A 227,415-nucleotide genomic window follows, 5' to 3' on the forward strand; every position below is an offset into this window, starting at 1 on the left:
ATGAATTTTACTTCAGTTAGTCACTCTTCAAGACTTGATATTTTTTTGCATCCGAAGATGCTGGATATCGTCTTGTGGAGTGCCCACACAGATTGTCTGATAAATTGTTAAAGAGCAGTAAGTTAGGCGCTTTCGCTTGCTAACTCGAGGTGGCGTATATTACGCTTTCCTCTTTCAGAGTCAACCCTAATTTTCAGGATTTTTTCTCTGCGACCCCCGGATACTCTGTGAAGTTGTTCACATGTTCCGTGTCGATGGAGGCGCATTATAGGGAGCCGGTTCAGAATGACAAGCGTTAATATGCATTTTTTATCTGACCGCTCACTATTCATTCGTAACGCCTATTAAACCCGCTTTTTGATGGCTGCCGGCAGGTCCGCCAGGCTGTTTAGCACCCAATCGGCCAGCTTTTCGCCCTGCTCCGTCACCGGCTTGCCGGTACGCACCAGCACCTTGGTGCCGACGCCGGCCGCGATCGCCGCCTGCATGTCTTCCGGTTTATCGCCCACCATATAAGAAGCGGCCATATCGATGTTCAATTCCTGCTGCGCTTGCAGCAACATGCCCGGCTGCGGCTTACGGCAGTCGCACACCTGGCGATACTCTTCTACTGCCGCCTCCGGATGATGCGGGCAGAAATAGATGCCGTCGAAGTCGACGTCGCGATCCGCCAGCGACCAGTCCATCCACTCGGTCAGGTACATAAACTGGTCTTCGCTGAACTTCCCGCGCGCAATGCCGGACTGGTTGGTCACCATCACCAGCGCGAAGCCCATCTTTTTGAGCTCGCGACAGGCGTCGATCACGCCGTCGATAAAGTGGAAGTTGTCGATTTCATGGACATAGCCATGGTCAACATTAATCGTGCCGTCACGATCGAGAAAAATTGCTGGAACGCTTTGTGTCACCGCTTTGCTCCTGAGGGCCTGTATACGCTAACAGTATCGCATGTTTTACCCCACGCTGAGAACGCCGGAGAACGTCGTTGGTCGTTGACTTAGACGTCTAGACGCCTTAACATCTGAGGCATACCTTGGTTCCACGCCGAGGTTTACTTTTATCTAGCCACGGGCAACCACGCTAAAATAAGAAGAATATGATTAAACTTTCTAACATCACTAAAGTGTTCCAGCAGGGTTCGCGCACCATTACCGCGCTCTCTGACGTGACCCTTCACGTTCCTGCCGGGCAAATCTATGGCGTCATCGGTTCCTCCGGCGCCGGTAAAAGCACGCTGATCCGCTGCGCCAACATGCTTGAGCGCCCCACCTCCGGCCAGGTGCTGGTCGATGGCCAGGATCTGACGTCTCTGTCAGAAAGCGAACTGACGCGCGCCCGTCGCCAAATCGGCATGATCTTCCAGCACTTTAACCTGCTCTCTTCCCGTACGGTGTTCGGCAACGTGGCGTTGCCGCTGGAGCTGGACAATACGCCGCGCGCCGAGATCAAAAAGCGCGTGACCGAACTGCTGGAACTGGTCGGCCTGGCGGACAAGCACGACGCCTACCCGGCCAACCTGTCCGGCGGCCAGAAACAGCGTGTGGCGATCGCGCGCGCGCTGGCCAGCAACCCTAAAGTGCTGCTGTGCGACGAGGCCACCAGCGCGCTGGATCCGGCCACCACCCGTTCCATCCTGGAACTGCTGAAAGACATCAACCGCCGTCTGGGCCTGACCATTCTGCTCATCACCCATGAAATGGACGTGGTGAAACGCATCTGCGACCAGGTCGCGGTCATCAGCCAGGGGCAGCTGATCGAAAAAGACAGCGTCAGCGAAGTGTTCTCGCACCCGAAAACACCGCTAGCCCAACAGTTCATTCAGTCCACGCTGCATCTGGATATCCCGGACGACTACGCCGCGCGCCTGTCGCCGGAGCGTCAGGGCGACCGTCAGCCGCTGCTGCGCCTGGAGTTCACCGGTCAGTCGGTCGATGCGCCGCTGCTGTCTGAAGCCGCTCGCCGCTTCAACGTGAACAACAACATTATCAGCGCCCAGATGGATTATGCCGGCGGCGTGAAATTCGGCGTGATGCTGGCGGAGCTGCACGGCAGCGACGAAGACGCGCTGGCAACGATTAAGTTCCTGCAAGAAAATCAGGTAAAAGTAGAGGTTCTGGGTTATGTCTGAGGCAATGATGTGGTTGATGGCGCGTGGCGTGTGGGAAACCGTCATGATGACCTTTGTCTCCGGCTTTTTCGGTTTCGTGCTCGGCCTGCCGGTCGGCGTGCTGCTGTATGTCACCCGCCCTGGGCAGATCATCGCCAACAATTCGCTGTATAAGATCCTGTCCGGGCTGGTGAACATCTTCCGTTCCATCCCGTTCATTATCCTGTTGGTTTGGATGATTCCGTTTACCCGCATGATCGTCGGCACCTCGATCGGTCTGCAAGCGGCGATCGTGCCGCTGACCGTCGGCGCCGCGCCGTTCATCGCGCGCATGGTGGAAAACGCCCTGCTGGAGATCCCGTCCGGTCTGGTGGAAGCGGCGCGCGCCATGGGCGCCACGCCGATGCAGATCATCAAGAAAGTGCTGCTGCCGGAGGCCCTGCCGGGCCTGGTCAACGCCGCGACCATCACCCTGATCACCCTGGTGGGCTACTCCGCCATGGGCGGCGCGGTCGGCGCCGGCGGCCTGGGCCAAATCGGTTACCAATACGGTTATATCGGTTATAACGCCACAGTTATGAATACCGTATTAGTATTACTGGTAGTTTTGGTTTATCTGATCCAATTCTGCGGCGATCGCATCGTCAAAGCCGTTACCCATAAATAGTTTCACAGCATATTAATGCGAGTCTAATAATGAGGAAGGGATATGTCGTTAACATTTAAATCCATCGCGACAATTGGCGCACTGATCGGCACTCTGGCTCTGGCGGGCTGCGGCCAGGATGAAAAGAATCCAAACCACATCAAGGTCGGCGTGATCGTCGGCGCTGAACAGCAAGTGGCCGAAGTGGCGCAGAAAGTGGCGAAAGAGAAATACGGTCTGGACGTTGAGCTGGTCACCTTCAACGACTACGTGCTGCCTAACGAAGCGCTGAGCAAAGGCGATATCGATCTGAACGCCTTCCAGCACAAACCGTATCTGGATCAGCAAATCAAAGATCGCGGCTACAAGCTGGTGCCGGTCGGCAACACCTTTGTTTACCCGATCGCCGGTTACTCCAAGAAAATCAAATCGCTGGACGAACTGAAAGAGGGTTCTCAGATCGCACTGCCGAACGATCCGACCAACCTGGGCCGTTCGCTGCTGCTGCTGCAGAAAGTCGGTCTGATTAAACTGAAAGACGGCGTTGGCTTGCTGCCGACCGTACTGGACGTGACCGAGAACCCGAAAAACCTGAAGCTGGTTGAGCTGGAAGCCCCTCAGCTGCCGCGCTCTCTGGACGATCAGCAGATCGCGCTGGCGGTGATCAACACCACCTATGCCAGCCAGATCGGCCTGACGCCGGCGAAAGACGGTTTGTTTGTGGAAGATAAAGACTCGCCTTACGTCAACCTGCTGGTTGCGCGCGAAGATAATAAAGACGCGGAAAACGTGAAGAAATTCGTTCAGGCCTACCAGTCTGACGAAGTGGACGCCGCCGCCAACAAAATCTTCAACGGCGGTGCCGTGAAAGGCTGGTAAGCGCTTATTCACCAATTTTATTCCTATAATTGCAAGACGGGCCAAGGCCCGTCTTGTTATTTCCGCCATAGATTGCTTCAATAGCGCCACTTTCATTAAGGCAGAGGAATCTCAATGCGTGTTTTACCTCTCTGTTTGTTAGCGCTCGCGCTGGCCGGATGTTCATCGCAACGTATCGCGCCATCCTCAACAAACAGCACCAGCAAGCCGACCACGACCGCCCCGGCCAAGACCACGCCGGCCGCCCGCCCCGCTCCGGTAAAACTGTATAAAAGTGCAGAAGAACTCGTGGGTAAACCATTCCGCGATCTGGGTGAAGTGTCCGGCGAATCGTGCCAAACCACCGTACAAGACTCCCCACCGAATCTGGCTACCGCCCGTAAACGCATGCAAATCCGTGCGTCTTACATGAAGGCCAACGCCGTGCTGCTGCACGACTGCCAGATTGTCAGCGGCGTCGCCGGTTGTTACCAGCAGGCCGTTTGCCAGGGCTCGGCGCTTAACGTCTCGTCTAAATGACCGAATTCGTTTTCGAGCAGATCGGCGTGATCCGCTCGCCGTATAAAGAGAAATTCGCCGTGCCCCGCCAACCGGGGCTGGTCGAAGACGGTGGCGGCGAACTGCTGCTGCTGCCGCCTTACAACCAGGCGGAAGCGGTTCGCGGTCTCAGCGATTTCAGCCATCTGTGGGTGATGTTCATTTTCCATCAAACCATGGAAGGCGGCTGGCGCCCGACGGTACGCCCACCGCGTTTAGGCGGCAATGCCCGCATGGGCGTGTTCGCCACCCGCTCCACCTTCCGCCCCAATCCGCTCGGCATGTCGCTCATTGAGCTCAAAGGCGTACGGGTGAAAAACGGGGAAGTGGCGCTGGAACTGGGCAGCCTCGATCTGGTCGACGGTACCCCGGTGGTGGACATCAAGCCTTATCTGCCGTTCGCCGAGAGCCAACCGCAGGCCCGCGCCGGCTTTGCCCAGGCCGCGCCCGCCGGCGATATGCCGGTGCGTTTCGCGCCGCAGGCGGAACAGCAGCTGCAGCAACATCAGGCGCGCTACCCGCAATTAAGGCGTTTTATCAGCCAGGTGCTGGCACAGGACCCCCGTCCCGCCTATCGTAAAGGAGAGGACGTCGAACGGGATTACGCCGTCTGGCTGCTGGATTTCAACGTGCGCTGGCGCGTCGTGGACGGCCACACCGAAGTGCTGTCGCTCGACCCGCGTTAAAATTCCGCCGCCTCTCTTTTGGCGACCCGCTCGCGCTGGTAAACTAAATCACTTTTTGGCCGCCACTCTGGCAGCCCGATGCAATTTGCAGTTCTAACGGAACCAAAACACCATGCGTACTAGCCAATATCTGCTCTCCACTCTGAAGGAGACACCTGCCGACGCCGAAGTGATCAGCCACCAGCTGATGCTGCGCGCCGGGATGATCCGCAAGCTGGCCTCCGGTCTTTACACCTGGCTGCCGACCGGCCTGCGCGTTCTGAAAAAGGTTGAAAACATCGTTCGCGAAGAAATGAACAATGCTAACGCGATCGAAGTGTCCATGCCGGTGGTTCAGCCTGCCGACCTGTGGCAGGAAAGCGGCCGTTGGGAGCAATACGGCCCCGAGCTGCTGCGCTTCGTCGACCGCGGCGACCGTCCTTTCGTGCTGGGCCCGACGCATGAAGAAGTGATCACCGATCTGATCCGCAACGAGATCAGCTCGTACAAGCAGCTGCCGCTGAACTTCTTCCAGATCCAGACCAAGTTCCGTGATGAAGTGCGCCCACGTTTCGGCGTGATGCGTTCCCGTGAGTTCCTGATGAAGGATGCCTACTCCTTCCATACCTCGCAGGAGTCTCTGCAGGAGACTTACGACGCGATGTACGAAGCGTACAGCAAAATCTTCAGCCGCATGGGCCTGGATTTCCGCCCGGTGCAGGCCGATACCGGCTCGATCGGCGGCAGTGCGTCGCACGAATTCCAGGTGCTGGCAGACAGCGGTGAAGACGATATCGTGTTCTCCACCGGTTCCGACTTCGCCGCCAACATCGAGCTGGCGGAAGCGGTCGCTCCGGCAGCGCCGCGCGCGGCGGCCAGCGAAGAGCTGCGCCTGGTGGATACGCCAAACGCCAAAACCATCGCCGAGCTGGTGGAGCAATTCCAGCTGCCGGTGGAAAAAACCGTGAAGACGCTGATGGTGCGCGCCACCGAAGAGAGCGGCCATAAACTGGTCGCCCTGCTGGTGCGCGGCGATCACGAGCTGAACGAAATCAAGGCCGAGAAGCTGGCGCAGGTTGCCGCGCCGCTGACCTTCGCCACTGAAGAAGAGATCCGCGCCATCGTCGGCGCCGGCCCGGGTTCCCTCGGCCCGGTCAAGCTGCAGATGCCGGTGGTTGCCGACCGCAGCGTAGCGGCGATGAGCGACTTTGGCGCCGGCGCCAACGTTGACGGCAAACACTACTTCGGCATCAACTGGGAGCGGGATCTGCCGCTGCCGCAGGTGGCCGACATCCGTAACGTGGTGGAAGGTGACGCCAGCCCGGACGGTCAGGGCACGCTGCTGATCAAACGCGGCATCGAAGTGGGCCATATCTTCCAGCTCGGCACCAAGTATTCGGAAGCGATGAAAGCGACCGTACAGGGTGAAGACGGCCGCAACCAGGTGCTTACCATGGGTTGCTACGGCATCGGGGTGACGCGCGTCGTGGCCGCTGCCATCGAGCAGAACCACGACGAACGCGGCATTATCTGGCCAGACGCCATCGCGCCGTTCCAGGTCGCTATTCTGCCGATGAACATGCACAAGTCGTTCCGCGTGCAGGCGCTGGCCGAAGAGCTGTACAACACCCTGCGCTCCCACGGCATCGACGTAATCCTCGATGACCGCAAAGAGCGCCCGGGCGTGATGTTCGCGGATATGGAGCTGATCGGCGTGCCGCACTCTATCGTTATCGGCGACCGTAACCTCGACAACGAAGAGATCGAGTACAAAAACCGCCGCGTCGGCGAGAAGCACATGATCAAAACCGGTGAAATCGTTGATTTCCTGCTGGGCCAGATCAAACGCTGAACACCGAGCGTCAGCGAATAAAAAACCCGCCTAGGCGGGTTTTTTTATGTCCATGGGGACAGGGGAAGTTAGTTGTTGCTGCAGCTTTTACTGCGGTCGAACGCGATTTTACCGTCCGGCACCACCGCCTTCTCTATCTGCCCCTCTTCCATCGACGGCTGCACGCTGAAGTGCGCGTTGAAAGTCAGAAACACCGGCTCACCGGCATTCTTATTGGCTTTGGCATAACCTTGCTCCAGCGCGATGTTGTTATCCACCGGGAACGTGATGCCGGTGGCGCAATCTTTGAACACCGCCGCGTCGGCCATATAGGTGTAGCTGCCTTTCATCACCATCGGCGTTTTAGGCAATGGCTTCTCGACCGGCTCCAGACGATAATTCAGCTTGGAGGCGATCGGCGCGCCGCTGCGATCCAGCATCTCAAGACTCTTGCCCACCGGGCGGAAGTAGCGTTTTTCCCCGGTGCTGTCAGTCAGCACCAGCTTATCCGCGGTGCGCGCCCATTTGCCATAGTCGGCGAAGGTCTGATCGCCGTCTTTGGTGCCGCGATAAGTTTCCTGCAGCACAAAGGTGCCGTCCTCATCCAGGAACAGCGCCGTATCCAGCCCGCCGCAATCGGCGCAAGGCAACAGCCCTTGATAACTCTGCGGCATCGCCTGCAGCGGTTGTTCCTTCGGTTGATAATGATTGTTGCATCCCAACAACGAGAGTGCGCCTGCCGCCAAGAACAGGGCTACCGTAATTTTCTTCACAGTTATTCTCCTACTGTGTTCATGTATTCCTAAGTGCGAACCTTGCCACGCAGCGCCTTGGTGGCGCCCTTACGCGCCTTGCCTTCCAAACGGCGCAATTTTGCCCCTTTGGTCGGCTTGGTCGCCTTGCGCATTTTTTCCACCACCATCGCCTGCTGAATCAGCGCGGCCAATCTGGCCAACGCCGCTTCGCGATTCAATTCCTGACTGCGATACTCTTGCGCCTTGATAATCACTACGCCATCAGCGGTAATGAGATGATGATTCAGCGCCAGCAGCCTTTCCTTATAATACTCTGGCAGGCTGGATGCCCGGATGTCAAAGCGCAAATGGATCGCCGTTGAGGTTTTGTTCACGTGCTGGCCACCCGCGCCCTGCGCGCGGATCGCCGTCAATTCCAGCTCATTATCCGGTATGGCTACGTTTCTTGACAGTTCCAGCACCGGTCACACCTGTGCCTGCTGCCACTCGGCAAACTGGATTTCCAGACTATTCTGAGCATCAGACAGCCAAATAGTTCCCTCCTGCAGCGTTGCCTGCAGCGTCATGGTGCGGCTGGCCAGCGCCGTCAGGCGCGCCAGCTGTTCGTCATCGAGGAAGCGCACGCTCAGGTTCTTGTAGCCGGCCACTTTTCCCTGCATCGCCTGCCACCAAACGTGCGCGGCGCGCTCGCCGTAAGCGTACAAGACCACGCGCGGCGACTGGTTGCAGGCCTTGCGGATGCGTTTCTCGTCGGGCAATCCCATCTCGATCCACATTTCCAACCCGTTGTGGTCGTTGCGCTGCCAGATCTCCGGCTCGTCGTCGGCGCTCAGTCCTTTGGTGAACACCAGCCGCTCGTCGGCGTGACAGATCCAGGCCAACAGGCGCAGCATCATGCGCTGCTCATTTTCGGAAGGGTGTTGCGCCAGCGTCAGCGTGGCGTCGTGGTAGAAGTGACGATCCATATCAGCAATATTGACCGCGGCTTTATAAATGGTTGCTTTCAGCGCCATGGGTGACCTCATTATTATCCGGCGACAGTGTACTTGATCAGGGCCAAACCCCGCCAGCGCGGCCAGGCTGCGGCAGTGCGAAAGGCGTGCCGGGGTGCTGATAACTCCATAACAGCTGTGCTATAGTCGTCTAGGATAGGATAAAACTCCGAGAGCCTGCGCCTCATCGCGATAGTAGTCTTGATGATGCAGAGGTTCTTAAGGGAGGAAACTGTGCAACAATACTGTGAGTTAGTACGCCGTACTTACGCCGAGATTGGCAGTGGAGATCTTGGCTACGTGCCTGATGCGCTGGCTTGTGCGTTGAAGGCATTGGACGATGTCGCAGCGAACCACGCGCTACCGTCCTCCGTTAGGGAACAGGCGGCCTTTGCCGCCGCTAACTTATTGGTGAGCGACTATGTTGATGAATGATGAGTACCAACCCATCAATTGCGATGACTACGACAACCTGGAACTCGCCTGTCAGCATAAACTTATTCTGAAGCTGGAGTTACGCGACGGAGAAGTGATCGAGGCCAAGGCGATCGACCTGCTGCAAAAGAAACGCGTTGAGTATCTGACCATCGAACAGAACGGCCAGCAGCGCGACCTGCGTCTGGACCATATCAGCAGTTTCAGTCATCCGGAAATCGGTACCGTGGTCGTCAGTCTGTCGGACTGAGCAGCGGTAACCCCATCCCAACAGGGCAGCCCAACGGCTGCCCTCGTCATTTAGGGCTTCAGGCTGGCGTAATAAGCCGCCAGATCGGCGATATCGTCATCCGACAATCCCGACACATAGGCTTTCATCACCTCGGCCTGGCCGCCGTTGCGTTCCCCTTTCTTGTACGCCTGCAACGCGTGCTGCAGGTACATGGCGTTCTGCCCGGCCAGATTCGGGTACATCGGCACCGTCACCTTGCCCTGCGCGCCGTGGCAGGCCGCGCACGCGGCGGCTTTGGCCTGACCGGCGGCCGCATCCCCCGCCGCCAATGCCGGCAGGCTGAACAGGCCGGCGGCCAACAGCGCGATTTCCACAAACTTCATCATTGCTCCTCACGATTATGATTTTTTTCCCAGCGCAGCCGCCACGGGCGTTCGCCTTCCGGCACCTGCCCCGCCTCACAGACGAATACGCCCAGCGCGGCGATCAGCTGCTCATCATAATAAATCAACGGGATGCGTTCACGCTGCCAGGGAGGAATACCCAGCTCCTGCCACAGTTTTTTTATCGGCCGCGAATGGGCGCGCCCCACGATGCGCACCGCGCCCTGTACACCGCCGAAACGAATGCTAATCTGCTGCGATGGCAGCGGCGCGCGCAGCGCCAGATCGCCCTCACCGGCAACCAACTGCCCCAGCCCGTCCGGCAACGTCAGCGGCTGGTCAGGCTGCCAGGGCAGATGCACATCGCGCAGCGCCGCCAGCGGCGGCAACAGGTGCAATCGGCCTCGGAAACGGCGGATCTGATAGGCGCCGAGCTGCAGCTGCGGTTCGGCATCTTCCCGGCTGAGCGCCACCTCATCCCACAGACGCTGCAACTGCTCACGCGCCGGCATGGTAACGTTGAACAATGCGATCCAGCGCCGCAACAGAGCGAAGCGCCGCACCGGCGAACAGGCCGTCAAACCGTCGATCGCCAATGAGCGATCCGCCGCCAACAGGCTTTGCAGCGGTTCCGCCAGCAGCTCGTCCAACAATTGTTCCTGTTCGGCGCACAGGCTGGCGCTACGCGCCACCGCCGAGGCGAAGTGCGGCCAACGTTGATTGAGCTGCGGCAACACCTGCAACCGCAGGAAATTGCGATCGAAGCGCGTGTCCTGATTGCTGTCGTCGTCTATCCAGGCCAAACCGTGGCGTTGCGCGTAATTTTCCAGCGTTTGACGCGAGCAGCCCAGCAGCGGCCGCAACAGCAGGTGCTCGCCCAGCGTGGCGCGCGCCGCCATCGCCGACAACCCCGCCGGCCCGCTGCCGCGCTTGAGCGCCAACAGGAAAGTTTCGCTTTGATCGTCAAGGTGTTGGGCGGTGAGCAGCGCTTCGCCCTCCGCCAATGCTGCACTGAAAGCGGCATAGCGCGCCGCCCGCGCCGCCGCTTCGATGCCGCCCTGGCGGGCATCCACCTGCACGTGCGTCACCGTCAGCGGGATCCGCCACTCGGCACACCGGCTGCGGCAATGCTCAACCCAACGGTCGGCAAAGGCGCTCAGGCCATGATGCACGTGCAGCGCGCGCAGCTGCAGCGCCGGACGTTGGCGGCCCAACGCCGCCAGCAGATGCAGCAGCACGCTGGAATCCAGGCCGCCGCTGAACGCCACCAGCAGCCGCTGCTGCGCGCCCAGCTGGTCCGCCACCTGCGTCGTTAATTGATCAGTATCCATCGGTAGGCTTTGTCACTTCTACATAGCTGCACGTTAACCCCGCCTACCGCCATCAATCAAGCATTAACCGTCCGGGCCTGGCGTCGCGTCAGCAGCCACCAGCCGCCCAGCACCGCGATCACCGCCAGCGCACATCCGGCCGCTCCCCAGCCGATCTGGGCGAAAATGCGGCCATACGTCTGCATCGCCGCCCCTTCGATGTGATCCTCGGCGGTCTGATTGGCGATAATGCCCGCCAGATAGTTGGCGATCGAACCGGTCGCCAACATATAGATGCCGGTCAACACGCCGGTGGCGCCGGGGATATTCAGCCGGGTGATCTGCGCCATCGCCACCGGATCGATAAACAGTTCGGCAAAGCCCATCACCGCCAAACCGGCGATCATCAGCCCCATCGATCCCGGCCCGTGCAGCCGCGTATTGAGCGCCATCAGCGTAAAGCCGACGCCGATCAACAGCAGACCGAAGGCGAACTTGCACCAGATGCGCAGCGTGCGGTCGCCATCGCCGCTCGCCAGCCAGGCCAGCGCCACGCCGCCCAGCATCACCGCGCAGGCGTTAACCGACTGGAACAGCGCGGTCGGCACCGTCCAGCCGAACCAGCGCCGGTCAACGAAATGATCGATAAACAGGCTGATGGAGCTGCCGCCCTGCTGGGCAAAAGCCCAGAACAGCGTGCCCAGCAGCATCAGTACGATGATCTGCCACAGCCCCCGCCGCTGGCCGGCGTCCGCGCGCAGCATAATGCGCGCCACCAGCGCCACCGCCGCCACGCACACCAACCCGAGCAAATAGCCGGCCCAGCCGCGTTCAAACAGCAGCGTGAAGAACAGCGGCGACGCCAGCAACGCCGCCAGCAGCCATCCCCAGTGCGGCAGGCCCAGGCTCCTGGCGCGCATCAGCGGTGCATTCACGCCGCGCGTGTGGCGGAAATGGCGTCCGCCCAGCAGAAAAATCACCAGACCGGCGAACATGCCGATCCCGGCCAACGCAAAGCCGACGTGCCAGCCATAGCGCTCGGCCGCCAACCCGCAGGCGATCGGCGCCAGAATAGATCCAACGTTGCCGGCGGCGTACAGCAGCGAGAAGCCCCCTTCGCGGCGCGAGTCCTGCGCCGGATACAGTTCGCCCAGCAGGCAGCTGATATTGGATTTGAACAGGCCGTAGCCGCAGATGATGATCGCCAGCGCCAGATAAAGCGACTGGGTGGAGACCGCGCTCAGGCCGAGCACGATATGTCCCAGGGTCATCAGCGCCGCGCCGGCGATCACCGCGACGCGGTTGCCCAGCAGGCGGTCGGCGAGCCAGCCGCCAAGAATAGGAGTGACGTAAACTAACGAAGCGTAAGCGCTGTAGAGATCGATGGCGTGGCTGTCGGTATAGCCGAGTTGGTGGGTCAGATAGAGGATCAATAACGCACGCATGCCGTAAAAGCTGAAATATTCCCAAATTTGTATCGCTACGACATAGTAGATTGCGCGCGGCTGTGAGGGTGTTTTCATGGTGGTCTCCCATCAGTCGGTGAACGACAAAGGGGAAGCGCGAGCGCCTCCCCTCTTATTGGCTGCGGTTATTTCGCCTTCAGCACTTTCACCCGATAACGTCCGTCCGCCTGACGATAGGCGCCGTGAATGTCGGTTTCAAAGCCCGGATAATGCGCGCCGATTTCGCACAGCATCTGCAGGAATTCCAGCACCGGCCGGCTCTCTTCGGTCAGCATCTCGCCCGGCATCACCAGCGGCACGCCCGGCGGGTATGGGAGGATCATGTTGGCGTTGACCTTACCGACCATCTCTTCCAGATAGACCTCTTCCACTTCGCCGTGCAGCTCTTTCTGGAACGCCTGGTACGGATTCATCACCATGGTTGGCAGCACTTCGAACGCGCGGTACATCAGGTCCGGCAGGTTGTGTTGCTCCACCAGGCGGTGAATGTTCTGCGCCAGATCCTGAATGCGCATGTTTTCATAGAAATCAGGCGCTTCCTGATACAGCGAAGGCAGCATGTTTTTCACCCGCAGGTTCAGGTCGAACGAGCGTTTGAAGTCGGTCATCGCGCGCAGCAGGCTGAGCGCCTTGGTTTTATCGATGCCGATGCTGAACAGGAACAGCAGGTTGTAAGGCCCGGTTTTCTCGACGATGATGCCGCGTTCGTCGAGGTATTTCGCCACGATGCTGGCCGGGATGCCGAACGGCTGCATCTCGCCTTCCTTGCTCATCCCCGGGGTCAGGATAGTGACCTTGATCGGGTCCAGATACATGTGTTCGTTGTCGATGTTCTTGAAACCGTGCCAGGCGCTGTCGGAGCGCAGCGGCCAGCATTCCGGCTCATCGATATGCTCCGGCTGCCAGACGTCGAAGAACCAGCCGTCGGACTCGACTTTCAGGCGTTTGATCTCTTTGCGGAACTTGATCGCGCGCTCGATAGAGCCGTTGATCAGGCGCTTGCCGGCGTTGCCTTTCATCATCGCCGCGGCGGTTTCGGTCGACGCCACGATGCCGTAGTGCGGCGAAGTGGTGGTGTGCATCATGTAGGCTTCGTTGAAGGTCTCTTCGTTGATATCGCCCTTCACATGAATCATCGAAGCCTGCGAGAAGGCCGCCAGCAGTTTGTGGGTGGACTGGGTTTCGTAGATCACCTTGCCCTCCACGCGGCCGCCGCTCATGCCGCACTTGCCTTTATAGATCGGATGGAAGTTGGTGTAAGGCACCCAGGCGGAGTCGAAATGGATCGACTTCACGTCCAGAGTGTTCTTGATAAAGTCGGTGTTGTACAGCAGGCCGTCATAGGTGGAGTTGGTGATCACCGCATGCACCGGCCAGGTGGCGTTCGGGGTCTCCTTCACGCGTTTGGCGATGGTGGCGCGCTGGAACTCGCTCTGCGGAATGCCGCCGAGGATGCCGTAGGCGTTGCGGGTCGGGCGGAAGTAGATCGGCGTGATGTCGCTCATCATCATCAGGTGAGTCAGCGACTTGTGGCAGTTACGGTCAATCAGCACCGTGCTGCCCGCCGGCGCCGAATACATGCCGACGATCTTGTTGGCGGTGGAGGTGCCGTTGGTCACCATGTAGCTGCGCTCGGCGTTGAACACGCGGGAAATGTACTCTTCCGCCTCTTTGTGCGGGCCGGAGTGATCCAGCAGCGACCCAAGCTCGGACACCGAAATCGAAATATCCGACTTCATGGTGTTCGGGCCGAAGAAATCGTAGAACAGGCTGCCCACCGGGCTTTTCTGGAACGCAGTGCCGCCCATGTGGCCCGGCGTACAGAAGGTATATTTGCCTTCGCGCACGTATTTGAACAGCGCCTTGGTCAACGGCGGCAGGATGGTGTCGATATACTCGTCGGTGTTCTGTTTGATCTTGGCGGCGATGTCGGTTGCCGCGCCGAGCGCATATTCGAAGAAGCGCACCTGCATGCGCAGATCGTTCAGGCTGACGTCCAACGTCGAATAGGTGTTGGCGAATGCGTACAGCGGCATGTATTCGTTCAGCTGGCTGATCTCTTCGCACAGCTCCAGATTGTATTTGTCCCAGTCGAAGATCACCCCGCACAGACGGGCGTTGTTCTCGATCAGTTTCAGCAGGTCTTCGCGATCGTTAGGGTAAACGATGCGGAAATCCAGACTTTCCAGCGCCTGATGCAGTTCACGGATAGGCTCTTCTTTGAAGTAGACACCCATGTGATTCATGATGGCGATAACGTTCATATGCATTTCTCCTGGCAAAGCAAGCCCCTTCCCGTCGCGGCTGACAGGTCGGAAAGAAAGGGGCTGGGTAAATTCAGTCGGTCAGCGGACGCGAATCAGTGCGCTTTGGCCGTGGTGTTTTCATCGACCGCCGCTGCATTGGCAGCCTGGCGGGTATTCATTTTCCGGGCGTAGAACATCAGGATAATCAGGCTGATGATAAAGGTGCCGGACAGTTCGAAAGAGTTGGCGCCCATCAGCGCGATGAAGCAGAAGCCGCAGCCGCACACCGAAGCGATCAGGCTCAGCAGGTTGCGCACGTTGACCCCTTCGAAGCGAATCAGGTCTACGCAGGAGTAGAAGTAAGGCAGCATGGTCAGCAGCACCGCGATGCCGGTCAGCTCGCCGAACAGATCGGAAGCCTTGCCGCCGGCGGAACTCATCAGGGTGATCAGCACCATCAGCGCGGTCATTTTGCAGCTCGCGAGCAGCAGGCCTTTTTTCGGAATGCCGTTTTTATCCAGCTCGCCGTACACTTTCGGGAAGTTGCCGTCGTTGGCGGCGCGCACCCCGGCCTGGCCGACCAGCATCATCCATGACCCGAGCGAGGTCAGGCAGGCAAAGGCGGTGAACGCGGAAACCATCGGAGCCGCCCAGTTGCCCATAATCGCCGAGGCGCTGATGGCGAACGGCGCGCCGCTGGCGGCCATTTCAGACGCCGGGAACATGCCGCTGATCACCTGGGTGGCGGCGATGTAGATGATGCCCGCCAAACCGGTGCCAAGCATGGTCGCCAGCGGCACGGTGCGTTTCGGGTTTTTCACCATGCCGGTGCTGACCGCCGCGGATTCCACGCCGATGAACGCCCACAGGCACAGCAGAATACTTTTGATGACCGCATGGCTGTCGGTGGTGCCGGAGGTATTCCAGTTAGCCTGGTAGGTGGCGGCGTCAAACCAGTGCCAGCCGAGGGTGGCGGTTACGATCACCGGGATCAGCACCAGCACCAGGCCCAGGGTGGTCAAGCGGCTGACCCAGGTCCCGCCCAGCATGTTGACGAAGGTGAAGATCCACACGATGGCGATACAGGCGATGCCGGCAGGCACCGGGTTGTTCAACGCCGGGAAGAAGGTGGAGAGATAAGAAACGGCGGTAATGCCGATGGCCAGGTTGCCGATCCAGTTGGCATGGTAATAAAGCACGCCGGTCTGGAAGCCGAACGCCGGGGAAATTTCACCGGCGTAGGCGATAGGGCCGCCCTGCTGCGGATTTTTGGTCGCGAGGCGGGCGTACACGTAGGCCAGCGACATCGCCCCGATAATCGAGATCACCCATCCCCAAATGGCGATGGATCCGAGACTCGCCAGGTTGGCGGGCAATAAGGCAATCCCGCTCCCCATCATATTACCGGCGACTACGCCGGTGCAGGCAATAAGCCCTATCTTCTTGGGTGAAGCCATGGTCAGTTTCTCCTGATTTACGTTTCTTATAAGCCACACCCATAAATAAAAGATTTTAATGAGCCGGCTTGATAGTCAGGATGCTAACCATCGGCAGAAATAAAGTCCTAAAGATAAAGTGAGATTACGCTCATGATCATACAAATGATAATCTGAGGTTTTTGATTAACACATCAAGATAAAAAGGTAAGCTAAAGAAAAGATAAACATCGTTAAAAAACAGGATAATAACCAGGTTAATCACGAATAACAAACGGCTGAAAAGGAACGACATTGCGCAGCAAAATAACACAATGGCGCAACATGTCTTCACCAATAAATAACGCCGCCGGAATTCCCTGAGAATAATGGCGGCGTGGTTCTGGTGAATTATTGGCGCTGATAGTTATTTAAATAAGGCACCACGTTGGTCAATGACGTCTGGAATACGCCATTGGTGATCCAATGCAAGGTATCTTCACCGGGGCGCAGGTTGAACGCGGTAATATAAGAATCCGCCGCCAAATGATTCTGCCCCTGCATTTCATACACTTTGCCCAGCAGCACATAATTCAGCCACGACATTTGCAACTCAATCCCCAGCTCGATCGCCCGGTGCGCATCGTCAATGCGTCCCTGCGCCAGCGCATCAACCGCCAGAACTTGCTGCACGATCGGCGTATTTTTCAATTCGGGGATCGTCGCCAGATGGCTGATATCGGCGCGCAATTGCGCCAGCCCCTGGCTGTCGAACGGTTGATAAGAGTTGCGCAGCACATCCACCAGCGCTTTTTCCGCCAGCAGGTAGTGGAAATTAGGCGCGCTTTTAATCAGCTCGCTCAGCTGCGCGCTGGCGCGAGTCAACGAATCGGCGTCGCCGTGGATCAACAATTGATGCGCCTGGTAGAAGCGCTGCAGCAGCGGCCCGTTGTCCGGCAGCAGCTGTGCCAGACGCTGTTCCAGCTGCGGCGGCCAGGGCTGTTTCAGCGCGGCGGACAGGCTGGCAAGGAAGTCGCTTTGGATCTTCAGCTGGTTATCGGCGGTAATGAAGTAACGCTTGTCCAACATGATTGAGCTGTCGGCGTTATCCACCAGCCGTACGGACAGGAAACACTGCTGGGCGCGGTAGTGGCGCTGATTAACGAACTCGATATACAGCGACTTGCCGGAGTTGCTGGGGCCGGAATAGTTGTAATTGGTTTGGTCGTGCACCAGGAAGGTCGAGTAGGTGTTGAGCGAATCGGTGATCAGCTCGCTGACGCCCACCACATAGGAGAGCTGCGGCATCCAGTTGCTGCAGCTCTCGCCGCCCTGAATGCGGATATCGATATCGCGCGGGTTAAGCAGCACCGGCATGGTCGATACCGGCACGCGTTGCGACAACGTGGCGATGCCGACAAACGCCACGCAGACGCTGAGCGCCGCCAGAAACGCCAGCCACACCCAGAACGTCGAGCGGCGATAAAAGCGCGGCTGCTTTTCGCCGGGCGCGGCAACCGGCGTTCGGGTCCGGCTCGGCGGCACGTACGGCGTATCGTCTTCATCATCGCTGCCGTCTTCCGGCTCATGCATGATCACCGCAATCTGCGGCGCCGGCGCAGGGGCGGGCTGCGACTCCCCGTCTTCACACCAGATCACCGAAGCCGCCAACTTATACCCGCGCTTAGGCACGGTGATAATGTATTCCGGACTGTCGCTGTCGCCGTCTTTCAGGTATTTGCGCAGTTCTGAAATGCATTGGGTCACCACGTGATTAGTGACGATATTGCGCTTCCAAACGCTATCGATCAGCTCGTCGCGGCTCAACACCACATCGGGGTGCCGGGCGAAATAGCACAGCATGTCGATCAGGCGCGGTTCCAGCGTTTTCTGGCGGCCGTCACGGCTGATGGTGTTGTCGGCAGGGGTAACCAGCCACTCCCCGACGCGAAAAGCAGGCTCTTGCATGGCGGAAATAACTCTGTAGGCATGTGGGGCAAGGGCGCGATCATAGCATAATCGCCCCCGGCTGTGGCCGCCGGGAGGCGATTAAGCCGTTAACTCTCGTATAATTCTAACGGTAAACCATCGGGATCGCTGAAAAAGGTAAAACGAGATTGAGTATAAGGATCGACGCGTACCGGTTCGCAGGCGACGCCGGCCGCCTGCAGATGGGCGATGGCTTGGTCTATATCGTCAACGCTGAACGCCAGATGGCGCAGGCCGCAAGCCTCCGGGCGGCTGACGCGGGCCGGCGGCGAAGGGAAAGAAAACAGCTCGAGGGTGTATTGCCCGTTGAGCGCCAGATCCGCTTTCCAGGAGTCACGCTCCTCGCGGTAAACTTCACTCAGCAGGGTAAAGCCGAGAATGTCGCAATAGAAATGCTTACTGGCGGTGTAGTCCGCGCCAATGATCGCGATGTGATGCACCTGACGTAATGCCAGCATAGAAACCCTCTCCTGTTCATTCTGATGGTGCACGGTATCCGGCGGCGATGAGGCCGTCAATGAGGAAGCCCGGCGCATCTTTCCAAACCGCCGGGCGCATTATGGCCTTATGGCTGCGGGGCTTTCAGCACCTTCACCAGATAGCGTCCGTCCTCCGTCAGCTTGGCGCCGTGGATATCGGTTTCAAAACCGGGATAGCGCTCGCCGATCGAGCACAGCATCAGCAGGAAATCGAGCACCGCCCGGCTCTCTTCGGTGATCATTTCCCCCGGCATCACCAGCGGCACGCCCGGCGGATAAGGCAGGATCATATTGGCCGCCACTTTGCCCACCAACTGATCCAGCTCGCAGGTTTCCACATTGCCGCGCACCTGCTCCTGGAACATCTGGTGCGGCGTCAGCTTCATTTCCGGCAGCACGTCAAACGCCCGCTGCATCAGGCGCGGCAGATCGTGTTGGCAGATCAGGCGATGAATACCGGCGGCCAGATCCTGGATGCGCATGTGGCGATAGAAATCCGGATCCTCGGCGTACAGATCCGGCAGCATGTTCTTCACCCGCAGGTTGAGATCGTAGGCGCGCTTGAAGTCGGTCAGGCCGCGCAGCAGGCTCATCGCCTTGGTTTTATCGATGCCGATGCTGAACAGGAACAGCAGGTTGTACGGCCCGGTCTTCTCCACCACGATGCCGCGCTCGTCGAGGTACTTCGCCACCAGCGCCGCCGGGATCCCCTCTTCCTCCAGCGCCCCCAGCTCATTCATGCCCGGCGTCAGGATCGTCACCTTGATCGGATCGAGATACATATGATCGCGATCGGTCTGGCCGAAACCGTGCCAGTTATCGTCCGGATCCAGCGGCCAGCACTGCGCTTCATCGATCTCTTCCGGCTGCCAGATATCGAAGAACCAGCTGTCGCTTTCCTCGCGCAGCCGCTGCACTTCACGGCGAAAATGCAGCGCGCGCTCCACCGAACGGTTGATCAAGCGGCGCCCCGGATTGCCGCGCAGCATGGCGGCGGCGGTTTCCATCGACGCCACGATGCCGTAGTGCGGCGAAGTGGTGGTGTGCATCATGTAGGCTTCGTTGAAGGTGCTCTCGTCGTAGTCGCCCTTGATATGAATCATCGAGGCCTGCGAGAAGGCCGCCAGCAGCTTGTGGGTGGATTGGGTTTCGTAGAAAACCTTACCGGGCACCCGATCGCCGCTCATGCCGCTCTTGCCGTCGTAAATCGGGTGGAAGTTGGTGTAAGGCACCCAGGCGGAGTCGAAGTGGATCGACGGCACCTCCAGCGTCTGCTTGATGTAGTCGGTGTTGTACAGCAGGCCGTCATAGGTGGAATTGGTGATCACCGCATGCACCGGCCAGGTGGCGTTCGGGGTCTCCTGCACCCGGGCGGCGATGCTGGCGCGGGTAAACTCGCGCTGCGGAATGCCGCCGAGGATGCCGTAGGCGTTGCGCAGCGGGCGCAGATAGATCGGCACGATATCGCTCATCATCAGCAGGTGGCACAGCGATTTGTGGCAGTTGCGGTCGATCAGCACCGTGCTGCCCGCCGGCGCTGAATACATGCCGACGATCTTGTTGGCGGTGGAGGTGCCGTTGGTGACCAGATAGCTCTGCTCGGCATTGAAGGTGCGCGCGATGTACTCTTCGGCCTCCAGATGCGGGCCGGTGTGATCCAGCAGCGACCCGAGCTCGGTGACCGAAATCGAGATGTCGGCCTTCAGGGTATTGGCGCCGAAGAAGTCATAGAACAGGCAGCCCACCGGGCTTTTCTGGAACGCGGTGCCGGCCATGTGGCCCGGCGTGCAAAAGGTGTACTTTCCTTCGCGCACGTAGTTGAACAGCGCCTTGGTCAGCGGCGGCGTAATGGTGTCGATGTATTCCGCCGTGTATTGCTGGATGCGCTGCGCGATATCGTCCGCCGCATTCAGGCCATACTCGAAGAAATAGAGCACCATGCGCATTTCATGCAGGCTGACGTCGAAGGTGGAGTGGGTATTGATAAAGGCGTACAGCGGCAGGTATTCGTTCAGCTCGTTGATCTCGCTGCACAGCTCCAGGCTGTAATCGTCCCAGTCGAAGATCACGCCGCAGATGCGGGCATTGGCTTCGATCAGCTTCAGCAGGTCACCGCTGTTTTTGGGGTATACCAGCTGGAATCCCATCGCGCCCAGCGCCGCGTGGAGCTCGCGGATCGGCTCATCTTTGTAGTAGACGCCCGTCGGGCCCATGATGGCGATGATATTCATCGGCAGCTCCTGTCAGTTAACGGCCAAGTCTCTATAACACCACGAAAATCCGGCGGTGTGTAGCCAAAAAAAAACCGCCCGAAGGCGGTTTATTACCGTGAAGATCGCAACTCAGCAGTAGCCGTAGTTCATCAGACGCTGGTAACGGCGGTTGAGCAACTCTTCGTCGTTCAGGCCATCCAGATCTTTCAGATCGGCCAGCAGCTGCGCTTTCAGCGCGGCGGCCATCGCCGGCACGTCGCGGTGCGCGGAACCCAGCGGCTCCGGGATCACCGAGTCGATCAGCTTCAGCTCTTTCAGACGCGGCGCGGTGATGCCCATCGCTTCCGCGGCCAGCGGCGCCTTGTCGGCGCTCTTCCACAGGATGGAGGCGCAGCCTTCCGGCGAAATCACCGAGTAGGTGCTGTACTGCAGCATGTTCACCTTGTCGCCCACGCCGATCGCCAGCGCGCCGCCCGAGCCGCCTTCACCGATGACGGTGCAGATGACCGGTACGTTCAGGCGCGACATCTCACGCAGGTTGCGCGCGATGGCTTCCGACTGGCCGCGTTCTTCCGCGCCCACGCCCGGATAAGCGCCCGGGGTATCGATAAAGGTGATGATCGGCATTTTGAAGCGGGCGGCCATTTCCATCAGGCGCAGCGCCTTGCGGTAGCCTTCCGGCGCCGGCATGCCGAAGTTGCGGCGGATCTTCTCTTTGGTCTCACGGCCTTTTTGGTGCCCGATGATCATCACCGGGCGGCCATCCAGACGCGCAATCCCCCCGACGATCGCTTTGTCGTCGGCGTAAGCGCGATCGCCCGCCAACTCTTCGAAGTCGGTAAAGATGTGTTTGATATAATCCAGGGTATAAGGACGGCGCGGGTGGCGTGCCAATTGGGCAATCTGCCAGGCCCCAAGATCGGCAAAAATCTTGCGCGTCAGCTCAACGCTCTTTTCACGCAGGCGCTGAACCTCTTCGTCCAGATTAATATCTAATTTTTCGTCTTGACGGCTGACTGCAGTCAGCGAGTCAATTTTCGCTTCCAGCTCTGCAATCGGCTGTTCAAAATCAAGAAAATTCAGACTCATAGCATTCCTATTTTAGTCAAATTCCAAGTCCACCTGCTCATTGCCTACCAACGTCCGCAAGTCTATCAACAAGCGGTCGGTGGGCGTCACGCGCCAGGTTGCGCCAAAACGCAGCTTGGCTCGCGCATCTTCCCGTTGATAGTAGAGATGCACTGGAATCGTCCCCGAGCGATGGGGTTCCAACGACTGACGGAGACGGTTCAAAAGCTGGTCATCAATTTGCCTGTCAGTCAGCGAGATAGCAAGCCCGCGAGCGTATTTTTCCCGGGCTTCACTGATGTCCATTACCTCGCGGGCCATCATTTTAAGCCCGCCGCTAAAGTCATCAAAGCTGACCTGTCCACTGGCGATAAGGATACGGTCTTTTTCCAACAAATGCTGGTATTTTTCTAACGCTTCGGTGAATAGCATCACTTCCAGACGGCCCGAACGGTCATCCAGCGTACAGATGCCGATGCGGTTGCCGCGCTTGGTCACCATCACCCGCGCGGCGACCACCAACCCGACGGCGGTAGTCATTTTGCCCCGATCCGTCGGGTGCATGTCTTTCAAACGCTGGCCACCGGCGTAACGTTCGATCTCCTTGAGGTATTGGGTGATCGGGTGGCCGGTCAGGTACAGCCCCAGCGTTTCCCGTTCACCGTCCAACACCACCTGCTCCGGCCAGGGCGCGATGTTGGCGTAGGATTGCTCCACCTGCTCCGGCGCTTCCGCCAGCACGCCAAACATGTCCACCTGGCCGATAGCTTCGGCTTTCGCATGCTGATCCGCCGCTTTCAACGCGTCGCCGAGCGAATTCATCAGCGCGGCGCGGTGTGGCCCAAGGCGATCGAACGCCCCGGACATGATCAGTTTTTCCAGAATGCGGCGGTTCAGTTTCTTGATGTCGGAGCGCGCGCAGAGATCGAACAGGTCTTTGAAATAACCTTGCTCGCCGCTGTTGCGCGCTTCGATAATGGCTTCGATCGGCCCTTCCCCCACGCCCTTGATGGCGCCGATGCCGTAAACGATCTCGCCGTCGTCGTTGACGTGGAAGTGATACAGGCCGCTATTGATGTCCGGCGGCAGGATCTTCAGCCCCATGCGCCAGCATTCGTCCACCAGCCCCACCACTTTGTCGGTGTTGTCCATATCGGCGGTCATCACCGCCGCCATAAACTCGGCCGGATAGTGCGCCTTCAGCCACAGCGTCTGGTACGACACCAGCGCGTAGGCGGCGGAGTGCGATTTGTTGAAGCCATAACCGGCGAATTTCTCCACCAGGTCGAAGATTTTCACCGACAGTTCGCCGTCGATGCCGCGCGCTTTGGCGCCGTCTTCAAAGCCGCCGCGCTGCTTGGCCATTTCGACCGGGTTCTTTTTACCCATCGCACGGCGCAGCATGTCCGCGCCGCCCAGCGTATAGCCGGCCAGCACCTGGGCAATCTGCATCACCTGTTCCTGATACAGGATGATGCCGTAGGTCGGCTCCAGCACCGGCTTGAGCGACTCATGCTGCCACTGAATGTCCGGGTAGGAGATCTCTTCGCGGCCATGTTTGCGGTCGATGAAGTTATCCACCATGCCCGACTGCAGCGGCCCCGGACGGAACAGCGCAACCAGTGCGATCATGTCTTCGAAGCAGTCGGGCTTCAGACGTTTGATCAAATCTTTCATGCCGCGCGATTCAAGCTGGAACACCGCCGTGGTTTCCGAACGCTGCAGCATGTCGAAGCTTTTCTTGTCGTCGAGCGGGATGGCGGCGATGTCGATCGGTTCCAGCCCGGTCTTGGCGCGCCGGGCGTTGATCATCTCCAGCGCCCAGTCGATGATGGTCAGGGTGCGCAGACCGAGGAAGTCGAACTTCACCAGCCCGGCGTATTCCACGTCGTTCTTGTCGAACTGGGTCACCGGGTGGTTCCCTTCGGCATCGCAGTACAGCGGCGCGAAGTCGGTGATCTTGGTCGGCGCGATCACCACGCCACCGGCGTGTTTACCGGCGTTGCGCGTCACCCCTTCCAGCTTGCGCGCCATGTCGATCAGCGCTTTGACCTCTTCGTCGGCCTCGTAAATCTCCGGCAGCTGCGGTTCGGCGGCGAAGGCTTTCTCCAGCGTCATGCCCGGATCCGGCGGCACCAGTTTGGAGATGCGATCGACGAACCCGTACGGGTGCCCCAACACGCGGCCTACGTCGCGGATAACCGCTTTCGCCGCCATGGTGCCGAAGGTGATGATCTGCGATACCGCTTCGCGGCCGTACATCTCCGCCACGTGCTCGATTACCTGATCGCGCTTCTCCATGCAGAAGTCGACGTCGAAGTCGGGCATCGAGACACGTTCCGGGTTCAGGAAGCGTTCGAACAGCAGGTCGAATTCCAGCGGATCGAGGTCGGTGATTTTCAACGCATAGGCCACCAGCGAACCGGCGCCGGAGCCTCGCCCTGGGCCCACCGGCACGTTGTTGTCCTTCGACCACTGGATAAATTCCATCACGATCAGGAAGTAGCCGGGGAACCCCATCTGGTTGATCACTTTCAGCTCGACGTCCAGACGCTCGTCGTATTCCGGGCGGCGCTGCGCGCGCACTTCAGGATCGGGGAACAGGAACTCGAGGCGCTCTTCCAGCCCCTCTTTCGATTTGAGTACCAGGAAGTCCTCGGTGCTCATATCGCCGGTCGGGAACTGCGGCAGGAAGTACTCGCCGAGGCGAATGGTGACGTTACAGCGTTTGGCGATTTCGACGCTGTTCAGCAGCGCTTCCGGGATGTCGGCGAACAGCTCGCACATCTCGTCTTCGCTGCGCATGTATTGTTGCGGGCTGTAGTTGCGCGGCCGCTTGGGATCGTCCAGCGTAAAGCCGTCGTGGATGGCGACGCGGATCTCATGAGCGTCAAAGTCATCTTCCACCAGGAAACGCACGTCGTTAGTGGCCACCACAGGCAAACCGCGCTCGGTGGCCAGCGCCACCGCCGCATGCAGATAGTTCTCTTCATCCGGACGGCCGGTGCGGATCAACTCCAGGTAGTAGCAGTCCGGGAAATATTGCTGGTAGAAATCCAGACACTGATCCACCTGCGCCTGGTTGCCGCGCAGCAGGAACTTGCCGACGTCGCCCTGACGCGCGCCGGAGAGCAGGATCAGCCCTTCGCGATGTTCAATCAGCCAGTCGCGATCGATGATCGGGCCGGCGGCGCCGTAGCCGCGCTGATAGGCGCGGGAAATCAGCAGCGTCAGGTTCTGGTAGCCTTCGTTGTTGCTGGCCAGCACCGTCAGTTGAGCGAGTTCGTCGCCCAAGACTTCGCTTTGCACATGGAAATCCGCGCCGATGATCGGTTTGATCCCGGCGCCGTGCGCGCTGCCGTAGAACTTCACCAGCCCGCACAGGTTGGTGAAATCGGTGATTGCCAGAGCAGGCATGGCTAACGCGGCGGCTCTTTTCACCAGCGGCGCCGTCTTGGCCAATCCATCAATCATGGAGTAGTCACTGTGGACGCGCAGGTGAATAAAACGAGGTTCGGCCATCTCCAGATACCTGATTGAAGGGGCTCAGCGTGCTGAGCCCGGGTTAATGCTATCGTCGAGCCGGTCAGGCTCGCAGGCTACAGCGCGAGCGCCCTTTTCACCGGCGCGAAGCTGCGGCGATGATGCTCGGTGGCGCCCAGCGCGGCCAGCCGCTCCAGGTGGAAGGCGGTCGGGTAGCCTTTATGCTGCGCGAAACCGTAGTCCGGGAACTCGCTGTCCAGCTCGGCCATTTCGCGATCGCGCGTGACCTTCGCCAGAATGGACGCCGCGCTGATTTCCGCCACGCGGCTGTCGCCCTTCACCACCGCCTGCGAACGCATCGGCAAGCTCGGGCAACGGTTACCGTCGATTAAAACCATGTCCGGCGCGATATGCAACCCGGCCACCGCGCGCTGCATCGCCAACATGGTGGCGTGCAAAATGTTCAGCTGGTCGATTTCCGCCGGTTCGGCGCGCCCCAGGCTCCAGGAGAGCGCTTTGGCGACGATTTCGTCATACAGCGCCAGCCGGCGTTTTTCACTGAGCTTTTTGGAGTCTGCCAGCCCGACGATCGGCTGCGCCGGATCGAGGATCACGGCGGCGGTGACCACCGCGCCGACCAACGGGCCGCGGCCCACTTCGTCCACACCGGCAATCAGCGTGGCAGCGGGATAGATAAAGGGTTCAATCATGCTTTCGCCAGCTCCAACACAGCCTGAGCGGCCTGTTCGTCCGCACCGCAACGGATGCTTTGGTGCAAGGTAAGGAAAGTCTGTTTCAGCGCGTCGGTTTCCGGGCTCTCTTCCAGCAGCGGCATCACGGCGGCAGCCAGTTTGTCCGGGACGCAGTCATGCTGCAGCAGTTCGGTGACGATCTCCCGCCCCGCCAGCAGATTCGGCAGCGAGACATAAGGCGTTTTCACCAGCTTCTGCGCCAACCAGAAAGTGAACGGCTTCATGCGATAGCCCACGACCATCGGGCACTTGGCCAGCATGCATTCCAGCGCCGCCGTGCCGGATGCCAGCAGCGCCGCGTCGCTGGCGATCATCGCTTCACGCCCCTGCCCATTCAGCAGGTGTACGGTCAGATCCGGCGCCACTTCGGCCTTGATGCGCTCAAACTGCTCACGCCGTTTGGCGTTGACCAGCGGCACCACCACTTCCAGCTCGGGATAACGCGTACGCAGCAGCTGCGCGGTTTTGAGGAAGTCGGCGCTCAGCATCTCGACTTCGGCGCCGCGGCTGCCCGGCAACAAGGCCAAACAGCGCGCCTGCGGAGCGATGCCAAGCTGAGCGCGCGCCGCCAACCGATCGGGCTGCAGCGGCATAGCGTCCGCCATGGTGTGACCGATAAACCGGCAGGGGACGTTGAAACGATCGTAAAACGCTTTTTCGAAAGGGAGAAAGGCCAGCACCAAATCGGTGGCTTTGCCTATTTTGAAAACGCGCTTTTGTCGCCAGGCCCACACGGAAGGGCTGACATAGTGGATGGTGCGAATGCCGCGCTGCTTGAGGCGGCCTTCCAGCGTGATGTTGAAGTCCGGCGCGTCGATGCCGACAAACACGTCCGGCCGCAGCTCACCGAAGCGGCGGGTGAGATCCTTGCGGATCTTCAACAGGCGTGGCAAGCGCTCGAGCACTTCCACCACGCCCATTACCGCCAGCTCTTCCATTTCGTACCAGGCTTCGCACCCTTCGGCCTGCATCAGCGGGCCGGCGACGCCAACGAAACGCGCGTCAGGGATCTGCGCCTTGAGCGCACGGATCAAACCGGCGCCGAGAATGTCACCGGAGGTTTCTCCGGCGACCAATCCGATAGTCAATGGACGATTCGACATAACTCAGCGAATGATGCCACGGGTGGAACGGGTGAAGAAATCGAGGTACTGCTGCACCACCGGCTGCTCTTTGGCCAGGGCTTCGATTTCCGCTTTCGCTTCATCCAGCGTTTTTTCGCTGCGATACAGGATTTTGTAGGCGTTGCGGATCGCCTGCATTTCATCCTTGTCAAAACCGCGGCGCTTGAGGCCGACCGCGTTGACGCCGAACGGCGTAGCGTGGTTGCCCTGAGCGATGACGAACGGAGGCACGTCCTGAGCGACACCGGAACAACCGCCTACCATCACATGCGCGCCGATAATGCAGAACTGATGGATCGCCGTCATGCCGCCGATGATGGCGTGATCGTCGATTTCCACATGCCCCGCCAGCGTGGCGTTGTTGGCCAGCACGCAAGCGTTGCCAACTACACAGTCGTGGGCGACGTGCACGTTGACCATCAGCAGGTTATCGTTGCCCACTTTGGTCAGGCCGGTGCCCTGCGCGGTGCCGCGGTGGATGGTGACGCTTTCGCGGATGCGATTGCGATCGCCCACTTCCACACGCGTCGGCTCGCCCGCGTATTTCAGATCCTGATTCACTTCGCCGATAGAGGCGAACTGATAAATCTGGTTATCGCGGCCAATCTTGGTAATGCCGTTCACCACCACGTGGGATTTCAGCACCGTGCCGGCGCCGATTTCCACCTGGGAGCCGACGTAGCAGAAAGGGCCGATATGCACGCCGGCGCCAATCACGGCGCCTTCTTCGACTATCGCGCTAGGATGGATAAAGGCGGTTTGGTCAATCACGGATTAAGCCTCCCGGCTGCGGGCACACATCATGGTTGCTTCGCAGACAATTTTACCGTCAACGGTCGCCACGCCTTTGAAGCGAGTCAGACCGCGGCGAGTTTTCTCGAAGGTGACTTCCATGACCATCTGATCGCCTGGCACCACAGGGCGCTTGAAGCGAGCTTCATCGATACCGGCGAAGTAATACAGCTCGCCCGGTTCCAGTTTGCCGACGCTTTTAAACGCCAGGATGCCGGTGGCCTGCGCCATGGCTTCCAGGATCAATACGCCTGGGAAAATCGGTTTGCCAGGGAAGTGGCCCTGGAAAAACGGTTCATTCACCGATACGTTCTTCACCGCACGCAGATATTTGTGCTCTTCAAACTCGAGGACGCGGTCGACCAGCAAGAACGGGTAACGGTGAGGAAGCAGATCCAAAATTTCTGCAATATCCAGAGTATGAGTGTCAGTAGTCAAAATACTCTTCCTGTCTCTAAAAACTGATGGCATCAACAACACGGCCTGCGCTGACCCCAAAAGGAGATCATCATGCAGGCCGCAAATTAACATCTCTTTGCGCTTTTGGTCTCACGACCAACGCGTTTCGTTTTGTACCCGCGAGAGCGGGCGGCAATGACTAGTCTTTTCCGACTTTACGTTCGACAGCTTTCAAGCGCTTGCTGATCTCATCGATATTCATTACCAACGCAGCGGTTTTACGCCAAACCTTGTTAGGCTGCAACGGAATGCCCGAAGAGTATACCCCAGGTTCGGTGATTGGTCGCATAACCATTCCCATTCCGGTAACAACAACCTTGTCGGCAATTTCCATGTGACCGTTGATCACGCTGGCGCCGCCAATCTGGCAGTAGCGGCCGATTTTCAGGCTGCCGGCCATGATCACACCGCCGGCGACGGCGGTATTGTCGCCAATCACGACGTTATGTGCAATCTGGCATTGGTTGTCGATGATAACACCATTCCCGATTTGGGTGTTATCCAAAGCGCCGCGGTCAATGGTGGTGCAAGCGCCGATTTCGACGCGATCGCCGATAATCACCGTGCCCAACTGAGGGATCTTGATCCACTCGCCGCGCTCATTCGCATAGCCGAAACCGTCTGCGCCGATCACGGTGCCCGACTGAATCAGGCAGCGCTGGCCGATTTCGACCGCATGATAAATCGTTACGTTCGCCCACAGACGCGTTCCCGCGCCGATGCGTGCGTGTTTGCCGATGAAGCAGCCCGGGCCGATAACCACGTTATCGCCAAGCACCGCACCCGACTCGATCACCGCGTTCGCCCCAATGGCGACGTTCTGCCCCAGCTGCGCTTCAGGCGAGATCACCGCGCTTGGCGCGATATCCTGAGCCGGCGACGGCGTGGTGTCCATCAGCTGCGCCATGCGCGCATAGGTCAGGTAAGGGTTCTTAACCACCAGCGCCGCAGCACGGCAGTGTGGTAAATCCGCTTCGGTAAGCACCACGGCGCTTGCCTGGCAGGAAGACAGCTGCTCTTGATAGCGGCTGTTTGACAAAAACGTGATTTGGCCAGGCTGTGCCGAATGCATAGAAGCAATGCCGGTGATGACGAGATCGCCATCACCGTGCAATTGTGCATCCAACTGCTGCGCTAAATCAGCCAGTCGAATTGAAAGCATGTGTTATTTAACCTGTTTCAGCACGTCAGCAGTGATATCTTTGGAAGAGTCTGCATAGGCAACGGCGTTGGCGTCGATCACCACGTCATAACCGCCTTTGCTCGCGACAGATTTCACCGCGTCCTGAATGCGGCTCAGGATCTTGTTACGCTCTTCCATCTGGCGACGACGGTTGTCCTGCTCGAAAGCCTGGGCTTTCTGAGAGAACTGCTCGCGCTGCGCCATCACGTCTTTTTCCAACTTGCTGCGGTCGCTGGCTTTCATGGTAGCGCCGTCACGCTGCAGACGTTGCATTTTGGTCTGCAGGCTACGTTCCATGTTCTGGAGTTCGCTTGCACGGCCTTTAAACTCGTTTTCCAGCTGTTTAGCGACCGCTTCGCGGGCCGGCAGCTGTTGGAAAATGCTGGAGACGTTAACGACAGCGATCTTATCTGCTGCCTGAACGCCAGCTGAAGCAGCCATTGCTAAACCGAGGCCTGCGGCACACAACCACTTTTTCACTATAAACTCCTTACCATCACCCATTTGTGTCATATGACACTGAAGTACACAATTTGCCAGACTTGTCCCACCAAACAATGAGAATCATCTCCCTCTGCCGGCGGGCGCCTGGCCATTGCGATTCTTAATAACTGTTATGCCCAGAGGCGAGACCCGTTACCAGGTCTTACCGATGTTAAACTGGAACTGTTCGGACTTGTCGCCTTCGTATTTCTTGATCGGGTTGGCGTAAGAGAACACCAATGGCCCCAATGGCGACATCCACTGCAGCGCGATACCGGCGGAAGAACGAATATTGCTGGCCTTGCTGTAGTCCGGCACGCCGTACATCAGCGTCTCGTTGGTATTCTTCCACTTGGTATCCCACACGGTACCCGCATCGATGAACAGCGACGTGCGCACAGAGTTGGCGTATTTCTCGCTGATGAACGGCGTTGGGGTGATCAACTCCAGGCTGGCTACCGCCATGGCGTTACCGCCCACCGCGTCATCCGAACCACAGATGCTCTGACGATCGGTGGTGCTGCCGGCGTTGAACTGGCACTGGTACGAATTGGAGTTGTAGTACACCGCCTTCGGACCAATGGTGTTGGACTGGAAACCACGCACGGTGCTCGAACCACCGGCGTAGAAGTTCTCGTAGAACGGCATTTCCTTGCCGCCCAGCCCATCCGCGTAACCCAGGCGGCCGCGACCCAACAGCACCCAGGTGCGGTCGTCGTTGATCGGCACGTACTGTACGCTGTCCAGCGTCACCTTGTAGTATTCGTTGTCCGAGCCCGGAATGGTGACCTTGCCGTTCAACGTGGTGCGGTTACCCGAAGTCGGGAAGTAGCCGCGGTCCAGGTTGTTGTAGGTCCAGCCCAGGTTCAGGGTAAAGTCGTCCGTCGAGTAGCTGGCGCGGTCGGTCTTGTTCGCATCCACGCCCATCGAGTCGAGGTAACGCCACATGGCGATCTGCGGCTGCATGTTCGACAGGCCGTTGTGGACATAGCCCAGGCCGGTGCGCAACGAGTTGTTTTCGTTGATCGGGAAGCCCAGCGTGCCGTCAACACCGTAACTCTTGTTGGTGTAGTCGGACAGGTCCGCGTTATCCGCTTTAAAGTCGTTGTAGAAGACGCGGCCGCCCAGGCTCACACCGTCAACGGTGAAGTACGGGTTGGTGACCGAGAATTCGGTATACGTCTGGTAATCGTTCTTGGTGCCGCTGATGCCGACCGAGTAGCCGGTACCCAACCAGTTATCCTGCTGCACGCCGGCCTGGAAGCTGACGCCGCTCTCGGTGCCGTAACCGACGCCGAAGTTAAAGGTACCGGTGTTGCGTTCTTTCACCTTGTAGGTCACGTCGACCTGATCGGCAGTGCCCGGCACGCGCTGGGTTTCCACGTCGACCGTTTCGAAGTAGCCCAGGCGGTTCAGACGCTCCTTGCCCTGCTCGACCTGCTCGTTGCCGAGCCAGGCGCCTTCCATCTGGCGCATTTCGCGACGCAGTACGGAATCCTTGCTGGTGTCGTTGCCTTCGAACTTGATGCGGCGCACGTAGAAACGGTTGCCCGCGTCAACGTTGACGTGCAGCTTGACGGTTTTATCCGCGTCATTGATCTCCGGCTGGGTGCCGACGCGCGGGTAGGCGTAACCATAACGGCCCAACATCGTTTTGATGTTGTCTTCCATTTTGGTCACTTTGCTGCCGTTATACAGCTCGCCCGGCTCGATTTTGGTGATCTGAGCGACTTCCGCCGAGTGGCCGGCCAGGTTGCCGTTCACGACAACATCAGAAAGCTTGTACTGATCGCCTTCGGTGATGTTGATGGTGATGTAGATGCCTTTTTTATCCGGCGTCAGGCTCACCTGGGTAGAATCGATGTTAAAGCGGGCATAGCCGCGATCCAGATAGAAGCTGCGCAGGGTTTCGAGATCGCCCGCCAGTTTTTGCTTCTGGTATTTGCGATCGCCGACCAGGTTCCACCACGGCACTTCGTCACGCAGCTGGAAGCGCGAGATCAGTTCGTCGTTGGTGAAGGCGTGGTTGCCGACGATGTTGATTTGTTGAATCTTGGCGGAGACCCCTTCCGTGAACACCAGCTTCAGGTCGACACGGTTGCGCGGCAACGGCGTGACCACGGCTTTCACCGAGGCGCTGTATTTACCAACGCTGTAATAGAAGTCTTCCAGCCCTTTTTCAATGCTGGAAATCGTGGTGCGGTCAAGCGCCTCGCCCACCCGGACGCCGGAGGCTTCCAGGTTTTGCTTGAGCATGTCATCCTTCACCGACTTGTTGCCGGAGAAAGTGATGCTGGCGATGGTAGGACGTTCCTTCACCTGCACGATCAAGGTATTACCATCGCGCAGTACGCGCACGTCCTCGAAGTTGCCGGTGGCAAACAAGGCACGAATGGTATTACTGATGTCATCGTCAGTGACGGTATCGCCGACGCGAACCGGCATGTTGAGTAACGCCGCACCGACGGCGACTCGCTGCAGGCCTTCGAAATGAATGTCTTTCACTACGAACCCGTCTGCACCGTATACGGTGGCGCTGCCAAACAGCAGCGACGCTATGAGCAACTTTTTCATCGCCATCGTTGTTATGCGTTCTTCCTAACCTATCCCCGCCCCTAAAGGCGGGAAAAATCATTGAAAAGTGCAAGACCCATCAACAACACCAACACGATCGAACCTATGCGGTAGCTGTAGTCCTGTACTCGCTCGGAAACCGGCCCACCCTTCAGCTTTTCTATCGCCAGGAAGAGGAGATGCCCACCATCTAACACCGGTAATGGGAACAGGTTGATGATCCCCAGGTTGACGCTAATCAACGCCAGGAACATCAGATAATACACGAATCCGACTCCGGCTGACGCCCCAGCTCCCTGTGCAATCGAGATCGGGCCACTCAGGTTGTTCAGCTTTACATCACCGGTTATTAATTTGCCCAGCATGTTGACCGTCAGCCGCATCAGCTGCCAGGTCTTGTCGCCGGCCTGATACAGCGCCGGGAACGGTCCATACTGGCGAATCGTCTTATACTCTTCCGGCAGCGGCAGCACCTTTGGAATGATGCCTGCAAACCCCACCGATTTGTCTTTTCCCACCGGCTTTGTATCCGGTATCAGCGTCAAAGACAAGGGGGCGCCGTTTCTTTCAATCTCCAAAGCCAGCGGTTGCCCCGGGCCATCGTGGATACGCTTCACCAGCGTCTGCCAACGACCCAACGGCTGACCATCGACTTTAACGATCCTGTCCCCCGCTTGTAAACCCGCCTTTTGCGCCGCCGAGTTCGGCTGCACTTCCGCCAACACGGATTCGATCTGCGGGCCGCGCGGCATAATCCCCAGCGCGACAACGGGATCCTGCTTGTCCGGTTCAAAGTTCCACTGGCGCAAGTCCAGGGTTTTGGTCACCACCTGCGAAGAGCCGAACGGCGCTACGCCGACTTCGGTTTGCGCATCGCCAATCTTCGCCACCAGCGCCAGACGAACTGACTCCCAATCAGGCGTTTCGATGCCGTCAACCGACTTTAGTTCCATGCCAGACGAAATTTCAGCCTTGGCGGCGATCGATTGCGGCGCGATTTCGCCGATCACCGGACGGAAACTCGGCACGCCGATGATGAACACCAGCCAGTAGGCAAGGATAGCAAACAGGAAGTTGGCGATGGGGCCGGCGCTGATGATGGCCGCGCGCTGCCAGACGGTTTTATTGTTGAAGGCCTGGTGGCGCATCTCCGGCGCCACCGACTCCACGCGCTCGTCCAGCATCTTCACGTAGCCGCCGAGCGGGATCAGAGCGATAACGTACTCGGTGCCCTGGCGATCGGTTCGGCGCCACAGCGCCCGGCCAAAGCCGATGGAGAAGCGTTCAACGCGCACGCCGCAACGACGGGCAACCCAAAAGTGTCCGAACTCATGCACGGTAATCAAGATACCGAGCGCAATCAGAAACGCCACCAGGTTCCAAAGCACGCTGACCATCATCCCTCACTTTCCGTCATCGACGGATTAAAACACCAACAGCATCAGGCAGGCAAACACCGGCACCGCCGCGGTCAGGCTGTCGATACGATCCAGTATGCCGCCATGACCGGGAATCAAATGCCCGCTGTCCTTGATGCCCGCTTCGCGTTTGAACATGCTTTCGGTCAAATCGCCCAGCACCGAAGCCAGCGCGGCGATCACCGAACAGGCCAGCAGCGTGGTCGGCACCACGTTCAGCGGCGCGTAGCGGCCGAACAGCCACGAGATCACCGCCGACGTCAGCAACCCGCCGATCAACCCTTCCCACGTTTTGCCCGGTGAGACCTTCGGCGCCAGCTTATGCTTGCCGAACAGCTTGCCGAACATGTAGGCGCCGGAATCTGCGCCCCACACCAGCAACATCACGTACAGCAGCCACCAGGCGCCGGTAAACGGGTTTTGCTCGTAGCCGAACTGGCGCAGCGCCAGCATGCCCCAGAAAAACGGCACGATGGTCAGCAGGCCAAACAGCAGGCGCAGCGGGCGCGAATTGCGCCACATAGCGGCCGAGCCGGGATAGAACAGCACCAACAGCAACGCCGCCAGCCACCAGGCCAACGACAGCCACAGCGAGCCGCTTATCTGCGGCACGGATTGATGGTAAGCGGGGACGCTGAGCATCATCAGCGCAAGCAGAAAACCGCACAGTATCGCCAACCAGATGCGCTGCGAACGGGAGGTAAAACCGGCCAATTGGCCCCACTCCCAGGCAGCTAACATGCACACGACGAGCGTTACCAGAGCAAAGGCCAACGGCGGCAACAGGAACAGCGCCGCGATAACGATCGGGATTAAAATCAGAGCAGTTATGAGGCGATACTTCAGCAAAAGTTCTCCCTAGGACGCATCGGCGCCGTTAGGTGTTGTTCCCCCGAAGCGGCGCTCACGTTGTGCAAATGCATTCAGCGCACCTTCAAAGACAAGTTCATCGAAATCAGGCCAGAGCACATCAGTAAAGTAAAGTTCAGCATAGGCGATTTGCCACAGCAGGAAATTACTGATGCGATGCTCGCCACCGGTGCGGATAACCAGATCCACCGGCGCCAGGTCGCTCATGCAAACCCGCTCGTTCAATAATTCCTCGCTGATCTGATCCGGGTGCAACTCGCCTACCCGTACCTGTTCGGCCAGTTCCCTTACTCCCTGAATGATATCCCAACGGCCGCCGTAGTTGGCAGCGATATTGAGCGTCAGGCCATCGTTATTTTCCGTCAGAGCTTCAGAGCGGCGGATCCGCTCCTGCAAACGCGCGCTGAATCGGCTGATATCGCCGATCACTCGCAGCCTGACGTTATGTTTATGCAGGCTTTTTACTTCACTATCCAAAGCGCGGACAAAAAGCTCCATCAGGGCAGAGACTTCCTGCACCGGACGGTTCCAGTTTTCGCTGCTGAAGGCATAAAGCGTGAGCGCATCTAAATGGTGGCTGGCGGCAAAACTGACCGCGCGGCGAACCGATTTCACCCCTGCTTTATGACCGAAGACACGTAACTTGCCCTGACGTTTGGCCCAGCGTCCGTTACCGTCCATGATAATGGCGACATGGCGCGGCCCCGGGGAAGATGGATTAGCCTCTTGTTGGTTTGCGGACGACATAACTCGTACTTATTTCCTCAATAGAAATATAACTGCCTTTCCGGAACATCAGGCCCTTACGCGCAAAAAAAGCCGTGTGCCCGACACGGCTTTCAGCCTGCCCTTGCGACACCCGGCGCAGCCGGGCCGCCATTGACGCACAAGGCGCCAATCGGGCCATAATTCAACGGTATAACCGCTGACAGGTGGCGCAGACTATACCACCTCAGCGGGGCATGAACAAACGGCCCCGCTGCGGCGCACGCGAATTACGAGCAAAATCGGATAATCACCGTGATCGGCCGCACAACGCGCGAACCTGCTCCTCAGCGGCGGCGCGCGCCTGACGGTCAATGTCTAAGACCGCTTCGATGCTCGTCGGTTCCTGCAGCGCGAGACGTTCCACCACCTGGCGATTGACCGCCGCGATATCGGTAAAGCGAATCTGCTGCTGCAAAAATGCCGCCACGGCGATTTCGTTGGCCGCGTTCAGCGCGGTGGTGGCCGCCTGGCCGGCATCGAACGCTTCGATCGCCAAATACAGGCAAGGATAACGCTCACGCTCCGGTTCGGCGAAGGTCAGCGAACCGATACGGCAGAAGTCCAGCGCTTCCACACCGGAATTCACACGCTGCGGATACGCCATCGCGTGAGCGATTGGCGTGCGCATATCCGGCGTCCCCAACTGCGCCAGCACGCTGCCGTCGGCATAGCGCACCATTGAGTGAATCACCGACTGCGGGTGCAGGATCACTTCCATTTGCTCGGCCGAGGCGTTAAACAGCCAGCGGGCCTCAATGTATTCCAGACCTTTGTTCATCATGGTGGCGGAATCCACCGAGATCTTGCGACCCATCGACCAGTTCGGATGGGCGCAGGCTTGATCCGGCGTCATCGCGGCGAACTGTTCCAACGGCGTGGTGCGGAACGGGCCGCCGGAACCGGTAAGCACGATGCGCGAAACACCATGACTGTCCAGTGAAGAGTATCCCAACTGACGCTGAATGTTCTCAGGCAAACTCTGAAAAATCGCGTTGTGCTCGCTGTCGAGCGGCAGCAGTTGCGCCTGGCTTTGCCGCACTGCGTCCATAAACAGACGCCCGCAGGTGACCAGCGACTCTTTGTTGGCCAGCAGCACCTGCTTGCCCGCGCGGATCGCCGCCAGCGTCGGCAACAGCCCCGCGGCGCCGACGATGGCCGCCGTCACTTGATCGACGTCATCCAAAGCGGCCAATTCACAGGCCGCTTGTTCCCCAGCCAACACTTCGGTAGCGACACCGTTCTCCGCCAGGATAGCGCGCAGCGCGCGCGCGGCGCTTTCATCCGCCATCGCGGCAAACGCGGGCCGAAATTCCATGCATTGCTGCGCCATGACCGCAACGTTGCGGCCGGCCACCAGCGCTTTGATCGCAAAACGGTCGAGATTCGCCCTGACCACGGCCAGGGTGCTGGTCCCTACCGAGCCGGTCGAGCCAAGAATGGTCAGTTGCTTCATGAGTTCACTCTGAATAACTGTCTGATGAGATCGGAGGTGCTCCAGTGTGGAACCTTGGACACCGCTTGTCCATGATCTTTCAGTACGATGAAACGGGATCTGCGCCACAAAAAACAAAGCGCCGCCCAGGCGACGCTTTTTTTCTGCGCGATGCTGATTAGAATTCCATCAGCTCTTTTTCTTTCTCCGCCAGCGCGGCGTCGACCAGCTTGATGTAAGCGTCGGTCATTTTCTGAATCTCGTCTTGTGAACGACGCTCTTCGTCTTCGCTGATCTCTTTATCTTTCAGCAGCGCCTTGACCTTGTCGTTGGCGTCGCGACGCACGTTACGCACCGCTACGCGGCCCTGCTCGGCTTCGCCGCGCACGATCTTGATCAGATCCTTACGACGTTCTTCGGTCAGCGGAGGCAGCGGAACGCGAATGTCAGAACCGGCGGAAGACGGGTTGAGGCCCAGATCGGAGCTCATGATCGCTTTCTCAACGGCCTGGCTCAGGCTGCGGTCGAATACGTTGATTTTCAGCGTGCGGGAGTCTTCCACGGTCACGTTGGCCAGCTGACGCAGCGGCGTAGCGGCGCCGTAGTATTCCACCATGATGCCGTCCAGAATGCTTGGAGAAGCGCGGCCGGTACGGATCTTGCTGATTTGGTTTTTGAATGCTTCTACGCTTTTTTCCATGCGTGAATCAGCATCTTTTCTGATTTCATTAGTCACGTTGCAAACCCTTGGAAGCTGGTTACTTGGCAGGCGATACTCAAGTATAGCCCGTAATCGTACTCGAAGAGCGCGCGGCGCCTGGCGTCACGCGCTCCGAAAAAGAGGTGTGAACAGCCTTATTTGCTGATCAGCGTACCTTCGTTCTCACCCATCACCACGCGGCGCAGCGCACCGGGCTTGTTCATGTTGAACACGCGGATCGGCAGACCGTGATCGCGGGCCAGCGTAAACGCCGCCAGATCCATCACTTTCAGCTCGCGCTCCAGCACGTCCTGATAGGTTAATTGTTCATACAGCGTCGCATCCGGGTTTTTCACCGGATCGGCGGAGTATACGCCATCCACTTTGGTGGCTTTCAGCACCACGTCCGCTTCGATCTCGATGCCGCGCAGGCAAGCTGCGGAATCGGTGGTAAAGAACGGGTTGCCGGTACCGGCGGAGAAGATCACCACGCGGTTGTTGCGCAGCAGGCTGATAGCCTCTGCCCAGCTGTAATTATCACATACGCCGTTCAGCGGGATCGCTGACATCAGGCGGGCGTTCACATAGGCACGGTGCAGTGCATCACGCATAGCCAGGCCGTTCATCACGGTAGCCAGCATTCCCATGTGGTCGCCCACTACGCGGTTCATGCCGGCTTGCGCCAACCCCGCGCCGCGGAACAAGTTCCCGCCGCCAATAACTACACCGACCTGAATTCCCAGTTCGACCAGCTCTTTCACTTCCTGAGCCATGCGATCCAAAACGCTGGCGTCGATACCAAAACCTTCTGCACCTTGCAGGGCTTCGCCACTCAGTTTAAGCAGAATACGCTGATATACGGGTTTTGCATTGGTTGCCATGGTGTTCTGTCCTAAGAAGCAGTATTAGTATTGGGGATTTCAGCCGATGAAACGCGCCTGAGGTGAGCATCACGCTGCAGGGCCTGCCACCGGTGTAATTCTGGCTGGATAGTATGGAACCGCCAGACGGCGGTTCCATCGACAGTCATTAAGACTGTTTGCTCATCGCGGCAACTTCAGCAGCGAAGTCGGTTTCGACTTTCTCGATGCCTTCGCCCACTTCGAAGCGAATGAAGTTGGTCACGTCAGCGTTGTGCTCTTTCAGCACCTGAGCAACGGATTTGCTCGGATCCATAACGAAAGGCTGACCGGTCAGAGAAACTTCGCCGGTGAATTTCTTCATGCGGCCTTCAACCATTTTCTCTGCGATTTCTTTCGGCTTGCCGGACTGCATGGCGATGTCCAGCTGAACCTGGTACTCTTTTTCTACCACTTCAGCAGACACGTCTTCTGGCTTCACGAACTCTGGCTTGCTCGCCGCAATGTGCATTGCGATTTGCTTAACCAGCTCTTCGTCAGCGCCTTTAGCCGCAACCAGAACGCCAATGCGCGCGCCGTGCAGGTAGCTGCCCAGCACGTCGCCTTCCAGGGAAGCAACGCGACGAATGTTGATGTTTTCGCCGATTTTTGCCACCAGCGCTACGCGCTCTTCTTCGAACTGTGCTTTCAGCACGTCAACGTCAGTGATTTTGCCGGCCATAGCGGCATCCAGCACTTTGTCGGCGAACGCCTGGAAACCGGCGTCTTTCGCAACGAAGTCAGTCTGGCAGTTAACTTCCAGAATGATGCCGTAGTTGCCTTCGATCTTGGTTTTGATCACGCCGTCAGCAGCTACGTTGCCTGCTTTTTTAGCGGCTTTGATCGCACCGGACTTACGCATGTTTTCGATTGCCAGTTCGATGTCGCCGTTGGATTCAACCAGCGCCTTCTTGCAATCCATCATGCCAGCGCCGGTACGCTCGCGCAGTTCTTTTACCAGGGCAGCGGTAATATCAGCCATTTATTTTTCCTCGGTTATCTCGCGTGGAGACAGTTCTCATTCAGATAAGCAAAGGGGGCCTTTACAGGCCCCCCTAACCAACATATGTCAATACCTGGTTAATAAGGGCTCAGTGACGAGCTTGCCTTATTATTCAGCTTCTACGAAGCCTTCTTCCGCCTGAACGGCCAGATCTTGAGAACGACCTTCACGCACAGCGGCAGCAACAGCAGTCAGGTACAGGTTTACTGCACGGATTGCGTCGTCGTTACCAGGGATGATGAAGTCAACGCCGTCTGGGTTGGAGTTGGTATCAACGATAGAGAATACCGGGATACCCAGGTTGTTGGCTTCTTTGATCGCGATGTGCTCGTGATCGGCATCGATAACGAACAGTGCGTCTGGCAGACCGCCCATATCTTTGATACCGCCCAGGGAGTTTTCCAGCTTGGCCAGTTCACGAGTGCGCATCAGCGCTTCTTTCTTGGTCAGCTTGTCCAGGGTGCCGTCTTGAGACTGGATTTCCAGATCTTTCAAACGCTTGATGGACTGACGAACGGTTTTCCAGTTAGTCAGCATGCCACCCAACCAGCGGTGGTTCACGAAGAACTGGTCACAGCTGTTCGCAGCGTCTTTTACCGCTTCGCTTGCTGCGCGTTTGGTACCAACGAACAGGATCTTGCCTTTACGGGAAGAGATCTTGCTCAGTTCAGCCAGAGCGGCGTTGAACATTGGTACGGTCTGCTCCAGGTTGATGATGTGAACCTTGTTACGAGCGCCGAAGATGAAAGGCTTCATTTTCGGGTTCCAGTAACGGGTCTGGTGACCAAAGTGAACACCAGCCTTGAGCATGTCGCGCATGGAAACAGTTGCCATGATTAAACCTCTATAGATTAATTGGGGTTATGCCTCCACGTATCCCATAACGCCGACCCTGGCGGCGACAAGTCACCTCAGGGCACCCCGGCGGATGTGCCGATACGTGTGTGTTATTTACACAAAATGAGTGCAGTTAAAGTATTTTCGGCTCATTCCCGCCAGGTCACAAGAACCAAGACACGGATCGCCGGCGCGCTTTATACCATAAACCTGCCGCCGACACCAACTTTTGTTGCGTTTCGCCGGGCGTCAGGAAATGAAATTTGGCAGCCCCCGGCCGGGCTGATACCATAAGTCACTGCTTCTTATTGTCGACGATAACGACACCTGCGGACGAATTTCATGGCAATCTCAATTAAAACACCTGATGACATCCAAAAAATGCGCGTGGCCGGCCGCCTGGCCGCCGAAGTGCTGGAGATCATCGAGCCGCACGTCAAACCTGGCGTGACCACCGGCGAGCTGGACCGTATCTGTCACGAGTACATCACCAACGAGCAGCAGGCCATTTCCGCCTGCCTCGGCTATCACGGCTTCCCGAAATCCGTGTGCATTTCGGTGAACGAAGTGGTGTGCCACGGCATCCCGAGCGACGACAAAACGCTGAAAGACGGCGACATCGTCAACATCGACGTGACCGTGATTAAAGACGGTTTCCACGGCGACACCTCGAAGATGTTCATCGTCGGCAAACCGACCATTCTGGGCGAGCGCCTGTGCCGCGTTACTCAGGAAAGCCTGTATCTGGCGCTGAAGATGGTCAAACCGGGCATCCGTCTGCGCACCCTGGGCAAGGCTATCCAGCAATTCGTCGAAGCCGAGAAGTTCTCCGTGGTGCGCGAGTACTGCGGCCACGGCATCGGCGAAGTGTTCCACGAAGAGCCGCAGGTGCTGCACTATGACGCGGACGACGGCGGCGTGGTGCTGCAGCCGGGCATGGCCTTCACCATCGAACCGATGGTCAACGCCGGCGACTACCGCATCCGCACCATGAAAGACGGCTGGACGGTAAAAACCAAAGATCGCAGCTTGTCGGCGCAGTATGAGCATACTATTGTGGTGACTGATAACGGCTGCGAGATAATGACGTTGCGCAAGGATGACACCATCCCCAACATCATTACGCACGAGATGTAAGCACCGCGGCGAACGCCGCGTGCAGAATATCACCAGGCCGGCTTATGCCGGCCTTTTTTATGGGCTGCGCACTATGTCTGACAATCTTCTTCAACAGGCGGCCCCGGCCGTGCCGATGCCGCCCGCCTCCCCCAGCGCCTACGGCGACGACGAGCTCACCTGCCCGGTGCTGAAACAGCGGCTGGAACAGTTTCAGCTGTGGCTGGCGGCGGCGTTCGACGCCGGCTCCAGCGCAGAAAGCCTGGTGGCGGCACGCAGCGACTTCATCGATCGCCTGCTGCGCCGGCTGTGGACGTTCTACGGCTTTGAAGATATCCCGGAAACCGCGCTGGTGGCGGTCGGCGGCTACGGCCGCGGCGAGCTGCACCCGCTGTCGGATATCGACGTGCTGGTGCTCAGCCAGCGCCGGCTGACGGAGCAACAGTCGCAGCGGGTCGGCGAATTCATCACCCTGCTGTGGGATCTCAAGCTGGAAGTGGGCCACAGCGTGCGCACCCTGGAAGAGTGTCTGCTGGAAGGGCTGGCGGATCTGACCGTGGCCACCAACCTGATCGAATCGCGCATGATCTGCGGCGACGTCGCGCTGTTCCTGCAGATGCAAAAACATATCTTCAGCGACGGCTTTTGGCCTTCGCCGCAGTTTTTCCACGCCAAGATCAACGAGCAGCAAGAACGTCATCAGCGCTACCACGGCACCAGCTATAACCTGGAGCCGGATATCAAAAGCAGCCCCGGCGGCCTGCGCGACATCCACACGCTGCTGTGGGTGGCGCGCCGCCACTTCGGCGCCACCTCGCTGGACGAAATGGTCGGCTTCGGCTTTCTCACCCAGGCCGAACGCAACGAGCTGAACGAATGCCAGAGCTTCCTGTGGCGCATCCGCTTTGCGCTGCACCTGGTGCTGCCGCGTTACGACAACCGTCTGCTGTTCGATCGCCAGCTCAGCGTCGCGCAGCTGCTGCGCTATGAAGGCGAAGGCAACGAGCCGGTCGAGCGCATGATGAAAGACTTCTACCGCATGACGCGGCGCGTCAGCGAGCTGAACCACATGCTGCTGCAGCTGTTCGACGAAGCCATCCTGGCGCTGGACGCCACCGAAAAACCGCGTCCGCTGAACGACGATTTCCAACTGCGCGGCGATCTGATCGATCTGCGTGACGAAACGCTGTTCATCCGCGAGCCGCAAGCCATCATGCGCATGTTCTACCTGATGGTGCGCAACCGCGAGATCAAAGGCATTTACTCCACCACCGTGCGCCAGCTGCGCCACGCGCGCCGCCACCTGAAACAGCCGCTGTGCACCATCCCGGAAGCGCGCGATCTGTTCATGGCCATCCTGCGCCATCCCGGCGCGGTGTCGCGCGCGCTGGTGCCGATGCACCGTCACAGCGTGCTGTGGGCCTATATGCCGCAGTGGGGCAAGATCGTCGGGCAGATGCAGTTCGATCTGTTCCACGCCTATACCGTCGACGAACACACTATCCGGGTGCTGCAGAAGCTGGAGAGCTTCGCCGATCCGCAAACCCGGCCGCGCCATCCGCTGTGCGTGGAGCTGTATCCGCGCCTGCCGCACCCGGAACTGCTGCTGCTGGCCGCCTTGTTCCACGATATCGCCAAAGGGCGCGGCGGCGATCACTCGATCCTCGGCGCGGAGGACGTGGTGGAGTTCGCCGAGTTGCACGGCCTCAACTCGCGAGAAACCCAACTGGTGGCCTGGCTGGTGCGCTGCCACCTGCTGATGTCGGTCACCGCGCAGCGCCGCGATATCCAGGATCCGACGGTGATCCAGCAGTTCAGCAGCGAAGTGCAGAGCGAAACTCGCCTGCGCTACCTGGTATGCCTGACGGTGGCGGATATCTGCGCAACCAACGAAACCCTGTGGAACAGCTGGAAGCAGAGCCTGTTGCGCGAGCTGTATTTCGCCACCGAGAAACAGCTGCGCCGCGGCATGCAAAACAGCCCGGACCTGCGCGAACGCGTGCGCCACCACCGGCTGCAGGCGCTGGCGCTGCTGCGCATGGACAACATCGACGAAGAGGCGCTGCACCGCATCTGGAGCCGCTGCCGCGCCGACTATTTCCTGCGCCACTCGCCGAATCAGCTGGCCTGGCACGCCCGCCATCTGCTGGCCCACGATTCCACCCAGCCGCTGGTGCTGGTCAGCCGCCAGGCGACGCGCGGCGGCACCGAGATCTTCATCTGGAGCCCGGATCGTCCTTATCTGTTCGCCGCCGTTGCCGGGGAGATGGATCGCCGCAACCTGAGCGTGCACGACGCCCAGATCTTCACCAACCGCGACGGTATGGCGATGGACACCTTTATCGTGCTGGAGCCGGACGGCAGCCCGCTGGCGCAGGATCGCCACGCGGCGATCCGCCAGGCGCTGCTGCAGGCCATCACCCAGCGTGAGTACCAGCCGCCGCGCGTGCGCCGTCCCTCTTCCAAGCTGCGCCACTTCAGCGTGCCGACCGAGGTCACCTTCCTGCCGACCCACACCGATCGCCGCAGCTACCTGGAGCTGACCGCGCTCGACCAACCCGGCCTGCTGGCGCGGGTGGGCGAAGTGTTCGCCGATCTGGGGCTGTCGCTGCACGGCGCGCGCATTTCCACCATCGGCGAGCGGGTCGAGGATTTGTTTATCCTGGCCGACGGCGAGCGGCGCGCGCTCGACCAAGAAACGCGCAGAAAGTTGGAGCAACGGTTGACAGAGGCCCTCACCCCAAACGATAAAATGTGATACAAGTAACTTTTTACCGACAACATCAGGAAAGAGAACAGCATGCAGCAATTACAGAACGTTATTGAAAGCGCCTTCGAACGCCGTGCGGACATCACCCCGGCGAACGTAGACACCGTAACGCGCGAAGCGGTAAACCAGGTGATCGGCCTGCTGGACAGCGGCGCCCTGCGCGTCGCCGAGAAGATCGACGGTCAATGGGTCACCCACCAGTGGCTGAAGAAAGCCGTGCTGCTCTCTTTCCGCATCAACGACAACAAGGTGATGGACGGCGCGGAAACCCGCTACTACGACAAAGTGCCGATGAAATTCGCCGACTACGACGAAGCGCGCTTCCAGAAGGAAGGCTTCCGCGTCGTGCCGCCGGCCACCGTGCGCCAGGGCGCGTTCATCGCTCGCAACACCGTGCTGATGCCGTCTTACGTTAACATCGGCGCCTACGTCGACGAAGGCACCATGGTCGACACCTGGGCCACCGTCGGTTCTTGCGCGCAGATCGGCAAAAACGTTCACCTGTCCGGCGGCGTCGGCATCGGCGGCGTGCTCGAGCCGCTGCAGGCCAATCCGACCATCATCGAAGACAACTGCTTCATCGGCGCGCGTTCCGAAGTGGTGGAAGGCGTGATCGTGGAAGAAGGCTCGGTGATTTCGATGGGCGTCTACCTCGGCCAGAGCACCCGCATCTATGACCGCGAGACCGGCGAAATCCATTACGGCCGCGTGCCGGCGGGCTCGGTGGTGGTTTCCGGCAACCTGCCGTCGAAAGACGGTTCTTACAGCCTGTACTGCGCAGTGATCGTCAAGAAAGTCGACGCCAAAACGCGCGGTAAAGTCGGCATTAATGAGTTATTGCGTACTATCGACTAAATTGAAATAGCGGGTGATTCACCCGCTATTTTTTTGTCTGCGTTTCGCTGGCAGTCACAGTCGCAGATCTCGCTTTCCGCCATAATCGCAGTCGTGGAATATAACGATCACATCTAAAGAGGGCGCAGTATGTACGATAACTTGAAGAGTTTGGGCATCAATCAACCGGAAGACGTCGATCGCTATAGCCTGCGTCAAGAGGCCAACAACGACATCCTCAAGATCTATTTCCGCAAGGACAAGGGCGAGTTCTTCGCCAAGAGCGTGAAGTTCAAGTATCCGCGCCAGCGTAAAACCGTGGTGGCGGACAACGCCGGCCAGGGCTACAAGGAAATTCACGAGATCAACCCGAACCTGCGTTACGTGATCGACGAGCTGGATCAGCTGTGCCAGCGCGATCAGGTGGAAGTGGATCTGAAGCGTAAAATCCTCGACGACCTGCGCCATCTCGAGGGCGTGGTGTCGCACAAAATTGCCGAGATCGAAGCCGATCTGGAAAAACTCACCCGCGGCAAATAATGCGGATCGGTTGACCCGCATCATCGTTAAGGCGCCCTTTTGCGGCGCCTTTTTACGTTATGACTGCAGCAGCGTGCCCCACTGCTCGACCCACGGGCAGGCGGCCACTTCCGGCTCCGGCTGTTCCATCGCATCGATTTCCAGCACTTCGCCAACGCGGGTGGCGCCCTGTTCCTGCAGCAGCGCATCGAACGTGCGCCCGGCGCCGCAGAAGTGGTCATAGCTGCTGTCGCCGAGGGCGATCAGCCCATAGCGCAGCTCCGGCTGATAGCCAACCTGATCGCGGATAGCATGGAACAGCGGCGCGATGCTGTCCGGCAGATCGCCCTGCCCGGTGGTGGAGGTGATCACCAGCGCGTAGTGCTGACGATAAAACTGCCAGGCCTCCAGCGTGCCCTCTTCGAACAGTTTGACCTCATGGCCCTGCTCGCTGAGGATGTTTTGCGCCTCTTCCGCCACCAGCAGCGAATTGCCGTAGACCGTTCCCACGAAGATACCAACCTGAGCCATGGCTCCTACTCCCTTCATTACCTTTAAAAATTGTCAGCTATCCTGACCGTTAGCCGCGCTAAACTCAACCCCGGCAAGTTCAGGGAATACCCCCGCCCAGCCGAACTGCGCCATCACCCCTTGCCAGGCCTCGTCCCAGCGCGCCGTTACCTGCAGCGGCTCGCCGGTCACCGGGTGCGTCAGCTGCAGATGGCTGGCGTGCAGCATCAGGCGCGGGCAACCGAAATGCTGCGCCATCCCGCGATTCTGCCGCAGATCGCCGTGCTTGCTGTCGCCGATGATCGGGTGGCGCAGGTGCGCCATATGGCGCCGCAGCTGATGTTTGCGGCCGGTTTCCGGCTGCAGTTCCACCAGACTGTAACGCGCGCTGTCGTAGCGGCCGACGGCCACCGGCATCTCCACCTGCGCCAACGGCCGGTAGTGCGTCACGGCCGGCTGCGGCTCCTTGTCGGCATCGGCATGTTTATCGGCGATTTTATCCAGCTCCGCCGTCAGCGGGTAGTCGAGGGTCGCCCCCTCCTGCACGTAACCGCGCACCACCGCATGGTAGGTTTTCTGCACCTGATGCTGCTCGAACTGCTGCGACAGCAGGCGCGCCACCTCGCTGGAGAGCGCCATCAGCAGCACGCCGGACGTCGGACGATCGAGACGGTGCACGGTAAAGACGTGCTTCCCGAGCTGATCGCGCACCGTCTGCATCATAAAGCGAGTTTCATGACGGTCCAGCCAACTGCGGTGCACCAACCAGCCCGACGGTTTGTTCACCGCCACCAGGTGTTCATCCTGATACAAAATCTCAATCACATCGCATTCCCAGGTCAATAGCCGTTTCGGGCGCGAGTATAACAGGCATGAGACGCAACGCTAGTTCACCCATTCGATGGTCACCAGGCGCGTATCGGCGCGGCCGCGATCGTCCACCGCCCGAATGCGGTAGCGCCCGTTATTGATCGGCCGCCAGTCGATCGGTTTTTTGCTGGCGCTGCTGCCGAGATAGATATCGTCGACGAACCAGTACACCGTCTTGCTGTCGGCGTCCGTCACCGCATTGAAGGCGATGTTGTCCCGTCCCTGCTGCGACTGGCGCAGGGTATAAGTGGTGTTTTTCAACGGCGAGGTGATGCGCGGCGCGTTGCCGCCGACGGCGATGCCGTTGTCCTTGCAGCGATTGACCGGCGGTGCCCGCTTCGGCAGCCCGGCCTGGGCGAACACGTTGGCCAAATCGGAAGGCCAGAATTCAAAAATTTCGGTGCGGGTCTGCGCCGCTTCATACGGCGGGCAAACAACCTCGCCGCTGTGAATATCCAGCACCACCGGTCGGTAGACGCTGTCTACCTTGATCGGCGACTTGCCGGGAATGAACCAGGTCTTGCCCTTTTGCTGGCACCACGGCGTCGGCAGATCGCCGCTGGCGAGACAGATGTCTACCCGCCGCAGCCGCTTGGGGAACGGATGTTTCGGTTCCCGCAGGGCGGGATAGCTGGCGTTGACGCTGTCGATGATATTGAAAAACAGCGGCGCGGCCGCCTCGGCGCCGACCAACGCATTGTTGCCGCGCCCATCGAAGTTGCCTTCCCACACCACCAGCACGTAAGGGCCGAAAATCCCGACGCTCCAGGCGTCGCGAAAGCCCCATGAGGTGCCGGTCTTCCAGTACACCGGCAGCGACGAAGAACGCTGCGCCAGCGTATCGCCCGGCCGCCGGTGCTGGCGCAGCATATCCAGCGTGATGAAGCTGGCCTCCTCGCTCAACAGCCGCACCGGCCTCGGTTCACCCTCGTTCAGCCGCAATCGCAGCGGCCGCAGCTCGCCGCGGTTCGCCAGCAACGCGTACAGCTTCGCCAGCTCCTGCGCCGTCACCTCGCCGCCGCCCAGCACCAGCGACAGTCCGTAGTGGCTCTCATTGGCCATATTGGCGACGCCGGTCAGGCGCAAAAACTGATAAAAGGTCGGCTGACGCAGCTGTGAGGCGACATAGACCGCCGGGATGTTACGGCTGAAATTCAGCGCGTCGGTGGCGGTCACCGGGCCGAGAAAACGCCGGTCGAAATTTTCCGGCGCATAGGCGCCGAACGACGAAGGCACGTCTTTCAGAATGGTCATCGGATGCAGCACGCCCTGCTCCATGCCCAGCGCGTAGATGAACGGCTTCAGCGTCGATCCCGGCGAACGCTTGGCGTTGGTGCCGTTCACCTGCCCCTGGATCGGACGATTGTAATAGTCCGCCGAGCCCACCAGCGCGCGCACCCCCATATCGCGGCTGTCCACCAGCAGCACCGCGGCGTTTTGGATGCCGCGGCTGCGGTTGCGGGCGATAAAAGCGTTGACCTGCCGTTCGACCAGCCGCTGCAGCCCGGCGTCCAGCGTCGTGTCTACGCGGGTATCGCGCTGCACCAGTTGCTGCGTCTGCAGGCGCAGCTGTTCGATAAAGTGCGGTGCGATATAAGGCACTTGTTCAGGCTGCCGCAGCGCCAACGGCAGGCGGAACAGCGTTTGCTGGCTGGCGTCGGTGGGGTAAACCCGCTGCCAACGCTGGAACAGACGATTGCGCGCCTGCGTCAACGCCGCGCCGAGCACGCCGGTTTTCGGCTCCAGACGGTAGCTGGGCGACTGCGGCAAGACCGCCAGCGTCAGCGCCTCCGGCAGAGTCAACTCCCGCGGCGACTTGGCGAAATAGATCAGGCTGGCGGCGCCGATGCTTTCAATGTTGCGGCCGTAGGGCGCGTAATTCAAATAGGCTTCCAGGATATCGCGCTTGGAGTAGCTCAGTTCCAGCTGCACCGCACGCAGCACCTGCAACACCTTGCCGCCCGGCGTACGGGTATTGAGATGCCAGCGCATCCGCGCCAGCTGCATGCTGATGGTCGAACCGCCCTGCATTTTGCCGCCGGCGACATAGCTGCGCCAGAAACCGCGCATCAGGCTGACGGGGTTAAAGCCGGGGTTATAGTAGAACCAACGATCTTCGTGCAGCAGCAACCCGCGCACCGCCAGCGGCGACACTTGCTCCAGCGGGGTCCACAGCCGGTAGCGATCGTCGTTGGCCAGGGTAATGCGCAGCAGCGCGCCGTGCCTGTCGTAATAAACGGAAGACTGCGGCAGCCCCTGCCACAGGGGCGGATGCGGCCACAGCCGAATTGCGGTCAACAGCAGCGCCAGTAAAAACACCGCCATCAAGCCGTTTTGCAGCACGCGCCCGGTCAGGATCTTCATACGTTCTCAGCATTCCGGCGCCAGACGCTGGCCTGACGCCGGATACGGCCTAGTCGTTGCCCGCCGGCACCACCACCAGCTTGCCGCCGCCGGCCGACATGGCCTGCACTTCTCGGTCATACATGGCTTCGCCGTAGGCCGGTGGAATAATAAAGCTGCCGGTATTGGTGGCCTTGATCTGATAGACGAACTCCTGCACCTCGGTGCCGGCGCTGCCATAGATAATCACCCGATCTTCACGGATGTCGCTGTAATCCGGCGCCCAGGTGGAGCCTGTGGCGGCCAGCGGCGACTGCCAGCCGCCGCGATCGTCGCTCTCCTCACCGGCATCGGCCGGTTCCGGCGGCGTCTGCTGCACCACTTCGAACCCGCCCGGCAGCAGATCGACAATCGCCAGGTTGCTCTGCCCCTCTTTCGAGTTGGCGCGCACCTTAAGATGGACGTTGATCTTCTGCCCCAGCGTCACCTGCGTCACCGGTTTGCCCTGTTCGTCGGTGTACTCGCGGACGATCTCAATCCCGCGCGACAGCGCTTTTTGCGGCGCGTTCAGATCGTAACCGGCCTGCGTCACCACATACCAGGCCGGCGCGCTGCCGCCGTTGGTGAAGCGCACGGCGGTGGCATCGGCGTTGAACTGCCCCTGAACGAACAGCCCCTGCAGCTCACTGATGCGCTGCGGGTCGCCGCCGCTTTTGCCCACCTGCACGATGCCTAACGCGTCCGCATTGGCGGATTGCGCCGCCACCTGGGCCGAATAGCTTTCCAGCGCCAGGATGCTCATTGCAGAGGAGTAGGTGGTATAACGCTCTTCCTTCAGTGCCTTGACCATATTCTCCAGCACCTGCGGCGGAATCGACGCCACCTTCTCAGGGAAGTGACGGGTAATCAAATACAGCCGCGTCGCATCCTGCACCAGCGGATCGAAATAGTTCTGCGTCCACCAGGCGCTGTCATAGGCTTTGCTCAGTTGCTGCCAGCTGGGTTGCAACAGCGCGGCGGCTTCGTCGTCCATCTTCAACAAACGATAGGAAGAGGCCAGATACAGCGCGCTCAGATCGGTTTTCCACCCTTCGCCATAGCGTTTTTGCAGCGTATCCTGCACGGCCGCCAGCGAGTTGGTGGTCACTTCGCCCTGCAGCGTCAGCAGGTAGACCGCCCAACTGCGCAGGCGCAGCAGATACAGATCGTCGAAACCGCTGGCCGCCAGCTCCCGCAGCGCGCCGTTGGCTTCGTCCAGCATGCCTTCCGGCAGGGCGTAACCCGCCGCTTTGGCTTCGAGCAGATATTGCACCACATAAGGCGTGACGAAAGGATCGGCATCCGGCGACGAACGCCAGGCGCCGATCGCCCCGCTGTCGTTCTGACGGGCGCGCAGCACGCCCAGCAGGTTGCGCAGCTGCTTGCTGACTTCCGCCTGGCTCAGGCTGCTTTTCATCTCGGGATGGCGGCTCTGCAACATCAACGGAATGGAACGGCTGACGATCTGCTCGGAACAGTAATACGGATAATCCGCCAGGTATTGCGCCAACCCGCTGGTCAGCACCAGCGGCGAATTCGACACCGCCGCCCGGCGCTGCGCGAAAGCGTCGAACATCTGGCGCAGGCCATCGACGTTCTGGCTGCCGCCGTTCATGCGCCCCATCACCGATTGAGTACGGTACGGCGCCGCCGGCCGCACCGAGGTGCTGACGGTGCGACGGCTGGCCTGGTCGCCGTAACGGGCGTCGAACACCAGCGGCGCATCGCCCAAAACGGCTTTGGCGCGCAGACGGAAGGCGATCACACCCTCGCGTTTTTCCGCCAGCGTCAGGCTTTGCGTCGCGTTGCCCACCACCTCCAATTGCGGCGGCGGCGTCAGCAGGACGTTGATGGCTGCCGACTGGCCGTTCAGCCCTTCGAGGTTGTTGCTGACGCCCACGCTGACGTCGAACTCATCGCCCGGCGCCACCATCGCCGGCACGTTCGGCGTCATGATGAAGCTGTCGCGCACCGTAGCGGCGGTTTGCGCCTTGCCGATTTTCTCCGGCGTCACCGAAATCGCCATGACGCGGATCTTGCCGTTGAAGTAATCCGGCACCGGATAGACGAACTGTTTCTCGCCGCTGACCTCGGTAATGCCGGACCAATAGGCCACCGGCTTATCGCGCTTGCGCTTGAACGGGTTGAGGTTGAGATCCAGCCCTTCGCCCGCATCGCCGCCCGGCGCCGCGGTCAGCGCCATCAGCTTGCTGAATTCCGGCAGGATCAGATCGAGGATCTGCGAGCTGCTCACGTTCAGTTCGCGCTTGCTGAAGAAGAACTCCAGCGGATCCTTCAGGCGATAACGCGCCACCTGCAGAATACCCTCATCGACGGCGAACAGCGCCACCTGCTGCGGCGCATCGGTCTTGACCGTCATCGTCAGGTTTTCACCCGGCTTGATGACCTGCGGCGCCGTCACCTCAAGGCTGTTTTGGCGCGCCTTGGTACTGATCTTGAACGGCATCACGCCATAGCTCAGCGGGCTCATGAAGATCTCGCTGGAGTTGATGTCGCGCACGAACTGCACGTTGATGTAGCCGTTGCCCTCCATGCCGGCCGGCACGCGGATCGTCTGCACCGAGCTGGTGGTGTCGGTGTGGAACCACTGCCAGGCGTAAACCTTGTCCTTCTCGATGGTGATCAAGCCGCTGCCGGTATAGGGCGCGTTAATCGCCACCTCGATCTCTTCACCGGGCTGGTATTCCGCCTGGTTGAGTTTTAGCTTCAGTTCGGCGTTGCGATCCAGCGAACGACTCAGGTTGGCGTTGCCGGCCACGCTGTAGGCGACGCGGTTGAGCGTCTTGCCCTGCGCATCTTCGATCACCAGCACGAAGTCGCCCGGCTTATCGGTCGCCAGCCGCAGATCCGCGCCCTGATCGCCCAGCGCCAGCGGCTGTTCCAAGAGCTGCACTTCCTTCATCTTCGACTGGTATTTGTAAACGCCCGAATCCTGTTTGGTCAGCACCGAAATGTATTTCTGTTCGATCAGCACCTGCTTCAGGTTCGGCATGGCGATCTGTTTCAGGGCCGGATCGATGGCGATCACGTTCAGATGCCGCTCCGCGTCGCGATTGATGTAGCCCAGATCGCCGTCGGCCTTCACCCCAATCAGGTAATCGTAAGGCGAAACCAGCGTACGGGCGGTAGCCGCCACCGAGCGACCGCCGCCGGCAACGAACGCCTCCGACAACAGCTGCAGCTGATAAGTGGCGTCGGCGTAAGATTTCAGATCGAGCGGAATATCAGCCGCGCCGTGTTCATCGGTGGTGCGATCTTCCAGCTCGGTTTCGAACCCGTCGCTGTTTTGTCGGTTTTCGTAGAACGCATAATCCGGGAAGCGATCGAAGCTCGGATACATTGGCCGCAGCGTCAGCCTGGTGGTCACACGGCGATCTTGCGCCGGGGTGCCGAACAGGTTCTGCACATCGATGCTGGCCTTCAGCTCAGACGGCTTGACCCAGCCTTGCTGGCGGTCCGGCGTCAACGCCAGCTTCACTTTCAGTTGATCCGGCTCGAACTCCTTCACATTGACTGCGGTATGGCCGAGCAGCGTGGAGGTGTCGTTGTTTTTGCCGATCAGATACAGATAAACGTTCCACTCGCCGGTGGGCGAGTTTTCATCGGTGGTATAGCTCAGTTCGTTGAAACCGCTGGCGCCCAGCGTCAGCGGCACGGTGGACATCAGCTTGTCGCGCGGATCGCGAATTTCGGCGCGCACCGGCACGCCGGCGAGGCCAACGCGCCAGTCGGCGGCGCGAGTGATCAGGCCGATATTGAAGGTGTCTCCCGGCCGATACACGCCGCGGTCGGAGAACAGGTAGCTGCTGAGCGTGCGCGGATCGGTCGGCGTTTGTTCACCGGCAACGTCGAAGCGCGAGAAATCCAGCCCGCGATCGTTAGAGCTGCCGGTCGGCAGGAAGGAGACATCCCCTTCTTTCTCCACCAGGAACATCACCGGCTGGCGCTCGTTGGTGTACACATCCAGCGCCGGGAAACGCACGTGGCCGTCGGCGCCGGTGGTTTGGCTGAGCAGCGTCACGCCGTTTTTGGCCACCACAGATACGTTGGCGCCGCTGACCGGCGCACCGCTTTGGATCGACTGCACGAAGACGTCGCGCGTCTTATCCTGCGAGCTCTTGGCGACGATGCCCAGATCGGTCACCACCACAAAACGCGAATCGCCGACGTCGGGCTGTTCTTCCCCTGCGCTCTCGTCCTGTTCCTGCTCCTGCTCGGCGCCCGCCTCTTCCGCCGCCGGTTTGCGATTCGGCTGCCATTCCGACAGCGTCAACAGAAACACCCCGCGATGGGAACTGGCGTTGGTGGAGAGATAGCGGGAAAGATCGATGCCCTGATAGTTCACTTCCCCCGGCCGCTCGTTGTTGAGCGCCGTCTGGTATTTGAAATGCTCGGTGAAATACTCATCGTTGAGCCGGTTGAATTCCGTGGACGAGTATTCCCGGCTTTTGAAGGAAACAATGTGCTGCAGCTGACTCGGGATCACCCGCTTGATGTCCAGCCGCAGGCCCGCCACGTTGCGCGCCGCCACGCTGATCTGCTTGTCGCCGTTGACCGACAGCAGCGAGCCCTGCGACATGAACTGCAGCGATTTCGGGAACTCCGGCACTTCGACCACCCGATAAACCTTCTTCGGCATTTTGTAACCGCCGGCGGAGATTAGCTGGTTATCGATCTCGAGCAGCATAAAGCGGTGCGCCGGGGCGTCAAAACGGAAGCTGAACTGCGGCTGATAGGCCTCTTCCGCCTCGTTAAGCGTCAACGGCAGCGGCGTCGCCTGCGCCAGCACGTTCTTGCCGACGCTGTCTACCGTCCATGGGTAAAAGTCTTCAGCATCATTGGCGGCCTCGGCATCGCTCGGATCGTGCTGCGGCAGCAGCCAGGCTTTCGCGGCTCGCGCCAGCTCTTTATCCTTCACCGCATCGCTGAAACCAACCACCAGCGCACGCTGCCCTTTGCCGCCGTCGGTGTCCACCACCTGGGCGCTGGCGTCGCTCAGCGCCAGGCTGTACAGGGTGGGAACCTTGACCCAGTTGCTTTTCGCCTCTTCGACCGCGTTGCCGGCCGCCGTCGATTTAACGCCCTTGCCGACGGTCAGATGTACTGCGCCGCCCTGATCCAGCGCCTGCAGCGGCTCGGAATGCACCCAGGCGTTCAGTTTTTTCTCGTCATAGACCAGAGAGAAATTCAGCTTCTTCTCGGAGGTGGCGCTGCCTTCTTTCAATCCCAGCGAAATCTGTTTTTCAAAGCTGGCGACGTCGACCGGCGCGTTGAACTGCAGATTGAAAATCGCGCTGCGTTTCTGCGCATTCTGCGGATCGCGGTAGTACTCGGCCTGCCCCAGACGGTAGTCGAACGCAGGCACGGTGAAGGCATAGCGGGTTTTGGCGAGTTTGACCTGCGGCGCCAGCAAGGCGGCGGGCTCGAGGGTCACGTCATATTTCGCGCCCATCGGCAGCGGCTTTTTCGGCGTGAACACCAGCGTCGATTCATTGTTCCACGCCCACTGCCCTTCCGCCGTCGGTTTGAGGGTGATGCCGGCGCTCACGGTTTTGCCCACCGCGGCGATCGGCGCGACCGAGCCGCTGAAGGCCAGACTCACCGTTTGTGGCGCTTGCCGGGCGGCGGTGTAATCTATCGGCGCGGGGTTAGCCAGCGATGCGCTGACCTCCTGAACCACCATCGGCGCCGGTTCGATCGGCTGAGGCCGATTTTGCCACCAGTGCCAACCGTAAAACGCGCCGCCCGCGGCGCCTGCCAGCAGCAGCAGGCCCAGACCGATCGCTTTCGGATGTTTATCCACGCCGCTTTCCAGCCGCAGAAAACCGCGCGGCAGCGCAGCCCACCAGGCCGGCGCGCGCCAGCTGAGGTTGCCGACCAGCGGTCTCAGCAACCGCCCCAACAGCGACAAGACCCCACCCAACAGGCGGCAAACGCCCTTAACCAGGGTAAAAGGCAAACGAAGGATAAACCTTAATAAATCCATTATTGCAGCACCTCATCATCCTAATGCAGCCCCCGGTCAACCGCCGCGGTTTAACCGAGCCGAAAGACGCCGTCGGCTCTCCTGCCCGGCATCCGCGCGAGTACTCTACACTGCCGGGCGGCAAAAATCTGCGCGCCGCCGGCGAATTACGGCTCTTTATTCAACATCAAATCCAACTGCTGCAGCAGCACCAACAGCGGCAGACTGCTCGGCTCACGCTCCTTCAACGCCTCCTCGAAGTAAGGCGTGATGGCAAAACGCGTCGGCAGCGGCGCTTCGGCGTCCAACAGCGCATACATGCGCGGCAGAAACACCCACTGCAGCCAAGCCTCGGCCGACATGCTGTCGATGCAGAACGGCTCGGTGCTGGAGAAAGCCTCAGGCTCGGGCGGCGCGGCCTGCCACAAGGCCAAATCGCGCATGGATTGTTCAATCGCCTGCAAACTGCGGCGAACCTGATTATGTATACTCATCTGCATTCCCGATCTCTTTTCATCATGATATTCAGCTCGCTGGCTGAAAGGCGGCAAAGCATAGCATTTTTATAGCCCAAATTTGGCGCGCCCGAGACCGGCTGCCGTTTTTATCTGGTGGCGTGCGCCGCCGCGCGGCACAATAGGCCCACCGAATTCACCACACAGATAAAGATTCATGTCCGTAATAACAGAGAAAAAAAATCACGCGACGCCCGGTAAGGCCATGCTGGCCTCGGTCACCGGTTACGCCATGGACGGGTTTGACCTGCTGATCCTCGGCTTTATGCTGCCGGCCATCAGCATCGAATTAGGATTAACCTCATCGGCCGCCGGCTCGCTGGTCACCTGGACGCTGATCGGCGCGGTGCTGGGCGGCGTGATCTTCGGCCATCTCAGCGATCGCTTCGGCCGCATCCGGGTGCTGACTATCACCATCCTGATGTTTTCCCTGTTCACCGGCCTGTGCGCCGTGGCGCAAGGCTATTGGGATCTACTCGCCTATCGCACGCTGGCGGGCATCGGGCTGGGCGGCGAGTTCGGCATCGGCATGGCGCTGATCGCCGAAGCCTGGCCGGCGGAGAAACGCAACCGCGCTTCAGCTTACGTCGGCATGGGCTGGCAGTTGGGGGTGCTGGCGGCCGCTTTCCTGACGCCGTTGCTGCTGGAACATATCGGCTGGCGCGGCATGTTCCTGGTCGGCCTGCTGCCGGCGCTGGCGTCATTCCTGATCCGCCGCACGCTGGGCGAACCGGAGGAATTCGTGCGGCAGAAAGACGCCGGGCAGCCGCTCTCCTTCCTTCAGCGTTTGCGCCTGCTGTTTAAGGATCGCGCCACCAGCAAGGCCAGCATCGGCATCTTCATTCTCTGTTCGGTGCAGAACTTCGGCTACTACGGGCTGATGATCTGGATGCCGACTTATCTGGCGAAAAACTTCGGCTTCTCGCTCACCAAGTCCGGCCTGTGGACGGCGGTGACGGTGGTCGGCATGACGTTCGGCATCTGGCTGTTCGGCGTCCTGGCCGACCGCTTCGCCCGCTGGAAGATTTTCGTGCTGTATCAGGTCGGCGCGGTGGTGATGATGATCGGCTACGCCCAGTTGAGCGATCCGATGCTGATGCTGTTCGCCGGCGCAGTGATGGGCATGTTCGTCAACGGCATGATCGGCGGTTACGGCGCGTTGATTTCCGATACCTACCCGGTGCAAGCGCGCGCCACCGCGCAAAACATCCTGTTCAATCTGGGACGCGGCGTCGGCGGCCTGGGGCCATTGGTGATCGGCGCGCTGGTGACGCAGGTGTCGTTTACCGCCGCCATCAGCCTGTTGGCGGCGATTTACCTGCTGGATATCTACGCCACGCTGTTCCTGCTGCCGAAAAAACAGGGCGCAGGCGATACGCTGGGCGCGATTGGTTAACGCGGAAGAAGGATTGAGACGGGGCGCACGCGCGGCGGAATAGAACAAAAAGTTGGGGGCACTGCGTTAACAGTGCCCCCGGTTCGTTTTATAGCCATCCCGCTACACAGCATGCTCCCTGCTCAATCCTTGAAAACTTTTCCTGCGGCCATCCTGACCAAGTGGTCCTTGCATCATCCTGCAGCATCGTCCTGACGCGGTTCCTCAGCCTTCCTGACCCGCCGACAGTCCTGCGCCGGCTCTCAATCTCCGTCCTGGAGGTGTCCTTGGTTTCAATCCTGAAACATCCTGGGCATCTCCTGACGCCATCCCTCGCTCTTGCCTGAGCGCTTCCCTTTCTTCTTCCTGAAGCTGCATCATCCTGATGCTTTCCTGCTCCGCCGGGTCCGTGCCGGTAATGATAAGATCGCTCAAATTTCCCGGAATCACAAGGGTTTGAGAGGTGTCTCACACTAAATTAAGACTAAGAGTTATCCTAAAGAAATTCTAACCAATTGATCTGGATAACAATAATCTCATGGTCCAAAGAGAGGTGAAAAAAATTAAGAGCGATCTCTCACAGCCCGTGTGAGAGATCTCTTACACGACCGACGGCGAATCCGCCGCGCTTCAGTCCAGCACTGGGCGCAGCGCATCGAGGAAATTCCCCAGCGTCGCCGCCAACAAGGTGCGCTTATCACTGCCGAATTGCTCCAGCACCACGTTGCCGCTGACGTTGCACAGCGACACCATCGTCATCTCGGATTCGGTGGTCGCCAGGAAGAGAGTCGGTGACAATTTGAGGCGCTTTTGCGTCACCAGATGGCCGATCAGATTCTCCTGCAGGCGGATGAAATCCTCTTCGCTCCATACCTGCAGCAGGCTCAGGCGATGCTCCCCAAATTGCGCGCTCATGTCACCGGCGTATTGCTGCGTGTAGAAACGGTGCGCATCCGGCTGCAAACGCAGCTCCAGCGCGGCCTCTACCTTCTCCAGCGTCGCCGCCGGTTCGAAAGGCTGCGGCAACCACAGCACGTCGTCCTCGCGATTCTCCACGATGCAGGGCGACGGCACGCCGTACAGCGCCTCGCTGGCCGGCGCGTGGCCGCGCTCTTGCTGCCACAACTCGACATAGCGTTGAGTGAATTCACGCAGAGCGTGCGATACATCATGGTCCATATTCTTTCTCGCATACGTTAAACTGACGGCCATTGTACCTATCTCTGACCGAGGTGACAGCAGATGTCCTCATATCAAGACCACCAGGCCCTGTCAGGGCTGACGCTGGGCAAACCCACCGCCTATCGCGATCGCTACGACGCCACGCTGCTGCAGGCGGTGCCGCGCAGCATGAACCGCGAGCCGCTGGGGCTGTATCCCGACAACCTGCCCTTCCACGGCGCGGACATCTGGACGCTGTACGAACTCTCCTGGCTGAACGCCAACGGGCTGCCTCAGGTGGCGGTGGGCGAGATCGGCCTCAACGCCGACAGCCTGAACCTGATCGAATCGAAAAGCTTCAAGCTGTATCTCAACAGCTTCAACCAAACGCCGTTCGCCGATTGGGAAACGGTGCGCAGCACGCTGCAACGCGATTTGTCCGCCTGCGCCCAGGGCGAGGTGAGCGTCACCCTGTTCAGCGTCGACCAACTGGAAGGCAGCCCGATCGCTCGTCTGGCCGGCGACTGCATCGACCAGCAGGATATTCGCATCGACAATTATGAGTTCAACGCCGACTACCTGCAGAACGCCGCCGGTGAAGAGGTAGTGGAAGAGCAATTGGTCAGCCACCTGCTGAAGTCCAACTGCCTGATCACCCATCAGCCGGACTGGGGCTCGGTGCAGATAAGCTACCGCGGCGGCAAGCTCGATCGCGAAGCGCTGCTGCGCTATCTGGTTTCCTTCCGCCACCACAACGAATTCCACGAGCAATGCGTCGAGCGCATCTTCAACGATCTGATGCGCTATTGCCGGCCGCAAAGCCTGACGGTTTACGCCCGCTATACCCGCCGCGGCGGACTGGATATCAACCCGTGGCGCAGCAACGTCGCATTCGCTCCCGAGCACGGCCGCCTGGCGCGCCAATAAGTGCGAAACATTGCTCAACAACTGAGCTAACGAGCGGTTTGTGTTGGTAAAAGCGCAGGGACGGCGGTAAGGTTAAAACGAGGCTGCGGCCGGGCAGAGCGCCCGCTTCGCCGCAGCACGCCAACCATAACGAGATGCTGTTTTGCTGCGTATGGATTACTACCGCCCCGCACCGGGTGCAAAGGAGTTACCTTGATTACACACATCAGCCCGCTTGGCTCTATGGATTTATTGTCGCAGCTGGAAGTAGACATGCTGAAGCGCACCGCCAGCAGCGACCTGTACCGCCTGTTTCGCAACTGTTCGCTGGCCGTGTTGAACTCCGGCAGCCAAACCGACAACAGCAAACAGCTGCTGTCGCGCTATGAAACCTTCGATATCAACGTGCTGCGCCGCGAGCGTGGCGTGAAGCTTGAGCTGGTCAATCCGCCGGAAGAGGCGTTCGTCGACGGCCGCATCATCCGTTCACTGCAGGCCAACCTGTTCGCCGTGTTGCGCGACATTCTGTTCGTGCACGGCCAAATCGCCAGCGCCGGCCGTTTCCAACACCTGAACCTGGAAAACTCGGCCCACATCACCAACCTGGTGTTCTCGATCCTGCGCAATGCGCGCACGCTGCATCTGGATGAGGATCCCAACATGGTGGTGTGCTGGGGCGGGCACTCGATCAACGAGAACGAATACCTGTACGCGCGCAAGGTCGGCAGCCAGCTGGGCCTGCGCGAGTTGAACATCTGCACCGGCTGCGGGCCGGGCGCCATGGAAGCACCGATGAAAGGCGCGGCGGTCGGTCACGCGCAGCAGCGTTACCGCAACAGCCGCTTCATCGGCATGACCGAGCCGTCAATCATCGCCGCCGAGCCGCCTAACCCGCTGGTGAACGAGCTGGTGATCATGCCGGACATCGAAAAACGTCTGGAAGCGTTCGTGCGCATCGCGCACGGCATCATCATCTTCCCGGGCGGCGTCGGCACTGCCGAAGAGCTGCTGTACCTGCTGGGTATCCTGATGAACCCGGAGAACAGCGAGCAGGTGCTGCCGCTGATCCTGACCGGGCCAAAAGAGAGCGCCGATTACTTCCGCGTGCTGGACGAGTTCATCATGAACACGCTGGGCGACGCCGCGCGCCGTCACTACACCATCATCATCGACGATCCGGCGGAAGTGGCACGGCAGATGAAAAAAGCCATGCCGCTGGTGAAGGAGAACCGCCGCAACACCGGCGACGCCTACAGCTTCAACTGGTCGATCCGCATCGCACCGGATCTGCAGCTGCCGTTCGAGCCGACCCACGAGAACATGGCGAACCTCAATCTGTATCCGAACCAGCCGCCGGAGCAATTGGCCGCCGCGCTGCGCCGCGCCTTCTCCGGCATCGTGGCCGGCAACGTGAAGGAAAACGGCATCCACGCCATTGAGCAGTTCGGCCCGTACAAGCTGCACGGCGAACCGCAGATGATGAAGCAGATGGACAGCCTGCTGCAGGGCTTTGTCGCCCAGCACCGCATGAAGCTGCCGGGCAGCGCCTATGTGCCCTGCTACGAAATCGTCGCCTGATCCTCAATCCCGGGCGGCGTAACGGCCGCCCTGTTTTTTCTGACCTTGCCGCCCATGATGATACACCTACTGATTGTCGACGCCCTGAACCTCATCCGCCGCATTCACGCCGTACAGGGCTCCCCTTGCGTCAACGCCTGCCGCCACGCGCTGCAGCAGTTGCTTCAGCACAGCCGCCCGACCCACGCGGTGGCGGTATTTGACGAGGACGACCGCAGCGAAAGCTGGCGCCACCAAATTCTGCCGGACTACAAGGCCGGGCGCTCGCCGATGCCGGAAAACCTGCAACAGGAGATGCCGCAGCTGCGTGAGGCCTTCGCCGAACTGGGCGTCGCCAGCTGGCATTCGCCCGGCAACGAGGCCGACGATCTGGCGGCCACGCTGGCGGCGAAGGTCGCCGGCGGCGGCCACCAGGTGACCATCGTCTCCACCGACAAAGGCTATTGCCAACTGCTGGCGCCGAACGTACAGATCCGCGATTACTTCCAGAAACGCTGGTTGGATATGCCTTTCGTGCAGCAGGAATTCGGCGTGCTGCCGCCGCAACTGCCGGACTACTGGGGGTTAGCGGGGATTGGCAGCAGCAAGATCCCCGGCGTGGCCGGCATCGGGCCGAAAACCGCCGTGCTGCTGTTGCAGCAGTCGGGCAGTCTGGACGGGATCTATCAGCACCTGGAGCAGGTGCCGGAGAAATGGCGCGGCAAGCTGGAGCAGCACCGCGAGCTGGCCTACGTCAGCAAACACGTCGCCACGCTGCGCACCGATTTGTCGCTAGACGGTAACCTGCAGCAGCTGCGCCTGCCGATACAATAAGGGCGCTGCAAGCAGCGCCCTTCATCAGGTTTAACGCGATTAATCGCGCTCGTCGCGGCGGCCCGGCACCGCCGACCACATGCGGCGCACGTGTACGGTGATCTCTTCGCGGTCGTGATACAGCTGCTTGGCATGCACTTCAACGCTGATGCCGGCGGCGCTCAGCGCTTCGCGGATGCTCATCAGGTTTTGCGACACTTCCTCGTAGCGTTTTTTCATCGGCAGTTTGAGGTTAAAGATCGCTTCGCGGCACCAGCCTTTCACCAGCCACTGAATCATCAGGCTGGTCACCTTCGCCGGTTTCTCCACCATGTCGCACACCAACCAATAGATCTTGCTGCTGTTCGGCTCGAACTTGAAGCCGTCGGCGCGGTGATGCGTTACCTGGCCGGTTTCCATCAGGCTCGGCGCCATCGGGCCATTATCCACCGAATGCACCATCATGCTGCGCTTCACCAGCTGATAGGTCCAGCCGCCCGGGCAGGCCCCCAGATCGACCGCATGCATGCCGCTGGCCAGGCGCTCGTCCCACTCGTCGGCAGGGATGAACACATGGAACGCTTCTTCCAGCTTCAGCGTCGAACGGCTCGGCGCATCGGCCGGGAAACGCAGACGCGGAATGCCCATATAGAACGGTGAGTTGTTGTTGCTGTAGGAGTAACCGACGTAACAGCAGCCCGGCGCGATGAAGAACACGTGCACCACCGGGCGAGTCGGGTTCTCCCGCGCCATCAGCACCTTCTGCTCACGCATCGCGGCGCGCAGCGGCACCGTCAGCTTGCGGCAGAATTTCATCAGCTCTTTGCTTTCGTTGGTGTCCGGCACTTCCACCCGCAGCTCGCCGCCGCGATCAACCACGCCGATCAGCATGCCGACGATCGGCGATACCCGATCTTCCGGCGGCAGATCGCGCAGCAGCTCACCCACCACGATCATTTGGCGGGCGAAAATCAGTTCGCGGAACGGAATCTCCCGCGCCAGGCGGTCGGCATCGTCCGGCTGATAGCATTCGAACAACACGTAACCGCTGTGCTCTTTTACCCGCGCAAAGCCGTAAATCTCCAGCTGGGCGGCTTTATCGGTGATCTCCGCCGCACACTCTTTTTCGAAGCCGGGACGGCAGTACAACGCAATCTTATTCATGGCGCTCGGCCTTTTTCCTCAGACGCAAAGCGCCAATCAACATCAATATCCAGCCGATCAAGAAGCACACGCCGCCAACCGGCGTGATATATACCCAGACCTTCAGGTGCGACAGCGCCAGACAATAGAGGCTGCCGCTGAACAACACGGTGCCGAACGCCAACAGCGCTCCGCTCCAGTAAAACCACAGGCTCACGCGGCGCTGCATCGCGACCGCCAGCGCCAGGATAGCCAGGGTGTGGAACCCCTGATACTCCAGCCCGGTGCGGATCCAGGCCATTTCGTTGGCGCCCAGCGTGCCGCTTAACACATGCGCGCCGAATGCGCCCAGCGCGACAAACACAAAGCCGCTGATAGCGGCGAAAACCAGCATGGAACGGCTGCTCATCGTGATCTATCCCATTAAAAATCACCGGCCGCGGCAAGGCGGCGGCCGGCCTTATTGTTCGTAGCGGAAGCGGAACTTCTCTTGTTCGCTGGCGGCACGCGCCAGGATCCACTGCCGGAAGGCGGCTATTTTACCCAGTTCTGCCTGGCTGTCATGACATACCAGATAAAAAGCATTTTTACTGACCAACACATCGTTGAACGGGCACACCAGACGACCGGCTTCAATCTCGGTTTGCGCCATCACGTTGTTCACCAGCGCCACGCCCTGACCGTGCACCGCCGCCTGCACCACCATGGCGCTGTGGCTGAAGATTGGCCCCTGCTGTACGTTGATGTGCTGCAACCCCAGCTGGCGCGTATAGGCCAGCCAGTCGCGACGTGAAACGTCATGCAGCAGCGTATGATAAGCCAGATCGTCTGCGGTTTTCAGCGGATGATCGCCGGTCAGCAGGCTCGGCGAACAAACCGGCAGCAAATATTCCGCATACAGGCGCTCGGCGCGCAGCCCCGGCCAATTGCCGCGGCCATAGAAAATCGCCACGTCGACGTCGTCCGCCAGCTTGTCCTCTTCACGGTCCACCGCCTGGATGCGCACGTCGATGCCCGGATAAGCTGAGTTAAAGCCGGACAGACGCGGCACCAGCCACTGAATGGCGAAGCTCGGCGGCAAACTGACGGTCAATGCCCCCTTGGCGCTGCGCGCCTGCAGCTTGCGCGTCGCCTCGTTGATCGAAGAGAAGATCTCCTTGATATCAAGGTAGTAACTTTGCCCCTCTTCGGTCAGCAGCAACGAGCGATTGCGCCGGCGAAACAGCTTCAGCCCGAGGAAGTCCTCCAGCGACTTGATCTGGTGGCTCACCGCGGCCTGAGTCACGAACAGCTCTTCCGCCGCCTTGGTGAAACTCAGGTGGCGAGCGGCCGCATCGAACACGCGCAGCGCATTGAGGGGAGGTAAGCGTTTAGACATTAAATTAGCTACTTTTGTGTAACATTAATCCGAATGATTCGGCGCCGAAAATCGGGCGGCTTTGTGTGGCAAGCCATGGACAAACGCTAACGGCGCATTGCCATTAGTTTTTTTAATCCGAGCCATTATAATTTGTCCGTTGAGGATGCGCCAGCAAATACCTATAGTGGCGGCACTTCCCGGGCCGGAACGAAAAGGGAGTGGGTGTCGAGGACGCCGATGAACTTTTGGCTTGTGGTTGTGATGTTGTGTTTGCAAATTGTCCGGCGATTCCGGACATGGTAGCTAGGCTACTGTTTTTTCACTTCCTGTACATTTACCCTGTCTGTCCATAGTGATTTTATGCAGCACCGCAAAACTTGCGGTGCTTTTTTTTGCCTGACGGTTACTGGTTGCTTTCAACCATCTCTTTCACATCGGCGCGGTTGATCTGCTGTTCGACGCCGTTGGCGTCTTTATAGCTGATCATGCCGGTATCGTTATCCACTTTAGGCTTGCCGTCAGCGACAATGGTGCGTCCGTCATTGGTATGCATCACGTAGTTGCTGGAACAGGCGGCCAGGGTGAACGTAAGCATCAGGGCAGAGAGAACTGCGGCTGTTTTCTTCATTGAGGACTCCTTTGTAGTTTTAAATGCTGATAAATACCTTTTATGTGTATAGATGCGATTAATAAGCGCACGTTTAATAGCATAACAAACTTTCCCAATTTTGCCAGGCGATAAGTCCTAATCGGCGCGAACGCTTGTCTCCGGCGGCAAAATAGGACAGGATCACCCATCGACTCAAGCCAGTGACAATCAGGGTATGACGCCTTTTAACCCCAGCCTTTTTCGCCAACAGTTTCCCGCGCTCGCGCAGGACGGCATCTATCTGGACAGCGCCGCCACCGCGTTGAAACCGCAGGCGGTGATCGACGCCACGCAGCAGTTTTATCGCGACGACGCCGCTACCGTGCACCGCAGCCAGCATCGGGCGGCGCAGGATCTGACCGCCCGTTTCGAGCAGGCGCGCGGCCAGGTCGCGCAACTGATCCATGCGCCGTCGGCCGACGACATCGTCTGGACGCGCGGCACCACCGAGGCGATCAACCTGGTGGCGCAGAGTTATCTGCGTCCGCGTCTGCAGCCGGGGGATGAAATTCTGGTGAGCGAAGCGGAGCACCACGCCAACCTGATCCCCTGGCTGATGGTGGCGGATCAAACCGGCGCGCGGGTAGTGAAACTGCCGATCGGCGCCGACCGGCTGCCGGACCTGGCGCAGCTGCCCGCCCTGCTCAACGATAGAACCCGCCTGTTGGCGCTGGGGCAAATGTCCAACGTCACCGGCGGCTGCCCGGATCTGGCGCCGGCGATCGCGCTGGCCCATGCCGCCGGCGCGCGCGTGATGATCGACGGTGCACAGGGCGTGGTTCACGATCCGGCCGACGTACAGCGGCTCGATATCGATTTCTACGCCTTCTCCGGCCACAAACTGTATGGCCCGACCGGCATCGGCGCGCTGTACGGCAAATCCGAGCTGCTGGCGCAGATGGCGCCGTGGCAAGGAGGGGGAAAGATGTTGACCCAGGCGTCGTTCGACGGTTTTATCCCGCAAAAACCGCCGCACTGCTTCGAAGCCGGCACGCCAAACATCGCCGGCGTGCTGGGGTTGGCCGCCGCGCTCACCTGGCTTCGCGAACAGGACATGGCGGCGGCGGAGCGCTACAGTCGCGAGCTGGCGGATCGGGCAGAACAGCGGTTGGCGCAGCTGCCGGGCTTTCGCAGCTTCCGCAGTTCCGGTTCCAGCCTGCTGGCGTTCGATATCGCCGGCGTACACCACAGCGACATCGTCACGCTGCTGGCGGAGCAAGGCATTGCGCTGCGCGCCGGCCAGCACTGCGCGCAGCCGCTGATGGCGGCGTTAGGCGTCAGCGGCACGTTGCGCGCGTCGTTCGCCCCCTACAATACTCAACAGGACGTCGATACGCTGGTCAGCGCGTTGACCCACGCCCTCGACCTGCTGGCTGACTGACTTGACTCCCGGAGACGCTATGCTCGCCCCCCATCCTTTTGGCCGAGAGATCACCGCCGAAGCGTTGATCGCCACCTTCAGCGCGCTGAAACAGTGGGAAGACCGCTACCGCCAACTGATTATGCTCGCAAAACGGCTGCCGCCGCTGCCGGAGGCCTTGCGCAGTGAAGAAATGGCGTTGAGCGGGTGTGAAAACCGCGTCTGGTTGGGGCACCAGTTGCTGGAAGACGGCACGCTGCACTTTTATGGCGACAGCGAAGGCCGCATCGTGCGTGGCCTGTTGGCGGTGCTGCTGACCGAAGTGGAAGGGAAAACGCCGCAGCAGATCGCCGAATTGGATCCGCTGGCGCTGTTCGACCGCCTAGCGCTGCGCGCTCAGCTGAGCGCCACTCGCGCCAGCGGGCTGGCGGCGTTGGCCGCCGCCGTGCAGGCGATCGCCGCCCGTTACGCCTGACGCGCCGCCTTCGCCACCATCTTTTTCAGCGCGTGCGACACGGCGACGAAGCCAAAGGTGGCGGTGACCATGGTCGCCGCGCCGAAACCTGCGCTGCAATCCATTCTTTTCGGCCCTTCCGCCGTGCTGCGCGAAGCGCATACCGAACCGTCCGGCTGCGGATAAACCAGCGGCTCGCTGGAAAAGACGCAGTCGATGCCCAGCTTGCCCTTGCCGTTTTTCACCACGTTAAAATCGTGCTTCAGCCGCTCGCGCAGCTTGGCGGCCAGCGGATCCTGAATGGTTTTCGCCAGATCGGCCACTTCGATTTTGGTCGGATCTATCTGCCCGCCGGCGCCGCCGGTGGTCACCACCGGGATCTTGAAGCGGCGGCAGTATGAGAGCAGCGCCGCTTTCGGCCGCACGCTGTCGATCGCGTCGATGACGTAGCTGAAGTTATGGTCCAGCAGCTCGGCGACGTTGTCCGGGGTGATGAAATCGTCAATGCAGGTCACCCGGCATTCCGGGTTGATCGCCAGGATACGCTCCGCCATTACCTCGGTTTTCGATTGCCCGACATGCTGGCGCAGCGCGTGGATCTGACGGTTGGTATTGGTGACGCAAACATCATCCATGTCGATCAGAGTGATGGCGCCGATGCCGGTGCGCGCCAGCGCCTCAGCCGCCCAGGAACCCACGCCGCCGATGCCGATCACGCAGACGTGCGCCTGCGCGAACACCGCCAGCGCCTGCTGGCCGTATAACCGCGCCGTGCCGCCGAAACGCTGCAGATAGGCTTCCGAATAAGCTGTGCTCATAACGCTTTAATTACCTTCGTAATGCAAATGATAAGGGCCGGAAAATCCGGCCCTTGCGGGTCAATCTTTTCACGCCGTGCGCGTTTAGCGGGTGACCAGCAACGAACCGCCGCCGTTTGACTGATTGGCGCTGAACAGCTGGCCGCCGCCGTTGTTCTTCAGCACCCAGACGCGGCCATAGTGGTTGTAGTACCCCGCCGAGTGGCCAGCTTCCGGCCCGATGCCCTGATACATGTCAAAATGCTGGCCCTTGATGGCGCCGCCCACGTCGAGCGCGACCATCAGACGCATCTCGTATTTTCCCGTGAATTTACCCTTGTTGTCCAGCAGCGGCACTTCGGCCAGCAGCGTGGTGCCTGCCGGGATCAGCGAACGGTCGGAGGCCACCGACGCTTTGGCGATCAGCGGCACCGCGCTGGCGCCTTTCACCGGCGCAAAAGCTTCCGGGCGGAAGAACACGAACGACGGGTTCTGCTCCAGCAGCTCGCGCACCTCTGCGGCGCTGTGGGTATCCGCCCACTGACGGATCGCCTGCATCGACATGTCCGCCTTGGCCACTTCACCGCGATCGATCAGCACTTTGCCGATGCTGCGGTAGGCGTGGCCGTTCTTGCCGCCGTAGCCGAAGAACACCAGCGGCTGACCGTTGCCGTAGTCGACGTAGCCGCTGCCCTGGACTTCCATCATGAAGTTGTCCATCAGCGAGTTGGTGTAAGCGATGATATAGCGATCGTCGAGCGCGCCAGAATAAATGCCCGCGCGATCCGGCAAGCGGCCCCTACCCTTCGGCGGCATGCGGTACAGCGGATAACGGAACTCGCCCTGTTGGGTATAGCGCGCCTGCACCACCGGCGTGTAGTAGCCGGTAAACTGCACGTTGCCGTAATTGTCGACGCCTTCCATCTGGTAAGCGCTGAGGCCGTACTGGCTCAGCATGCGCGTGTCGGCGCCGGACGCCATCCAGTTTTGCACCGCCTGATAGGTGCTGTTGTTGCGGTTAAACAGCGAAGGCGACGCGTACTTGATCTCCATCAGCTGATCCGAATAATCCTTGGCGTTGACCGGCGAACCTTTGGCGTTGGGCTGATTGACCAGCTCCAGCGATTGATCCAGACGGCCGTCCTTATATTGCTGACCCCGATCGGTCGGCTTGGACGAACAGCCCGCCAATACCGCCACCATCAACCCGCCCAGCAGGTATTTGCCCCAACGTCCTTTCATCGCGCACACTCTCAAACTGATATGATCTACCGGCTGAACGATAACAAACGCTCATTGATAAAGGAATCGCTGCAAATAAAAAAAGCCGCACGGAGGATGGTGATGAAAAAGAAGGCAAATTGCGGGCAAATTCAGCAGAAAAACGGGTTTAGGCCAATAAAATGCAAAAAGGGTTTGCAACAAAACGCATGGAGAGTATAGTGCGCATCCATCGGACGCGGGGTGGAGCAGCCTGGTAGCTCGTCGGGCTCATAACCCGAAGGTCGTCGGTTCAAATCCGGCCCCCGCAACCAACCGATGCCGCAGTGGCGGTATTTTGCGTTTGGGTTCGATAACAAAGTATTACACGGACGCGGGGTGGAGCAGCCTGGTAGCTCGTCGGGCTCATAACCCGAAGGTCGTCGGTTCAAATCCGGCCCCCGCAACCAACCGATGCCGTACCAGCGGCATAACATGAACGGTGGTTTCGTCGTAATACCGCATCAAGACGGACGCGGGGTGGAGCAGCCTGGTAGCTCGTCGGGCTCATAACCCGAAGGTCGTCGGTTCAAATCCGGCCCCCGCAACCAACTCTTGATGACAACAGATAAGCACCCTGACGGGTGTTTTTTTGTATCTGCAATCCGCAAAAACAGCCGGACTTGCGCCCGGCCCTGCCGCTATCGGCTCGCCAACGCGCCGCCGTTGGCGAAATAAGCCTTGATGCCCGCCAGAATCGACTCCGCCACCTGCTGCTGGAAATGGCTGGTGCGCAGCTTGCGCTCCTCTTCAATATTGCTGATAAACGCCGTTTCCACCAGGATCGACGGGATATCCGGCGCCTTCAACACCGCAAAACCGGCCTGATCGACGCGATTCTTGTGCAACCGGTTGATTTTACCCATCCGGTTCAACACTTCCTTGCCGAACTTCAGGCTATCGTTGATGGTTGCGGTCTGAATCAAATCGAACATGGTGTGGTCGAGATAGCGGTCGCCGCTCTTGCTAACGCCGCCGATTTGGTCCGAGGCGTTCTGCGTCTGCGCCAGGAACTTGGCCGCCGAGCTGGTGGCGCCTTTGGTGGACAACGCGAACACCGATGACCCGCGCGCGGCGCGGCTGGTGAAGGCGTCGGCGTGAATCGAAACGAACAGATCGGCGCGTTGCTTGCGCGCCTTGGCGACGCGCACCTTGAGCGGGATAAACACGTCTTCATTGCGTGTCATGAACACCTTCATGTTCGGCTCGCGCTTGATCATGGCGCTCAGCTTGCGGGCAATCTGCAGCACGATGTCTTTCTCGCGCGTCTTATACTTGCCGATCGCACCGGGATCTTCGCCCCCGTGGCCAGGATCCAGCATGATGACGATCGGCCGATCGCGCCCCGCCTTGCCGGCCTGCGGCGCTTCGGGCGGCAGCGTGCGCTCCAGATCGCCTTTGTTGTAATCTTCCAGTAACGCCAGTAGCGGATCATACTCCTCGCCGCCGCTGCCGCCCTTGGTCGGGTAGAGATCCATCACCAGACGGTTGCGATACTCCGGCACCGGCGCCAGCGAGAACATGTGCGGGCTGACGCTTTGCTTGAGCTCCAGCACCAGCCGCACGGTATTCTGATCGAACTGGCCGACACGCGCCTGCTTGAGATAAGGATCGTCGGCGCGCACCTGCCCGGCGATGCCCTTCAGCACGCTGTTGAGATGCACGCCTTCGATATCCACCACCACGCGATCGGGATTGGTCAGGGCGAACTGCTTGTATTTCAGTTCGACGTTGGATTCCAGCGTGACGCGGGTATAAGTGGAGGACGGCCAGACGCGCACGGCAATCACGTGCGATGACGCGGCGAAGCCCGTGCGACTCACACTCAGCAACCAGCTGGCGGCAACGCCCTGTAATAAACGACGGCGGCCCAGATTGTGATTAGCGTTTGGCATGCGGCTCCGGCAGTAATAACTGTTTACAACAGATGAAAAAAACACCAATGACTTGGGAATGCCGAAAACTTTAACCAATCATTCCAGCCCTGTCATCAGAAAATCTTTTTATGGTTTTTCAATTTATTAACGATTTAGCGCCCTTAGCTCGCTCTTCATGACGATTTCCCACTTGCCATTGGCGCAATAAAAGAATAAAAATACAAAAATATCGTATAAATATGCAAAGAGGTTTGCCCGTGAAGGAACGTAGTACAGAGCTGGTGCAAGGATTCCGTCACTCCGTCCCCTATATCAACGCCCACCGCGGCAAGACGTTTGTCATCATGCTCGGTGGGGAAGCCATCGAACACGAGAATTTTTCCAACATCGTCAATGATATCGGGCTGCTGCATAGCCTGGGCATTCGCCTGGTGGTGGTTTACGGCGCACGGCCGCAGATCGACGCCAACCTGGCGCAGCACAACTATGAACCGATCTACCACAAGCATACGCGCGTGACCGACGCCCATACGCTTGAGTTAGTCAAGCAGGCGGCCGGTTTATTGCAGTTGGACATCACCGCCCGGCTGTCGATGAGCCTCAACAACACGCCGCTGCAGGGCGCGCACATTAACGTGGTCAGCGGCAACTTCATCATCGCGCAGCCACTGGGCGTCGATGACGGCATCGACTACTGCCACAGCGGCCGCATTCGCCGCATCGATGAAGAAGCGATCCATCGTCAGCTCGACAGCAACGCCATCGTGCTGATCGGCCCGGTCGCCGTCTCGGTAACCGGCGAGAGCTTCAACCTGACTTCGGAGGAAGTCGCGACTCAGCTGGCGATCAAACTGAAAGCGGAAAAAATGATCGGTTTCTGCTCCTCGCAGGGCGTGACCGACGCGGAAGGCAACATCCTTTCCGAGCTGTTCCCCAACGACGCGCAAAAGCGTCTTGAAGAGCTGGAGGAAGGCGGTGATTACCATTCCGGCACCGTGCGCTTCCTGCGCGGCGCGGTGAAAGGCTGCCGCAGCGGCGTGCGCCGCAGCCACCTGATCAGCTATCAGGAGGACGGCGCGCTGGTGCAAGAGCTGTTCTCACGCGACGGCATTGGCACCCAAATCGTGATGGAAAGCGCCGAACAGGTGCGCCGGGCGACGATCAACGACATCGGCGGTATTCTGGAGCTCATCCGGCCGCTCGAACAGCAGGGTATTCTGGTGCGCCGTTCGCGTGAACAGCTGGAGATGGAGATCGACAAGTTCACCATTATCGAACGCGATAACCTGACCATCGCCTGCGCGGCGCTGTACCCGTTCCCGGAGGAAAAAATCGGCGAGATGGCCTGCGTGGCGGTGCATCCCGATTACCGCAGCTCTTCGCGCGGCGAGATGCTGCTGCAGCGGGTGGAAAATCAGGCGCGGCAGATGGGATTGAAGAAGCTGTTCGTGCTGACCACCCGCAGCATCCATTGGTTCCAGGAGCGTGGCTTCACCCCGGCGGAGGTCGACGTGCTGCCGATGCAGAAACAGGCGTTGTACAACTACCAACGCCGCTCCAAAATTCTGCTGGCGGATCTGTAATCCCTGTGGGCGCGGCCGCTACCGCGCCCCTTCATCGCTTATTCCGTCGTCTGCAGCCGTTCAGCCAATCCGCTGCGACGCTGGGTCGGCGTGCGAATGGCCCGCAGCAGCACCGCGTCCGTGGCGTACAGCGAGAGCTGCTGACGCGCACGGGTGATCGCGGTATAGACCAGTTCACGCGTCAGCACCGGCAGGAAATGGTTCGGCAACACCAGAACCGTATGCTCAAACTCCGATCCCTGGGACTTGTGCACCGTCATGGCATAAGCGGTTTCATGCGCCGGCAAACGGCTCGGCTGCACCGACTTGATGCTGCCGTCCGGCAGTTGGAAATGCACGCGCAGCTCGCCGCGCTCATCCGGCAGAGTAATGCCGATATCCCCATTGAATAACCCCAGCGCGCTGTCGTTGCGGCCGATCATCACCGGCCGCCCCCGATACCAGCGGCCGAGCACGCCCGGTTTGCGGTCGATCAGGCCGGCGCGCTGCAGCCCGAGTTCAATACGTTCATTCAGGCCGGCGACGCCGAACGGCCCTTCACGCAGCGCGCACAGCACCTGGAAGCGGCTAAAGGCGGCCAGCACCGCCGCCGCATCCGCGCCTTCGGCAGTCAGCCGCAGATAGTCGCGATAGCCCGCCACGCACGCGTCCAACAGCGCCTGATACTCTTCGCTCGTCGCCAGCGCATAGCCCGCGACATCGCCGAAACGGCCGTTTAATGCCGCCAGCGCGCGATCCCCCGCACCGGCGTTGACCGCCAACGCCAGTTGACCGATGCCGGAACGGGCGTCGAAGCGATAGCTCTTACGCAACAGGCACAGGCTGTCGCGCACCGCCGCTTGCGCTTCGGCCCGCTGCCCAGCGATCGAACAACCGGTCAGGCGGCTCAGCTCTGCGGCGCGCGCCTCGCTGTATCCCTGCTCGGCAAAACGGCAAATATCCCCCAACACCGCACCGGCCTCCACCGAGGCCAGCTGATCGCGGTCGCCGAGGAAAATCACCCGGGCCCGATCGGGCAACGCCGCAATCAGGCGCGCCATCATCGGCAGATCGACCATCGAGGCCTCATCCACCACCAACACATCCAAATGCAGCCGGTTACCGCGGTGATAGCGCATGCGCTGACTGTTGGGTTGCGCCCCCAACAAACGGTGCAACGTCGCCGCCTCCGTGGGGAACAACGCCTGCTGCGCCGGGGTCAACGCCAGCTGACGGCTGGCGCTGCCAAGCGACTCCGTCAGGCGTGCCGCCGCCTTGCCGGTTGGCGCCGCCAGCTGAATCCGCAAGCGCGCGCTTTCATCCAGTTGCACCAGCGCCGCCAGCAGTTTAGCGACGGTGGTGGTTTTACCGGTGCCCGGTCCGCCGGAAATCACCGCGATGCGCCGCGTGGCAGCCACCGCGGCGGCGATCTTCTGCCAGTCGGGTTCATCGCTCGCCGCGCCGAACAAGCGGTCGAGAATGGCGCGCAACGCCTCCTCCGGCACCGTCAGCGATTCACCTTCACCGCCGATAAACGCCGCCACTTCACCTTCGTTTTGCCACATGCGTTGCAGATATAAGCGCTGCCCACGCAGCACCAGCGGCGTAGCGCCGCTTCCGTCCCCAACCGCCGCGCTGCTCGCCAGGCGCTGCTGCCAACGTGCGCTATCCGGTCGCCCGGCCGCCTCCCACAGCGCCAGCGCCAGCGCCGGTTGGCGCCCTTCAAACAGCGTGTCCGCCTGCAGCTGCTCCAGCATCAGGCAAACATGCCCCGCCCCCGCCTCTGCGCTCAGACAGGCGGCGGCCAGTAAAATATCAGGCTCGTCTTCGCTCGCCACCACGCGGGCGAACTGCACGTCCAGCGGGCGCAGCGCGCCAAGCGCCACCGCCTGCTCCAGCAGTGCGATCATGATTTTTCCTCCGTCGCCGCAGCTTCGCCGCTGAACAAGCTATCCATTCCCGCCACCAGCTCAAACGCGGGGAGACAGGTGAAAATGCCGTTGCCCGGGTGCGCCGCATCCACGCCGCGCAGGAACAGATAAATCACTCCGCCGAAATGGCGCCGGTAATCATAATCCGACAGCCGATGGCGCAAATAACGATGCAACGCCAGCGTATACAGCTGGTATTGCAGATCATAACGATGCTCCGCCATCGCCTGCTCCATCGCCGGCCGGGTATAGGCGCTGCTGTCCTCCCCCAGCCAGTTGGACTTGTAGTCCAGCAGGTAGTATTTGCCTTGCCAGCAGAACACCAGGTCGATAAAGCCTTTCAGCATGCCCTGCACCTGATGGAAATCCAGCGCCGGGCAGCGGGCGGAAAGCGGATCGTAACGCTTCACCAGAGCATCGAGCTCCTTCGCCTGCAACAGCCGGTTAATCGGTAAATAGAACTGCAGCTCTGCCTGCTTATGCTGCGGCGTCAGCGCCGCCAACGTCACGCCGCTGTCATCGAGCGGCGTATTGAGCAGCACCTGCATCCACGCCAGCAGTATCGGTTGCCAGTGTTCGGCGAACCCTTGCTGCTGCAGCTGTTCCAGCAGCCACTGTTCGTCGAGCGGCTGGGTGAAGTCCAGCGTTTCAAACAGGCTGTGCAGGAAGGTGCCGGGCGTTGCGCCGCGCGGGAAGGTATGCGGTGTAAGCGCTGGCTCACTTTCTTCCCCGCGCTCACCGGCCGCGTCGACATCCAGACGCGGCAGCAGATCCTGCATCAGGCTCGCGCCGTGCTGTTGCAAACCGGTATAGCTGGTCACCCGCCAAAAATCCTGGATCCGCCGGGTAAAGCTTTTCGCCGCCAACGCTTCGGCCAGCGACGCCTGGGGTTGCCAGGGTTCTGCATCCGGCGGTTCAACCAGCGACAGCGCGATACCTCCGCCCACCAATTGCTGCAGCCGCTCCTGCAGATACACGGCGTCGCCGGGCTGCCCGCCCTGCACCAGATAGCCCAATGCGCTGCGGTGCAGGTCGGTATCGCCCTGTTTCTTGCGCGTGCCTTGGAACAGTGGCGCAATGCCGATACTGCAGTGGTACACCGAGCGGGTCAGCGCCACATACAGCAGACGCAGATCCTCCGCCAACCGCTCCTCCTCCGCCCAGGCCTGGCTCTCTTCATTGGCGTCGAGGTCCAGCAGCGCCTGGAAACTGTGGCGATCGTGATACAGCGCCTGCTGCTGCTGGCGGAAGTTGCCGACGAACGGCAGCCACACCAGATCGAACTCCAGCCCCTTGGACTTGTGGATCGTGATCACCTGCACCAGATGCCGGTCGCTCTCCAGCCGCAGTTGCTGATTGTCGGACTGGCGATTAGGCTGAGCGATCTGCTGCGCCAGCCAGCGCACCAGCGCATGCTCGCTGTCGAGCTGCGCCGCCGCTTCTTGCAACAGCTCCCCCAGATGCAGCACGTCGGTCAAGCGACGCTCGCCGCCGGCGCTGGCCAGCAGGTTCTCCGCCAATTGGCGCGCTTTCATCACCTCGCTCAGCATCGGCAACACGCCGCGGCGCAGCCAGAGCGTGCGGTAATTGTCGAATTCATTAACCAGCGCGTCCCAGGCGCGCTCATCGCGGCTCAGGCCGTCCAGCGTCGGCGCGTCCAGCCCCATCAGCCCGGTGGCCATGGCGCTGCGCAGCGTGCGCTCCTGCTCCGGCGCCAACACCGCCTGCAGCAACCACAGCAGGTCTTTGGCCTCCGGGGTGTCAAACACGCTGTCGCGGTTGGACAGGTAGACCGACGGAATAGACAGCGCGCTGAGCGCATCGCGCACCAACGCCGCTTCGTTGCGGCTGCGCACCAGCACCGTGATATCAGAGGCTTGCACCGGCCGTGACGCCTTGCCGCTCTGCAGCCGCGCCAGGCCCTGCTGCCCGGCGCTGAGCCAGTCGCGAATTTGCGTGGCGCACAGGCGCGCCATTAGCTGTTGGTAATCACTTACACCCGCGCCTTCCCCCTGCTGCAGCCAGAACTGCATCGCCGGCTGCGGCTTGCCGTGCAATTCAAACGCCAGCCCTTGGTTCTTTTCCGCCGCGTTAACCTCAATAAAGGGAATTTGGCCGAACAGGAAAGGTTTTTCTACCTGAGAAAACAGGTGATTGACGCTGGCGACCATCGACGGCGACGAGCGCCAGTTGGTCTCCAGCGTATAGTGGGCGCTCACCTCTGAACGCGCGCGCATGTAGGTAAAGATGTCGGCGCCGCGAAAGGCGTAAATCGCCTGCTTGGGATCGCCGATCAGCAGCAGGCCGCAATCAGGCCGGCCGACGTAAAGTTTTTGGAAAATACGGTATTGCTGCGGATCGGTATCCTGGAATTCATCGATCATCGCCACCGGATAGCGCTGGCGGATCGCCTGCGCCAACTGTTCGCCGCCGCCGCTTTGCAGGGCGCTGTCCAAACGGCTGAGCAGGTCGTCAAACCCCAGCTCGGCGCGCTGGCGCTTTTCCTGCTGAATGGAGGTGCGGATCTCGCTGAGCGCGCGCGCCATGATCAGGTCGCGCAGCGTCAAGGGTTCATCGAACAGTTCGTCTATCGCCGTGAACAGCGCATGACGCGGCGGCTCGCCCTTCTTGGTCTTATCCAGCAGCACCGACTGGCGAAACTTGTCTAGCTCCTTCGGCAGTTGGTAATCCTGGGTCTCCTGCCCGCTCCATTCGCCGACCTTGTTCAACCAGTTCGGCAGGTGTTTGCTGCTGTAGCTGCGCTTATCGACGCCGGACTGGGCGATTAACGCCTCAAGATCGCCCGCCGCCGCCCGCCATTGCGCCTTGATGGCGTCGATGCGCGCGAAAATCTGCTCGTGGCGCATCAGGACGGTTTCTTCGTCCTTCGGCGGCCGCCGCAGCGCCGGCGCTTCACCGTGCAGATAACCGGAAAGGTCGGCCAGCAACGCTTCCGGGCCGCTCCACTCCTGGCTAACCGCACGCGCCACGCCCAGCGGCAACGGATAGCAATGACGGCGCCAGAAATCGGCGCAGGCCTGCCGCCGCAGCGGCAGTTCGTCCTGCACCAGCGTTTGTTCAAACAGCATGCCGGACTCGAAGGCGTTGTGCGTCAACATCCGTTGGCAAAAGCCGTGGATAGTGTAAATCGCCGCTTCGTCCATCTGCCGCTCCGCCGCCAGCAGCTGTGCAGCGGCGTCAGACAAATCGTCAATTTCTTCCATCAGCGCCGAAAACAGCGGGTTAGTGCTGATGCCGCGCACGCAGGCGATGCGCAGCCCGTGGATATTGTCACGGATACGCCCGCGCAGCTCCTCGGTGGCGGCCTCGGTAAAGGTCACCACCAGGATTTCTTCGACCGTCAACGGGCGGGGAAACGCCGCTTCCCCCCCCAATCCCAGCAGCAAGCGCAGATACAGCGCGCCGATGGTAAAAGTTTTGCCGGTGCCCGCCGACGCCTCGATCAGGCGTTCGCCAAACAGCGGCAGCGTCAGCGGTTCTAGCCTCTGCGGGGCGACTTCCGTCATGGCGTAGCCACTTTACGCGGCAGGATCTGCTGCAATGCCGACGCGTTCGGATAGGTGACCCAATCCTTAGGCGCCGCGTAATCCGCTTTGTCTTGCCCGCTGCCGCTGACCTGCGACAGCACCGCCAGCCCCTGCGGCTGGATCACTGCCTGGTGGAAATAATCCGCCAGTTTGGTCGGCGTCAGCTGTTGCACCTGCGCGATCAGCTTCTGGCGGGTATCAAAGGCGAAGTTGCCGCGATCGAAATCATTGGCGAACCGGCTGGCCTCCTCGCTGAGGGTTTGCGGCCGCTGTTTGAGTTCGTTGATCAGCGCCTGTTTGTACTGCTCAAAATCGGCCTCACTCATTTCACGCAGGCGTTTCTCGGTTTTCGGATAGAAATCCTGATAGCGCTGGTACAGGTAGGCCGGCTGTTTGCTGTTGCTCTGCAACAGGAAGCCTACGCCCCACTGGCGGCCCACCGACATCGGGAAGGCAAAGACCGCATACCCCAATTGTTCCTGAGTGCGCAGCTGGCTGTAGAACCACGGCTGAATAATCTGCCCCAACAGCGAGCTATAGGCCATGCCGGTCACTTCGTCGTAACCGGTCGGTACGTAGACCGCCGCCAGCGCCGAGTCGGTGCTGCTGCCTACCTGTTGCAGGTTGGCCAGCTGGTTCTTGTCCACCACCACGTCTTCGCCGTGCCACCACTCAATACCGGTACAGCCCAGACGGTGCTTCAGCGTCGACGCCAGCGTATCGACCTGTTGCTTGCTCATGTTGCCCACCACCAGCAGCTCCGGCGTGGCCTCGGCCAGCAGGCTGTCGCGATACGCCAGCACGTCTTTCAGCGTCAGCGTTTTCAGCACTTCGCGGCGCTCGCTGCGTTCGGAATACGGCACGCGGGAAACCATCTGCACCGGCTGAATGGCCAGTTCAAACGCCTTGCCCTTCTCGGCGGCGTCCAACTGCTCCAGGTACCAGGACTTGGCCTGCGCCAGCTGATCTTCCGTCGGCGTGAAGCTGGAATAGCCCTCGATCAGCGCCGTCAGCAACTGCGGCAAGCGCTGGGTAAAGCCGTTGGCGTTAAACATCAGGCCGTTGTTCGGCGACGTCGAGAAACTCAACCCGCCGACCGAAGCCTGATAGCTCAGCTGATCCAGCGCCAGGCCGGCCAAATAATCCGTCAGCGAGAACAGCACCTGGTTGCGCGCGGAATCCATGGTCTTGGCGTTGCGGAAAGCGACGGTGACATCGGCCTTCGGCTCATCGGCGAAGTAACGGCTCGGCATATACAGCACGCGCAGGCCGGGCTTATCCACTACCATTTCCGGCTTTTTGAATTCATGCGACGGTTTGGTCAGGGTGAAATCATCCGGAATGTACGGGTTGAGCGCCGGCAATGACAGGGAAATGCCGCTGCCCAACTGCTGCCACTGCGTAAAGCGCTGTGGCGTGATTTTGTCGACCTGGTAAGGCGCATTGACGAAATAGGCCGTCTTGTTGTGCGGCTCATCGGGGCTGACGAACCAGATGCGCGCATTTTGCGGCGTCATGGCGTCCAGACGTTCAGCGATCGCCTTAGGATCATAGCGGTCGGCCAGGTAAGGCGCGTCCAGCGCATGCTCAACCGGCACGCGCAGCATAGTGTCCACCAGCCATTCGATGTAGTCCATGTCGCGCGTGATCGACGGATAGCGGAAGTCCAGATTCAGAACATGCGAGATTTCGTCGAAGTAACTCTGCTTGATACCTTCGCTGCGCAGCATTTTCAGGTAGTTAAAAATGGCGGCGACGACTTGGTCGCGCTGGGCCAAGCCTTTGTCAGTCAGCGAGACGCTGATGGCGAAGACGCCGCCGTTGCGATCCACCATCGGATCGGCGCCGGCATTGATGGCGTCCGCCAATCCCTGCTTCTGCAACCAGTCGGACAGGGTATTTTTACTGCGGTTGCCGATCAGGTAACCGATGTAGGTGTCGGTTTTGCTGCGAAACGCGGCGCTGTTGTTATCGATGCGGAACTCAACCTTCAGCTGCTTGCGCGGCTGCGCCGGCACATAGTGAATGATGATGCCCTGCTGCTCCGGCGTGACGGCCGGTACGGTGATCGGCGGCACGCTGGCGTCATGATTCGGCACGCGGCCAAAGGTTTTTGCGGCAATGTCAGCCAGCTGCGGCAGCGGTTGATTGCCGTACAGCACCCCCATCATCAGATTGGCGGAGTAGTAGCGCTTATAGAACCCCGTCAGCTCATAGTGCAACTTGCTGCCCGGCTTGTCTTTCAGCGTGTCCAGATTACCGCCGGAGAAGCGCGCGCTCGGGTGCGCCGGGTTGAGGGTTTCCGCACCGACCTGCGCCATACGCATGCCGTCGCGCGAACGCGCCATCGTCAATTCTGCATTCACCGCGTTGCGCTCGCGATCGGCATTGCCCGGATCCAGCAACGGCTCCGCAATGGCGTCGGCCATGCGATCGACCGCCGGCTCCAGCGCGTCATTCTCCACTTCCAGATAGAAGGCGGTGCGATAAGAAGCCGTGCTGGCGTTGTGGCTGCCGCCGTGCTTTTTCAGGAATTCGGACAGGTTTTCCGGCTCGGGATAACGTTTGGAGCCCATCAGCACCATATGTTCCAGATAGTGCGCCAAGCCCAGTTGGCTGTTCGGATCTTCGAGCGACCCGACCGGCAATGCCAGCGCCGCCAGCGATTTCGGCGCCTGGACATCGGATACCAGCAGCACCGTCATGCCGTTAGCCAACTTGATCGCCTCGTACTGACGCGGATCGTGCTCGCTCTTGTTGATCTTCTCCGCCAGCGGTTGCCATCCTTGTGCGGCCCAGCTCAACGGCGCCCAACACATAGCCAATAATACCAGCCCGGTGATGCGGGCCAACTGTCTGCGCATATCCAAAATAAACCCCTATTCTGACATCGCCACGCCCACTCCCTGACGCTGGCGACGTACATCAAAACCCCATAACCAAATCTGTACTCGCCGGGTTCTTCGCCAATGTGGCGCCCCAAAACGCGGCGGGTATATGCCTGTACGTTATGTAAGACCGGGAATTACCCCAATGGTTGAATATAACCTTCGTTATTTTTACCACCTCCCGCCGCACAGCACCACCGGGGGATTGTTACCCCAGGTTATGACACGCCACCGGCAGCAGATAACGCTCTGTTTCGGCCAGTATTTGCGCCAGGTAGTCATTGTCCAATTGGCGGAACACTCGCTGAACATAGGGATCTTCCCCTTCTCCGGGAATACGCTGATCGCCCTGCCAAGCCTGCAGCAATTTGGCGCGAGCCTTTGCTTGCGCTTCTTCCTCCCAGTCGATTTGCTGCGTTTCCGGCTGATAGCACTGACTCAGCCACGCCCAGCCGCTCTTGTTCAGCAACAACAGCGGCTGACACAGACCGCGCTGATAGCCCGCCAGCAGTTCCGCCAGCTGCGCCTGCGCCTCTTCAGGCGCAAGCGCGGCAAAGCGCCAGGCGGAGTTCTTGCGACCGTACATGCGGCTCTCGCCGGTGCCGCCGGCGCAGCAGTACACCAGGTGCTCCAGCCACAGCAATATGCCGTCCACCGCCGACAACGTGGCGGGCCGCCAGCGCAACAGGCCGTCATCCTGCACCTGATGCAGCCAGCCGCTGAGGCGCACGCCAGCAATATCGATGTCCAATTCCAGGCTGTGGCTCTCTGCGCGTTCCGCACGCACCTGCTCGGCCAGTTCGCTCATCTCTTCCTGCTGCTTTTGCCAATAGATCTCGCCGAAGGCGCCATAGGGCAACCCCCCGGCGGCGCGCACCCGTTGGAACAACCGTTCGGGATCGTCGCCGTCAATCAGGGTATTCAGCAGTTGGCTGTTGAACTGGTAGCGGCTGAGGTTATCCAGCGTGAAGGGCTCTTCGTCCGGCAGCTCGGTCTCTTCCAGGATAAAGCTGACGCCCAACCGCAGCTGGAAGAAGGCGCGAATAGGATGGCGGTAAAACCGCAGCAGCTCATCCAACGCTATTTGCTGCAGCGTTTCGGCGGGCAGCAGCTGGTTGAACGCCGGGTGCGCCGCCCCGCGCCCGTCGGCGGCGGGCAGCCACTCGGCGGCATAGCTTTGCGCTTCCGAGCCCGGCAAGAAATTCTCGGCGGCGAACGGCATGCGCGCATGCCACTTCAGCAAATGCTCGCCCACTCGCCGGGCGCTGTCGTCTGCGGTGCGCGCCTCGTCTCCCGGCAGGCAATAGCTTTGCTCCAGATACTCCAGCAGCTCGGTAACCAGCACCGAAGGATAGCGCGGGCTGTTGTCCTGAATGGAACGGCCAATGAAGCTGATATACAGCCGTTGTTGCGCGGACAGAATCGCCTCCAGGAACAGATAGCGGTCGTCATCGCGCCGGCTGCGGTCGCCGCGCTTGACCTGCTGCGCCATCAGATCAAAACCCAATGGCGGCAACGTGCGCGGATACACGCCGTCGTTCATGCCCAGCAGGCACACCACCTTGAACGGAATCGAGCGCATCGGCATCAGCGTACAGAAGTTGATTTGCCCGGCGAGGAAGCGCTGGCTGATGCGCTCCTGATCGAGGCGCGCCGCCAAATCGTCGCGCAGAATCGTCAAGGGCACGTCATCCGGATAGCGCGCCGCCAGGCCAAAATTGATGGCCTGTTGCCACTGCTGCTCGATCAATGCCAGCACCACTTCGGTATCGCTATCCGCTTCGAAGAAGGCATCCAGCAGCTGTCGGCACAGCGGTAGCCATGCCTCGAGCGAGCGCGCTTCGCTCAAGACTTGCCGCCAATGGCTCAATTGGGCCAGCAGATCCGCCAACTGCCCCGCCAGTTCGGCGACCAACCCGCTCGACTCGTCGTAAGGCAAAATGCCCTGCCAATCGCCGGCGTTGCTGTCCATCGCGTAACCGAGCAGCATGCGCGTAATGCCGAATCGCCAGGTGTGCTGGCCCGTGGCGGGCAGATCCAGTTCTCGCACGTTATCGTCGTCCAGCCCCCAGCGCACGCCGGATTCACCGACCCAGTGACGCAACAGGCGCAGCCCCTCTTCGCCAATGGCGAAACGGGCGGCCAGGGCCGGCACTTCCAGCAGCGCCAGCACCTGCTCCGAAGTAAAGCGGCTTTGCGGCAGATCGAGCAGGGAGATGAACGCCTGCAAAGCCGGATGCGCCTGTCGCGCTTTACGGTCAGAAATGGCGAACGGCAGGTAGCGCTCGGCGGGAGCATTGCCGAACACGGCCTGAATATAAGGCGTATAGCTGTCGATATCCGCCACCATCACGATGATGTCGCGCGGCGTCAACGCGGGATCCTGCGCGAGCATGGTCAGCAGTTGATCGTGCAGCACCTCCACTTCCCGCTGTGGGCTGTGGCAGGCGTGCAGGCTGAGGGAACGATCTTGCGGATCGAGCCTGCGCTTGCTGAAACTGCTTTCCAGCGTTTCTGCCGTGATGCCGATCACCGCGTGATCTTCCAGCTCCAGCATATCGCGTTGAACGGCGTGCAGCATGGTATCCGCCGGGATATCGACAAAGGCGTCGACCTCTTGCGCCCCTTCCATCTGCGACAGCAAATAGAGGTGATCGCGCCCGAGCTTGCCCCAGGAGGCCAGCAGCGGGTTACTGAGCTGCTGCTGCCCTTCAGCATCAAACAGACGCGCCGCGTCAGCCGGTTCGCGAAACAGCCCTTGCTCGCGCGCCTGATGATAGTGACGGCGCTTGCGGCTCTGCAAGCGGGCCAGGAAAGCGTAATCCTGAATGTCGCCCCAGTAATAACGACAAGGGTTGGTGAACATCAGGTGGATATCGATATGCCGCCCCAGCGCCTGCAGCGCCTCCAGATAGACCGGCGGCAATGCCGAGATGCCGCAGATAAACACCCGCGGCGGCAAACCGGGCGGGCACGTTGTTGCCTGCTCCAGCGCGTGGATAAAGCGGCTATACAGATTGGCGCGGTGCCATTCCGGCTGCCCCAATTCGCGCGTGTACTCCACCAGCCGCGCCCAGAGCGGCGCCTGCCACTGCTGAGCCTCGGGCAGACCGTCGATGCGTTCACCGCGCTGCCAGCTCTCCAGCCACTGCGGACGATAAACCAAATACTGGTCGAACAGGTCGGCAACCCGGCCGGCCAATTGGTGGATTTTTCGCTTGTCGCCGTCATCGGTGAGATAGTGCTGCAGTGGCGCGAACGCCGGCTGGGTCAGCATCTCCGGCAGCAGCCACATCAGCTTCCAGGTCATGGCGTCCTTGCTGAAGGCGCTCTCTTTCGGGATATCCGGCAACACGCGGGTGAACATGTCCCAAATGAAGGTCGCCGGCAGCGGAAACGCGACATTGGCGGCGATGCCGAACTGCTCCGCCAGCTGCATTTGCAGCCATTGCGCCATACCGGGGCTCTGAACCAGCACCACTTCCTGTTGAAAAGGATCGGCCAACGGATCTCTGGCTATCAGCGCGCTGGTCAGCGTTTTCAATAAATCCAGCTGATTGGAATGATAAACCGTGAACATGATGGCTCCTTTAAAACAAGATACGTACCGGCTCAAAAACGGGTGCAATACCAGCGGCTCAGCGTCGCCCACTGCCGTTGCGGAGTTTGTACTCTGACCGTCAATCGGCGGCAATCAGCATCCGCGCCGTCGAACGCCGTCTCGCGTCGCCAGCCTTCCGGCAGCGGTTCGGCATCGAGCCGACCGGTGACGGCGAACGCCTCCAACTGCTGATGCGCCATCACCCAGGCTTGCCGGTAGTGCCACTGGCGCTGGAACGACTGCAACAGCACCTGATGATACTGTAACAAGCCCAGCAGCGACACCGAGAACAACAATGCCGCCACCAACACTTCCGGCAGGCTGAAGCCGTTGCGGGATAACCGCCCTGCGCGAGCGTTAACCCTCACAGTCGGCCGGCCTTTTCTCGGGGCAAAAATCCAGCCGGCCGCCCGGCTGCGCTTGCACCCTGCCGACCGATTCCGCACCGTCAAACGCGCCCCATTGATACAGCCAAAGCGGCTCACCGCCGCGCATCTCCCCAAGGCCGCGTACCGTCACGACGCCCGCTCTGGCAGACAGCCGGGCGCAGGCCGTCAGTTCCGCGCGCTGCCTGCATAACCAGGCCGCCGCACTCAGCTCGGCGCGCGGCCAATGCTGGAGCATGCCCCAACTCAGCGCCGAAGCGGCCTGATTGTAAGCCTGGAGGTAGCGCTGCTGATCGGCGGCCAGTAACAGCGCGTTATCCAATTGCCGGTGCTGGGCATTAAGCAACATCAACCCCAACGCCAACAGCAACATTACCGCCGCCAAAGTGCTGCCGCCTCGCTGGCTCCGCCGGTTCATGGCAACGCCGCCATTTCGACGCTCCCGCTCAGGCTGCGCCTGATACGCGCATCGCCGACAGAGCGCCCCGCCAGAGTCAAACGGGCCAGCGCACCGCCATGCTCCCCGCGCTCTATCGCCACATGAAACCGCTCAATGCGCACTTCGTCACGATCGAGCAGCCGCTCCCAGCCGCCGCCGTCGCATTGGCTTACGCCACGCTGCCCTTCCAAGCCGCCATTGCGCAGCCGATAACCGAAATAACCTGCATCCTCGCCCGAGGTGAGCCATTGCCCGCTGCGGGTGATGTCGTAAGCGACGATAACGCAGCTGCCCGCCGCTTCTCCCGCCGCCTGGCCGATCAGCAGCGGGCGGCCAGCGCACTGCCCGGCACAGAAACCGGCGCGGCGCAGGTCTTTCTCGATACCGAACGCCAGTTGCCGCAGCGTTGACTCCAGCCGAAAATGCTGGCCGACGGCCACGTTTTGCTGGCGCAACAGCGGGTAGGTTTTCGCGGCGCCGAGCGCGATCACGCTGCCGAACACCAGCGCCAACATCACCTCCGGCAAGGTAAAACCGCGTTCGACAGTCAGCATGGCGCGATCCCCCTTATCCGGAGCCCTTCGCTGCACAAACGCAGCCGCCCTCGGGCGGACAGCACCAGCCGCAGGCCGCCTGCCTCGTTGCTGAGCAGGATGTGCCCCGCCTGCGCGGTATTGCGCAAGCCGTAAAACCCGATCTCTTTGTCGGTGTAGCCGCTCAAAACGACGTCGCGGTAAGACGGTGAGAAAACGGAACCCTCGGCGGAAGCGCAATCCGGCGGCGGCACACCGCCGCCCAGGCACCAGGGCGTGCCGTTCTTGAACCACAGCAGCGTCGTGCGGTTGCGCCAGTTGGCGTCCGCCTGCAGCCGCAGTAAAAACGCCAGCAGCTGCTGGGCAGTATGTTCCAGGCGCAACGTTTGCTGATGGTGGCGCCATTGACCGACGCCCCAGCCGGTGAGCATGCCGGCGATCAGGAGCGCCGCCAACAGCTCAATCAGCGTCATGCCACGCTGGCGGTCATCGATGTTCGAGAGCGTATTTTCTTTCATGCGGCCAGTTTAAGGGCCGTAACAAGGCGGTAAAGCCGCATGCGCAAGCCTTGCGGCAAGCTGCGCAATGTTTTCCCTATAGCGACAAATGGCGACAATAAAATGCGGCGCGGCGCGCAATGCGGATAAAAAAAGGGGCGCAATCGCTGCGCCCCTGGTGTGATGCGGTTAAGGTCAGATCGCGACCGGCGCCTTGATGGCCGGGTGCGGATCGTAACCTTCGATCTCGAAGTCTTCGAAACGGTAATCGAACAGCGAAGCCGGCTTGCGTTTGATCACCAGCTTCGGCAACGGACGGGGTTCACGCGTCAACTGCAGCTTCGTCTGTTCCATATGATTACTGTACAGATGGGTATCGCCACCGGTCCAGACGAAGTCGCCGACGTCCAAATCGCACTGCTGCGCCATCATATGCACCAACAGCGCGTAGCTGGCGATGTTGAACGGCAGGCCGAGGAACACGTCGCAGGAACGCTGGTACAGCTGGCAAGAGAGTTTGCCGTCCGCCACGTAGAACTGGAAGAACGCGTGGCACGGCGCCAGCGCCATCTGGTCCAGCTCACCGACGTTCCAGGCGGAAACGATGATGCGGCGCGAATCCGGATCTTGTTTCAGCTGCTGGAGCACGTTGCTCAGTTGATCGATCTGACGACCGTCCGCCGCGCCCCAGGCTCGCCACTGCTTGCCGTACACCGGGCCGAGATCGCCGTTTTCATCGGCCCACTCGTCCCAAATGGTGACCTTGTTGTCACGCAGATAGGCGATGTTGGTATCGCCGTTCAGGAACCACAACAGCTCATGAATGATCGAACGCAGATGACATTTCTTGGTGGTCACCAACGGGAAGCCTTCCTGCAAATTGAAACGCATCTGGTGGCCGAAAATCGACAACGTGCCAGTGCCGGTACGGTCGGCTTTAGGAGTGCCCTCGGCGAGCACCTTGTTCATCAAATCCAGATACTGTTTCATTTGTCCCTCACGACAGTTGTTGCTGCGGGCGACGACGGTACGCCCAAATCATCATAATAACACCGGCCACCACCATCGGGATGGACAGGATCTGCCCCATGCTGATCACGCCGTCGAACAGGCCAAGCTGAGCATCCGGCTGGCGGAACGCTTCAACGATGATGCGGAATGCGCCATAACCGATCAGGAACAGGCCCGATACGGCACCCATCGGCCGCGGCTTGCGGATGAACAGGTTCAGAATGATAAACAGCACCACGCCTTCAAGCAGCAGTTCATACAGCTGGGACGGGTGACGCGGCAGCACGCCGTACTGGTTCAGCAGCGGCAGCAGAGAAGGATCGGCGGCGGCGAGCGCCACGTCTTCGCTGCGCGAGCTTGGGAACAGCATCGCCCAAGGGGTGTCGGTGGTCACGCGGCCCCACAGTTCACCGTTGATGAAGTTGCCGAGGCGGCCGGCGCCCAAACCGAACGGGATCAATGGCGCGATAAAATCGGAAACCTGGAAGAAGGTGCGTTTGGTGCGGCGAGCGAACCAGAACATCACCAGAATCACCCCCATCAATCCGCCGTGGAACGACATGCCGCCATCCCAGACTTTAAACAGATAGAGCGGATTATCCAGGAACAACGGCAGGTTGTAGAACAGCACATAGCCCACGCGGCCGCCGACGAATACGCCCAGGAAACCGGCGTAGAGCAGGTTTTCCACTTCGTCTTTGGTCCAGCCGCTGCCCGGCTTGTTGGCGCGGCGCACCGCCAGCCACATGGCAAAAACGAAGCCGACCAGATACATCAGGCCGTACCAATGCAAAGAAACCGGGCCAATGGAGAAAATGACCGGATCAAATTTAGGAAACGCCAGATAGCTATTGCTCATCTATCACCACAACATGTCTGTTATTTTTCCCCATGCGGGGGCGGCAGGTGCCAAACGTCGGCGCAGGTTGTCACACGCCTTTCAAACGGCAGCGTTGGCCACTGCGGTTTGCAAGACGACGAACATGCGTCGCGCTGAGGTTGCGCATCATAACATAGGCTTAGCGCGGTCCGGGCCGGCAGCGCGGGAAAAGTTCTGTAAAAAAATCACACCGCGCGGCGATCATCTCCCGCCGCGAATCAACCCGCCCATGCCGCGTCGCTCCATAAACGCCGCCACCAAATGGCGCACTTCCGTGGTCATTTGGGTGTTCAACACCCGGTGCGCCAACACTTCGGCGTCGGCAAGATCGATATGCCGCAGCAGGTATTTGATGCGCGCCACGCTGCGTCCGTTCATGCTCAGATTGCGATAGCCCATGCCCACCAGCAACAGCGCGCCCATCGGATCGCCAGCCAGTTCACCGCACAGGCTAAGCTGCAGCCCGGCCGCTTTCCCCTGTTCGGCGATCAGCTTCAGCACCTGCAGCATCGCGGGATGCAGGCTGTCGTACAGCGAGGCTACCCGCGTGTTGTTGCGATCCACCGCCAGCAGGTACTGGGTCAAATCGTTGGTACCTACCGAGATGAAGTCGACGCGCCCGGCCAAATGCGGGATCAGGAAAATCATCGACGGCACTTCCAGCATCACGCCGATTTTCGGTTTCGGGATCGCGTAGCCAAGCACCTCTTCCACCTCGCGCCCAGCGCGGTCAATCAAGCGCTTAGCCTCATCGACCTCTTCCAGGCTGGTGACCATCGGCAGCAAAATGCCCAGGTTGCCGGTGCCGGCATTGGCGCGCAGCATGGCGCGCACCTGTATCAAAAAGATCTCCGGCTGGTCCAGAGTGATGCGAATGCCGCGCCAGCCCAGGCAGGGATTTTCTTCGCTGATCGGCATGTAGGGCAGTTGCTTGTCGGCGCCGATGTCCAGCGTGCGCAGCGTGACCGGTTTGTTGGGGTAAAGCTGCAGCATGCCTTGATACTGCGCGACCTGTTCTTCTTCGGAAGGGAAACCGCTTTGCAACATGAACGGAATTTCAGTGCGGTACAACCCCACGCCGTCCACCCGGCCGCCCAACAGCTGTTCATGTTCCGGGCTGAGGCCGGCGTTCAACATCACCTGAACGCGTTCGCCGCTTTTCAACTGCGCCGGCTGTTCGACGTCGTCTTCCGCCAGCTTGCTCAGTTCCTGTTCTTCGCTGATCAGCCGTTGGTATTCCTGCACCAGCACCGGCTCAGGATCGACCAGCAGTTCACCGCGATACCCATCGACGATCAGCAGCCGCTGGCTGAGCAGAGAAGGCTGGATGTCGGCGCCCATCACCGTCGGCACCCCCATCGCCCGCACCAAAATCGCCGCATGCGAGTTGGCGGCGCCGTCGCGCACGACCACGCCGACCAGGCGATCCTGCGGCACTTCGGCCAGCAATGTCGCGGTCAGTTCATCCGCCACCAGCACAAAACGCGCCGGCCACTGGGTGGCCCCCTGAGTGGTGTCGTCGAGGTGGAACAGCAGGCGCTGGCCCAGCGCACGCAGGTCGCTGCCGCGCTCGCGCATATAGGTGTCCTGCAGTTTGGCGAACTGTTCGGCAAAGGCTTCTATCACCTGCTTCACCGCCCATTCCGCCACCGAGCCGTTGTCAATTTCGGCGAACAATTCGCGCTTGAGGCGGGCGTCGTTTAGCAGGTGAGAATAAAGATCGAAGATCGCCGCGCTCTCTTTTTGCGAGCTGGCGGCAAAACGCTTGCTGAAGCGGCGAAATTCCGCGCCGGCCTCTTCCAACGCCAACGTCAGGCGCTCGCGCTCGCTGGCGGTGTCCAGCGTCGACGCGCGGTAAACCTGATCGAGCGAAGGCTGGCTGCTGTCCTGCCACCCTTCCGCCACCGCCACGCCGGGCGAGGCCGCCAGCGCGCGCACGCGCGTTTGGCGATACTGGCCGAAAATGGCATTAAGCTGCGACTGTGAAAGGATCCCGGCCATCTGCGTGGCCAAGGTGACCATGAACGACTCTTCGCTTTCGTCGAACTGGCGCAGCTCGCGCTGCTGCACCACCAACACCCCCAACAGCTGGCGCCGGTGAATGATCGGTACCCCGAGGAAGGATCGGAAACGATCCTCTTTGACCTGCGGAACGTACTTGAAGCTGGGATGGCTTTGGGCATCGGCCAGGTTGATGGGTTCGGCCCGGCGGCCGACCAACCCGACGACACCTTCGTCAAACGCCAATGCGATAGTGCGCCCACGCGGCTTTTTCAGCCCGCGCGTGGCCATCAGGTAGTAACAGCGGCGATCGTTGTCCGCCAGGTAAATGGAACACACTTCGGTGTCCATCGCCAGACAGGTTTCATTGACCAGCAGATCCAGCGCATCCGTCAGACTGGCCGCCGCGGCCACCTTCTCTACAATTTCTCGCAAGCGCGTGAGCATAGTCGGCTTAACTTAACCTCTCTTTCGGCGATAAGCGGGGGCCTGCCGCGGCGCCGCCTGCTCTTGCATCGGCATCACGGTCACGGCGAATTCTTTCATCACCCGGCGGTAGACGTCGCGTTTAAACGACACCACCTGGCGCACCGGATACCAGAAGCTCACCCAGCGCCAACCGTCGAACTCCGGCGTGCTGCTGCGCTGCATATTGATATCAGCGTCATTGCACAGTAGCTGCAACAAAAACCATTTTTGCTTTTGGCCGATACAAACCGGCTTTGTGTCCCAACGCACCAAACGTTTCGGCAATTTATAGCGCAACCAGTTGCGGGTCGAAGCCAGGATGCGCACATCCTTTTTACTCAGCCCCACTTCTTCGAACAGCTCACGGTACATCGCCTGCTCCGCAGTTTCGCCAGGGTTAATCCCACCTTGGGGAAACTGCCAGGAGTGCTGACCGTAACGGCGGGCCCATAAGACCTGCCCCTGACGATTACAGATTACGATACCAACATTCGGGCGGTAGCCATCATCATCGATCACCGGACTACCTCGATAAGCTTAAATTCGCATAGATGTCCTGATTGTTTCACACAAGCTACAGGCGGTAAACCACTGCTTTACGGCGCTGCGGGCCGGATAACATTGGGATAACTCACAGATATAGGCAAAGTTATAAACATGCATCGGCATTTCAGACCGGTTTTATTCACTTTTTCTGTGGATAGGTGTGTGTAGAACTCGAGGGATAAGCCGGTAAAACTCTCGTCCCCGAAAATCCCTCCTCACACCGAAAAAACAATATTATTCATAAAAACATATAATTAACCAATATCCCACAGTTATGTACAGGGCAAAAATGTGATCTATGCACGGTAAGGATCTTACCCTGGCGAAAGATCCACCAACGCCGTTTTTATCCACAGATTATCCGGGCAAGTTACGCACAAAACGGACAAATTCGTAAAAAACCGCCCGAGTCAAGGCTGTAAATTGAACCAGTGATCGGTAAAAATTTGGGTTATCCCATAAATCTGTGGATAAATAGGTGTAAGATCCTGTTTATTGTCGGTGGCTTCAGGTGAACAAGCCTCGCGGGTGCATTGTCGCTCGCGCAAGGAAAGAAAAAAAGTCATGTAAAATCATGCTACTATTATTCTTTTCCCCAGGCGACTGGGGTTACCGTTTCCCGTGTATCTTTGCAGTACGTTTTTCAACCAAATTCGACAGGCTTGATTTATGGCGTTTTTATCCCCTCTGCCACCCCCGCCGGAAAATGAACGGCAGCTGTTCGAGCGCGCTCAGGCGCTGGCCGGCTTCAGTTTTGGCGAACTGGCCGCCCGCGCGCAGTTGCCGATCCCCAAGGATCTGAAACGCGATAAAGGCTGGGTGGGCATGCTGCTGGAGCTGTACCTCGGTGCCATGGCCGGCAGCAAACCGGAACAGGATTTTCCTGAGCTGGGCATTGAGCTGAAAACCATTCCTGTCGACGCCGCCGGCAAACCGCTGGAGACCACTTTCGTCTGCGTGGCCCCGCTCACCGGCAACAGCGGCGTCACCTGGGCCAGCAGCCACGTTCGCCACAAGCTGGCGCGCGTGTTGTGGATACCGGTAGAGGGCGAACGGCAAATCCCGCTGGCGCAGCGCCGCGTCGGTTCGCCGCTGCTGTGGAGCCCGAGCGCTGCAGAAGAAGAGATGCTGCGCCGCGATTGGGAAGAGCTGATGGATCTGATTGTGCTCGGTCACGTAGAACGCATCACCGCACGCCACGGCGAAGTGCTGCAACTGCGCCCCAAAGCGGCCAACAACAAGGCGCTCACCGAAGCCATCGGCGAACAGGGGCAACCTATCATGACGCTGCCGCGCGGTTTCTATCTGAAAAAGGGTTTTACCGGCGCGCTGCTGGCAAGACATTTCTCAATCTAAGCGATTTCGTTTAACTCTGGTTTAGCTAGCCCTGTCAGCGCCACGATAAACGCGTATAATTCACCCTTTGCATTTATTAAGTATTAAGGTGTGTCGGGCAATGTTCGAATGGATTATGGATCCCAATGCCTGGTTAGCGTTAGGTACGCTAACCATTCTTGAGATCGTACTGGGTATTGATAACATCATTTTTCTGTCGCTGGTGGTGGCGAAGCTGCCCAAAGCGCAACAGAACAAAGCTCGCCGAATGGGCTTGGCCGCCGCCATGCTGATGCGCCTGGCGCTGCTGGCCTCCATCGCCTGGGTGATCCGCTTGACGCACCCGCTGTTCACCGTGCTGGATCACGCCATTTCCGCCCGCGATCTGATCCTGCTGCTCGGTGGATTGTTCCTGATCTGGAAAGCCAGCAAAGAGATCCACGAAACCATCGAAGGCACGGAAGAAGAGCACCACACTAAGGTGCACAGCTTCTTCGGCGCGATCGTACAGATCATGCTGTTGGATATCATCTTCAGTCTGGATTCGGTGATTACCGCCGTAGGCCTTTCCGATCACCTGTTCATCATGATGGCGGCGGTGGTGATTGCCGTCGGCGTGATGATGTTCGCCGCACGGCCGATCGGCGAATTCGTCAATCGCCATCCGTCGGTGAAAATGCTGGCGCTGGCGTTCCTGATCCTGGTGGGCTTCACGCTGATGCTGGAAAGTTTCCAGGTGCACGTGCCGAAAGGCTACATCTACTTCGCCATGTTCTTCTCCATGTCGGTAGAAGCGCTCAATCTGATGCGCAGCAAGAAAAACCGTTCGCCGGAATAACCCTACGCGGAGGCCGCCATCGGCGGCCTCCGCCGTTTCGTTGCCCCCTCATTTCAGTTTTTCTTATCAGATAAAGACTTATCTGAGACGCCCTCTGCCAAGAGTTTGCTAATCTTGAAAGAACATTGTTTTCTGCATAATCGAGGATCCGCAGGATGAAAAAGTGGGTAATGGCAGTGTCTGCGCTGGTTATGGCCGCCGGCTTGGCGGGATGTTCCAGCGACTACGTCATGGCGACCAAAGACGGCAACATGATCCTGACGCAAGGCAAACCGGAGATCGACACCGATACCGGGCTCATCAGTTATAAAGATGAGAAAGGCAATCACCGCCAGATCAACGGCGATCAGGTTTCCCAGGTTATCGAACGCTAATCACCGCACGCCGGCTATCGCCCGCTCGAGCGCGGTAGCCCTCATTCGTGTCCGCACGGAATCCGCTTCCCCCATCTTCACCGCTTGGTTATAGTCAGGAAAGGCGACATCGCCGCCCGACGGACTTTGCGCCGTCTTCTGAATTGGGCTCCTGTTTCACCGGGCCGCACGGCCCGTCAGCGCTAACAAGAAAGGAAGGCCGTTAATGCAATACCACCGTATTCCCCACAGTTCTTTAGAAGTGAGCGTGCTGGGACTGGGCACCATGACCTTTGGCGAACAGAACAGCGAAGCCGACGCCCATGCGCAACTGGACTATGCATTGGCCGCAGGCGTGAACCTGATAGATACCGCCGAACTGTACCCGGTGCCGCCCCGCCCGGAAACCCAGGGCCTGACCGAAAGCTATATCGGCAGTTGGATCAAAGCGCGCGGCAATCGCGAAAAAATCGTCCTGGCCAGCAAAGTCTCGGGCCCGGTGCGCGGCACTGACAGCAGCATCCGCCCGCAGCAGGCGCTCGATCGCAAAAACATCCGCGCCGCTCTGGACGCCAGCCTCAAGCGGCTGAACACCGATTATCTCGATCTTTACCAATTGCACTGGCCGCAGCGCGCCACCAACTGCTTTGGCAAACTCAACTATCAATATACCGATGACAAAGCCACGGTCACGCTGCTGGAAACCCTGGAGGCGCTGACCGAGCAGGTGCGCGCCGGTAAAATTCGCTATATCGGGGTCTCCAACGAAACGCCCTGGGGCGTGATGCGCTATCTGCAACTGGCGGAGAAACACGAGCTGCCGCGCATCGTGTCGATTCAAAACCCGTACAGCCTGCTGAACCGCAGCTTTGAGATTGGCCTGGCCGAAATCAGCCAGCACGAAGGGGTAGAACTGCTGGCCTATTCCAGCCTGGCGTTCGGCACGCTGAGCGGTAAATACCTCAACGGCGCTAAACCGGCCGGTGCGCGCAATACGCTGTTCACCCGCTTCAACCGTTATTCAGGGCAGCAAACCCAACGGGCGATCGCCGAATACGTGGAGCTGGCCAAAAAACACGGGCTGGATCCTTCGCAGATGGCGTTGGCCTTCGTGCGTCAGCAGCCGTTCGTCGCCAGCACCCTGTTGGGCGCCACCTCGGTGGAGCAGTTGAAAATCAACCTCGATAGCCTCGACGTGATTCTGGATGAGGACGTGCTGCAGGCGCTCGAAGAAATCCACACCCGGTTTACCATTCCGGCGCCTTGATAGCCTGAGGGCGCAGCCTGGCTGCGCCCCGCTTCACCGCCGCTGCGACCACCACAACGCGCTAATCGCCAGCGCAAACACCACGCCAAACCCTACGCCGACGCCCACCACCGGCACGCCCAGCTTCACGACCAAAGAATACAGGCCCAGCATCAGCAACATGGCAGCGTTTTCACCCAGGTTTTGCACTGCGATCGCATTGCCGGCGCCGACCGAATGTTTGCCCCGCTCCTGCAGCAACGCATTGAGCGGCACGACGAAGAAGCCCCCCAGCATGCCGATGAGCGCCAGCAAGACGTAGGCATTGAGCATGGTCGTTTGCAGCGCAAACACCGCGACCGCGACGCCGATCAGGATCCCGGCCGGCATACAGCGTTTCACCGTTTTAAGCGTGACGAAGCGCGCGGCGGCACCCGCGCCCACCACGATGCCGACGGCCACCATGGCGTTCAGCAGCGTTGGCGTGGCGTTATCGGCGATGCCGAGCGCCACCGGTACCCACAGCACCAGCAGAAAACGCAGCGTCACGCCGGCCCCCCAAAACAGGCTGGTGCCAATCAATGAGAAACGCGTCTGTCCATCGCGCCACAGCGTAACGCAGGCAGCAAAGAAGCTGTGCGTCATGGCCTGCGGACGCCACGAAGCGCCAGGACGCGCCGCCGCCAAACGCGGAATATACAGGTTGGCGACCACCGCTCCCGCGTAAACCAACGCGCAGGCCGCCAGCGCCGCCGCCACGTGCCAGTCCGCCAGAATACCACCGGCCACCGAACCGGTCAGAATGGCCGCAATGGTCGAAGCCTCGATCAGGCCGTTAGCCTTGACCAGTTTCTCGCCGCTGGTGATCTCGCCCAGAATGCCGTATTTAGCCGGTGAATACGCGGCGGCTCCCACGCCGACCAGGCTGTAACCCAGAAACGGATTACCCCCAAAACAGATCACCAATGCCCCCGCCAATTTCAGGGCGTTGGCGAACATCATCACCCGCCCTTTGGCAAAGCTGTCGGCGATCTGGCCGACGAACGGAGCCAGAATGATATAGGTGGCGACAAAGGCCATCTGCAGGATCGGCTGGCTCCAGTCCGGATACAGCTGCTGCTTGATCAACGCCAGCGTGGCGAACAGCAACGCATTGTCGCCGAACGCCGAAAGGAACTGCGCGCTGATCACCGCGATCATGCCGCGTGACAACAAAGGGGATTCGGTCGAAGGATTCATCAGGCACTCTCCGGCTGTTCGGCCATATGACGCAGGGTGACGAAATCAGGTTTGCCGCTGCCGAGCACCGGCAGCGTTTTCAACAGGCGAATATCGCGCGGCACCGCCAGCTCCGGGCTGCCCAGTTCGCGCGCCACCCGCAGCAATGCCTCGCGGGTAATGGCGGGATCGGTGGTAAACAGCACCAACGCCTCGCCTTTGCTGCTGTCGCTTTTGACCGTGGCGGCATGCAGTTTATCCGGCGACAGCCGTTGCGCCAGCAGTTCGACGCTCTCCAGCGACACCATCTCGCCCGCCAGCTTGGCGAAGCGCTTCACGCGCCCGCGAATGGTGCAGTAACCCTGCTCATCCAGGCTGACGATATCGCCGGTATCATACCAGCCCGGCTGCAGCACGCCATTCGCATCTTCCGCCGCCGGCGGCTCCAGTTCGCCGGGGCGTTCAACCCGCAGATAGCCTTTCATGATATTCGGCCCCTTCAGCTGCAGACGGCCGCCGTTATCAATACCCGGCACCGCGATCAGACGCGCCTCCATCTGCGGCATGATACGGCCGACGGTGCCCACCTTGGTCGCCAGCGGCACGTTGATCGAGACCACCGGCGCGCACTCGGTCACGCCATAGCCTTCCAAAATGCGGATGCCGTATTTGTCCTGGTAGATCTGTTTGGTGCTGTCCGCCAGTTTCTCCGCGCCGGCCACGACATAGCGCAGGCGGGCAAAATCATACGGATGCGCGAAGCGCGCATAGTTGTTAAGGAAGGTCGCCGTGCCGAACAGCACCGTGCAGTTACGGTCATACACCAGCTCCGGCACCACGCGATAGTGCAGCGGGCTGGGGTAGAGGAAAATGCGGCTGCCGGTGATCAGCGGCGTAAGCAGCCCCACCGTCAGGCCGAACGAGTGGAACAGCGGCAGCGACGACATGAAGCGGTCGCGCGGCGTGAAATCGGCGATAGTGCGGATTTGTTCTACGTTGGCCAGCAGGCTGGCGTGCGAATGCACCACGCCCTTGGGATGGCCTTCGGATCCGGACGTGAACAGGATCAGCGCCGGGTCCTCCGGACATTGCGGCAACGCCGCGCGCTGCGGCTGCAGCAAGTGACGCAGGATCCACAGCTTATCCGCCAGCGTGACCGTATCTTTCAGATCTTCCAGATACACCCAGTTAGCCTGCGGCACCTGTTCCGGCAGGTGGGTCAGCTTGCCTTTCTCCAGAAACTGGCGCGAGGTGATGATGGTCTTGATGCCGGCGGCCGTCATCGCGCTGTTCAGGCCGTTGGCGCCTGCGGTGTAGTTGAGCATCGCCGGGATGCGATTGCGCAGCGAAGCGCCGAAGATCGCCGCCGCGGTAATGATGGCGTTGGGCAACAGCAGCCCAACGTGCTCCCCCTCGGCGGTAAAGCGCTGCAGAATGCGGCTGACGCCCAGCGATTTCTTGACTAGCGTCTGGTAACTGTCCTCTTTGAAAGCGATGTCTTCAATGCAAGGCTTGCGGCGCCCATAGCGGTGCTGCGCCGCCAGCAAAGCATGGAACAGCGTTTGCGGCTCGCGCGTCTCCATGCGCGCCCGCATCATGATCTGCATCAGCCGATCGCCCGCCAGCGCCCGGCGTTCACGCGCACGCGGCGCCTCCGGCATCGGCAGCGTGGTCGGCGGCAAGATGCGGATGCTGATTTGCGGGAACCAGCGGATCTTGAACACCCCGGCCATGCGGCCAAACGGGCTGAACTCCGGGCCATCGATCCGCACCGGCACCACGGTCGCGCCCGATTTGGCGGCGATAAACGCCGCTCCGTCGTAAATTTTCATCAGCGCACCGGTCACGGTGATGCGCCCTTCAGGGAACACCACGATCGGCCGTCCCTGCTCGACCATGCGCACCAGTTGCTTGATGGCCATCGGCTTGGTGGGATCGAGCGAGACAAAATCGATGTAAGGCCGCAGCCAGCGCATAAACCAGCTCTCGCCGATGCTGGCATAGACCGCAAACACCGGTTTTATCGGCAGGAACAGCGCCAGCAGTACGCCGTCGAGGAAAGAGACGTGGTTCGGCGTAATCAGTAATTTTTGCCGTTCGGAGTGCTGGACGTCCCCTTCGACCCGTACCCGAAACAACAGGCGAAACAGCGCGCGCAGCAGTGAAAAGATCATGCCCTTCTCCCTTGGCCATGGAGGCATAAATCGTTGTAGGGAAAAGAATACTATATGGCAGGCAAAAAAAAACCTACGCATCCGCGTAGGTTGGTGCAATTGAAAATGGCTTCAGCATGCAAGGCACGCTGATTTCTCACCAATCAATACCTCTGGGATCACCTACTCTAGAGAGATGGCGTGCAGGAAACTACCGGCGAATCGCAAGAGTTCTGCTCCAAATGCAACCAGCTGTAAATTTCCCACGATCTGCTGTAATAACTCAATGAAACTTAAACCTTCCCGCAGCGACGAAAATAAATATAACAACGACGAGCCAGTGACCCAGACGTGACATCTTCGCTCATCGTGCGCTGACCTCGACCAGGCAGCTCATGGCGTTCGGCCCCTGCGTCAGCGGCGAGGTGCCGATATCCAGCGTCAGCACGTTCGGGTTGCCCGCCTGCTCGACCGGCCGGCGCTGCGCGTCGAAACCCGGCTCGAACCAGGCACCGGTCGCCATCAGCACCACGCCGCGCGTCACGCCATCGGTGAGCGATACCCCCGCCAGACAGCTGCCGCGCGCGTTGCTGACCAGCACTTCGGCGCCGTCCGCCACGCCGCGCGGCGCCGCATCGTCCGGATGCATGTACAAGGTTTCTCGCCCGGCGGTCTTGTTGCCCTGCGCCAGCGGCGCCGGATCCATCTGGCTATGCAGGCGATCGCTCGGCTGAATGGAGATCAGGTGCAGCGGCCAGTTTTTGGCCTGCGGCGCGCCCAGCCACTCCACCGGCGGCCGCCACTGCGGATGCGGAGCGAAATCTTCGTAGCGATAGCCGGCGATCCGCTCGCTGAACAGCTCTATCTTGCCGCTGGGCGTTTGCAGCGGGTTAGCCTGCGGATCGGCGCGGAACGCGTCAAAAAATACGAACTCTTTAGCCGGCGCGGGCAGCTCGACATAGCCCCGTTGCCAGAAGGCCTCAAACTCGGGCCAGGCGACGCCGGCGCGCTGCTGCGCTGCGCCGCATTGCCGGTAGATAGCTTCGATCCAGGCCCGCTCGTCGCGATTCTCGGTAAAGCGCTCACGATAGCCGAGACGCTCCGCCAGATCGGCGAAGATATCGAAATCGTTGCGCGCCTGATGCTGCGGCGCAATGGCCTGATGCATCGCCAACACGTAGCGATCGCGCGACGAGCCGCCGATATCGTTACGCTCCAGCGAACTGGTGACCGGCAGCACGATGTCTGCCATTTTGGCCGCCGCCGTCCACCAGATATCTTGAACGATCACCGTGTCCGGCTTCTGCCAGCCCTCCACCAGCCGATTCAACTGCTGATGATGATGGAACGGGTTGCCGCCGGCCCAGTGCACCAAATGGATATCCGGATAATGCCGCGTCTCGCCGCAAAATTGATAGGCCTCACCGGGGTGCAACAGCATGTCGCAGATGCGCGCCACCGGGATCGCCAGCCCGGCCGGGTTTTCGCCTACCGGCATGGTCGGCGCAGGCGTATCCACGCGCGGATTGCCGACGCCGTTCATCGAACCGTGGCCGAACGAGAAACCGCCGCCCGGCAGCCCCACCTGGCCCAGCATCGCCGACAGCGCGATCATCATCCAATACGGTTGCTCCCCCCGATGCGCGCGTTGCACGGAGTAGGAACAGGTGATGAAACTGCGCACGCCGATCAGTTGCCGCGCCAGCAGCGCGATGCGCGCCGCCGGAATGCCGGTAATTGCGCTGGCCCAAACGGGGGTTTTCGCCACGCCGTCACCGGCGCCGTTCAGGTAATCCGCCAGTTGTTGATAGCCCACGCAGTGGCTGTGCAGGAAGGCTTCATCCTGCGCACCCAGCCGCTGGATTTCGTAAGCCAGCGCCAGCATCAGCGCCACGTCGGTATTCGGCCGGATCGGGATCCATTCCGCGTTGACAAACTCGGGACAATCATCGCGCATCGGGCTGATGTTGATAACCGGCGTGCCCTTGCGCGCCAGCTTTTGCAGCCAGGGCTTGAGCGCATGTTCCGCCGCGCCGCCGGAAGAGACCTGAGCGTTTTTCAGCGCCAATCCGCCAAACGCCACAAACAGCTCGCAATGCTCCACCACGCTCGGCCAACTGGTGACGCGCCCGGTCAAGGGCGAAAAAGTGCCGATCACATACGGCAGAAAGAACTGCGCCGCGCCCCAGCTGTAGTTGCCCTGCTGATCGACGCCGCCGCCGCCGCTGAAGTAGAACCGCCGCACCAGCGAGCGGGCATGGTGCAGCCGCCCGGCCGACGACCAGCCATAAGAGCCGGTAAACAACCCGGAGGCGCCGTAACGCTCGCGCACCCGGCGATTCTCTTGCGCCACCAAATCGAGCGCCAATTCCCAGTCCACCTCGACGAAATCTTCCCTGCCGCGCAGCGTACGGTCGCTGCCCTCGCGCTTTTGCAGCCACGAGCGGCGCACCGCCGGCTTGCGGATGCGTTTGTCGGAGTAGACCATCGGGACGATGGAATCGAGCAGCGGCGAAGGGTCGGGATCGTCGACGAAGGGTTCACAACGGATAAGCCGGCCGTCTTCAACCACGGCGGTATAAGCGCCCCAATGGGCGAGCTGCGGATAGCGTTTAATGGACATGGCGTTCTCGGCGCAAATCGGAATGCACAGACGTTACCTCAGCCCGCCGCCAGTGCCAACGTACAAATTGCGCTATCGTTCGGTAGCAGTCGGTTATGCGTACAGACTCGAAGAGATTCTGCAACCGCCGCCACAAGTTGCGCACGAGACCGCTTGCAGCCCCGGTTTTTTTCCGCAAAACTGGGGGATGTAAGCGATTACCCAGGATGTGTTGACTGATATGGCTACGATAAAGGATGTTGCCAGGCTGGCGGGTGTTTCCGTGGCCACGGTATCCCGCGTGATAAACAATTCCCCCAAGGCCAGCGAAGGGTCGCGCACCGCGGTGCAGGCCGCCATGGAACAGCTGCAGTATCACCCTAACGCCAACGCACGAGCGCTGGCGCAGCAATCCACCGAGACGCTGGGGCTGATCGTCTCCGACGTTTCCGATCCCTTCTTCGGCGCGATGGTCAAGGCGGTCGAGCAGGTGGCCTACGCCACCCACAATTTTCTGCTGATTGGCAACGGTTACCACGACGCCGAAAAAGAGCGTCAGGCGATTGAACAGCTGGTGCGGCACCGCTGCGAAGCGCTGGTGGTGCACGCCAAAAGGCTGAGCGATCAGGAACTTTGCGGCTGGATGCAACAGATCCCGGGCATGGTGCTCATCAATCGCACGCTGCCGGGGTTTGAAACGCGCTGCGTGGCGCTCGACGATCGCTACGGCGCCTGGCTGGCGACCCGACATCTGATCCAGCAAGGGCATCAGCGCATCGCCATCATCTGCTCCACCCACCAGATTTCCGACGCCACCGATCGTCTGCAAGGCTATCTCGACGCGCTGCAGGAACACGGCATTGCGGTGGATGAAAAGCTGATCGCCTACGGCGAACCGGACGAGATCGGCGGCGAACAGGCGATGACCGAATTGCTCGGCCGCGGCCGTTCGTTCTCCGCCATTACCTGCTACAACGATCCGATGGCCGCCGGCGCGCTGTCGGTGCTGAGCGATAACAGCGTCGACGTACCGGGAGAAATTTCGCTGATCGGTTTCGACGACGTGTTGATTTCGCGCTACCTGCGCCCACGCCTGACCACCATTCGCTACCCTATCGTGGCGATGGCCACCCAGGCGGCGGAGCTGGCGCTGGCGCTGGCCAACCGGCAACCGCTGCCGGAAATCACCAACATGTTCAGCCCAACGCTGGTGCGCCGCCACTCGGTCGCCACCCTCAACAACGCGCACGAACAGCCGTAATCATGCCGCCGCATGGGTGAGCCGTCACCCATGCGCTCAGATTGCGCAGCCCGCCGCATTTCTCACTTTTGGATTTTTTCCGCTCCCTGCGTTCGTGCAGATTGTTGGCACAATAACCTTTACGCTATATAGCATAAACGCTATATTCGAAGCGCATCATGTGGCAAGTGGTGACCGTCGAACGATTCGACGACTGGTTTTTGGCGCTGAACAACGCCCAGCAAACAAGCATCCTGGCGGCGATCTTCAAATTACAGACGTTCGGCCCGCAGTTGGCGCGGCCGCACGCCGATACGCTGCATTTTTCCGACGCGGCCCGGCAGTTGAAGGAGTTGCGCGTTCAACATCGCGGGCGCCCTTTCAGGGTGTTTTTCGCCTTTGACCCACAGCGGCAAGCAGTATTGCTGTGCGGTGGCGATAAAACCGGCGACAAACGCTTTTACCAGCGCATGTTGCCCATCGCTGCCATGGAATTTTCACATTATCTGGCAACCCGGAGGTAGTGCAGATGGCCAAACCGTTATCCCAACTGATCGACAAGCTCGATCCCGCCGTCGTTGCCGCAGCCAGGCAAAAGGCGGACAAGGAAATTTTCGAACTGCGGCTGGCAATGCTGAGGGAAGAGCTGGCGGTCTCTCAGGTTGAATTGGCGAAGCGGCTCGGCATCAGCCAACCCTCCGTCGCCAATTTGGAAAAGCGCGGCAGCGAAATAAAGCTGTCGTCGCTCAAACGCTATATCGAGGCGATGGGCGGCACGCTGTCGCTGGATGTGCAATTGCCCAATGGCCAGCACCGTCGCATGACGCTGTGAAGCGGGCGCAAGGCGCCCGCCCGCTTATCAGATAAGTTCCAGCGCGATCAGTTCTTCGATGGTTTGGCGGCGGCGGATCAAACGCGGCTCGCCGTTTTCGAACAGCACTTCAGGCAACAGCGGACGGCTGTTGTAGTTGGAGGACATCGATGCGCCGTAGGCGCCGGTATCGTGAAACACCAGATAATCGCCGATCTGCACCGGCGGCAGCTCGCGGGTTTCCACGCCGCCGCCCGCCTGCTGGGTGAAGACGTCGCCGGATTCGCACAGCGGCCCGGCGATCACCGTGTCGCGCAGCGGTTGTTCCGAGGTGTCGCGCCCATCGGCCGGCAACAGCGAAATATGGTGATAGCTGCCGTACATCGCCGGGCGCATCAGATCGTTAAAACCGGCATCCACCAGCACAAAGTGGCGGCTCCCCATGTCTTTTACCGCCCGCACCTCGGCCACCAATACGCCCGCCTCCGCCATCAGGAAACGTCCGGGTTCAATCTCCAACTGCACGGGGTGCCCCAGATGCGCGGCGATGCGCTCACGCGCCCGGTTCCACAAACCGAAATAGTGTTCGGTATCGATCGCCTCTTCGCCGTACTGATACGGGATAGACAGGCCGCCGCCGGCGGAAATGGCGCTGATGTCATGACCGAGATCGATCACCTGCTGCACCATCGCATCGCAGACGCGCTCCAGATGCTGGTAATCGACGCCGGAGCCGATATGCATATGCACGCCGATCAGCTTCAGGCCGTAGCGGCGGATCTTCTCCACCGCCTGCGGCAGGTCGGCATACCAGATGCCGTGCTTGCTGTTCTCGCCGCCGGTGTTGGTTTTCTGGCTGTGGCCATGGCCAAACCCCGGATTAATGCGCAGCCACACCGGATGCCCCGCGGAAGCCTGGCCGAGCTGATCCAGCATATCGATGGAACCGGCGTTGACCGGGATCTTCAATGCGCTGACGCGCGCCAGCGTCGCGTGATCCAATACGTCCGCGGTAAACACGATATCGCTCGGCTCGCCGCCCGGCTGAAAACCGGCCTGCAGCGCCCGCTCGATTTCGCCGAGCGACACCGAATCCACCTTCACGCCCTGCTCGCGCATCAGGCGCAAAATATGAATGTTCGAACAGGCTTTCTGCGCGAAACGGATAGTGTCGAAGTGGCGCAGCTGAGCGATGCGCTGGCTGATGATGTCGGCATCATAAGCCCAGACCGGGCAACCGAAGCGCTGCGGCAAGGCCAGCAGGTTAGCGGCGTTCAACGCGGTGGAGGTGTCGTGCAACGGGCGTGGCATGGCGATATTCCCAATTCGAAAGTAACGGCAGATAAGGCCATAGTGCCGCACGCTGAATCGGGTGGAAAATATCTATTTAGCCGTAGTCTATTCATTTATGATATAGCTTTCTTTACAGTCGAGCAGCCTCGTCATGCACAGCATCTCTTTGCGGCAGATAGAAATCTTTCGGGCGGTGATGACCACCGGCAACCTGACCGAGGCGGCAGCCCTGCTGCAAACCTCGCAACCCACCGTCAGCCGTGAGCTGGCACGCTTTGAGAAGCTGATTCGGCTGCAGCTGTTCGATCGGGTTCGCGGGCGCTTGTCCCCCACGGTGCAGGGCCTACGGCTGTTCGAAGAGGTGCAACGCTCCTATTATGGCCTCGATCGCATCGTCAACGCCGCCGCCGGCATTCGCCAGTTTCAGCAGGCGCAGCTGTCGATCGTGTGCCTGCCGGTATTTTCCCAATCGCTGCTGCCGGCGGTGTGCCGGCCCTTTATCGAACGTTACCCGGAAGTCAGCTTCAGCGTGATCCCGCAAGAATCGCCGCTGCTGGAAGAGTGGCTGTCGGCCCAGCGCCACGATCTGGGGCTGACGGAAACCACCCTGACGCCGGCGGGCACCGAGCGGGTAACGCTGATGACGTTGAATGAGGTCTGCGTGCTGCCGGCGGGCCATCCTTTGCTGGCGAAAGGCCAACTGACGCCGCAGGATTTCGCCGGGCAAAACTTTATCAGCCTGTCGAGCACCGACAGCTATCGCCACTTGCTCGATGCGCTGTTCGCCGAGCAGGGCGTCGAGCGCCGCATGGTGATGGAAACGCACAGCGCGGCGTCGGTGTGCGCCATGGTGAGAGCCGGCGTGGGGGTCTCGATCGTCAACCCGCTGACGGCGCTCGACTATGCCGGCAGCGGCGTGCACGTGCGGCCATTCAGCATCGACGTGCCGTTCACCGTCAGCCTGATACGGCCGCTGCACCGCCCTTCATCGGCGCTGGTGACGGCCTTTATCGACCATCTGCATCAACAGGCGGCACTGTTCTCCGCCCGCCTGGCCGCCGCCGTCAAACGGTGAAAACGGCGTGGGAATGTTGCCGCGGCCTTAGCGCAGCGTCGCCTGCCACTGCGGATCGCTGGCGAACCATTCCACCAGAAAGTCCAGCATGGTGCGCAAAGTGGCGGGCATTTGTCGGCGTGAGGTATAGATGCCGTAGATGCCCATCGATTGCGGCCGGTAACCCGGCAGCAGCTCCACCAGTTCGCCGCTGGCCAACAGCGGCGCCGCCGAATAGTAGGGCTGCAGGGAAATGCCCGCGCCCTGCACCGTACCGGCCATCAGCACCACCGATTCGTTGGCGCTCAGGTTGCCGCTGACCGCCACCGCCGATTTCACCCCCTGAGCGTCGAAATGCCACAGGCTTTTGCCGAAATAGGAATAAGTCAGGCAGTTGTGCAACGCCAGATCCTGCGGCTGGCGCGGCGTGCCGTGCGCCGCCAGATAAGCGGGCGCGGCGCACACCACCGACGCGCAGGTGGACAGCGGCCGGGCGATCAGGTTGGGATCCAGCTCATTGGTGATGCGCAGCGCCAGATCGATGCGCTCTTCCACCAGGTTCACCGCCCGGTTGTTCATCTGCAGATCGACCGCCACCTGCGGATGACGCTTCAGATACTGGGCGACGGCCCCCACCAGCGCCGTTTGTCCGAGCGATTGCGAACAGGTGATGCGCAGCAGGCCGCGCAGTTCGTCGCTCTGCCCTTCCTCCACCAGATCGATTTCCCCCGCCAGCGCCAACATTTGTCGGCAGCGCTCCAAAGTACGCTCACCGGCGTCGGTCAGACTAAGCTTACGGGTAGTACGGTGCAGTAAACGCGCCCCGGCCCATTGCTCCATCTGAGCCAGGTAGCGAGTGACCATCGCGCGCGACATCTCCAGCGTTTCCGCAGCGGCGATCATGCTGCCGCGATCGACGATGGTGACAAAAACCTCAGCGGCGGTAATGCGATCCATGATTAGTCCGATTTATGCAACGAATAATTGCTTATTATCCGGTTTTTCTATCGCTTTATGCAACCTAACATCATTACAACATTAACCGATACCTAAGGACCTCTGCCCATGTTTAAGAAATCACTGTTAACTCTGGCCTTCACCGGCGTCGCCACCCTGAGCACCTACGCCACCGCTGCCGATACCCTGACCATGGAAGTGTATAACCCGGGCGAGAAAAGCGTGTTCCCGGTGTCTTCCGAAATCATCAGCGGCAAACACGAAGTGGCGCTGATCGACGCACAGTTCCAGCGCAACGATGCCGAAGAGCTGGTGAAAAAGATCAAGGCGACCGGCAAGAAACTGACCACCGTCTACATCAGCCACTCAGATCCGGATTTCTATTTCGGTCTGGACGTGATTAAGGCCGCTTTCCCGGAGGCGAAAATCATCGCTTCGCCTGGCACCATCAAGGACATTAACGCCACCAAAGACGGCAAAATCGCCTACTGGGGCCCAATCCTGAAAGACAACGCGCCGAAAACCGTGATCGTGCCGCAGCCGCTGCAGGGCGACAGCTTCACCATCGACGGTCAAAAAGTGGAAGTGAAAGGCCTGAACGGCCCGACCCCCGATCGCACCTTCGTGTGGATCCCGGCGCTGAAAGCGGTCGTGGGCGGCGTGGCGGTCGCCGGTGACAATATCCATCCGTGGATCGCCGATAACCAGAGCGTAGAATCGCGCCAGCACTGGCAGCAAACGCTGAAAAACATCGAAGCGCTGAAGCCGCAGGTCGTCGTGCCGGGCCACTTCCTGCCGGGTGCCGCACAGACGCTGGCATCGGTGCACTTTACCCAAAAATACCTGACCACGCTGGAAGCCGAACTGCCGAAAGCCAAGGATTCCGCCGCGCTGATTGAAGCGATGAAAAAGCACTACCCGACGCTGAAAGACGAATCGAGCCTGGAACTGAGCGCGAAAGTGCTGAAAGGCGAGATGAAGTGGCCGCAATAAGCGCCCGTGCGTGATTGAACCAGCCCTGGCGCCGCGGCGGCTTGCCGCGCGCCAAGCGAGGAGTAAAAATGACCGAAACCACTCTGCATTACATTTTCGATCCGCTGTGCGGTTGGTGCTACGGCGCCGCGCCGCTGGTGAAAGCGGCTCAGAGCCTCCCCGGGCTGAAGGTCGTGCCGCACGCCGGCGGCATGATGACCGGCAACAACCGCCGTCAGATCACCGACGAATGGCGCAACTACGTCATTCCGCACGACAAGCGCATCGCCGAGATGACGGGCCAGCCTTTCGGCGAAGCCTATTTCAACGGCCTGCTGCGCGACACCACGGCGGTGATGGATTCCGAGCCGCCGATCACGGCTATCCTGGCGGCGGAAAAACTGGCGGGACGCGGGCTGGACATGCTGCACCGCATTCAGCAGGCGCACTATCAGGAAGGGCGACGCATCGCCGACACGCCGGTGCTGGAAGCGTTGGCGAAAGAGCTGGGGTTGCCTTCGGCGGCGTTTATCGCCGAAATGCGCTTCAACAGCGGTGCGCCGACCGCGCAACACATCGCGGAAAGCCGGGCGCTGCTGGCCAAAGTGCAGGGCCAGGGCTTCCCGACCTTTGCGCTGCAGGATAGCGAGGGCCAGCTGCATCTGCTGCCGGCCGGCAATTATCTGGGCAATGTGGAAGCCTGGAAGAATCTGTTGGGCGCCGCCGCGCTGGCGTAACCCTTCTCGCCCCGGCCACCGGGGCGGGTCATTCGACCCGCACGAACCGCCCTTCCGCCCGCACATTGTGGCCGAACCCGCAATCCCCCCGCGTATGCATCTCCAGCGCTTGCTCGCCAAACGCCATCGTCACGTCGCAGACCTGCGCGCTTTCCGAGTCATGTTGATGGTAGACGGCCTTGCCGTGCTCAATGGGCAGCTCGGCGGTGAAGTCGCCCATGTTCGGGCCGTAATACAGCCCCATCTGCGGCATGGCGTAGCCGGAAAAATCGATCAGCCAGCGCTCGCCCTGCGGCTTCACCACCACTTCGCTCCACACGCCGCGCCCGGCGTATTGCCAGTACACGCCGCCCGGCCCCTGCGGCTGCGGCCGCTGCGCCAGGCGTTGGCGCAACAGACTCATGTTGTGCTGCGATTTGTCATCGTGCGGCGCCAGCGCCAGATAGGCCTGCGCCTTGAGCAATTCACCGGCGTGCATCAGCGACAGCGCCACGTTGTTGTAAGCCGTGGCGACAGCCTGCTCGCTCAGACCGCAAAACTCGCTCCAGGCCGCCTGATCGCGAAAGATGTCGGCGGCTTTGGCGTAATCCTGGCGCTGATAGGCCTTTTTTCCCAGTTCGGCGTAGCTCGCCACCTTTTGGCAGTCGGCGGCGATGTCCGGCTCGTCAATGTGCGCCCAGGCCCGGGCGCTGGCGAAGACGCCGCAGGTCAGCAACAGGGGAAACCAAGCCTTCATCGTTTATCCTTTCTGCAAAAATTCGGCGCCAGTATAACCGCCCGGCGCCGGAGTGTATGCCGCAATTGCGCTCACCTGCGCGCCGCCGGCGATTCAGCAGCCTTATTTCAAACGGTTAGCGGAGTCAAAACTGCTTACAGTCGCGGTTTGTTTGTTACCGGCCCGCAGCCCATGCTGAACAAAATACCGCAATTATCGAGCCGTTATGAACGCAACCCCCTTGCAGAGACACGCCATTTGGCAGTTGATCAAACCCTTTTGGGTGTCGGAGGAACGATGGCGCGCCTGGATGATGCTGATCGCCATCGTCGTCCTGTCGCTCGGCCTGGTCTATATCAGCGTGCAGATCAACCAGTGGAACCAGGTGTTCTACGACGCGCTGCAGAACAAAAACTACCCGGTATTCAAGGCGCAGCTGTGGCGCTTTACCTATCTGGCGCTGATCTTCATCGTGCTGGCGGTCTACAAGATCTACCTGACTCAGGGGCTGCAGATGCGCTGGCGGCGCTGGATGACGGAAAGGTTCATGGGAAAATGGCTGGCGCACCAGGCGTATTACCACACCGAGCAGCAGCAGATCGTCGATAACCCCGATCAGCGTATCGCTGAAGATCTCAACGTGCTGACCCAATATACCCTGTCGCTGTCGCTCGGGCTGCTCTCCAGCCTGGTGACGCTGTTTTCCTTTATCGACATTTTATGGCACGTCAGCGGGCCGATGACCTTCGCGCTCGGGCAACACTCCATCACCTTGCCCGGCTATATGGTGTGGTTCGCGCTGCTGTATGCGGTGTTGGGATCGCTGCTGATCTGGTGGGTCGGCAAACCGCTAGTCATGCTGGGCTTCAACCAGGAACGGTATGAGGCGAACTTCCGTTTCGGCCTGATCCGCATCCGCGAAAACAACGACGCCATTGCGCTATACCACGGCGAACCGCGCGAGGCGCAGCAGTTGGGCGACCGTTTCGACACCATTCGCAGCAACTGGTGGGCGATCATGCGCATCACCCGGCGGCTCAACATCGCCACTAACTTCTACGGCCAGTTCGCCATCGTGTTTCCCCTGCTGGTGGCGGCGCCGCGCTACTTCTCCGGTGCCATCCAGATGGGCGGCCTGATGCAGATCGCCTCGGCCTTCGGCCAGGTGCAGGGCGCGCTGTCGTGGTTTATCGACGCATTTAACGATTTGGCGACCTGGAAAGCCTGCGTTAACCGTCTGGCCGGCTTCAACGTCGCCGTCGATCAGGTTCACCATCAGCCGCGCGGCATTCAATTGCGGGAGGAGACCGCCCATCCGTTAACGCTGGACAACCTCAGCCTGCACTTGCCCGACGGCCAGCCGCTGCTGACCGGCGCCGAGATGACGCTGCAACGCGGCGATCGCCTGCTGATCGTCGGGCCTTCCGGCTGCGGCAAGTCGACGCTGCTGCGCGCCATCGCCGGTATCTGGCCTTACGGCGCGGGCGCCATCGGGGTAGAGGGCAACGCCAACATGCTGTTCCTGCCGCAGCGCAGCTACATTCCGATCGGCACGCTGCGCGAAGCGCTGAGCTACCCGAGCCTGGCGTCGGAATACAGCGACGCGCAGCTGATGCGGGTGCTGGAAAACTGCCGCCTGAAGCACCTGCAGCGCTGGCTGGACACCTCCGCCAACTGGAGCCATCGCCTGTCGCCGGGCGAGCAACAGCGGCTAGCCTTCGCCCGCGCCCTGTTGATTCGCCCGAGCATCCTGTTCCTCGACGAGGCCACCAGCGCGCTGGACGACGAAACCGAGCAACTGATGTACTGCCTGCTGGTGGATGAACTGCCGGACGTGACGCTGGTCAGCGTGGCGCACCGCAACAGCGTGGCGAAATACCACCAGACCTGCTGGCGCTTCAGCCGCGGCGAAGACCAACCGGCGCGTCTGGCGCTGAGCCCGTTGCCGGCCTAACTCACGGAGCCGGGCGCGCCCGCGCCCGGTTTTCGTTCAGATGCCGTCGGCCTGCGCGTCTTCGCACTTCACGCGGCGGCGTTCATGCCACAGGCTGGTCAGGCCGCGTTTACCGCACGCCAGCGCCACCTCGCGAAATTCATCCAGGCTCAGTCCGTCACGTTCCAGCATCATTTCCGCCGCCAGCTGCATGTTGACGCCGGTCAGCACTTCGCAATCACCCCGCGCATCCGCCAGTTCACAGGCGCTGCGAAAAGGCGAACCGCCGAGCATGTCGGTCAGGAACACCACGCCGTCCGGCTGCGCCACCGCGACCAGCGCCGAGCGTAAGGCATCCCTGAGCTGCGCGGTGCTCATCTGTTCGGGGAAATCGACCGCCGCGCAATGTCGCTGCGGCCCCACCACCTGTTCCACCGCCTGCAGCAGCCCGGAGGCAAAGCCGCCGTGGCCGGTAATCACAATGCCTGGCATATCCCGCTCCTCATAAAATGCCGATAAATTTGCCCGCCACGCCGATCGCTACCGTGACGCCAATCAGCTTCACCGGCGAGAATCCGCGCTTCATCAGGAAGAAAATGAGCAGCGTGAAGCACAGCGGCAGCAAGTTGGGCATCAACTTGTCCAGCACATCGGTCTGCAGCGCCACGCTGGCCTTGCCGGCGTGCATCACCAGCGGCGTGGACAGGTGCACGTACGAGGCCACCAGCGCGCCGATCACCGTCATGCCGACAATGGAAGCGGCGTGAGAAATGCGCCGCGTATGGGTCTTCAGCAGCGCCAGCGCGCTGGTGCCGGCCTGATAGCCGTAGTGCGCCAGCCCAAAACGCAGGCCGAAGTGGAACAGGTTGAACAGCAGCAGGAAGACGATCGGCCCGAACAGGCTGCCCTCCAATGCCAGCGAAGCGCCTATGCCGGCGCAGATTGGCAACAGCGTCAGCCAAAACAGCGCGTCGCCGATACCGCCGAGCGGCCCCATCAGCGCCACTTTCACCGCGCGAATGGTGGAGATCTTTTCCTTGTTCTGCTCCATCGCCAGCACCAGGCCGGACAGGAAGGTGACGTCGAACGGGTGCACGTTGATAAATTCCATGTGCATCTTCATCGAGTTGGCCAGATCCTGCGGGTTGCGGTGGATCTTGCGCAGCGCGGGGAGCAGCTGATACAGCCAGCCGCCCGCCTGCATGCGCTCGTAGTTGAACGACGCCTGCAGCAGCAGCGAACGCCAGGCCATGCGGTTGATGTCGCCGCGCGTCAGCGCTTCGGCGGGCCGGCTGTCCAGATAGTCGTCCTGCTCCACCTGGCTGGTGGCCAGCGCCTGCGCCATACGCTGCTCGGCCTTTTGCGCCAGCAGATCGTCGGAATCGTTAAATGCCATCTTCGGCGTCCTCCTGCGGAGCGGGCCGGGCCGTCGCCTCTGCCGCGCCGCGTTGCGTGTTGAAGAAATCAATCAAAGCGATCGCCAGGGCGCCCAGCGCCACCGCCAGGATCGGCAGTTTGAGAAACGTGACCGAGATGAAACCGAGGATAAAATAGGCCACGTAGGTTTTTTTCATCATCACCTTCATCAGCAGCGAGAAACCGATCGCCGGCATCATGCCGCCCGCCACCGCCAGCCCGTCCAGCAGCCAGCCCGGCGCTTTCTGCACCATGGCGCTGGCCGCATCGGCGCCGAAGTAAATCGGCAGGAACGCCACCACGAAATAGAAGATGAACAGAATGCCGATGCCGAGATAGTTCACCCGTTCAATGCCGCGCCAGTTCAGCGCTTTCACCATGCGATCGCAGCGGTGCATCATCGGTGAGAACAACGTAAACAGCAGCGTGATGCAGCCCTGCACCGCGATCGAGAACGGCACCGCCACGCCGATCGCCACTTTAGGATCGGCTTTGGTCAGAATGGCGAATGCGGTGCCGATCACCCCGCCGATCACCACGTTAGGCGGTTGGGCTCCCGCCAACGGCACCATCCCCATCCACACAAGCTCCAGCGTGCCACCCACCAGCAACCCGGTATAGACATCGCCCAAAATCAGCCCCACCAGCGGCCCCATCACTACCGGCCGGTGGAAGTGGGTCAGACCGTCGAACAGGTCAACCCCCGCCAGCCCGGCCAACAGCGCAATCAATAACGCATCCGTCAACATGCTTTCCCCCTGGCTCAAAAGAGCAGTTTGCCGATCGCCTCACCCGCTTCATCCGGCACCCGTCGCACTTCGCACTCCACGCCCAGTTCCGCCAGCGCGCGGAACGCGGCCACGTCGCCGTCGTCCAGCGACACCGTTTTGTGCACCTGCCGCTTCCCCTCGGCGAAGTGCATATTGCCGACGTTGACGAAACGGATCGGCACCCCGCCGCGCACCAGCGTCAACACGTCCTGCGGCGTTTTGCACACCAGAAAGATCTTCTGCCGATCCGCCGCCTTGTGGATCACGTCAATGGTTTTCTGCAGCGTGAAATAACGGGTCTGCACCCCTTCCGCCACCACCATGTCCATCAGGTTCTGCTGCACCGGATCGGCGGCGGCCTCGTCGTTGGCCACCACCACCAGGTTGGCGCCGAGGGTATTGGTCCAGGTCACGCCCACCTGGCCGTGCACCAGGCGATTGTCGATGCGGGTCATTAAAATGTTCGGCATGCTAGCGGCCCTCCGGGTAACAGGCGGCGTGGTAATCGTCGAGTACCTGCGTCACTTTATGCAGCACCCACTCCTGCGGATCGGTGCTCAACTCGCCGGCATTCAGCGCCCGCGCCTGATCCGGCAGGTACTGGCTGAGCAGCGCCAACGGCGCCGGGTTGCGGCGCAGGTTGTCCAGCAAGCCGTCGACCGCCTGCTGCACCTGCGACTGCGGCCAGTAGTAACGCACCCGATCGCTCAGGCTGTAGTGGCGATCGAGATACTGTTGGTGCGGCGTGCCGTGGTAATAGCGGCTCCACTGCTGCGGCTGCTCGCGCATCACCTGTTCCAGCGTGGCGCGCAGCTGCGACGACTGGCGTTCCCCCAGCCATTCACGCTCGATGCGATCGAGGGCGAACAGCGCTTCTCGCAGCGCAAAGGTCAGCGCCGGCCCCACTTTCAGGATGGCGAAGTGATCGCGCACCAACTGGCGATAGGCCTGCGGCGGTTGGTAATCCGTAGAGTGCGCTTCATAGATCATGCCCGGCTGCCGTTCGATGAAATGGCTCAATGCGTCGGCGCGCTGCGGCTGATAACGTTCGACGCTGTGGTGATCGAACTCGACGCCCGGCTGCACCACCAGCGCAATGGTTCGCTGCCAGGCATCGTTCAGCTCGGCTTTTTGCCAGGCGATACGGTGCATTTCCAGCGTTTGCGCCACCGCCTGCGGCGTGGTGACCTGCAGGCCCGCCAACGCCTCCTGCGCCCCGCCCGGCACCGGCACCTCGGTGCCGATCACATAGACCGGCGCTTCGCCGCCGCTCTGCGCCCAGGCGCGTTCCGCCACCGCGCACAGGCGTGCCGCACGCTCGGCGACCGCCGCATCACCCAGGGGCGAGGGATCGCCGGCGCACGACATGGAACAATCGAGATGAATTTTGCGAAATCCGGCGCGAACGTAATCGTCGATCAACGTTTCCGCCAGCGCCATCGCTTCCTGAGCCGGGCGATCCTGCCAGGCGTTCGGCCCCAGATGATCGCCGCCCAGCCACACGCGCTCGCGCGCCAGGCCAACCTCATCCGCCAGACGCCAAAGCGTATCGCGGAACTGGGCCGCCGTTTGGCCGGTATAGCCGCCGAACTGATTGACCTGGTTGGAGGTCGCTTCCACCAACACCGGCGTGCCGCGGCTTTTAGCCTGCCGCAGCGCGGCCTTCAGAACCCAGGGATGGGCGGAACAGACGGAAAAAATCCCGACCGGCATACCGGCCTTGTGCTGCTCGACAAGCTGTAACAACTGCTGCATGAAGCCCCCATGCAGGCGCCGTGCTACCGATCGGCGATGATGACCTCCACGCCCAGCTCGGTTAACGCCCGCTCGTAATCGTCCGGAAGACGGCTGTCAGTGATCAGCCGATGGATTTGTCCGGCTTCGCGAATCATGCAAAAGCTCTTGCGACCGAATTTGCTGGCATCCGCCACCGCGATAATCTCGCGCGCCACCTCGCACATCACGCGATTGAGGTGCGCTTCACCGGGGTGAGGCGTGGTGATGCCGGCGCTCAGATCGAACCCGTCGACGCCCAAAAACAGCTTGTCGAAGCGGTACTGACGCAATTGCTGCTCGGCAGCCGGGCCGTAGAGCGAGTAAGAGTTGCGGCGCACGCTGCCCCCCAGCACCATGACTTCCACCCCGTCGTTTCCCGAAAGCTCATAGGCAATGTTCAACGCGTTGGTCATCACCACCAGATCGCGCCGCCCCTTCAGGAACGGCACAATCTGCGCGGTGGTTGAACCGGAATCGAGGATCAGCGCCTCGCCGTCGCGCACATAGCCGGCCGCCGCGTTGGCGATCAGCGTTTTGACATCGCGATTCAACCGCCCTTTGTCCCGCAGCGGCCGATCGAAAGCGAATTGCTGATTGAGCATTGCGCCGCCGTAAGCGCGCAGCGCACACCCTTTTCGTTCCAGAAAGCGCAGATCGTTGCGGATCGTCACCGTGGATACTGCAAACTGTTTGCTGAGCTGTTCCACACGCACGCTGCCGTGCTCGCATAACAGATCGATGATGTGTTCACGTCGCTTTGCGGTATTCACTGGCATGAGCTGCGGTCCTCAGGTTTCCGGTATCGCCGGGGAGAAGATGGCTTTCGCTCTACTGCGCTGGCATTACAGCAAAGCGAAAGCAATGAAATTGTGATCGGGCTTACAGCCCCGTTTTAGCAAAAAAACCGCCAAAAAACCTTTCGAATCGAAACGAATCGAAAAGCCAAAAAATGGAATGGGAGAAAAATGAAATGCCATGACGAGCATGAGCGCCGGAGAGCAGCCGCACCGGCGGCGGCAGAAGTGAAAGCGCTGCAGACCCCGTCCTGTTCCATGACTTTTAGTTCGCTAAGTGACCAGGATCACATAATGGTAATTATCCTGCAGCCGGTGGGGGTCAGCCCTCTCCATCCCGCCGGGCCATCCCCTTGTCAGCACGAGCCATCTTCCCTACACTTGCGATCAGATATCGGCTCCTTGTCGGTACGTAAGCGTTAACGTCAATCAACGCATCACGCCATGCAGCGCTGATTGTCTGCATGCCCTGGTGCGAGGAACTCATGCCGCAACCCGCTTCATCTTCATCATCCATCGCGACCCCGCGTCGCCGTTTGCATCGCCCTGCTCTGCTGATCGTTGGCATCATGCTGATCGCGGCTAACCTGCGCGCCGCCCTCACCAGCGTCGGCCCGCTGCTGGAACAGATTCAGCAACAGCTGGCGTTGTCCGCCACCGCCGCCGGCCTGATCAACTCGCTGCCGCTGATCCTGTTCGCCGTCCTCTCGCCACTCACCCCGGCGCTGGCGAAACGCTTCGGAATCGAACGCACCCTGGGCTTTGCCCTCGCACTGCTGGTTTGCGGCATCGCGCTGCGTTCCCTGCCGCAAGACGCCATGCTGTGGCTGGGAAGTGTTCTGATCGGCGCCGCCATCGCCTTCGCCAATGTGGTGCTGCCAACGCTGGTGAAAAGAGATTTTCCTCATCGCGCCGCCGCGATGATAGCGGCCTATGCGGCGGTGATGTCACTGGTCGCCGCCATCGCCTCCGGTCTGGCGGTACCGCTGGCTTCCCTGGCCGATCTCGGCTGGCGCTTCTCCTTGCTGTGCTGGGGATTACCTGCGCTGTTGGCGCTGTTGATCTGGTTGCCGCAGCTGCGGCGCACAGCTACACCCGCAGCCAAAGAGCCACAATCGGCAGAGCCGCAACGCTATCGCTCTCCCTGGGGCAGCGCGCTGGGCTGGCAAGTGGCGATGTTCATGGGGCTGCAATCGATCGCCTTCTACACCATTATCGGCTGGTTCAGCGCCTTTGCCGTCAGCCACGGCGCCTCAGCCCAGCAGGCGGGCTTCGAGCTGTTCGTTTATCAGGTGGTGGCGATCGTCGCCAACTTTGTCATGGTGGTGATTTTGCCGCGGGCGCGCGATCAGCGGGCGATAGCGCTGGGCAGTTCTCTGCTGATCTTTATCGGCGTCGGGGGATTATTGGTGCAACCCGCCAGTTCACTGGTGTGGCTGACGTTTGCCGGGTTGGGAGCGGGGAGTTCGCTGGTGCTGGCGCTGTCGTTCTTTGGATTGCGCAGTCAGCATCATCATCAGGCGACGCTGCTGTCGGGCATGGCGCAATCCGTCGGTTATCTGTTGGCGGCGCTGGGGCCCACCTTATTCGGCCTGTTGCACGATCTGACGGAAGGCTGGCGCTGGCCGTTGATCGCTCTGCTATGCCTGACCGTCTTGCAAATGCTGTTCGGCGCGCTGGCCGGCCGCAGCCGCGTGATCGGCTAACGTCGCTGAGCGATGGGCCGCGCCGCTTCGGGGTCGGTATCCTGCCATAAATCTTCAATAAAGGCGCGCTGCTCATCGCTCAGCCCCCATGAAGGCGGAATTTTTGACTGCGCGCGACGCTGAGCGCCCTCACGGTTTTTAGCCTGCTTCTTGTTCACGAATCGTCTTCCTGCTTAACCTGCTAACTCAGTAACCAGTAAATCACGGCAGCGGTTAGCAGCCAGAACAGCCCACTAACGATAAACACGCATAGCCATGCTTTACGTTTGATATTTGATCCATCCTTGCTCACCACAGCGCCCCTAACCAATAGATTAAACCACTCAAAATAAAATTATTGATCTATTTTAACGATCAATAAAGTCGTTTTTTCCTATGGAAATTTAAAAAAATGCTGCTACCCATAGGTCTGCATTGCCGAATCAGCCAGAACGGCACCGTGGATATCACTGTTATCGGCAGGCGAGAACGTGTTTTGATAGGCGAACGAATGCGCAGTGTGCCACACCTTTAAAGGTCAAAATTAAACCACCGGTAAATAATTCAAACATCAATTATTTGACTGGTCGTAAGCCAAATCGGCAGCAGACAGCATTGGAGGAGGGAGAGAAAATGAAGCGACGCACTGAAATAATGCGCGGGAGAAGCGCCGGCCCGTTTTGGTCTGGCACGGGCCGACGTAAGTTAACCGATCCTGCTGACGGAATCCCGGCTGGCGTGTTCACGCTCGCTGCCGGTCAACTCGCGTAAATGGCCTGAGCGCATCTCCAGCAACCGATCGGCGTGTTCGAAATAGTGATCGTCATGGCTGATGGCGAACACCGTTTTGCCTAACGCGCGCAGCGCCGGCAACAGTTCGCGATAGAAAATGCGCCGGAACTGCGGATCCTGATCAGCGGCCCATTCATCCAACAGCAAAATATCGCGTTGTTCCGCCACCGCCAGCAACAGGGCCAGACGTTTGCGCTGCCCCTGCGACAGTTGCGGGTTGGTCACTCTGGCGCCGTCGAACTGCAATTTGCTTTTCATATTCAACCGTTCAAGCCAATGCGCGACCAGCGCCGCATCAGGTTCGCCGCCTTCCGGTCCTTGTAAACGATCGAACTGATGAAAATCGGTGAAAATCGCTGAAAACAGCCGGCGATAGTCCGGCATATCCGCCGCGGTCTGTGCGACGCCATCCAGAACGATGTGCCCGCTTACCGGCCGATACAATCCGGTCAACAGCATCGCCAGCGTTGACTTGCCGCTGCCGTTGCCGCCGATAAGAAACACCAGCTCACCGCGCCGCAGCGTCAGATTGAGCGGCCCGACGGTAAAACCGGGCTGTTGTTCCGCATCTGCATAGTGAAAAACCACGTCGCGCAGCTCCAGCGTCTGCCAGGAACGGCCAACGGCGGCTGGAAACCCCGACTGATACTCGGCCAAACGCAGCGCTTTCAGCTTGTTGAAGGCCACTTCGGCGCCGACCAGCGTCGGAAACGCCCCCACGGCCTGCAGTAAGGGCGTGCGCAAGAACAGCAGCGTCAGCGAGTAGGTCGCGGCCACCGTCGAGTCCGCCCATCCCAAACTGTTGGCCATAAAGAACACCAGCCCGATCGCCCCTAACATCATGATGTTTGACCAATTGAGCGCACTCAAATGGAAGGTATCGGCGCGAATGATATGGTAGCGATAGGCTTGCGCGTCGGGCTGATAGGCCTGCTCGTATAACGCCTGCGCCCGTTTGCGGTTCAACGTCAGTTCCTTACGGCCGTCAATCACCGATTCATAACGATGATAGAGACGCTCTTCTGACTCGCGCAAACTGGCCATATGGCGATAAACCCGTGACACCAGGCAGCCGCTACCCACCACGGTCACCGCCACCCAAACCGCCGTGACCGCCAGCATTTTCGGCGATAACCACCCCAGATAGGCCGCTGCCCCCAGGGTCAAAATCACCCCTTGCACCAATTCGGGCAAGCGCACGAAGGCGATGGTGATATTGCGGATGTCACTGGACAGACTGGCCAGCAATGAGGCGCTGCCTAACTGTTCGAGGCGCTCGATCTCGGTATCCAGAATGCGCTTCACCAGTTGCCCACGCAGCCGATAGACGAAGTAATGGCCCAATGTGGTCAGCGCCAGCTGTGAACCCAACGTGACCGCTATCAACAATGCCAGCAGGGCGAGAAACATCGGCAACACGGCCAATGGGTTGCCGCTGACGTCCATCAGATATTGATTGATAAAAGCAATGATACCGATGCCTAAACCGGCGCTGGCCATGGTCAATGCCATAACCGCCAGAAATGGCCAACGATACTGGCGATAAACCACCCGTAGCAGTTCCATGAACAAACCTCTGAAGTCGCGATCTGGCAGGCATTGTAAGCGGCGTGAGAATGAGATCAAGACGAATTCTCATCGCAGCTTATCAAGCACTGGTCGGGGGAGAGGCGTTGCCGCCTGCCGGCGGCCAATTCGCAGCATGGTTCACTCTGGGCGCTAAATATTCGCCAATTAAATAAGCCGCTAAAAAAATAGATCTATAAAATCAAAATTCATTCACTAAAAAAATAACAAAAAGAAAAAGATAAAATAAACCCATGCATTAGCAAATAAAATTATTTATTTCCTTTGCCGCCTATTATGTTCCAATGCTTTAATAAAACTTCATGATGGAAATCGCCAGTACCAGATACGCAGGAAAGGAAAATGAAAAAAAGGAAATTCCTTAGCCAGATTGAAATTGAACAACTGATTGCCGCCGTGCATGAGGGTAAAAATAGCATTCGAGATCGTTGTTTACTATTAATGTGCTTCATTCACGGCTTGCGGGTGAGCGAACTGCGATCATTACGCCTGCAAGATATTGATCTTACCTCCCATCGGATCCATATATCTCGGCTAAAGAACGGTTTTTCCGTTCAGCACCCCATTCAGCCGCGAGAACGACAGGCGCTGTTAAACTGGCTGGCCCAGCGGGCGAACTATCCTGACGCCAATTCCCCATGGTTATTTCTGTCGCGCCACGGCGGGCAAATTTCACGTCAGCAACTGTATCGCCTAATGAGAATGTACGGTGAAATGGCCGGTATTAGCGTTCAAGTTCATCCTCACATGCTGCGACACTCCTGCGGTTACGCGCTTGCAGATAACGGGGTCGATACGCGCTTGATTCAGGATTATTTAGGGCACAAAAATATCCAGAATACGGTGATCTACACCGCAACCAATGTAGAGCGATTCCGCACGATCAGCATTTAATCTTACGATGGAAATAACGGTGCAGGCGCTCATCTTCTTTTAACATGCGCATTGAGTAAGGTAAAAAATATCGGATGGGAAAATGCAGCCCGGCACGCCAACAACGGTCTAATTCAGCACTATTCCAACGCCGAGCTGCTTTCATCCATCCGCCCAGGGGAACACTTGTTTGATTGTTTTTTCAACGCCTATGCTACCTGCTTATACCCTGTCATTAACGATTAAGTCCCCTTTGACCACTTCCCGCCAAATTGTCGCGTAATATTGCCGTGCAATGAAAATAGTTCGCTGTCATTCTTCACCTGCAGTTTGCGCATGGCGCTGCATTTATGCGCGCTGATCGTCTTGATGCTGCGGCGTTGCAATTCGGCAATTTGCCGCAGGCTCATGCCGTTGAACAAAAAGGCCAACACATCAGTCTCGCAGCGAGTCAGCTTTCGGGTGAACACTTCATCTGCGCTAACCGAGGGTGCCAGAAAAGTCCCTATCTGTGGGCTCAACACTCGCTCCCCAAGCAAGACCCGATTAAAAAACTCCGCCACCAGCGGTAAAGCGTCATCTCTGGCGACGATGCTGACATTGGGCTGAGGCAACAATCGCCCTAACTCTTCTGCATTACGGCAACGGGTATAGGCAATCACCCGTAATTCGGGCAGTTGCGTGCACAGGGCCAGCAACGCTTCCCTGCCCTTAGCGGGCGTCTCATCTTCACCGTCCAGTTCGGTAATCAGCACGTCGGCCTGCTGATAGACCACGCTATCCACCACCGCACGTACGCTGGTTTCCTTTACGACGACTTTTACCTGGGTTGGCAGCGTTTTTAAAAAACTGGCCAACCCTTCCAGCGTCAATGGACATCTGTCCATTAATGCTATGTTCAGCGGTTGCTGACGCCATAAATGCATAATCTGCTCCTATGCTTGCTTGCCCACGAGACCTCGTGCGCTTGCCTAGCGAACCAAGGATGAACCTTGCGCAGCCATCCATTTCCCCTGAAGATACAGTTCCCCATCGCTGTGAAACCCCAGCTTCAACATCGCATTGCGTTTATGGGTGCTGACGGTGCGGATATCACGGCACATGGTCAGCGCCACGCTGGTCACGCTCTTACCGGAAAACAGTTGGGTCAACACATCCAGTTCCTTCGCCGTCAGCGGTTTATCGGCGCCAGCCTCATGCAATTGACGTTGGCGTACCCGGTGGCTGAAGCTGCAACTGCCTGTCAGGACTTGCTGAACACAGTGGGTCAATGCAATAGCCGGTTCCTGCTTCAGCATCAGGCCGCGAATGCCGGAAGCGATGAGCTGCCGCAACAGCCTCGGTTCATCCAATGCCGTACAGATGACAATCGCGGTGTCCGGCGAGTTTTCCCGCACCTCGGCGATCAGCTTGAATCCCTCCAATACCGACTCTGATTGACCACACAGCTCCATCACCAATAAACGATGCGGATGCTCAGTCAATAAGGCTCTCAGTTCCCCCAGATTTGCCACCTGCCGAATGTTGCCAGGTTGGAGACCACAGGATTCAATCAACCGGTTTCTCATCCCCAGAGCCGTCATGGCGCAGGGTTCCATGACAGCCACGGCACCCGCCGCTTCATTGCCCGCCGCCAAGGCCATTCCATTGGGATAATTGATTTTCATATCATCACCTTAACTCTGTCGTTAACCTTCCGCCCACGCCGGCCCTTTTGTCCCATTGCCTACTGATAGACAAAAGTGACCTGCAGAGCGCCGTCTATTGAACCTGGCGTCGATCCGCCATGGGTGCTGTATGCCCGCGCACGCAAATCGAATCTGGCATTATTCGTCGCGCGATCCACCAGTTGCGTCATGCTCTTGCCATTGCCCAGGTTGGCCCCTTGGCTATTCTGCAACTCAATTTGCACCCGACGAGAGCCGCCGTTGCTCTTGTACAAGCTGGCGCTTTCCTCGGCGGGCGTCCCGCTGAAGGTCGCGACGACAGAGGTGGTGGTGCTTGGGCAGTTTTTTAACGTCAGAGGAAACTCTATCCAGGGGCTGAAAGCCCCGGACGTCGCCAGGGTAGCAGCGGAAATATCGTCTCCCAAATTGACGGACACAGTGCCGTTCGCACCGTCGATTTCGCAGGGGGCGGCTTTAATGTTACCGCTAATCACTATTTTCGATACCGCGTGCGCCGCCGGTACGCTCAAAAGCAACGCGCCGGTCAGCGCCAGGTTGCAGCCAAAACGATTACACATTTTCACCATAATCTGCTCCTTGTCGTTAAACGCAGGGGCCCGTCAGCCCGCTGCCGTTGAAATATCCGTTTATTGGATTTCGGCCTGAATGGTTGCCGTGGCATTGAACTGCCCCACTGAAGGGGCTTGCCCGGTGGTATTGATCGGATATACGCTGATCCGCGAACTGCCGCTTTGGTCGGGATAGTAGAAGTCATCGATGGGCAAGCGCCCGCTCTGCGGCCGTATCACATTGCCCTGCATATCCTTAATCATCACGCCGATATCGCGGTTGCTGGTCTTCAGCGCCTCCGGCATGTTGCCGTCGGCCTCGCCGCGAAATGACAGGCTGACCTTGACGCCCTCGGAAATATTGCGACAAGAGAGCGTCAGCGTTCTCTCTTCCGGTGTGAAACGAGGTGGCATCGCGCCTTTCGTTTGGAAATGGGTGCTGACGATATCGCCAAAGTCGACCATCACCGTCTGGGGACTGATCTCGCAACTCTGCGGCACGGTGACGGTACCGCTCATAGAGATGGTGGAAACCGGCGTATCGCTTTTCACGCCACTCACTACCGATACATACGTTTCCACCAGTCGGGTATTCGGGATCGCCGTCACGCCAACGAAGGGCCGACGGAAATACAGGTGAATGCGCCCACGCGCGCCGCTGTTGTAGGGCGAACGGGCACAGGATTCATCATCGCCATCCATGCTGGTCTTACGGTTAGTCTCATTGGTAAAGGGTGCAGCAAGGTATTCATTGCGCTGCCCCGCCACGAAGACCTCGCTGGCGACGCCCAGATATTCGTTCAACGCGTAATACGTCAATCCGCCCTCCTGAAATACCGGGTTGGTCAACAGCATTTTGGCGGTGATGTAAGAAGCCGTGCGAGCGGTACATTCGCATTTCACATAATACGAACCGGGCAAGTTCCATGCGTTCTTATCCGCGTTCTTGATAATCCGCCCCGTCACGTTTTGCGATGGGTCGCTTAAGCTTGGGGAAAAGGCAAATGAAAAGCCGTGCGTTCCTGATATCGGCGTACACTGCCCTGGCGCCGCCTGCGCCTGCTGTACAGCCAGTATTGCGCACGCCAGCAGCCCACCGGCGATCGCCCTGCGTTGAATCGATATTCCTGTCGCCATTGTCTGCACCTTATAAACACAGTCCGTTAACGAGACGTATTCCGCCGCTCTCTGGCTGATTAGCCAATTGATAGTTAGCCTGACACTGCTGAGCCGCGTCATTGCCCCACTTAACCTGCAGCCGGCCACTCTCCGCCATGCCGGCCAAATAAACCTGCCCGCCGTCACCGACAATGCCGGCATTATCAGAGGGGCTATTGAGATTGCTGACGGTGGCGCCGAACGGCACCGGATTGCCACTGCGCGTCAGTAATGTCAGCAACACGCGGGCACCGACATCCGGATTGAAGCTGGCACGCACCACGGCGCCACGGGTTGGGATCACCGTTTGGCTGCTCAGCGTCATATCGACATCCTCGGCGAAAGACTCGCCGTCCAGGCCGACGATATTGCGCCGATAAGGCGTCAGGTAAGGCACAACCGCATAGCCGCGCCAGTCGGTGCTGACCCCGGTCTGGTTCAAAACATCCACCCCTGAAGCGCCGGGCGCCTGCACTAATGCCACCGTATCGCCCAGCGGCTGCGACAGCGTGACGCCGTTTTGGTGCACCAGAACACCGCCCTGCACGCCGTAGCTCACCTGTTGGCGATGGCGATCGTAGCCATACCCCAGGTTCCACTCGGCGAGGGCGCCTTTGTAGTCCGCCTGAATATTACCGTTCGCCCCCACGCCCCTGCCGGTGTAGCCCTGGCTGATGCTGTAGTTCAGGTTGTTGCCCGGCAAAGCGGTGCCGCTCAACCCAAGATTGTTGCTGGTGGCGCCGTTGCGGCTGGCGTTCATGTTGTAGGTGGCGTAGCTGCCAGGCAGCCATTTGCTGAGCGGCACGCTGACGTTGAAGGCCACGATATGGTCGCGAATATTGCTGCGGTTGCCGTTGTTGTCATACCCGTTCTGGCTGAAGGTGTAATTCAGTCCGTAACTGACAGCTTCCCAACTGTTGTTGTAGCTGAGGCTGACCGACTGCGAACGACGATTGTCATTCCAGTAGTCTTCGTTAAACAGGCTGAGCGACAGCGTTCCTCCCAGATCCCACAGGCTCTGGCTCATCGTCAACTCGGCACGGCTCTTTTTGTGATCGTTATAGATCGCGCTGTTGCCGCCGTAGCTCTCCAGCGCCTCTTGCAGGTTATAAAAACCACGCGTGGAATAGCGGTAGCTGGCCAAGCTGAAGTTAGTGCCGGTTTCAATGAAGTTTTTGCCGTAACGCAGGCGCCATGATTGCCCTTGCTCTTTCGGCCGAGTTTCCTGCTTGGTCCATGCCTGAGTGACATCAGCGGACAGCGCCCCCACCGCCCCCATGTTCTGCCCCCACCCCAGCGCCAGAGACTGGTACTTACTGGCGGCTTGCACGCCGCCGTACAACGTGGCCCCCCACGGCAAACCGTAGATGCCGGTGGCCTGGCTGAACGGACGTTCATCAACGCCGCCGCTGTATGAACGGTATTTCCCGCTGGTCAGGCTGTATTTGAAACGCCCTTCACGCTGCAATACCGGCACCACGGCATAAGGCACCACGAAATGTTGCTCCTGCCCGTCAGCCTCGCGCACGCTGACGTTCAGATCGCCGCTGCCGCCCGTGGGGTACAGATCGGTAATTTCAAACGCACCCGGCGGCACATAACTTTGATAAATCACGTAGCCGTTTTGCCGGATCACGATTTGCGCGTTAGTGCGCGCAATCCCGCGCACCACCGGCGAGTAGCCCTTCATACTGTCCGGCAGAATGTCATCTTCAGAAGCCAATTGCCCGCCGCGGAACTGTACGCTGTCGAACACCTCGCTGGACGTTGTGCTGTCGCCCAGAGTCAGGCGGCTTTGCAACGCAACAATATCGCGCTGCAGATAGGTATTGATTGAACGCCAGGATGAAGCGCCGCCGGTGTAGTGATTCCAGATGGAATAGTTACGCAAACGCCAGGCGCCCCAGTTGATGCCCGAGCGCAAATTGAGGTAATAGTTATTGTTGTTCTGCCGTTCGCTGCCGCGTGTTTGGCTATTGGCGCCGCTGAAGTTGTAATTGACCAACAGCGCCGGTATGCCGGAGTCCCATTTATCCGGAGAAACATAATCGCGCGCATTTAAGTTCAATGCCGCTTGCGGAATGCTCAGATTCAATCTCAGCTGATTAAACTGGAACACCGTCGAAGCCTGAGGAATGGCCTGCGCCAGATTGACGCAGCGCTCCTCCGCCGCGATCGCCGGGAACATGGAGACTCTCACCCCCAATTCGGCCAATTTTTCCGCGCTGAAACAAGGCTGCAGCGCTTGCTTTCCGCCAGCCGTCGGCATCAGCCGGAACTCGACGTCGAGACTGTCAACCTGTTCGCCGTTAAGGTAAAGATCGACCCGATAAGTGCCGGGCGCCTGGCTGTTGTTTTCCTCAAATACGGAGAGATCGGCGCCGCGCAGCGCCGGGTTGTCAATCTCCAACAGCGCCGGGTTGAAGTAATCACGCGCATGCGCTGCACCGATTGGATAAAGCAGCGCCACCTGGCAAGACATCAAACCGGCCAAAATCGATCGTGTCCCTGGTAAACCAATGCTATTCGGGTTATTCATCCTTTTAACTCCCTGTCCCGATTGGCTCAGCCGCCTAAAATTCAGGTAAGCCGAACGCCGGCCCCAGCGTTACTCCGGGGCCAAAAAACACGCATCGCGGCCCGGCTATAACGTGCCGGTATAGGTCTGGCCGGTTCCGCCATAGTCGTTGATGATTTGCCAGCTCAGGCTGCCTCCCCCACCCTGCGCCGTCGGTAACGGAAAACTGGCGGTAGCTTGCGGCGCAACCATGGTGTTGCCGGTAATGGCACTGCCGTTCAGCTTCAAATTAAAAAAGGTGAGGTAATAGGGTGAAGGGTTGGTCACCTGCAGCCGATCGCCGCTGCGCCGCCACGTTACTTTGCCGGCCGCTTCTTCCGGATTGCCGGCCAGTCCCTGGGGACGATAAATCAGCTTGATGCGGGTCTTGATCGCAATTTGCAGCGTGTTTTCTTTCTTTTCTACCGAAGGAATAGACTTCACATTCAGCCAATACAGCGATTCTCTGTCCGTCGGCAAATTGCCGCCCGCACGCACTACGCGCAGCAGGTTATTTTGGCCGCCGTCCAAGCGAAACAACGGTGGGGTGATGATAAACGGCGCTTTAGCGCTTTCCCCCTCTTGAGCATCGACCCAGGACTGGATCAAATAAGGCACCGCATCCGGATTATTGATATTCAGAGCGGACTCTTTTTTACCTCCGTCGTATATCAGCCGTGTCCCGCCCACGATCACGCCGGCCTGAGCCGGAGCCCAAAGCGCCATCAATAACGCTGCCGTCAGCGCAAAATATCCCGCTTTCATTTTGTTATCTTCCCCGATGAATAAAGAGCCAGAGACGCAGCCTCTGGCCCATTTTTCTAACGCTCACGCCGATATAACGGCGTGAATTTACTGATAGGCGATAGTGAAGTTGGCGGTGGCGTTCGCGCTACCGACGGAAACGGTATCGTAAGCGTAATAACGCGCCACAAAGCCCAGAACGTTGTCTTTGTTCTCTGCCAGCGTATATACGCGGGAATCGTTGCCGATATTGAGCACGTTGCTGGCATCATCCAGCAACTGTACGCCAACGCCACCAGCAACATCGGCGGCGTCAGTCAGCTTCAACAGCCCGGACTGGCCCTGAACTTGAGTGCCGTCAAAACGCACGGTGGCGCCGGTGACAGTCGCCGGGCAGTTTTTTAACACCAGGTTGAATGCCTTGGCACCTGCAGTATTAGATTGAATAAACGCATCTTTGGCGATCTTACCCAGAGCGACCTGCTTGTTTTGGGAGTCCGGATCGACGGTGCACGACTGATCGGTGATGCTACCGGTGATATTCAGCTTGCCATCAGCGGCAAATACGGAGGTGGTAAATGCAGACGCGGTCAAAACAGCTACAGCCAGCAGATTCTTTTTCATCCTACTTTCCTTAAAATTATGCAAAATATGCATGGTTTTATTTCCGACATATCCTTAATGTCATTCCCTTTTATTTAGTTCCACGAAGAGCAAATACCCTTGACCAAACTTATTGATGGCCTAAGGCTTATTCACCCAAACGATTCATTTTGAACTAAAGTGACTCCTTTGGTTTTTAAAACCAAAAAACAAATAAAAGACAGAATTTAAAGCCAAATAGAAAACAAAATAACCTCAAATCAGACCAAAAAACCAAGGGATTGGCCGATTGATTTAAACTGACTTTTCTTTTATTAGGATTTTGCTTAGATGGCTGGAGTGCGGAAGAAATGAAACATGAACACAACGCCATGTTTTTAAATAAGATTTTCCTTTATCAGGGAAAGTGAGCGTAGGAATATTGACATTGTTTTTACGCGTCCTTACAGTATGTTTCAGTTTAGTTCAAAGTGACTCCTTGCCGTTACTCTATTAAATCGCGCTTACCAAATTTCTTTGAAGCGCTGTGCATTACTGGCGGTATAAATCACCGTATTCTGAATATTTCGGTGCCCGAGGTAATCCTGAATTAATCGGGTATCGATACCTCGGTCCGCCAACGCAAATCCGCAACCATGCCGCAGCATATGCGGATGGGCGTTAATCTCCAGTTTCGCCACCTTACTGTAATGACGAAGCAGGCCGTAAATACGTTGGCGCGACAAACGCCCGCCCCGATTGGAAAGAAATAACCATTCCTGATCGGCCCAGCGGTGTTGCCGGCGTTTATCCAGCCAACGCCGCAAACATTGCCTTTCTCGCAGATAAAGCGGATGCACCGTGGAAAAACCATTCTTCAAGCGATGAACATAAATGTTGCCGCCTTCCAGATCGATATCCGACAAACGCCATCCCCCAATTTCACTGGCGCGGCAACCATGAATAAAACACATATAAATCAGACAATAATCGCGTTCTGGATTCTTTCCATGCAGCGTGACCTCAAGCAGTCTCTCCACTTCAGAAGGCGTCAGATGTTTACGATTAGACATACAACCTCTATTACTTTGATCGGAAAAATGTGGCTGTCATTTTCCTTTTACATCACCACAATGGACACTCAGGGTTTCCCCTGGCTATGGATAGGTTCCTGCATCCAGCGCGGAGTATAACGGATTTGCCAAACGCGAACAGTGTACAGGGATTAATCCCCCCTTCAGCGCCCCCCTTGAGGCCCCCTCATTAATGGAAACCGCAGCTCAACTGCCACCATCAGAAATAATAAGGACGGCATACTTCCCGATTCACTTTAGTTTGCGTTAATACTTCCATTTCACACATGCGCTGAAATTGGCAAACAAACCGACAAAACAAAGAAAAATCCTAATAAAATCGCGAGGCGCCATGGGTTTCAAAGCGTTATACGGCTCGTAAAAAAACGAAATAAATCCGCCGGCGCGAACGTATCTTAACCAAACCGATAAGTATTAATCTTTATGTGAATCGATAAGAGGAAAGGTCAGGGTAGGAGGAAATAAAAGTCACGATGGGGAATAACCCAGGTCTGACCGCCGCACACGGCCGCCTGGGGGGGAGAATTATTGACTGGTCATAACGTGACACAGCTCGCCAAGGGTCAGGTCAGGCCGTTCGATAAACATTTCCGCATTGAGCGTAATGCCGAACTCACGCCTAACCAGCAGCATCAACTCCATATAATCCAGGCTGTCCAACCCCAACTGTTGCAGCGGCATATCGGCCGATAGCAGCGTTCTGTCCAATCCTTTGGCTTCATACAACAGGCCGCAAATCGCCCCATACAATCGATGATACTTTTCCATATGCCCTACCATTCTCCATTGTGATTGCCGAATACCAGCGCTGCATTAGCACCGCCGAAACCGAAGTTGAGACTCATGACATTGCGCAAACGACCGCGACGATGCCCCTCGCGGATATAATCGAGATCGCATTCGGGATCGCTCTCGTGCAAATGGCAGGTTGCCGGCATCATTTGCTGCTGCAACGCCTGTAGGCAGACGATCGCCTCAAAGCTGCCGGATGCGGCGAGCAAGTGCCCGGTATAGGATTTCGTGCTGGAAATAGGTGTGCGGTAAGCATCGCGCCCCAAAGCCGCCTTGATCGCAGCGGTTTCGTTCACATCGCTTTGCGCCGTCGACGTGCCATGCGCATTGATATAGTCGATTTCATGATTGCCTAGCCCCGCCTGTTCCAGAGCCCATCGAATGGTTTTCACCTTGGCCTGCGGATCCTCCGCCGGTGCGGTGAGGTCAAAAGCGTCTGAAAAGTTGCCGTATCCCTTGACCTCCCCCAGTATTGTCGCGCCGCGCGCTAAAGCCGCCTCTCGCTCCTCAAGACACAACACGGCGGCCCCTTCCGCCAACACGAAGCCACTGCGCTCCCGGCTGAACGGGCAACTGGCCTTGGTGATATCCTTTTGCTCCCGACTCAGCAAACGCAACGCGTCGATGTTCCATATCGCGCCATTGCCGCTCAGTGATTCCGACGCGCCGGCCAACATCATTGAAGCACGGCCGCTGCGGATCACCTCAAACGCATCGCCAATCGCGATGCCGCCGGTCGCACAGGCCGCCGCCGGCGAACTTTGATAGCCCCGTAACTGCCAATGTTGGCCGCATATGGCGGTCGCAATATTGGGCATTGCGTGAAAACAGCCAAACAGCTGCCCCATGCCGGATTGCAGATAGTCCGCATTGTTTTGCATGATCTCATCCTGGCCGCCCCAGCCGCTGCCGATAATCACCCCGCAGTCCAACGACGAATAAAAATGCCCGGGCCTCACGTGGCCAGATGAAAACGCCATGTCGATCGCCTCCGAGGCGGCGACCAGCGCCAGCCTGGCGAATCTGGGCAGCCGGCGGCTTACCCGCGCGGCAACGCCTTCCAACGCCGGTTCGGCCTCCAGCAAAGCAAAAAAGCGCGCGTGGATCCCCGCCGCCGATTTATCGTGATAGCGATAGGCCAAACGGTTGGCCATGATCGCCTGCCAGTTTTGCGGCGCGTTGCCACCCAGCGCGGTGACGGCGCCGTAACCGGTGACCACCACGCGTCTTGTATTCCGTTCTTTGTCCATGCTTACTCCCCTTGCCCGGATGCGAAAGCCTCGTTGCCGCCCAGCGCCAGCCAGAGCTGCATCGTGGCGTTCAGGTAGCGATATTGCAGTGCCGACAGTGAATTCTCGCTGGCTAACACCGCCTCTTGCGCGTCCAGCAACGTTTGCAGCGCGACGGAACCGGCCTGATATTGATGGCGGGCCAATGCCACGGCTTGTCGCCCCATCGCCAGATGCCGCTGCTGATTGCCGATTTGCCGCTGCGCTTCCAGACGTTCCCGCATGGCGCTGTCTACCTCAGCCAGCGCGCGGTAAACCGCATCGCGAAATTGAATCTCCGCGCGCTGCGCCTGCAACGCCGCTTTGTCGCTGGACAAGCGCATCTTGCGCCACTCGATGAACGGCAGCGTCAACGTCGCGCCCAGCGAGCGCGAAGGTTCACTGAACCATTGGCGGAAAAGCCCGCTGCCGGCATCCAGTGCGGCATCCAGACTCAGCGCCGGATAAAAACGCAATGTAGCGGCCTCCGCACCGGCCAGCGCCGCCCGCAGGCGCCGCTCCGCCGCCTGCACATCCGGCCGTCGCGCCATCACCGCCGCCGGCAGACGTGGCGCAATGGGCACCTCGTTGATCGGTAGCGCTCGCCTTTCGCTGTATCGCAGCAAGGGTGAACGGCCGAACAACAGCGCCAGCGAGTTGCGAGCGTCTTCCCGCTGCCGTACCAGTTCATCCCGTTGATTCTCACGCGCCAATAGGTTTTGCTCCGCCTGCAACAACTCGAATCGGCCGACGTCGCCGGCGGTGTGACGTGCCGCCACCAGCCGTACAGTCTCACGCGCGAACGCCACCGCCTGTTGCTGATGGGTGACTTGCTGATTCAAATCGGCGATCTGCCAATACCCGCGAGCGGTAGCGCCGATCAAAGTCAACGCGGTATTGCGCCGATCCAACTCCGAAGCGACGGCCAGCCACTGAGCCTGCTCGCGAATGCGCGCCAGCTTGCCCCATAAATCCAGTTCATAACTCAGTGACAGCCCTGCGCGGTAACTTTCTTGCGGCCGCGCCGCGCCGCGCAATGCCTTGGTATTGCGGCCACTCAGGCTGGCGGCCAGGTCGGGGGTCGCATTGCCGGCTACCAACCCGGCCTCCAACATCGCCTCACGCCACTGCAATCCAGCCAGCGCCAGATCCTGATTCGCGATGAGCACGCCATCGATCAGCGAGGAAAGCTGCGGATCATTGAAGTTTTCCCACCAGGCGACGCCTGCCCGCAATGAACCGGAACGTTCATCGACCACGCGCCACTGCTGCGGCAACGACGGTGGCGCCGTGGCGTCGATCGGCCGCCCTCCGCAAGCGCTCAAAGACAGCATGACCAGTCCATAAATCAAAAGTCGGTTCATTCTCGCGCCAACGCCTCCACCGGCTGCAGGCGCGCGGCGGCACGGGCTGGAAAGAAGCCGAACCCGACGCCGATCAACGCCGAAAACCCGCAGGCCAGCAGCAATGGCGGCCAGGTAAAGATCATCGTCACCTGCGGCGCCAAGCCGCTCAGAATCCCTTTAACCAGCGCGGCGCAGGCGATCCCCAACACGCCCCCCAGGCTGCAGATCACCACCGCCTCAATCAAAAATTGCCGCATAATGTCTTTCTCAGCGGCGCCCACCGCCAATCGAATGCCGATCTCATGGGTTCGTTCCGTCACCGAAACCAACATGATGTTCATCACCCCCACCCCACCGACCAGCAGCGAGATGGCGGCAATCGCGGTAATCAGCAATCGCATGGAGTCGGAGGCACGCTGAATGGATTGCGTCAGTTGATCGTCAGTCAGCGTGAAAAAATCCCGCCGGCCATGTTCTACGGTCAAACGCCGGGTCACATCCCGCCTTGCCGCTTCCAACGTCAATTTTTCATTCACTCGCATCACAATCGATTCCAGCGGCATATCGCCGGCGATGCGGCCAGTCAGGGAGGTATGGGGCAGCCAGGCAAGCGGTTGAGAACCGGCGTATTGGGCGCCGCGGCGCTGCGCGACGCCGATCACCCGATAAGGCACACCCGCGATCAGCAAAACCGCGCCCACCGGATCTTGCCGGGAAGAAAACAGAGCCTGTTGCAGCAAGGGATCGATCACCGCCACCGGTGCGCGGTCACTCAGATCCTGCGCAGTAAACAGGCCACCGGAAAGCAGCCGAATGCCCTGCGTGCGGAAATACCCTTCGCCGACGCCCATCACGGCGAGCGGCACCTGCTTGCCTTCGCGCACGGCCGACAGTTGAGTGCTGATAACCGGCGAAACGCTGTCGACATAAGGCAAGGCCGCCAGCAGCGCTGCATCCCGCGCACTCAGCGAACGCGCAAAATCGGGACGCGTTTTTTCCCATCCCAATCCGGGACGAATGTCCAACGTGCTGGAGCCGAGCTGGCTGATTTCCCTGAGGATGCTTTGGCGCGTGCCTTCACCGATGGCGATGGCGGAAACGACCGCCGCAATGCCGATGATGATGCCGAGCATTGATAATAATGCCCGAACCCGATGCCCTAATAATGCCCGCCAAGCCATGCCGAGCGCCTCTCGCAGCGCCGCCCAAGGGCTCATGCGTTTCAGCGGCGCAGCCAACGCCAGCGGCCTCTCGAACGCAAAACGCTGTCGGGCGGCATCGTGGCGACGATCCGCCACGATCTCGCCGTCGCCGATCTCAATGATCCGCTGCGCCTGCTCGGCGATCCGCCGATCGTGCGTCACGATGACCACGGTGTGTCCGACAGCGTTCAGCTCATGCAAAATGGCCATCAGCGCCTGACCGCTGGCGCTATCCAACGCGCCGGTAGGCTCATCGGCCAAAATGATTTCCGCGCCGTTCATAAGAGCTCGGGCAATACTGACCCGCTGTTGCTGCCCACCGGAAAGCTGCGCCGGACGATGGCCACCGCGCTGCGCCAACCCGAGGCGAGCCAACAAATGCGCGGCCCGCAAGCGGCGCTCGGCGGCCGGCATGGCGGTATACAATGCAGGGATCGCCACGTTCTCACCGGCCGTCAGATAGGGCATCAGATGATAGCGCTGGAAAATAAAGCCGATATGCCGACTGCGGAGCCGCGCCAGGCGATTGCCGTCGGCTTGCCCAATCGCCACCCCGTTGATGTACACATCCCCCTGAGAAGGCTTGTCCAGACAACCGATAATATTCATCAACGTCGATTTTCCGGAGCCGGAGGCGCCGACGATAGCGACCATTTCTCCCCGCTGAATGCTCAGGGAAACGCGTTTGAGGACCGTGATTTTCTGCTCTCCGGCTTGAAACTCGCGCGAAACGTTCTCCAAAACGATAATGGGATCCGTGCTAGCTGACATGCTCACCCTCCGTATCTGGCTGGTGTTCCAGCAGCACTTGTTCACCCACTCTCACGCCTTCCAACACTTCCGCATAGCGGCGATCGCGCTTCCCGATGCGCACGCTGCGCGCGACAACCCGCTGGCCTTCCAACACTCTGATCTGATAGCGCTCGCCATCCAGTGCCTCTCCCAATGCCGCCATCGGCAACCGCACCACCCCCGTGGCGCGTTCGGTAATGATGAATACCTGCGCCGTCATCGCGGTGCGTAATCGACGTTCGCCGTTGGCGACGGCAAATACGCCGTTGTAATACACCGCCGCCGTTTGCTGGCTTGAATTTCTGCCCAGCGGATCGGCTTCCAGCGCTTCTGCCGGCGCTTGCTGTATCGCCCCCATGACCCCCTCATATCGGCGGCGGGGATCGGCGGCGACATAAAACCACAGCGGCTGCCCCGCCCTCACCTGCAAGATGTCATTTTCCGATATGCGGGTATGCACCATCATCGTATCCACGTCTGCCATCACCAAAATGGTCGGTGCGCTTTGCGATGAGACGATGGTTTGCCCTTCCTGAGTGACAATACCCAGCACTTCGCCGTCGATAGGCGCGGTAATACGGGTAAAAGCCAGGTTGGCTCTCGCCGTTTCCTGCGCGACTTCGGCCTGAACGATCTGCGACTCGTTCACTTTCAACTGCGCCAGTTGCGCGTCGTGCTGCGCCTGCGCTTTTTCCAAATCGCTGGCCACGCCGGCACGATCTCGCGCCAACGCCCTTTGCCGCGTCAACTCCAGTTGGTACTGCTTGAGCTGCGCCTGACTCGCCAATTTCTGCGCCTGTGCGCTGCGTAATTCGGCCTGCGACTTGCGCAGTTCGTTAAGTTGCAACGTCGGATCTATCTCGGCCAACAGCTGGCCCTGAGCCACTCTGTCCCCCGGTTTGACATACAGTTTTTTCAGTTGGCCGTTGACCTGCGCGCCAACGTTCACCTGCCGGGCCGGTTTCAAAATGCCGGTAGCCAACACGCTTTTTTCGATGTCGCCGCGATCGACGCGCGCCGTCTGCGGCGGTGATAGGTCAGGCGCCCGATTCAACCCTAACAGCCCGCCGGCCAGCCCCCCCAACACGATCGCCACCAGCGCCACACGCCGCCAGCGTTTCTTTCCGGGCACGTCACTCCACCTCAGCACAGTCATTCATCCTGGTGTCGACGGCGGCCAACAACCGGCCCTGCGACAAGTGCAGCACCCGATCAAACAACGGCAGCAGCCGCGGGTTATGCGTCACGGTCACCAGGATTTTACCCTTCTCACGGCAATGCGCTACCAGAGCCGACATCACCGCCGCAGCGGTTTTTTCATCCAGATTCGCCGTCGGTTCATCCAGCACCAACACCGGACAACGGCTGTACATGGCACGCGCCAGCAACAGACGCTGCCGTTGCCCCAGCGACAACCCGGCATGGCTCTCTCGCACCAGAGCGTTCACGCCTCCGGGCAGTTGCGCCACCGCATCCGCCAGCCCCAAACTGCATAGCGCCTGTTCCACTTGCCTCTGCTGGCCCGGCGCCGACGGGGCGAACAGCGTGACGTTTTGCAACACCGAGGCATTGAACAGAATGTCCTCCTGGCTTTGCAGGAAGAACAGCCGCTGCGCGGCGGCGTTAGCCAGCACGCGGCCATCCAGCGTCAGTTCCCCCCGCTGCGGCGTCAGCAGACAGGCGAGCACCTTCAGCAAGGTGCTCTTGCCCGCGCCGGAACCGCCGCAGATGGCGATACACTCGCCCCGTTCCAGCGTCAGCGAGAGGTCGCGCAAAACCGGTTGGCCGGCGTCGTACGCGAAGCTCACCCCCCGATACGCCAACTGCACATCAAAATGGTTCACGCTTTCGTCGCCAGACCCAGTACGCAGAGATACGGCAGGAAACAGATCCCGCGCGCGCTCATCGATCACGTGCAGTTGGTTTTTCTGCAGGACGGCAAAAAAGATCTTGCTGGTGTAAGAGGTAAAGATTTCGCGCAGAAAGCTGTAGGCGAAGAATGCCCCCAGACTGAGTTCGCCCCCCTTTAGCAGCGGCAGCGCCAGCAGCATGAACACCACCATTTCCAGGCTGCCAATCAGTTGATAAATGCTGCCCTTGACCTGCTCATAGACTTTTTGCCGCTGCAGGCAGTTGAACAGCGAACGGGCATGCTCGGCAAAGCCCTCTTGCCGCTGGCCGGCGAGCCCGGCGGACTTGATGGTCGAAAACCCCTGAATGGTTTCCAGAATAAAATCATTCTGCGCCGCCCCTCTCACCTGCAGTTGCTGGGTGAAGTGGCGATCGCGATAAATGGCCCAAACGCTGATCGCCCCCATCAGCAGTACGCCGGCAATCGGCACCAGCGCCAACATCGGGCTCAAATAGCCCATCACCGCCAGCGCGATAGCAGCGATGATCCAGTCGGTGCGCAGGCCGTTATCCAGCTCGATTTTCTGGCCGGCGGCCATCTGCCAGCTGGTGAAACGGCTGAAAATCTCGCCGGGCGCGCGCTTGCTGAAGAAATTCAGCGAATTTTCCAGCAGGCGAGAAAACCCGGCGGCGCCGTGCAGCAACACGAAGTTTTTGATAAAACGCTCGGTGATGATGCGCGCCATCAGGGCCAGCGCCGTGGATGCCACAAACGCCAGCAGATAGTAGGCGTAAGGAAACGCGACCTCACCGGCCATGGCGAACACCTGATTGATCGCGCTGGCGACCATCATCGGCATGATGAACAGCGTCAGCGAGATAAGAAACGTCATCGCCGCCAGGCGATAAATGCCGGCGATGCCGGCGGTATCCTTCAGGCTTAAACTGGCGAAAGCGCCGCGTCGGCGGCTCCGCGCGGCGGGGGCGGTGGACGGTAAATCGTCGCGATCGAGCACCAATGCGTAGCCGCTGATTTCCGCCTTCAGGGCGGCGTACGGCAGCAGCTGTTGCCCCAACGCCGGATTCATTACGCACACGTAACCGCCTTGACGATATGCCAGCAGTACATAGTGGCCCGCGCCGTAATGCAGAATCGCCGGTAAAGGCAGCGCCGCCAGATCCTGGTGCTCGAACGCCACCGGATAAGCCGGCAACGCCAGCTCCCCTAAAATGGCGCACAGCGTCGCCAGCGAAGTGCCGTGTTGCGAAGCGGGGTAACGCTCACGCAGTTCCGTCAATGGCGCGCGAACGCCCTGCGTTTCCGCCAGCATGGCGATGCAGGCCAGCCCGCATTCATTGATTTCGCTCTGCAAGACCGGCGTAGGGAGGGTGTTTTCCATGCGTAGTGATATCCCTGACTTATTCGTTGATAAAAAATAGAGAGTGCGAATGCCACAGCAGCCAATCATCCGCATGTCGCCGCAGGGTGCGCTCGACGATCGCCGGCACGGCGCGGCCGACCTGCTCTGTGGCAATTGGTTCTTCTATGTGAATGCGAACGCCGCGCTCGTAATAAAGCGAATAGCACACCACTCGAGCCCGCATCGCTCGGGATAATCGAACGATGCCGCTATGCAAATGCGCTGGCCGGTTGAACAAACGGCAAGCCAGTTTGGCCGAGGCGTCCCGGGTGCTGTTCAAGGTGTAATCCGGCGTGATGTCCGGGAAGAGGATGATGTTGCGCCGATGCTCCGTCGCCTCCAGCAGCGCCTGCGACAAGGTGCCGGCAATATGCCGGGGATCGTCGTGAATCGAGCAATAGTCGAGCCGCTGCCGCCATTCCCCCTCAGGCGCTCGCCGCGCTAACGTCTGTGCGTCACCGGAAACGATCACCGTTGCCCGCCCGGGATAAACGCCCGCGCCGACCAGCGTCGCCAACACATCGGAAACCGTGTGCATCGGCGCCAACAACACCGGCACCCCGGCGCGATGCAGCGGCTCCACCACCTGATTGAGCTGTGAAGTGCACTGCGCCAAATGCTCCATCAACACGGCGTTGCGGGCCTGGATCGCCGCCAAATCCAGCCATTGCCGCCGCTGCATCAGCCAGGCGAAGTCCAGCCTGCCGTCGCCCAACAGGCTTTGGCGATTCGCCTCAGCGACCGCTTGCCGGTGGCGAAAACGGCGTTGCTGCAGACTCCACCTCAACCACCTCTGCATCTTTAGCCACAGGCGATAATCCACGCGCCGCAGCAGAGCGCACGTCAGACTCCGGCTCACCCCGGTGCGGACAGCAGAGAGACGCGCCACGGCGTCCAGGCCGTTACGCCAGGCCAGATAACCCCGAACCGCGAGCAGGCGCATCAGGGGGCCAGCGGCTTATCGTGCTGCAACAGCGACAGCAGTTGCTGGCTGAAAGCGGAAAACTCGCGGTCTTGCAACGCCAGCCATTTGCGATTGACGATAAAGCTGGGGGTCGCGTTGACCTGGTAATAGCGGCTTACCGCCGTCATATACGCCAACAGTTCCTTGACCCGCTCTGAATCTCTGGTCCGCTGATAGGCGGCCTCGTCGATGCCGTTGGCCACCAACCAGGCACTGAGTTGCTTTTCATCCGCCAGATTGAGGTTTTCTTTGATAATGGCGCGGTAAGCGGCGGGACGATGCTGCGCCTCGATCCCCATGACCGTCAGGGTGGCGAAGAGGGGCGCAAAGGCCGCCATGCCGGCGTGATCGTCGTCGCTGAGATGCAGGCGCACCAATTTGGCTCCCGCCGGTAAGCGTTTTTCCAGCTCGGCCACGCCGCTTTCGTTAACTTCACAATAGTGGCAGGCGTAAGAGAAGACTTCGACAATGGCGTTATCGTCTTGCAATGGGCTTTGCTCTATTTTTTCCGGAGAGATAAAACTCAGGCTTTCCGCCGCCGGCGAGGCCATAACGTAATGCTGGAAATAAAGTGCAGTCAAAAAAGAAGAGGCGAAAATAATGACGAGCGTGTAACTAAAAAACAGCAAAGGACGTTTATACATAGCAGACGCATCCTGCGCATAAATAAATACTCACTTGAGCATGAGCGTTATAAATCAGAAAGGGAGATTGACGGTTCAGCGATAAAAAAGGAATTCATCTCCGTTATCAGGCGGTGCGCGCAAGCGCCCCGCCTGTCCATCACTAACCTAACTGCAAGCGTTCAGCTCGCATCAGCTCGGGATTGTCGGCGTGGAAGGGCAGCTCGCCACCGGCGCCGGACGATAGTTTTTGGTCACGCCGCCAAACTTATCGGAACAGGTGGTCACCAGTTGGCAAGTGCGGTTATTGCCACCGCCCACCCAGGCAAATTCCTTGGTACACACAAAAGTACCGCCGACGATGTTTGCCGCTTCAGACAGATTGATTTTCTTCATTACAATATCCTTATATATATTAAAATATAAACACACTACCCATCACTCTGCCTGCAAGACAGAGTAATTCTTCAATACATTGAAAAACATTTAATTGATAACAATGAGAGCGCCGCGGGAAAAAGAATAGCCCTCTCACACAAGCAGATCAATACAATTATTTACACTGCACCGCAGGCTTAGTGGAATAAGTAACGTTTGATATAAGGATTATTCTAATTTAATTACTTATAAAAACATGGAAGTTAATTTCACCCCCGGAATAGCCTCGATTTATTTGAAGGATAATTCTCAGTTTAAGAGGTAATTAACCAAGAAAATTTCAGATCCGACCAGTTAACCAGCACTGGAAACAGGCTGAAAAGATTGCTTCCTGCCGCGCCGGACTTACACTGGGCAACAGGACTCTCACTCTTAGGATGCCCATGCTCGCGACTCACGAATACGCCAACGACCTGATTCTGTTTGCCCTGATTGTCGACTGCGGCTCGTTCAGCAAGGCGGCGGAGAGCGCCGGCATTACCAGTTCGGTGGTCAGCAAACGCATCGGGCGGTTGGAAAAATCGCTCGGCGCCCGGCTGATGTACCGCACCACCCGCAGCCTGACGCTGACCGAAAGCGGCCAGGCGCTCTACCAGCAGGCCAAGGAGATCGGCGCCAAAGTGCAGGAAGCGCTGTACGCCGTCAGCGAAAAGAGCGAAGAGCTGACCGGCACCATTCGTATGTCGGTGCCGACCATTTCGGGTGAGCTGCTGCTGAGTGAAAGCGTGGCGGAGTTTTGCGCCCAGCACCCCAGCCTGAAGGTCGAGATGCGGCTGGAAAACCGCTTCGTCGATCTGGTGGAAGAAGGCATCGATCTGGCGATCCGTACCGGCACCATGCCGGACTCCAGCCTGATTGCGCGGCCGATCTTCGATTCCCGCTGGGTGATCGTCTGCTCGCCGGGCTATCTGGAGAACCACCCCGAGCCGCGCAATCCCGACGATCTGCTTAGCCACAACTGCCTGACCTATACCTATCAAGAGAGCGGCACCGCCAACTGGCTGATGAAGCGGCCAGGGCGCAACGAAATCTACGAGCTGCAGGTTGACGGCAACCTGTCGGCCAACAATGCGCGGGCGATCCGCAAAGCGGTGATCGGCGGCCACGGCATCGCCATGGTGCCGCGCTGCATGGTGTACGAAGATTTGCAGGACGGCAAACTGACGGAGATCCTGGCCGGCCACTGCGGCAAGGTATTGGGCATTTACGCCGTCTACCCTTATACCCGCAATCTGCCGTTAAAAACTCGCCTGCTGATCGAACATATCATCGGTTCCTATCAAAATATCAGCCACTACTTTTAAGTTTCCACTCCTGATTATTTCCACGCGTCGTAAAGTACCGCGTGGATTACCGCATTTTTGGACATGAACTCGTGAACATTAACGCCTAATTAATGTGATCCAGCGCATTCATTACACAACATAAAAACCCATCCAATTGATTTTAAATCAATTTAATTCAGCCTCAACAGCCGGCATTTTTCCCGCCGCCGGCGCCATTCGCCGATGTTAAAAAATTATCGCGTGGCATCATCGCCAACGTTGTGATTAGAATGAAAATGTTGCGGTAATTAACCTTTCAGTTACATATCTCTGCCCATAAAAATAATAACCCTGAGGATCTTATGCCCCTGCTTTTCAGTATTGCGCCCATCGTCCTGCTGATATGGATGATGACCAAAAGGAATGGCGTGCCCTCTTATCTGGCCCTGCCGTTGACGGCCGTCGTGGTATATGCCCTGCAGCTCTGGTGGTTCGATGCCTCACTGCGGCTGCTGCATGCCAATATCATCACTGCGCTGGTCTCGACGCTGACGCCGATCACCATCATTGCCGGCGCCATCCTGCTCAACAAACTGATGCAGGTAAGCGGTGCGGAAAACGTGGTGCGCCGCTGGTTGGAAACCGTTAGCCCCAACCCGGTGGCCCAACTGATGATTATCGGCTGGGCGTTCGCCTTTATGATCGAGGGCGCCAGCGGCTTCGGCACTCCGGCCGCCATCGCCGCGCCGATTCTGGTCGGGCTGGGCTTCAACCCGCTGCGCGTCGCCCTGCTGACGCTGGTGATGAACTCGGTACCGGTCTCCTTCGGCGCCGTGGGCACCCCCACCTGGTTCGGCTTTGCCAACCTCGGCCTGTCGGACGCCAGCCTGCTGGAGATCGGCCGGCAAACCGCGCTGATCCACGTTGTCGCCGGCTTCGTCATTCCTCTGCTGGCGCTGCGCTTTATCGTTTCCTGGCAGGATATTCGCCGCAACCTGCCGTTTATCTTGCTCAGCGTGCTGAGCTGCACCGTCCCCTATCTGCTGCTGGCGCAGGTGAACTATGAGTTCCCGGCGCTGGTCGGCGGCGCTCTCGGCCTGGCGCTGTCGGTGCTGCTGGCGCGCGGCGGCATTGGCCTCGCCCGCGCGGAAAAACCGCAGAGCGCCGCACAGGCGGTGCCGTTCATGCAGGTGGTCAAAGCGATGACGCCGACTCTGCTGCTGATTGCTATCCTGATAGTGACGCGCATTCACCAGTTGGGCCTCAAGGCGCTGCTCAACACCACCACGCTGCTGTGGCAGGAAAACCTCGGCTGGCTCGGGGAGCTGCGCATCAGCCAGGCGCTGATCGTCGAACTGCGGCAGGTGCTGGGCACCTCCGCCGCGGCCGGCTACAAAACGCTGTATGTCCCGGCGCTGATCCCGTTCCTGCTGGTGGTGGTGTTGTGCATTCCGCTGTTCCGTCTGAATGGCGGCCAGGTGCGGCAAATGTTCAGCGAAACCGGCGGGCGCATCACGCGCCCCTTTATCGCCCTGTTCGGCGCGCTGGTCATGGTCAATCTGATGATGCTGGGCGGCGACAACGCGCCGGTGATCCTGATCGGGAAAGCGTTGGCGGCGCTGACCGGCGACAGCTGGCTGCTGTTCTCTTCGTTCCTCGGCGCGCTGGGCTCGTTCTTCTCCGGTTCCAACACCGTTTCGAACCTGACGTTCGGCGGCATTCAGCAATCGATCGCCCAGAGCAGCGGCCTCGACGTCAATCTGACGCTGGCCTTGCAGTCCGTCGGCGGCGCCATGGGCAACATGGTATGCCTGAACAACATTATCGCGGTCTGTTCGATCCTGGGGATCGGCAACGCCGAAGGCAAAATCATCAGAAAGACCGCGCTGCCGATGCTGGCGTACGGTGGGATCGCGGCCGCTATGGCGGCGATCCTCTCGCTCTGACTGACAACCCGTTATTTGCAAGAAGACAAGAAGGTAAACACTATGATCATCTCCGCGTCAACCGACTACCGGGCCGCCGCCCAGGCCAAACTGCCGCCGTTTCTGTTTCACTACATCGACGGCGGGGCCTACGCGGAGCATACGCTGAAGCGCAATACCGCAGATCTGGCCGATATTGCCTTGCGCCAGCGCGTGCTGCGTAATATGTCCGAACTCAGCCTGGAGACCACGCTGTTCGGCGAGCAGCTGGCGATGCCGGTGGCGCTGGGGCCGGTGGGGCTGACCGGCATGTACGCCCGCCGCGGCGAAGTGCAGGCCGCGCGCGCCGCGGCCAAAAAAGGCATTCCGTTCACGCTGTCCACCGTGTCGGTCTGCCCCATCGAAGAGGTGGCCCCGGCGATCGATCGGCCGATGTGGTTCCAGCTCTACGTGCTGAAAGACCGCGGCTTTATGCGCAACGCGCTGGAGCGCGCCAAAGCCGCCGGCGTGAAAACGCTGGTATTCACCGTCGACATGCCGGTGCCCGGCGCCCGTTACCGCGACGCCCACTCGGGGATGAGCGGCCCCAACGCCGCCCTGCGCCGCGTGCTGCAGGCGTTTACCCATCCGCAGTGGGCCTGGGATGTCGGCCTGTTCGGCAAGCCGCACGATCTGGGCAACGTCTCGGCCTACCGCGGCAAACCGACCAGCCTGGAAGACTACATCGGCTGGCTGGGCGCCAACTTCGATCCGTCGATTTCCTGGAAAGATCTGGAGTGGATCCGCGAATTCTGGGACGGCCCGATGATCATCAAAGGCATTCTGGATCCGGAAGACGCCAAAGATGCGGTGCGCTTCGGCGCCGACGGCATCATCGTCTCCAACCACGGCGGCCGCCAGCTGGACGGCGTGCTGTCGACCGCGCGCGCCATGCCGGCGATCGCCGACGCGGTGAAAGGCGACATTACCTTACTGGCCGATTCCGGCATCCGCAGCGGCCTGGACGTGGTGCGCATGATCGCGCTGGGCGCCGACAGCGTGCTGCTGGGGCGCGCCTTCGTCTATGCGCTGGCGGCGGCCGGCGAAGCCGGGGTGGCTAACTTGCTGGATCTGATCGACAAGGAAATGCGCGTCGCCATGACGCTCACCGGCGCGAAAACCATTGCGGAGATCAACGCCGGATCGCTGGTCAGAAACGCTTGACTCACAGCGGCTGCACGCCCTCCGGATAAGCGTTGTAGCTCATCTTGCTGATGAAGGCCCCGGCCGGTGACACCAGAACCCGGCCGGCGGCGTCCAACCCGAGGAAGGTGCCGGTGCAGCGCCCGGAGATAAAGTCGAAGAAGAACACCGAGCACACCGGGATAATCTTTTCCCGGAAGGTGAACAGGAACATCTCGTCCTCAAACTTGTAGTAAGTGGCGTAATCCATGTCGCCGTGCCCGAACTGCTCGCCGCGCAGGTTTTGCCAGGCATAACGCTCGGTGTTGACGTAGAAGTGCTCGTAGTAATGGTTGGGGCTGTAAACGTTCAGCGTGCGATAACCGATCAGCTCGCGGGTCAAATGCGGCGCGATGCCGCCCGGCGTGACGCCGGCAATCAGCCCAACGTGGAAGCTTTGCTTGAGGCGGGATCCCTTTTCCACCGTTTGTTCGGGCAACAGCGTGCTGCGCACCAGCAGCGCCCGGCCGCTGTCGCGGTTGAGCACCAGCGTCAGGCATTCGTTGCCCGGCGACTGCAGCGGAATATTGAAGAAATAGCGCGCGGCGGAGGTTTGCACCTCTTCGTAAGCGTCCTCGCCGCTCTCCCCTCCCCAGGCCCACAGCACCCGTTGCCGGTCGGCGCTGAAACGCAGCGTGATGTCCCCGCCGTCTTCAAAGGCGATCTGCAGCGTTTTGCCGCGCCAGTCCTGAGAGCCCGGCAGCCGGTTGGTATCGATGCCGCGCGCGAAATCGTCGTAATTCTTCCAGTCCGGCTCGGCATTTTGATTCAGTACGGATGATTCTGCTGACATCTTCGCTCTCCTTGATTGAATGGGATAAAACTCGTCTCAAACGTCGGCGACGCCCGCCGGCTTCACCGCTCGGCGATTCACCACGGCAGGGGCGGTTTCATCGAGAAAACAACTCAGTACCCCGGCGCACACGGCGCCGGCGGCTGCCAGCCACATTACGCTGACCAGGCCGTAGCGATCGGCGATCAGCCCGGCGATAAACGGTGCCAGGCAGCCGCCAATCACCTCGCCGATCCCCATCACCAGCCCCAACGCGGTGGCGATGCGCGCCGGCGATACCGTTTCCGACGGGATGGTGGCCATAAACAGCGTGAAACAGCCAAGGCCGGTATAAGACAGGAACACCAGCACGCCCAGCAGCCACGGATTGGCGACGTAGCTCAGGAACAGCGGGCAGCACACCGCCAGCAGCGAAAAGAAAATCAGCGTCGGTTTGCGCCCGAGGCGATCGGAGATCGCCGGTACCGCCACGCCCCAGAAGACCCAGGCGGCGCCGATGGCGCTCATGATGCCGCCCATCGTGCCTTCACCGAAGCCACGGTCGGTCACCAAAAAGTTAGGGGTGAAGGTTATGATGATCATGAACCAGGTGACGAACACGCAGGAGATCAGAATGCACAGCGCCACGTTCTTGATTTTGAACAGCTCGCCGTAAGCGGCCTTGCTCGCCGGCTTACCGGCCGCCGGCGCGGCGCTGAAAGCGGGATCCTTTTTGCCGTTCACATAGCGATAGATCAGCCACGCCAGAATAATGCCCGGCACGGCGGTCAGGTGAAACGCCATGCTCCATCCCCACTTCTGCGCCAGATAGATGATCAGCGGCGGCGCGATGATGCCGCCCAACAGCCCCGGCGCCGCGCCCTGGATCAATCCCATGTTGAAACCGCGGCGCTGCGGCTGCGATCTTTCCACCATCAACGATTGCGCGATCGGCAATACCGGCCCCTCTGCAATCCCCATCAGCGCCCGGAAGATCAATAACATGGCAAACCCGCTGACCAGCCCCGACAGCGCGGAGAACAGCGAAAACACTAAGATGGACAGGATCAGCATCGGTTTACGGATATTAAAGCGATCGGCTATCGCCCCCAACCCGGCGCCGGACAGCGCCCAGGTTAGCGCCAACACCGCCGACAGCGTGCCGAGATGCACGTTGCTGAGCTTGAGGTCGGCGGCAATCATCGGAAACAGAAACGAGATGGTCAGACGATCGACGAACACGCAGCCGAACACGAAAAACAAAATAATCAGCAACCGGTTCTCTTCACTCAATGCTCTGCGTGCCGCTGGCGATGTATTCATAGCGTCATTTGTCCATAAGTTAACTTATGAATGGCGACCCGCCATGGCATAAGTGTGTTAAGCGCTCGGCCAAGAGAGAAATTGGCCCTCCGTCACGACAACAACTCATTAACATGTTAATGACATAAAATTATCGCAAGCCGGCGGTCTGTCAACCAGCGCTCTTCGAGAGACAAATAAAATTCTGAACGGGTACTATTTCAATATCGCATTATCACCTTCAGGTTATTTATCCTTCTGTTATTGATAAATATAAAATAATGTCCGGTACTTTCTTGCGATTAAAAAAAGCCTGTTTGCGCGTTATTTGCGAATAATCCCATCGATGACGCTTCAGGCTTATTAATTTTTTATCGGCATTGAATGATCCCCGCTCGCGCTTCAGAGCCATTTTTATCTATTGAATCATCTCGTTTTATTTTAAGGCCGCAGAAAAAACTAACTCTTACGAGGGAAAGGCCAACGGCGGGGTTATATAACCCCGTCTGGACAATAACAAAAGCGCAGAGCGTGACGTAAATCACGACAAATATGCCGTATCCTGCAAAGCAATTATGCTCGCAACAGCAATTATCTATTGCGATTAGGGCTGTTTATCTCAATTAAGCGCCATGCAACACTTCGTGCCATCGTTCGACACCGCGCCGCAAGGCCTGAGACGGAGTGACACATGAGCATCGAAAAATTAACCCGGGAGCCGCTTTACATCGGCATCGAGTTGCCGCTGGACAACGATTGGTCTACCAGCGGGCAGCTGAAACGCCAGCAGGACGGGCGGCCGTTCGGCGTGCCGGACATGAGCGAACACGCTGCGCGCATCAAGCTGGCCGATGAGCTCGGCTTTCGCGCCGCCTGGGTTCGCGACGTGCCGCTGTATGATCCGGACTTCGGCGACGCCGCGCAGGTGTTTGAGACCTTTACCTACCTCGGCTACCTGTCCAGCCTGACGCGCAATATTCTGCTCGGTACCGCGGCCGTGGTGCTGCCGCTGCGGCAGCCGTGGCTGGTGCGCAAAGCGGCTTCCACGCTGCAAACGCTGAGCGGCGATCGTCTGTTGCTCGGCGTCGCCAGCGGCGATCGCCCCGTGGAGTATCCGCTGTTCGGCGCCGATTACGCCGCGCGCGGTGAAAGCTTCCGCGCCAGCGTCGGCATTCTCAAAGGGGAAGCCGACAGTGCACTGCAACCGGGACTGCGCCTGCTGCCGGCCACGCCGCCGCCGCCGCTGCTGGTCGCCGGGCTGGCGCAACAAACGCCCGAGTGGGTGGGGAAAAATATGGATGGCTGGCTGTCGTATCCCGGCACGCCTGCGGACCATGTTTCGCGGGTCAAACTCTGGCGCAACGTAGCCGGTGACAAGCCCTACGTCAGCTTTATTCATCTCGACCTCACCGATAACGCCGACGCGCCGATTCAGCGCCATCGCTTCGGCATCAAGAGCGGCCGCAATGGGTTGATTCAGGAACTGAGCGCCATGCGTGACGCCGGGGTCAACCATATCGGCCTGCATTTTCGCCGCAACCAGCGGCCGCTGGAAGAGACGATGCAGGAGATCGGCCAACTGGTGTTACCGGAATTCCATCGCGCCTGACGCCCGCTTTAGCCCGCTATTCCGACCTGAGCGGGTCTTTGCCCCGTTACCGGGGCTTTTTTATTTCCGCCGCTGCTGGTTCATAACAACTCGGTCTAATCCCTGCCGTCAAACGGCGGCATGATGACAAGGAAACGAGCCACCATGAGGAATGAGCAATGACGGCAAAACTGACAGAAGCAGGCTTTTGGCGCAAAACCACCGACTCTTCATCGCTGCGCGAGCCGCGCGTGCTGATCCGGGTCTACGTCAACGAAGGCGAGATTGACCGCGCCATCGCGTTTTACGAGCAGCTGCACGGCGTGGAAGCGGATATGCGTTTCGACTTCCCCGAGCATCGGCTGGTGCTGGCGGCGGTGGGGCCATTTCTGATCCTGGAAGGCTCGGAAGAAAACCTGCGTCCTTTTCGCAGCACCGTCGGCACGTTGCTGGTCGATGACATTTATCCCTACCACCAGCGGCTACAGGCCGCCGGCGCCGATATCTTCTTTGGCCCGGTGGAAGTGCCCACCGGCGCCTGTTTCAATGCGCGCCTGCCGGATGGCACGATTATCGAATACGTGCATCATCGGCCGCGCGCGGACGAATAAGCCGCCTCAGGGGAGCGCCGGCTTCATGGCGTAGCCGCGCAGATCCTTGCGCAGGCTGAGCATGTACAGCACGATCACCGCCGAGAAAGGCAAGCCGCACAGCACCACGGCAGTCTGCATCGCGCTGAAACTGCCGGCGTACAGCAGCCCGGCGCACACCAGCGTGGTGACCGCCGCCCAGAACACCCGGAGCCAGGCCGGCGCGTCATCGTGGGCGGAACCGCCCTGGCAGGACAGATTCGCTATCATCAGCGTGCCGGAATCGACCGGCGTCAGGAACAGCACGAAGCTTATCACCACCACAAAACCGGCGGTCAGCTGGGTATAGGGCAGGTATTCGAACAGCTTGAACACCGCCATCGGCGGATCGCTTTGCGCCACCTGCCCCAGAATCGCTTGCCCGCCCTCCAGCACCAGACTGATGGCGGTATTGCCGAAGATCGACAGCCACGCCAGCGTGAACCCCAGCGGGATCAGCAACACGCCGAAGATCAGTTCGCGGATGGTACGGCCTTTGGAAATACGCGCGATAAACAGCCCGACAAACGGCGCCCACGCCACCCACCAGGCCCAATAGAACAGCGTCCAGGCGCCCTGCCACTGGCGCGCCTTGCCGTACAGATACATATCGAAGCTGCGGCTGACGAGCGAGGTCAGATAATCCCCAATGTTCTGCAACATGCCGTTGAGCAGGTTCAGCGTCGGGCCGGCCAGAAACACGAACAGCAACAGCAGGCACAGGAAGCCGACGTTGATGTTCGACAGCATGGCGATGCCCTTTTCGACGCCGGTGACCGCCGCCAGCGTGGCCACCACCATCATCACCACGATCAGCGCCAGCAGCACGCCGGTGCTTTGCGGGATGTCGAACAGGTAGAACAGCCCCGAGTTCACCAACAGCGCGCCGATCCCCAGGTTGGTCACCATCGAGATAACCGTCACCAGAATGCCGAAGCTGTCCACCAGATGGCCGACGCCGCCGTGGATGCGCTCGCCGAAGATCGGGTACAGCGCGGAACGCAGCGCCAGCGGCAAACCGCGACAATAGGCGAAATAGGCGAGCGCGGTGGCGATCAACGCATACAGCGCCCAACCGTGCAGCCCCCAGTGTAAAAAGGTCAGCGCCATCGCCTGCCGCGCCGCCTGTACGCTGCCGCCGTCGCCTTCCGGTGGCGACAGGAAGTGATCCAACGGCTCATAGGCGCCGTAATACACCAGCGCAATGCCGATGCCCGACGAGAACAGCATCGCCACCCAGGAGGGATAGCTAAACTGCGGCGGCTCATCATCCTGGCTGAGGCGAATATGGCCAAAGCGCGACAGCGCCAGCCAGAACACGAACACCATACAGGCGACCATCAACAGCATGTAATACCAGCCGAACACGTCGGCCACCCAACTTTGCGCGACATTCAGCCACTGTTTGCTGGCGGCGGGAAACAGCACAATCAGCGCCCCCAGCAGCAAGATCACCGCGGCTGAGCCGAAAAATACCGGGACATTCAATCTGACAGGTTCTTCGTCAAGCGATGGAGGAGTTTTTATTGTCATTGGCAGGCTTCCATGATGCGAAAGACAGACGATTTAAATGCAACTTTTGATTAACATTTTATAGTCATTTATTTGACATTTTCGCAGCATATAGAGTATTGATTGACCGTTCAATCAATCAAATTCAAAGTGTGATTTGCCTATCAGTTGGGGAAAATATGTACCGCAGAGACATTCCTGAGCAGCGCAAGGAGCAGTTGATTAACGCCGCCTTCGAAACCATCAGCGTGGTGGGGTTGGCCGGCGTCACCCTGTCGCAGGTGGCGAAAGAAGCCGGGCTGTCGACCGGCATCGTCAGCCACTATTTTGGCGATAAGGAGGGATTGTTGAGCGCGACCATGCGCAAGATCCTGCGCGATCTGCGCGACGCGGTGGCGGAGTGCCGCGCTCAGGCGGCGAGCGACAGCCAGTCGCAGCTGTGCGCCATCATTCAGGGCAACTTCCACCCCAGTCAAACCAACGCCATTTCCATGCGCGCCTGGCTCGACTTCTGGGCCGCCAGCATGCACCAGCCGGTGCTGCGCCGCCTGCAGCGCGCCAACGATCGGCGGCTCTATTCCAATATATGCAGCCAGTTCCGCCGCGAGCTGCCGCTGCAGCAGGCGCGCGACGCGGCGCGCGGGCTGGCGGCGATGATCGATGGGCTCTGGCTGCGCGGCAGCCTGGCCGGGGATGACACCGATCTGCAACAGGATTACCGCATCGCCTGCGACTACGTGATACAACGGCTCATGGCCGCGCCATCGATGGTGTGAACGGCAGCGTCAGCGCGGTTCCTGCTCTTCGCTGTACTGGGTTTGCCACATGGCGGCGTAGCGGCCGTTCGCCGCCAACAGCGCCTCATGCCCCCCGCGCTCGACGATCTCCCCCGCCTCCAGCACGATGATCTCATCGGCGTCCACCACGGTGGAGAGCCGATGGGCGATCACCAACGTGGTGTGGTTGCGGCTCACCTCGCGCAGGTGCCCCTGGATTTCGCGCTCGGTCTGGGTATCCAGCGCGCTGGTCGCCTCGTCGAACACCAGGATGGCCGGATTTTTCAGGATGGTGCGCGCGATCGCCACCCGCTGCTTTTCACCGCCCGACAGCTTCAGCCCGCGCTCGCCCACCCGGGTGTCGTAACCGTCGGGCAGACCGACGATAAAATCATGGATATGCGCCAGCCGCGCCGCACGCTCGATTTCTTCATCGCTGGAGCCGGTTTTGCCATAGCCGATGTTGTAGCGCAGCGTATCGTTGAACAGCACCGTATCCTGCGGCACGATGCCGATCGCCTGCCGCAGACTGGCCTGGGTCAGTTGGCGAATGTCCTGGCCGTCGAGGGTAATGGCGCCGCCCTGCACGTCGTAAAAGCGAAACAGCAGGCGCGACAGCGTGGACTTGCCCGCGCCGGAGGCGCCGACCACCGCCACCGTGTGGCCCGCCGGAATGGTAAAGCTCACCTGCTTGAGGATCGGCCGACGCGTGTCGTAACCGAAGCTGACCGCGTCGAACCGCACTTCGCCGCGCTCGAGGCGCAGCGGCTGCGCATCCGGGCTATCGACGATCTCACGCTTTTCCTGCAGCAGATCGAACATGTTCTCCATGTCGATCAGCGCCTGGCGCACCTCCGAGTAGATAAAGCCGAAGAAGTTCAGCGGCTGGTACAGCTGCAGCAGGTAGGCGTTGACCAGCACGAAGTCGCCGACCGTCATCGTCCCCTGCGTAATGCCCTGCGCCGCCATGGCCATCATGACGATCAGCCCGATCGAGATAATGGCGGTTTGCCCCAGGTTGATCGCGGTAAAACTGAATTGGTTCTTGATGGCGGCGTATTCGTACAGCCGGCGCGACAGATCGAAGCGCTCAGCCTCGAACGCTTCATTGCCGAAGTACTTCACGGTCTCATAGTTCAGCAGGCTGTCGATGGATTTGCTGTTGGCGTCGGCGTTGGCCTTGTTGAGCTCGCGGCGAAAGCGGGTGCGCCAGCTCACCGCCAGCACGGTGAACAGAATGTAGCAGCCGACCGTGGTCAGGATCGCCAACGCGAACCAGCCGTTCAGCATATGCCACATGATCGCCGTGACCAGCGTCAGCTCGAACAGGATCGGCACGATGGAGAACAACAATCGCGACAGCACCGTGGACACCGCCTGGGTGCCGCGCTCGATAGACAGCGACAGCCCGCCGGTCTGGCGCTCCAGATGGAAGCGCAGGCTCAGCGCATGCAGCTGGCGAAACACCCGCACGCCCAACAGGCGCGTGGCGTTCTGGCTGACGTGGATAAACATCACGTTGCGCAGTTCCTCAAACAGCGCGCCGCCCACCCGCGCCACGCCGTAGGCGACGATCAGCCCCAGCGGCACCGCCAGCATTTTCGCCGTCTCGCCGCTCAGCGCATCGACCATCGCTTTGTAGGCCAGCGGCACCAGCGTGGTGCTAACCTTGGCCGCCACCATGAACACGAAGGCCACCACCAGATACCCCCGCAGCCGCGGGTTGTCTTTCGGCCACAGATAGGGCAGCAGGAATTTCAGCAAGCGGGAACGATCCATCATGTAATATTCATCTTCTCGGTCGGGCTCGCGGCGCATGGCCGCGCGGGGGTTATGAGTTTGGCCTGGCCGGCGGCGAACGCCGCAGCCATTCCGTTTTCCTGCGATGGCAACTCAGCATCATCCGTCAGGAGAAGCGGCGGCGACTCGGGCAAAGTTCAGGCATGGAGGAGACAATCACATGGCCCAGACGTATGCAAAGCGCTTTGCGCAGGTCTTTGACTATATCGACCGCCACCTGGACGAGGCGCTTACCGTCGACAAGCTAAGCGAAGTGGCCCATTTTTCGCGCTTTCACTTTCAACGCCAGTTTAGCGCGTATTGCGGCATCTCGGTGTGGCGTTATATCCAGTGGATGAGGCTTAAACGCGCCTCTTACCGCCTGGCGTATAACCCGCTGGAGCCGGTGATTGACATTGCGCTGGACGCCGGCTTTCAAAACCCGGAGTCCTTCAGCCGCGCCTTCAAACAGGCGTTCAGCCAAACGCCGAGCCAGTTTCGCAAACAGCCGACCTGGATCGATTGGCAGCAGCGCTTTCCCGAACCGAAACACAGAAGGAAACACCCCATGAAGGTAGACATTGTCGACTGCCCGGCCACGCCGGTGGCGATGCTCGAACATCGCGGCCCGTCCGCGCTGGTCAATGAAACCGCCGCGCGCTTTATCGAGTGGCGTAAAACCAGCGGCCTGTCGCCGGTCAGAAGCAGCCGCACGTACGGCATCGCGCCGCACGATCCGGCCACCACCGAAGCGCAGGACTTCCGCTTCTACCTCTGCGGGGAGGTCACGGCGCCGATCCCGGAGGACAACGCCTTCGGCGTGGTGAACAGCATGCTGCCGGCCGGACGCTGCGCGGTGCTGCGCCATCTCGGATCGCTGGATGGGCTCTCGGAAAGCGCCCGCTATCTCTACAGCGAGTGGTTGCCGGCCAGCGGCGAGGAACTGCGCGACTTTCCGCTCTATTTCCACTACCACAACTTCGTGCACGAGGTAGCGGAATATGAACTGGTGACCGATCTTTATCTGCCGCTGAAATAGCTGACATCCGGCCCCGCAAGGAGCCTGATTGACGTTAACAGGACGGCGACGATCCCTGCGGCGGCAGATAGCGCTGCGGATCGAGCGCGGTGGCGCGGTAGCGGATCTGGAAATGCAGGAACACCGAATCGGTGCCGGTGCTGCCCATGGTGCCGATCTTCTGCCCCGCTTTCACATCCTGGCCATTGCGCACCAGCGTGGTGTCGTTGTGCGCATAGGCGGTAATAAAGTCTTCGCCGTGCTTAATCATGATCAGGTTGCCGTAGCCGCGCAATTGGTTGCCGACGTACACCACTTTGCCCTTGGCGGAAGCATAGATCGGCTGGCCGCGTTTACCGGCGATGTCGATGCCCTTGTTGCCGCCATCGGCATTGGAGTACGCCTGCACGATCCGGCCGCTGGTCGGCCAGCGCCAGCAACGTGCGGCGCCCGGCGGCGGCGTTTGCTTGGCGATCGCGGCGGAAGACGAGGATGTTTTACGGCGCGTAGCGGCGGTTTTGGTCGGCGCACTGCCGCTCAGCCGCAGTTTTTGCCCCACTTCCAGATTATAGGGCGGGCGTATCTTGTTGATTCTGGCCAGATCGCCGACTTCGCTGTCGGTGATCCAGGCGATGTAGTACAGCGTATCGCCCCGTTTGACGGTGTAGGACTTGCCGGTGTAGCTGCCCTTCGGCAGTTTGTCGTAGTCGCGGTTGTAGGTGTTTTTACCCGAACACCCGGCCAACAGCAGCCCCAATGTCAGACACACCGCGATGCGGCGCCACCTTGCCAGCTTGCTTCCTGTGCTCAAATCCTGTCCCCAATCGTCTTTCGGTTCTGATACGCGTCAGCCGCACAGTGTAACATTTGCGCCGGGTCAGTCAAAAACCCCCAGACGGTCTATGCTAAACAGGTAAGGATGACTGATTAATTACCCAACGACGAAATGGAGTACTGTCATGTTGAACCTCGACCGCAATAATCTGCCCCTCCTGAGCGAAGAGCTGCTCAAAAAGCAACGCACCACCCTGCTGATCATCGCCTTCCTGCTGCTGGCGGGCGGCATACTGTGCCTGGTGAATCCTTTCGCCTCCGGCGCAGCGCTGAGCATCGTAGTGGGCATCCTGCTGCTGTTGAGCGGCGCCGGGCTGATTATCGCCATGATAGCCAACCGGGCGCAGAATACCTGGCCGATGATCGGCGGCATTCTGCTGGGCGTGGCCTACCTGATTATCGGCTATGTGTTCATCACCAGCCCGCTGGCGGGCATTCTGGCGCTGGCGGTCTACCTCGCCGTGCTGTTTGCGCTCGGCGGCATCGCGCGCCTGGCAGCAGGCTATATGCGCCGAGGCCTGCCGGGCAACTGGCTGCAGTTCGTCATCGGCGTGCTCGATTTGATCATCGCCTGGATGCTGATCGGCTCAGGCCCGGCGGCGTCGGTGACGCTGGTGACGGCGATCGTCGGCATCGAGATGCTGGTCAGTTCCTTTGCCCTGTTCCAGGCTGCGAATCTGTTTAAACGCGCCTGATCGTAACGGCCCGCCGACGGCGGGCCGCCATCCCCTCCCCATTTGCAAACAAAACAAGGCGATACCCCCTCAGCTTGTCCGTGGTTATCTTCATCGGTAAGTGCCAATATAGGCGAAGACAAGGGAGCTGAAACCGATGACAACCCATTCCAAACCGTTGAACTCGCGGGAAGTCTGCCTGCAATTACGCCACTTCAACCAGGTAATCGGGCAACAATGCCGCAATATGGCACGCCAAAAAACCGCTTGCCCGTGCTGCCTGACGGACATCGCCACCGGCTGCGACGCCGGTATCAAACTGTGTGGACAGCAGTTGGCCAAACCCAACCCGCAAACCCCGTTATTCCGGCAGATTCGCAACCTGCTGCTCGACCTGCGCGCAGAAGCGATAGGGGTTCACAGAATAGACGTCCTGAACCGCACCAATAACGAAATCTCCTGGCTGTTGCGCGAGCTTTATTTCGAGACATTCTGAACACGAGGGCCGCGCGCCCATCGCTTGATACCTGCCGGTGCGGGCAAGATGCCGCACCGTTTCACCGCCGCACCAGCCGACTTTTCGCCACGTTATCTTTTTGCGTTCTCCCCACTTTACGACCGCCATCACACCTCGCCAACCCCACATTGCGTTGGTTATAGAGTCGTCTACAATTCAATCGAATTACCCCCTACAACATCAGAAATTATTATTATTAGAGGTGATTATGTTACAGAAACACGAAAACGTAATAAGTATGACTGTACTAAGCCCGCAAGCCACCCAAGAGCTGATGCCCTCATTTTCTTCCTTGCCCCACACGCAACATGCCGACGGCAAATATCGCCTGCGCCGTTATTCCGTCGTGAAATACCTCAACCCCAACATCGCCGAAGTGGGGCCGCGTACCTTCATGCAGTCGGATCAGATCAACCATTTCCAGGGCAACGTGGTGCGCCGCTTCGAGCCTATCGACAGCGCCGTGCTGCAGAGCGCCGGCATGGCGGAGATGTGCAACCTGTTTGCCGAAAATAACGAACTGCCGGAAGGCGCCGAAATAGAGATCCACCAGATGCGCGTGGTCGCCATCCAAAAAGATACGCTGGTGGCGCCGGAAGGCATTCACCAGGACGGTTTCGACCATATCGCGATGATCGCCATTCACCGCCACAATATCGTCGGCGGCGAAATCATGCTGTACGACGACAGCCGCCACGATCCTTTCTTCAAAAAAGCGCTGGCCGACGGTGAAGCCGTGCTGTTGGCGGACAGTAAACTGTGGCACAACGCCACGCCGATCAATACCGTAAGCCCGAATGAAGAAGGCTATCTGGATCTCTTCGTCCTCACCGCTCGGGGAGAGAAAGCATGACCTTTACCCCCGAGCTCGCCCGACGCCAGTTCAGCGCCCTGTCCCGGCAGATCGACGGCAAACCGGCGATCTTTTTCGACGGCCCCGGCGGTGCGCAAGTTTCCCGGGGCGTGCTGGAAAAAATGACCGACTACCTGGGGAAGTACAACGCCAACCTGGGCGGGCACTATTTCTCCAGCCGGGTTACCGGCGAGGTGATGAGCCAGGCGCGCGAATCGGTGCGCGCCTTGTTAAATGCGCCGTCGCCCGACAACATCGTCTTCGGCATGAACATGACCACGCTGACCTTTCATCTCAGCCGCATCATCAGTCGCGATTGGCGGGACGGCGATGAGGTCATCGTCACCGCGCTGGATCACTACGCCAACGTCTCCAGCTGGCAGCAGGCCGCCGCCGACAAAGGCGCCGTGGTGCATCAGATAGCGCTGGAGAGCGCCGATTGTTCTCTCGACGCGGCAAAAGTGTGCGCGCGCATCAACGCCAACACGCGTCTGGTGGCGGTCAGCTACGCGTCCAACGTCACCGGCAGCATCGTCGATATCAAAACCATCGTTGAAGCCGCGCATCGGGTGGGCGCGCAGGTGTATGTCGACGCCGTTCATTACGCGCCGCATAACCTGATCGACGTGCAGGCGTTGGGATGTGACTTCCTGGTGTGCTCCGCCTACAAATTCTTTGGCCCGCACGTCGGCATGGCCTACATCGCGCCGCAGTGGCTGCAGCGCCTGCGGCCGTACAAAGTCGAGCCGGCCACCGACGTCGGCCCCGGCCGTTTCGAGACCGGCACGCAGAGCTTCGAAGCGCTGGCCGGCGTCGCGGCCGCTATCGAGTATTTGGCGCAGTGGGGCACGCCCGGCGCGCCGTTAAGGCAGCGCTTGCAGGAGAGCTTCGCCGCCTACCACCGGCATGAAGAGGCGCTGTGCCGCCACTTTTTGCAACGGCTGCAGCAACTCGACGGCGTGCGGCTCTACGGCAATCCGCAGGCGGACAGCGCACGCCGCACGCCGACCTTCGCCCTGACCTTCAGCGGCCAGGCGCCCGACGCGATCGCCCGACGGCTGGGGCACCACAACATCTGCGCCGGCAGCGGACATTTCTATGCGCTGGGCCTGATTCAGCAACTGGGGCTGCAGGACGGCGGCGTGCTGCGCATCGGCATGATGCACTACAACACCCTTGATGAGATCGATACGCTGTTTGAAATACTCGCCAAGGAGATCCTCGGTTAATGCGCCATAACGGCCCGCCCGGTTTTCCGGCGGGCCACACCGCATAAATAGCCGTGCGTCTCGCCGGAGGCGTTAAACGTGAATAACGCTCCCCCTGTTTGAGGGGTTGGGTAGAATAGGCGGGATTTTTTTGAAAAGGGATTTTTACGTTGAGAAAATATGCCGTTATCACCGCCGGGTTGATGATGTCTTCCTGCGCCACGCCGGAAAAGTGGGAAGCGCAAACGGCGGCTCCGACACCCCTTGAAGCCGCCAGAGCAAGCTGCCGACAAGAAGCCGAACAACGCTATCCCGTGAGCCTGTCTTTAGACACCCGCTCGCCTGTATTCTCCTCCATGAATATCAACGGTGCGGATATCCCCAATACTCACGGCGTCGTTTTTCCTTCGGACCGTAATGAAATGCGCAGAAAAGAACACGTTAATGCCTGCATGAAATTGGAGGGATGGGAAAATAAGAATAAGGTGACGGGGTTATTGGCCTTTTTATTTAACTAACGGCAACGTGAATTATTCGGAATTACCGCGTAAAGACAGCGGTAATTCCGCTCTATAGAGCGGCGCCGGCCTCCTGCGCCAGCCCGACTATTTTGCTACGATATTACAGTCACCACCTTTCCTCCATTCAGGGCGATAATCAAACAAATGGAATAAATCAATTTATGAGTGAGAAAGACACCTCCTTAAATAAGCCGCAAAGCCATATCAACAAAGCGGTATTCTTCACCTCTGCAGTCCTCATTTTTCTTCTGGTCGCCTTCGCCGCCTTTTTCCCCGACGTCGCTGACAAAAACTTCAAGCTTCTGCAGCAACAAATCTTCACCAACGCCAGCTGGTTTTATATTTTGGCCGTGGCGCTCATATTGCTCAGCGTGACGTTTCTGGGGCTTTCTCGTTACGGCGACATCAAACTTGGCCCCGATCATGCGCAACCCGATTTTCGCTATCACTCCTGGTTTGCCATGCTGTTTTCGGCGGGGATGGGCATTGGTCTGATGTTCTTCGGCGTGGCAGAACCGGTTATGCACTATCTCTCGCCGCCGGTCGGCACGCCCGAGAGCATCGAGGCGGCCAAACAAGCCATGCGCCTGACCTTTTTCCACTGGGGGCTGCATGCCTGGGCGATCTACGCCATCGTGGCGTTGATTCTGGCCTTCTTCAGCTATCGGCATGGCCTGCCGTTGACCCTGCGCTCCGCGCTTTATCCGATCATCGGCGATCGCATTTATGGCCCTATCGGCCACGCCGTCGATATCTTCGCCGTCATCGGCACCGTATTCGGGGTCGCGACCTCGCTGGGTTATGGCGTATTGCAAGTCAACGCCGGGCTTAACCACCTGTTTGGCGTGCCAATCAACGAAACCGTTCAGGTGATATTAATCGTGGTGATTACCGGGCTGGCCACCATTTCCGTGGTTTCCGGGCTGGAGAAGGGCATACGCTTTCTGTCGGAGCTGAACCTCAGCCTGGCGCTGTTGCTCCTGGCCTTGGTCTTGCTGTTGGGGCCAACCGTTTTGCTGTTGAAATCCTTTGTGGAAAATACCGGCGGCTATCTGTCCGAGCTGGTCAGCAAAACCTTCAACCTGTATGCCTATGAACCCAAATCCAGCAACTGGCTAGGCGGATGGACGCTGCTCTACTGGGGGTGGTGGCTCTCCTGGTCGCCTTTCGTCGGGATGTTCATCGCACGGGTTTCCCGCGGCCGAACCATCCGCGAATTTGTCACGGGCGTGCTGTTCGTCCCTGCCGGCTTCACCCTCATGTGGATGACCGTGTTCGGCAACAGCGCCATTTACCTCATCATGGAAAAGGGCGCGACAGATCTCGCCGCTACGGTACAACAAGACGTGGCCTTGGCGTTGTTTAACTTCCTGGAGCATTTCCCATTCTCCAGCGTGCTTTCGTTTATCGCCATGGCGATGGTTATCGTCTTTTTTGTCACGTCCGCCGACTCCGGCGCCATGGTCGTGGATACCCTGGCTTCAGGCGGCTCCAGCAACACGCCGGTATGGCAACGCATTTTCTGGGCATCGCTGATGGGCATCGTCGCCATCGCCTTGCTGATCGCCGGGGGGCTCAGCGCGCTGCAAACCGTCACCATCGCCAGCGCGCTGCCTTTCTCGGCCATCTTGCTGATATCCATTTACGGTTTGCTTAAGGCGCTGCGTCGCGATCTGACCAAGCGCGACAGCCAGAATATGGCCACCATCGCCCCTACCGCCGCCCGCAATCCTATCCCCTGGCAGCGCAGGCTGCGTAATATCGCTTATTTGCCAAAGCGCTCGCTGGTTAAGCGCTTTATGGACGAAGTCATCCAGTCGGCCATGACGCTGGTGCAGGAGGAGCTGAGTAAGCAAGGCACGCTCAGCAGCATCAACACCGGCGCGGAAGATCGCATTCGTTTCGAGGTTGATTTAGGCGATGAGCTTAACTTTATCTATGAAGTCAGACTGCGCGGCTACAGCTCGCCGACCTTCGCCCTGGCCGGGCTGGATAATGATGAACAGCAAGCCGAGCAGCACAAATATTATCGCGCGGAGATCTACCTGAAAGAAGGCGGCCAGAACTACGATGTCATGGGCTGGAATCAGGAGCAGTTGATCAACGATATTCTCGACCAGTACGAAAAGCATCTGCATTTCTTGCATCTGGTGCGCTGAATGCCGACATGCCGTCCCCAGGGGCGGCATTTTTTTGCCCTGCTTTCTTCACCACGGCGCTGACACAAGTTTGGGTCGCCGTTCACCTCGTTTATTCCCCCTAGGGAAGGACATAATCCATCGTGTAGCGGTGCGTGCCTTGGTCGATCTCGATAGTCATCGAACCACTCAATTGCGTCAGCTCGCCCGTCCCGGAATCGGGGACGACCGTCAACTGCAGCGACGAAACCCCACGGTTCATGGTGCCGCTGTGCTGTAACACGAAGCTGCCCTTGTGGCCATGCAAGGTCCCCGTTACGCGCTCCATTGCCACATAACCGGCGGAGCCATGCGCATCCATGCGTACAGCCAGCATTTCTCCGAGGCTGGCCGCAGTCAGGTCACCATGAAATTGCTTATCAATCGTCATCCGACTGAGCTTGGCCGTCTCAATTTCGGCCGTTGCGGTTTGCGGCGTCAATTTGATGTCGAATGTTCCTGTCGCATGCATTTTACAAACCCCTTTGTTAAGGTTGATGACACAGACGCATCGGTGCGCGCTGCGTTCCTGGCAATGGCCGCGGCAAAGATTAAACGCGCCCATACAGATCAATCTGTCGAGTTATAAAATCGTCATTATCTTCCAGCAGCTATCGCGGCGCATAACGCGGCGCGAAGACATATGTGAATGTATCAGGAGCGACCAGGTAGATGATTGCAAAAACGCGACAAGTCGCCCCGCATGACGGTAGCTCAAGATGACGGCCGGGAATGCCAAACCGCGCGGAGTGCTGCATCCGCAGCCGACGCAAAGTCAGTTTATACACGAGCGCCACTCGCCATCAGCTGCGTTGGCCGATCTGGTCGAGCACTACTGGTGCGTGCGCTGGGATCTGCGGGAGTTACCGCCTCAGCGGCAAGCGACGCTGCCCCACCCCAACGTACATCTGGTGATCGAACGGAATGAATCATACGTTTACGGCGTTCACACCGATCGCTTCGAGCGGCTCCTTGAAGGGCGAGGCTTCGCCTTCGGCATCAAGTTTAAGCCGGGCGGCTTCCATCCCTTTCTGCAAGCGCCCATATCGACGCTCGCGAACCGCTCGATGCCTGCGCAGACCGTGTTTGGCGCTGATTGCCAGTCGCTGGCGACGCGTATCGCCACGTGCGCTACGACGAGTGCGATGACGCTCGTGGCGGAGGCTTTCCTGCTGGCGCAGCGGCCCCAACCCGATCCTAACGTCGCGCGAGCGAACAGGCTCGTGGCCGCTATCGCCGACAACCTTGGCATAACGTCGGTAAACCAATTGCTGGGCACTGCGGCGATAGACAAACGCGCGCTACAGAGGCTATTTCATAAATACGTAGGCGTCGGCCCCAAATGGGTGATCCAACGCTATCGTCTGCATGAAGCCATCGCGCAACTGCAGGCTCACGCGCCTCGCGATTGGAGCAGGCTGGCGCTGGAATTGGGCTATTTTGATCAGGCCCATTTCGCTCGCGATTTTCGCGCTCTGGTGGGCCAGTCGCCCAGCGAGTATGTCAGGTCCCTGCACGCGGAGAATAACGGCATACAGGCGGCCTTTGCCAAACGCTGACCTGCTTTATTGAGAGACAAGGCGCAATGTCAGAATGACTTCGGCGAGATGAGTGCCAGAGGCTGAAACGGGAAATAACGCGTGCTGTGAACGTGTAAGACGAAGGAGTAAACGGGCTTGGAGCGGGTGAAGGGAATCGAACCCTCGTATGCAGCTTGGGAAGCTGCCGTTCTACCATTGAACTACACCCGCATCGGTGTGCGACAGGCATTATAACCGGTTATCGGCGGCGGGCAAGCGGAGATGGCGCGTAACTGTCGATGTTTTAAGCGGTTAAGTCCTGCAGACGAAAAAAAACCGGCGCAGTTGCCCGCACCGGTTGTTGCACGCTAAACGCGATTATTTCTGCGGGCGCATCGCCGGGAACAGAATCACGTCGCGGATGGTGTGGCTGTTGGTGAACAGCATCACCATGCGGTCGATGCCGATGCCCAGACCGGCGGTCGGCGGCAGGCCGTGCTCCAGCGCGGTGACGTAGTCTTCGTCGTAGAACATCGCTTCGTCGTCGCCGGCGTCTTTGGCGTTCACCTGATCGGCAAAGCGCTGCGCCTGGTCTTCGGCGTCGTTCAGCTCGGAGAAGCCGTTGCCGATTTCACGGCCGCCGATGAAGAACTCGAAACGGTCGGTGATTTCCGGGTTCACGTCGTTGCGGCGCGCCAGCGGCGACACTTCAGCCGGGTACTCGGTGATGAAGGTCGGCTGAATCAGATGGCTTTCCGCCACTTCTTCGAAGATCTCGGTCACGACGCGGCCCAGGCCCCAGCTCTTCTCAACCTTGATGCCGATGGATTCCGCGATGGCCACCGCTTTGCCCATGTCGGCCAGGTCAGCCAGATCGGTTTCCGGACGGTATTTCTTGATCGCCTCGGTCATGGTCAGCTTCTCGAACGGCTTGCCGAAGTCGAACACTTCGTCGCCGTACTGCACCTGAGAGGTGCCCAGCACTTTCTCGGTCAGGGTGCGGAACAGCGTCTCGGTCAGCTCGATCAGGTCTTTGTAATCCGCGTAAGCCATGTAGAGTTCCATCATGGTGAACTCTGGGTTGTGACGCGGAGAAACGCCTTCGTTGCGGAAGTTGCGGTTGATTTCGAACACGCGCTCAAAGCCGCCGACCACCAGACGCTTCAGATACAGTTCCGGCGCGATGCGCAGGTACATGTCGATATCCAGCGCATTGTGGTGGGTGATGAACGGACGCGCCGACGCGCCACCCGGGATCACCTGCATCATCGGGGTTTCGACTTCCATGAAGCCGCGTTCCACCATGAAGTTACGGATAGCCGACATCACCTGAGAACGCACCTTGAAGGTGTTGCGCGACTCTTCGTTGGCGATCAGATCCAGGTAACGCTGGCGGTAACGGGTTTCCTGATCCGCCAGGCCGTGGAATTTGTCCGGCAGCGGACGCAGCGCTTTGGTCAGCAGACGCAGTTCGGTGCAGTGGATCGACAGTTCGCCGGTCTTGGTTTTGAACAGCTTGCCGCGCGCGCCGAGGATATCGCCCAGGTCCCACTTCTTGAACTGCTCGTTGTACACGCCTTCAGCCAGATCGTCGCGCGCGACGTACAGCTGAATGCGGCCGCCCACGTCCTGCAGCGTAACGAAAGATGCCTTGCCCATAATGCGGCGGGTCATCATGCGGCCGGCGACGGTCACTTCTACGCCCAGCGCTTCCAGCTCTTCGTTGTCTTTATCGCCGTACGCGGCGTGCAGTTTGTCGGAGGTGGAGTCGCGACGGAAGTCGTTCGGGAACGCAATGCCGTTCTCACGCAGGCCGGCCAGTTTCTCGCGGCGGGACTGCAGCTCGTTATTGAGATCCAGCGCCTGATCGGCGCCCTGTACTTGTTGTTCAGACATTTCTATTCCTCATAACCCGGCTTTCAAACTTGCCTCAATGAATTTATCCAGGTCGCCATCCAGTACGGCCTGCGTGTTACGCGTTTCGACGTTGGTGCGCAAATCCTTGATGCGGGAGTCATCCAGCACGTAAGAACGGATTTGGCTGCCCCAGCCGATGTCGGACTTGTTGTCTTCCATCGCCTGTTTATCAGCATTTTTCTTTTGCATCTCAAACTCGTACAGCTTGGCTCGCAGCTGTTTAAACGCTTGATCCTTGTTCTTATGCTGAGAACGATCGTTCTGGCACTGCACCACGATGTTGGTTGGCAGGTGAGTAATACGTACGGCGGATTCGGTTTTGTTGACGTGCTGACCGCCCGCACCGGAGGCGCGGTACACGTCGATGCGCAGATCCGCCGGGTTGATATCGATGTCGATATCGTCGTCCACTTCCGGGTAGATGAACACCGAGCTGAACGAGGTGTGGCGACGGCCGCCGGAGTCGAACGGGCTCTTGCGCACCAGGCGGTGAACGCCGGTTTCAGTGCGCAACCAGCCGAACGCGTAGTCGCCGATGATCTTGATGGTGGCCGATTTCAGGCCCGCAACGTCGCCGTCGGACTCTTCGATCACTTCGGTCTTGAAGCCCTTGGCTTCGGCCCAGCGCAGGTACATGCGCAGCAGCATGCTGGCCCAGTCTTGCGCTTCGGTGCCGCCGGAGCCGGCCTGAATGTCCAGATAGCAGTCGGCGCTGTCGTATTCGCCAGAGAACATGCGGCGGAATTCCAGCTGCTCGAGCTTGGCGATCAGTTGATCGAGTTCGGCGACCGCTTCGTTGAAGGTCTCTTCATCGTCGGCTTCCACCGCCAGCTCCAGCAGACCGCTGACGTCTTCGCTGCCCTGCTGCAGGTGATCGATGGTTTCAACGATGGCTTCCAGCGCGGCGCGCTCTTTGCCGAGCGCCTGTGCGCGCTCCGGTTCGTTCCAAACGTCCGGCTGCTCCAGCTCGGCGTTGACTTCTTCTAGGCGTTCCTTCTTGGCATCATAGTCAAAGATACCCCCTAAGAACCGCAGTCCGCTCGGACAGGTCCTGAATTCGGTTTTTTACCGGGTTAATTTCAAACATGGTTTTGCGTTCTTTTACGTTGATGTCGTCGATGGCGGAATGCCATTGGAACCGCTAATTCTAACGGATCCGGGCGGCAGTTTATAGCGAGTTGGTCAGTTTTTGTGGCGATCGGGAAGGATGCCGGGGATTGGAGAGCCCAATCCCCGAGTTGTGTTCAATTTCGCCTCAGCGCGGCCAAAGGTGCTGGATCAGCAGTTGCACGTTGCGGTTGCCGCGAAACTCGTTGACGTCGAGTTTGTAGGCCAGTTCCACTTCGCGCACGCTGCTGTCCGGCCACAGCGTGGTGTCCACGTTGAACGCGATGCCGTCGAGCAACGGGCCGCCGCCAAGCGGTTCCACCATCAGCTTCAGGTGTTTCTCACCCACCAGCCGCTGCTGCAGGATGCGGAACTTGCCGTCGAAGGTCGGTTCCGGGAACGCCTGGCCCCACGGGCCGCCCTCGCGCAGCAGCTCCGCCGTCGTCAACGACAGCTCCTGCATCGCCAGTTCGCCATCGGACCAGATCACCCCTTCCAACATCGCCGGATCGAGCCATTCGCCCACCAGCTCGCCGAAACGCTGGCGGAACTCGTCGAATTTAGCCTCTTCCAGCGACAGCCCGGCCGCCATCGCGTGGCCGCCGAACTTCATCATCAGCCCGGGGTTCAGCATATCCAGCCGCTCCAGCGCGTCGCGCATGTGCAAGCCGGGCACCGAACGGCCGGAGCCTTTCAGGATGCCGTCGCCCGCCGGCGCGAAAGCGATCACCGGACGGTGGAAACGCTCTTTGATGCGCGAAGCGAGGATGCCCACCACGCCCTGATGCCATTCCGGATGATACATCGCCAGCCCGTAAGGCAGCTCGGTGCTGGTGCGCTCCAGCTGATCGCACAGCTGCAGGGCTTCCACCTGCATGCCCTGCTCTATCTCGCGTCGCGCCTGGTTCAGCGCATCGAGATCGTTGGCCAGCATGCGCGCCTGCGCGATGTCGTCGCTCAGCAGCAGCGCCACACCGATCGACATGTCGTCCAGCCTGCCGGCGGCGTTGAGCCGCGGGCCGAGGGCGAAACCGAGATCGTTGGCCGCCAGTTGGCGGGCGTCGCGGTTGGCCACTTCGAGCAGCGCGCGGATGCCCGGTCGGCATTTGCCGGCGCGGATGCGGTTTAATCCCTGATACACCAGAATACGGTTGTTGGCGTCCAGCGGCACCACGTCGGCCACGGTGCCGAGCGCCACCAGATCCAGCAGTTCCGCCAGATTCGGCATCGCCAGCGTGCGCTGCTCGAACCAGCCGCTGTCCCGCAGCCGGGCGCGCAGCGCCAGCATCAGGTAGAACGCCACGCCTACCCCCGCCAGCGATTTGGACGGGAAGGCGCAGCCGCGCAGGTTGGGGTTAACGATCGCTTCAGCCGCCGGCAGGGTCTCGCCCGGCAGGTGGTGATCGGTCACCAGCACCTGCATGCCTTTGGCGTGCGCCACGTCGACGCCGGCGTGGGAGGAGATGCCGTTATCGACGGTAACAATGAGTTCTGCGCCGCGCGCCGCCGCCTGCTCCACCACTTCGGGGCTCAGGCCGTAACCGTCTTCGAAACGGTTAGGCACCAGATAATCGACGGCTGCGCCGCCCATGCTGCGCAGCGCCAGCACCGTCAGCGCGGTGCTGGTGGCGCCATCGGCGTCGAAATCGCCCACCACCATGATGCGGCGACCGTCGGCCAGCGCTTGCTGCAACAGGCTGACGGCGTCGTCGATGCCGTCCAGCTGTTGCCAGGGCAGCATGCCTTTGACGCCGCGCTCCAGCTCTTGCTCAGCCTGCACGCCGCGCAGGGCGTAAAGCCGACGCAGAAGCGGCGGTAAACTGGCGGGCAGATGCGTGTCGTCCGCCGCCGGGCGGCGGCGTAGTTGCGTTTTGATACTCACCGGCGATTAACCACCGGCTTTGGTGGCGGCCTGATGCGCGTCCAGCATGGCGGCCATCTCTTTCGGCCCCTGATAGCCCGGGATCATCATGCCGTTTTCCAGGATGATGGCCGGCGTGCCCTGAATGCCGAACTGCACGCCCAGCTCGTAATGCTTGCTGATGTCGGTTTTGCAGGTCGCCGGAGAAACGGCGTCGCCCTTCATGGCGGCGTCGAACGCCTTGGCCTTGTCGGCGGTGCACCAGATCGACTGCATGTCTTTTTCAGCCTGGGAAGCCAGCCCCTGGCGCGGGAACGCCAGGTAACGCACGGTAATGCCCAGATCGTTGTACTCTTTCATCTGCTGATGCAGTTTGTGACAGTAACCGCAGGTGATATCGGTGAACACGGTGATCACGTGTTTCTCTTTCGGCGCTTTGTAAACGATCATCTGATCTTTCAGCGCTTCCATCTTGGTGCTCAGCAGTTGGTTGGTCACGTTGACCGGCTCTTTGCCGCTAACGTCGAACAGCGGGCCCTGCAGGATGTGCTTGCCGTCTTCGGAGGCGTACAGCACGCCGCTGTCGGTCAGCACGGTTTTCAGGCCGTTGACCGGCGAAGGCTGCACGTCCGCCTGCTGAATGCCCAGGCTGGCGAGCGCTTTTTTGATCGCCGCGTCATCGGCATGGGCGGCGCCGGCCACCGAAGCCACCAGCAGAGAGAGCAGCATTAAACCTTTTTTCATTGTTCCAATCCTTTCGAACCCGCCGCTCAGGCGCGCGGGTGATGCTGTTGATGTAGCTGTTTCAGTCGTTCGGTCGCTACATGAGTATAAATTTGCGTGGTCGAGAGATCGCTGTGGCCTAACAACATCTGTACGACACGGAGATCGGCCCCATGGTTCAGCAAATGGGTGGCGAACGCGTGCCGCAACACGTGCGGCGACAGACGCTCGCTGTCGATGCCCGCAAGGATGGCATAGTGTTTGATGCGATGCCAGAACGTCTGTCGGGTCATTTGCTGACACCGGTTGCTGGGGAACAGCACATCCAGCGTCTGGCCGTTGACCAGCCACGGGCGACCGTGCTCCAGATAATTTTCTATCCAGTAGACCGCTTCTTCGCCCAGCGGCACCAGCCGCTCCTTGTTGCCCTTGCCGATCACCCGCACCACGCCCTGACGCAGGCTGACGTCGCTGATGTTCAACCCCACCAGCTCAGAGACCCGCAGCCCGGTCGCGTACAACACCTCGAGCATCGCCTTGTCGCGCAGCTCCAGCGGCTGATCGACGCAGGGCGCCTGCAGCAGCGCATCGACCTGCGCCTCGCTCAGATCCTTCGGCAAACGCTGCGGCAACTTCGGGGAAGCCAGCTGCGCGGTGGGATCGTCGGCGCGCAGCTTTTCGCGGTACAGATACTGAAACAGGCGACGCATGGCGCTCAGCAAGCGCGCGGAGCTGGTGGCCTTGTAGCCGCCGTCCACCCGCTCGGCGAGAAACGCCTGCAGATCCAAGGCCTGCGCCTGCAGCAAGTCGGTGTTTTGCTGGCCAAGCCAGGCGCCCAGGGCCTGCAAATCCAGCCGGTAGGAGGCCAGCGTATTTTCCGCCAGATTGCGCTCAAGCCACAGCGCATCCAGGAATTGCTCAATCAGCGCATTGTCTTGCTGTTGCACGCGGTCCTCTCTTCGTTGCATTTCCACCCGCGCCATTATGCCTTAAGCCGACGCAAATCAGGTATACTCGCTGCAATTCTCTAAACAGCAACGTAACGGTTTACACATGAAGATTGGTCTGTTTTACGGCTCCAGCACCTGCTACACCGAGATGGCGGCAGAAAAAATCCGTGAGATTCTGGGTGAAGACCTGGTCGACCTGCACAACCTGAAAGACGTCTCGCCCAAGCTGATGGAGGACTATTCCATTCTCATCCTCGGCATCCCGACCTGGGATTTCGGCGAACTGCAGGAAGACTGGGAAGCGATCTGGCCGCAGCTGCCGGCGCTGGATCTGAAAGGCAAGATCGTCGCCATGTACGGCATGGGCGATCAGCTCGGTTACGGCGAGTGGTTCCTCGACGCGCTGGGTATGCTGCACGATCACATCGCGCCGCTGGGCGTGCAGTTCATCGGCTTCTGGCCAACGGAGGGCTTCGAGTTCACCAGCCCCAAACCGCTGAGCGCCGACGGCAAACACTTCGTCGGCCTGGCGCTCGATGAGGTCAACCAATACGATCTGAGCGAAGAGCGCCTGCAGCAATGGTGCGAACAGATCCTGTTGGAGATGGAGCCGCTGCTGTAGCCGCTATCGGGCGATCTTCCCCAAACGCCGAGCGCCGGCGACATGATTCGCGCCGGCGCCCCCTATCAGTCTTGTTCGCCGTCACCCGCCGGCGGATACAACAACAGCTGCCGCAGGTGGCGCCACTCCTCTTTGCTCATGCAGTCGGAAGCCAGCCACAGCCGACGGCGCTTTTTGCCCTCCATAGGCTGTAGCGTCAGCAGCAGGCCGTAGCCCGGCATCCAGGGCTTTTTCGCCAGCCGCCATTCTCGGCCGTGCCAGCTGAAACGCCTGTCCGCCAGCAGCCGCAGTTCACCCTGCACCGCAGCGATGCGCTTCTGGCTGCGAATGCACTGAAACACCACCAGCGTCAGCAACACCAGCCAGAGCGGACCAAAGCCTTCCGGCCAGGGCGAAATCAGGATCAGCAGGATCAGGACGCCGTGGGTCAACAGAGAGAACAGCTGGGTGCGCCAGGAAATGCGGATATCACATCGCCACTGGGCCACGATCTTTATTTCGCGTTTGGATCAGGGTCACCATTCTTTGCAGCTCGCTGTCCTGCGGCGCGCCATGATTCATCAGCCAGTTGAACAAATCGGGATCGTCGCACTCGAGCAGACGGATGAACAGTGCCTTGTCCGCGTCATTCAGGCTGTCGTATTCGTATTCGAAGAACGGCATGATGGAGATGTCCAGCTCGCGCATGCCACGACGGCAAGCCCAGTGAATACGTGCTTTGTTGTTAATATCCATGTTGTTATGACTCACCTCTTTTCAGCGCGGCAGCGCCAGCGCAGGGTTCAAATGACACACTGTATGGCAACGCCGTCGCAATATAATTCCATCAACCGGGGATCTGTCTGCAAGGGTGCCCTGGCCGCAAGCCTATAGAGTAACAATTTGACATACACGCCGGGAAGGCGCTTTGTGGCGGAAAACGCAATAAAGCGCAAAATGCCAAAAAAAGCGCCCCCCGGCGCCGCGGCGCGAATAACAGTTTGCAAAGCCCGCCGCCTCTTTTACCATGGGTTCAATACCCTTCAGGTAAGCTAAACGTTGAGCAGGAACTTACTATGGCGCATAACATTCCATTCCCACCCCGTCAGCCCTCCGCTTCCACCCATCTGCCCCTGACGCTGATCTCGCTGGAAGATTGGGCGCTGGTGACGCTGAACGGGCCGGACGCGGTGAAATATCTCCAGGGCCAGGTGACGGCGGACATCGACGCGCTGGCGGCCGATCAACACGTGCTGTGCGCCCACTGCGACGCCAAGGGCAAAATGTGGAGCAACCTGCGTCTGTTCCACCGTGGCGAAGGCTTCGCCTATCTGGAGCGCCGCAGCGTGCTGGACAGCCAACTGGCTGAAATCAAAAAATATGCGGTGTTTTCCAAAGTCACCATCGCCGCCGATAATGACGCGGTATTGCTGGGGGTCGCCGGTTTCCAGGCGCGCGCCGCGCTGGCGGGCCTGTTCGCCACGCTGCCGAGTGCCGAGCACCCGGTGGTGCAGGAAGGCGAAACCACGCTGCTGCACTTCGCTGCGCCGGCGGAACGTTTTCTGCTGGTGACCCGCCCCGCCGTGGCCGAACAGCTGATCGGCAAACTGCATGATCAGGCGGAACTGAATGACAGCAGCCAGTGGCTGGCGCTGGAGATCGAAGCCGGTTATCCGATTATCGACGCCGCCAACAGCGCGCAGCTGATCCCGCAGGCCACCAACCTGCAGGCGCTGGAAGGCATCAGCTTCAGCAAGGGCTGCTATACCGGCCAGGAGATGGTGGCGCGCGCCAAATTCCGCGGCGCCAACAAACGCGCGCTCTACTGGCTGGAAGGTAAAGCCGCTCGCGCCCCGCAGGCGGCGGAAGATCTGGAGCTGCAGCTGGGTGAAAACTGGCGCCGCACCGGCACCGTACTGGCGTCGAGCCAATTGGCCGACGGCACGCTGTGGGTGCAGGTGGTAATGAACAACGATTTGGACGCCGACAGCAAGCTGCGGGTGCGCGACGATGCCGCCAGCCAGTTGGCGATCAAACCGTTGCCCTACTCGCTGGCCGAAGAGAAATAATTCGTCGGCCGCAGGCGCCCTGCCTGCGGCCATCTTCGTTACTCGTCCAACTCCCCGTCGCGCTGCACCAGATAAATCAGCACCAAAATGATGGTGATGAAGAAACGAAAGGCATCGGGAACGCCGTTCCACTGCTTCGACATCCACATGCCGAACCACTCGCCGCCTATCGACATGAAACCGACCTGCCAGGTGAGGAAGCCCAGCGTCAGGCCGACCACCGCCAGCTTTTTGCGGCCGTTAAAGGCCCAGGCGGGCAGTTTCAGGCCGCCCAACAGTCGCAGGCCGCCGATCCAGCACAGCAGCGCGGTCAGGCTTTCCAGCGCGATGATGAAAATATAACCGGCGTGATGCAGCCACGGCGTCTGTATCGAGCGATAGCCGATGGTGGCGTCGGGGAAAATCGTGTCCATCATAAAGACATGGCGCACAAAGGCGAAGTTGGAGCCGTAGTCGGTGATGTTGCCGAAGGCGACCAGCGAAGCGAACAAGGCGATAGCGCAGACCAGCAGCGCTTTGGATAAGCGAACGATCATCTTGGTGAGTCCTGAACAGAGGTTAAAGAAACGGTATGCGGGCTCAGAAATGAAGGAACGGGCTTGCTGGATACCCGAAAGAAGCAAGCGCCTCTTTTTTAAAACAAAAGAGGCGCCAGTTCAATACGCATTCAGACGTAGCGGCAACGCTTAGACGTACAGGTAGATCGCCATGAAATGGCAGGCGCTGCCACCGAGCACGAAGCCGTGCCAGATGGCGTGGCCAAAGCGAATGCGCTTGGAAGCGTAGAAAATCACGCCCAGGGTATAGACCACCCCGCCGATCGCCAGCAGCGTGACGCCGCCGGCCTCCAGCCGCGTGACCAACTGATAAATCACGATCAGCGACAGCCAGCCCATCGTCAGGTAGGTCACCAACGACAGGGCTTCAAAACGGTGGGCGAAGGCCAGTTTGAACAGCACGCCGAGCAGCGCCAACCCCCAGATTACCGCCATCAATCCCTTCGCCAGCGGCGAATCCAGCCCCACCAGCAAAAACGGTGTGTAAGTGCCGGCAATCAGGAGATAAATGGCGCAGTGATCGAACTTTTTCAGCCAATGCTTGGCCTTCTGGTGCGGAATCGCATGGTACAGCGTGGAAGCGAGAAACAGCAGAATCATACTGCCGCCGTACAGGCTGTAACTGGTGATGGCCGTCGCATCGGCGCCGGTATTCACCGCCTGCACCAACAGCAACACCAGGCCGACGATGCCGAACACCAGCCCGATGCCGTGGCTGATGCTGTTGGCGATCTCTTCCGCCCACGGATAAGCCGCGGCGACAATCTTATTGGTCCCGGCTTTCACTACGTCCGTTTTCCCCATAACGCGCAACCCCTCAAAATGCCCTGCTTTGTTCGAAATTAACGCAAAGCAGCTTAACTGAGAATAATTCCAGTGTACACGTGTACGCTAAAATAAAAATGTGAACGCGTGTAACCATCGAAATCCCCTGCCCGGTGGTCTACAATCGTCAGGCTTCAACCCACCCACCTTGAGGTTTACACCATGTCATCCGCTGTACCCGCGTTAGATTTCGGTTCAATGACCCAGGCCATCCAGTTCCTGATGGAAATCGATAAGTTGAAAGGCGTGCAACGCCGCACCAAAGTGCTGGGCACCCAGCGCCAGGAAAACTCCGCCGAACACAGTTGGCACTTCGCCATCGCCGCCATGAGCCTGGCCCCGTACGCCGGTGATGACGTAGACATTCAGCGCGTGATCCAGATGGCGCTGCTGCATGACATCGTGGAAATCGACGCCGGTGACGTACTGGTCTACGATCTGGCCGCCCGCGCGGCGATCCACGATCAGGAAGTGGCGGCGGCACGTCGTCTGTTCGGCATGTTGCCGCAGACACAGCGCGAGTATTTCACCGCTTTATGGCAGGAGTATGAAGAGGGCGAAAGCGCCGATGCCCGCTTCGCCTTGCTGCTGGATCGCACCATGCCGATGCTGATGAACCTGCACAACGAAGGCCAGAGCTGGGTGGAAAACGGCATCAGCCTGGAGCAGGTTCTGTCGCGCAATGCGGCGATCGCCGACGTGCATCCCGAGCTGTGGCGCCACCTGGAGCAACATCTGCGGGACGCGCAGCGCAAAGGCTGGTTGAAATAAGGGAACCGGGCTGCCGCCTCCGCGCCGCAGCCCATCATCGTCAAGCAAACGCCCGTTGGCGCGCCAGCGCCTCGTCATAGCTCGGCATCGATCCCGCCGCACCGGCGCGCTCCACGCAGACCGCCGCATAGGCGGCGGCAAAGCGCACCGCCTCGGCTAACGGCACCTGATTCGCCAGCTGCGCCGCCAGGGCGCCGTTAAACGCATCGCCCGCGCCGGTGGTGTCTTTCGGCTGTGCCGGAAACGCCGGGATCAGCTCGCTGTTTTCCCCGTCCGAGAACAACGCCCCCTGCGTGCCCAACGTCACGATCAGCAAACGAATGCCCTTGGCGTGCAACACCTGCGCCGCCTGGCGCGCCGAAGCCACATCGCGCACCGGCACGCCGGTCAGCAACGTGCACTCGGTGGCGTTGGGCGTCAGCAGATCGACCTGCGCCAACATGCTGTCCGGCACCGGCTGAAACGGCGCCGGGTTGAGTATGATGAACGTTTGCGCTTCGCGGGCAATGGCGATCACCTGCTCGATCGCCGGCAGGTTGTTCTCCAATTGAGTCAGCAGAATATCCGCCGCGGCGATCGCCGGCCGGCACTGACGCACCTCGTCTTCGCTGACCGTCAGATTGGCGCCGGGATCGACGGCGATCATGTTTTCCGCATCCTCGCCGGCAACGTAGATAAGCGCATTGCCGGTGGGGCAATCGCTGGTAGAGAACAGCGTCACCGCATCGAAACCGGCGGCGGCGAGGTGGCGCCGGGCGAACGTGCCGAAGTCGTCGCGCCCCACCTTGCCGATATAATGCACCCGCGCCCCGGCGCGCAGCGCGGCGGTCGCCTGGTTGGCGCCCTTGCCGCCCGCCCCCATCATGCTGTTGCGGGCGATCAGCGATTCGCCGGGCTGCGGAAAGCGCGCCATGCCGGCGACGATATCCAGGTTGAACGAACCGAACACGCAGACTTTGCCTTTCATTGCTGGTACTCCCTGCTCAATTGGAGGTGGCGCCGGGCGGCCAGACAGGCGCCTTTGCTGCCGGTTTCATCGCCGAGGCGGCTGACGGAGATCGTCAGCCCCTGCGCCGGCTGCGGCGCGCGCAGATGACGGCGGATTTCCTGCTCCAACCGCACCAACGGAAAACCGCGCATGGCGATCACGCCGCCGCCCAGGATCAGGCGCTGGGGGTCGATCACGTTCATTTCGACGGCGATGGTCTGCGCCAATCGCTCGACGAAGCGCTGCAGATCAGGATGATCGCCGTGGCGTTCGAACAGCCGGTCAAACGGCGTTTGCGCCGCGTTGGCGCGCGCCCAGCCGGTTAGCCAGTGACCGGACGTCAGACTCTCGACGCAGCCCCGTTTACCGCACGGGCATTCGCCCTGATGGCCCGGCCAGGGAATGTGCCCCAGCTCGCCGGCGGCGCCGTGCGCGCCGTGGTAGAAATCGCCGTTCAGCCACAGGCTGTTGCCCATGCCGGTGCCCAGATACAGCCCGACCGCCACCTGCGGCAACGCCGGCAGCTGCTGCAGATCCCACCACAGCAGATGATTGACGTCCTTGTCCATTCGCACCGGCAGCGCCAGCAAATCGGCCAACAACGCCGCCACCGGCTGAGCGTCCAGCGCCGGGATAAACGGCAGCGACAGCACCCGCGAGCGATCGCGGCTGAGGATCCCCGGCAGCCCCAGCATCACCTGCGCCACCTGACGATCTTGGCACTGCCCGGCGATCAGCCGGCCCAACGCCGCCAGCGGATCGGCCTGCCGCGCCCAGTCGGCGGTCGCTATCTTGCGGTAACCGCTGAATTCACCTTCATCATCCATCAACAGCAGGCGGGTATTGGTGCCGCCGACGTCAACGCCAAGAAAATACCGCATCATGTCCCCCGCCTCAGGCCGCCTGCCGCATCTGATCCAGCATTTTTTCCCATGCCGTCTCCAGATCCGGATCGAGATTGAACAGCCCGGAGCTGCCGACGATCAACACTTCTGCACCGGCGCCCATCAGATCGCGGTAAGTGCGCTGGTTGCAGGATCCGTCGATCTCGATCAGATAGCGCAGATTTTGTTGGCTTTTCAGATCGCGCAATTGGCGGATCTTTTCCAGCATTTCGGGAATAAACGGCTGCCCGGCATAGCCCGGATCGACGGTCATGACGGTGACCTTGTCCAGCAGGTGAAGGTAGTGGCGAATAAACTCCACCGGCGTGGCCGGGTTCAGCACCACCCCCACTTTTTTGCCCAGCGCGCGGATTTGATTGATCACCCGAAACGCGTCGCGGTTGATGGTTTCAGCGTGCGGGCAGATAAAGTCCGCGCCGGCGCGGGCGATTGGCTCGATAAAGTCGGTCGGGTTCTCCACCATCAGATGCACATCCAGCAACAACGAAGTGTGCGGGCGGATCTGTTCGATAAAGAACGGCGACAGCGTGATGTTTTTAACGTAATGCCCGTCCATGATGTCGATATGCAGCATATCGGCGCGGCGGTTCAGCACCGCCAATTGCTGGCGGATATCCATCAGGTTCATGCACATCAGTGAAGGCGAAATCTGGTATTTCATTAGCGTTATCCTGCGCAAAAGGGAAAAGGATCAGTGGCCCGCCGCGGTTCTGGCCTGGGCCGCGCTGCGGCGCATCGCCCGGCGCTGCCGATAGCGATGCCGGAAAAACTTCAGCGCCAGCACCGCGATCAGCACGGCGCCCCACATCGCCAGACTGAAATGCGGGCTGACGTTCATCAGGTTTAAACCGGTCGCGATCACCTGCAGCACGATTAGCGCCAGCACCACGCCGCTGACCCGGCCAAAACCGCCGAACGGATCGGTGCCGCCCAGAATGATCGCCAGCACCGTCAGCAGCAGGTAAGAGTCGCCGTAGCCCATGCGCGCCGAGTTGAAGCGCGCCATCATCACCAGCCCGGCAATGACGCACAGCAGGCTGGAGAGGGTGTAAATGGCGATCAGCACCCGATGGGTATTCACGCCGCTGAAGTGGGTGGCGTTGATGTTGCTGCCGCTCATGTAGATGCATTTGCCGAGCCGGGTTTTCTGCAGGAACAGCGCCAGCAAGGCGGCGACCACCAGGAAGATCCACAGTGGCACCGGCACGCCCAGCACGCTCTCGGCGCCGATAAACCGCACGATCTCCGGCATGCCGCTCAGGGCGGCGCCGCGCGTCAGGTAGATGCCGATACCGTTGACCGTGGTCATGGTGGCCAGCGTCACCAAAATCGGGTGCGCGCCGACGTAGGCCACCAGTGCGCCGGTCGCCGCGCCGATAAGCCCGGCCAGCAGCATCGCCGCCGCCAGCGCCAAGGCCAGCCACAGCGCCTGCAAACCCAGCCCGGCGTCCGCCGGCAGGTAGCTGATGAACAGCCAGGCCATCAGCAGGCTGGTCAGGTTGGCGCTGGCGATAATGCACAGGTTCAGGCCGCCGCTGAGGATCGGAATGAACATCGCCAGCGTCAGCAGGCCCAGCTCCGGCAGCTGGAAGGCCACGCTGGTGAAGGTGGCGCCGCTGAAGAAGCGCCCCGGCATCAGCAGGCTGAAGGCGAGCACCACCGCCAGCAGCAAGACCAGCAAACCGACGGCGGCCCCGTCCGGACGAAATTTCAGGTTGTTGCCCATCAAGCGCTCCTCAGGCGAAACCGACGTCGGTTTCTTTGCGTTTCTTGTAGTGAGTGACGGTGATCGCCGCGACGATCACCAGACCGATCACCACGTTCATGAAGTAGCTGGACACGCCGATCAGGTTGAGGCCGTTTTTCAGCACGCCGATCAGGAACACGCCCATCAGCGTGCCGACAACGCTGCCCTTGCCGCCGTTCAGGCTGGCGCCACCCAGCACCGCCGCCGCCAGCACGTCGAGCTCACCGCCCACCAGCGCGTTGGGCACCACTTCCCCCATGCGATACACCTGCACCAGGCCGCCGATCGCCGCCATCGCGCCCAGATAGCCATAGGCGAACAGATGCAGCAGGCCGACGCGAATGCCGATGCGCCGCGCCGACTCCGCATCACCGCCCACGGCAAACAGCTGGCGCCCGAGGTGCGTTTTGTTCAGCAGCAGCCAGGTCAGCAGCGCCACCGCCAGCATCACCAGCGTCGGCAAACCGAGCTGATAGCTCTGCTCACCCAGTTGGAACGGCAGCACGCTGCGCGGCAGCGTCCACCAGTCCGGCAATGCGTACAGGCTGCGGCCGTTGGTCAGCCACATCAGCATGCCGAACAACAACGCCTGCATGCTGATGGTGACGATGATCGAGACGATGCGCAGGCAGTAGATCAACAGCGCGTTGACCATGCCGAGCGCGGCGCCGATCGCCAACGCCAGCAAAATACTGCCCGCCGGGCTGGCCAGGCCATAATGCGTCGCCAGCGTGGCGATCAGGTACTGCACTACCGAGGCGACTGCGGCGAAGGAAATGTCGATGCCGCCGGTCACCAGCACCACGAACAGGCCGAGGGCGAATATGCCGCTCACCGCGTAGCTTTCGCTGAGATCGAGCAGGTTTTGCACCGTCAAAAACTGATCGCTGAGTAGCGAAAAAACGATGACCGTCAGCAGCAGCACCCAGGCCAGGTAGCCTTCGTTGCCGCGCGGTTTCAGACTGAATCTACGCATTAACCGCCTCCGCCAGCTGCTGCTGGCTCACCTGCCCCGGCAGGTACTCGCCGATCACGCTGCCGCCGCTGAAGTGCAGCACCCGATCGCAGTTGTAATACACCTCGGGCACCTCGTCGGAGATCAGCAGAATCGCGATCCCCTCCTGCGCCAGCAGATGGATCAGTTGGTAGATGCTGGCCTTGGCGCCGACGTCGACACCGACGGTCGGCGAGTCGAGGATCAGGATCCGCGGTTGGGTCAGCACCCACTTGGCCAGCACGATCTTTTGCTGATTGCCGCCGGACAGCGTCGAAACCGCCTGATCCGGATCCGCCACCCGCACGCCGAGTTTGGCGATCCACTCCGCGACGATGCGATTCTTGCGGTAATCGTCGATCAGGCGAAAACGCCCGCGCAGCTTATCGAGAATGGTCAGCACCGCGTTGTCCGCCACCGACTGTTGCTGCACCAGCCCCAGCGTCAGGCGATCCTCCGAGACATAACCGATGCCGGCCCTGATCGCGTCCTCATGGCCGCGAAAGCGCACCGGTTTGCTGTCGAGGTAAAGCTTGCCGCTGTCCGGCCGGGTCATGCCGAACAGGCTCAGCGCCAGCTCGGTGCGCCCGGAGCCGAGCAGTCCGCACAGCCCGAGCACCTCGCCCTGATGCAGGCGGAAGCTGACATCGTGATACTGCCCGGCGCGGCTGAGACGATCCGCCTCCAGCATCACCCGATCCTTATTCATGCTCGGTGACTTCAGGCGATAGTCCAGCGTCAGGCCGGTCATCAATTCGGTCAGGCGATCGCCGGTGATCTCCGCCGCCGGCCAGGTGCCGATCTTGTTGCCGTCGCGGATCACCGTGACGCGATCCGAGATCTCCAGCACCTCGTCCAGCCGATGGCTGACGAACACCACGCAGATGCCCTGCGCTTTCAAATAATCCACCGTGCGCAGCAGCTGATTGACCTCGGTGCGGGTCAGCGAGGCGGTCGGTTCATCCATGATCACCAGCCGTGCCTGCGCCACCAGCGCGCGGCAAATCGCCACCTGCTGGCGCTGGGCGATCGGCAGTTCCGCCACCGGTTTGTCGAGATCGAGATTGAAATTCAGCTCCTGCAGCAGGCGCTCGGCGGTGCGCCGCAGCCTCGCCGGGCGGTGCCATCCCAATAGCCCGTGCAGGTTGTGCTCAAAGGCGATGTTTTCCGCCACCGTCAGGTTGGGAAACAGCGACAGATCCTGATAGATCACCTGAATGCCGAAGGCGCGCGCCTGATCCGGCGATAGCCGGCCGAAGGTTTGCCCATCGAAGGTAATGCGGCTGCCGTCATCCGGTTGATACACGCCGGCGATCGCCTTGATCAACGTACTCTTGCCGCAGCCATTGGTGCCGGCCAGGCAGTGCACCTCCCCCGGCATCAGCGCCAATGAAATATCGTTCAGCGCGCGCTGCCCGCCGAAGGTCATCGACAGCTGTTGCAGTTCGATCAGCGGCGCGCCCCGCGTTGCCGTATTGCCGGAAATCGCCATGATTACAGCCCCATCTTCACCAGCTTCGGCAGGTTTTGCTTATCCAGGCTTTCGGTGGCATTGCCGAGAATGGTGTGCTGCTGCGCATCCACCTGCACCTTGCCCATGCCTTCGATGGTCATGCCATCGGTGATTTTTTCGCCCTTGTGCATCATGTCGGCGATGCGCACGAACACTTCGCCCGCCACCATCGGGTTCCAGATATAACCGCCCTTGATGGCGCCGCGATTGACCAGCGAAGCGCCCTGCCCTGGGCTGAACGGCCCGATGACGCAGATATCGTTGCTTTTGCCGCGGTTGAGCACCGCGCGCCCGGCGCCGATCGGCCCCTGCGAACCGAACGCCAGCACGCCTTTCAGATCGGGATATTTGGCCATCAGATCGTTGGTGGTGCGCACGCTGTCATCCAGCGATTCCCCCACGCCGAACTTGTCGCCCACCAGCTGCATGTTCGGGTAGTGCTGCTTCTGGTAATTGATGGCCGAGTCCGACCAGGTGATGTGCAGCGGCACCGTCAGGCTGCCGACGTATACCGCGTACTTGCCCTGCTCTTTCATGCAGGCAGCCAGCGCTTTCATGTGGTTGACCCCGTGCTGCGAGGCGTCCACCAGCTCAAAATCCCAGTCGGCGTACTTCTGGCCGGGGGACTCGTGCACGATCACCTTGATGCCCGCCTCCTGCGCGCGCTTGAGCACCGGCTCCAGCACCCGGGCGTCGTTCGGCACCACGCCGATGATGTCCACCTTCTGCGCGATCAGATCCTCGATGGCGCGCACCTGCAGCGCCGGATCCGCCGCCGTCGGCCCGACCATCCAGGCGTCGATGCCGCGTTTGGCGCTCTCGCTTTTGATGCCGGCCTCCATGGCGTTGAACCAGGGAATGCCGCCGATCTTCACCACCACGCCCATTTTCAGCTTGTCCGCCGCCTGCGCGGAGACCGACAGCAGCAGCGAGGCAAACAGACCGACCAGTACGGATTTTTTCATTGTTCTCTCTCCACAAGTGTTGGCTGTAATAAAAGGTTTTCGTTGTTGTTATCGCGCCGCCCTTTTCGCGGCGGGTGAAACTTCAATCACATCGACGTTGTTCCAGGCCAATTCCTGACGAAACTCGTCATCGCCAAGCCTGTCGGTGATCAGCGTATCTATTTCCCGGTAATGGCAAATGCGGGCGAACGAGCGGCGGCCGAACTTGTTGCTGTCCACCAGCAAGAACTTGCGCTCCGAGGCCAGCAGCATCTGTTGCTTCAGCCGCGCATGGTGCTCATTGCTCTCGCGGATGCCGCCGTCCTGGCAAATGCCGTGGCAGGAGAAAAACAGCTTATTGATCACGAACTCTTTCAGCATCTGCTCCGCCAGCACGCCGATAAAATCCTCGTACTTGGCGGAATACTCGCCCCCCAGCCCGATGGTGCGCACGTTGGCCTTGCAGGCCAGCGTCTGGATGATGTGCAGTGAGTTGGTCAGCACCACCAGCGAGATATCCGGCAGCTGGCGCGCCAAAAACCAGCTGGTGGAGCTGCTGTCCAGCAGCAGGCAATCCCCGGGCGCGATAAACTCCAGCGCGCGTTTGGCGATGCGCGTCTTCTGCTCCGGCGACTCATTGCTGCGCTGGCGGAAGGACTCCCCCTGATCTATCTCGGCGGGCACATAGGTTTTTTCCACCGCCGGCGGCTCGACGAAGACCGCGCCGCCGTGGCTGCGCAGCAGCAGGCCGCGCCGTTCCAGCAGGGCCAGATCACGCCGCGCCGTCTCGATAGAGATGTGGCACAGCTGCGCCACCTCCTGCACCATCACGCGGCCGCGCTGGCTCAAGACTTCGGTAATAAAGCGATGACGTTCTACAGGCAGCATGTTTCTTTTCTCCTCCACGACGATGATTACGATATCGATTTGCCGCGCCGCGTTTTGCGCGCAGACGCAAAGCGCATCGCTCCGCGATCGGTCAACGATCGCGCTGTGATAGTTGTCAAAAAAATCGGGAAGGAAATGAAATGAATAATTACGAAAGTGTGGAGTAACAGACAGTTATGATGCGCGACCGCCTGAGACAGACAGGAGAGAAACGGTAAACGGTCACAATTCCACGTTCCGCGGCATGACCGTTAATGACCGTTTGTGTGGTTTTGACCGAGCGACGCAAGGAGACAGCCGGCGTTGATAACGCATTACCTGAAAAAACAGCAAAAAAAATCCGGTGAGAATCTCACCGGATCGTTAGCCGCCTGACACACATTATTCCTCGTGCTCATGCTCTTTCAACATCGCCTCACGCAACACGGCGTTCAGGCGTTTCTGATAGCCTTTGCCTGGTCGCTGAAGCCAAGCCAACACATCCGCATCGATTCGGATGGTTTTTGATACTTTCATCGGCTTATAAAAACGCCCCTGAACCGCAGTCTGCCACGTTTCTTCCCCCAGCGCCGGCGCATCGGCATAATCGATTCCCTCGTCCGGCAACGCACTCAGTGAAGCAATTTGCGCTTTCTGCTCCTCCGTCAACGGCGGGAGTACGCTATGGGCCAGATTTTTGGCGGAATTTTTGCGCTTCATATCTTCCCCTCTCTTTGGCATCGGCCTTGCGTGCTGAAATGATACGCACGATCTCTACTGTATCGCCTTCGACATCCGTTTCGATCGTCGTATGTGCCACCAGCAACAGCAAACAGGATCCGACCATACCGATCGTTTGCCAACGTTCTTCTCCATCCTCGATCCTTTCCAGCACAGCCAAATGGTTGGGATCCAGAAAAACCCGTTGCGCTATCTCAAAACTGACACGGTGTTTGCGCTGGTTACTGTGATTTTTATCCTGATTCCATTCAAAATAAACATACATTTTTGTAACTACATTTTGGTTGTTATTTAATCAAAATACATCACCTCCGAAGGGATGTCAAAATTCTCCGGATGCGTTCAACGCCCGCCTGCGGCCTCGATAAAGGTGCCGGTCACGTAAGACGCGGCGTCAGACAGCAGCCAGGCGATCGCCTCCGCCACTTCCTGCGGCTGGCCGCCGCGCTGCATCGGCAAACTGCTCTTCACGCGATCCACCCGGCCGGGTTCGCCGCCGCTGGCGTGTATCTCGGTATAGATAAGCCCAGGCCGCACGCCGTTGACGCGGATGCCCTGCGCCGCCACCTCCAGCGATAGCCCGATGGTCAACGAATCGACGGCGCCTTTCGAGGCGGCATAATCCACATATTCCCCCGGCGCGCCTAAACGGGAAGCGGCGGAGGACACATTGACGATAGCGCCGCCCTGCCCGCCATGGCGCTGCGCCATGCGCTTCACCGCCTCGCGGCAACACAAGAAATACCCGGTGACGTTGGTGCCGAGCACCTTATTGATGCGCTCGGCGGTCAACTGTTCAATGTTCGCCTGCCGGAACAGAATGCCGGCGTTGTTGACCAGCGCGCTGAGCGTGCCCAGCCCGGCATCCAGCGCCCTGAACATTGCCATCACCTGCGCTTCATCGGCCACGTCGGCCTGCAGCGCCAACGCCTTGCCGCCCTGCGCCTCAATCTCCGCCACCACCTGCCGCGCCGCACTTTCGTCGCGCAGGTAATTCACGCCCACCGCATAGCCCTGCCGGGCCAGCAGCAAAGCAGTCGCGCGGCCAATTCCCCGGCTTGCGCCGGTCACCAATGCCACTTTCATCATCGTATTTTTTCTCTGGTTGGCGATGTCGACAACGGCCTGCGCACAGGCCTTCCGTTTGCCCGTCAGAGTATAGAGCGGCGCCCTAAAAAACGCTTCAAAGCTGAGCCAGGCGGCGCAGCTGCTTTTTAATGCGCGACTTGGCGCAGCCGTAAGCGTCCGTCGCCGCCGCCTGATGCACCCGCTGCAAAGCGGAAGCATGATGGCCGCCGTGGCTATGGCTCTGCGCATCACCGCGAAAAGACAGCATCAACAGAACGAGCAGTATCGCCACGCCTGAATACATCAGCCGTCGCGAGGCGCCCGCGTTCGGGAAACCTTCAGTCTGCATGTTTCGCTCCCTCAGCCATGATTTCGAATGGCAGCAAAATAACTGAAATTCCCCCCCGCTCCCTTAACGCGAGATTAAAGCCAGATTAAGGTTTGCTTAAGAACGCGCAGGCAGAGCGGTTTTCCTCGTTGTCTTCCCGCCAGCGTTATAGTTAGATAATCGCGACTCAAGGCTCTCAGCGGAAATAACGTGAACATACTGTTGGTGGAAGACGACCTGCAATTAGGCAAGGCGCTGTGCCGAGCATTGGAGCTGGCCGGCTTTAATTTGTGCTGGGTGCGCCTGCTCACCGACGCGGAAAATAAACTTTCACCCGGCGGGTTCGATTTGATGCTGTTGGATCTCACGCTGCCGGACGGCGACGGTTTGCAGAAGCTGATCGCCTGGCGCGCCGCCGGACAAAATATTCCGATCATCATCCTGACCGCCCGCGATCGCATCGAGAGCCTGGTGAACAGCCTCGACTCCGGCGCGGACGACTTTCTGGCCAAACCTTTCGCGCTGCCCGAACTCATCTCGCGCGTCAAGGCGGTCAACCGGCGCATGGCGGGCTTCGCGTCTCAAACCTGGAGCCTCGGCGCGCTGTATCTCGATCCGGTCAACCATCAGGTCATGCTGGATAACGAACTGCTGATGCTGTCGAAAAAAGAGTATCACCTGCTGCACGAACTGATGCGCTGCGCCGGCACCGTGGTGCGCAAAGCGGTGTTGGAACAGCGGCTGTTCGGCCACGGCGATAGCGTGGAAAGCAACTCGCTGGAAGTACACATGCATAATTTACGCCGCAAGATTGGTAAAGAAAGAATCATTACCGTACGCGGCATTGGCTATTTGCTGAAGAAAGAGTAGCGGGATGATCGGTTTCAAATCCTTCTTTATGCGCACCATTATTTTCCAGGTCCTGGCCATTTTATTATTGTGGGGGATCCTCGTCGCCTGGGTGAAGTACTGGTATTACCCCGACATGGAGAAATATTTCGATAACCAGCAACGCATCGTCGCCGCAGGCATCGCCAATATTCTCGATGAAACCGGCACCGATAATATCGATTACCGCGGCATCATCAAAACCATCGAAAGCATGTACATTGATTCCATCAATAATGGCATGCAGGATCAATTCGACTATCATCCGCTGTTCGTGGTTTACGATCGGGATAACCGGGTGCTTTACTGCTCACAAACGCAGGAAGAACCGCTGCGCCTGCCGCCTTCGGTGCTGTCCGGCTCCGTCAATTACGCCGGCGCCAACTGGCACCTTGCCGGCAGCTGGAGCGAAAAGCGCCAGTACCGGGTGATCGTCGGCGAGTCTTTCAACGATCGCACCACGATATTCGGCAATCCGGCGGAAAGCACCGCCGTACCGCTGCTTGGCATTCTGGCGGCGATCATCATTACCTTGCTGTTTACCGCCTACTTCAGCCTGCGGCCACTGCGCCAGATCGCCCGCACCATTTCCGATCGTCAGCCGGGCAACCTGTCGCCGCTCAACGTCAGCGAGCAGTATCAGGAAATCCGGCCGGTGGTGATGGAGGTCAACAAACTGATGGCGCGCATCGACGCGGCCAATCAGCGCGAGAAACGCTTTATGGCCGACGCCGCGCACGAGCTGCGCACGCCGATCGCCGCCGTGCTGGCGCAGCTGCATCTGCTGACCCAGGTCAGCGAGCAACAGGAGCGCCGGGAAATCATCGGCGACATGCAGCAAGGGCTGGATCGCGCGGCGTCGCTGTCACGCCAGCTGATCAACCTGGCCAAGCTGGAGGCGGAAGATTTTCCGCTGAAGATTGAGGCGGTGGACATCTATGCGGAGATCGGCAAATGCATCGCACAGCACGTCCCCTATGCGCTGGAGAAAGATGTCGAACTGTCGCTCGACGGCAGCGAGGATGTGGTGGTGAGTACCGACCGCCATGCGCTGATCGCCATCTTCACCAACCTGCTGGATAACGCGCTCAAGTACGCGCCGCCCGGCAGCCGCATCGAGGCCAATATTCGCTCGCTGGCGCCGCTCGGCTGCTATATTACGTTGCGCGATAACGGCCCGGGGGTGAGCGAAGAACACCATTCCCGCCTGTTTGAACGCTTTTACCGCGTGCCCGGCACGCAGCAAACCGGCAGCGGGCTCGGATTGGCCATCGCCCGAAACCTGGCCGACAAAATCGGCGCGCAGCTGCGCGTTACCGAAGGCCTTGACGATCGCGGCATCGGCTTCATCATCGATTTGCCGGAAAGTTATCGGCCACAGACTGAGAGTGAACCACGACCATGATTGCCCCTGTTCTGCTGCAACGGCAGCAACTCGACCGGCTATGGGATATCGACCGCAGCGAAATTATCGACACTCTGTATCGCCTGCAGGACGGCAAGTTGCAATCCTATGCGGAGTACTACGACGTGCGCGGCTGGGATCCGCACGATCGGGAAACCTATACGCCAATCCACGCAGCGTGCTTCGATCGCGGCGGCGCGTTCTTCGCGCTGTTCGAAGGCGAGGAGATCGTGGCGGCGGCGGCGCTGGACACCGAGCCGCGCGGCCCACAGCGGGATCTGCGCCAGCTGCTGTTCTTTTACGTCAGCGCGCACAAACGCGGCCAGGGGTTAGGCAGGCAGCTGTTCCAGCTCTGCCTGCGTCAGGCGGCGCAAGACGGCGCCGCCGGACTGTATGTCTCCTCCATCCCCAATAAAAGCACCGTAGACTTCTATCTGGCGCAGGGCTGCCGGCTCATCGAACAGCCGGATACCGAATTGTTCGCCCGTGAGCCGGAAGACATTCACCTGGTCTGCCCTTGCCGCTAGCGGCCGGGGTTAACGGGCGATGCGCATCACCGAACGCACGTCGCTTTTCTTGTTCAGATCCCACACCTCGGCGATCTCCGCCAACGCGTGCTCCTGCGTCTCGATAGTGAGCGCTCCGGTCGCCGCCAGCGCCAAAATCTCAGTCGCGTAGCGCTGCATCTCCGGGATCGGCGGGAAGTTGCCGGTGCCGCTGCCGAGGATCTGCAGCTGATTGCTGCGCAACACCGCCGCCGGCAGCCGGATGTCCGGCGCGGCCATCGAACCGACGTTGACCAAGCGAATGCCGCGTCCGCCGGCGTAAGACGAGAGATCGTGATTATTGAGCGTCGCCAGCAGCGCTTCAGTCGCCGGGCCCCAGATGTAATCGACGATCACCTGATAACCGCCCGGCCCCGCCGCCGCCGCGAAGGCCTGCGTCAGCGCCTCGCCCTGCAGGCTCAGATCCACCGTGGCGTCTACACCCAATGCCTCCAACACACTCAGTCGACGGCCGGCGGCAACAATGCGTCCGGCCCCCGCCTGACGCGCCGCCGCGACCGCCAGCTTGCCCGAGGTGCCGGTGGCGCCGATGATCAGCACCGTTTCACCGGGCTGCAGATCCGCCCGCCAGCGCAGCGGCAGCCAGGCGGCGAAGGCCGGATTGATCAGCGCGGCCGCCATGGCGTCGTCCACCGTCGCCGGCACCGGCACCGTCCAGGACGCGACGCTGCGCTCTGCCATCGCGCCGTAAGGGCGACGGAAAGAGGCGAAGTACACCCGTTGCCCGTCCGCCGTACGGCCCACGCCGTCGGTGCCGGGCACGATCGGCAATTGCTTCGGGCTGGAATAGTGGGTGCCGGCGACGGTGGCGCGATCCAGCTGTTTGATGCCGGCCGCCAGAACGTCGATCGGCACTTCATTCGCCTGCGCCTGAGGCTCCTCAAAGGTGCCGAAAACCGGGGGTTGCCCCAGCGCTGTTACGATTGCCGCTTGCATGGTGACTCCTCAAATCGTGGGAACGTAAAGGAAAGAATAGGCCGCTATAAAATAAAAAGGGACACCGCATGATGCGGTGTCCCCCGAACACAAACTTTGCCGAACGTGTTATTCGTAATCGCTCATCGGCACGCAAGAGCAGAACAGGTTACGGTCACCGTACACGTCGTCCAGACGCTTAACGCTCGGCCAGTACTTGTTCTCGCGTACGCCGGCCACCGGGAACACCGCCAGTTCGCGGCTGTACGGATGCTGCCAGTCGTTGACCAGCTCCGCCTGCACGTGCGGCGCATTCACCAGCGGGTTGTCTTCCAGCGGCCATTCGCCCTTGGCGACGCGGTCGATTTCGCTGCGGATCGCCAGCATCGCATCGATAAAGCGATCCAGCTCCACCTTGCTTTCCGACTCGGTCGGCTCGACCATCAGCGTGCCCGCCACCGGGAACGACATGGTCGGGGCGTGGAAACCGAAGTCGATCAGGCGCTTGGCGATGTCCATTTCGCTGATGCCGGTCTCTTCCTTCAGCGGACGAATATCGAGGATACATTCGTGCGCCACGCGGTGATCGCGGCCGGTATACAGAATCGGGTACGCGTCTTTCAAACGGGTGGCGATGTAGTTGGCGTTCAGGATCGCCATCTGGCTGGCCTGCTTCAGGCCCTCCGCGCCCATCATGCGGATGTACATCCAGCTGATAGGCAGGATGGAGGCGCTGCCGAACGGCGCCGCGGAGACCGCGCCCTGCTGGGTGGTCACGCCGTCGATCTGCACCACGCTGTGGCCCGGCACGAACGGCGCCAGGTGTGCTTTCACGCCGATCGGGCCCATGCCCGGGCCGCCGCCGCCGTGCGGGATACAGAAGGTCTTATGCAGGTTGAGGTGCGACACATCCGCGCCGATGTAGCCTGGCGTGGTGATGCCCACCTGGGCGTTCATGTTGGCGCCATCCAGATACACCTGACCGCCGAACTGATGCACGATCTGGCACACTTCACGGATGGTTTCTTCATACACGCCGTGGGTCGACGGGTAGGTCACCATGATGCAAGAGAGTTCTTCGCCTGCCTGCTCCGCCTTGACGCGCAGATCGTGCAGATCGATGTTGCCGTTCTTGTCGCAGGCCACCACCACCACGCTCATGCCCGCCATCTGGGCGGAGGCCGGGTTGGTGCCGTGTGCCGAGCTCGGGATCAGACAGACGTGGCGGCCCGCTTCGTTGCGGCTTTCGTGGTAGCGGCGGATCGCCAGCAGGCCGGCGTATTCGCCCTGCGCGCCGGAGTTCGGCTGCATGCACACCGCGTCATAGCCGGTCAGCTGCACCAGCCACTGGGACAGTTGGCCAATCATCTGCTGGTAACCGGCCGCCTGCTCCGGCGGGCAGAACGGATGCAACTCTGAGAATTCAGGCCAGGTGATCGGGATCATTTCCGCCGCGGCGTTCAATTTCATGGTGCAGGAACCCAGCGGGATCATCGCCTGGTTCAGCGCCAGATCCTTGCGCTCCAAGCGATGCATGTAACGCATCATCTCGGTTTCGCTGTGATAGCGGTTGAATACCGGGTGGGTCAGGATCGGATCCTGGCGCAGCATGGCGGCCGGGATCGATTGGCTGTTTTTGCTCACCGCCGCGTCCAACGCGTCGATGTCCAGACCGTGATTGTCGCCGGCCAGCAGTGCGAACAGCGTTTGCACGTCTTCACGCGAGGTGGCTTCATCCAGCGTGATGCCGACGGCGCCGTGAATGTCGGTACGCAGGTTGATGCCGAAGCTCAGCGCGCGCTCCAGCACGGCGGCCTTGTCCTTCACTTCGACGGTCAGGGTGTCGAACCAGGTGTGGTGACGCAGCGTCAGGCCGGCCTTCTGCAGCCCGGCGGCCAGAATGTCGGTCAGGCGATGGATGCGCCCGGCGATGCGCTGCAGGCCTTGCGGGCCGTGATACACCGCGTACAGGCTGGCGATGTTGGCCAGCAGCACCTGCGAGGTACAGATATTCGAGTTGGCTTTCTCGCGGCGGATATGTTGCTCGCGAGTCTGCATCGCCATGCGCAGCGCGGTGTTGCCGGCGGCATCGCGGGAAACGCCGATAATGCGGCCCGGCATCGAACGCTTGAACTCGTCGCGGCAGGCGAAGAAGGCGGCGTGCGGCCCGCCGTAGCCCATCGGCACGCCGAAGCGCTGCGCGGAGCCGAACACCACGTCGGCGCCCTGCTTGCCCGGCGCGGTCAGCAGCACCAGGGCCATGATGTCGGCGGCCACGCTGGTGATGATTTTGCGCGATTTCAGTTCGGCCAGCAGCGCGCTGTAGTCGTGCAGTTCACCGGTGGTGCCCACCTGCTGCAGCAGCACGCCGAACACGCCGTCCAGCTCCAGCACTTTTTCCGCTTTATCGACGATGACGTCGAAGCCGAAGGTTTCGGCGCGGGTGCGCACCACGTCCAGCGTTTGCGGATGCACGTCGTCAGCCACGAAGAAACGGTTGGCGTCTTTCAGCTTGCTGGCGCGTTTGGCCAACGCCATCGCCTCGGCGGCGGCGGTCGCTTCATCCAGCAGCGAAGCGGAGGCCAGATCCAGACCGGTCAGATCGAGGGTCACGGTCTGGAAGTTCAGCAGCGCTTCCAGACGGCCCTGCGACACTTCCGGCTGATAGGGGGTATAAGCGGTGTACCAGCCCGGGTTTTCCAGCATGTTGCGCAGGATCACCGGCGGCGTCAGCACGGCGCTGTAGCCCATGCCGATATAGGATTTGTAGCGCTGATTCTGCGAGGCGATCGCCTTCAGCTCAGCCAACGCCTGATGTTCGGTCGCCGCGTCGCCGACCGGCGGCGGCCCCGGCAGCTGAATGTCCGCCGGCACAATCTGTTGGATCAGCGCGCTGAGCGAGCGAGCGCCCACCGCTGCCAGCAACTCCTGGCGTTGTTCCGCAGAAGAGCCGATGTGGCGTTCAATGAACGCTTCGCTGTGTTCGAGTTGGCTGAGTGTCTGAGTCATTGCTACAAATTCCTGAATGCTTGCGTGATACGGGATATAGCTTGAACGGTAACTAAAACGCCCCGGCCGAAAGGCCTGGGGCGTGGTCACGATTACTCGTCGATCGAGGCCTGATAAGCCGCGGCGTCCAGCAGGTTCGCCAGCTCGCCTTCGTCGGAGGCTTTAATCTGGAACAGGAAGCCGTCACCGTAAGGTTCGCTGTTCACCAGTTCCGGAGAGCTTTCCAGCTCGCCGTTCACCGCCACGATTTCGCCGCTGATTGGCGCGTAAATGTCCGATGCCGCCTTGACGGATTCCGCCACGGCGCAATCTTCACCGGCGGCGACGCTGCGGCCCACTTCCGGCAGATCGACAAACACCATATCGCCCAGCAGCTCCTGCGCATGTTCGGTGATGCCTACGGTGTAAACGCCGTTACCTTCTGCACGAACCCACTCGTGGGAGGATGCGTATTTCAATTCTGTTGGCACATTGCTCATCGCCGGTTACTCCTTCGAAGAAATAAAAGAATCAATCAATAAAAAATCAATTTGTCAGCGGCTTGCCGGCGCGAACGAAACCGGGCTTGGTCACTTTGACCGGCATTTCACGGTTGCGGATCTGCACGATAGCCTGCTCGCCGATGCCTGCCGGCACGCGCGCCAGCGCGATGCTGAAGCCCAGCGTCGGAGAGAACGAGCCGCTGGTGATCACGCCTTCGTGGGTTTGCCCCGCCGCGTCGGTGAAACGCACCGGCAGCTCATTACGTAATACGCCTTTTTCCGTCATGATCAAGCCGACCAGTTGCTCGGTGCCCTGCTCGCGCTGTTGTTCCAGCGCTTCGCGGCCGATGAAACGGCGATCTTCCGGCTGCCAGGCGATGGTCCAGCCCATGTTGGCGGCCAGCGGCGAAACGCCTTCATCCATCTCTTGCCCGTAGAGGTTCATGCCCGCTTCCAGGCGCAGGGTGTCGCGCGCGCCCAGACCGGCCGGCTTGACGCCCGCAGCCAGCAATTTTTGCCAGAAATCCGCCGCCTGCTCTTTCGGCAGCGCGATCTCATAGCCGGCCTCGCCGGTGTAACCGGTGGTGGCGATGAACAGCTCGCCGGCCTGCACGCCGAAGAATGGCTTCATGCCTTCGACCGCGCTTTTTTGCTCCGGGGTGAACAGGGTGCCGGCGCGCTCTTTGGCCTGCGGGCCCTGCACCGCGATCAGCGCCAGATCGTCGCGCACCGTCAGCGCGACGCCATACGGCGCGGCGTGCTCTTCGATCCAGGCCAGGTCTTTGTCGCGGGTGGCGGAGTTCACCACCAGGCGGAAATAGTCTTCAGTGAGGAAATAAACGATCAGGTCGTCGATCACGCCGCCGGAGGCATTCAGCATGCCGGTGTACAGCGCTTTGCCGGGTTGGGTCAGTTTGGCGACGTCGTTCGCCAGCAGGTAGCGCAGGAACTCGCGGGTGCGGGCGCCGTGCAGATCCACAATGGTCATGTGAGACACGTCGAACATGCCGGCATCCTGACGCACCGCGTGGTGCTCATCGAGCTGCGAGCCGTAGTGCAGCGGCATCATCCAGCCGTGAAAGTCTACCATGCGCGCACCGCACGCCACGTGCTGGTCGTACAGTGGGGTTTGCTTTGCCATCTTTTCCCTCTTTCCACTCGTCGCTAGAAGTTAGGGTGCTGCCACGCAATGCGGCGGAGCCTGGCTCGCGGCCCGATCGCCATGGCGCACTGACTGCTCAACACAAATGCTGCGCCGGGACGGGCGGAAACTGCGTGCAACCGCCGTGACGCAAACGATACCTTTCCCTCGAACTTATCACCGAACGACCACATTAACCATAAGTTAAAATAGGCTCATCGCCGTTCCGGGGCGGTAAAACGCCGGGCTAGTGTGCAGAGTTTTTCACTGGAAAAATGCGCCTTAAGGCACAAAATTAACAATTAAAGCGGCAAAACACCGAACTTATATAACAAACCTATGGCCTCACATGGGATCCGGACTTTTGATAACCGAACATGGAATTAGAAAAAGTAATGATAAAAAGCGGCTGAAATTAGATTATTTCAAATGAAGGGTTATATAAGGAAAAGCGATGGAATAAGGCGAGAAGCGCGAGCCCGGCGCGGGCCCGCAGAAGGAAGGGATCAGGCAAGCCACTCGGGCAGATCGTTCAGGCCCATCGCCTGACGCACCAGCTTCGGTTTGACGCCCGGCAGGCTGTCCGCCAGCCGCAGGCCCACGTCGCGCAGCAGCTTTTTGGCCGGGTGATTGCCGTCGAACAGTTCGCGGAAACCCTGCATACTGGCCAGCATTACCGCCGCGCCATGTTTGCGGCGGCGCTCATAACGGCGCAGATAGAGGTGCTGGCCGATATCCTTGCCCTGCCGCTGCAGGCGGCGCAGTTCGGAAATCAGCTCGGCGGCGTCCATGAAGCCCAGGTTAACGCCCTGGCCGGCCAACGGATGCACGGTATGCGCCGCATCACCCACCAGCGCCAGGCGGTGCGCTGCGAAGCTGCGCGCATAGCGGCCGGTCAACGGGAAGGCCAGCCGTTCGCTTTCCAGGCTGCAAGCCCCCAAGCGCATGTCGAAGGTCATCGCCAGTTCGCGGTTGAACTGCGCCGGTTCCAGCCGTTTGAGCCTTTCGGCTTCTTCCGGCGTCACCGACCAGACGATAGAGCTCAAATGCGGATCGCTGAACGGCAGGAACGCCAGAATGCCGTCGCCGTGGAAAATTTGCCGCGCCGTCGCCTGATGCGATTCTTCGGTGCGAACGGTGGCCACCAGCGCGTGGTGGCGGTAATCCCAGAAGGTGAGCGGGATATCGGCATGCTGGCGCAGCCACGACTGGGCGCCGTCGGCGCCAATCACCAACCGGGCGGTCAGCATGCGGCCGTCCTCCAGCGTGACGAAGGCGTCGTTCTCGCCCCACGCCACCTGCTTGAGCGCGGCCGGGGTAATCAGCGTGATGTCCGACAGGCTTTCGGCGCGTTTCCACAGCGCCTGCTGGATCACCGAATTTTCGATGATGTGGCCGAGATGGCTGAAGCCGCACTCGTCGCCGCGGAAGGCGATTCTGCCGAAGCTGTCGCGATCCCACACTTCCATCGCGTTATAGGCGCTGGCGCGCAGCTGGAGAATGTCGTCCCACACGCCGATGTGCTGCAGCAACCGCTCGCTGGCGGCATTGATGGCGGAGACGCGCAGGGCCGGCTGTTCCGACGGCGGCGCCATCTCCGGCTGGCGCTGCTCCAGCACCGCCACGCGCAGCCCGCTGCCCTGCAGGCCGCAGGCCAACGCCAACCCCACCATACCGCCACCGGCGATAATCACGTCAAATGATTGCATGCTGCTCGATTTCCTTAAATAACGCGCGACGCCTTGCCGCGCCGCGCTTTGGGCGCGTTAAAGCGCCCGACCATGTCTCTAACGTTCCACCCAGCCCAGCGTACGCTTGGCGAAGGCATCGCGTATCGCCGGCAAACGTTCCATCGCCATCAGCCCCAGATTGCGGCCGATCACCAGCGGGCCATAACGGTTGGCGAACAGATGAATCAACCCATCGGTCACGCCGATCGTCGCCCGCTGATCGTTTTGCCGCCGCTGCTGATAACGGCTCAGCAGTGCGTAACCGCCGGCGTCTTCGCCGCTGTCTGCCGCTTCCGCCAGCGTTTCCGCCAGCGACATCACGTCGCGCAGGCCAAGGTTGAACCCCTGCCCGGCGATAGGATGCAGCGTTTGCGCCGCATTGCCCACCAGCGCCAGCCGGTGGCTGACATGGCGATCGGCGGTCAGCAGACCGAGTGGGTAACTGTGCCGTTTACCGGCTTTGAGGATGCGCCCCAGCCGCCAGCCGAAGGCCTGTTGCAGCTCGGCGATAAACCGCTCGTCGTCCCAGGCATCCACCTGGGCGCGATCTTCGCGCGCATGGCACCATACCAGTGAACTGCGCCCCTGCGACATCGGCAACAGCGCCAGCGGCCCATAGCGGGTAAAGCGCTCAAAGGCGCGCCCCTGCGGATCTTCCGCCGTGGTGACGTTGGCAATGGTGGCGAACTGCGGATAGTCCTCCTGCCGCCACTGCATATTGCAGGCTTGCGCCAGCGCAGAGCGCGAGCCATCGGCCGCCACCAGCAATTGCCCGCGCAGACGCTGGCCGTTGTCCAGCAGCACTTCCGCCCGCTCTGCGGTGCGAATCACGTCCACCACCCGCGCCGGGCAGTGCAGCGTAACGCCGGGGGCCTTGGCCAGCAGCGCGAACAACCGCTGCCCGGCGTCGTGCAGTTCGATCACCTGGCCGAGCGCATCGACCTGATAATCTTGCGCCTGCAGATTCACAAACCCGGCGTGCCCGCGATCGCTGACGTGCACCTGAGTGATCGGCGTAGCGCAATCGCGCAGCGCCGGCCAAACGCCGATGCGCACCAGCTGTTGGCAGGTGCCCTGCGCCAGTGCGATGGCGCGGGCGTCAAAGCCCGGATGGCTGCGGTCGTCCGGCCGGGTCGCCTCGACCAGATCCACCGCCATTCTTCCCTGAGTGAGCGACGAAATGGCCAGCGCCAACGTCGCGCCCGCCATACCGCCGCCAACGATAATAACGCTCATGCTACGACCTTGCCGCCGCCATCAAGGCCTCGATGGCATCGGCGTCTTTCACCACGGTGGCGGTCAGGTTTTCATTGCCGTCGGCGGTGATCACGATATCGTCCTCGATGCGGATGCCGATGCCGCGGTACTCCGCCGGCACGTCCGCATCCGGCGCGATGTACAGCCCCGGCTCCACGGTCAGCACCATGCCCGGCTCCAGCAGCCGATCGCGGCTCGGCGTGCCGTAGTGGCCAACATCGTGCACGTCGAGACCCAGCCAGTGGCTCAGCCCGTGCATGAAGAACTGACGGTGCGCCTGCTCGGCGATCAGCAAGTCGACTTCACCTTTCAATACGCCCAGCTCCACCAGCCCGACCACCATGATGCGCACCACTTCGTCATTGACTTCGCGAATGCTGGTGCCGGGTTTGAACAGTTCCAAAGCGCGCTGCAGCGACGCCAGCACAATGTCGTACACCGCGCGCTGCGGCCGGCTGAACTTGCCGTTGACCGGGAAGGTGCGGGTGATGTCGCCGGCGTACCCCTGGTACTCGCAGCCCGCGTCGATCAACACCAGATCGCCATCGCGCATCTGGCTCTCGTTCTCGGTGTAGTGCAGGATACAGCCGTTTTCGCCGCTGCCGACGATGGTGTTGTAAGACGGGTAACGGGCGCCGAGGCGGGTGAACTCATGATGAATTTCCGCTTCCAGCTGGTATTCGAACATGCCCGGACGGCATTTTTCCATCGCGCGGGTGTGCGCCAACGCGCTGATCTCACCGGCGCGGCGCATCACCGCCAGCTCTTCCGGCGACTTGAACAGCCGCATGTCGTGCAGCCACGGCCGCCAGTCGGTAACGGTGGCCGGCGCCTGAAGGTTCTGGCGGAACCCCTTGCGCAGCTTGTCCAGCGCGCCGAACAGGATCTGATCGGCATAGGCGTATTCGCCCTGCGCGTGGTAGACCACGTCCAGGCCGTTGAGCAGCAGGTGCAGTTGGTCATTGATTTCATCGAACGGCAGCGCGCGATCCACGCCCAGCTTTGCCGGTGCGGCGTCTTGCCCCAGGCGGCGGCCAAACCAGATTTCCGCCGTCAAATCGCGCACCCGGTTGAACAACACGCTGTGGTTGTGCGTTTCATCGCTTTTAATCAGCACCAGCACCGCTTCCGGCTCATTGAAGCCGGTCAGGTACCAAAAATCGCTGTTCTGCCGGTAGGGATAGTCTGAATCTGCACTGCGCGTCGTTTCCGGCGCAGAGAAAATAACCGCCGCGCTGGCCGGCGCCATTTTCGCCAACAGCGCCTGGCGGCGGTTGTTGAATTCCTGCTGAGTCATTACCTTCTCCTGAAATCATGCCATCCGCACCGCCGGCGGAGAGGCGATAGAACGTTTAGTGCAGCGTCGGTTTGATATTTTCCGGCGCCGTCGGTTTGTGACGGGTGAATTCGCCGTGGCACATGATGGCGGCGACCCGCACATACTCCGCCACTTCTTCCAACGACTGTTCCAATTCTTCCTGATCTTCGTCTTCGTCGTAGCCCAGCTGCGCGATATTGCGCAGATCGTCGATCGCTTCACCGACTTCGTCTTTCACCTGAGCCAGCTTCGGCTGCATCATGCCCAGACCGAGCAGGAAGTGGTTGACCCAACCGGCCAGCGCGTCGGCGCGATCGAACACGCTGACGATCTCCCCTTCAGGCAGCATCAGTTGGAACAGGAATTCGTCATCTTCCAGCGTGTCACGCGTCGCTTCATACAGCTGCTGCAACGGTTGGCTGAGCGCCTGCGGGAAGGCGACGCCTTCGTTGGTCAGATCGTGCACCAGCGCCTGCCAGCCGGCGTCACGGCTGCCGCCGCACAGCAGGCCGCTGATCAGGCCGTGCATTTCTGCCGCGGTCAGCGCCACCGACTGCTGGTTGAGGGCCACGGTCAAAGATTGGTAACTTGGAAATGTATTCTGTATAGACATGCGCATTCGTCATCGTTGGCAGGATAAGTTCGTGTTATGCTACCACCAAGGTCCGTCGCTATACCAGATAAGCGCGACACCTCAGTGGCTAGTTATAATCGCGATGTGGCAGGTTTCACACTGCGCCGGCGGGTGACGAAAGTGCGGTAAATACGCATTTTGAAACCCTTTTTTGACTGGCAATGTCCGCCACAGTAGATTACAACCAGGTACTGAAAAAGGGGTTGTATCTTGGTACCGAGGTATATATAGTGGCGCCCGCTTTGACGGCCCGGCCCGGGCGGACAAGGCTGGCGCGAAATTTAGGCAGGAAGGTGGCATGTCTGCACAACCGGTAGATATTCAAATTTTTGGCCGCTCGTTAAGAGTCAATTGCCCGCCAGAACAACAAGATGCGTTGAATATGGCGGCGGACGATCTTAACCAACGGTTGCAAGATCTTAAAGTTCGCACTAGAGTCTCCAATACTGAGCAACTGGTTTTCATCGCGGCATTGAACGTCTGTCACGAACTTGCTCAAGAACGGTTGAAAACCCGTGACTATGCGTCCAATATGGAACAACGCATACGGATGCTGCAGCAAACCATTGAACAAGCGCTGCTTGAACAAGGTCGCATCTCTGAACGTCAGGATGCACAATTCGAATAACTTAAGTTGTTGAAAGCCAAGTTTTCGGCAACGAGTACAAAATTTCTCTGAGATGTTCGCCAGCGGGCCAGTCCCCTGAGCCGATATTTAGTACAAACAGAATGTGTTGCTCCGCGATCGGTGAGCACGCTCGGTGCGCCGAGAAGCCTTAAGATTGCGACGGCACGTTCACCTTGAACCATGGGTTCAAGGGTTACAGCCTGCGACGGCATCTCGGAGATTCCCCTTCTCAGCGGTTTATGTGTGCTGAACGCCACACTGAGCAAGCCTGATACGATGTCTTTTCAACCCCAATTCGCGCAGCAGCGCCAAGCCATTCGCCAACTCATTCGCCAACGCCGACGCGAACTTACGCCGGATCAGCAACGCTTTGCCGCAGACAAGATAACCGAGCGCCTTGCCGCACATGCACGCATTCAGGCGGCGCACAGCATCGCGGTATTTTTGTCGTTTGACGGCGAACTCGATACCGGGCCGCTGATCGAGCAACTGTGGACGCTCGGCAAACGGGTTTACCTGCCGGTGCTGCACCCGTTCAGCCCGGGTCACCTGCTGTTCCTGCGCTATGCGCCGGAAACGCCGCTGGTACGCAATCGCTTCAATATTCTCGAGCCGCGTCTCGATGTGCGCCAGGTGTTGCCGCTGGGTGAACTGGAGGTGGTGCTGACGCCGCTGGTAGCATTCGATCATACCGGACAGCGTCTGGGCATGGGCGGCGGCTTTTACGATCGCACCCTGCAAAACTGGCGCAGCGGCGGCCCCTATCCCATCGGCCTGGCCCATGATTGCCAGCAGGTGGAGCACCTGCCGACCGAGCACTGGGATATCCCGCTGCCGGAAATCCTCACCCCGCTCTGCAGCTGGGCGTGGCGGGAGCCCAAATAGCAAAAGGCCGGATCGCTCCGGCCTTTTTCGTTGCGGCGAACCGCCGAATCAGAACAGCAGACGGGCACGAATGGTGCCGTCGATGGCCTTCATGCGCTGCAGCGCGGCGTCGGCGCGCGCGGTTTCCGCTTCGATGTCGATCACCACATAGCCAATTTCCGGCCCGGTTTGCAGATACTGCGCGGCGATGTTAACCCCCTCTTCGGCGAAGATCTGGTTAATCTGCGTCAGCACGCCCGGACGGTTTTCATGGATGTGCAGCAGACGGCTGGCGTTCGGGCCATGCGCCGGCAACGACACTTCCGGGAAGTTGACCGCCGACAGGGTCGAACCGTTATCGGAATATTTCGCCAGCTTGCCGGCCACTTCGTCGCCGATGTTTTCCTGCGCTTCCTGAGTGGAACCGCCGATGTGCGGCGTCAACAGCACGTTATCGAACTCACACAGCGGCGAGTTGAACGGATCGCTGTTGGTCGCCGGTTCTTCCGGGAAGACGTCGATCGCCGCCCCCGCCAGGTGATTGCTGGCCAGCGCGTCGCACAGCGCGGGGATATCCACCACGGTGCCGCGCGAGGCGTTGATCAGAATAGCGCCCGGTTTCATCAGCGCCAGCTCTTCCGCCCCCATCATATTCTTGGTCGCCAGCGTTTCCGGCACGTGCAGCGTCACCACGTCGCTCATATTGAGCAGATCGGACAGATGACGCACCTGTTGCGCGTTGCCCAACGGCAGCTTGTTCTCGATATCGTAGAAGAACACCTTCATGCCCAGCCCTTCGGCCAGAATGCCCAGCTGGGTGCCGATATGGCCGTAGCCGATGATGCCCAGTTTTTTGCCGCGCGCTTCATAGGAGCCCACGGCCAGTTTGTGCCACACGCCGCGGTGCGCCTTGGCGTTGGCGGCCGGAATGCCGCGCAGCATCAACAGCAGCTCGCCCAGCACCATTTCGGCCACGGATCGGGTATTGGAGAACGGGGCGTTGAAGACCGGAATGCCGCGTTTGGTCGCCGCTTTCAGGTCAACCTGGTTGGTGCCGATGCAGAAGCAGCCCACCGCCACCAGTTTTTCTGCGGCGGCGAACACCTCTTCGGTCAGATGCGTGCGCGATCGGATGCCGACGAAGTGCGCATCGCGGATGGAGGCCTTCAGCGATTCGGTGTCTAACGCACCCTTGTGGTATTCGATATTGGTATAACCGGCGGCACGCAAATTATCGACCGTGCTCTGATGAACCCCTTCCACCAACAGGAATTTAATCCTGTCTTTCTCCAATGATACTTTTGCCATTTACCCGACCCTATGTTCAGACTTCAGAAGCGGCTGTGACGACACAGCTCCCATCCAACATAACAAAAATAACGCAGGCGGCAATACAAACGATTGCCTGCCCGGCAGGACAAGGCGCAGCGTTGATGGCGGTTTACGACAGAAAATGCCATAGGGAAAGTTTTCGGCAGAAGCTTTGGGGAGTCAGTTTTCACAATGTGACATAAGTCACCAAATTTGCCGCTTTTCAGAAAAGATGTTTTAACCGAAGAAATATGCGGCCCGGCACTGCCGGGCCACAGGCCGCAGAGGCTTATTTGACCACTTTCACGCCTTCCGGGGTGCCGACCAGCGCCACGTCCGCGCCGCGGTTGGCGAACAGCCCCACGGTCACCACGCCGGCGATGCCGTTGATCTTGTTCTCCAGCGCGATAGCGTCGGTGATGCTCAGGTTATGCACATCGAGGATCACGTTGCCGTTGTCGGTCACTACGTTCTGGCGATACTCCGGCAGGCCGCCCAGTTTCACCAGCTCGCGCGCCACATAGGAGCGGGCCATCGGGATCACTTCCACCGGCAGCGGGAATTTGCCCAGCACGTCCACCTGCTTGCTGGCGTCGACGATGCAGATGAATTTCTTGGCGATGGCGGCGATGATCTTCTCGCGCGTCAGCGCCGCGCCGCCGCCTTTGATCATCTGCATGTGGCCGTTGATTTCGTCCGCGCCGTCCACGTAGATATCGAGCGAGTCCACTTCGTTGCTGTCGAACACATGGATGCCGAGGCTTTTCAGCTTGGCGGTGGAGGCGTTTGAGCTGGACACCGCGCCTTCAATCTGGTGCTTGATGGAGCCCAGCGCGTCAATAAAGTGGGCGGCGGTAGAGCCGGTGCCCACCCCGACGATGGTGCCCGGCGTCACGTATTCCAGCGCCGCCCAGCCCACCGCTTTTTTCAGTTCATCCTGCGTCATAATATGTCCCTTGCCTCTGTACGAAAACGTGTGCGTATTATAGGGTAAAACGCTGTTTTTCACGCCGGCAGGATCACACTTATTTACCGCAGCCCGCATTTTTACCCGCTTGGCGGCGAGCTGGGGGCGTGATTTTTCCACCTGCGCCGCACGCAAAATGTGGCATAGTGCCGGTATCATTCTAATTTAAGGGATATCTTTCCGATGAAACGCCCAGACTATCGTACGCTGCAAGCGCTGGACGCGGTGATCCGTGAGCGCGGCTTCGAGCGCGCCGCGCAAAAACTCTGCATCACGCAATCGGCGGTATCCCAACGCATCAAACAGCTGGAAAACCTGTTCGGCCAACCGCTGCTGGTCCGCACCGTGCCGCCGCGCCCGACCGAACAGGGGCAAAAGCTGCTGGCGCTGCTGCATCAGGTGGAGCTGCTGGAAGAAGAGTGGCTGGGCAACGACACCGGCGTCGATACGCCGCTGCTGCTGTCGCTGGCGGTCAACGCCGACAGTCTGGCGACCTGGCTGCTGCCGGCGCTGAAGCCGGTGCTGGCGGACTCCCCCATTCGTCTGAATCTGCAGGTGGAAGATGAAACCCGCACCCAGGAGCGGCTGCGCCGCGGCGAGGTGGTGGGCGCGGTGAGTATTCAGCCGCAGCCGCTGCCGAGCTGCCTGGTGGATCGGCTGGGGGCGCTGGACTACCTGTTCGTGGCCTCCAGCGGCTTCGCCGAGCGCTATTTCCCGAACGGCGTCACCCGCTCCGCGCTGTTGAAAGCGCCGGCGGTGGCCTTCGATCATCTCGACGACATGCACCAGGCATTCCTGCAGCAGAACTTCGATCTGTCGCCGGGCAGCGTGCCCTGCCACATCGTGAACTCATCGGAAGCCTTCGTGCAGCTGGCCCGTCAGGGCACCACCTGCTGTATGATCCCACATCTGCAGATCGAAAAGGAGCTGGCATCCGGCGAACTGATCGATCTGACGCCGGGGCTGTACCAGCGCCGCATGCTGTACTGGCACCGCTTCGCGCCGGAGAGCCGCATGATGCGTAAAGTGACCGACGCGTTGCTGGAGCACGGTCACCAGGTGCTGCGCCAGGATTAAAACGAAAAAAGGTTCGCCGCAGCGAACCTTTTCTTCATGACAACACCCTTACTGCGCGGCGTTGCTCTGCAGCTCGAACACCACATCCACCTGATCGTCGAAGTGAATGCTTTGCTGTTCATAGGTTTGCGCCGCGTCGTTTTCCGCCGCCGCGCCGGCCGCCTTATACATCCGCGCCACCGGCATCGGCTGGTAGTTGGCGACCCGGTAGCGAATGCTGTACACCGGCCCCAGCTTGGCGTGGAAGCCCTTGGCCAGGGATTCGGCCTGCTGAGTCGCGTTCTCGATCGCTTTTTGCCGCGCCTGCTCGCGATACACATCCGGCTTGGCGACGCCCAGCTCCACCGCGCGGATCTCGTTCAGGCCGGATTTCAGCGCGCCGTCCAGCAGCTCGTTCAGCTTGTCCAACTGGCGCAGGGTAACCTGCACCTGACGCACCGCCCGGTAGCCCTTCAGCACCGACTCGCCGGTTTTCAGGTAATCGTATTCCGGCTGGGTGCGCAGGTTGGCGGCGCTGATGTCTTTCTTCTCGATGTTGTTTTTCTGCAGGAAATCAAAGTACTGCGCCACGCGCTCGTCTACCTGCTTCTTCGCCTGGGCGGCGTCTTTGGAGGAAACGCTCACTTCGATCGCCAGAGTGGCGATATCCGGCGTGGCGTCCACGCTGGCGGTGCCGGAGGTGACGACGTGCGGCCCTTCAGGCAATTCAGCCGCCTGCAGCGCCATCGGTAGCGTCCCTAATCCGACCATTGCGGCCATAGCCAATGCTTTTAGCTTCACAGTGTCTCCTTAATGACAGGCTGTCTCTGATCGCCGGCTTTTCCCTGCGAGAACCGCCGGTTTCCTGGCATCAAACGTAGCATATCGCACGGCGTTTTGAATTCGGATTAGTGACAAATTCTTATAAATTTGCCCCCTGCCAGGCCAGCTGCAGCGCGATGCCCCACATCACCAGACCGACCAGCGCGTTGATGATGCGCTGCGCCCGCTGGGTGTTCAGCCACGGCGCCAGCCAGGAGGCCAGCAGCGCCAGGCCAAAGAACCACACCGCCGACGCGCTGACCGCGCCAAGCGCGAACCAGGAACGCACGTCCGCCGTCAGCTGTCCGCCCAGGCTGCCGAGCACCACGAAGGTGTCCAGATAGACGTGCGGATTCAGCCAGGTGACCGCCAGCATGGTGACCACGATGCGCCAGCGGCTCTGCGCCAGCTCCTGCACCGCGGCCCGCGCCGGTTGCGGGCTGAAGGCGGAACGGAACGCGCCCCAGCCGTACCACAGCAGAAACGCCACCCCGCCCCAGGTCACCAACGCCAGCAGCAGCGGCGAGCGGGTCAGCAACGCGCTGCCGCCGAAAATACCGGCGCAGATCAGCACGATATCGCTCAGCGCGCACAATGAGGCGATCATCAGATGATACTGACGGCGAATGCCCTGATTCATCACGAATACGTTCTGCGGGCCCAGCGGCAGGATCATGGCGGCGCTCAGGGCAAAACCCTGCAGGAAGACGGCTAGCATGGGAAATTCCTCGAATGATAAAAGGCGCCGGACGTGGGCGCGTATCGGTCAACACGCGCATCATACGAGGAAGCGATCATTAGGTGAAATTGATGTTTCTAATCAAGTATCAGAGATGCTAATACCCTGTGGGCGCCAGGCCAGCGCCGCCAGATTCGCCCATCGGCGAAAAATTCGCTATCATCCGCCCCTCTCCCCTCCAGCCGGCCGACCGATGTCTACGATTACCGATACCTTCATCGCCCCGCCCTGTCATGACCAGATAGAGATCCTCTATCAGGACGATCATCTGGCGCTGATCAATAAACCCGCCGGGTTGCTCAGCCTTTCGGGCAAAAATCCGCAAAATCTCGACTCGGTGCACTATCGGCTGGTGCAGATCTTCCCCGGATGCACACTGGCGCACCGCCTGGATTTCGGCACGTCCGGGTTGATGGTGGTAGCCCGCAATAAGGCCGTCAATGCCGCGCTCTGCCGGCAGTTCAGCGAGCGCACCGTCGGTAAAGTCTACAGCGCGCTGCTCTGCGGCCATGTGGCGGATGACGAAGGGGTGATAGACGCGGCGATCGCCAAAGATCCGGCGCTGTTCCCGCTGATGTCGATTTGCGCCCTTCACGGCAAGCCCGCCCGCTCCCGCTATCGGGTCGTCGAGCGTTTTTATCGTGAAACGGAAGGCGGGATCTCGCTGCCGCTGACGCGGGTGCAGCTTACCCCAGAGACTGGGCGCACCCACCAGCTGCGTATTCACAGCTGGCAATTGGGCCATCCTATTTTAGGCTGCGATCTGTATGGCGGGCGCCTGCTGCCGGGTACCGAGCAGACGCCGCGGTTGATGCTGCACGCCAGCGAACTGGACTTTGTGCACCCCATCCGCGGAGAGCGGATAACCGCTCGTCACGCCGCGCCGTTCTGAACGCGGCTTACCACATCAAATCGTCAGGCACTTTAAAGTCGGCGTACGGATCGTCTTCATCCTGCTCTTCCTGACTCAGGGCGCTGTGCAACACAATGCTGCCCGCATCGCGCTGCGCGATTTTATCGGCGACGCTCGCGGGGATAATCGCGTATTCACACTCTTCCCGGTTCTCGACCACCAAGCGGGCAATGGCGAGGCGGCCATTGATCAGTTGGGTCTGCGTCGCCTTATCCACCAGGATTTTTTTGATCAGGTTGCCATCGGTGAAGTTAAAACCGATATCGCCTTTCGCCAGAACGATGCGATTCATCTCGATCAGCTGCTTCACCTGCGCCTTGTATTCTTTGGACAGCGCGGCTTGCTTTTGCTGCTCGTTCAACTGCTTATCGCGCTCAAGCTGCGCCTTTTTATTCTCTTCCACCGCCTCTCTGGCCTCGCGGGCCTGAACGCGTGATTTTTTAGCCGTTCTTTGGACTTTGGCCATTTTCTTGCTGGTTACCAAGCCCGCTTTGAGCATCTGCTCTTGTAAGGTGAGTTTTGTCATGTTCGTGTCTGAAGCCGTGGGATCATGGAGGGATTATACCCGTAATTTTTCAGGCTGCACCAGGTTGCCGGCGCAACCCACCGGCGGTTTGCGCCGCAGAGCAACGGCGGTAAAACGGCCCGAACGCCCGATCATGAATACCGCTCATGTGGTAATGAAATTAAGTCTCTTTCACTCCCTCCGGGACTCTGGCAAAAATAGACCTCATTAACGACAGACAATATGAAATCGGCTGAATAAAAAAATAGAAAAACAAGCCATTGAAAGAAATGGATAAATCCAGCCTTCATATCATATAACAGGATGCTATAAGACGATGAATACAGACTTTACCTTTACGATTAAGAGCAGTTCTTTCGACGAAGATTATAACCCTTCTGAAAATACGCGTATCACCACCAACTTTGCCAATTTGGCCAGAGGGAAAAACCGCCGGGAGAACCTGCGCAACACGTTGGTGATGATCGACAATCGCTTTAATGCATTAGCCTATTGGGATAACCCCAAGGCCGATCGCTACTCTGTCGAGCTGGAAATCATCTCGGTTGAGATGCGCATCGAAGATCAGGGCGCCAGCTTTCCAGTTATCGAAATCCTGAAAACCAACATCATCGATAAAAAAACGCAAAAGCGTATCGAGGGCATCGTCGGGAACAATTTCTCGTCTTACGTGCGCGATTACGACTTTAGCGTCTTGCTGCCGGAGCACAATAAAAACGCGGCGGAATTTACCATTCCGGATGATTTTGGCGATTTGCACGGCAATATCTTTAAGCACTTCGTCAATTCAAACGAATACCATGAAAATTTCAGCAAACCGCCGGTGATCTGCCTCAGCGTATCCAGCAAAGACACCTACCATCGGACGGGCAATCAACACCCGGTCTTGGGCGACGAGTATCGGCAAGACGGCGCTTCATTGACCGACCGGTATTTTAAAAAAATGGGCCTGCAGGTGCGCTATTTCATGCCGAAAAATAGCGTTGCGCCCCTGGCCTTTTATTTCCCTGGGGATTTGCTGAGCGATTACACCGACCTGGAACTGATCGGCACCATCAGCACGATGGAGACCTTCCAGAAAATCTATCGGCCTGAAATTTACAATGCCAACTCGGCGGCGGGGCAATGCTATCAGCCAAGCCTGAATAACCAGGATCATTCATTAACCAAGATTGTTTACGATCGCGAAGAGCGTAGCCAGCTAGCGATTGAGCAGGGGAAATTTACGGAAGAGCAATTTATCAAACCCTATAAGCCTATTCTTGAGCAATGGTCTGCTCACTACGCGCTTTGATTCACTTAAATACAGGTCACCTATCATGAAAATATTGCTCCCCACATCGACCGCCGGCAGCTTGCCCAAACCGGTCTGGCTGGCCCAACCGGAAACCCTGTGGTCGCCCTGGAAATTGCAGAATGAAGAACTCATCGAAGGGAAACAGGACGCCCTGCGTTTGTCACTGGCAGAGCAACAACAGGCCGGCATCGATATCGTCAGCGATGGCGAACAAACCCGTCAGCACTTCGTCACGACGTTTATCGAGCATCTCAGCGGCGTCGATTTCGAAAAACGCGAAGTGGTTAAAATCCGCAATCGCTATGAGGCGAGCGTGCCGACGGTCGTGGGGGCAGTCTCGCGTCAAAAACCCGTTTTCGTTGAAGACGCCAAATTTTTACGCCAGCTGACCACACAGCCGATTAAATGGGCCCTGCCGGGGCCGATGACCATGATCGACACGCTCTATGACAACCACTATAAAAGCCGCGAGAAATTAGCCTGGGAGTTCGCGAAGATCCTCAATCAGGAAGCCAAAGAGCTCGAGGCCGCAGGCGTCGACATTATTCAGTTTGATGAGCCCGCATTTAACGTGTTCTTTGACGAGGTGAATGACTGGGGCATCGCCGCCCTGGAAAGAGCCATTGAAGGGCTTAAGTGTGAAACCGCCGTACATATCTGCTATGGATATGGGATTAAAGCCAATACCGACTGGAAAAAGACGCTGGGCTCGGAATGGCGACAATATGAAGAGGCGTTTCCGAAACTGCAAACGTCTAACATCGATATCATCTCGCTGGAGTGCCATAACTCGCACGTGCCCATGGATCTGCTTGAACTGATCCGCGGCAAAAAGGTGATGGTCGGCGCCATCGACGTAGCGAATCATGCCGTTGAGACGCCGGAGGAAGTGGCCGACACGCTGCGCAAAGCGCTGCAGTTTGTCGATGCCGACAAGCTCTATCCGTCGACCAACTGCGGCATGGCCCCCCTGCCCCGTCAGGTCGCCCGCGGCAAGCTGAATGCGTTAAGCGCAGGCGCCGAGATCGTGCGCCGAGAGCTGTTAGCCAAATAACCTTGCCTGCGCCCGCCACAGACACCTCCTGCGGCGGGCGATTATCAGCAATTCCCCCTCCCCGCAACGCCCCCGCTCTGGTGTATACTCGGATTTCTACGCGATGCCAGCCACAGCGGTTTTGGTTCAGGCCTGGCCTGAACAGCCCTCAGCCAGCCCACACCAGCCGAATAACAGTGGAATAACCATGAGCCCAAATACCGCTCGCATCAGCGAAATCATCGATCGCGCCAGGATCTCCCCCTACCAAATCCTGATCCTGACCCTGTGTTTCCTCATTGCCCTGCTGGATGGCTTCGATACCGCCATCATCGGCTATATCGCGCCGGCGCTGCGCGAAGAGTGGGGCCTGCAGCCCGCTCAGCTCTCTCCCGCCTTCGGCGCGGGGCTGTTCGGCCTGCTGATCGGCAGCCTGCTGTTCGGGCCGATCGCCGACGCCCTCGGCCGCAAACGCGTGCTGCTCGTCGCGGTACTGGTGTTTGGCGGCTGTACTCTGGCTTCGGCCTATACGCATTCGATCGAATCCCTGACCCTGCTGCGCTTCATCACCGGCATTGGCCTCGGAGGCGCGATACCGACCTGCATCACCCTCAGCTCGGAGTACTCACCGGCGCGCCGCCGCATGCTGATGGTCACCTTGAGCTGGAGCGGCTTTACCGCTGGGTTAGCCCTGGGCGGCCTGCTGGCCGGGCAGATCATCCCGGCGTTCGGCTGGCGCGGCCTGCTGCTGGTCGGTGGCATCGCGCCGTTGGCGCTGCTGCCGCTGTTGGCCTGGCAGATGCCCGAATCAGTACGCTTTATGGCCGCCAGCGCCAAACATGCCGATCGGCTGCGCCGGGTGGTCGAACGCATCACCGGCCAGCGTTGGGCCGGCGTGACGATTGTCGATGACGAGCGCCCGGCGCAGGCCAGGTCGCCGATATCACACCTATTTATCGAAGGCCGCGCCGTGCGCACCCTGCTGCTGTGGGCGGCGTTCTTCTGTTCGCTGTTCGTGTTCTACCTGCTCACCAGCTGGCTGCCGACCCTGCTCAAAGACGCCGGTTACGACATCGCCCACGCCTCGCGCATCGGCGCGATGGTGCCGCTCGGCGGCACCCTGGGCGCCATCCTGATGGCGCTGCTGATGGATCGGATCGGGCCTTACCGCGTACTGGCCGTCTCCTACCTGGGCGCCGCACTGGTAATTGGCGCGACCGGGTATCTGATGGGCGACGTCTACACGCTGGCCGCCGTCGTGTTCCTGATCGGCTTCGGCGTGGCCGGCGCGCAAAACGGCCTGAACCTGGTTTCAGCCACCCTTTATCCGACCGCAGCCCGCGTCACCGGCGTCAGCTGGGCCATGGCCAATGGCCGCTTCGGCTCAATTGTCGGCTCAATGCTCGGCGCCTGGATGATGGCCGCCGCCGGCTCGACGGAAGTGTTCTTCCTCTGGCTGGCGCTGCCGGCGCTGCTGGGCGCCGCCGCCATCTTCCTGCTCTATCGCCTCAGCCTGCGCCGCCGCACGTCGCTCACGGAACCGGCTGCGGGCATCTGACCTCGCGGAAAATAAAAGGCCGAGACGCCATCGGCAGCGTCTCGGCCTGCAATAAAAAAAGGGGGCCAAGGCCCCCTTCTGTGTTATTCCGCCTTGGCGGAAGCGTCTTCGGTACGATACAGGTGCACATCCATCTGCGGGAACGGAATGCCGATGTTGTGGGCATCCAGCGCGCGCTTGAAGTTTTCCATCAGATCGAAGTACACGTTCCAGTATTCCGCATTGGTGGTCCAGGAACGGGTCACGAAGTTCAGCGAGGACGGCGCCATCTCGTTCAGACGCACGGTCACGCCTTTGGCGTGCATGATGCGTTTGTCGGCGGCGATCACGTCGCCCAGCACCTTCTTCACCACGTCGATATCGGCGTTGTAAGCCACGCCCACCACGATATCCACGCGGCGGTTCGGTTCGCGGGAGTAGTTGATGATGTTGCCGGCGATGATTTTACCGTTCGGCACCACGATGGTTTTGTTGTCGGCGGTGCGCAGGGTGGTGGAGAAAATCTGCACCTGATCGACGGTACCGGCCACGCCGCCCAGATCGACATATTCACCCACGCGCAGCGGACGGAAGATCACCAGCAGAACGCCGGCGGCGAAGTTGGACAGCGAGCCTTGCAGCGCCAGGCCGACGGCCAAACCGGCGGCACCCAGCACCGCGATCACCGAGGTGGTCTGCACGCCGACGCGCCCCAGCACGGCGATAAAGGTGAACGCCAGCACGCCGTAACGCACGATCGCCGACAGGAAGTCGGCCACCGTGGCGTCGATGCCGCGCAGCTTCATCACGCGGTTCAGCGCATTGCCGACCACGCGGGCCACGATCGAACCGATGATCAGGATAACGATGGCGGCGACGATATTCACCGCGTACTGGATCAACAGATCCTGATTCTTCACCAACCAGTCGCCGGCACCGTTGATGCCGTCTACTACATTCAAATCTTTCATTCGTGTCGTCCTAACTCAGTCCCTAACGGGAGAAACTCGCAAAAATACACTGGCCTCGGCGGCCAGTAGGAAACCACGCCTAAGGGTAACCAACATTAAAGGCTCATGCCAACCATCAGCATTAAAAATAGCCGAAACCGCCGGCCGCTTCTTCTATGCTGAGAACAGCGCGTTGGCCATTTCACGACAAGGGATCGTTCTTCATGCACATTCGCTCTTCGCTCAAACACTATTGGCAAGTGCGGCCCAGGCTGCTGTTTTCCGTCGGCGCCGGGCTGCTGTGCTTTCTGCTGCTGCCCGCCCAGCTCTCGCTGCTGCAACGCTTGATGATCGGCTGGAATACGCTGGCCTGGCTCTACCTGCTGTTTCTCTGGCGGCTGATGCTGGTCAGCACGCCGCAGCACATTCGCCAAATCGCCCGGCGGCAGGACGAAAGCGCCAGCATGGTGCTGGCGTTAGTCAGCCTCGGCTGCCTGGTCAGCTTACTGGCGATCCTGTTTGAATTGAGCAGCGCCAAACAGGTGGCCGGCTCTCTGAAAACGCTGCATTTGCTCCTGACCGGCGCCACGCTGGCGGTCTCCTGGCTGCTTCTGCCGACCGCCTTCACCATGCACTATGCTCATCAGTTTTATCGCCAGGGCGCACAGCAGGATCCTTTGCCGCTGCTGTTCCCCGGCAATCTCGCCGATCCCGCCTATCTGGATTTCGCCTACTTCTCCTTCACCATCGCGGTCGCGTCGCAAACCGCCGATGTGGCGGTCGGCGCGGCAGAGGTGCGCAAGATCACCCTGTTGCAGTCGGTGATCTCCTTCGCGTTCAACATGCTGATCCTGGGCCTGTCGATCAATGTCGGCGCCGGCCTGTTGGGCTGAAAACGAAAAAGGCTCCCCGCAGGGAGCCTTTAAATTGCAAACAAAGGAGGAAAAAACGTGGTTTTTCCTCCTTTGTGATCATCAGTCGAAAATCAATAAATTGATTTTCCTTATTTTTTATATTTTGCCTACGGCAAGCCAAGCCACGCATCAGGCTTGCCATAAACAAAAAGGCTCCCCGCAGGGAGCCTTGTACATCATGCAACAGGTGCCGAAGATTACAGAACGTCTACCGCGTTCAGATCTTTGAAGGCCTGCTCCAGACGCGTCACCATGCTGGTTTGCGCTGCGCGCAGCCATACGCGTGGATCGTAGTATTTCTTGTTAGGCTGATCGGCGCCTTTCGGGTTGCCCAGCTGGCCCTGCAGGTAAGCTTCGTTCGCTTTGTAGTACTGCAGGATGCCGTCCCAGGTCGCCCATTGGGTGTCGGTGTCGATGTTCATCTTGATCACACCGTAACCCACAGACTCTTTGATCTCTGCGTCGGTAGAACCGGAACCACCGTGGAACACGAAGTTCAGGCTGTTGTGCGGCAGGTTGAATTTCTTGGACACGTAATCCTGAGAATCGCGCAGGATGGTTGGAGTCAGCTTAACGTTACCTGGCTTGTACACGCCGTGCACGTTACCGAACGATGCAGCGATGGTGAAGCGCGGGCTGATGGCGTTCAGTTTTTCGTACGCGTAAGCCACGTCTTCCGGCTGGGTGTACAGAGCGGAAGCGTCCATATGGCTGTTGTCCACGCCATCTTCTTCACCGCCGGTGCAGCCCAGTTCGATTTCCAGCGTCATGCCGATTTTGGCCATGCGCTTCAGGTAGGCGCTGCAGATCTCGATGTTTTCTTCCAGAGACTCTTCAGACAGATCGATCATGTGGGAAGAGAACAGCGGTTTGCCGGTAGCGGCGAAGTGTTTCTCGCCGGCGTCCAGCAGGCCGTCCAGCCATGGCAGCAGTTTCTTCGCGCAGTGGTCGGTGTGCAGGATCACCGGCACGCCGTAGTGTTCAGCCATCTGGTGAACGTGGTGTGCGCCGGAGATAGCGCCCAGAATCGCTGCGCCCTGAGGCACATCGGTCTTCACGCCTTTGCCGGCGATGAATGCGGCGCCGCCGTTGGAGAACTGAACGATGACCGGCGCGCGCACTTTAGCCGCGGCTTCCAGCACTGCGTTGATGGAGTCGGTACCCACGCAGTTTACCGCTGGCAGCGCAAAGTTGTTCTCTTTAGCAACTGCGAAGACTTTCTGAACGTCATCACCCGTGATGACACCCGGTTTTACGAAATCAAAAATTTTAGACATGTTACTTTGTCCTGTTTCGTCGGCCGTAGATGGATGTAAATCGATGTTTTCACGCCGCGCAGCATTTGCCGCGCGGTATAAAACAAACGGGCGGCTTTCGCCTCCCGTTGTCTGAATTACTGCTTAGCGCGCTCTTCCAGCATCACGACTGCAGGCAGCGGTTTCCCTTCAACGAATTCCAGGAATGCGCCACCGCCGGTGGAGATGTAGGAGATTTTGTCAGCGATACCGAACAGATCGATGGCTGCCAGAGTGTCGCCGCCGCCAGCGATAGAGAAAGCGTCGCTATCGGCGATCGCGCGGGCGACAATTTCGGTGCCCTTACGGAAGTTAGGGAACTCGAATACGCCAACCGGGCCATTCCACAGAATGGTTTTGGCGTTCTTCAGGATAACGGCCAGACGCTCGGCAGAGACGTCGCCCATATCCAGAATTTGCTCGTTGTCCTGGATCTCGTTGGCCTGCTTCACGGTCGCGGTCGCGGTCTCAGAGAACTCGGTCGCCACGCGCACGTCGGTCGGCACCGGAATGTCGCAGGTTTCCAGCAGTTTCTGCGCGTTCGGGATCAGATCCGGTTCGTACAGGGACTGGCCCACGTTGTTGCCCTGCGCCGCCACGAAGGTGTTGGCGATGCCGCCGCCGACGATCAGCTGATCGGCGATTTTGGACAGGGAATCCAGCACGGTCAGTTTGGTGGAGACTTTAGAACCGCCCACGATGGCGACCATCGGACGGGCCGGATTGCCCAGGGCTTTGCCCAGCGCTTCCAGCTCGGCGGACAGCAGCGGGCCGGCACAGGCTACAGGCGCGAACTTGCCCACGCCGTGGGTGGAAGCCTGCGCGCGGTGCGCGGTGCCGAATGCGTCCATCACGTACACGTCGCACAGCGCCGCGTATTTCTTGGACAGGGTTTCGTCGTCTTTCTTCTCGCCCTTGTTGAAACGGACGTTTTCCAGCACCACCAGTTCGCCTTCGGCGACGTCGACGCCATCCAGATAATCCTTCGCCAGACGCACTGGGGATTTCAGGTTATCTTTCAGGTAGTTGACCACAGGCAGCAGGGAGAATTCTTCGTTGTACTCGCCTTCGGTAGGACGACCCAGGTGGGAGGTTACCATCACGCGGGCGCCTTGCTTCAGCGCAGCTTCGATAGTCGGCAGGGAAGCGCGGATACGCGCGTCGGAAGTCACTTTACCGTCTTTTACCGGCACGTTCAGATCGGAGCGGATCAGTACGCGTTTACCCGCCAGATCCAGATCGGTCATCTTAATTACAGACATGGTGAACCCTCTTTATTGAATCTCTATAAAATTGCCTGAGCAGCGCGCCAATCACGCCGGCGCCGCCGTACTAGAAACCGCTGGCGGCCATTGCCCGTGTTGTATCCAACATCCGATTGGCAAAGCCCCATTCATTGTCGCACCAGACCAAGGTCTTTATCAGGTGCTGCCCGCTGACCCGGGTCTGCGTACCGTCGACGATAGCGCTGTGCGGGTCATGGTTAAAATCGATCGAGACCAATGGTAATTCCGTGTAGTCAACTATACCACGAAATGATTCCCGTGCGGCCTTTTGCAACAGCTGGTTGACCTCCGCCACCTTCACCGCGGCGCTCACGCTGACGCTGAGATCGATAGCCGTCACGTTGATGGTCGGCACGCGCACCGAGATCGCCTCGAAGCGATCGCAAAACTGCGGGAAGATACGGGTGATGCCCGCAGCCAGCTTGGTATCGACCGGAATGATCGACTGGCTCGCCGCGCGGGTGCGCCGCAAATCCGCGTGATACGCGTCGATCACCGGCTGATCGTTCATCGCCGAGTGAATGGTGGTCACGGTGCCGGATTCGATGCTGTAGGCGTCATCCAGCAGCTTGATCACCGGAATAATGCAGTTGGTGGTGCACGAGGCGTTGGACACGATGCGATGTTCCGCCAGCAGCGTCTGATGGTTGACGCCGAACACGATGGTGGCGTCCAGATCGTTGCCGCCCGGATGGGCGAACAGCACTTTCTTCGCCCCCGCCGCCAGATGGGCCTCGCCATCCGCCCGGCTGCCGTACACGCCGCTGCAGTCCAGCACCACGTCGACGCCCAGTTCGCCCCAGGGCAACTGCTCCACCGCCGGTTGGTGCAACAGGCGAATCGCGTCGTCTCCGACGCTCAGCGTGTCGCACTCTTGCCGCACATCCCAGGCGAAGCGGCCATGGCTGGAGTCGTACTTCAGCAGATGGGCCATGCCTTCGGCGTTCGCCAGCTCATTGATCGCCACCACGGAGATTTCCGCCCGTCGGCCCGATTCGTACAGTGCGCGCAATACGCTGCGGCCGATGCGGCCAAAGCCGTTTATCGCTATGCGGATGGTCATGCTGCTCCTGAAAAAGGGCCGTCCACGCCGGGTTGACTCACCGGCGCCGCCCGGCGCTGACTGGTTGTCTCACTAACCCGCATAGAGTAGTGGATCGTACCGCCCGCTGTGAATCGCCGAGTTTGCATTATTCCCGCGCTTCAGCGGTTTTTCACCGCCGTCACATCGGCATTTCTGTCGAAGAGTGCTTCAACTGAAACGCTTCAGCTGAGCATAAACCAAAGTTTTGGCAAAAGGAACACGTGCGACAGTTCCTCAGGTAACGGACGGGAATTTTACGAGCATAAGATGATCTGGCGCACATTTTTGGCCTTAAGACCGCGACGGATTTTCACTCGCCGGCACCGTTTCGCCGTAGTGCTCACGAAAATAGTCGCGCAGAAATTCGACGGTCACCCGCACTTTCGCCGACGTTGCCAGCCGGGAAACGTACACCGCCCAGATATTGGCCGGCTGATAATACTCCGGCAGGATGTGCACCAGTCGGCCGCTGTCGATGTTCTCTTTCACGTCCCAAGCGGAACGCAGCGCGACGCCCTGCCCGTCCAGGCACCACTGATGCACGATTTCGCCGTGGTTCGACGCCAGCGCGCCCGTCACCTTTACCGTTTCTTCACCGCTCGGCCCCTGCAGCCGCCACAGCCCGAACGGATGATCGCGTTCTTTGATCACCAGACAGGAACGGCCCGCCAGCTCCGCCGGGTTTTTCGGCGCCCCGTGGCGCTGCAGGTACGCCGGCGAAGCGCACAGGATGCGCTGGTTGTCCGCCAGCTTGCGCGCAATAAGATTGGGGGCGATATCGTCGCCGATGCGGATATCCAGATCGAAACCTTCGCTGACCAGATCCACCAGCCGATCGGAAACGTCGAGCCGCAGTTCCAGCTGCGGATACTGCCGCGCCAGCGCCGACAGCGCCGGCGCGACGAAACGCCGGCCAAAGCCGAAGCTGCTGACCACTCGCAGCATGCCCTGCGGCGCCTGGCGCACTTCGGACAGCTCGTCCATCATCTGATCGACATCGTTGAGAATGCGCTGCGCCCATTCGTAGATGCGCTCGCCGTCTTCGGTGATCGCCACCCGCCGCGTGGTGCGGTGCAGCAACGACACGTCCAGCGTCTTCTCCAACAGCGCGATGCGCTTGCTGATAAAGGCCGGCGAAACGCCCAACTCTTCGGCGGCGGCGGCAAACCCGGCCCGGCGCGCCACCAGCACGAACACCCGCAGGTCACTCAGGATCGGCATATTGTTCATGATTCGTGTTTTATGTTTCACCGTTTTCAGGATTGATTAACAGTTAGTCAATTATAGGATAACAGTGTTGTCAATCTCCCCTACCTACAAATGAGACCTCTGTATGAGCAAAACTTACAAGATTGCCGCCATCCCCGGGGACGGGATCGGGCGGGAAGTGTTGCCGGAAGGCATACGAGTATTGCAGGCGGCGGCGGCGCGCTGGGATCTGTCGCTGGAATTCGCCACCTTCGAGTGGGCCAGCTGCGACTACTACCAACACCACGGCCAGATGATGCCGGACGACTGGTTCGAGCAACTGAAAGGCTTCGACGCCATCTATTTCGGCGCCGTCGGTTGGCCGGACACGGTGCCCGATCATATCTCGCTGTGGGGTTCGCTGCTGAAATTCCGGCGCGACTTCGAACAGTACGTCAACCTGCGTCCGGTGCGGCTGTTTCCCGGCGTGCCCTGCCCGCTGGCGAACAAGCAGCCGGGCGATATCGATTTCTACGTGGTGCGCGAAAATACCGAAGGGGAATACTCCTCGCTCGGCGGACGGATGTTCGAAGGCACCGAACGCGAGATGGTGATCCAGGAATCGGTCTTCACCCGTCAGGGCGTGGACCGCATCCTCAAGTACGCCTTTGAGCTGGCGCAACAGCGCCCGCGCAAACGCCTGACCGCCGCCACCAAGTCCAACGGCATGGCCATCAGCATGCCGTACTGGGATGAGCGCGTGGCGGAGATGGCGCGCCAATACCCTGATATCGCCTGGGACAAACAGCACATCGATATCCTGTGCGCGCGTTTCGTGCTGAACCCCGAACGCTTCGACGTGGTGGTCGCCTCCAACCTGTTCGGCGATATTTTGTCGGATCTCGGCCCGGCCTGCACCGGCACCATCGGCATCGCCCCCTCGGCCAACCTGAACCCGGAGCGCAACTTCCCGTCGCTGTTCGAGCCGGTGCACGGCTCGGCGCCGGACATTTTCGGCAAAAACATCGCCAACCCGATCGCCATGATCTGGAGCGGCGCGATGATGCTGGACTTCCTCGGCGACGGCGATGCCCGCTACCGCCAGGCGCACGACGGCATCCTGCAGGCGATTGAGCGCATTATCGCCGACGGGCCGCGCACGCCGGACATGCGCGGCGACGCCTCCACCCAGCAAGTCGGCCAGGCGATCGCCGCCCTGCTGCAACGCTGAACGCCGCAAATTTTCCCGCGCAGGGCGCCCTTCCGCGCCCTGCTTTGCCACGTCCGTTTTTCCGCTTCGACCGCTGCCGCAAATCCGTTGAAAACCACCGCAGAAGGCACGCCAATACCCCGGTCAAGATCACAACAAATTGTTTACATACTGTGTTTTATCCTTTTACAGATGCCCCAATTGTGGCCCTCCTGTAATTTGTGCACACTCGAAAATGTTAATGAAGAGTGAATATTCCCGGTAGCGACCCACCGGGCGGTTTGCTCCTCGCGGTGTAACAAAACAAATGGTTTAAGCCAATAAGGCCCGGGCGCCCCCTACGCTTTGCGCACCGGCCCACCACCGATAACAGGAGTTCACTCCCATGCAGAGCAATCCCAAAAAGGATGTCACGCTCATCGCCATCAGCCTGTGCAGCATTGCGCTGATCGCCCTTTGCCTGATGCTCTTTCCGGCTCAATCCGCGCTTATCGCCAACACCATTTTCAACGGCGTCACCCGGCTGTTCGGTTCAACCATTCAAATCCTGGTGCTGATCGCCCTGCTGGTGGTGCTGTATCTGGCGTTGAGCAAATACGGCAATATCCGCCTCGGCGAAGGCAAACCGCAATACTCCACGCTGGCCTGGCTGTTCATGTTCATCTGCGCCGGCCTGGGCTCGTCCACCCTGTACTGGGGGGTGATGGAATGGGCGTATTACTACCAGACGCCGGGGCTGAACATCGCGCCGCGCACCCCGAAGGCGCTGGAATACAGCATCAGCTACTCCTTCTTCCACTGGGGCCTGAGCGCCTGGGCGACCTACGCCCTCGCCTCGCTGATCATGGCCTATCACTTCCACGTGCGTAAGAACAAAGGGCTCAGCCTGTCGGGGATCATTTCCGCCATCACCGGCGTGCGCGCCAACGGCCCGGTCGGGCGGGCGGTGGATCTGATCTTCCTGGTCGCCACCGTCGGCGCCCTCACCATTTCACTGGTGCTGACCGCCTCCACCTTTACCCGCGGGCTGACGGCGCTGACCGGCATCCCGGACAACTTCGCGGTACAGGCGACGGTGATCCTGCTGGCGGCCGTGATCTTCTGTCTCAGCTCTTACATCGGTATCGACGGCGGCATGCAGCGCCTGAGTAAAATGGTCGGCTGGGGCGCATTCGCTTTCGCCGGGCTGGTGCTGCTGGTCGGCCCGACCGAATTCACCATCAACAACACCATCAACGCCATCGGCCTGACGGCGCAAAACTTTCTGCAGATGAGCCTGTTCACCGATCCGATGGGCGACGGCAGCTTCAGCCGCAGCTGGACGGTGTTCTACTGGCTGTGGTGGATCTCCTATACCCCGGGCGTGGCGATGTTCGTCACCCGCGTCTCGCGCGGCCGCAAGATTAAAGAAGTGATCTGGGCGTTGCTGCTCGGCAGCACCCTCGGCTGCTGGTTCTTCTTCGGCTCGCTGGAAAGCTACGCCATGCACCAGTTCATCAGCGGGCAGCTCAACGTGCCGGAGATCCTCAGCACCCAGGGCGGCGAAACCGCCGTGCAGATGCTGCTGACGGCGCTGCCGCTCGGCAAGCTGTTCCTCGCCGCCTATCTGTTCATCATGATCATTTTCCTGGCCTCGCACATGGACGCCGTGGCCTACACCATGGCCGCCACCAGCACCCGCAACCTGCAGGAGGGGCAAGATCCCAGCCCGATGCTGCGGCTGTTCTGGTGCGTGGTGATCACCCTGATCCCGCTGTCGATCCTGTTTACCGGCGCCTCGCTGGACACCATGAAAACCACGGTGATCCTGACCGCACTGCCGTTCCTGCTGGTGCTGCTGGTGAAAACCTACGGTTTCGCCCGCTGGCTGAAGCAGGACTACGCGGCCATCCCGGCGCACCTGATCGAAAGCAGCCCGCCAACGCTGCCCGAAGCGCCGCCGGCCGCCGAACTCTCCGCTCCATCGTCGTATCAACCGCGCCCTATGGCGAAATGACAATAAGAAAAGAGGAAGGTTAACTTATGAGCACTCTGATCCCTGAATTTACCTTACCGAAAGATTTCTGCGCCGACGCCCGTGAGGCTTACACCATACCGGCCCGGTTCTACACCCACCAGGCGGCGTTCGAGCACGAAAAAGAGCAGGTGTTCGCCACCAGTTGGATCTGCGTGGCGCACCGCAGCGAGCTTGCCCAACCGAACGACTACATCACCCGCGAGATCATCGGTGAAAACATTCTGGTGGTGCGCGGCCGCGACAACGTGCTGCGCGCCTTTTACAACGTCTGCCCGCACCGCGGCCACCAACTGCTGGCGGGCGACGGCCGGGCGAAAAACGTCATCACCTGCCCTTATCACGCCTGGGCGTTCAAGCTGGACGGCGAGCTGGCGCACGCGCGCAACTGTGAAAACGTGCAGAACTTCGATAAGGAAAACTCGCACCTGGTGCCGGTGCGGGTCGAAGAGTACGCCGGGTTTATTTACGTCAATCTGGACTCGCAGGCCGGCACGGTGGAAGACCAACTGCCGGGCCTCGGCGCCAAAGTGCGCGAAGCCTGCCCGCAGGTCGACGATCTCAAGCTGGCGGCGCGTTTCGTCACCCGCACCCCGGCCAATTGGAAGAACATCGTCGACAACTACCTCGAGTGCTACCACTGCGGCCCGGCGCATCCCGGCTTCGCCGACTCGGTGCAGGTCGATCGCTACTGGCACACCCTGCACAGCAACTGGACGCTGCAGTTCGGCTACGCCCGCCCTTCCGAGCAGTCGTTCAAGTTTGAAGAGGGCAAAGAATCCAGCTTCCACGGCATCTGGCTGTGGCCGTGCACCATGTTCAACATGCCGCCGCTGGAAGGCATGATGACGGTGATCTATGAGTTCCCGGTCGATGCGGAAACCACTCTGCAGCACTACGACATCTACTTCACCAACACCGATTTGAGCGACGAACAGCTCAAACTGATCGACTGGTACCGCGACGTGTTCCGCCCGGAAGATTTGCGGCTGGTGGAAAGCGTGCAAAAAGGCCTGAAGTCGCGCGGCTATCGCGGCCAGGGGCGCATCATGGCCGACGGCGCCGGCAGCGGCGTCAGCGAACACGGCATCGCCCACTTCCACAACCTGCTGGCGCAGGTTTATCAACCTTGATGCGACGGGGCCCGCGGGTCCCTTTCCCCTGACTTGTGAGGTTCTTGTGAAAATTTCCGATCGGGCGCTATTCCGCCAACAGGCATATATCAACGGGCAATGGCACGATGCCGACAACCAGGAAACCCTGCCGGTGAGCGATCCCGCCACCGGCCAACTCATCGGCAGCGTGCCCAACATGGCGAGAGCCGAAACCCAACGGGCGATCGACGCCGCTCAGCAGGCGCTGGAAGGCTGGCGCGCGCTGCCGGCGCAACAGCGCGCGCAGCTGCTGCGGCGCTGGTTCGAACTGATGCTGGAACACCAGCAGGATCTGGCCAACCTGATGACGCTGGAGCAAGGCAAACCGCTGGCGGAATCGCTGGGCGAGATCCGCTACGCCGCCTCCTTTATCGAATGGTTCGCCGAACAGGCCAAGCGCGCCAACGGCGACATCATTCCGTCGCCGAGCAGCGATAAACGCCTGATGGTGCTGAAACAGGGCATCGGCGTGTGCGCGGCGATCACGCCCTGGAACTTTCCGGCGGCGATGATCACCCGCAAGGCTGCGCCGGCCCTGGCGGCCGGCTGTACGCTGGTGGTCAAACCCGCCAACGAAACCCCTTATTCGGCGCTGGCGATGGCCGAGTTGGCCGAGCGCGCCGGCATTCCCGCCGGGGTGTTCAACGTGGTGACCGGCAACTCGCAGGCGATCGGCACCGAGCTGACCCGCCACCCGCAGGTGCGCAAACTCAGCTTTACCGGCTCCACGCCGGTGGGCCGCCTGCTGATGCGCCAGAGCGCGGACACCATCAAGAAAGTGTCGCTGGAGCTGGGCGGCAATGCGCCGTTCATCGTATTTGACGATGCGGACATCGATGCCGCAGTGGAAGGCGCGCTGATCGCCAAGTATCGCAACGCCGGGCAGACCTGCGTCTGCGTCAACCGGTTCTACGTGCAGCGCGGCGTTTACCCGCAGTTCGCCGAGAAGTTTGTCGCCCGCGTGGCGGCGCTGCAGGTCGGCAACGGCTTCGAAGCCGGCGTACAGATTGGCCCGCTGATCAATCGCAAGGCGCGCGATAAGGTGTTGGAGCTGCTCGATGACGCGCTGAGCAAAGGTGCTCAGGTGCTGACCGGCGCCACGCCGCACGCGCTGGGCGGCAATTTCTTCACCCCGACGGTGCTGGGCGACGTGCAGCCCGGCTCGCTGCTGCTGGAAGAAGAGATCTTCGGCCCGGTCGCGCCGCTGGTGGTGTTTGATGACGAAGCCGAGGCGATCCGCCAGGCCAACGACACCATTTACGGCTTGGCCGCCTACTTCTACACCCGCGATGCGGCGCGCATCTGGCGCGTTTCGGAACGGCTGGAGTACGGCATGGTCGGCATCAATACCGGGCTTATCTCCAACGAGGTGGCGCCGTTCGGCGGGGTGAAACAGTCGGGGCTGGGGCGTGAAGGCTCCGAATACGGCATCGAAGACTATCTGGAGCTCAAATACCTGTGCCAGGCGGTATAACTTTTTCATGCGCGGGGACGCCCGCGCTTTGGAGCCAATGAATGACCAGCTATCAGATGCTTGATGTCCGCGTCGTCGACATCGAAACCGTCACCGCACGGGTCAAGCGCTTTACCCTGGCGGATCCGCAAGGCCGGCCGCTGCCCGCCTTCAGCGGCGGCAGCCACATCATCGTGCAAATGCAGGACGGCGAGCAGCGCTACAGCAACGCCTATTCGCTGCTCAGCTCACCGTTCGAACTCGAGCATTACCAGATCGCCGTTCGGCGCGAGTCTCCTTCCAAAGGCGGTTCCGACTTCATGCATGACCGGCTGGCGGTCGGCGATACGCTGACCATCAGCACCCCGAATAACCTGTTCGCGCTGGCGCCGGAAGCGCAACATCACGTGCTGATCGCCGGCGGCATCGGCATCACGCCGTTTATGGCCCATCTGCATGAGCTGCAACGCAGCGGCCAACGCTACCATCTGCACTACTGCTTCCACAGTGAAGAGCACAACGCCTTCCAGCAGCAACTGATGCAAGCGCCGTTCGCAGACAACATCAGTTGCCATGTCTCCAGCCTTGGCGGCCGGTTGGATCTGGCGCGCACGCTGGCCGATGTGGAACCCGGCGCCCATATCTACGTCTGCGGCCCGGCGGCGCTGAACGAAGCGGTCTACCGGATCGCCGCCGAACGGGGTATCGATGCCGGTCGCTTGCACAGCGAAGCCTTTGCCGCCGAAGACACGGCGGGCGGCGCCTTTACACTGGTGCTGGCTCGATCGGGTATTGAGCTTGAAGTGGCGCAAGACATGACCATCCTGCAGGCGCTGGAAAACAGCAAGGCGGCCAGGGTCGAGTGCCTGTGCCGCGAAGGCATTTGCGGCACCTGCGAAACCCGCATCGTCGAAGGGGAAGCCGATCACCGCGATCAATATCTCAGCGAGGAAGAACGCGCGGCGCAGCAGACCCTGTTGATCTGCTGCTCGCGCGCCAAAGGCAGCCGGCTGGTGCTGGATTTGTAAAAGGAGCGCCCGCAACGGCGGGCGTCCTGGTTAAGCTTTCGGGAATATCCACAGATGCTCGGCCGGCAGGGAGAGCCGGCACAGCGCCCGATCGCGCGCCTCGTGGCCATAGGCGCGCACCACGAAATCTTCGGCCACGGTGCGGAACAGGTATTCCCAGCGATCGCCGAGATACATGCTGGTCAGCAACGGCAGCTCAAGCTGATTACCCTGCGGATCTTCACCCAACCGCACGCGCTCCACGCGGATCACCGCCGTGCCCTCCTGCCCGACCTGCACGCCTTCGCCCGCTTTGCCCCACAGCGCCCAATCCTTACCTTCGATGCGCGCCCGGCCGTCTTCCAGCGCCACGATCTTGCCCGGCAACCGGTTGTTGCTGCCCATGAATTCGGCGGTGAACAGCGTGGCGGGCGAACCGTACATCTCCTGCGGCGTGCCCTGCTGTTCGATTTTGCCGTTATTGAGCAGCAGGATGCGATCGGAAATGGCCATCGCCTCGTTCTGATCGTGGGTCACCATCAGCGCCGACAGACCGAGCTTGATGATCAGCTCGCGCAGAAATACCCGCGCTTCTTCGCGCAGCTTGGCGTCGAGGTTGGACAGCGGCTCATCCAGCAGGATCACCGGCGGGTTGTAGACCAGCGCACGGCCGATCGCCACCCGCTGTTGCTGGCCGCCGGAGAGCTGGTGCGGATGGCGCTTGGCCAAATGCCCCAGCCCGAGCTGATCCAGCACCGCCTGTACCCGTTGGGCTATTTCCGCCGAGGCGGTCTTACGCAGCTTCAGCGGATAAGCGACGTTCTCAAACACCGTTTTGTGCGGCCACAGGGCGTAGGACTGAAACACCAGCCCCAGGTTGCGCTCTTCGGCGGGAATTTCGCTGCGCGCGCTGCCGTTGTAAACCGCGCTGTCGCCGATGACGATTCGCCCCTGGCTCGGCTTCTCCAGCCCGGCCACCGCCCGCAGCAGCGTGGTTTTGCCGCTGCCCGACGGGCCCAGCAGCGAGACCACTTCGCCCCGTTTCAGATCCATCGACACCCCTTTCAGCACCGGGTTGTCGCCATAGGTCAAATGCAGGTTCTCTACCGAAAGTTCAATCATGTAATTTCACTCCAAAGCGCAAGGCGATCCCCAGCCCCAGCACCACCAGCAGGATATTGATGAACGACAGCGCGGCGACGATATCGATGGCGCCCGCGGCCCACAGGGAAACCAGCATCGAGCCGATGGTTTCCGTGCCCGGAGACAGCAGATACACCCCGGTGGAATATTCGCGTTCAAAGATCAGGAACATCAGCAGCCAGGAGCCGATCAGGCCGTAGCGCGACAGCGGAATGGTAACGTGTCGGGTGATCTGGCCGCGGCTGGCGCCGGCGCTGCGCGCGGCTTCCTCCAGTTCCGGCCCCACCTGCAGCAGCGTGGAAGAGATCAGCCGCAGGCCATAGGCCATCCACACCACGGTGTAGGCCAGCCAGACGCTGAAGATGGTGCTGCGCAGCGAACGCAGCCAGACGATCACGTTCTCGCGCAGCCATTCGGCCATCGGCAGCACGGACAGCCAGCCTTCCTTGAGCGATTTATCCAGCCACATCGGCAGGAACAGGAACACCCACAGGAACGCCAAACCGGCCAGCAGCCCCGGCACCGCGCGCGGCACCAGCACGCTGTAGTCGAGGAAGCGCGTGGCGCCGTCCGGCTTGCGGTGCATCGCGATGCCGATAAACAGATAGCACGCGACCGCCAGCGCCCCGCCGATCACCCCGATCGCCATCGAGTTGACGATGGCGCGCAACAGGTTGGGCTGCGCCCAGATGGTGCGGAAGGTGTTGATCGACAGTTCGTCCCAGACAGACACGCCCACGCCCCAGTTGGAGATAAAGGCGCGCAGCACCACGCCGATCAGCGGCACGCCGATGGTCACGGTCAGCCAGAACATCACCACCGCGCCGGCCACCCAGCGCCATTTGCCCAGCGGCAACGCGCGCGCCTGCGAGGCTTTGCCCTTGACGGTGACGAAACGGTTGGCGGTACGCATCAGCCTGCGCTGCAGCATCACCAACGGAATGGTGATGCAGATCAGCACCACCGCTACCGCCGCCATCAGATGGTAAGACGGCGTGCCCAGCTTGTTGGTCAACTGATACAGGTAGGTCGCCAGCACCAGGTTGCCCTCCGGATCGCCCAACACCAGCATCAGGCCGAACACCTCCAGCCCGAGGAAGAACAGCAGCACCCCGGCGTACAAGATAGACGGCCGCACCATCGGCAGGCTGACGGCGGTCATCACCTGCAGCGGCGTAGCGCCGGCGGTGCGCGCCGCTTCTTCAACGTCGGAGCCCACGCTGCGCAGCGCCGAGGAGATGTACAGGTAGGCGTGGGGCACGTGCGTCAACCCGGCGATAACCACGATGCTGGCCATCGAATAGATGTTCCACGGCACGAAGCCCAGCAGCGCCTCCGCCCACAGCGAGAAGAAGCCCACCGGCCCCGCCGCCACCACGTAACCGAAGCCCAGTACCATCGGCGACACGAAGATCGGCACCAAAATCAGCGGTTCGATGATCCGCCGCCCCGGCAGATCGGTGCGCACCATCAGGAAGGCCAAAATGCCGCCGAGCGGGATAGCGATGATCACCAGGCCGAATGCCAGGATAAAGCCGCTTCTCAGCGCCTTGTAGAAATCCGGATCGGTAAAGATGAACTCGAAGGCCTCCAGGCTGAAGACCTTGGAGGGAGAGAAAAACGGAGCCGAGAGGAAGCTTTGAATGATGATAAACGACAGGGGGACATAGATAACCAGCGCGGTTATCAACACCACCAGGCCGCGCGGCAGGCTCTGCCACTTTCTGCGCCATGCTTGCATAAATGCTCCCTATGGTTGTAAACGACGACCAAAGGGCGCGCGCCTGTACGTCAGGCGCGCGTCCGAATGCAGTCCCTGTTATTTCGCCGCGGCGGCGCGCCATTGTTTGATGTAGTCGAGACGCTTGGCCGGCTGCAGATACTCCAGCAGGCTGTCGTCGACCGGGATCGGCTTGAGCGCGTTGCCCAGCAGCTTGGTCATGCCGTCGATGTCGTTCTTGCCTTCGACATCGTTGCGGATCGAAGGGATATCAGCCTGATTGGCGAGAATATTTTGCCCTTTCTCCGACAGCACGTAGTCGAACCACAGCTTGGCGGCGTTAGGGTGACCGGCTTCTTTGCTGATGAAGCTCACGCGCGACAGCACCAGGGTATAGTCTTTCGGATAGACGATGCCGAGGGACGGATCGCTCTTGGCGCGGGCCTCGGCGTACGAACCGAGGATGTTGAAGCCGATCAGGTTTTCACCGGAAGAAACGCGTTCCATCATGGTGCCGGTTGAGGATTGCACCGCCAGCCCGCCCTTGGCCACGTCGGCCAGCGTTTTGAAGTAGTTGGGATCGGCCTTGAAGTCCTGCACCGACAGCATGAAGCCAACGCCGGATTTTTCGATGTCGTAAGTGGTGACTTTCTTCTTGAATTTGTCCGTCTGGCTGGCGATCAGCTTGGCCAACGCCGCGTGCGAATCCGGCACATCGCCCTGCGGGATCAAGCGTTTGTTATAGATGAACACCACCGGCTCATAGGTGGTGCCATACACTTTATCTTGCCATACCGCCCATTTTGGCAGCTGAGCCCGCTCCGGAGAGGCATACTCCTGCGCATAATCGCCCGCCAGTTTCAAAATGGTGTCCATCGACGAACTCCACACCAGGTCGCCGCTGGTGCCGCCGGCCGCCTGCTCGCTGATGAAGCGGTTATACAGTTCGGTGCTGTTCATGTCGTTGTATTCGACCTTGATGCCCGGATACAACGCCTCAAATCCCTGGATCAGCGGCGCCGCCGCCTTGGTGTCGGTGGTCGAGTAAATCACCACCTTGCCTTCTTTCTTCGCGCCGTCGACCAGTTTCTGATAGTCGGCGGGGTAGCCCGCCGGGAAGGCCGCATAGGCGGAAACGGAGCCCAGTAAGGTGATTGCAGCCACGGTAGCGCTGATTTTTTTCATCATCATCCATCCCCAGATCACATTTAATAAACCAAAAATTAACATACAGTTAATAATTGCAACGAGGCAACGGCGTTGCTTGTTATCTTTCGGTTTTGTGAGGTTGGACGTTTTTCAGTCAATACCCACGCCCGGCGGCGCGGGCTTTGCGGTCATCCGTGTCGCAGACTATTCTGCCAGGCGTGAGCGCCGCAGCAGGCGAATTCGCTGTACGATGGCGCCCCGGCAACGTCAGAACAAAGCCGGCATTCGACCCGCGATATGCCGATCTTTTTCCCCCGTAAACCGGTCGAAGACGGCCACGTCTCTTTCAAGCCGCACATCGAAATTCCGCTGTCGATAGACAGGGTGGCGCGCTAACGCGCTGCCGGGCCGGCCGCCATGATCCCTCTGTGCGGCCGGTTCACGCCAGGATAAACAGCGCTGGATTAATCAGGTTTTTGTCGCCGAATTATTATATCCTGCCGGACGAAAATTTTTGCGGGCGTACGCAGCCCCACGCGCCTCCTTCTGCAGCGCTTCATTTCGCAGCCAGGCCGTTTATTTCATGAATACAGGCAGTGCCATACCGTTATGACCAAGAGTTTATCCCCGAAAGATATTATCGCCCTGGGCTTTATGACCTTCGCCCTGTTTGTCGGCGCCGGCAACATCATTTTCCCCCCGCTGGTGGGGCTGCAGTCCGGTGAACATCTGTGGCCGGCCGCCCTCGGGTTTATGGTGACCGCCGTCGCTCTGCCGGTGATCGCCGTGATCGCGCTGGCGCGCGTCGGCGGCAGCATCAGCCTGCTGACCGGCCCCATCGGCCGCGCCGCCGGCCTGCTGTTGGCGACCGTCTGCTATCTGGCGCTCGGCCCGCTGTTCGCCACCCCGCGAACCGCCAATGTTTCTTTCGCCCTCGGCATCGCGCCCTTCACCGGCGACGGCGCCCTGCCGCAGTTCATCTACAGCCTGCTGTTCTTTACCCTGGCGATGGTTGTGTCGCTGTATCCCGGCCGCTTGCTCGATAACGTAGGCCATATTCTGGCGCCGCTGAAAATTCTGGCGCTGGCCGCGCTCGGCATCGCCGCCCTGGTGTGGCCCGCCGGTGCGCCGGTCTCCGCCGTCGGCAGCTATCAGGCCGCGGCGTTTTCCACCGGCTTCGTGCAGGGTTATCAAACCATGGACACGCTGTCGGCGTTGATGTTCGGCTCGATTATCGTCACCGCCGCCCGCTCGCGCGGCGTCAGCGACAGCGGCCTGCTGCTGCGCTACACCCTGTGGGCCAGCCTGATCGCCGGCGTCGGCCTGACGCTGGTCTATATCTGCATGTTCAAGCTCGGCGCCGGCAGCGGCAGCCTGGTCGGGAACGATGCTCAGGATGGTGCGGCAATCCTGCACGCCTATGTGCAGCACACCTTCGGCGATCTGGGCAGCGTCTTTATGGCGGTGCTGATGTTCATCGCTTGCCTGGTGACGGCGGTCGGCATGACCTGTGCCTGCGCGGACTTCTTCTCTCGCTACCTGCCGCTTTCTTATCGCGCGCTGGTGGTCATCCTCGCCCTCTTCGCCATGCTGGTTTCCAACATGGGGCTGGCCAATCTGATCCGCGTCTCACTGCCGGTGCTGACGGCGATCTACCCGCCTTGCATCGCGCTGGTGTTGCTCAGCTTCAGCCAGAACCGCTGGCGCAGCGCCAGACGCGTCTTCGCGCCGGTGATCGCTACCAGCCTGGTGTTCGGCCTGGCCGATGGCCTGAAGGCTTCAAGCTTCAGCGGCCTGCTGCCCGCCTGGTTCGATAAGCTGCCGCTGGCCGAGCAGGGTCTGGTCTGGCTGCAGCCTACGCTGTTGGTGCTGTTGCTGGCGGCGGCTTACGACCGGTTGCGCAGCGCCGAAAGCGTCAAGGCCGCGTCGTAATCGCGATTTCCGCCCATAAAAAAAGCCGGTCATGATGACCGGCTTTTTTATCGGCTTGCGCCCGGCGGCTTACTTCAGCAGCGCCTGCGCCTTGGCCACCACGTTGTCCACGGTGAAGCCGAACTCGGCGAACAGCTGCTCCGCCGGCGCCGACTCACCGAAG

Annotated in this window: 200 protein-coding genes, 4 tRNA genes, 1 other RNA gene and 1 pseudogene; 70 read left to right on the forward strand and 136 right to left on the reverse strand. The window is 59.9% G+C overall.

Features of this window, described 5'->3' with window-relative positions:
* Window positions 1-344: 344 nt before the first annotated feature.
* Window positions 345-908: a D-glycero-beta-D-manno-heptose 1,7-bisphosphate 7-phosphatase gene (gene gmhB / locus ACJ8IP_RS21185; RefSeq protein ID WP_025304009.1), complete on the reverse strand. Its 564-nt coding sequence runs from the start codon at window positions 906-908 to the stop codon at window positions 345-347.
* A 188-nt stretch (window positions 909-1,096) separates the two neighbouring features.
* Here gmhB and metN point away from each other — a divergent pair, with 188 nt between their 5' ends.
* The 6 genes from metN (at window position 1,097) to proS (ending at window position 6,686) form a co-directional block, all read left to right on the forward strand.
* Window positions 1,097-2,128 (forward strand): methionine ABC transporter ATP-binding protein MetN, encoded by a 1,032-nt coding sequence (gene metN / locus ACJ8IP_RS21190; RefSeq protein WP_004932012.1) that lies wholly within the window; start codon window positions 1,097-1,099, stop codon window positions 2,126-2,128.
* The gene (locus ACJ8IP_RS21195) at window positions 2,121-2,774 is read left to right on the forward strand and encodes a methionine ABC transporter permease MetI (protein ID WP_004932010.1); all 654 of its coding nucleotides are present in this window, start codon (window positions 2,121-2,123) and stop codon (window positions 2,772-2,774) included. Before metN ends, ACJ8IP_RS21195 begins: the two co-directional genes overlap by 8 nt.
* A 42-nt stretch (window positions 2,775-2,816) precedes the next feature.
* Window positions 2,817-3,632 carry a MetQ/NlpA family lipoprotein gene (locus ACJ8IP_RS21200; RefSeq protein WP_033644900.1) on the forward strand — a complete coding sequence of 272 codons (816 nt, stop codon included), beginning with the start codon at window positions 2,817-2,819 and terminating at the stop codon, window positions 3,630-3,632.
* Window positions 3,633-3,746: 114 nt separating this feature from the next.
* Window positions 3,747-4,151, forward strand: coding sequence for an Rcs stress response system protein RcsF (rcsF, locus tag ACJ8IP_RS21205; RefSeq protein WP_025304011.1), 405 nt, complete (start codon window positions 3,747-3,749; stop codon window positions 4,149-4,151).
* Window positions 4,148-4,855 carry a tRNA (N6-threonylcarbamoyladenosine(37)-N6)-methyltransferase TrmO gene (gene tsaA, locus ACJ8IP_RS21210; RefSeq protein ID WP_033644898.1) on the forward strand — a complete coding sequence of 236 codons (708 nt, stop codon included), beginning with the start codon at window positions 4,148-4,150 and terminating at the stop codon, window positions 4,853-4,855. The genes rcsF and tsaA overlap by 4 nt, the downstream gene beginning before the upstream one ends.
* 112 nt (window positions 4,856-4,967) lie before the next feature.
* Window positions 4,968-6,686 carry a proline--tRNA ligase gene (gene proS / locus ACJ8IP_RS21215; protein WP_108681825.1) on the forward strand — a complete coding sequence of 573 codons (1,719 nt, stop codon included), beginning with the start codon at window positions 4,968-4,970 and terminating at the stop codon, window positions 6,684-6,686.
* A gap of 68 nt (window positions 6,687-6,754) precedes the next feature.
* Here proS and nlpE read toward each other — a convergent pair whose 3' ends face one another.
* Genes nlpE through ACJ8IP_RS21230 form a run of 3 tightly spaced genes read right to left on the reverse strand, consistent with a single transcriptional unit; the run spans window position 6,755 to window position 8,433 of the window.
* Window positions 6,755-7,438, reverse strand: a complete 684-nt coding sequence (gene nlpE, locus ACJ8IP_RS21220; protein ID WP_033644894.1) for an envelope stress response activation lipoprotein NlpE — start codon at window positions 7,436-7,438, stop codon at window positions 6,755-6,757.
* Between the two features lie 29 nt (window positions 7,439-7,467).
* Window positions 7,468-7,881, reverse strand: a complete 414-nt coding sequence (arfB, locus tag ACJ8IP_RS21225; RefSeq protein ID WP_047026596.1) for an alternative ribosome rescue aminoacyl-tRNA hydrolase ArfB — start codon at window positions 7,879-7,881, stop codon at window positions 7,468-7,470.
* 3 nt (window positions 7,882-7,884) lie between these two features.
* Window positions 7,885-8,433: a YaeQ family protein gene (locus tag ACJ8IP_RS21230; RefSeq protein ID WP_033644891.1), complete on the reverse strand. Its 549-nt coding sequence runs from the start codon at window positions 8,431-8,433 to the stop codon at window positions 7,885-7,887.
* A 213-nt stretch (window positions 8,434-8,646) separates the two neighbouring features.
* Between ACJ8IP_RS21230 and ACJ8IP_RS21235 the strand changes: the two genes are divergently transcribed.
* Both ACJ8IP_RS21235 and rof read left to right on the forward strand, forming a co-directional pair.
* Window positions 8,647-8,847 carry a YaeP family protein gene (locus tag ACJ8IP_RS21235; protein ID WP_033652508.1) on the forward strand — a complete coding sequence of 67 codons (201 nt, stop codon included), beginning with the start codon at window positions 8,647-8,649 and terminating at the stop codon, window positions 8,845-8,847.
* On the forward strand, window positions 8,834-9,097 hold the full coding sequence (gene rof, locus ACJ8IP_RS21240) for a Rho-binding antiterminator (protein WP_004931991.1): 264 nt from the start codon (window positions 8,834-8,836) through the stop codon (window positions 9,095-9,097). The genes ACJ8IP_RS21235 and rof overlap by 14 nt, the downstream gene beginning before the upstream one ends.
* Before the next feature lie 50 nt (window positions 9,098-9,147).
* On the opposite strand, the gene ACJ8IP_RS21245 is transcribed toward rof, so the two are convergent.
* The 25 genes from ACJ8IP_RS21245 to rpsB all read right to left on the reverse strand — a co-directional run bounded on the left by ACJ8IP_RS21245 (window position 9,148) and on the right by rpsB (window position 40,422).
* On the reverse strand, window positions 9,148-9,462 hold the full coding sequence (locus ACJ8IP_RS21245; RefSeq protein ID WP_025304017.1) for a c-type cytochrome: 315 nt from the start codon (window positions 9,460-9,462) through the stop codon (window positions 9,148-9,150).
* Window positions 9,462-10,793 (reverse strand): tRNA lysidine(34) synthetase TilS, encoded by a 1,332-nt coding sequence (gene tilS, locus ACJ8IP_RS21250; RefSeq protein ID WP_164107326.1) that lies wholly within the window; start codon window positions 10,791-10,793, stop codon window positions 9,462-9,464. The genes ACJ8IP_RS21245 and tilS overlap by 1 nt, the downstream gene beginning before the upstream one ends.
* Window positions 10,794-10,849: 56 nt before the next feature.
* Window positions 10,850-12,295: a dipeptide permease DtpD gene (gene dtpD, locus ACJ8IP_RS21255; protein WP_164107328.1), complete on the reverse strand. Its 1,446-nt coding sequence runs from the start codon at window positions 12,293-12,295 to the stop codon at window positions 10,850-10,852.
* A 68-nt stretch (window positions 12,296-12,363) separates the two neighbouring features.
* A complete protein-coding gene (gene cadA / locus ACJ8IP_RS21260) occupies window positions 12,364-14,502 on the reverse strand; it encodes a lysine decarboxylase CadA (RefSeq protein ID WP_033635725.1) in 2,139 nt (712 codons plus the stop codon).
* A gap of 95 nt (window positions 14,503-14,597) precedes the next feature.
* Window positions 14,598-15,941, reverse strand: coding sequence for a cadaverine/lysine antiporter (gene cadB, locus ACJ8IP_RS21265; RefSeq protein ID WP_033644886.1), 1,344 nt, complete (start codon window positions 15,939-15,941; stop codon window positions 14,598-14,600).
* A 369-nt stretch (window positions 15,942-16,310) separates the two neighbouring features.
* Window positions 16,311-17,867, reverse strand: a complete 1,557-nt coding sequence (cadC, locus tag ACJ8IP_RS21270) for a lysine decarboxylation/transport transcriptional activator CadC (RefSeq protein ID WP_033644885.1) — start codon at window positions 17,865-17,867, stop codon at window positions 16,311-16,313.
* An 89-nt stretch (window positions 17,868-17,956) separates the two neighbouring features.
* Window positions 17,957-18,346, reverse strand: coding sequence for a VOC family protein (locus ACJ8IP_RS21275; RefSeq protein ID WP_033644884.1), 390 nt, complete (start codon window positions 18,344-18,346; stop codon window positions 17,957-17,959).
* Between the two features lie 107 nt (window positions 18,347-18,453).
* Window positions 18,454-20,598 carry a lysine decarboxylase LdcC gene (locus ACJ8IP_RS21280; protein ID WP_042785262.1) on the reverse strand — a complete coding sequence of 715 codons (2,145 nt, stop codon included), beginning with the start codon at window positions 20,596-20,598 and terminating at the stop codon, window positions 18,454-18,456.
* A 111-nt stretch (window positions 20,599-20,709) separates the two neighbouring features.
* Complete coding sequence (gene accA / locus ACJ8IP_RS21285) at window positions 20,710-21,669, reverse strand: acetyl-CoA carboxylase carboxyl transferase subunit alpha (RefSeq protein WP_004931972.1); 960 nt, start codon at window positions 21,667-21,669, stop codon at window positions 20,710-20,712.
* 12 nt (window positions 21,670-21,681) lie between these two features.
* Entirely contained in the window at window positions 21,682-25,170 is a 3,489-nt protein-coding gene (dnaE, locus tag ACJ8IP_RS21290) for a DNA polymerase III subunit alpha (RefSeq protein ID WP_033652500.1), read from the reverse strand.
* A gap of 77 nt (window positions 25,171-25,247) precedes the next feature.
* Entirely contained in the window at window positions 25,248-25,841 is a 594-nt protein-coding gene (gene rnhB / locus ACJ8IP_RS21295) for a ribonuclease HII (RefSeq protein ID WP_019455763.1), read from the reverse strand.
* Window positions 25,838-26,986 (reverse strand): lipid-A-disaccharide synthase, encoded by a 1,149-nt coding sequence (gene lpxB / locus ACJ8IP_RS21300; protein ID WP_004931967.1) that lies wholly within the window; start codon window positions 26,984-26,986, stop codon window positions 25,838-25,840. The genes rnhB and lpxB overlap by 4 nt, the downstream gene beginning before the upstream one ends.
* Before the next feature lie 3 nt (window positions 26,987-26,989).
* Complete coding sequence (lpxA, locus tag ACJ8IP_RS21305; RefSeq protein ID WP_033644878.1) at window positions 26,990-27,778, reverse strand: acyl-ACP--UDP-N-acetylglucosamine O-acyltransferase; 789 nt, start codon at window positions 27,776-27,778, stop codon at window positions 26,990-26,992.
* Window positions 27,779-27,781: 3 nt separating this feature from the next.
* The gene (gene fabZ / locus ACJ8IP_RS21310) at window positions 27,782-28,237 is read right to left on the reverse strand and encodes a 3-hydroxyacyl-ACP dehydratase FabZ (protein WP_004931962.1); all 456 of its coding nucleotides are present in this window, start codon (window positions 28,235-28,237) and stop codon (window positions 27,782-27,784) included.
* Window positions 28,238-28,397: 160 nt separating this feature from the next.
* Complete coding sequence (gene lpxD / locus ACJ8IP_RS21315) at window positions 28,398-29,420, reverse strand: UDP-3-O-(3-hydroxymyristoyl)glucosamine N-acyltransferase (RefSeq protein ID WP_025304030.1); 1,023 nt, start codon at window positions 29,418-29,420, stop codon at window positions 28,398-28,400.
* 3 nt (window positions 29,421-29,423) lie between these two features.
* The gene (gene skp, locus ACJ8IP_RS21320; RefSeq protein ID WP_004931958.1) at window positions 29,424-29,921 is read right to left on the reverse strand and encodes a molecular chaperone Skp; all 498 of its coding nucleotides are present in this window, start codon (window positions 29,919-29,921) and stop codon (window positions 29,424-29,426) included.
* A 156-nt stretch (window positions 29,922-30,077) separates the two neighbouring features.
* Window positions 30,078-32,504, reverse strand: coding sequence for an outer membrane protein assembly factor BamA (gene bamA / locus ACJ8IP_RS21325; RefSeq protein WP_033652498.1), 2,427 nt, complete (start codon window positions 32,502-32,504; stop codon window positions 30,078-30,080).
* Between the two features lie 35 nt (window positions 32,505-32,539).
* Window positions 32,540-33,895: a sigma E protease regulator RseP gene (gene rseP / locus ACJ8IP_RS21330; protein WP_025304033.1), complete on the reverse strand. Its 1,356-nt coding sequence runs from the start codon at window positions 33,893-33,895 to the stop codon at window positions 32,540-32,542.
* Window positions 33,896-33,922: 27 nt separating this feature from the next.
* The gene (gene cdsA, locus ACJ8IP_RS21335) at window positions 33,923-34,765 is read right to left on the reverse strand and encodes a phosphatidate cytidylyltransferase (protein WP_442524516.1); all 843 of its coding nucleotides are present in this window, start codon (window positions 34,763-34,765) and stop codon (window positions 33,923-33,925) included.
* 9 nt (window positions 34,766-34,774) lie between these two features.
* The gene (gene ispU / locus ACJ8IP_RS21340) at window positions 34,775-35,533 is read right to left on the reverse strand and encodes a (2E,6E)-farnesyl-diphosphate-specific ditrans,polycis-undecaprenyl-diphosphate synthase (RefSeq protein ID WP_033644874.1); all 759 of its coding nucleotides are present in this window, start codon (window positions 35,531-35,533) and stop codon (window positions 34,775-34,777) included.
* A 268-nt stretch (window positions 35,534-35,801) separates the two neighbouring features.
* Entirely contained in the window at window positions 35,802-37,007 is a 1,206-nt protein-coding gene (gene ispC, locus ACJ8IP_RS21345; protein ID WP_442524517.1) for a 1-deoxy-D-xylulose-5-phosphate reductoisomerase, read from the reverse strand.
* 157 nt (window positions 37,008-37,164) lie between these two features.
* Window positions 37,165-37,722 (reverse strand): ribosome recycling factor, encoded by a 558-nt coding sequence (gene frr / locus ACJ8IP_RS21350; protein ID WP_025160240.1) that lies wholly within the window; start codon window positions 37,720-37,722, stop codon window positions 37,165-37,167.
* Between the two features lie 119 nt (window positions 37,723-37,841).
* Window positions 37,842-38,567, reverse strand: coding sequence for a UMP kinase (pyrH, locus tag ACJ8IP_RS21355; protein WP_004931940.1), 726 nt, complete (start codon window positions 38,565-38,567; stop codon window positions 37,842-37,844).
* Window positions 38,568-38,715: 148 nt separating this feature from the next.
* Window positions 38,716-39,567, reverse strand: coding sequence for a translation elongation factor Ts (gene tsf, locus ACJ8IP_RS21360; protein WP_033644872.1), 852 nt, complete (start codon window positions 39,565-39,567; stop codon window positions 38,716-38,718).
* A 129-nt stretch (window positions 39,568-39,696) separates the two neighbouring features.
* Complete coding sequence (rpsB, locus tag ACJ8IP_RS21365) at window positions 39,697-40,422, reverse strand: 30S ribosomal protein S2 (protein WP_016929891.1); 726 nt, start codon at window positions 40,420-40,422, stop codon at window positions 39,697-39,699.
* A gap of 345 nt (window positions 40,423-40,767) precedes the next feature.
* On the opposite strand from rpsB, the gene map reads away from it, so the two are divergent.
* The 4 genes from map (at window position 40,768) to ACJ8IP_RS21385 (ending at window position 45,685) form a co-directional block, all read left to right on the forward strand.
* Window positions 40,768-41,562, forward strand: coding sequence for a type I methionyl aminopeptidase (gene map, locus ACJ8IP_RS21370; RefSeq protein WP_028127527.1), 795 nt, complete (start codon window positions 40,768-40,770; stop codon window positions 41,560-41,562).
* Window positions 41,563-41,635: 73 nt separating this feature from the next.
* Window positions 41,636-44,299, forward strand: coding sequence for a bifunctional uridylyltransferase/uridylyl-removing protein GlnD (gene glnD, locus ACJ8IP_RS21375; RefSeq protein WP_033652507.1), 2,664 nt, complete (start codon window positions 41,636-41,638; stop codon window positions 44,297-44,299).
* 42 nt (window positions 44,300-44,341) lie between these two features.
* Window positions 44,342-45,166 carry a 2,3,4,5-tetrahydropyridine-2,6-dicarboxylate N-succinyltransferase gene (gene dapD, locus ACJ8IP_RS21380; RefSeq protein WP_004931932.1) on the forward strand — a complete coding sequence of 275 codons (825 nt, stop codon included), beginning with the start codon at window positions 44,342-44,344 and terminating at the stop codon, window positions 45,164-45,166.
* 129 nt (window positions 45,167-45,295) lie between these two features.
* On the forward strand, window positions 45,296-45,685 hold the full coding sequence (locus ACJ8IP_RS21385) for a DUF3461 family protein (protein ID WP_004931929.1): 390 nt from the start codon (window positions 45,296-45,298) through the stop codon (window positions 45,683-45,685).
* A gap of 57 nt (window positions 45,686-45,742) precedes the next feature.
* Here the strand turns inward: ACJ8IP_RS21385 and ACJ8IP_RS21390 are convergent, their stop codons facing one another.
* The 5 genes from ACJ8IP_RS21390 to ACJ8IP_RS21410 all read right to left on the reverse strand — a co-directional run bounded on the left by ACJ8IP_RS21390 (window position 45,743) and on the right by ACJ8IP_RS21410 (window position 55,906).
* Complete coding sequence (locus tag ACJ8IP_RS21390) at window positions 45,743-46,195, reverse strand: flavodoxin (protein ID WP_033644870.1); 453 nt, start codon at window positions 46,193-46,195, stop codon at window positions 45,743-45,745.
* A 33-nt stretch (window positions 46,196-46,228) separates the two neighbouring features.
* Window positions 46,229-46,999, reverse strand: coding sequence for a tRNA pseudouridine(65) synthase TruC (gene truC, locus ACJ8IP_RS21395; protein ID WP_164107332.1), 771 nt, complete (start codon window positions 46,997-46,999; stop codon window positions 46,229-46,231).
* 60 nt (window positions 47,000-47,059) lie between these two features.
* Complete coding sequence (pbpC, locus tag ACJ8IP_RS21400) at window positions 47,060-49,408, reverse strand: penicillin-binding protein 1C (protein ID WP_164107334.1); 2,349 nt, start codon at window positions 49,406-49,408, stop codon at window positions 47,060-47,062.
* 49 nt (window positions 49,409-49,457) lie between these two features.
* Entirely contained in the window at window positions 49,458-55,433 is a 5,976-nt protein-coding gene (locus ACJ8IP_RS21405) for an alpha-2-macroglobulin (protein WP_442524518.1), read from the reverse strand.
* A gap of 146 nt (window positions 55,434-55,579) precedes the next feature.
* Complete coding sequence (locus ACJ8IP_RS21410) at window positions 55,580-55,906, reverse strand: YqcC family protein (RefSeq protein ID WP_033644943.1); 327 nt, start codon at window positions 55,904-55,906, stop codon at window positions 55,580-55,582.
* A 178-nt stretch (window positions 55,907-56,084) separates the two neighbouring features.
* Between ACJ8IP_RS21410 and ACJ8IP_RS21415 the strand changes: the two genes are divergently transcribed.
* Window positions 56,085-57,323 carry an MFS transporter gene (locus ACJ8IP_RS21415; RefSeq protein WP_442524519.1) on the forward strand — a complete coding sequence of 413 codons (1,239 nt, stop codon included), beginning with the start codon at window positions 56,085-56,087 and terminating at the stop codon, window positions 57,321-57,323.
* 609 nt (window positions 57,324-57,932) lie between these two features.
* Here the strand turns inward: ACJ8IP_RS21415 and syd are convergent.
* The gene (syd, locus tag ACJ8IP_RS21420; RefSeq protein ID WP_033644866.1) at window positions 57,933-58,481 is read right to left on the reverse strand and encodes a SecY-interacting protein; all 549 of its coding nucleotides are present in this window, start codon (window positions 58,479-58,481) and stop codon (window positions 57,933-57,935) included.
* Between the two features lie 63 nt (window positions 58,482-58,544).
* Here syd and queF point away from each other — a divergent pair, with 63 nt between their 5' ends.
* From queF to xni, 3 genes are all read left to right on the forward strand, one after another.
* A complete protein-coding gene (gene queF, locus ACJ8IP_RS21425; RefSeq protein WP_033644864.1) occupies window positions 58,545-59,390 on the forward strand; it encodes an NADPH-dependent 7-cyano-7-deazaguanine reductase QueF in 846 nt (281 codons plus the stop codon).
* A 192-nt stretch (window positions 59,391-59,582) separates the two neighbouring features.
* The gene (ppnN, locus tag ACJ8IP_RS21430) at window positions 59,583-60,947 is read left to right on the forward strand and encodes a nucleotide 5'-monophosphate nucleosidase PpnN (protein ID WP_019455737.1); all 1,365 of its coding nucleotides are present in this window, start codon (window positions 59,583-59,585) and stop codon (window positions 60,945-60,947) included.
* A 54-nt stretch (window positions 60,948-61,001) separates the two neighbouring features.
* On the forward strand, window positions 61,002-61,760 hold the full coding sequence (xni, locus tag ACJ8IP_RS21435) for a flap endonuclease Xni (protein ID WP_164107337.1): 759 nt from the start codon (window positions 61,002-61,004) through the stop codon (window positions 61,758-61,760).
* 39 nt (window positions 61,761-61,799) lie between these two features.
* Here xni and rlmM read toward each other — a convergent pair whose 3' ends face one another.
* The 4 genes from rlmM to ACJ8IP_RS21455 form a co-directional block, all read right to left on the reverse strand.
* Complete coding sequence (gene rlmM, locus ACJ8IP_RS21440) at window positions 61,800-62,903, reverse strand: 23S rRNA (cytidine(2498)-2'-O)-methyltransferase RlmM (RefSeq protein ID WP_164107339.1); 1,104 nt, start codon at window positions 62,901-62,903, stop codon at window positions 61,800-61,802.
* Window positions 62,896-63,291, reverse strand: coding sequence for a DUF423 domain-containing protein (locus ACJ8IP_RS21445; protein ID WP_004931896.1), 396 nt, complete (start codon window positions 63,289-63,291; stop codon window positions 62,896-62,898). The genes rlmM and ACJ8IP_RS21445 overlap by 8 nt, the downstream gene beginning before the upstream one ends.
* 51 nt (window positions 63,292-63,342) lie before the next feature.
* Window positions 63,343-64,260, reverse strand: coding sequence for a transcriptional regulator GcvA (locus tag ACJ8IP_RS21450; protein ID WP_004931894.1), 918 nt, complete (start codon window positions 64,258-64,260; stop codon window positions 63,343-63,345).
* A gap of 385 nt (window positions 64,261-64,645) precedes the next feature.
* Complete coding sequence (locus ACJ8IP_RS21455; RefSeq protein WP_025304050.1) at window positions 64,646-64,870, reverse strand: YgdI/YgdR family lipoprotein; 225 nt, start codon at window positions 64,868-64,870, stop codon at window positions 64,646-64,648.
* A gap of 196 nt (window positions 64,871-65,066) precedes the next feature.
* On the opposite strand from ACJ8IP_RS21455, the gene csdA reads away from it, so the two are divergent.
* Window positions 65,067-66,272, forward strand: a complete 1,206-nt coding sequence (gene csdA, locus ACJ8IP_RS21460; protein WP_042785270.1) for a cysteine desulfurase CsdA — start codon at window positions 65,067-65,069, stop codon at window positions 66,270-66,272.
* A gap of 19 nt (window positions 66,273-66,291) precedes the next feature.
* A complete protein-coding gene (csdE, locus tag ACJ8IP_RS21465) occupies window positions 66,292-66,726 on the forward strand; it encodes a cysteine desulfurase sulfur acceptor subunit CsdE (protein WP_033652490.1) in 435 nt (144 codons plus the stop codon).
* Here csdE and tcdA read toward each other — a convergent pair.
* Window positions 66,717-67,523, reverse strand: a complete 807-nt coding sequence (gene tcdA, locus ACJ8IP_RS21470; RefSeq protein ID WP_004931886.1) for a tRNA cyclic N6-threonylcarbamoyladenosine(37) synthase TcdA — start codon at window positions 67,521-67,523, stop codon at window positions 66,717-66,719. The two genes, csdE and tcdA, sit on opposite strands and share 10 nt — an antisense overlap.
* An 84-nt stretch (window positions 67,524-67,607) precedes the next feature.
* Window positions 67,608-68,744, reverse strand: coding sequence for a murein transglycosylase A (gene mltA, locus ACJ8IP_RS21475; protein ID WP_033644860.1), 1,137 nt, complete (start codon window positions 68,742-68,744; stop codon window positions 67,608-67,610).
* Window positions 68,745-68,960: 216 nt separating this feature from the next.
* On the opposite strand from mltA, the gene ACJ8IP_RS21480 reads away from it, so the two are divergent.
* From ACJ8IP_RS21480 to ACJ8IP_RS21490, 3 genes are all read left to right on the forward strand, one after another.
* Window positions 68,961-69,037, forward strand: a tRNA-Met gene (locus ACJ8IP_RS21480).
* Window positions 69,038-69,095: 58 nt separating this feature from the next.
* Window positions 69,096-69,172, forward strand: a tRNA-Met gene (locus ACJ8IP_RS21485).
* A 64-nt stretch (window positions 69,173-69,236) separates the two neighbouring features.
* Window positions 69,237-69,313, forward strand: a tRNA-Met gene (locus tag ACJ8IP_RS21490).
* Window positions 69,314-69,403: 90 nt separating this feature from the next.
* On the opposite strand, the gene amiC is transcribed toward ACJ8IP_RS21490, so the two are convergent.
* Window positions 69,404-70,657, reverse strand: a complete 1,254-nt coding sequence (gene amiC, locus ACJ8IP_RS21495; RefSeq protein WP_033644859.1) for an N-acetylmuramoyl-L-alanine amidase AmiC — start codon at window positions 70,655-70,657, stop codon at window positions 69,404-69,406.
* Between the two features lie 239 nt (window positions 70,658-70,896).
* Between amiC and argA the strand changes: the two genes are divergently transcribed.
* Window positions 70,897-72,222, forward strand: a complete 1,326-nt coding sequence (gene argA, locus ACJ8IP_RS21500) for an amino-acid N-acetyltransferase (protein WP_015378910.1) — start codon at window positions 70,897-70,899, stop codon at window positions 72,220-72,222.
* Between the two features lie 38 nt (window positions 72,223-72,260).
* On the opposite strand, the gene recD is transcribed toward argA, so the two are convergent.
* From recD to rppH, 12 genes are all read right to left on the reverse strand, one after another.
* Window positions 72,261-74,111, reverse strand: a complete 1,851-nt coding sequence (gene recD, locus ACJ8IP_RS21505; RefSeq protein WP_099783497.1) for an exodeoxyribonuclease V subunit alpha — start codon at window positions 74,109-74,111, stop codon at window positions 72,261-72,263.
* Window positions 74,108-77,659, reverse strand: a complete 3,552-nt coding sequence (gene recB, locus ACJ8IP_RS21510; RefSeq protein WP_164107393.1) for an exodeoxyribonuclease V subunit beta — start codon at window positions 77,657-77,659, stop codon at window positions 74,108-74,110. The genes recD and recB overlap by 4 nt, the downstream gene beginning before the upstream one ends.
* The gene (ptrA, locus tag ACJ8IP_RS21515; protein WP_164107397.1) at window positions 77,656-80,544 is read right to left on the reverse strand and encodes a pitrilysin; all 2,889 of its coding nucleotides are present in this window, start codon (window positions 80,542-80,544) and stop codon (window positions 77,656-77,658) included. The genes recB and ptrA overlap by 4 nt, the downstream gene beginning before the upstream one ends.
* 232 nt (window positions 80,545-80,776) lie before the next feature.
* A complete protein-coding gene (gene recC, locus ACJ8IP_RS21520; RefSeq protein ID WP_164107391.1) occupies window positions 80,777-84,148 on the reverse strand; it encodes an exodeoxyribonuclease V subunit gamma in 3,372 nt (1,123 codons plus the stop codon).
* A 32-nt stretch (window positions 84,149-84,180) separates the two neighbouring features.
* Entirely contained in the window at window positions 84,181-84,537 is a 357-nt protein-coding gene (locus tag ACJ8IP_RS21525) for a prepilin-type N-terminal cleavage/methylation domain-containing protein (protein WP_015378915.1), read from the reverse strand.
* On the reverse strand, window positions 84,527-84,973 hold the full coding sequence (locus ACJ8IP_RS21530) for a YgdB family protein (protein WP_116287045.1): 447 nt from the start codon (window positions 84,971-84,973) through the stop codon (window positions 84,527-84,529). Before ACJ8IP_RS21530 ends, ACJ8IP_RS21525 begins: the two co-directional genes overlap by 11 nt.
* Entirely contained in the window at window positions 84,970-85,548 is a 579-nt protein-coding gene (locus ACJ8IP_RS21535) for a prepilin peptidase-dependent protein (RefSeq protein WP_047026609.1), read from the reverse strand. Before ACJ8IP_RS21535 ends, ACJ8IP_RS21530 begins: the two co-directional genes overlap by 4 nt.
* Entirely contained in the window at window positions 85,542-86,045 is a 504-nt protein-coding gene (locus tag ACJ8IP_RS21540) for a prepilin peptidase-dependent protein (RefSeq protein ID WP_046687725.1), read from the reverse strand. The genes ACJ8IP_RS21535 and ACJ8IP_RS21540 overlap by 7 nt, the downstream gene beginning before the upstream one ends.
* A 174-nt stretch (window positions 86,046-86,219) precedes the next feature.
* Window positions 86,220-87,014, reverse strand: coding sequence for a thymidylate synthase (thyA, locus tag ACJ8IP_RS21545; RefSeq protein ID WP_015378919.1), 795 nt, complete (start codon window positions 87,012-87,014; stop codon window positions 86,220-86,222).
* Window positions 87,015-87,021: 7 nt separating this feature from the next.
* A complete protein-coding gene (gene lgt, locus ACJ8IP_RS21550) occupies window positions 87,022-87,894 on the reverse strand; it encodes a prolipoprotein diacylglyceryl transferase (RefSeq protein WP_015378920.1) in 873 nt (290 codons plus the stop codon).
* 222 nt (window positions 87,895-88,116) lie between these two features.
* Window positions 88,117-90,363: a phosphoenolpyruvate--protein phosphotransferase gene (gene ptsP, locus ACJ8IP_RS21555; protein WP_033644849.1), complete on the reverse strand. Its 2,247-nt coding sequence runs from the start codon at window positions 90,361-90,363 to the stop codon at window positions 88,117-88,119.
* 12 nt (window positions 90,364-90,375) lie between these two features.
* The gene (rppH, locus tag ACJ8IP_RS21560; protein WP_004931849.1) at window positions 90,376-90,903 is read right to left on the reverse strand and encodes an RNA pyrophosphohydrolase; all 528 of its coding nucleotides are present in this window, start codon (window positions 90,901-90,903) and stop codon (window positions 90,376-90,378) included.
* Between the two features lie 696 nt (window positions 90,904-91,599).
* Here rppH and mutH point away from each other — a divergent pair.
* From mutH to ACJ8IP_RS21580, 4 genes are all read left to right on the forward strand, one after another.
* On the forward strand, window positions 91,600-92,286 hold the full coding sequence (gene mutH / locus ACJ8IP_RS21565) for a DNA mismatch repair endonuclease MutH (RefSeq protein WP_033644848.1): 687 nt from the start codon (window positions 91,600-91,602) through the stop codon (window positions 92,284-92,286).
* A 100-nt stretch (window positions 92,287-92,386) separates the two neighbouring features.
* Window positions 92,387-93,103, forward strand: coding sequence for a TerC family protein (locus ACJ8IP_RS21570; protein WP_033644847.1), 717 nt, complete (start codon window positions 92,387-92,389; stop codon window positions 93,101-93,103).
* 155 nt (window positions 93,104-93,258) lie between these two features.
* The gene (locus tag ACJ8IP_RS21575) at window positions 93,259-93,477 is read left to right on the forward strand and encodes a YgdI/YgdR family lipoprotein (protein WP_016929923.1); all 219 of its coding nucleotides are present in this window, start codon (window positions 93,259-93,261) and stop codon (window positions 93,475-93,477) included.
* A gap of 205 nt (window positions 93,478-93,682) precedes the next feature.
* Entirely contained in the window at window positions 93,683-94,723 is a 1,041-nt protein-coding gene (locus ACJ8IP_RS21580) for an NADP(H)-dependent aldo-keto reductase (protein WP_164107385.1), read from the forward strand.
* Window positions 94,724-94,756: 33 nt separating this feature from the next.
* Here ACJ8IP_RS21580 and lplT read toward each other — a convergent pair whose 3' ends face one another.
* The 3 genes from lplT to ACJ8IP_RS21595 all read right to left on the reverse strand — a co-directional run bounded on the left by lplT (window position 94,757) and on the right by ACJ8IP_RS21595 (window position 100,696).
* A complete protein-coding gene (gene lplT, locus ACJ8IP_RS21585) occupies window positions 94,757-95,941 on the reverse strand; it encodes a lysophospholipid transporter LplT (protein ID WP_033644843.1) in 1,185 nt (394 codons plus the stop codon).
* On the reverse strand, window positions 95,941-98,094 hold the full coding sequence (gene aas / locus ACJ8IP_RS21590) for a bifunctional acyl-ACP--phospholipid O-acyltransferase/long-chain-fatty-acid--ACP ligase (protein WP_198793382.1): 2,154 nt from the start codon (window positions 98,092-98,094) through the stop codon (window positions 95,941-95,943). Before aas ends, lplT begins: the two co-directional genes overlap by 1 nt.
* A 343-nt stretch (window positions 98,095-98,437) precedes the next feature.
* The gene (locus tag ACJ8IP_RS21595; protein WP_103101278.1) at window positions 98,438-100,696 is read right to left on the reverse strand and encodes a molybdopterin guanine dinucleotide-containing S/N-oxide reductase; all 2,259 of its coding nucleotides are present in this window, start codon (window positions 100,694-100,696) and stop codon (window positions 98,438-98,440) included.
* Window positions 100,697-100,916: 220 nt separating this feature from the next.
* Here ACJ8IP_RS21595 and galR point away from each other — a divergent pair, with 220 nt between their 5' ends.
* The 3 genes from galR to ACJ8IP_RS21610 all read left to right on the forward strand — a co-directional run bounded on the left by galR (window position 100,917) and on the right by ACJ8IP_RS21610 (window position 102,747).
* A complete protein-coding gene (galR, locus tag ACJ8IP_RS21600) occupies window positions 100,917-101,936 on the forward strand; it encodes an HTH-type transcriptional regulator GalR (protein ID WP_033652132.1) in 1,020 nt (339 codons plus the stop codon).
* A 158-nt stretch (window positions 101,937-102,094) separates the two neighbouring features.
* Complete coding sequence (locus tag ACJ8IP_RS21605) at window positions 102,095-102,439, forward strand: type II toxin-antitoxin system RelE/ParE family toxin (RefSeq protein WP_033652133.1); 345 nt, start codon at window positions 102,095-102,097, stop codon at window positions 102,437-102,439.
* A gap of 5 nt (window positions 102,440-102,444) precedes the next feature.
* On the forward strand, window positions 102,445-102,747 hold the full coding sequence (locus ACJ8IP_RS21610; RefSeq protein WP_025304078.1) for a helix-turn-helix domain-containing protein: 303 nt from the start codon (window positions 102,445-102,447) through the stop codon (window positions 102,745-102,747).
* A gap of 27 nt (window positions 102,748-102,774) precedes the next feature.
* Here the strand turns inward: ACJ8IP_RS21610 and lysA are convergent, their stop codons facing one another.
* Window positions 102,775-104,037 (reverse strand): diaminopimelate decarboxylase, encoded by a 1,263-nt coding sequence (gene lysA / locus ACJ8IP_RS21615; RefSeq protein ID WP_033644838.1) that lies wholly within the window; start codon window positions 104,035-104,037, stop codon window positions 102,775-102,777.
* A 133-nt stretch (window positions 104,038-104,170) separates the two neighbouring features.
* Here lysA and ACJ8IP_RS21620 point away from each other — a divergent pair, with 133 nt between their 5' ends.
* Window positions 104,171-105,094: a LysR family transcriptional regulator gene (locus ACJ8IP_RS21620; protein WP_047026615.1), complete on the forward strand. Its 924-nt coding sequence runs from the start codon at window positions 104,171-104,173 to the stop codon at window positions 105,092-105,094.
* 27 nt (window positions 105,095-105,121) lie between these two features.
* Here ACJ8IP_RS21620 and ACJ8IP_RS21625 read toward each other — a convergent pair whose 3' ends face one another.
* Window positions 105,122-106,030 carry a LysR family transcriptional regulator gene (locus ACJ8IP_RS21625; protein ID WP_033644836.1) on the reverse strand — a complete coding sequence of 303 codons (909 nt, stop codon included), beginning with the start codon at window positions 106,028-106,030 and terminating at the stop codon, window positions 105,122-105,124.
* 108 nt (window positions 106,031-106,138) lie between these two features.
* On the opposite strand from ACJ8IP_RS21625, the gene ACJ8IP_RS21630 reads away from it, so the two are divergent.
* The gene (locus ACJ8IP_RS21630) at window positions 106,139-107,023 is read left to right on the forward strand and encodes an MBL fold metallo-hydrolase (RefSeq protein ID WP_046687735.1); all 885 of its coding nucleotides are present in this window, start codon (window positions 106,139-106,141) and stop codon (window positions 107,021-107,023) included.
* A 68-nt stretch (window positions 107,024-107,091) separates the two neighbouring features.
* Entirely contained in the window at window positions 107,092-107,739 is a 648-nt protein-coding gene (locus ACJ8IP_RS21635; RefSeq protein ID WP_033644834.1) for a DsbA family protein, read from the forward strand.
* Between the two features lie 28 nt (window positions 107,740-107,767).
* Here the strand turns inward: ACJ8IP_RS21635 and ACJ8IP_RS21640 are convergent, their stop codons facing one another.
* Window positions 107,768-108,475 (reverse strand): hypothetical protein, encoded by a 708-nt coding sequence (locus ACJ8IP_RS21640; RefSeq protein WP_033644832.1) that lies wholly within the window; start codon window positions 108,473-108,475, stop codon window positions 107,768-107,770.
* Between the two features lie 205 nt (window positions 108,476-108,680).
* Here ACJ8IP_RS21640 and ACJ8IP_RS21645 point away from each other — a divergent pair, with 205 nt between their 5' ends.
* The gene (locus ACJ8IP_RS21645) at window positions 108,681-110,408 is read left to right on the forward strand and encodes an ABC transporter ATP-binding protein/permease (protein WP_442524520.1); all 1,728 of its coding nucleotides are present in this window, start codon (window positions 108,681-108,683) and stop codon (window positions 110,406-110,408) included.
* A gap of 36 nt (window positions 110,409-110,444) precedes the next feature.
* Here ACJ8IP_RS21645 and agaF read toward each other — a convergent pair whose 3' ends face one another.
* The 6 genes from agaF to agaR are packed head-to-tail and all read right to left on the reverse strand — an operon-like array spanning window position 110,445 to window position 115,125.
* A complete protein-coding gene (gene agaF / locus ACJ8IP_RS21650) occupies window positions 110,445-110,879 on the reverse strand; it encodes a PTS galactosamine/N-acetylgalactosamine transporter subunit IIA (RefSeq protein WP_033644830.1) in 435 nt (144 codons plus the stop codon).
* 10 nt (window positions 110,880-110,889) lie between these two features.
* Entirely contained in the window at window positions 110,890-111,783 is an 894-nt protein-coding gene (locus ACJ8IP_RS21655; protein ID WP_164107381.1) for a PTS system mannose/fructose/sorbose family transporter subunit IID, read from the reverse strand.
* The gene (gene agaW, locus ACJ8IP_RS21660) at window positions 111,773-112,552 is read right to left on the reverse strand and encodes a PTS N-acetylgalactosamine transporter subunit IIC (protein ID WP_033644826.1); all 780 of its coding nucleotides are present in this window, start codon (window positions 112,550-112,552) and stop codon (window positions 111,773-111,775) included. The genes ACJ8IP_RS21655 and agaW overlap by 11 nt, the downstream gene beginning before the upstream one ends.
* Window positions 112,553-112,566: 14 nt before the next feature.
* A complete protein-coding gene (agaV, locus tag ACJ8IP_RS21665) occupies window positions 112,567-113,043 on the reverse strand; it encodes a PTS N-acetylgalactosamine transporter subunit IIB (protein WP_004931808.1) in 477 nt (158 codons plus the stop codon).
* 1 nt (window position 113,044) lies between these two features.
* Window positions 113,045-114,328 carry a D-tagatose-bisphosphate aldolase, class II, non-catalytic subunit gene (locus tag ACJ8IP_RS21670; protein ID WP_164107379.1) on the reverse strand — a complete coding sequence of 428 codons (1,284 nt, stop codon included), beginning with the start codon at window positions 114,326-114,328 and terminating at the stop codon, window positions 113,045-113,047.
* 23 nt (window positions 114,329-114,351) lie between these two features.
* Complete coding sequence (gene agaR / locus ACJ8IP_RS21675; RefSeq protein WP_033644822.1) at window positions 114,352-115,125, reverse strand: transcriptional repressor AgaR; 774 nt, start codon at window positions 115,123-115,125, stop codon at window positions 114,352-114,354.
* A gap of 503 nt (window positions 115,126-115,628) precedes the next feature.
* Here agaR and ACJ8IP_RS21680 point away from each other — a divergent pair.
* A complete protein-coding gene (locus ACJ8IP_RS21680; RefSeq protein ID WP_442524521.1) occupies window positions 115,629-116,849 on the forward strand; it encodes a CynX/NimT family MFS transporter in 1,221 nt (406 codons plus the stop codon).
* On the opposite strand, the gene ACJ8IP_RS21685 is transcribed toward ACJ8IP_RS21680, so the two are convergent.
* The 3 genes from ACJ8IP_RS21685 to ACJ8IP_RS21695 all read right to left on the reverse strand — a co-directional run bounded on the left by ACJ8IP_RS21685 (window position 116,846) and on the right by ACJ8IP_RS21695 (window position 119,186).
* Entirely contained in the window at window positions 116,846-117,007 is a 162-nt protein-coding gene (locus ACJ8IP_RS21685; protein ID WP_172448720.1) for a hypothetical protein, read from the reverse strand. The genes ACJ8IP_RS21680 and ACJ8IP_RS21685 overlap by 4 nt on opposite strands.
* Before the next feature lie 23 nt (window positions 117,008-117,030).
* Window positions 117,031-117,144, reverse strand: a complete 114-nt coding sequence (locus tag ACJ8IP_RS21690; protein WP_071883595.1) for a YmiA family putative membrane protein — start codon at window positions 117,142-117,144, stop codon at window positions 117,031-117,033.
* 389 nt (window positions 117,145-117,533) lie between these two features.
* On the reverse strand, window positions 117,534-119,186 hold the full coding sequence (locus ACJ8IP_RS21695) for a multidrug ABC transporter permease/ATP-binding protein (protein ID WP_047026619.1): 1,653 nt from the start codon (window positions 119,184-119,186) through the stop codon (window positions 117,534-117,536).
* A gap of 363 nt (window positions 119,187-119,549) precedes the next feature.
* On the opposite strand from ACJ8IP_RS21695, the gene ACJ8IP_RS21700 reads away from it, so the two are divergent.
* Window positions 119,550-120,101 carry a tyrosine-type DNA invertase gene (locus ACJ8IP_RS21700; RefSeq protein WP_033644817.1) on the forward strand — a complete coding sequence of 184 codons (552 nt, stop codon included), beginning with the start codon at window positions 119,550-119,552 and terminating at the stop codon, window positions 120,099-120,101.
* 221 nt (window positions 120,102-120,322) lie between these two features.
* On the opposite strand, the gene ACJ8IP_RS21705 is transcribed toward ACJ8IP_RS21700, so the two are convergent.
* The 17 genes from ACJ8IP_RS21705 to ACJ8IP_RS21785 form a co-directional block, all read right to left on the reverse strand.
* Window positions 120,323-121,006 (reverse strand): response regulator transcription factor, encoded by a 684-nt coding sequence (locus ACJ8IP_RS21705; RefSeq protein ID WP_096242564.1) that lies wholly within the window; start codon window positions 121,004-121,006, stop codon window positions 120,323-120,325.
* Window positions 121,007-121,051: 45 nt separating this feature from the next.
* Window positions 121,052-121,747: a response regulator transcription factor gene (locus ACJ8IP_RS21710; protein WP_047573837.1), complete on the reverse strand. Its 696-nt coding sequence runs from the start codon at window positions 121,745-121,747 to the stop codon at window positions 121,052-121,054.
* Window positions 121,748-121,806: 59 nt separating this feature from the next.
* Window positions 121,807-122,334, reverse strand: coding sequence for a fimbrial protein (locus tag ACJ8IP_RS21715; RefSeq protein ID WP_223145411.1), 528 nt, complete (start codon window positions 122,332-122,334; stop codon window positions 121,807-121,809).
* 60 nt (window positions 122,335-122,394) lie between these two features.
* Window positions 122,395-123,453, reverse strand: coding sequence for a fimbrial protein (locus ACJ8IP_RS21720; protein ID WP_198793380.1), 1,059 nt, complete (start codon window positions 123,451-123,453; stop codon window positions 122,395-122,397).
* 10 nt (window positions 123,454-123,463) lie between these two features.
* Complete coding sequence (locus ACJ8IP_RS21725) at window positions 123,464-126,013, reverse strand: fimbria/pilus outer membrane usher protein (protein ID WP_123061941.1); 2,550 nt, start codon at window positions 126,011-126,013, stop codon at window positions 123,464-123,466.
* Window positions 126,014-126,118: 105 nt separating this feature from the next.
* Window positions 126,119-126,796 carry a fimbrial biogenesis chaperone gene (locus tag ACJ8IP_RS21730; protein WP_033644813.1) on the reverse strand — a complete coding sequence of 226 codons (678 nt, stop codon included), beginning with the start codon at window positions 126,794-126,796 and terminating at the stop codon, window positions 126,119-126,121.
* A gap of 87 nt (window positions 126,797-126,883) precedes the next feature.
* Window positions 126,884-127,399 (reverse strand): fimbrial protein, encoded by a 516-nt coding sequence (locus tag ACJ8IP_RS21735; protein WP_033652146.1) that lies wholly within the window; start codon window positions 127,397-127,399, stop codon window positions 126,884-126,886.
* A 482-nt stretch (window positions 127,400-127,881) separates the two neighbouring features.
* On the reverse strand, window positions 127,882-128,430 hold the full coding sequence (locus tag ACJ8IP_RS21740; protein ID WP_033644811.1) for a tyrosine-type DNA invertase: 549 nt from the start codon (window positions 128,428-128,430) through the stop codon (window positions 127,882-127,884).
* 546 nt (window positions 128,431-128,976) lie between these two features.
* Window positions 128,977-129,219 (reverse strand): acyl carrier protein, encoded by a 243-nt coding sequence (locus ACJ8IP_RS21745; RefSeq protein WP_033652196.1) that lies wholly within the window; start codon window positions 129,217-129,219, stop codon window positions 128,977-128,979.
* Window positions 129,220-129,224: 5 nt separating this feature from the next.
* A complete protein-coding gene (locus tag ACJ8IP_RS21750) occupies window positions 129,225-130,493 on the reverse strand; it encodes a beta-ketoacyl-[acyl-carrier-protein] synthase family protein (protein ID WP_164107267.1) in 1,269 nt (422 codons plus the stop codon).
* 2 nt (window positions 130,494-130,495) lie between these two features.
* On the reverse strand, window positions 130,496-131,845 hold the full coding sequence (locus ACJ8IP_RS21755; protein WP_164107268.1) for an efflux transporter outer membrane subunit: 1,350 nt from the start codon (window positions 131,843-131,845) through the stop codon (window positions 130,496-130,498).
* Between the two features lie 26 nt (window positions 131,846-131,871).
* Complete coding sequence (locus tag ACJ8IP_RS21760) at window positions 131,872-133,830, reverse strand: ABC transporter permease (RefSeq protein WP_147881122.1); 1,959 nt, start codon at window positions 133,828-133,830, stop codon at window positions 131,872-131,874.
* Entirely contained in the window at window positions 133,820-134,914 is a 1,095-nt protein-coding gene (locus tag ACJ8IP_RS21765; RefSeq protein WP_233092779.1) for an efflux RND transporter periplasmic adaptor subunit, read from the reverse strand. Before ACJ8IP_RS21765 ends, ACJ8IP_RS21760 begins: the two co-directional genes overlap by 11 nt.
* Before the next feature lie 70 nt (window positions 134,915-134,984).
* On the reverse strand, window positions 134,985-137,102 hold the full coding sequence (locus ACJ8IP_RS21770) for a peptidase domain-containing ABC transporter (RefSeq protein ID WP_164107270.1): 2,118 nt from the start codon (window positions 137,100-137,102) through the stop codon (window positions 134,985-134,987).
* A gap of 19 nt (window positions 137,103-137,121) precedes the next feature.
* Window positions 137,122-138,066 (reverse strand): ABC transporter, encoded by a 945-nt coding sequence (locus ACJ8IP_RS21775; RefSeq protein ID WP_164107271.1) that lies wholly within the window; start codon window positions 138,064-138,066, stop codon window positions 137,122-137,124.
* Window positions 138,066-138,731 (reverse strand): DsbA family protein, encoded by a 666-nt coding sequence (locus ACJ8IP_RS21780; protein ID WP_047026629.1) that lies wholly within the window; start codon window positions 138,729-138,731, stop codon window positions 138,066-138,068. Before ACJ8IP_RS21780 ends, ACJ8IP_RS21775 begins: the two co-directional genes overlap by 1 nt.
* A 171-nt stretch (window positions 138,732-138,902) precedes the next feature.
* Window positions 138,903-139,106, reverse strand: coding sequence for a DUF4762 family protein (locus tag ACJ8IP_RS21785; RefSeq protein WP_033652154.1), 204 nt, complete (start codon window positions 139,104-139,106; stop codon window positions 138,903-138,905).
* A 425-nt stretch (window positions 139,107-139,531) separates the two neighbouring features.
* Between ACJ8IP_RS21785 and ACJ8IP_RS21790 the strand changes: the two genes are divergently transcribed.
* From ACJ8IP_RS21790 to lldD, 3 genes are all read left to right on the forward strand, one after another.
* Window positions 139,532-140,452 carry a LysR family transcriptional regulator gene (locus tag ACJ8IP_RS21790; protein WP_033652155.1) on the forward strand — a complete coding sequence of 307 codons (921 nt, stop codon included), beginning with the start codon at window positions 139,532-139,534 and terminating at the stop codon, window positions 140,450-140,452.
* A gap of 323 nt (window positions 140,453-140,775) precedes the next feature.
* The gene (locus tag ACJ8IP_RS21795) at window positions 140,776-142,359 is read left to right on the forward strand and encodes an L-lactate permease (RefSeq protein WP_164107272.1); all 1,584 of its coding nucleotides are present in this window, start codon (window positions 140,776-140,778) and stop codon (window positions 142,357-142,359) included.
* Between the two features lie 42 nt (window positions 142,360-142,401).
* Window positions 142,402-143,541: an FMN-dependent L-lactate dehydrogenase LldD gene (gene lldD, locus ACJ8IP_RS21800; protein WP_033632193.1), complete on the forward strand. Its 1,140-nt coding sequence runs from the start codon at window positions 142,402-142,404 to the stop codon at window positions 143,539-143,541.
* Window position 143,542: 1 nt separating this feature from the next.
* On the opposite strand, the gene ACJ8IP_RS21805 is transcribed toward lldD, so the two are convergent.
* Window positions 143,543-144,352 (reverse strand): MoaF C-terminal domain-containing protein, encoded by an 810-nt coding sequence (locus tag ACJ8IP_RS21805; RefSeq protein ID WP_047573816.1) that lies wholly within the window; start codon window positions 144,350-144,352, stop codon window positions 143,543-143,545.
* A 36-nt stretch (window positions 144,353-144,388) separates the two neighbouring features.
* Window positions 144,389-145,654 carry an MFS transporter gene (locus ACJ8IP_RS21810; protein ID WP_188049993.1) on the reverse strand — a complete coding sequence of 422 codons (1,266 nt, stop codon included), beginning with the start codon at window positions 145,652-145,654 and terminating at the stop codon, window positions 144,389-144,391.
* A gap of 670 nt (window positions 145,655-146,324) precedes the next feature.
* Between ACJ8IP_RS21810 and ACJ8IP_RS21815 the strand changes: the two genes are divergently transcribed.
* Together ACJ8IP_RS21815 and ACJ8IP_RS21820 are read left to right on the forward strand one after the other, a co-directional pair.
* On the forward strand, window positions 146,325-147,242 hold the full coding sequence (locus ACJ8IP_RS21815; RefSeq protein ID WP_442524522.1) for a TIGR03571 family LLM class oxidoreductase: 918 nt from the start codon (window positions 146,325-146,327) through the stop codon (window positions 147,240-147,242).
* 158 nt (window positions 147,243-147,400) lie between these two features.
* On the forward strand, window positions 147,401-147,832 hold the full coding sequence (locus ACJ8IP_RS21820) for a VOC family protein (protein WP_151888393.1): 432 nt from the start codon (window positions 147,401-147,403) through the stop codon (window positions 147,830-147,832).
* A gap of 6 nt (window positions 147,833-147,838) precedes the next feature.
* Here ACJ8IP_RS21820 and ACJ8IP_RS21825 read toward each other — a convergent pair whose 3' ends face one another.
* Window positions 147,839-149,383: a BCCT family transporter gene (locus ACJ8IP_RS21825; RefSeq protein ID WP_042785300.1), complete on the reverse strand. Its 1,545-nt coding sequence runs from the start codon at window positions 149,381-149,383 to the stop codon at window positions 147,839-147,841.
* Between the two features lie 158 nt (window positions 149,384-149,541).
* Between ACJ8IP_RS21825 and betI the strand changes: the two genes are divergently transcribed.
* Window positions 149,542-150,138: a transcriptional regulator BetI gene (gene betI / locus ACJ8IP_RS21830; RefSeq protein WP_164107273.1), complete on the forward strand. Its 597-nt coding sequence runs from the start codon at window positions 149,542-149,544 to the stop codon at window positions 150,136-150,138.
* Window positions 150,139-150,147: 9 nt separating this feature from the next.
* Here the strand turns inward: betI and ACJ8IP_RS21835 are convergent, their stop codons facing one another.
* Complete coding sequence (locus ACJ8IP_RS21835; RefSeq protein ID WP_033644936.1) at window positions 150,148-151,917, reverse strand: ABCB family ABC transporter ATP-binding protein/permease; 1,770 nt, start codon at window positions 151,915-151,917, stop codon at window positions 150,148-150,150.
* Window positions 151,918-152,098: 181 nt separating this feature from the next.
* Here ACJ8IP_RS21835 and ACJ8IP_RS21840 point away from each other — a divergent pair, with 181 nt between their 5' ends.
* Window positions 152,099-152,956: an AraC family transcriptional regulator gene (locus ACJ8IP_RS21840; protein ID WP_442524523.1), complete on the forward strand. Its 858-nt coding sequence runs from the start codon at window positions 152,099-152,101 to the stop codon at window positions 152,954-152,956.
* A 34-nt stretch (window positions 152,957-152,990) separates the two neighbouring features.
* Here ACJ8IP_RS21840 and actS read toward each other — a convergent pair whose 3' ends face one another.
* Window positions 152,991-153,746 (reverse strand): amidase activator ActS, encoded by a 756-nt coding sequence (gene actS, locus ACJ8IP_RS21845; RefSeq protein WP_164107274.1) that lies wholly within the window; start codon window positions 153,744-153,746, stop codon window positions 152,991-152,993.
* Window positions 153,747-153,894: 148 nt separating this feature from the next.
* On the opposite strand from actS, the gene ACJ8IP_RS21850 reads away from it, so the two are divergent.
* The 6 genes from ACJ8IP_RS21850 (at window position 153,895) to ACJ8IP_RS21875 (ending at window position 159,701) form a co-directional block, all read left to right on the forward strand.
* Window positions 153,895-154,464: an HdeD family acid-resistance protein gene (locus tag ACJ8IP_RS21850; protein ID WP_033644791.1), complete on the forward strand. Its 570-nt coding sequence runs from the start codon at window positions 153,895-153,897 to the stop codon at window positions 154,462-154,464.
* A gap of 136 nt (window positions 154,465-154,600) precedes the next feature.
* Entirely contained in the window at window positions 154,601-154,939 is a 339-nt protein-coding gene (locus ACJ8IP_RS21855) for a hypothetical protein (protein ID WP_033644790.1), read from the forward strand.
* Between the two features lie 259 nt (window positions 154,940-155,198).
* The gene (locus tag ACJ8IP_RS21860) at window positions 155,199-155,813 is read left to right on the forward strand and encodes a 2OG-Fe dioxygenase family protein (protein WP_223524591.1); all 615 of its coding nucleotides are present in this window, start codon (window positions 155,199-155,201) and stop codon (window positions 155,811-155,813) included.
* A complete protein-coding gene (locus ACJ8IP_RS21865; RefSeq protein WP_089192220.1) occupies window positions 155,810-157,042 on the forward strand; it encodes a cysteine desulfurase-like protein in 1,233 nt (410 codons plus the stop codon). The genes ACJ8IP_RS21860 and ACJ8IP_RS21865 overlap by 4 nt, the downstream gene beginning before the upstream one ends.
* Before the next feature lie 149 nt (window positions 157,043-157,191).
* The gene (locus ACJ8IP_RS21870; protein ID WP_233092766.1) at window positions 157,192-157,539 is read left to right on the forward strand and encodes a hypothetical protein; all 348 of its coding nucleotides are present in this window, start codon (window positions 157,192-157,194) and stop codon (window positions 157,537-157,539) included.
* 164 nt (window positions 157,540-157,703) lie between these two features.
* Window positions 157,704-159,701: a BCCT family transporter gene (locus ACJ8IP_RS21875; RefSeq protein ID WP_033644786.1), complete on the forward strand. Its 1,998-nt coding sequence runs from the start codon at window positions 157,704-157,706 to the stop codon at window positions 159,699-159,701.
* 100 nt (window positions 159,702-159,801) lie between these two features.
* On the opposite strand, the gene ACJ8IP_RS21880 is transcribed toward ACJ8IP_RS21875, so the two are convergent.
* On the reverse strand, window positions 159,802-160,191 hold the full coding sequence (locus tag ACJ8IP_RS21880) for a DUF3224 domain-containing protein (protein ID WP_164107275.1): 390 nt from the start codon (window positions 160,189-160,191) through the stop codon (window positions 159,802-159,804).
* A 247-nt stretch (window positions 160,192-160,438) separates the two neighbouring features.
* Between ACJ8IP_RS21880 and ACJ8IP_RS21885 the strand changes: the two genes are divergently transcribed.
* Complete coding sequence (locus tag ACJ8IP_RS21885) at window positions 160,439-161,278, forward strand: helix-turn-helix domain-containing protein (RefSeq protein ID WP_072627050.1); 840 nt, start codon at window positions 160,439-160,441, stop codon at window positions 161,276-161,278.
* 118 nt (window positions 161,279-161,396) lie between these two features.
* On the opposite strand, the gene ACJ8IP_RS21890 is transcribed toward ACJ8IP_RS21885, so the two are convergent.
* From ACJ8IP_RS21890 to xerD, 6 genes are all read right to left on the reverse strand, one after another.
* A tRNA-Gly gene (locus tag ACJ8IP_RS21890) sits at window positions 161,397-161,470 on the reverse strand.
* 147 nt (window positions 161,471-161,617) lie between these two features.
* Window positions 161,618-163,135, reverse strand: coding sequence for a lysine--tRNA ligase (gene lysS / locus ACJ8IP_RS21895; protein ID WP_004931697.1), 1,518 nt, complete (start codon window positions 163,133-163,135; stop codon window positions 161,618-161,620).
* 9 nt (window positions 163,136-163,144) lie between these two features.
* A protein-coding gene (gene prfB / locus ACJ8IP_RS21900; RefSeq protein WP_099783420.1) for a peptide chain release factor 2 occupies window positions 163,145-164,243 on the reverse strand; the annotation gives its coding sequence in 2 pieces (ribosomal slippage) (window positions 163,145-164,167 and window positions 164,169-164,243; 1,098 coding nt in all).
* Between the two features lie 168 nt (window positions 164,244-164,411).
* Window positions 164,412-166,145 carry a single-stranded-DNA-specific exonuclease RecJ gene (recJ, locus tag ACJ8IP_RS21905; RefSeq protein ID WP_164107276.1) on the reverse strand — a complete coding sequence of 578 codons (1,734 nt, stop codon included), beginning with the start codon at window positions 166,143-166,145 and terminating at the stop codon, window positions 164,412-164,414.
* Between the two features lie 6 nt (window positions 166,146-166,151).
* Window positions 166,152-166,868: a bifunctional protein-disulfide isomerase/oxidoreductase DsbC gene (dsbC, locus tag ACJ8IP_RS21910; RefSeq protein ID WP_042785306.1), complete on the reverse strand. Its 717-nt coding sequence runs from the start codon at window positions 166,866-166,868 to the stop codon at window positions 166,152-166,154.
* A gap of 26 nt (window positions 166,869-166,894) precedes the next feature.
* Complete coding sequence (gene xerD, locus ACJ8IP_RS21915) at window positions 166,895-167,794, reverse strand: site-specific tyrosine recombinase XerD (protein WP_033644935.1); 900 nt, start codon at window positions 167,792-167,794, stop codon at window positions 166,895-166,897.
* Between the two features lie 106 nt (window positions 167,795-167,900).
* Between xerD and fldB the strand changes: the two genes are divergently transcribed.
* Complete coding sequence (gene fldB, locus ACJ8IP_RS21920; protein WP_033635825.1) at window positions 167,901-168,419, forward strand: flavodoxin FldB; 519 nt, start codon at window positions 167,901-167,903, stop codon at window positions 168,417-168,419.
* A 65-nt stretch (window positions 168,420-168,484) separates the two neighbouring features.
* Here fldB and ACJ8IP_RS21925 read toward each other — a convergent pair whose 3' ends face one another.
* Window positions 168,485-168,907 (reverse strand): protein YgfX, encoded by a 423-nt coding sequence (locus tag ACJ8IP_RS21925; RefSeq protein ID WP_042785308.1) that lies wholly within the window; start codon window positions 168,905-168,907, stop codon window positions 168,485-168,487.
* Entirely contained in the window at window positions 168,888-169,154 is a 267-nt protein-coding gene (gene sdhE, locus ACJ8IP_RS21930) for an FAD assembly factor SdhE (protein WP_019455657.1), read from the reverse strand. The genes ACJ8IP_RS21925 and sdhE overlap by 20 nt, the downstream gene beginning before the upstream one ends.
* Before the next feature lie 320 nt (window positions 169,155-169,474).
* Here sdhE and ygfZ point away from each other — a divergent pair, with 320 nt between their 5' ends.
* The gene (gene ygfZ, locus ACJ8IP_RS21935) at window positions 169,475-170,467 is read left to right on the forward strand and encodes a tRNA-modifying protein YgfZ (protein WP_047573794.1); all 993 of its coding nucleotides are present in this window, start codon (window positions 169,475-169,477) and stop codon (window positions 170,465-170,467) included.
* 38 nt (window positions 170,468-170,505) lie between these two features.
* On the opposite strand, the gene ACJ8IP_RS21940 is transcribed toward ygfZ, so the two are convergent.
* Together ACJ8IP_RS21940 and trhA are read right to left on the reverse strand one after the other, a co-directional pair.
* Window positions 170,506-171,003 (reverse strand): DUF2165 family protein, encoded by a 498-nt coding sequence (locus ACJ8IP_RS21940; RefSeq protein WP_164107277.1) that lies wholly within the window; start codon window positions 171,001-171,003, stop codon window positions 170,506-170,508.
* A 150-nt stretch (window positions 171,004-171,153) separates the two neighbouring features.
* Window positions 171,154-171,828, reverse strand: a complete 675-nt coding sequence (gene trhA, locus ACJ8IP_RS21945) for a PAQR family membrane homeostasis protein TrhA (RefSeq protein ID WP_033644772.1) — start codon at window positions 171,826-171,828, stop codon at window positions 171,154-171,156.
* 183 nt (window positions 171,829-172,011) lie between these two features.
* On the opposite strand from trhA, the gene ACJ8IP_RS21950 reads away from it, so the two are divergent.
* On the forward strand, window positions 172,012-172,620 hold the full coding sequence (locus tag ACJ8IP_RS21950) for an HD domain-containing protein (RefSeq protein WP_033644771.1): 609 nt from the start codon (window positions 172,012-172,014) through the stop codon (window positions 172,618-172,620).
* A 40-nt stretch (window positions 172,621-172,660) separates the two neighbouring features.
* Here the strand turns inward: ACJ8IP_RS21950 and rbsK are convergent, their stop codons facing one another.
* The 12 genes from rbsK to ACJ8IP_RS22010 form a co-directional block, all read right to left on the reverse strand.
* The gene (rbsK, locus tag ACJ8IP_RS21955) at window positions 172,661-173,587 is read right to left on the reverse strand and encodes a ribokinase (RefSeq protein ID WP_164107278.1); all 927 of its coding nucleotides are present in this window, start codon (window positions 173,585-173,587) and stop codon (window positions 172,661-172,663) included.
* Window positions 173,584-174,492: an allose kinase gene (gene alsK / locus ACJ8IP_RS21960; RefSeq protein ID WP_164107279.1), complete on the reverse strand. Its 909-nt coding sequence runs from the start codon at window positions 174,490-174,492 to the stop codon at window positions 173,584-173,586. Before alsK ends, rbsK begins: the two co-directional genes overlap by 4 nt.
* A 10-nt stretch (window positions 174,493-174,502) precedes the next feature.
* Window positions 174,503-175,174 (reverse strand): D-allulose 6-phosphate 3-epimerase, encoded by a 672-nt coding sequence (alsE, locus tag ACJ8IP_RS21965; protein WP_033644765.1) that lies wholly within the window; start codon window positions 175,172-175,174, stop codon window positions 174,503-174,505.
* A 30-nt stretch (window positions 175,175-175,204) separates the two neighbouring features.
* Window positions 175,205-176,239 (reverse strand): ABC transporter permease, encoded by a 1,035-nt coding sequence (locus tag ACJ8IP_RS21970; protein WP_164107280.1) that lies wholly within the window; start codon window positions 176,237-176,239, stop codon window positions 175,205-175,207.
* 10 nt (window positions 176,240-176,249) lie between these two features.
* On the reverse strand, window positions 176,250-177,236 hold the full coding sequence (locus ACJ8IP_RS21975) for an ABC transporter permease (protein ID WP_025304132.1): 987 nt from the start codon (window positions 177,234-177,236) through the stop codon (window positions 176,250-176,252).
* A complete protein-coding gene (locus tag ACJ8IP_RS21980; RefSeq protein WP_164107281.1) occupies window positions 177,229-178,746 on the reverse strand; it encodes a sugar ABC transporter ATP-binding protein in 1,518 nt (505 codons plus the stop codon). The genes ACJ8IP_RS21975 and ACJ8IP_RS21980 overlap by 8 nt, the downstream gene beginning before the upstream one ends.
* A gap of 2 nt (window positions 178,747-178,748) precedes the next feature.
* On the reverse strand, window positions 178,749-179,732 hold the full coding sequence (locus ACJ8IP_RS21985) for a substrate-binding domain-containing protein (protein WP_025304134.1): 984 nt from the start codon (window positions 179,730-179,732) through the stop codon (window positions 178,749-178,751).
* Window positions 179,733-179,780: 48 nt separating this feature from the next.
* A complete protein-coding gene (locus ACJ8IP_RS21990) occupies window positions 179,781-180,599 on the reverse strand; it encodes a DeoR/GlpR family DNA-binding transcription regulator (protein ID WP_033644759.1) in 819 nt (272 codons plus the stop codon).
* Window positions 180,600-180,980: 381 nt separating this feature from the next.
* Window positions 180,981-181,298 carry a BrnA antitoxin family protein gene (locus ACJ8IP_RS21995; protein WP_016929995.1) on the reverse strand — a complete coding sequence of 106 codons (318 nt, stop codon included), beginning with the start codon at window positions 181,296-181,298 and terminating at the stop codon, window positions 180,981-180,983.
* A complete protein-coding gene (locus ACJ8IP_RS22000) occupies window positions 181,261-181,584 on the reverse strand; it encodes a BrnT family toxin (RefSeq protein WP_071845113.1) in 324 nt (107 codons plus the stop codon). Before ACJ8IP_RS22000 ends, ACJ8IP_RS21995 begins: the two co-directional genes overlap by 38 nt.
* A gap of 77 nt (window positions 181,585-181,661) precedes the next feature.
* Entirely contained in the window at window positions 181,662-182,405 is a 744-nt protein-coding gene (locus ACJ8IP_RS22005; RefSeq protein WP_042785790.1) for an SDR family oxidoreductase, read from the reverse strand.
* A gap of 97 nt (window positions 182,406-182,502) precedes the next feature.
* Entirely contained in the window at window positions 182,503-182,736 is a 234-nt protein-coding gene (locus ACJ8IP_RS22010; protein WP_033644758.1) for a hypothetical protein, read from the reverse strand.
* 189 nt (window positions 182,737-182,925) lie between these two features.
* On the opposite strand from ACJ8IP_RS22010, the gene ACJ8IP_RS22015 reads away from it, so the two are divergent.
* From ACJ8IP_RS22015 to ACJ8IP_RS22025, 3 genes are read left to right on the forward strand one after another with little or no spacing between them, the layout of a single operon-like run.
* Window positions 182,926-183,585, forward strand: a complete 660-nt coding sequence (locus tag ACJ8IP_RS22015; RefSeq protein WP_033652176.1) for a response regulator — start codon at window positions 182,926-182,928, stop codon at window positions 183,583-183,585.
* Window positions 183,586-183,589: 4 nt separating this feature from the next.
* The gene (locus tag ACJ8IP_RS22020) at window positions 183,590-185,008 is read left to right on the forward strand and encodes an ATP-binding protein (RefSeq protein ID WP_042785321.1); all 1,419 of its coding nucleotides are present in this window, start codon (window positions 183,590-183,592) and stop codon (window positions 185,006-185,008) included.
* The gene (locus ACJ8IP_RS22025; protein ID WP_052752719.1) at window positions 185,008-185,535 is read left to right on the forward strand and encodes a GNAT family N-acetyltransferase; all 528 of its coding nucleotides are present in this window, start codon (window positions 185,008-185,010) and stop codon (window positions 185,533-185,535) included. Before ACJ8IP_RS22020 ends, ACJ8IP_RS22025 begins: the two co-directional genes overlap by 1 nt.
* 9 nt (window positions 185,536-185,544) lie before the next feature.
* Here ACJ8IP_RS22025 and ACJ8IP_RS22030 read toward each other — a convergent pair whose 3' ends face one another.
* The 8 genes from ACJ8IP_RS22030 to ACJ8IP_RS22065 all read right to left on the reverse strand — a co-directional run bounded on the left by ACJ8IP_RS22030 (window position 185,545) and on the right by ACJ8IP_RS22065 (window position 196,039).
* Window positions 185,545-186,510, reverse strand: a complete 966-nt coding sequence (locus tag ACJ8IP_RS22030; RefSeq protein ID WP_164107282.1) for a quinone oxidoreductase family protein — start codon at window positions 186,508-186,510, stop codon at window positions 185,545-185,547.
* Window positions 186,511-186,618: 108 nt separating this feature from the next.
* On the reverse strand, window positions 186,619-189,498 hold the full coding sequence (gene gcvP / locus ACJ8IP_RS22035; protein ID WP_015378983.1) for an aminomethyl-transferring glycine dehydrogenase: 2,880 nt from the start codon (window positions 189,496-189,498) through the stop codon (window positions 186,619-186,621).
* 92 nt (window positions 189,499-189,590) lie between these two features.
* Window positions 189,591-189,977, reverse strand: a complete 387-nt coding sequence (gene gcvH, locus ACJ8IP_RS22040) for a glycine cleavage system protein GcvH (RefSeq protein WP_025304150.1) — start codon at window positions 189,975-189,977, stop codon at window positions 189,591-189,593.
* A gap of 46 nt (window positions 189,978-190,023) precedes the next feature.
* Window positions 190,024-191,121: a glycine cleavage system aminomethyltransferase GcvT gene (gcvT, locus tag ACJ8IP_RS22045; RefSeq protein WP_004931631.1), complete on the reverse strand. Its 1,098-nt coding sequence runs from the start codon at window positions 191,119-191,121 to the stop codon at window positions 190,024-190,026.
* A 506-nt stretch (window positions 191,122-191,627) separates the two neighbouring features.
* Complete coding sequence (gene ubiI, locus ACJ8IP_RS22050) at window positions 191,628-192,830, reverse strand: FAD-dependent 2-octaprenylphenol hydroxylase (protein WP_042785325.1); 1,203 nt, start codon at window positions 192,828-192,830, stop codon at window positions 191,628-191,630.
* A gap of 78 nt (window positions 192,831-192,908) precedes the next feature.
* On the reverse strand, window positions 192,909-194,087 hold the full coding sequence (gene ubiH, locus ACJ8IP_RS22055; protein WP_042785326.1) for a 2-octaprenyl-6-methoxyphenyl hydroxylase: 1,179 nt from the start codon (window positions 194,085-194,087) through the stop codon (window positions 192,909-192,911).
* A gap of 1 nt (window position 194,088) precedes the next feature.
* A complete protein-coding gene (pepP, locus tag ACJ8IP_RS22060) occupies window positions 194,089-195,405 on the reverse strand; it encodes a Xaa-Pro aminopeptidase (RefSeq protein WP_142002936.1) in 1,317 nt (438 codons plus the stop codon).
* Between the two features lie 55 nt (window positions 195,406-195,460).
* Entirely contained in the window at window positions 195,461-196,039 is a 579-nt protein-coding gene (locus ACJ8IP_RS22065; RefSeq protein WP_004931622.1) for a YecA/YgfB family protein, read from the reverse strand.
* A 319-nt stretch (window positions 196,040-196,358) separates the two neighbouring features.
* On the opposite strand from ACJ8IP_RS22065, the gene zapA reads away from it, so the two are divergent.
* From zapA to ACJ8IP_RS22080, 3 genes are all read left to right on the forward strand, one after another.
* Window positions 196,359-196,688 carry a cell division protein ZapA gene (zapA, locus tag ACJ8IP_RS22070; RefSeq protein WP_004931621.1) on the forward strand — a complete coding sequence of 110 codons (330 nt, stop codon included), beginning with the start codon at window positions 196,359-196,361 and terminating at the stop codon, window positions 196,686-196,688.
* Window positions 196,689-196,729: 41 nt separating this feature from the next.
* Window positions 196,730-196,912: non-coding RNA, 6S RNA (ssrS, locus tag ACJ8IP_RS22075), on the forward strand.
* 52 nt (window positions 196,913-196,964) lie between these two features.
* Entirely contained in the window at window positions 196,965-197,573 is a 609-nt protein-coding gene (locus tag ACJ8IP_RS22080) for a 5-formyltetrahydrofolate cyclo-ligase (RefSeq protein WP_262825762.1), read from the forward strand.
* Window positions 197,574-197,621: 48 nt separating this feature from the next.
* On the opposite strand, the gene serA is transcribed toward ACJ8IP_RS22080, so the two are convergent.
* Together serA and rpiA are read right to left on the reverse strand one after the other, a co-directional pair.
* Window positions 197,622-198,860 carry a phosphoglycerate dehydrogenase gene (gene serA / locus ACJ8IP_RS22085; protein WP_025304156.1) on the reverse strand — a complete coding sequence of 413 codons (1,239 nt, stop codon included), beginning with the start codon at window positions 198,858-198,860 and terminating at the stop codon, window positions 197,622-197,624.
* 292 nt (window positions 198,861-199,152) lie between these two features.
* Window positions 199,153-199,809 (reverse strand): ribose-5-phosphate isomerase RpiA, encoded by a 657-nt coding sequence (rpiA, locus tag ACJ8IP_RS22090; protein WP_164107286.1) that lies wholly within the window; start codon window positions 199,807-199,809, stop codon window positions 199,153-199,155.
* A gap of 204 nt (window positions 199,810-200,013) precedes the next feature.
* On the opposite strand from rpiA, the gene ACJ8IP_RS22095 reads away from it, so the two are divergent.
* On the forward strand, window positions 200,014-200,907 hold the full coding sequence (locus tag ACJ8IP_RS22095; RefSeq protein ID WP_004931613.1) for a LysR family transcriptional regulator ArgP: 894 nt from the start codon (window positions 200,014-200,016) through the stop codon (window positions 200,905-200,907).
* A 48-nt stretch (window positions 200,908-200,955) separates the two neighbouring features.
* On the opposite strand, the gene ACJ8IP_RS22100 is transcribed toward ACJ8IP_RS22095, so the two are convergent.
* Together ACJ8IP_RS22100 and argO are read right to left on the reverse strand one after the other, a co-directional pair.
* Window positions 200,956-201,687, reverse strand: a complete 732-nt coding sequence (locus ACJ8IP_RS22100; protein ID WP_108681931.1) for an oxidative stress defense protein — start codon at window positions 201,685-201,687, stop codon at window positions 200,956-200,958.
* Between the two features lie 121 nt (window positions 201,688-201,808).
* Window positions 201,809-202,426, reverse strand: coding sequence for an arginine exporter ArgO (gene argO / locus ACJ8IP_RS22105; protein WP_164107289.1), 618 nt, complete (start codon window positions 202,424-202,426; stop codon window positions 201,809-201,811).
* A 214-nt stretch (window positions 202,427-202,640) separates the two neighbouring features.
* Between argO and ACJ8IP_RS22110 the strand changes: the two genes are divergently transcribed.
* A complete protein-coding gene (locus tag ACJ8IP_RS22110) occupies window positions 202,641-203,339 on the forward strand; it encodes an RluA family pseudouridine synthase (RefSeq protein WP_164107292.1) in 699 nt (232 codons plus the stop codon).
* A gap of 7 nt (window positions 203,340-203,346) precedes the next feature.
* Here ACJ8IP_RS22110 and ACJ8IP_RS22115 read toward each other — a convergent pair whose 3' ends face one another.
* The gene (locus ACJ8IP_RS22115; RefSeq protein ID WP_047573752.1) at window positions 203,347-203,886 is read right to left on the reverse strand and encodes a DUF2058 domain-containing protein; all 540 of its coding nucleotides are present in this window, start codon (window positions 203,884-203,886) and stop codon (window positions 203,347-203,349) included.
* Between the two features lie 316 nt (window positions 203,887-204,202).
* On the opposite strand from ACJ8IP_RS22115, the gene ACJ8IP_RS22120 reads away from it, so the two are divergent.
* The 3 genes from ACJ8IP_RS22120 to ACJ8IP_RS22130 all read left to right on the forward strand — a co-directional run bounded on the left by ACJ8IP_RS22120 (window position 204,203) and on the right by ACJ8IP_RS22130 (window position 207,774).
* Window positions 204,203-205,180, forward strand: coding sequence for a DUF1852 domain-containing protein (locus ACJ8IP_RS22120; RefSeq protein ID WP_164107294.1), 978 nt, complete (start codon window positions 204,203-204,205; stop codon window positions 205,178-205,180).
* Between the two features lie 25 nt (window positions 205,181-205,205).
* Window positions 205,206-206,237: a methionine synthase gene (locus ACJ8IP_RS22125; protein ID WP_033644741.1), complete on the forward strand. Its 1,032-nt coding sequence runs from the start codon at window positions 205,206-205,208 to the stop codon at window positions 206,235-206,237.
* A gap of 187 nt (window positions 206,238-206,424) precedes the next feature.
* Window positions 206,425-207,774: an MFS transporter gene (locus ACJ8IP_RS22130; RefSeq protein WP_164057092.1), complete on the forward strand. Its 1,350-nt coding sequence runs from the start codon at window positions 206,425-206,427 to the stop codon at window positions 207,772-207,774.
* 83 nt (window positions 207,775-207,857) lie between these two features.
* Here the strand turns inward: ACJ8IP_RS22130 and mscS are convergent, their stop codons facing one another.
* Complete coding sequence (mscS, locus tag ACJ8IP_RS22135) at window positions 207,858-208,724, reverse strand: small-conductance mechanosensitive channel MscS (RefSeq protein ID WP_015378992.1); 867 nt, start codon at window positions 208,722-208,724, stop codon at window positions 207,858-207,860.
* Window positions 208,725-208,927: 203 nt separating this feature from the next.
* Between mscS and ACJ8IP_RS22140 the strand changes: the two genes are divergently transcribed.
* A complete protein-coding gene (locus tag ACJ8IP_RS22140) occupies window positions 208,928-209,596 on the forward strand; it encodes a DUF1345 domain-containing protein (protein ID WP_164107296.1) in 669 nt (222 codons plus the stop codon).
* A 218-nt stretch (window positions 209,597-209,814) separates the two neighbouring features.
* Here the strand turns inward: ACJ8IP_RS22140 and fbaA are convergent, their stop codons facing one another.
* The 4 genes from fbaA to ACJ8IP_RS22160 form a co-directional block, all read right to left on the reverse strand.
* Complete coding sequence (gene fbaA / locus ACJ8IP_RS22145; protein WP_025304179.1) at window positions 209,815-210,894, reverse strand: class II fructose-bisphosphate aldolase; 1,080 nt, start codon at window positions 210,892-210,894, stop codon at window positions 209,815-209,817.
* A 116-nt stretch (window positions 210,895-211,010) separates the two neighbouring features.
* Entirely contained in the window at window positions 211,011-212,174 is a 1,164-nt protein-coding gene (gene pgk / locus ACJ8IP_RS22150) for a phosphoglycerate kinase (protein WP_046898973.1), read from the reverse strand.
* A gap of 70 nt (window positions 212,175-212,244) precedes the next feature.
* Entirely contained in the window at window positions 212,245-213,261 is a 1,017-nt protein-coding gene (epd, locus tag ACJ8IP_RS22155) for an erythrose-4-phosphate dehydrogenase (protein WP_004931582.1), read from the reverse strand.
* A 312-nt stretch (window positions 213,262-213,573) separates the two neighbouring features.
* Entirely contained in the window at window positions 213,574-214,533 is a 960-nt protein-coding gene (locus tag ACJ8IP_RS22160) for a LysR substrate-binding domain-containing protein (RefSeq protein ID WP_273974485.1), read from the reverse strand.
* Between the two features lie 82 nt (window positions 214,534-214,615).
* Here ACJ8IP_RS22160 and ACJ8IP_RS22165 point away from each other — a divergent pair, with 82 nt between their 5' ends.
* The 5 genes from ACJ8IP_RS22165 to ACJ8IP_RS22185 all read left to right on the forward strand — a co-directional run bounded on the left by ACJ8IP_RS22165 (window position 214,616) and on the right by ACJ8IP_RS22185 (window position 221,329).
* On the forward strand, window positions 214,616-215,701 hold the full coding sequence (locus tag ACJ8IP_RS22165; protein WP_033652189.1) for a tartrate dehydrogenase: 1,086 nt from the start codon (window positions 214,616-214,618) through the stop codon (window positions 215,699-215,701).
* Between the two features lie 364 nt (window positions 215,702-216,065).
* Window positions 216,066-217,676: a BCCT family transporter gene (locus ACJ8IP_RS22170; protein ID WP_069100438.1), complete on the forward strand. Its 1,611-nt coding sequence runs from the start codon at window positions 216,066-216,068 to the stop codon at window positions 217,674-217,676.
* A gap of 26 nt (window positions 217,677-217,702) precedes the next feature.
* Window positions 217,703-218,827, forward strand: coding sequence for an aromatic ring-hydroxylating oxygenase subunit alpha (locus tag ACJ8IP_RS22175; protein WP_442524524.1), 1,125 nt, complete (start codon window positions 217,703-217,705; stop codon window positions 218,825-218,827).
* A gap of 46 nt (window positions 218,828-218,873) precedes the next feature.
* Window positions 218,874-220,322 (forward strand): NAD-dependent succinate-semialdehyde dehydrogenase, encoded by a 1,449-nt coding sequence (locus ACJ8IP_RS22180; RefSeq protein ID WP_240289994.1) that lies wholly within the window; start codon window positions 218,874-218,876, stop codon window positions 220,320-220,322.
* 41 nt (window positions 220,323-220,363) lie between these two features.
* Entirely contained in the window at window positions 220,364-221,329 is a 966-nt protein-coding gene (locus ACJ8IP_RS22185) for a PDR/VanB family oxidoreductase (RefSeq protein WP_442524525.1), read from the forward strand.
* A gap of 30 nt (window positions 221,330-221,359) precedes the next feature.
* Here ACJ8IP_RS22185 and ACJ8IP_RS22190 read toward each other — a convergent pair whose 3' ends face one another.
* The 3 genes from ACJ8IP_RS22190 to ACJ8IP_RS22200 all read right to left on the reverse strand — a co-directional run bounded on the left by ACJ8IP_RS22190 (window position 221,360) and on the right by ACJ8IP_RS22200 (window position 225,359).
* Complete coding sequence (locus ACJ8IP_RS22190) at window positions 221,360-222,430, reverse strand: ABC transporter ATP-binding protein (protein ID WP_033652192.1); 1,071 nt, start codon at window positions 222,428-222,430, stop codon at window positions 221,360-221,362.
* Window positions 222,423-224,192, reverse strand: a complete 1,770-nt coding sequence (locus ACJ8IP_RS22195) for an ABC transporter permease (protein WP_033644727.1) — start codon at window positions 224,190-224,192, stop codon at window positions 222,423-222,425. The genes ACJ8IP_RS22190 and ACJ8IP_RS22195 overlap by 8 nt, the downstream gene beginning before the upstream one ends.
* Before the next feature lie 78 nt (window positions 224,193-224,270).
* Window positions 224,271-225,359: an ABC transporter substrate-binding protein gene (locus tag ACJ8IP_RS22200; RefSeq protein ID WP_033644933.1), complete on the reverse strand. Its 1,089-nt coding sequence runs from the start codon at window positions 225,357-225,359 to the stop codon at window positions 224,271-224,273.
* Between the two features lie 570 nt (window positions 225,360-225,929).
* Here ACJ8IP_RS22200 and brnQ point away from each other — a divergent pair.
* Entirely contained in the window at window positions 225,930-227,252 is a 1,323-nt protein-coding gene (gene brnQ / locus ACJ8IP_RS22205) for a branched-chain amino acid transport system II carrier protein (RefSeq protein WP_187048348.1), read from the forward strand.
* A gap of 69 nt (window positions 227,253-227,321) precedes the next feature.
* On the opposite strand, the pseudogene ACJ8IP_RS22210 reads toward brnQ, so the two are convergent.
* Window positions 227,322-227,415: pseudogene (locus ACJ8IP_RS22210) on the reverse strand (transketolase-like TK C-terminal-containing protein); the annotation flags it as partial.

The organism is Serratia sp. CY52157 (assembly GCF_052168495.1).
GTDB classification, from domain to species: Bacteria; Pseudomonadota; Gammaproteobacteria; order Enterobacterales; family Enterobacteriaceae; genus Serratia; species Serratia ureilytica.

Coding starts and splice junctions, on each gene's coding strand:
- metN (WP_004932012.1), top strand. CDS start 1,097: ATGATTAAACTTTCTAACATCACTAAAGTGTTCCAGCAGGGTTCGCGC.
- ACJ8IP_RS21195 (WP_004932010.1), top strand. CDS start 2,121: ATGTCTGAGGCAATGATGTGGTTGATGGCGCGTGGCGTGTGGGAAACC.
- ACJ8IP_RS21200 (WP_033644900.1), top strand. CDS start 2,817: ATGTCGTTAACATTTAAATCCATCGCGACAATTGGCGCACTGATCGGC.
- rcsF (WP_025304011.1), top strand. CDS start 3,747: ATGCGTGTTTTACCTCTCTGTTTGTTAGCGCTCGCGCTGGCCGGATGT.
- tsaA (WP_033644898.1), top strand. CDS start 4,148: ATGACCGAATTCGTTTTCGAGCAGATCGGCGTGATCCGCTCGCCGTAT.
- proS (WP_108681825.1), top strand. CDS start 4,968: ATGCGTACTAGCCAATATCTGCTCTCCACTCTGAAGGAGACACCTGCC.
- ACJ8IP_RS21230 (WP_033644891.1), bottom strand. CDS start 8,433: ATGGCGCTGAAAGCAACCATTTATAAAGCCGCGGTCAATATTGCTGAT.
- rof (WP_004931991.1), top strand. CDS start 8,834: ATGTTGATGAATGATGAGTACCAACCCATCAATTGCGATGACTACGAC.
- ACJ8IP_RS21245 (WP_025304017.1), bottom strand. CDS start 9,462: ATGAAGTTTGTGGAAATCGCGCTGTTGGCCGCCGGCCTGTTCAGCCTG.
- tilS (WP_164107326.1), bottom strand. CDS start 10,793: ATGGATACTGATCAATTAACGACGCAGGTGGCGGACCAGCTGGGCGCG.
- dtpD (WP_164107328.1), bottom strand. CDS start 12,295: ATGAAAACACCCTCACAGCCGCGCGCAATCTACTATGTCGTAGCGATA.
- cadA (WP_033635725.1), bottom strand. CDS start 14,502: ATGAACGTTATCGCCATCATGAATCACATGGGTGTCTACTTCAAAGAA.
- cadB (WP_033644886.1), bottom strand. CDS start 15,941: ATGGCTTCACCCAAGAAGATAGGGCTTATTGCCTGCACCGGCGTAGTC.
- cadC (WP_033644885.1), bottom strand. CDS start 17,867: ATGCAAGAGCCTGCTTTTCGCGTCGGGGAGTGGCTGGTTACCCCTGCC.
- ACJ8IP_RS21275 (WP_033644884.1), bottom strand. CDS start 18,346: ATGCTGGCATTACGTCAGGTGCATCACATCGCGATCATTGGCGCGGAC.
- ACJ8IP_RS21280 (WP_042785262.1), bottom strand. CDS start 20,598: ATGAATATCATCGCCATCATGGGCCCGACGGGCGTCTACTACAAAGAT.
- accA (WP_004931972.1), bottom strand. CDS start 21,669: ATGAGTCTGAATTTTCTTGATTTTGAACAGCCGATTGCAGAGCTGGAA.
- dnaE (WP_033652500.1), bottom strand. CDS start 25,170: ATGGCCGAACCTCGTTTTATTCACCTGCGCGTCCACAGTGACTACTCC.
- rnhB (WP_019455763.1), bottom strand. CDS start 25,841: ATGATTGAACCCTTTATCTATCCCGCTGCCACGCTGATTGCCGGTGTG.
- lpxB (WP_004931967.1), bottom strand. CDS start 26,986: ATGTCGAATCGTCCATTGACTATCGGATTGGTCGCCGGAGAAACCTCC.
- lpxD (WP_025304030.1), bottom strand. CDS start 29,420: ATGCTTTCAATTCGACTGGCTGATTTAGCGCAGCAGTTGGATGCACAA.
- bamA (WP_033652498.1), bottom strand. CDS start 32,504: ATGGCGATGAAAAAGTTGCTCATAGCGTCGCTGCTGTTTGGCAGCGCC.
- rseP (WP_025304033.1), bottom strand. CDS start 33,895: ATGGTCAGCGTGCTTTGGAACCTGGTGGCGTTTCTGATTGCGCTCGGT.
- ispU (WP_033644874.1), bottom strand. CDS start 35,533: ATGTCGTCCGCAAACCAACAAGAGGCTAATCCATCTTCCCCGGGGCCG.
- ispC (WP_442524517.1), bottom strand. CDS start 37,007: ATGAAGCAACTGACCATTCTTGGCTCGACCGGCTCGGTAGGGACCAGC.
- pyrH (WP_004931940.1), bottom strand. CDS start 38,567: ATGGCAACCAATGCAAAACCCGTATATCAGCGTATTCTGCTTAAACTG.
- tsf (WP_033644872.1), bottom strand. CDS start 39,567: ATGGCTGATATTACCGCTGCCCTGGTAAAAGAACTGCGCGAGCGTACC.
- rpsB (WP_016929891.1), bottom strand. CDS start 40,422: ATGGCAACTGTTTCCATGCGCGACATGCTCAAGGCTGGTGTTCACTTT.
- map (WP_028127527.1), top strand. CDS start 40,768: ATGGCAATCTCAATTAAAACACCTGATGACATCCAAAAAATGCGCGTG.
- glnD (WP_033652507.1), top strand. CDS start 41,636: ATGTCTGACAATCTTCTTCAACAGGCGGCCCCGGCCGTGCCGATGCCG.
- dapD (WP_004931932.1), top strand. CDS start 44,342: ATGCAGCAATTACAGAACGTTATTGAAAGCGCCTTCGAACGCCGTGCG.
- ACJ8IP_RS21385 (WP_004931929.1), top strand. CDS start 45,296: ATGTACGATAACTTGAAGAGTTTGGGCATCAATCAACCGGAAGACGTC.
- ACJ8IP_RS21390 (WP_033644870.1), bottom strand. CDS start 46,195: ATGGCTCAGGTTGGTATCTTCGTGGGAACGGTCTACGGCAATTCGCTG.
- pbpC (WP_164107334.1), bottom strand. CDS start 49,408: ATGAAGATCCTGACCGGGCGCGTGCTGCAAAACGGCTTGATGGCGGTG.
- ACJ8IP_RS21405 (WP_442524518.1), bottom strand. CDS start 55,433: ATGGATTTATTAAGGTTTATCCTTCGTTTGCCTTTTACCCTGGTTAAG.
- ACJ8IP_RS21410 (WP_033644943.1), bottom strand. CDS start 55,906: ATGAGTATACATAATCAGGTTCGCCGCAGTTTGCAGGCGATTGAACAA.
- ACJ8IP_RS21415 (WP_442524519.1), top strand. CDS start 56,085: ATGTCCGTAATAACAGAGAAAAAAAATCACGCGACGCCCGGTAAGGCC.
- syd (WP_033644866.1), bottom strand. CDS start 58,481: ATGGACCATGATGTATCGCACGCTCTGCGTGAATTCACTCAACGCTAT.
- queF (WP_033644864.1), top strand. CDS start 58,545: ATGTCCTCATATCAAGACCACCAGGCCCTGTCAGGGCTGACGCTGGGC.
- xni (WP_164107337.1), top strand. CDS start 61,002: ATGATGATACACCTACTGATTGTCGACGCCCTGAACCTCATCCGCCGC.
- rlmM (WP_164107339.1), bottom strand. CDS start 62,903: ATGAATAAGATTGCGTTGTACTGCCGTCCCGGCTTCGAAAAAGAGTGT.
- ACJ8IP_RS21445 (WP_004931896.1), bottom strand. CDS start 63,291: ATGAGCAGCCGTTCCATGCTGGTTTTCGCCGCTATCAGCGGCTTTGTG.
- ACJ8IP_RS21450 (WP_004931894.1), bottom strand. CDS start 64,260: ATGTCTAAACGCTTACCTCCCCTCAATGCGCTGCGCGTGTTCGATGCG.
- ACJ8IP_RS21455 (WP_025304050.1), bottom strand. CDS start 64,870: ATGAAGAAAACAGCCGCAGTTCTCTCTGCCCTGATGCTTACGTTCACC.
- csdA (WP_042785270.1), top strand. CDS start 65,067: ATGACGCCTTTTAACCCCAGCCTTTTTCGCCAACAGTTTCCCGCGCTC.
- csdE (WP_033652490.1), top strand. CDS start 66,292: ATGCTCGCCCCCCATCCTTTTGGCCGAGAGATCACCGCCGAAGCGTTG.
- tcdA (WP_004931886.1), bottom strand. CDS start 67,523: ATGAGCACAGCTTATTCGGAAGCCTATCTGCAGCGTTTCGGCGGCACG.
- mltA (WP_033644860.1), bottom strand. CDS start 68,744: ATGAAAGGACGTTGGGGCAAATACCTGCTGGGCGGGTTGATGGTGGCG.
- amiC (WP_033644859.1), bottom strand. CDS start 70,657: ATGCCAAACGCTAATCACAATCTGGGCCGCCGTCGTTTATTACAGGGC.
- recD (WP_099783497.1), bottom strand. CDS start 74,111: ATGATCGCACTGCTGGAGCAGGCGGTGGCGCTTGGCGCGCTGCGCCCG.
- recB (WP_164107393.1), bottom strand. CDS start 77,659: ATGACGGAAGTCGCCCCGCAGAGGCTAGAACCGCTGACGCTGCCGCTG.
- ptrA (WP_164107397.1), bottom strand. CDS start 80,544: ATGCGCAGACAGTTGGCCCGCATCACCGGGCTGGTATTATTGGCTATG.
- recC (WP_164107391.1), bottom strand. CDS start 84,148: ATGTTCACGGTTTATCATTCCAATCAGCTGGATTTATTGAAAACGCTG.
- ACJ8IP_RS21530 (WP_116287045.1), bottom strand. CDS start 84,973: ATGAACCGGCGGAGCCAGCGAGGCGGCAGCACTTTGGCGGCGGTAATG.
- ACJ8IP_RS21535 (WP_047026609.1), bottom strand. CDS start 85,548: ATGCTGACTGTCGAACGCGGTTTTACCTTGCCGGAGGTGATGTTGGCG.
- ACJ8IP_RS21540 (WP_046687725.1), bottom strand. CDS start 86,045: ATGAAAGAAAATACGCTCTCGAACATCGATGACCGCCAGCGTGGCATG.
- thyA (WP_015378919.1), bottom strand. CDS start 87,014: ATGAAACAGTATCTGGATTTGATGAACAAGGTGCTCGCCGAGGGCACT.
- lgt (WP_015378920.1), bottom strand. CDS start 87,894: ATGAGCAATAGCTATCTGGCGTTTCCTAAATTTGATCCGGTCATTTTC.
- ptsP (WP_033644849.1), bottom strand. CDS start 90,363: ATGCTCACGCGCTTGCGAGAAATTGTAGAGAAGGTGGCCGCGGCGGCC.
- mutH (WP_033644848.1), top strand. CDS start 91,600: ATGGCGTTTTTATCCCCTCTGCCACCCCCGCCGGAAAATGAACGGCAG.
- ACJ8IP_RS21570 (WP_033644847.1), top strand. CDS start 92,387: ATGTTCGAATGGATTATGGATCCCAATGCCTGGTTAGCGTTAGGTACG.
- ACJ8IP_RS21575 (WP_016929923.1), top strand. CDS start 93,259: ATGAAAAAGTGGGTAATGGCAGTGTCTGCGCTGGTTATGGCCGCCGGC.
- ACJ8IP_RS21580 (WP_164107385.1), top strand. CDS start 93,683: ATGCAATACCACCGTATTCCCCACAGTTCTTTAGAAGTGAGCGTGCTG.
- lplT (WP_033644843.1), bottom strand. CDS start 95,941: ATGAATCCTTCGACCGAATCCCCTTTGTTGTCACGCGGCATGATCGCG.
- aas (WP_198793382.1), bottom strand. CDS start 98,094: ATGATCTTTTCACTGCTGCGCGCGCTGTTTCGCCTGTTGTTTCGGGTA.
- ACJ8IP_RS21595 (WP_103101278.1), bottom strand. CDS start 100,696: ATGTCCATTAAACGCTATCCGCAGCTCGCCCATTGGGGCGCTTATACC.
- galR (WP_033652132.1), top strand. CDS start 100,917: ATGGCTACGATAAAGGATGTTGCCAGGCTGGCGGGTGTTTCCGTGGCC.
- ACJ8IP_RS21605 (WP_033652133.1), top strand. CDS start 102,095: ATGTGGCAAGTGGTGACCGTCGAACGATTCGACGACTGGTTTTTGGCG.
- ACJ8IP_RS21610 (WP_025304078.1), top strand. CDS start 102,445: ATGGCCAAACCGTTATCCCAACTGATCGACAAGCTCGATCCCGCCGTC.
- lysA (WP_033644838.1), bottom strand. CDS start 104,037: ATGCCACGCCCGTTGCACGACACCTCCACCGCGTTGAACGCCGCTAAC.
- ACJ8IP_RS21620 (WP_047026615.1), top strand. CDS start 104,171: ATGCACAGCATCTCTTTGCGGCAGATAGAAATCTTTCGGGCGGTGATG.
- ACJ8IP_RS21625 (WP_033644836.1), bottom strand. CDS start 106,030: ATGGATCGCATTACCGCCGCTGAGGTTTTTGTCACCATCGTCGATCGC.
- ACJ8IP_RS21630 (WP_046687735.1), top strand. CDS start 106,139: ATGTTTAAGAAATCACTGTTAACTCTGGCCTTCACCGGCGTCGCCACC.
- ACJ8IP_RS21635 (WP_033644834.1), top strand. CDS start 107,092: ATGACCGAAACCACTCTGCATTACATTTTCGATCCGCTGTGCGGTTGG.
- ACJ8IP_RS21640 (WP_033644832.1), bottom strand. CDS start 108,475: ATGAAGGCTTGGTTTCCCCTGTTGCTGACCTGCGGCGTCTTCGCCAGC.
- ACJ8IP_RS21645 (WP_442524520.1), top strand. CDS start 108,681: ATGAACGCAACCCCCTTGCAGAGACACGCCATTTGGCAGTTGATCAAA.
- agaF (WP_033644830.1), bottom strand. CDS start 110,879: ATGCCAGGCATTGTGATTACCGGCCACGGCGGCTTTGCCTCCGGGCTG.
- ACJ8IP_RS21655 (WP_164107381.1), bottom strand. CDS start 111,783: ATGGCATTTAACGATTCCGACGATCTGCTGGCGCAAAAGGCCGAGCAG.
- agaW (WP_033644826.1), bottom strand. CDS start 112,552: ATGTTGACGGATGCGTTATTGATTGCGCTGTTGGCCGGGCTGGCGGGG.
- agaV (WP_004931808.1), bottom strand. CDS start 113,043: ATGCCGAACATTTTAATGACCCGCATCGACAATCGCCTGGTGCACGGC.
- ACJ8IP_RS21670 (WP_164107379.1), bottom strand. CDS start 114,328: ATGCAGCAGTTGTTACAGCTTGTCGAGCAGCACAAGGCCGGTATGCCG.
- agaR (WP_033644822.1), bottom strand. CDS start 115,125: ATGCCAGTGAATACCGCAAAGCGACGTGAACACATCATCGATCTGTTA.
- ACJ8IP_RS21680 (WP_442524521.1), top strand. CDS start 115,629: ATGCCGCAACCCGCTTCATCTTCATCATCCATCGCGACCCCGCGTCGC.
- ACJ8IP_RS21695 (WP_047026619.1), bottom strand. CDS start 119,186: ATGGAACTGCTACGGGTGGTTTATCGCCAGTATCGTTGGCCATTTCTG.
- ACJ8IP_RS21700 (WP_033644817.1), top strand. CDS start 119,550: ATGAAAAAAAGGAAATTCCTTAGCCAGATTGAAATTGAACAACTGATT.
- ACJ8IP_RS21705 (WP_096242564.1), bottom strand. CDS start 121,006: ATGCATTTATGGCGTCAGCAACCGCTGAACATAGCATTAATGGACAGA.
- ACJ8IP_RS21710 (WP_047573837.1), bottom strand. CDS start 121,747: ATGAAAATCAATTATCCCAATGGAATGGCCTTGGCGGCGGGCAATGAA.
- ACJ8IP_RS21715 (WP_223145411.1), bottom strand. CDS start 122,334: ATGGTGAAAATGTGTAATCGTTTTGGCTGCAACCTGGCGCTGACCGGC.
- ACJ8IP_RS21720 (WP_198793380.1), bottom strand. CDS start 123,453: ATGGCGACAGGAATATCGATTCAACGCAGGGCGATCGCCGGTGGGCTG.
- ACJ8IP_RS21725 (WP_123061941.1), bottom strand. CDS start 126,013: ATGAATAACCCGAATAGCATTGGTTTACCAGGGACACGATCGATTTTG.
- ACJ8IP_RS21730 (WP_033644813.1), bottom strand. CDS start 126,796: ATGAAAGCGGGATATTTTGCGCTGACGGCAGCGTTATTGATGGCGCTT.
- ACJ8IP_RS21735 (WP_033652146.1), bottom strand. CDS start 127,399: ATGAAAAAGAATCTGCTGGCTGTAGCTGTTTTGACCGCGTCTGCATTT.
- ACJ8IP_RS21740 (WP_033644811.1), bottom strand. CDS start 128,430: ATGTCTAATCGTAAACATCTGACGCCTTCTGAAGTGGAGAGACTGCTT.
- ACJ8IP_RS21745 (WP_033652196.1), bottom strand. CDS start 129,219: ATGGAAAAGTATCATCGATTGTATGGGGCGATTTGCGGCCTGTTGTAT.
- ACJ8IP_RS21750 (WP_164107267.1), bottom strand. CDS start 130,493: ATGGACAAAGAACGGAATACAAGACGCGTGGTGGTCACCGGTTACGGC.
- ACJ8IP_RS21755 (WP_164107268.1), bottom strand. CDS start 131,845: ATGCTGTCTTTGAGCGCTTGCGGAGGGCGGCCGATCGACGCCACGGCG.
- ACJ8IP_RS21760 (WP_147881122.1), bottom strand. CDS start 133,830: ATGTCAGCTAGCACGGATCCCATTATCGTTTTGGAGAACGTTTCGCGC.
- ACJ8IP_RS21770 (WP_164107270.1), bottom strand. CDS start 137,102: ATGGAAAACACCCTCCCTACGCCGGTCTTGCAGAGCGAAATCAATGAA.
- ACJ8IP_RS21775 (WP_164107271.1), bottom strand. CDS start 138,066: ATGCGCCTGCTCGCGGTTCGGGGTTATCTGGCCTGGCGTAACGGCCTG.
- ACJ8IP_RS21780 (WP_047026629.1), bottom strand. CDS start 138,731: ATGTATAAACGTCCTTTGCTGTTTTTTAGTTACACGCTCGTCATTATT.
- ACJ8IP_RS21785 (WP_033652154.1), bottom strand. CDS start 139,106: ATGAAGAAAATCAATCTGTCTGAAGCGGCAAACATCGTCGGCGGTACT.
- ACJ8IP_RS21790 (WP_033652155.1), top strand. CDS start 139,532: ATGCTCGCGACTCACGAATACGCCAACGACCTGATTCTGTTTGCCCTG.
- ACJ8IP_RS21795 (WP_164107272.1), top strand. CDS start 140,776: ATGCCCCTGCTTTTCAGTATTGCGCCCATCGTCCTGCTGATATGGATG.
- lldD (WP_033632193.1), top strand. CDS start 142,402: ATGATCATCTCCGCGTCAACCGACTACCGGGCCGCCGCCCAGGCCAAA.
- ACJ8IP_RS21805 (WP_047573816.1), bottom strand. CDS start 144,352: ATGTCAGCAGAATCATCCGTACTGAATCAAAATGCCGAGCCGGACTGG.
- ACJ8IP_RS21810 (WP_188049993.1), bottom strand. CDS start 145,654: ATGAATACATCGCCAGCGGCACGCAGAGCATTGAGTGAAGAGAACCGG.
- ACJ8IP_RS21815 (WP_442524522.1), top strand. CDS start 146,325: ATGAGCATCGAAAAATTAACCCGGGAGCCGCTTTACATCGGCATCGAG.
- ACJ8IP_RS21820 (WP_151888393.1), top strand. CDS start 147,401: ATGACGGCAAAACTGACAGAAGCAGGCTTTTGGCGCAAAACCACCGAC.
- ACJ8IP_RS21825 (WP_042785300.1), bottom strand. CDS start 149,383: ATGACAATAAAAACTCCTCCATCGCTTGACGAAGAACCTGTCAGATTG.
- betI (WP_164107273.1), top strand. CDS start 149,542: ATGTACCGCAGAGACATTCCTGAGCAGCGCAAGGAGCAGTTGATTAAC.
- ACJ8IP_RS21835 (WP_033644936.1), bottom strand. CDS start 151,917: ATGGATCGTTCCCGCTTGCTGAAATTCCTGCTGCCCTATCTGTGGCCG.
- ACJ8IP_RS21840 (WP_442524523.1), top strand. CDS start 152,099: ATGGCCCAGACGTATGCAAAGCGCTTTGCGCAGGTCTTTGACTATATC.
- ACJ8IP_RS21850 (WP_033644791.1), top strand. CDS start 153,895: ATGTTGAACCTCGACCGCAATAATCTGCCCCTCCTGAGCGAAGAGCTG.
- ACJ8IP_RS21855 (WP_033644790.1), top strand. CDS start 154,601: ATGACAACCCATTCCAAACCGTTGAACTCGCGGGAAGTCTGCCTGCAA.
- ACJ8IP_RS21860 (WP_223524591.1), top strand. CDS start 155,199: ATGACTGTACTAAGCCCGCAAGCCACCCAAGAGCTGATGCCCTCATTT.
- ACJ8IP_RS21865 (WP_089192220.1), top strand. CDS start 155,810: ATGACCTTTACCCCCGAGCTCGCCCGACGCCAGTTCAGCGCCCTGTCC.
- ACJ8IP_RS21875 (WP_033644786.1), top strand. CDS start 157,704: ATGAGTGAGAAAGACACCTCCTTAAATAAGCCGCAAAGCCATATCAAC.
- ACJ8IP_RS21880 (WP_164107275.1), bottom strand. CDS start 160,191: ATGCATGCGACAGGAACATTCGACATCAAATTGACGCCGCAAACCGCA.
- ACJ8IP_RS21885 (WP_072627050.1), top strand. CDS start 160,439: ATGACGGCCGGGAATGCCAAACCGCGCGGAGTGCTGCATCCGCAGCCG.
- lysS (WP_004931697.1), bottom strand. CDS start 163,135: ATGTCTGAACAACAAGTACAGGGCGCCGATCAGGCGCTGGATCTCAAT.
- dsbC (WP_042785306.1), bottom strand. CDS start 166,868: ATGAAAAAAGGTTTAATGCTGCTCTCTCTGCTGGTGGCTTCGGTGGCC.
- fldB (WP_033635825.1), top strand. CDS start 167,901: ATGAAGATTGGTCTGTTTTACGGCTCCAGCACCTGCTACACCGAGATG.
- sdhE (WP_019455657.1), bottom strand. CDS start 169,154: ATGGATATTAACAACAAAGCACGTATTCACTGGGCTTGCCGTCGTGGC.
- ygfZ (WP_047573794.1), top strand. CDS start 169,475: ATGGCGCATAACATTCCATTCCCACCCCGTCAGCCCTCCGCTTCCACC.
- ACJ8IP_RS21940 (WP_164107277.1), bottom strand. CDS start 171,003: ATGATCGTTCGCTTATCCAAAGCGCTGCTGGTCTGCGCTATCGCCTTG.
- trhA (WP_033644772.1), bottom strand. CDS start 171,828: ATGGGGAAAACGGACGTAGTGAAAGCCGGGACCAATAAGATTGTCGCC.
- ACJ8IP_RS21950 (WP_033644771.1), top strand. CDS start 172,012: ATGTCATCCGCTGTACCCGCGTTAGATTTCGGTTCAATGACCCAGGCC.
- rbsK (WP_164107278.1), bottom strand. CDS start 173,587: ATGAAAGGCAAAGTCTGCGTGTTCGGTTCGTTCAACCTGGATATCGTC.
- alsK (WP_164107279.1), bottom strand. CDS start 174,492: ATGATGCGGTATTTTCTTGGCGTTGACGTCGGCGGCACCAATACCCGC.
- alsE (WP_033644765.1), bottom strand. CDS start 175,174: ATGAAATACCAGATTTCGCCTTCACTGATGTGCATGAACCTGATGGAT.
- ACJ8IP_RS21970 (WP_164107280.1), bottom strand. CDS start 176,239: ATGGGCAACAACCTGAAATTTCGTCCGGACGGGGCCGCCGTCGGTTTG.
- ACJ8IP_RS21975 (WP_025304132.1), bottom strand. CDS start 177,236: ATGCGTAGATTCAGTCTGAAACCGCGCGGCAACGAAGGCTACCTGGCC.
- ACJ8IP_RS21980 (WP_164107281.1), bottom strand. CDS start 178,746: ATGGCGATTTCCGGCAATACGGCAACGCGGGGCGCGCCGCTGATCGAA.
- ACJ8IP_RS21985 (WP_025304134.1), bottom strand. CDS start 179,732: ATGAAAAAATCCGTACTGGTCGGTCTGTTTGCCTCGCTGCTGCTGTCG.
- ACJ8IP_RS21990 (WP_033644759.1), bottom strand. CDS start 180,599: ATGCTGCCTGTAGAACGTCATCGCTTTATTACCGAAGTCTTGAGCCAG.
- ACJ8IP_RS21995 (WP_016929995.1), bottom strand. CDS start 181,298: ATGAAGCGCAAAAATTCCGCCAAAAATCTGGCCCATAGCGTACTCCCG.
- ACJ8IP_RS22000 (WP_071845113.1), bottom strand. CDS start 181,584: ATGTATGTTTATTTTGAATGGAATCAGGATAAAAATCACAGTAACCAG.
- ACJ8IP_RS22005 (WP_042785790.1), bottom strand. CDS start 182,405: ATGAAAGTGGCATTGGTGACCGGCGCAAGCCGGGGAATTGGCCGCGCG.
- ACJ8IP_RS22010 (WP_033644758.1), bottom strand. CDS start 182,736: ATGCAGACTGAAGGTTTCCCGAACGCGGGCGCCTCGCGACGGCTGATG.
- ACJ8IP_RS22020 (WP_042785321.1), top strand. CDS start 183,590: ATGATCGGTTTCAAATCCTTCTTTATGCGCACCATTATTTTCCAGGTC.
- ACJ8IP_RS22030 (WP_164107282.1), bottom strand. CDS start 186,510: ATGCAAGCGGCAATCGTAACAGCGCTGGGGCAACCCCCGGTTTTCGGC.
- gcvP (WP_015378983.1), bottom strand. CDS start 189,498: ATGACTCAGACACTCAGCCAACTCGAACACAGCGAAGCGTTCATTGAA.
- gcvH (WP_025304150.1), bottom strand. CDS start 189,977: ATGAGCAATGTGCCAACAGAATTGAAATACGCATCCTCCCACGAGTGG.
- gcvT (WP_004931631.1), bottom strand. CDS start 191,121: ATGGCAAAGCAAACCCCACTGTACGACCAGCACGTGGCGTGCGGTGCG.
- ubiI (WP_042785325.1), bottom strand. CDS start 192,830: ATGCAATCATTTGACGTGATTATCGCCGGTGGCGGTATGGTGGGGTTG.
- ubiH (WP_042785326.1), bottom strand. CDS start 194,087: ATGAGCGTTATTATCGTTGGCGGCGGTATGGCGGGCGCGACGTTGGCG.
- pepP (WP_142002936.1), bottom strand. CDS start 195,405: ATGACTCAGCAGGAATTCAACAACCGCCGCCAGGCGCTGTTGGCGAAA.
- ACJ8IP_RS22065 (WP_004931622.1), bottom strand. CDS start 196,039: ATGTCTATACAGAATACATTTCCAAGTTACCAATCTTTGACCGTGGCC.
- zapA (WP_004931621.1), top strand. CDS start 196,359: ATGTCTGCACAACCGGTAGATATTCAAATTTTTGGCCGCTCGTTAAGA.
- ACJ8IP_RS22080 (WP_262825762.1), top strand. CDS start 196,965: ATGTCTTTTCAACCCCAATTCGCGCAGCAGCGCCAAGCCATTCGCCAA.
- serA (WP_025304156.1), bottom strand. CDS start 198,860: ATGGCAAAAGTATCATTGGAGAAAGACAGGATTAAATTCCTGTTGGTG.
- rpiA (WP_164107286.1), bottom strand. CDS start 199,809: ATGACGCAGGATGAACTGAAAAAAGCGGTGGGCTGGGCGGCGCTGGAA.
- ACJ8IP_RS22095 (WP_004931613.1), top strand. CDS start 200,014: ATGAAACGCCCAGACTATCGTACGCTGCAAGCGCTGGACGCGGTGATC.
- argO (WP_164107289.1), bottom strand. CDS start 202,426: ATGCTAGCCGTCTTCCTGCAGGGTTTTGCCCTGAGCGCCGCCATGATC.
- ACJ8IP_RS22110 (WP_164107292.1), top strand. CDS start 202,641: ATGTCTACGATTACCGATACCTTCATCGCCCCGCCCTGTCATGACCAG.
- ACJ8IP_RS22115 (WP_047573752.1), bottom strand. CDS start 203,886: ATGACAAAACTCACCTTACAAGAGCAGATGCTCAAAGCGGGCTTGGTA.
- ACJ8IP_RS22120 (WP_164107294.1), top strand. CDS start 204,203: ATGAATACAGACTTTACCTTTACGATTAAGAGCAGTTCTTTCGACGAA.
- ACJ8IP_RS22125 (WP_033644741.1), top strand. CDS start 205,206: ATGAAAATATTGCTCCCCACATCGACCGCCGGCAGCTTGCCCAAACCG.
- ACJ8IP_RS22130 (WP_164057092.1), top strand. CDS start 206,425: ATGAGCCCAAATACCGCTCGCATCAGCGAAATCATCGATCGCGCCAGG.
- mscS (WP_015378992.1), bottom strand. CDS start 208,724: ATGAAAGATTTGAATGTAGTAGACGGCATCAACGGTGCCGGCGACTGG.
- ACJ8IP_RS22140 (WP_164107296.1), top strand. CDS start 208,928: ATGCACATTCGCTCTTCGCTCAAACACTATTGGCAAGTGCGGCCCAGG.
- fbaA (WP_025304179.1), bottom strand. CDS start 210,894: ATGTCTAAAATTTTTGATTTCGTAAAACCGGGTGTCATCACGGGTGAT.
- pgk (WP_046898973.1), bottom strand. CDS start 212,174: ATGTCTGTAATTAAGATGACCGATCTGGATCTGGCGGGTAAACGCGTA.
- epd (WP_004931582.1), bottom strand. CDS start 213,261: ATGACCATCCGCATAGCGATAAACGGCTTTGGCCGCATCGGCCGCAGC.
- ACJ8IP_RS22165 (WP_033652189.1), top strand. CDS start 214,616: ATGAGCAAAACTTACAAGATTGCCGCCATCCCCGGGGACGGGATCGGG.
- ACJ8IP_RS22170 (WP_069100438.1), top strand. CDS start 216,066: ATGCAGAGCAATCCCAAAAAGGATGTCACGCTCATCGCCATCAGCCTG.
- ACJ8IP_RS22175 (WP_442524524.1), top strand. CDS start 217,703: ATGAGCACTCTGATCCCTGAATTTACCTTACCGAAAGATTTCTGCGCC.
- ACJ8IP_RS22185 (WP_442524525.1), top strand. CDS start 220,364: ATGACCAGCTATCAGATGCTTGATGTCCGCGTCGTCGACATCGAAACC.
- ACJ8IP_RS22190 (WP_033652192.1), bottom strand. CDS start 222,430: ATGATTGAACTTTCGGTAGAGAACCTGCATTTGACCTATGGCGACAAC.
- ACJ8IP_RS22195 (WP_033644727.1), bottom strand. CDS start 224,192: ATGCAAGCATGGCGCAGAAAGTGGCAGAGCCTGCCGCGCGGCCTGGTG.
- ACJ8IP_RS22200 (WP_033644933.1), bottom strand. CDS start 225,359: ATGATGAAAAAAATCAGCGCTACCGTGGCTGCAATCACCTTACTGGGC.
- brnQ (WP_187048348.1), top strand. CDS start 225,930: ATGACCAAGAGTTTATCCCCGAAAGATATTATCGCCCTGGGCTTTATG.